This is a genomic window from Saccharopolyspora gregorii (genome assembly GCF_024734405.1).
GTDB classification, from domain to species: Bacteria; Actinomycetota; Actinomycetes; order Mycobacteriales; family Pseudonocardiaceae; genus Saccharopolyspora_C; species Saccharopolyspora_C gregorii.
Genome location: NZ_CP059556.1, coordinates 4,009,605 through 4,236,425 on the forward strand (window position 1 = coordinate 4,009,605; position 226,821 = coordinate 4,236,425).

212 protein-coding genes and 1 riboswitch (2 of these 213 running past the window's edge) are annotated in these 226,821 nt (G+C 72.9%); of the genes, 87 read left to right on the forward strand and 125 right to left on the reverse strand.

The genetic code is table 11. From position 1 onward, the window contains the following. Positions 1-544: the 5' portion of an FxsA family protein gene (locus H1226_RS17295; RefSeq protein WP_258341660.1), read on the reverse strand. Its footprint begins 35 nt before the window's first position; 544 of the gene's 579 nt are visible here — the first part of the coding sequence; its start codon is at positions 542-544; the stop codon falls past the left edge of the window. A gap of 153 nt (positions 545-697) precedes the next feature. Here H1226_RS17295 and H1226_RS17300 point away from each other — a divergent pair, with 153 nt between their 5' ends. Continuing rightward, positions 698-1,786 (forward strand): GDSL-type esterase/lipase family protein, encoded by a 1,089-nt coding sequence (locus H1226_RS17300; RefSeq protein WP_258341661.1) that lies wholly within the window; start codon positions 698-700, stop codon positions 1,784-1,786. 36 nt (positions 1,787-1,822) lie between these two features. On the opposite strand, the gene H1226_RS17305 is transcribed toward H1226_RS17300, so the two are convergent. Continuing rightward, the gene (locus tag H1226_RS17305; RefSeq protein ID WP_258341662.1) at positions 1,823-2,317 is read right to left on the reverse strand and encodes a GtrA family protein; all 495 of its coding nucleotides are present in this window, start codon (positions 2,315-2,317) and stop codon (positions 1,823-1,825) included. 174 nt (positions 2,318-2,491) lie between these two features. Here H1226_RS17305 and H1226_RS17310 point away from each other — a divergent pair, with 174 nt between their 5' ends. Then, positions 2,492-4,777 carry a glycoside hydrolase family 3 C-terminal domain-containing protein gene (locus tag H1226_RS17310; RefSeq protein WP_258341663.1) on the forward strand — a complete coding sequence of 762 codons (2,286 nt, stop codon included), beginning with the start codon at positions 2,492-2,494 and terminating at the stop codon, positions 4,775-4,777. An 88-nt stretch (positions 4,778-4,865) separates the two neighbouring features. Next, entirely contained in the window at positions 4,866-5,072 is a 207-nt protein-coding gene (locus H1226_RS17315; RefSeq protein WP_258341664.1) for a hypothetical protein, read from the forward strand. A gap of 267 nt (positions 5,073-5,339) precedes the next feature. Here the strand turns inward: H1226_RS17315 and H1226_RS17320 are convergent, their stop codons facing one another. The 3 genes from H1226_RS17320 to H1226_RS17330 all read right to left on the reverse strand — a co-directional run bounded on the left by H1226_RS17320 (position 5,340) and on the right by H1226_RS17330 (position 8,885). Then, positions 5,340-6,665: an arsenic transporter gene (locus H1226_RS17320; RefSeq protein WP_258341665.1), complete on the reverse strand. Its 1,326-nt coding sequence runs from the start codon at positions 6,663-6,665 to the stop codon at positions 5,340-5,342. Positions 6,666-6,817: 152 nt separating this feature from the next. Next, complete coding sequence (locus H1226_RS17325) at positions 6,818-7,813, reverse strand: iron-siderophore ABC transporter substrate-binding protein (protein WP_258341666.1); 996 nt, start codon at positions 7,811-7,813, stop codon at positions 6,818-6,820. 76 nt (positions 7,814-7,889) lie between these two features. Next, the gene (locus H1226_RS17330) at positions 7,890-8,885 is read right to left on the reverse strand and encodes a 2-hydroxyacid dehydrogenase (protein WP_258341667.1); all 996 of its coding nucleotides are present in this window, start codon (positions 8,883-8,885) and stop codon (positions 7,890-7,892) included. 226 nt (positions 8,886-9,111) lie between these two features. Between H1226_RS17330 and H1226_RS17335 the strand changes: the two genes are divergently transcribed. Beyond that, positions 9,112-9,588 carry a hotdog fold domain-containing protein gene (locus H1226_RS17335; RefSeq protein WP_258341668.1) on the forward strand — a complete coding sequence of 159 codons (477 nt, stop codon included), beginning with the start codon at positions 9,112-9,114 and terminating at the stop codon, positions 9,586-9,588. A gap of 316 nt (positions 9,589-9,904) precedes the next feature. On the opposite strand, the gene H1226_RS17340 is transcribed toward H1226_RS17335, so the two are convergent. Continuing rightward, positions 9,905-11,182 (reverse strand): MFS transporter, encoded by a 1,278-nt coding sequence (locus H1226_RS17340; protein WP_258341669.1) that lies wholly within the window; start codon positions 11,180-11,182, stop codon positions 9,905-9,907. A 327-nt stretch (positions 11,183-11,509) separates the two neighbouring features. Between H1226_RS17340 and H1226_RS17345 the strand changes: the two genes are divergently transcribed. After that, positions 11,510-12,307 carry a DeoR/GlpR family DNA-binding transcription regulator gene (locus H1226_RS17345; protein WP_224962835.1) on the forward strand — a complete coding sequence of 266 codons (798 nt, stop codon included), beginning with the start codon at positions 11,510-11,512 and terminating at the stop codon, positions 12,305-12,307. 40 nt (positions 12,308-12,347) lie between these two features. Here the strand turns inward: H1226_RS17345 and H1226_RS17350 are convergent, their stop codons facing one another. The 11 genes from H1226_RS17350 to H1226_RS17400 form a co-directional block, all read right to left on the reverse strand. Further along, a complete protein-coding gene (locus H1226_RS17350; protein ID WP_258341670.1) occupies positions 12,348-13,301 on the reverse strand; it encodes a glycoside hydrolase family 18 protein in 954 nt (317 codons plus the stop codon). A gap of 100 nt (positions 13,302-13,401) precedes the next feature. Then, a complete protein-coding gene (locus H1226_RS17355) occupies positions 13,402-14,748 on the reverse strand; it encodes an MFS transporter (protein ID WP_258341671.1) in 1,347 nt (448 codons plus the stop codon). Between the two features lie 50 nt (positions 14,749-14,798). Next, positions 14,799-16,277 (reverse strand): mannitol dehydrogenase family protein, encoded by a 1,479-nt coding sequence (locus tag H1226_RS17360; RefSeq protein ID WP_258341672.1) that lies wholly within the window; start codon positions 16,275-16,277, stop codon positions 14,799-14,801. Between the two features lie 4 nt (positions 16,278-16,281). Further along, complete coding sequence (gene manD / locus H1226_RS17365; protein ID WP_258341673.1) at positions 16,282-17,502, reverse strand: D-mannonate dehydratase ManD; 1,221 nt, start codon at positions 17,500-17,502, stop codon at positions 16,282-16,284. Further along, complete coding sequence (locus H1226_RS17370) at positions 17,499-18,488, reverse strand: LacI family DNA-binding transcriptional regulator (RefSeq protein ID WP_258341674.1); 990 nt, start codon at positions 18,486-18,488, stop codon at positions 17,499-17,501. Before H1226_RS17370 ends, manD begins: the two co-directional genes overlap by 4 nt. A 138-nt stretch (positions 18,489-18,626) precedes the next feature. Then, a complete protein-coding gene (locus H1226_RS17375; RefSeq protein WP_258341675.1) occupies positions 18,627-19,496 on the reverse strand; it encodes an SMP-30/gluconolactonase/LRE family protein in 870 nt (289 codons plus the stop codon). Between the two features lie 166 nt (positions 19,497-19,662). Beyond that, positions 19,663-20,706 carry a zinc-dependent alcohol dehydrogenase gene (locus tag H1226_RS17380; protein ID WP_258341676.1) on the reverse strand — a complete coding sequence of 348 codons (1,044 nt, stop codon included), beginning with the start codon at positions 20,704-20,706 and terminating at the stop codon, positions 19,663-19,665. Beyond that, positions 20,703-21,860: a mandelate racemase/muconate lactonizing enzyme family protein gene (locus H1226_RS17385; protein ID WP_224960673.1), complete on the reverse strand. Its 1,158-nt coding sequence runs from the start codon at positions 21,858-21,860 to the stop codon at positions 20,703-20,705. The genes H1226_RS17380 and H1226_RS17385 overlap by 4 nt, the downstream gene beginning before the upstream one ends. Positions 21,861-21,903: 43 nt before the next feature. After that, positions 21,904-22,203 carry a hypothetical protein gene (locus H1226_RS17390; RefSeq protein WP_258341677.1) on the reverse strand — a complete coding sequence of 100 codons (300 nt, stop codon included), beginning with the start codon at positions 22,201-22,203 and terminating at the stop codon, positions 21,904-21,906. Positions 22,204-22,238: 35 nt separating this feature from the next. Beyond that, entirely contained in the window at positions 22,239-23,897 is a 1,659-nt protein-coding gene (locus tag H1226_RS17395; protein ID WP_224968384.1) for a sodium:solute symporter family protein, read from the reverse strand. Positions 23,898-23,949: 52 nt separating this feature from the next. Next, entirely contained in the window at positions 23,950-24,984 is a 1,035-nt protein-coding gene (locus H1226_RS17400) for a LacI family DNA-binding transcriptional regulator (protein WP_224968386.1), read from the reverse strand. Between the two features lie 228 nt (positions 24,985-25,212). Here H1226_RS17400 and H1226_RS17405 point away from each other — a divergent pair, with 228 nt between their 5' ends. From H1226_RS17405 to H1226_RS17415, 3 genes are read left to right on the forward strand one after another with little or no spacing between them, the layout of a single operon-like run. Then, the gene (locus H1226_RS17405) at positions 25,213-26,529 is read left to right on the forward strand and encodes an aminotransferase class I/II-fold pyridoxal phosphate-dependent enzyme (protein ID WP_258341678.1); all 1,317 of its coding nucleotides are present in this window, start codon (positions 25,213-25,215) and stop codon (positions 26,527-26,529) included. Continuing rightward, positions 26,529-27,728, forward strand: coding sequence for a trans-sulfuration enzyme family protein (locus H1226_RS17410; RefSeq protein ID WP_258341679.1), 1,200 nt, complete (start codon positions 26,529-26,531; stop codon positions 27,726-27,728). The genes H1226_RS17405 and H1226_RS17410 overlap by 1 nt, the downstream gene beginning before the upstream one ends. 16 nt (positions 27,729-27,744) lie before the next feature. Beyond that, entirely contained in the window at positions 27,745-28,626 is an 882-nt protein-coding gene (locus tag H1226_RS17415) for a dihydrodipicolinate synthase family protein (protein ID WP_258341680.1), read from the forward strand. Positions 28,627-28,719: 93 nt separating this feature from the next. Here H1226_RS17415 and H1226_RS17420 read toward each other — a convergent pair whose 3' ends face one another. The 9 genes from H1226_RS17420 to H1226_RS17460 all read right to left on the reverse strand — a co-directional run bounded on the left by H1226_RS17420 (position 28,720) and on the right by H1226_RS17460 (position 33,779). Further along, the gene (locus H1226_RS17420; protein WP_258341681.1) at positions 28,720-29,535 is read right to left on the reverse strand and encodes a tyrosine-type recombinase/integrase; all 816 of its coding nucleotides are present in this window, start codon (positions 29,533-29,535) and stop codon (positions 28,720-28,722) included. Between the two features lie 351 nt (positions 29,536-29,886). Then, positions 29,887-30,069: a hypothetical protein gene (locus H1226_RS17425; RefSeq protein WP_258341682.1), complete on the reverse strand. Its 183-nt coding sequence runs from the start codon at positions 30,067-30,069 to the stop codon at positions 29,887-29,889. 19 nt (positions 30,070-30,088) lie between these two features. Continuing rightward, positions 30,089-30,340 carry a hypothetical protein gene (locus tag H1226_RS17430; RefSeq protein ID WP_258341683.1) on the reverse strand — a complete coding sequence of 84 codons (252 nt, stop codon included), beginning with the start codon at positions 30,338-30,340 and terminating at the stop codon, positions 30,089-30,091. 174 nt (positions 30,341-30,514) lie between these two features. Next, complete coding sequence (locus H1226_RS17435; protein WP_258341684.1) at positions 30,515-30,706, reverse strand: hypothetical protein; 192 nt, start codon at positions 30,704-30,706, stop codon at positions 30,515-30,517. Between the two features lie 468 nt (positions 30,707-31,174). Then, a complete protein-coding gene (locus tag H1226_RS17440) occupies positions 31,175-31,564 on the reverse strand; it encodes a WhiB family transcriptional regulator (protein WP_258341685.1) in 390 nt (129 codons plus the stop codon). Positions 31,565-31,887: 323 nt separating this feature from the next. Further along, positions 31,888-32,352, reverse strand: a complete 465-nt coding sequence (locus H1226_RS17445) for a hypothetical protein (protein WP_258341686.1) — start codon at positions 32,350-32,352, stop codon at positions 31,888-31,890. 420 nt (positions 32,353-32,772) lie between these two features. Further along, complete coding sequence (locus tag H1226_RS17450) at positions 32,773-33,003, reverse strand: hypothetical protein (RefSeq protein ID WP_258341687.1); 231 nt, start codon at positions 33,001-33,003, stop codon at positions 32,773-32,775. Positions 33,004-33,139: 136 nt separating this feature from the next. After that, on the reverse strand, positions 33,140-33,400 hold the full coding sequence (locus H1226_RS17455) for a hypothetical protein (protein WP_258341688.1): 261 nt from the start codon (positions 33,398-33,400) through the stop codon (positions 33,140-33,142). Between the two features lie 241 nt (positions 33,401-33,641). Further along, positions 33,642-33,779, reverse strand: a complete 138-nt coding sequence (locus H1226_RS17460) for a hypothetical protein (RefSeq protein ID WP_258349532.1) — start codon at positions 33,777-33,779, stop codon at positions 33,642-33,644. A gap of 1,134 nt (positions 33,780-34,913) precedes the next feature. Here H1226_RS17460 and H1226_RS17465 point away from each other — a divergent pair. Next, positions 34,914-35,759 carry a helix-turn-helix domain-containing protein gene (locus tag H1226_RS17465; protein WP_258341689.1) on the forward strand — a complete coding sequence of 282 codons (846 nt, stop codon included), beginning with the start codon at positions 34,914-34,916 and terminating at the stop codon, positions 35,757-35,759. Positions 35,760-35,789: 30 nt separating this feature from the next. After that, complete coding sequence (locus H1226_RS17470; RefSeq protein ID WP_309148818.1) at positions 35,790-35,966, forward strand: DUF397 domain-containing protein; 177 nt, start codon at positions 35,790-35,792, stop codon at positions 35,964-35,966. A 201-nt stretch (positions 35,967-36,167) separates the two neighbouring features. Here H1226_RS17470 and H1226_RS17475 read toward each other — a convergent pair whose 3' ends face one another. The 3 genes from H1226_RS17475 to H1226_RS17485 are packed head-to-tail and all read right to left on the reverse strand — an operon-like array spanning position 36,168 to position 38,052. After that, on the reverse strand, positions 36,168-36,572 hold the full coding sequence (locus H1226_RS17475) for an arsenate reductase ArsC (protein WP_258341691.1): 405 nt from the start codon (positions 36,570-36,572) through the stop codon (positions 36,168-36,170). Between the two features lie 17 nt (positions 36,573-36,589). Continuing rightward, positions 36,590-37,687 (reverse strand): ACR3 family arsenite efflux transporter, encoded by a 1,098-nt coding sequence (gene arsB, locus H1226_RS17480; RefSeq protein ID WP_258341692.1) that lies wholly within the window; start codon positions 37,685-37,687, stop codon positions 36,590-36,592. Beyond that, positions 37,684-38,052, reverse strand: coding sequence for an ArsR/SmtB family transcription factor (locus tag H1226_RS17485; protein WP_258341693.1), 369 nt, complete (start codon positions 38,050-38,052; stop codon positions 37,684-37,686). The genes arsB and H1226_RS17485 overlap by 4 nt, the downstream gene beginning before the upstream one ends. Positions 38,053-38,135: 83 nt before the next feature. On the opposite strand from H1226_RS17485, the gene H1226_RS17490 reads away from it, so the two are divergent. Then, positions 38,136-38,573 (forward strand): ArsI/CadI family heavy metal resistance metalloenzyme, encoded by a 438-nt coding sequence (locus H1226_RS17490; RefSeq protein WP_258341694.1) that lies wholly within the window; start codon positions 38,136-38,138, stop codon positions 38,571-38,573. A gap of 1,163 nt (positions 38,574-39,736) precedes the next feature. Here H1226_RS17490 and H1226_RS17495 read toward each other — a convergent pair. From H1226_RS17495 to H1226_RS17505, 3 genes are read right to left on the reverse strand one after another with little or no spacing between them, the layout of a single operon-like run. Further along, positions 39,737-40,618, reverse strand: coding sequence for an ABC transporter permease (locus tag H1226_RS17495; protein WP_258341695.1), 882 nt, complete (start codon positions 40,616-40,618; stop codon positions 39,737-39,739). After that, positions 40,615-41,574 carry an ABC transporter permease gene (locus tag H1226_RS17500; RefSeq protein ID WP_258341696.1) on the reverse strand — a complete coding sequence of 320 codons (960 nt, stop codon included), beginning with the start codon at positions 41,572-41,574 and terminating at the stop codon, positions 40,615-40,617. Before H1226_RS17500 ends, H1226_RS17495 begins: the two co-directional genes overlap by 4 nt. Beyond that, the gene (locus tag H1226_RS17505) at positions 41,571-43,085 is read right to left on the reverse strand and encodes an ABC transporter substrate-binding protein (protein ID WP_309148739.1); all 1,515 of its coding nucleotides are present in this window, start codon (positions 43,083-43,085) and stop codon (positions 41,571-41,573) included. The genes H1226_RS17500 and H1226_RS17505 overlap by 4 nt, the downstream gene beginning before the upstream one ends. Before the next feature lie 103 nt (positions 43,086-43,188). After that, positions 43,189-43,355, reverse strand: a riboswitch (cobalamin riboswitch). A 265-nt stretch (positions 43,356-43,620) separates the two neighbouring features. Between H1226_RS17505 and H1226_RS17510 the strand changes: the two genes are divergently transcribed. Beyond that, positions 43,621-44,355, forward strand: a complete 735-nt coding sequence (locus H1226_RS17510; protein ID WP_258341697.1) for a hypothetical protein — start codon at positions 43,621-43,623, stop codon at positions 44,353-44,355. Between the two features lie 343 nt (positions 44,356-44,698). Beyond that, positions 44,699-45,367, forward strand: a complete 669-nt coding sequence (locus H1226_RS17515) for a hypothetical protein (protein WP_258341698.1) — start codon at positions 44,699-44,701, stop codon at positions 45,365-45,367. 276 nt (positions 45,368-45,643) lie between these two features. On the opposite strand, the gene hrpB is transcribed toward H1226_RS17515, so the two are convergent. Then, positions 45,644-48,073 carry an ATP-dependent helicase HrpB gene (gene hrpB / locus H1226_RS17520; protein ID WP_258341699.1) on the reverse strand — a complete coding sequence of 810 codons (2,430 nt, stop codon included), beginning with the start codon at positions 48,071-48,073 and terminating at the stop codon, positions 45,644-45,646. 168 nt (positions 48,074-48,241) lie between these two features. Here hrpB and H1226_RS17525 point away from each other — a divergent pair, with 168 nt between their 5' ends. Further along, complete coding sequence (locus H1226_RS17525; protein ID WP_258341700.1) at positions 48,242-48,577, forward strand: antibiotic biosynthesis monooxygenase family protein; 336 nt, start codon at positions 48,242-48,244, stop codon at positions 48,575-48,577. A 43-nt stretch (positions 48,578-48,620) separates the two neighbouring features. Here the strand turns inward: H1226_RS17525 and H1226_RS17530 are convergent, their stop codons facing one another. After that, entirely contained in the window at positions 48,621-49,775 is a 1,155-nt protein-coding gene (locus H1226_RS17530) for a hypothetical protein (protein ID WP_258341701.1), read from the reverse strand. Positions 49,776-49,912: 137 nt separating this feature from the next. On the opposite strand from H1226_RS17530, the gene H1226_RS17535 reads away from it, so the two are divergent. The 4 genes from H1226_RS17535 to H1226_RS17550 are packed head-to-tail and all read left to right on the forward strand — an operon-like array spanning position 49,913 to position 51,275. Further along, positions 49,913-50,152, forward strand: coding sequence for a hypothetical protein (locus H1226_RS17535; protein ID WP_258341702.1), 240 nt, complete (start codon positions 49,913-49,915; stop codon positions 50,150-50,152). Then, positions 50,149-50,361, forward strand: a complete 213-nt coding sequence (locus H1226_RS17540; RefSeq protein WP_258341703.1) for a hypothetical protein — start codon at positions 50,149-50,151, stop codon at positions 50,359-50,361. Before H1226_RS17535 ends, H1226_RS17540 begins: the two co-directional genes overlap by 4 nt. Next, positions 50,358-50,522: a hypothetical protein gene (locus H1226_RS17545; RefSeq protein ID WP_258341704.1), complete on the forward strand. Its 165-nt coding sequence runs from the start codon at positions 50,358-50,360 to the stop codon at positions 50,520-50,522. Before H1226_RS17540 ends, H1226_RS17545 begins: the two co-directional genes overlap by 4 nt. 54 nt (positions 50,523-50,576) lie before the next feature. After that, complete coding sequence (locus H1226_RS17550; protein ID WP_258341705.1) at positions 50,577-51,275, forward strand: dienelactone hydrolase family protein; 699 nt, start codon at positions 50,577-50,579, stop codon at positions 51,273-51,275. Positions 51,276-51,327: 52 nt separating this feature from the next. Here the strand turns inward: H1226_RS17550 and H1226_RS17555 are convergent, their stop codons facing one another. The 3 genes from H1226_RS17555 to H1226_RS17565 form a co-directional block, all read right to left on the reverse strand. Then, positions 51,328-51,999: an excalibur calcium-binding domain-containing protein gene (locus H1226_RS17555; RefSeq protein WP_258341706.1), complete on the reverse strand. Its 672-nt coding sequence runs from the start codon at positions 51,997-51,999 to the stop codon at positions 51,328-51,330. A gap of 254 nt (positions 52,000-52,253) precedes the next feature. Next, positions 52,254-53,690: an NADP-dependent phosphogluconate dehydrogenase gene (gene gndA / locus H1226_RS17560; RefSeq protein ID WP_258341707.1), complete on the reverse strand. Its 1,437-nt coding sequence runs from the start codon at positions 53,688-53,690 to the stop codon at positions 52,254-52,256. A gap of 136 nt (positions 53,691-53,826) precedes the next feature. Beyond that, the gene (locus H1226_RS17565; protein WP_258341708.1) at positions 53,827-55,023 is read right to left on the reverse strand and encodes a dipeptidase; all 1,197 of its coding nucleotides are present in this window, start codon (positions 55,021-55,023) and stop codon (positions 53,827-53,829) included. Positions 55,024-55,270: 247 nt separating this feature from the next. Between H1226_RS17565 and H1226_RS17570 the strand changes: the two genes are divergently transcribed. Further along, complete coding sequence (locus H1226_RS17570; protein ID WP_224961724.1) at positions 55,271-55,777, forward strand: mycothiol transferase; 507 nt, start codon at positions 55,271-55,273, stop codon at positions 55,775-55,777. 102 nt (positions 55,778-55,879) lie between these two features. On the opposite strand, the gene H1226_RS17575 is transcribed toward H1226_RS17570, so the two are convergent. The 3 genes from H1226_RS17575 to H1226_RS17585 are packed head-to-tail and all read right to left on the reverse strand — an operon-like array spanning position 55,880 to position 59,600. Continuing rightward, positions 55,880-56,992: an iron-containing alcohol dehydrogenase family protein gene (locus H1226_RS17575; RefSeq protein WP_258341709.1), complete on the reverse strand. Its 1,113-nt coding sequence runs from the start codon at positions 56,990-56,992 to the stop codon at positions 55,880-55,882. Positions 56,993-57,006: 14 nt separating this feature from the next. Then, a complete protein-coding gene (locus H1226_RS17580; protein ID WP_258341710.1) occupies positions 57,007-58,482 on the reverse strand; it encodes an aldehyde dehydrogenase family protein in 1,476 nt (491 codons plus the stop codon). After that, the gene (locus H1226_RS17585) at positions 58,479-59,600 is read right to left on the reverse strand and encodes a mandelate racemase/muconate lactonizing enzyme family protein (RefSeq protein ID WP_258341711.1); all 1,122 of its coding nucleotides are present in this window, start codon (positions 59,598-59,600) and stop codon (positions 58,479-58,481) included. The genes H1226_RS17580 and H1226_RS17585 overlap by 4 nt, the downstream gene beginning before the upstream one ends. 335 nt (positions 59,601-59,935) lie before the next feature. Between H1226_RS17585 and H1226_RS17590 the strand changes: the two genes are divergently transcribed. After that, complete coding sequence (locus H1226_RS17590; protein ID WP_258341712.1) at positions 59,936-60,685, forward strand: IclR family transcriptional regulator; 750 nt, start codon at positions 59,936-59,938, stop codon at positions 60,683-60,685. 49 nt (positions 60,686-60,734) lie between these two features. On the opposite strand, the gene H1226_RS17595 is transcribed toward H1226_RS17590, so the two are convergent. The 4 genes from H1226_RS17595 to H1226_RS17610 form a co-directional block, all read right to left on the reverse strand. Then, positions 60,735-61,988, reverse strand: a complete 1,254-nt coding sequence (locus H1226_RS17595) for a cation:proton antiporter (protein WP_258341713.1) — start codon at positions 61,986-61,988, stop codon at positions 60,735-60,737. A 94-nt stretch (positions 61,989-62,082) separates the two neighbouring features. Further along, entirely contained in the window at positions 62,083-63,465 is a 1,383-nt protein-coding gene (locus tag H1226_RS17600) for a cytochrome P450 (protein ID WP_258341714.1), read from the reverse strand. Continuing rightward, complete coding sequence (locus H1226_RS17605) at positions 63,462-64,541, reverse strand: alpha-hydroxy acid oxidase (protein WP_258341715.1); 1,080 nt, start codon at positions 64,539-64,541, stop codon at positions 63,462-63,464. The genes H1226_RS17600 and H1226_RS17605 overlap by 4 nt, the downstream gene beginning before the upstream one ends. Continuing rightward, positions 64,538-66,115, reverse strand: a complete 1,578-nt coding sequence (locus H1226_RS17610) for an NAD(P)-binding domain-containing protein (protein WP_258341716.1) — start codon at positions 66,113-66,115, stop codon at positions 64,538-64,540. Before H1226_RS17610 ends, H1226_RS17605 begins: the two co-directional genes overlap by 4 nt. 276 nt (positions 66,116-66,391) lie before the next feature. On the opposite strand from H1226_RS17610, the gene H1226_RS17615 reads away from it, so the two are divergent. From H1226_RS17615 to H1226_RS17630, 4 genes are all read left to right on the forward strand, one after another. Further along, on the forward strand, positions 66,392-67,864 hold the full coding sequence (locus tag H1226_RS17615) for a class I adenylate-forming enzyme family protein (RefSeq protein ID WP_258341717.1): 1,473 nt from the start codon (positions 66,392-66,394) through the stop codon (positions 67,862-67,864). 118 nt (positions 67,865-67,982) lie between these two features. After that, entirely contained in the window at positions 67,983-69,131 is a 1,149-nt protein-coding gene (locus H1226_RS17620) for an FAD-dependent oxidoreductase (protein WP_258341718.1), read from the forward strand. Between the two features lie 11 nt (positions 69,132-69,142). Beyond that, a complete protein-coding gene (locus H1226_RS17625) occupies positions 69,143-69,736 on the forward strand; it encodes a TetR/AcrR family transcriptional regulator (RefSeq protein WP_258341719.1) in 594 nt (197 codons plus the stop codon). A 70-nt stretch (positions 69,737-69,806) separates the two neighbouring features. Then, positions 69,807-70,517 carry an alpha/beta fold hydrolase gene (locus H1226_RS17630; protein ID WP_258341720.1) on the forward strand — a complete coding sequence of 237 codons (711 nt, stop codon included), beginning with the start codon at positions 69,807-69,809 and terminating at the stop codon, positions 70,515-70,517. On the opposite strand, the gene H1226_RS17635 is transcribed toward H1226_RS17630, so the two are convergent. Then, on the reverse strand, positions 70,483-71,379 hold the full coding sequence (locus H1226_RS17635) for a helix-turn-helix transcriptional regulator (protein ID WP_258341721.1): 897 nt from the start codon (positions 71,377-71,379) through the stop codon (positions 70,483-70,485). The two genes, H1226_RS17630 and H1226_RS17635, sit on opposite strands and share 35 nt — an antisense overlap. 274 nt (positions 71,380-71,653) lie before the next feature. On the opposite strand from H1226_RS17635, the gene H1226_RS17640 reads away from it, so the two are divergent. Beyond that, entirely contained in the window at positions 71,654-72,457 is an 804-nt protein-coding gene (locus H1226_RS17640) for an NPP1 family protein (RefSeq protein ID WP_224962614.1), read from the forward strand. A 331-nt stretch (positions 72,458-72,788) separates the two neighbouring features. On the opposite strand, the gene aztA is transcribed toward H1226_RS17640, so the two are convergent. Further along, positions 72,789-73,502, reverse strand: a complete 714-nt coding sequence (gene aztA / locus H1226_RS17645) for a zinc ABC transporter ATP-binding protein AztA (RefSeq protein WP_258341722.1) — start codon at positions 73,500-73,502, stop codon at positions 72,789-72,791. Positions 73,503-73,550: 48 nt separating this feature from the next. Between aztA and aztB the strand changes: the two genes are divergently transcribed. The 5 genes from aztB (at position 73,551) to H1226_RS17670 (ending at position 78,133) form a co-directional block, all read left to right on the forward strand. Beyond that, entirely contained in the window at positions 73,551-74,402 is an 852-nt protein-coding gene (gene aztB / locus H1226_RS17650) for a zinc ABC transporter permease AztB (protein ID WP_258341723.1), read from the forward strand. Then, positions 74,399-75,571, forward strand: coding sequence for a hypothetical protein (locus H1226_RS17655; protein WP_258341724.1), 1,173 nt, complete (start codon positions 74,399-74,401; stop codon positions 75,569-75,571). Before aztB ends, H1226_RS17655 begins: the two co-directional genes overlap by 4 nt. After that, positions 75,568-76,479: a zinc ABC transporter substrate-binding protein AztC gene (aztC, locus tag H1226_RS17660; protein ID WP_224962602.1), complete on the forward strand. Its 912-nt coding sequence runs from the start codon at positions 75,568-75,570 to the stop codon at positions 76,477-76,479. Before H1226_RS17655 ends, aztC begins: the two co-directional genes overlap by 4 nt. A 44-nt stretch (positions 76,480-76,523) precedes the next feature. Beyond that, positions 76,524-77,678: a zinc metallochaperone AztD gene (aztD, locus tag H1226_RS17665; protein WP_258341725.1), complete on the forward strand. Its 1,155-nt coding sequence runs from the start codon at positions 76,524-76,526 to the stop codon at positions 77,676-77,678. 158 nt (positions 77,679-77,836) lie between these two features. Next, positions 77,837-78,133 (forward strand): hypothetical protein, encoded by a 297-nt coding sequence (locus tag H1226_RS17670; protein ID WP_224962598.1) that lies wholly within the window; start codon positions 77,837-77,839, stop codon positions 78,131-78,133. Between the two features lie 233 nt (positions 78,134-78,366). Here the strand turns inward: H1226_RS17670 and H1226_RS17675 are convergent, their stop codons facing one another. From H1226_RS17675 to H1226_RS17685, 3 genes are all read right to left on the reverse strand, one after another. Then, positions 78,367-78,795: a hypothetical protein gene (locus tag H1226_RS17675; RefSeq protein WP_258341726.1), complete on the reverse strand. Its 429-nt coding sequence runs from the start codon at positions 78,793-78,795 to the stop codon at positions 78,367-78,369. 446 nt (positions 78,796-79,241) lie between these two features. Further along, a complete protein-coding gene (locus H1226_RS17680; RefSeq protein WP_258341727.1) occupies positions 79,242-79,523 on the reverse strand; it encodes a hypothetical protein in 282 nt (93 codons plus the stop codon). A gap of 58 nt (positions 79,524-79,581) precedes the next feature. Then, positions 79,582-79,989, reverse strand: a complete 408-nt coding sequence (locus tag H1226_RS17685) for a hypothetical protein (RefSeq protein ID WP_258341728.1) — start codon at positions 79,987-79,989, stop codon at positions 79,582-79,584. Between the two features lie 376 nt (positions 79,990-80,365). Between H1226_RS17685 and H1226_RS17690 the strand changes: the two genes are divergently transcribed. Both H1226_RS17690 and H1226_RS17695 read left to right on the forward strand, forming a co-directional pair. Next, positions 80,366-80,653 (forward strand): hypothetical protein, encoded by a 288-nt coding sequence (locus H1226_RS17690; protein ID WP_258341729.1) that lies wholly within the window; start codon positions 80,366-80,368, stop codon positions 80,651-80,653. 168 nt (positions 80,654-80,821) lie between these two features. Then, complete coding sequence (locus H1226_RS17695; protein ID WP_258341730.1) at positions 80,822-81,106, forward strand: hypothetical protein; 285 nt, start codon at positions 80,822-80,824, stop codon at positions 81,104-81,106. 50 nt (positions 81,107-81,156) lie between these two features. Here the strand turns inward: H1226_RS17695 and H1226_RS17700 are convergent, their stop codons facing one another. From H1226_RS17700 to H1226_RS17710, 3 genes are all read right to left on the reverse strand, one after another. Further along, a complete protein-coding gene (locus tag H1226_RS17700) occupies positions 81,157-81,951 on the reverse strand; it encodes a DeoR/GlpR family DNA-binding transcription regulator (protein ID WP_258341731.1) in 795 nt (264 codons plus the stop codon). 133 nt (positions 81,952-82,084) lie between these two features. Then, positions 82,085-83,440: a GntT/GntP/DsdX family permease gene (locus H1226_RS17705; protein WP_225045192.1), complete on the reverse strand. Its 1,356-nt coding sequence runs from the start codon at positions 83,438-83,440 to the stop codon at positions 82,085-82,087. Next, positions 83,437-84,813 (reverse strand): homoserine dehydrogenase, encoded by a 1,377-nt coding sequence (locus H1226_RS17710; RefSeq protein ID WP_258341732.1) that lies wholly within the window; start codon positions 84,811-84,813, stop codon positions 83,437-83,439. The genes H1226_RS17705 and H1226_RS17710 overlap by 4 nt, the downstream gene beginning before the upstream one ends. Positions 84,814-85,059: 246 nt before the next feature. Here H1226_RS17710 and otnK point away from each other — a divergent pair, with 246 nt between their 5' ends. From otnK to H1226_RS17725, 3 genes are all read left to right on the forward strand, one after another. Continuing rightward, a complete protein-coding gene (otnK, locus tag H1226_RS17715) occupies positions 85,060-86,316 on the forward strand; it encodes a 3-oxo-tetronate kinase (RefSeq protein ID WP_258341733.1) in 1,257 nt (418 codons plus the stop codon). After that, on the forward strand, positions 86,313-86,951 hold the full coding sequence (locus H1226_RS17720) for a class II aldolase/adducin family protein (RefSeq protein WP_258341734.1): 639 nt from the start codon (positions 86,313-86,315) through the stop codon (positions 86,949-86,951). The genes otnK and H1226_RS17720 overlap by 4 nt, the downstream gene beginning before the upstream one ends. A gap of 527 nt (positions 86,952-87,478) precedes the next feature. After that, the gene (locus tag H1226_RS17725; RefSeq protein ID WP_258341735.1) at positions 87,479-87,679 is read left to right on the forward strand and encodes a hypothetical protein; all 201 of its coding nucleotides are present in this window, start codon (positions 87,479-87,481) and stop codon (positions 87,677-87,679) included. Between the two features lie 12 nt (positions 87,680-87,691). On the opposite strand, the gene H1226_RS17730 is transcribed toward H1226_RS17725, so the two are convergent. From H1226_RS17730 to H1226_RS17800, 15 genes are all read right to left on the reverse strand, one after another. Then, complete coding sequence (locus tag H1226_RS17730; RefSeq protein WP_258341736.1) at positions 87,692-88,501, reverse strand: TIGR03619 family F420-dependent LLM class oxidoreductase; 810 nt, start codon at positions 88,499-88,501, stop codon at positions 87,692-87,694. A 53-nt stretch (positions 88,502-88,554) separates the two neighbouring features. After that, positions 88,555-89,748: an MFS transporter gene (locus H1226_RS17735; protein WP_224962559.1), complete on the reverse strand. Its 1,194-nt coding sequence runs from the start codon at positions 89,746-89,748 to the stop codon at positions 88,555-88,557. Between the two features lie 30 nt (positions 89,749-89,778). Next, positions 89,779-90,564 carry an alpha/beta fold hydrolase gene (locus tag H1226_RS17740; protein WP_224967961.1) on the reverse strand — a complete coding sequence of 262 codons (786 nt, stop codon included), beginning with the start codon at positions 90,562-90,564 and terminating at the stop codon, positions 89,779-89,781. Between the two features lie 35 nt (positions 90,565-90,599). Continuing rightward, the gene (locus tag H1226_RS17745; RefSeq protein ID WP_309148819.1) at positions 90,600-91,673 is read right to left on the reverse strand and encodes a zinc-dependent alcohol dehydrogenase; all 1,074 of its coding nucleotides are present in this window, start codon (positions 91,671-91,673) and stop codon (positions 90,600-90,602) included. Between the two features lie 7 nt (positions 91,674-91,680). Then, positions 91,681-92,856 carry an acyltransferase family protein gene (locus H1226_RS17750; protein ID WP_224962565.1) on the reverse strand — a complete coding sequence of 392 codons (1,176 nt, stop codon included), beginning with the start codon at positions 92,854-92,856 and terminating at the stop codon, positions 91,681-91,683. After that, positions 92,853-93,527, reverse strand: a complete 675-nt coding sequence (locus tag H1226_RS17755) for an HAD-IA family hydrolase (RefSeq protein ID WP_225045197.1) — start codon at positions 93,525-93,527, stop codon at positions 92,853-92,855. Before H1226_RS17755 ends, H1226_RS17750 begins: the two co-directional genes overlap by 4 nt. Continuing rightward, a complete protein-coding gene (locus H1226_RS17760) occupies positions 93,524-94,300 on the reverse strand; it encodes a sugar phosphate isomerase/epimerase family protein (protein ID WP_258341737.1) in 777 nt (258 codons plus the stop codon). The genes H1226_RS17755 and H1226_RS17760 overlap by 4 nt, the downstream gene beginning before the upstream one ends. Further along, complete coding sequence (locus H1226_RS17765) at positions 94,297-95,046, reverse strand: SDR family NAD(P)-dependent oxidoreductase (protein WP_258341738.1); 750 nt, start codon at positions 95,044-95,046, stop codon at positions 94,297-94,299. Before H1226_RS17765 ends, H1226_RS17760 begins: the two co-directional genes overlap by 4 nt. Then, positions 95,046-96,164 (reverse strand): alcohol dehydrogenase catalytic domain-containing protein, encoded by a 1,119-nt coding sequence (locus H1226_RS17770; protein WP_258341739.1) that lies wholly within the window; start codon positions 96,162-96,164, stop codon positions 95,046-95,048. The genes H1226_RS17765 and H1226_RS17770 overlap by 1 nt, the downstream gene beginning before the upstream one ends. Further along, positions 96,161-97,174: an ROK family protein gene (locus H1226_RS17775; protein ID WP_258341740.1), complete on the reverse strand. Its 1,014-nt coding sequence runs from the start codon at positions 97,172-97,174 to the stop codon at positions 96,161-96,163. The genes H1226_RS17770 and H1226_RS17775 overlap by 4 nt, the downstream gene beginning before the upstream one ends. Next, complete coding sequence (locus tag H1226_RS17780) at positions 97,171-98,364, reverse strand: sedoheptulose 7-phosphate cyclase (protein WP_258341741.1); 1,194 nt, start codon at positions 98,362-98,364, stop codon at positions 97,171-97,173. Before H1226_RS17780 ends, H1226_RS17775 begins: the two co-directional genes overlap by 4 nt. A 322-nt stretch (positions 98,365-98,686) precedes the next feature. After that, on the reverse strand, positions 98,687-99,847 hold the full coding sequence (locus H1226_RS17785; protein ID WP_258341742.1) for an MAB_1171c family putative transporter: 1,161 nt from the start codon (positions 99,845-99,847) through the stop codon (positions 98,687-98,689). Further along, positions 99,829-100,359, reverse strand: coding sequence for an ImmA/IrrE family metallo-endopeptidase (locus tag H1226_RS17790; protein WP_224961038.1), 531 nt, complete (start codon positions 100,357-100,359; stop codon positions 99,829-99,831). The genes H1226_RS17785 and H1226_RS17790 overlap by 19 nt, the downstream gene beginning before the upstream one ends. A 266-nt stretch (positions 100,360-100,625) precedes the next feature. After that, on the reverse strand, positions 100,626-102,938 hold the full coding sequence (locus H1226_RS17795) for a GH92 family glycosyl hydrolase (protein WP_258341743.1): 2,313 nt from the start codon (positions 102,936-102,938) through the stop codon (positions 100,626-100,628). 512 nt (positions 102,939-103,450) lie between these two features. Then, positions 103,451-104,020, reverse strand: coding sequence for a TetR/AcrR family transcriptional regulator (locus tag H1226_RS17800; protein WP_224961036.1), 570 nt, complete (start codon positions 104,018-104,020; stop codon positions 103,451-103,453). A 52-nt stretch (positions 104,021-104,072) separates the two neighbouring features. Here H1226_RS17800 and H1226_RS28355 point away from each other — a divergent pair, with 52 nt between their 5' ends. The 7 genes from H1226_RS28355 (at position 104,073) to H1226_RS17830 (ending at position 110,130) form a co-directional block, all read left to right on the forward strand. Then, a complete protein-coding gene (locus H1226_RS28355) occupies positions 104,073-104,156 on the forward strand; it encodes a putative leader peptide (RefSeq protein WP_373690083.1) in 84 nt (27 codons plus the stop codon). Positions 104,157-104,237: 81 nt separating this feature from the next. Beyond that, positions 104,238-104,771: a DUF4242 domain-containing protein gene (locus tag H1226_RS17805; RefSeq protein ID WP_258341744.1), complete on the forward strand. Its 534-nt coding sequence runs from the start codon at positions 104,238-104,240 to the stop codon at positions 104,769-104,771. Position 104,772: 1 nt separating this feature from the next. Next, complete coding sequence (locus tag H1226_RS17810) at positions 104,773-105,840, forward strand: acyl-CoA dehydrogenase family protein (RefSeq protein ID WP_258341745.1); 1,068 nt, start codon at positions 104,773-104,775, stop codon at positions 105,838-105,840. Then, positions 105,816-106,547, forward strand: a complete 732-nt coding sequence (locus H1226_RS17815; protein ID WP_258341746.1) for an ABC transporter ATP-binding protein — start codon at positions 105,816-105,818, stop codon at positions 106,545-106,547. Before H1226_RS17810 ends, H1226_RS17815 begins: the two co-directional genes overlap by 25 nt. Then, the gene (locus H1226_RS17820) at positions 106,547-107,722 is read left to right on the forward strand and encodes an ABC transporter substrate-binding protein (protein WP_258341747.1); all 1,176 of its coding nucleotides are present in this window, start codon (positions 106,547-106,549) and stop codon (positions 107,720-107,722) included. The genes H1226_RS17815 and H1226_RS17820 overlap by 1 nt, the downstream gene beginning before the upstream one ends. Continuing rightward, positions 107,719-108,519 carry an ABC transporter permease gene (locus tag H1226_RS17825; protein WP_258341748.1) on the forward strand — a complete coding sequence of 267 codons (801 nt, stop codon included), beginning with the start codon at positions 107,719-107,721 and terminating at the stop codon, positions 108,517-108,519. The genes H1226_RS17820 and H1226_RS17825 overlap by 4 nt, the downstream gene beginning before the upstream one ends. Positions 108,520-108,573: 54 nt before the next feature. Then, positions 108,574-110,130, forward strand: a complete 1,557-nt coding sequence (locus H1226_RS17830) for an alpha/beta hydrolase (RefSeq protein ID WP_258341749.1) — start codon at positions 108,574-108,576, stop codon at positions 110,128-110,130. 14 nt (positions 110,131-110,144) lie between these two features. Here H1226_RS17830 and H1226_RS17835 read toward each other — a convergent pair whose 3' ends face one another. The 3 genes from H1226_RS17835 to H1226_RS17845 are packed head-to-tail and all read right to left on the reverse strand — an operon-like array spanning position 110,145 to position 112,770. Then, positions 110,145-110,807 carry a methionine ABC transporter permease gene (locus H1226_RS17835; RefSeq protein WP_258341750.1) on the reverse strand — a complete coding sequence of 221 codons (663 nt, stop codon included), beginning with the start codon at positions 110,805-110,807 and terminating at the stop codon, positions 110,145-110,147. Further along, positions 110,804-111,829, reverse strand: coding sequence for a methionine ABC transporter ATP-binding protein (locus tag H1226_RS17840; protein WP_258341751.1), 1,026 nt, complete (start codon positions 111,827-111,829; stop codon positions 110,804-110,806). The genes H1226_RS17835 and H1226_RS17840 overlap by 4 nt, the downstream gene beginning before the upstream one ends. Next, positions 111,826-112,770, reverse strand: coding sequence for a MetQ/NlpA family ABC transporter substrate-binding protein (locus tag H1226_RS17845; RefSeq protein WP_258341752.1), 945 nt, complete (start codon positions 112,768-112,770; stop codon positions 111,826-111,828). The genes H1226_RS17840 and H1226_RS17845 overlap by 4 nt, the downstream gene beginning before the upstream one ends. Before the next feature lie 327 nt (positions 112,771-113,097). Here H1226_RS17845 and H1226_RS17850 point away from each other — a divergent pair, with 327 nt between their 5' ends. Genes H1226_RS17850 through H1226_RS17860 form a run of 3 tightly spaced genes read left to right on the forward strand, consistent with a single transcriptional unit; the run spans position 113,098 to position 115,791 of the window. Next, positions 113,098-113,961, forward strand: coding sequence for an ABC transporter permease (locus tag H1226_RS17850; RefSeq protein WP_258341753.1), 864 nt, complete (start codon positions 113,098-113,100; stop codon positions 113,959-113,961). A 23-nt stretch (positions 113,962-113,984) separates the two neighbouring features. Further along, complete coding sequence (locus H1226_RS17855) at positions 113,985-115,019, forward strand: taurine ABC transporter substrate-binding protein (RefSeq protein WP_258341754.1); 1,035 nt, start codon at positions 113,985-113,987, stop codon at positions 115,017-115,019. Then, on the forward strand, positions 115,012-115,791 hold the full coding sequence (locus H1226_RS17860; RefSeq protein ID WP_224961023.1) for an ABC transporter ATP-binding protein: 780 nt from the start codon (positions 115,012-115,014) through the stop codon (positions 115,789-115,791). Before H1226_RS17855 ends, H1226_RS17860 begins: the two co-directional genes overlap by 8 nt. A 91-nt stretch (positions 115,792-115,882) precedes the next feature. On the opposite strand, the gene gdhA is transcribed toward H1226_RS17860, so the two are convergent. From gdhA to H1226_RS17880, 4 genes are all read right to left on the reverse strand, one after another. Further along, entirely contained in the window at positions 115,883-117,232 is a 1,350-nt protein-coding gene (gdhA, locus tag H1226_RS17865) for an NADP-specific glutamate dehydrogenase (protein WP_258341755.1), read from the reverse strand. A 424-nt stretch (positions 117,233-117,656) separates the two neighbouring features. Beyond that, positions 117,657-119,078 carry a sodium:solute symporter family protein gene (locus H1226_RS17870; RefSeq protein WP_258341756.1) on the reverse strand — a complete coding sequence of 474 codons (1,422 nt, stop codon included), beginning with the start codon at positions 119,076-119,078 and terminating at the stop codon, positions 117,657-117,659. Further along, positions 119,078-119,389 carry a hypothetical protein gene (locus tag H1226_RS17875; RefSeq protein ID WP_258341757.1) on the reverse strand — a complete coding sequence of 104 codons (312 nt, stop codon included), beginning with the start codon at positions 119,387-119,389 and terminating at the stop codon, positions 119,078-119,080. The genes H1226_RS17870 and H1226_RS17875 overlap by 1 nt, the downstream gene beginning before the upstream one ends. 130 nt (positions 119,390-119,519) lie before the next feature. Next, on the reverse strand, positions 119,520-120,479 hold the full coding sequence (locus H1226_RS17880; RefSeq protein WP_258341758.1) for a 2-hydroxyacid dehydrogenase: 960 nt from the start codon (positions 120,477-120,479) through the stop codon (positions 119,520-119,522). Positions 120,480-120,856: 377 nt separating this feature from the next. Between H1226_RS17880 and H1226_RS17885 the strand changes: the two genes are divergently transcribed. Beyond that, the gene (locus tag H1226_RS17885) at positions 120,857-122,104 is read left to right on the forward strand and encodes a flavin-containing monooxygenase (protein WP_258341759.1); all 1,248 of its coding nucleotides are present in this window, start codon (positions 120,857-120,859) and stop codon (positions 122,102-122,104) included. A 157-nt stretch (positions 122,105-122,261) separates the two neighbouring features. On the opposite strand, the gene H1226_RS17890 is transcribed toward H1226_RS17885, so the two are convergent. The 6 genes from H1226_RS17890 to glyA are packed head-to-tail and all read right to left on the reverse strand — an operon-like array spanning position 122,262 to position 129,613. After that, complete coding sequence (locus H1226_RS17890) at positions 122,262-123,344, reverse strand: S-(hydroxymethyl)mycothiol dehydrogenase (RefSeq protein ID WP_258349441.1); 1,083 nt, start codon at positions 123,342-123,344, stop codon at positions 122,262-122,264. A 47-nt stretch (positions 123,345-123,391) separates the two neighbouring features. Continuing rightward, positions 123,392-123,979 (reverse strand): sarcosine oxidase subunit gamma, encoded by a 588-nt coding sequence (locus tag H1226_RS17895; RefSeq protein ID WP_224963077.1) that lies wholly within the window; start codon positions 123,977-123,979, stop codon positions 123,392-123,394. Continuing rightward, entirely contained in the window at positions 123,972-126,809 is a 2,838-nt protein-coding gene (locus H1226_RS17900) for a 2Fe-2S iron-sulfur cluster-binding protein (protein ID WP_258341760.1), read from the reverse strand. The genes H1226_RS17895 and H1226_RS17900 overlap by 8 nt, the downstream gene beginning before the upstream one ends. Next, complete coding sequence (locus H1226_RS17905) at positions 126,806-127,075, reverse strand: sarcosine oxidase subunit delta (RefSeq protein ID WP_224963073.1); 270 nt, start codon at positions 127,073-127,075, stop codon at positions 126,806-126,808. Before H1226_RS17905 ends, H1226_RS17900 begins: the two co-directional genes overlap by 4 nt. A 13-nt stretch (positions 127,076-127,088) precedes the next feature. After that, positions 127,089-128,321: a sarcosine oxidase subunit beta family protein gene (locus tag H1226_RS17910; RefSeq protein ID WP_224963071.1), complete on the reverse strand. Its 1,233-nt coding sequence runs from the start codon at positions 128,319-128,321 to the stop codon at positions 127,089-127,091. Beyond that, a complete protein-coding gene (gene glyA, locus H1226_RS17915) occupies positions 128,321-129,613 on the reverse strand; it encodes a serine hydroxymethyltransferase (protein ID WP_258341761.1) in 1,293 nt (430 codons plus the stop codon). Before glyA ends, H1226_RS17910 begins: the two co-directional genes overlap by 1 nt. A 556-nt stretch (positions 129,614-130,169) precedes the next feature. Here glyA and H1226_RS17920 point away from each other — a divergent pair. From H1226_RS17920 to H1226_RS17950, 6 genes are all read left to right on the forward strand, one after another. Then, positions 130,170-132,635 carry a GcvT family protein gene (locus H1226_RS17920; protein ID WP_258341762.1) on the forward strand — a complete coding sequence of 822 codons (2,466 nt, stop codon included), beginning with the start codon at positions 130,170-130,172 and terminating at the stop codon, positions 132,633-132,635. Positions 132,636-132,736: 101 nt separating this feature from the next. Next, entirely contained in the window at positions 132,737-133,357 is a 621-nt protein-coding gene (locus H1226_RS17925; protein ID WP_258341763.1) for a cyclodeaminase/cyclohydrolase family protein, read from the forward strand. Positions 133,358-133,491: 134 nt separating this feature from the next. Next, positions 133,492-134,397, forward strand: coding sequence for a bifunctional 5,10-methylenetetrahydrofolate dehydrogenase/5,10-methenyltetrahydrofolate cyclohydrolase (locus H1226_RS17935; protein WP_258341764.1), 906 nt, complete (start codon positions 133,492-133,494; stop codon positions 134,395-134,397). Positions 134,398-134,460: 63 nt separating this feature from the next. Further along, positions 134,461-135,834: an L-serine ammonia-lyase gene (locus tag H1226_RS17940; RefSeq protein ID WP_258341765.1), complete on the forward strand. Its 1,374-nt coding sequence runs from the start codon at positions 134,461-134,463 to the stop codon at positions 135,832-135,834. A gap of 43 nt (positions 135,835-135,877) precedes the next feature. Continuing rightward, positions 135,878-136,726: a formyltetrahydrofolate deformylase gene (gene purU / locus H1226_RS17945; RefSeq protein WP_258341766.1), complete on the forward strand. Its 849-nt coding sequence runs from the start codon at positions 135,878-135,880 to the stop codon at positions 136,724-136,726. A gap of 227 nt (positions 136,727-136,953) precedes the next feature. Then, positions 136,954-138,099 (forward strand): aromatic ring-hydroxylating oxygenase subunit alpha, encoded by a 1,146-nt coding sequence (locus tag H1226_RS17950; RefSeq protein ID WP_258341767.1) that lies wholly within the window; start codon positions 136,954-136,956, stop codon positions 138,097-138,099. Positions 138,100-138,457: 358 nt separating this feature from the next. Here H1226_RS17950 and H1226_RS17955 read toward each other — a convergent pair whose 3' ends face one another. Then, positions 138,458-139,891, reverse strand: a complete 1,434-nt coding sequence (locus H1226_RS17955) for an MFS transporter (protein ID WP_258341768.1) — start codon at positions 139,889-139,891, stop codon at positions 138,458-138,460. 412 nt (positions 139,892-140,303) lie between these two features. On the opposite strand from H1226_RS17955, the gene H1226_RS17960 reads away from it, so the two are divergent. Then, positions 140,304-140,648 (forward strand): bifunctional 3-phenylpropionate/cinnamic acid dioxygenase ferredoxin subunit, encoded by a 345-nt coding sequence (locus H1226_RS17960; RefSeq protein WP_224961255.1) that lies wholly within the window; start codon positions 140,304-140,306, stop codon positions 140,646-140,648. Next, complete coding sequence (locus tag H1226_RS17965; protein WP_258341769.1) at positions 140,649-141,812, forward strand: NAD(P)/FAD-dependent oxidoreductase; 1,164 nt, start codon at positions 140,649-140,651, stop codon at positions 141,810-141,812. A gap of 78 nt (positions 141,813-141,890) precedes the next feature. On the opposite strand, the gene H1226_RS17970 is transcribed toward H1226_RS17965, so the two are convergent. The 3 genes from H1226_RS17970 to H1226_RS17980 form a co-directional block, all read right to left on the reverse strand. Beyond that, complete coding sequence (locus H1226_RS17970; RefSeq protein ID WP_224961251.1) at positions 141,891-142,553, reverse strand: GntR family transcriptional regulator; 663 nt, start codon at positions 142,551-142,553, stop codon at positions 141,891-141,893. 178 nt (positions 142,554-142,731) lie between these two features. Next, on the reverse strand, positions 142,732-142,914 hold the full coding sequence (locus H1226_RS17975) for a hypothetical protein (protein ID WP_258341770.1): 183 nt from the start codon (positions 142,912-142,914) through the stop codon (positions 142,732-142,734). Between the two features lie 287 nt (positions 142,915-143,201). Next, the gene (locus H1226_RS17980; protein WP_258341771.1) at positions 143,202-143,891 is read right to left on the reverse strand and encodes a type 1 glutamine amidotransferase domain-containing protein; all 690 of its coding nucleotides are present in this window, start codon (positions 143,889-143,891) and stop codon (positions 143,202-143,204) included. A 180-nt stretch (positions 143,892-144,071) separates the two neighbouring features. Between H1226_RS17980 and H1226_RS17985 the strand changes: the two genes are divergently transcribed. The 3 genes from H1226_RS17985 to tatA all read left to right on the forward strand — a co-directional run bounded on the left by H1226_RS17985 (position 144,072) and on the right by tatA (position 146,756). After that, positions 144,072-144,923 carry a helix-turn-helix domain-containing protein gene (locus H1226_RS17985; protein WP_258341772.1) on the forward strand — a complete coding sequence of 284 codons (852 nt, stop codon included), beginning with the start codon at positions 144,072-144,074 and terminating at the stop codon, positions 144,921-144,923. 154 nt (positions 144,924-145,077) lie between these two features. Then, positions 145,078-146,235: a glycosyltransferase gene (locus H1226_RS17990; RefSeq protein WP_258341773.1), complete on the forward strand. Its 1,158-nt coding sequence runs from the start codon at positions 145,078-145,080 to the stop codon at positions 146,233-146,235. A gap of 236 nt (positions 146,236-146,471) precedes the next feature. After that, positions 146,472-146,756, forward strand: a complete 285-nt coding sequence (gene tatA / locus H1226_RS28190) for a Sec-independent protein translocase subunit TatA (RefSeq protein ID WP_309148740.1) — start codon at positions 146,472-146,474, stop codon at positions 146,754-146,756. Between the two features lie 34 nt (positions 146,757-146,790). On the opposite strand, the gene H1226_RS18000 is transcribed toward tatA, so the two are convergent. Beyond that, positions 146,791-148,104: a cytochrome P450 gene (locus H1226_RS18000; RefSeq protein WP_258341774.1), complete on the reverse strand. Its 1,314-nt coding sequence runs from the start codon at positions 148,102-148,104 to the stop codon at positions 146,791-146,793. Positions 148,105-148,211: 107 nt separating this feature from the next. Next, the gene (locus H1226_RS18005; RefSeq protein ID WP_258341775.1) at positions 148,212-149,675 is read right to left on the reverse strand and encodes an amidase; all 1,464 of its coding nucleotides are present in this window, start codon (positions 149,673-149,675) and stop codon (positions 148,212-148,214) included. A gap of 185 nt (positions 149,676-149,860) precedes the next feature. On the opposite strand from H1226_RS18005, the gene H1226_RS18010 reads away from it, so the two are divergent. Then, on the forward strand, positions 149,861-150,664 hold the full coding sequence (locus H1226_RS18010; protein ID WP_258341776.1) for a GNAT family N-acetyltransferase: 804 nt from the start codon (positions 149,861-149,863) through the stop codon (positions 150,662-150,664). 257 nt (positions 150,665-150,921) lie between these two features. Here H1226_RS18010 and H1226_RS18015 read toward each other — a convergent pair whose 3' ends face one another. After that, positions 150,922-151,473, reverse strand: a complete 552-nt coding sequence (locus tag H1226_RS18015) for a TetR/AcrR family transcriptional regulator C-terminal domain-containing protein (protein WP_258341777.1) — start codon at positions 151,471-151,473, stop codon at positions 150,922-150,924. Positions 151,474-151,566: 93 nt separating this feature from the next. Between H1226_RS18015 and bioB the strand changes: the two genes are divergently transcribed. Genes bioB through bioD form a run of 4 tightly spaced genes read left to right on the forward strand, consistent with a single transcriptional unit; the run spans position 151,567 to position 155,679 of the window. Beyond that, positions 151,567-152,622 carry a biotin synthase BioB gene (gene bioB / locus H1226_RS18020; protein ID WP_258341778.1) on the forward strand — a complete coding sequence of 352 codons (1,056 nt, stop codon included), beginning with the start codon at positions 151,567-151,569 and terminating at the stop codon, positions 152,620-152,622. After that, positions 152,619-153,878 carry an adenosylmethionine--8-amino-7-oxononanoate transaminase gene (locus H1226_RS18025; protein ID WP_309148741.1) on the forward strand — a complete coding sequence of 420 codons (1,260 nt, stop codon included), beginning with the start codon at positions 152,619-152,621 and terminating at the stop codon, positions 153,876-153,878. Before bioB ends, H1226_RS18025 begins: the two co-directional genes overlap by 4 nt. Then, complete coding sequence (locus tag H1226_RS18030; protein ID WP_258341779.1) at positions 153,875-155,026, forward strand: 8-amino-7-oxononanoate synthase; 1,152 nt, start codon at positions 153,875-153,877, stop codon at positions 155,024-155,026. The genes H1226_RS18025 and H1226_RS18030 overlap by 4 nt, the downstream gene beginning before the upstream one ends. Further along, positions 155,023-155,679 (forward strand): dethiobiotin synthase, encoded by a 657-nt coding sequence (gene bioD / locus H1226_RS18035; protein WP_258341780.1) that lies wholly within the window; start codon positions 155,023-155,025, stop codon positions 155,677-155,679. Before H1226_RS18030 ends, bioD begins: the two co-directional genes overlap by 4 nt. A gap of 30 nt (positions 155,680-155,709) precedes the next feature. On the opposite strand, the gene H1226_RS18040 is transcribed toward bioD, so the two are convergent. The 4 genes from H1226_RS18040 to H1226_RS18055 all read right to left on the reverse strand — a co-directional run bounded on the left by H1226_RS18040 (position 155,710) and on the right by H1226_RS18055 (position 161,885). Next, positions 155,710-156,483, reverse strand: coding sequence for a 3-oxoacyl-ACP reductase (locus H1226_RS18040; protein ID WP_258341781.1), 774 nt, complete (start codon positions 156,481-156,483; stop codon positions 155,710-155,712). Positions 156,484-156,501: 18 nt separating this feature from the next. Beyond that, positions 156,502-158,334 (reverse strand): ABC transporter ATP-binding protein, encoded by a 1,833-nt coding sequence (locus H1226_RS18045; RefSeq protein ID WP_258341782.1) that lies wholly within the window; start codon positions 158,332-158,334, stop codon positions 156,502-156,504. Continuing rightward, a complete protein-coding gene (locus H1226_RS18050; protein WP_258341783.1) occupies positions 158,331-160,064 on the reverse strand; it encodes an ABC transporter ATP-binding protein in 1,734 nt (577 codons plus the stop codon). Before H1226_RS18050 ends, H1226_RS18045 begins: the two co-directional genes overlap by 4 nt. 246 nt (positions 160,065-160,310) lie before the next feature. After that, the gene (locus tag H1226_RS18055; protein ID WP_258341784.1) at positions 160,311-161,885 is read right to left on the reverse strand and encodes a GMC oxidoreductase; all 1,575 of its coding nucleotides are present in this window, start codon (positions 161,883-161,885) and stop codon (positions 160,311-160,313) included. Positions 161,886-162,019: 134 nt separating this feature from the next. Between H1226_RS18055 and H1226_RS18060 the strand changes: the two genes are divergently transcribed. Together H1226_RS18060 and H1226_RS18065 are read left to right on the forward strand one after the other, a co-directional pair. After that, positions 162,020-162,589: a TetR/AcrR family transcriptional regulator gene (locus H1226_RS18060; RefSeq protein ID WP_258341785.1), complete on the forward strand. Its 570-nt coding sequence runs from the start codon at positions 162,020-162,022 to the stop codon at positions 162,587-162,589. Between the two features lie 67 nt (positions 162,590-162,656). After that, the gene (locus H1226_RS18065; RefSeq protein ID WP_258341786.1) at positions 162,657-163,628 is read left to right on the forward strand and encodes a TIGR03557 family F420-dependent LLM class oxidoreductase; all 972 of its coding nucleotides are present in this window, start codon (positions 162,657-162,659) and stop codon (positions 163,626-163,628) included. 20 nt (positions 163,629-163,648) lie between these two features. Here H1226_RS18065 and H1226_RS18070 read toward each other — a convergent pair whose 3' ends face one another. Beyond that, positions 163,649-164,488, reverse strand: coding sequence for a phosphatase PAP2 family protein (locus H1226_RS18070; RefSeq protein WP_258341787.1), 840 nt, complete (start codon positions 164,486-164,488; stop codon positions 163,649-163,651). Positions 164,489-164,841: 353 nt separating this feature from the next. On the opposite strand from H1226_RS18070, the gene H1226_RS18075 reads away from it, so the two are divergent. From H1226_RS18075 to H1226_RS18105, 7 genes are all read left to right on the forward strand, one after another. Then, positions 164,842-166,146, forward strand: a complete 1,305-nt coding sequence (locus H1226_RS18075) for an ATP-binding protein (RefSeq protein WP_258341788.1) — start codon at positions 164,842-164,844, stop codon at positions 166,144-166,146. Next, complete coding sequence (locus H1226_RS18080; protein WP_224961199.1) at positions 166,143-166,568, forward strand: roadblock/LC7 domain-containing protein; 426 nt, start codon at positions 166,143-166,145, stop codon at positions 166,566-166,568. The genes H1226_RS18075 and H1226_RS18080 overlap by 4 nt, the downstream gene beginning before the upstream one ends. Then, entirely contained in the window at positions 166,565-166,933 is a 369-nt protein-coding gene (locus H1226_RS18085; protein ID WP_224961201.1) for a DUF742 domain-containing protein, read from the forward strand. Before H1226_RS18080 ends, H1226_RS18085 begins: the two co-directional genes overlap by 4 nt. Then, a complete protein-coding gene (locus H1226_RS18090; RefSeq protein ID WP_258341789.1) occupies positions 166,902-167,534 on the forward strand; it encodes a GTP-binding protein in 633 nt (210 codons plus the stop codon). The genes H1226_RS18085 and H1226_RS18090 overlap by 32 nt, the downstream gene beginning before the upstream one ends. A 46-nt stretch (positions 167,535-167,580) precedes the next feature. Further along, on the forward strand, positions 167,581-168,831 hold the full coding sequence (locus H1226_RS18095) for a cytochrome P450 (RefSeq protein WP_258341790.1): 1,251 nt from the start codon (positions 167,581-167,583) through the stop codon (positions 168,829-168,831). Further along, positions 168,807-170,030 (forward strand): cytochrome P450 family protein, encoded by a 1,224-nt coding sequence (locus H1226_RS18100; RefSeq protein WP_258341791.1) that lies wholly within the window; start codon positions 168,807-168,809, stop codon positions 170,028-170,030. The genes H1226_RS18095 and H1226_RS18100 overlap by 25 nt, the downstream gene beginning before the upstream one ends. Before the next feature lie 123 nt (positions 170,031-170,153). Next, complete coding sequence (locus H1226_RS18105; protein WP_258341792.1) at positions 170,154-170,630, forward strand: SixA phosphatase family protein; 477 nt, start codon at positions 170,154-170,156, stop codon at positions 170,628-170,630. Between the two features lie 403 nt (positions 170,631-171,033). Here H1226_RS18105 and H1226_RS18110 read toward each other — a convergent pair whose 3' ends face one another. Further along, positions 171,034-172,032 (reverse strand): zinc-dependent alcohol dehydrogenase family protein, encoded by a 999-nt coding sequence (locus H1226_RS18110; protein ID WP_258341793.1) that lies wholly within the window; start codon positions 172,030-172,032, stop codon positions 171,034-171,036. A 57-nt stretch (positions 172,033-172,089) separates the two neighbouring features. On the opposite strand from H1226_RS18110, the gene H1226_RS18115 reads away from it, so the two are divergent. Continuing rightward, entirely contained in the window at positions 172,090-173,004 is a 915-nt protein-coding gene (locus H1226_RS18115; protein ID WP_258341794.1) for an AraC family transcriptional regulator, read from the forward strand. A 104-nt stretch (positions 173,005-173,108) separates the two neighbouring features. On the opposite strand, the gene H1226_RS18120 is transcribed toward H1226_RS18115, so the two are convergent. Then, complete coding sequence (locus H1226_RS18120; protein WP_373689958.1) at positions 173,109-174,473, reverse strand: MFS transporter; 1,365 nt, start codon at positions 174,471-174,473, stop codon at positions 173,109-173,111. A gap of 366 nt (positions 174,474-174,839) precedes the next feature. Between H1226_RS18120 and H1226_RS28360 the strand changes: the two genes are divergently transcribed. Together H1226_RS28360 and H1226_RS18125 are read left to right on the forward strand one after the other, a co-directional pair. Then, positions 174,840-174,917: a putative leader peptide gene (locus H1226_RS28360; protein WP_373690084.1), complete on the forward strand. Its 78-nt coding sequence runs from the start codon at positions 174,840-174,842 to the stop codon at positions 174,915-174,917. Between the two features lie 62 nt (positions 174,918-174,979). Continuing rightward, positions 174,980-176,305 (forward strand): MFS transporter, encoded by a 1,326-nt coding sequence (locus H1226_RS18125; RefSeq protein ID WP_258341795.1) that lies wholly within the window; start codon positions 174,980-174,982, stop codon positions 176,303-176,305. Here H1226_RS18125 and H1226_RS18130 read toward each other — a convergent pair whose 3' ends face one another. The 7 genes from H1226_RS18130 to H1226_RS18160 all read right to left on the reverse strand — a co-directional run bounded on the left by H1226_RS18130 (position 176,306) and on the right by H1226_RS18160 (position 182,890). Next, positions 176,306-176,494: a DUF397 domain-containing protein gene (locus H1226_RS18130; RefSeq protein ID WP_258341796.1), complete on the reverse strand. Its 189-nt coding sequence runs from the start codon at positions 176,492-176,494 to the stop codon at positions 176,306-176,308. It lies immediately after the preceding gene. A gap of 10 nt (positions 176,495-176,504) precedes the next feature. Beyond that, positions 176,505-177,359, reverse strand: coding sequence for a helix-turn-helix domain-containing protein (locus H1226_RS18135; RefSeq protein WP_258341797.1), 855 nt, complete (start codon positions 177,357-177,359; stop codon positions 176,505-176,507). Between the two features lie 729 nt (positions 177,360-178,088). Next, positions 178,089-178,325, reverse strand: a complete 237-nt coding sequence (locus tag H1226_RS18140; RefSeq protein ID WP_258341798.1) for a hypothetical protein — start codon at positions 178,323-178,325, stop codon at positions 178,089-178,091. Between the two features lie 349 nt (positions 178,326-178,674). Further along, positions 178,675-179,817: an LLM class flavin-dependent oxidoreductase gene (locus H1226_RS18145; RefSeq protein ID WP_258341799.1), complete on the reverse strand. Its 1,143-nt coding sequence runs from the start codon at positions 179,815-179,817 to the stop codon at positions 178,675-178,677. A gap of 297 nt (positions 179,818-180,114) precedes the next feature. Further along, positions 180,115-181,020: an SDR family oxidoreductase gene (locus tag H1226_RS18150; protein ID WP_258341800.1), complete on the reverse strand. Its 906-nt coding sequence runs from the start codon at positions 181,018-181,020 to the stop codon at positions 180,115-180,117. 270 nt (positions 181,021-181,290) lie between these two features. Further along, complete coding sequence (locus H1226_RS18155) at positions 181,291-182,280, reverse strand: zinc-binding dehydrogenase (protein WP_258341801.1); 990 nt, start codon at positions 182,278-182,280, stop codon at positions 181,291-181,293. 10 nt (positions 182,281-182,290) lie between these two features. Next, on the reverse strand, positions 182,291-182,890 hold the full coding sequence (locus H1226_RS18160) for an NADPH-dependent F420 reductase (RefSeq protein ID WP_258341802.1): 600 nt from the start codon (positions 182,888-182,890) through the stop codon (positions 182,291-182,293). Between the two features lie 196 nt (positions 182,891-183,086). Here H1226_RS18160 and H1226_RS18165 point away from each other — a divergent pair, with 196 nt between their 5' ends. Beyond that, positions 183,087-183,698 carry a TetR/AcrR family transcriptional regulator gene (locus H1226_RS18165; protein ID WP_258341803.1) on the forward strand — a complete coding sequence of 204 codons (612 nt, stop codon included), beginning with the start codon at positions 183,087-183,089 and terminating at the stop codon, positions 183,696-183,698. 200 nt (positions 183,699-183,898) lie between these two features. Here H1226_RS18165 and H1226_RS18170 read toward each other — a convergent pair whose 3' ends face one another. The 6 genes from H1226_RS18170 to H1226_RS18195 form a co-directional block, all read right to left on the reverse strand. Then, entirely contained in the window at positions 183,899-185,536 is a 1,638-nt protein-coding gene (locus H1226_RS18170; protein WP_258341804.1) for an ABC-F family ATP-binding cassette domain-containing protein, read from the reverse strand. A 76-nt stretch (positions 185,537-185,612) separates the two neighbouring features. Next, positions 185,613-186,173 carry an NADPH-dependent FMN reductase gene (ssuE, locus tag H1226_RS18175; protein ID WP_258341805.1) on the reverse strand — a complete coding sequence of 187 codons (561 nt, stop codon included), beginning with the start codon at positions 186,171-186,173 and terminating at the stop codon, positions 185,613-185,615. Between the two features lie 297 nt (positions 186,174-186,470). Beyond that, positions 186,471-187,415, reverse strand: coding sequence for an acyl-CoA desaturase (locus tag H1226_RS18180; RefSeq protein WP_258341806.1), 945 nt, complete (start codon positions 187,413-187,415; stop codon positions 186,471-186,473). A 136-nt stretch (positions 187,416-187,551) separates the two neighbouring features. Continuing rightward, positions 187,552-188,682 (reverse strand): J domain-containing protein, encoded by a 1,131-nt coding sequence (locus H1226_RS18185; protein WP_258341807.1) that lies wholly within the window; start codon positions 188,680-188,682, stop codon positions 187,552-187,554. A 118-nt stretch (positions 188,683-188,800) separates the two neighbouring features. Then, entirely contained in the window at positions 188,801-189,805 is a 1,005-nt protein-coding gene (locus H1226_RS18190) for a flippase-like domain-containing protein (RefSeq protein ID WP_258341808.1), read from the reverse strand. A 214-nt stretch (positions 189,806-190,019) separates the two neighbouring features. Continuing rightward, on the reverse strand, positions 190,020-191,555 hold the full coding sequence (locus H1226_RS18195; protein ID WP_258341809.1) for a hypothetical protein: 1,536 nt from the start codon (positions 191,553-191,555) through the stop codon (positions 190,020-190,022). A gap of 81 nt (positions 191,556-191,636) precedes the next feature. Between H1226_RS18195 and H1226_RS18200 the strand changes: the two genes are divergently transcribed. The 3 genes from H1226_RS18200 to H1226_RS18210 all read left to right on the forward strand — a co-directional run bounded on the left by H1226_RS18200 (position 191,637) and on the right by H1226_RS18210 (position 195,783). Continuing rightward, entirely contained in the window at positions 191,637-191,819 is a 183-nt protein-coding gene (locus H1226_RS18200) for a PspC domain-containing protein (RefSeq protein WP_258341810.1), read from the forward strand. A gap of 571 nt (positions 191,820-192,390) precedes the next feature. Then, entirely contained in the window at positions 192,391-193,791 is a 1,401-nt protein-coding gene (locus H1226_RS18205) for a sugar porter family MFS transporter (protein ID WP_258341811.1), read from the forward strand. A 147-nt stretch (positions 193,792-193,938) separates the two neighbouring features. Then, positions 193,939-195,783, forward strand: a complete 1,845-nt coding sequence (locus H1226_RS18210; RefSeq protein WP_258341812.1) for an alkaline phosphatase D family protein — start codon at positions 193,939-193,941, stop codon at positions 195,781-195,783. Between the two features lie 190 nt (positions 195,784-195,973). Here the strand turns inward: H1226_RS18210 and H1226_RS18215 are convergent, their stop codons facing one another. The 5 genes from H1226_RS18215 to H1226_RS18235 all read right to left on the reverse strand — a co-directional run bounded on the left by H1226_RS18215 (position 195,974) and on the right by H1226_RS18235 (position 201,874). Beyond that, positions 195,974-196,774, reverse strand: a complete 801-nt coding sequence (locus tag H1226_RS18215) for an SGNH/GDSL hydrolase family protein (protein ID WP_224958223.1) — start codon at positions 196,772-196,774, stop codon at positions 195,974-195,976. A 187-nt stretch (positions 196,775-196,961) separates the two neighbouring features. Further along, a complete protein-coding gene (locus H1226_RS18220) occupies positions 196,962-198,308 on the reverse strand; it encodes an MFS transporter (RefSeq protein WP_258341813.1) in 1,347 nt (448 codons plus the stop codon). 353 nt (positions 198,309-198,661) lie between these two features. Next, complete coding sequence (locus H1226_RS18225; protein WP_258341814.1) at positions 198,662-199,672, reverse strand: LacI family DNA-binding transcriptional regulator; 1,011 nt, start codon at positions 199,670-199,672, stop codon at positions 198,662-198,664. A gap of 151 nt (positions 199,673-199,823) precedes the next feature. Continuing rightward, a complete protein-coding gene (locus H1226_RS18230; protein WP_258341815.1) occupies positions 199,824-200,549 on the reverse strand; it encodes an SDR family oxidoreductase in 726 nt (241 codons plus the stop codon). 98 nt (positions 200,550-200,647) lie between these two features. After that, the gene (locus H1226_RS18235; protein ID WP_224958215.1) at positions 200,648-201,874 is read right to left on the reverse strand and encodes a helix-turn-helix domain-containing protein; all 1,227 of its coding nucleotides are present in this window, start codon (positions 201,872-201,874) and stop codon (positions 200,648-200,650) included. Positions 201,875-202,014: 140 nt separating this feature from the next. Here H1226_RS18235 and H1226_RS18240 point away from each other — a divergent pair, with 140 nt between their 5' ends. Both H1226_RS18240 and H1226_RS18245 read left to right on the forward strand, forming a co-directional pair. Next, positions 202,015-202,332 carry a hypothetical protein gene (locus H1226_RS18240; RefSeq protein ID WP_258341816.1) on the forward strand — a complete coding sequence of 106 codons (318 nt, stop codon included), beginning with the start codon at positions 202,015-202,017 and terminating at the stop codon, positions 202,330-202,332. Between the two features lie 761 nt (positions 202,333-203,093). Then, positions 203,094-204,470: a NupC/NupG family nucleoside CNT transporter gene (locus H1226_RS18245; RefSeq protein WP_258341817.1), complete on the forward strand. Its 1,377-nt coding sequence runs from the start codon at positions 203,094-203,096 to the stop codon at positions 204,468-204,470. Here H1226_RS18245 and H1226_RS18250 read toward each other — a convergent pair. Continuing rightward, positions 204,467-205,948: an FAD-dependent monooxygenase gene (locus H1226_RS18250; protein WP_258341818.1), complete on the reverse strand. Its 1,482-nt coding sequence runs from the start codon at positions 205,946-205,948 to the stop codon at positions 204,467-204,469. The genes H1226_RS18245 and H1226_RS18250 overlap by 4 nt on opposite strands. 77 nt (positions 205,949-206,025) lie before the next feature. Between H1226_RS18250 and H1226_RS18255 the strand changes: the two genes are divergently transcribed. Next, the gene (locus H1226_RS18255) at positions 206,026-206,727 is read left to right on the forward strand and encodes a TetR/AcrR family transcriptional regulator (protein WP_224958206.1); all 702 of its coding nucleotides are present in this window, start codon (positions 206,026-206,028) and stop codon (positions 206,725-206,727) included. Positions 206,728-206,886: 159 nt separating this feature from the next. After that, on the forward strand, positions 206,887-207,993 hold the full coding sequence (locus tag H1226_RS18260) for a polyprenyl synthetase family protein (RefSeq protein ID WP_258341819.1): 1,107 nt from the start codon (positions 206,887-206,889) through the stop codon (positions 207,991-207,993). A gap of 127 nt (positions 207,994-208,120) precedes the next feature. Here H1226_RS18260 and H1226_RS18265 read toward each other — a convergent pair whose 3' ends face one another. Together H1226_RS18265 and H1226_RS18270 are read right to left on the reverse strand one after the other, a co-directional pair. Next, positions 208,121-208,453, reverse strand: a complete 333-nt coding sequence (locus tag H1226_RS18265) for a glyoxalase superfamily protein (protein ID WP_258341820.1) — start codon at positions 208,451-208,453, stop codon at positions 208,121-208,123. A gap of 113 nt (positions 208,454-208,566) precedes the next feature. Then, entirely contained in the window at positions 208,567-209,871 is a 1,305-nt protein-coding gene (locus H1226_RS18270; protein ID WP_258341821.1) for a GNAT family N-acetyltransferase, read from the reverse strand. 106 nt (positions 209,872-209,977) lie between these two features. Between H1226_RS18270 and H1226_RS18275 the strand changes: the two genes are divergently transcribed. Then, entirely contained in the window at positions 209,978-211,051 is a 1,074-nt protein-coding gene (locus tag H1226_RS18275; RefSeq protein WP_258341822.1) for a helix-turn-helix domain-containing protein, read from the forward strand. Here the strand turns inward: H1226_RS18275 and H1226_RS18280 are convergent. Continuing rightward, on the reverse strand, positions 211,011-211,844 hold the full coding sequence (locus tag H1226_RS18280; RefSeq protein ID WP_258341823.1) for an alpha/beta fold hydrolase: 834 nt from the start codon (positions 211,842-211,844) through the stop codon (positions 211,011-211,013). The genes H1226_RS18275 and H1226_RS18280 overlap by 41 nt on opposite strands. A 264-nt stretch (positions 211,845-212,108) precedes the next feature. Beyond that, entirely contained in the window at positions 212,109-212,291 is a 183-nt protein-coding gene (locus H1226_RS18285; RefSeq protein WP_258341824.1) for a hypothetical protein, read from the reverse strand. A 210-nt stretch (positions 212,292-212,501) separates the two neighbouring features. On the opposite strand from H1226_RS18285, the gene H1226_RS18290 reads away from it, so the two are divergent. Next, positions 212,502-213,356, forward strand: a complete 855-nt coding sequence (locus H1226_RS18290) for an NAD(P)-dependent oxidoreductase (RefSeq protein ID WP_258341825.1) — start codon at positions 212,502-212,504, stop codon at positions 213,354-213,356. A gap of 67 nt (positions 213,357-213,423) precedes the next feature. Here the strand turns inward: H1226_RS18290 and H1226_RS18295 are convergent, their stop codons facing one another. Genes H1226_RS18295 through H1226_RS18320 form a run of 6 tightly spaced genes read right to left on the reverse strand, consistent with a single transcriptional unit; the run spans position 213,424 to position 219,539 of the window. Then, positions 213,424-214,065 carry a class II aldolase/adducin family protein gene (locus tag H1226_RS18295; protein WP_373689959.1) on the reverse strand — a complete coding sequence of 214 codons (642 nt, stop codon included), beginning with the start codon at positions 214,063-214,065 and terminating at the stop codon, positions 213,424-213,426. Beyond that, the gene (locus H1226_RS18300) at positions 214,059-214,538 is read right to left on the reverse strand and encodes a ribose-5-phosphate isomerase (RefSeq protein WP_224958192.1); all 480 of its coding nucleotides are present in this window, start codon (positions 214,536-214,538) and stop codon (positions 214,059-214,061) included. The genes H1226_RS18295 and H1226_RS18300 overlap by 7 nt, the downstream gene beginning before the upstream one ends. Before the next feature lie 2 nt (positions 214,539-214,540). Beyond that, complete coding sequence (locus H1226_RS18305; protein ID WP_258341826.1) at positions 214,541-216,295, reverse strand: dihydroxyacetone kinase family protein; 1,755 nt, start codon at positions 216,293-216,295, stop codon at positions 214,541-214,543. After that, the gene (locus tag H1226_RS18310; RefSeq protein WP_258341827.1) at positions 216,292-217,758 is read right to left on the reverse strand and encodes an FGGY-family carbohydrate kinase; all 1,467 of its coding nucleotides are present in this window, start codon (positions 217,756-217,758) and stop codon (positions 216,292-216,294) included. Before H1226_RS18310 ends, H1226_RS18305 begins: the two co-directional genes overlap by 4 nt. Then, positions 217,755-218,813 carry an NAD(P)-dependent oxidoreductase gene (locus tag H1226_RS18315; protein ID WP_258341828.1) on the reverse strand — a complete coding sequence of 353 codons (1,059 nt, stop codon included), beginning with the start codon at positions 218,811-218,813 and terminating at the stop codon, positions 217,755-217,757. The genes H1226_RS18310 and H1226_RS18315 overlap by 4 nt, the downstream gene beginning before the upstream one ends. Before the next feature lie 27 nt (positions 218,814-218,840). After that, positions 218,841-219,539, reverse strand: coding sequence for an HAD family hydrolase (locus tag H1226_RS18320; protein WP_258341829.1), 699 nt, complete (start codon positions 219,537-219,539; stop codon positions 218,841-218,843). A gap of 140 nt (positions 219,540-219,679) precedes the next feature. On the opposite strand from H1226_RS18320, the gene H1226_RS18325 reads away from it, so the two are divergent. Then, positions 219,680-220,468: a DeoR/GlpR family DNA-binding transcription regulator gene (locus H1226_RS18325; protein ID WP_224958185.1), complete on the forward strand. Its 789-nt coding sequence runs from the start codon at positions 219,680-219,682 to the stop codon at positions 220,466-220,468. Positions 220,469-220,543: 75 nt separating this feature from the next. Here the strand turns inward: H1226_RS18325 and H1226_RS18330 are convergent, their stop codons facing one another. After that, on the reverse strand, positions 220,544-222,610 hold the full coding sequence (locus H1226_RS18330) for a glycoside hydrolase family 43 protein (protein ID WP_258341830.1): 2,067 nt from the start codon (positions 222,608-222,610) through the stop codon (positions 220,544-220,546). A gap of 138 nt (positions 222,611-222,748) precedes the next feature. On the opposite strand from H1226_RS18330, the gene H1226_RS18335 reads away from it, so the two are divergent. Then, positions 222,749-224,845, forward strand: coding sequence for a S9 family peptidase (locus tag H1226_RS18335; RefSeq protein ID WP_258341831.1), 2,097 nt, complete (start codon positions 222,749-222,751; stop codon positions 224,843-224,845). Positions 224,846-225,048: 203 nt separating this feature from the next. Next, positions 225,049-225,897, forward strand: a complete 849-nt coding sequence (locus tag H1226_RS18340) for a class I SAM-dependent methyltransferase (RefSeq protein ID WP_258341832.1) — start codon at positions 225,049-225,051, stop codon at positions 225,895-225,897. 163 nt (positions 225,898-226,060) lie between these two features. On the opposite strand, the gene H1226_RS18345 is transcribed toward H1226_RS18340, so the two are convergent. Beyond that, positions 226,061-226,821: the 3' portion of a sensor histidine kinase gene (locus tag H1226_RS18345; protein WP_258341833.1), read on the reverse strand. The gene runs 388 nt beyond the window's last position; the window shows 761 of its 1,149 coding nt (coding positions 389-1,149); its start codon lies off the right edge, out of view; the stop codon is at positions 226,061-226,063.

The following is a 226,821-nucleotide window of genomic DNA, read 5'->3' on the forward strand; positions in this document are numbered from 1 at the left end:
GCGACGACGTTCCCAGCGGCGGGTGCTGGCGGGGGACGTCGTCCTCACTGACCGACACCACTTCACCGTCGATGACGTCCCCGTCAATTCTCCCCGCACCGCGCCCGGCACCGGGGGAACCCGCTTTCGGGAAGCCCGCGGGGAACCCGACGCCACCCGCATGGGCCCAGAACCGCTGCTGCACCTGCTCGGCGTGGCGTTCGGCACGTCGAGCCAGCCAGCGGCGCACCAGCGCCCGCGTCGGCGGCAGCAGCAGCACCAGTCCCACGACGTCGCTGACGAACCCGGGCAGCGCGATCAGCAGGCCGCCCGCCACGACCAGCACCCCGTCCGCGACCTCCCGCTCCGGTGGCTTGCGCTGCATCGCGGCCTCGTTGAACGCCTGGAGGGAGCGGCGCCCTTCCCTGCGCAGCAGCCAGCTGCCGAGGAACGCGCCCCCGAACAGCAGTCCGATCGTGGGCAGCACGCCGATGGCGCTGCCGACCAGCACCAGCACGCTGATCTCCACGACGCCGATGGCCAGGAGCAGCAGGAGAATGGGCAAAACGACCTCCGGGACAAATCCGCCTCACCCCGTCCAACGCACGGGATGCCCGATTTTCTCCCGCGCGCCCGGACCGGTTTCCACGTGGTGTTGCGCTCACCACCGCCCGGTACCGGCCGTGGTCGCGCGCGGGTGCTCATAGACTGATCGGCGATGCGGGCGCACATGTCGAGATTCCTCGCACTGCTGGCGATCTGCGGCGTCCTGGCGCTCGCGGTCCTGGTCAGTGATCAGTACCTGCCGAGCCTGCCGCAGCAGCCCGAACGGCTGCCCGCCGCGGTGGTCACGCTCGGCGACAGCACGCTGTCCGGCGAGGGCGGCGGTCACTACGAGGCGGGCACCAACGGCGAGGGCGGCAACTGGTGCCACCGCTCCCCGGCGGCCCCGGTGCACCAGCTGCGGCTGCCGCCGGACGTGACGCGCATCAACCTGGCGTGCTCCGGCGCGCAGGCCGCGGCCATCGGGGCGGACGGCGACGCCGAGGGTTCCCAGGCCGCGCGGCTGGCCGAGCTGACCCAGCGGTTCCGGATCACCGACGTCGTGGTGCAGGTCGGCGCGAACGACGACCCCGCCTTCACCGACGTGGTGAACCGGTGCGTGGAGGCGTGGGCGACCCGGGTGCCCGGCGGCTGCGCCGAGCAGATGCGGGACCTGTGGCCGCAGCGGGTCGCGGCGATGCGGCCGAAGGTCGCGTCCGCGCTGCGCGAGGTGCGGGCCGCGATGGAGCGCTCCGGGTACACGCCCGCCGCCTACTCGCTGGTGGTGCAGTCCTACGCGTCGCCGGTGGGTCCCGACGTGGACCCGCGGCTGAACAACCTCTCCGGCTGCCCGTTCCAGCCCGGTGACCTGGAATGGATCCGCGACACCGGGGTCCCGCAGCTGTCCGAGGGGCTGCGCGCGGCCGCCGACGAGGTGGGGGCGCGGTTCCTGGACCTGTCCCGCGCCGGGATCGGCCGGGAGGCCTGCACCGCGGACACCGCCGAGGACACCCCGGCCGGGCAGGTGCCCTCGCCGCGGGACGGTGAGCAGGAGTGGTTCACCCGGCTCACCGTGGACTGGGGCAGCCTGCAGGACGACTACCGGGCGCCGCACGCGATGCAGGAGTCGTTCCACGCCAACGCGGCCGGGCACCGGGCCCTCGCCGGCTGCCTGAGCGAGTTCCTGGCGGGCACCGAGGAGCGGGCCGCCTGCGCGGCCGACGAGACGGGCGAACTGCACGCCGTGCCCGCCCCGCAGCCCTGATCCCGGGAACGCGACCGCCCGCGTGCGCCGGACCGCTCAGGCCGCCGCCGGGATCGGGCGTTCCCCGGCCGGCCGGCGCCGGTCGCGGTGGAAGACCCAGAGGCGGAGCGCGGTGAACCGGGTGATGCCGCCCGCGACGCTCATCACCGCCACGGCGACCGCTTCGGCCACGCTGCCCGCATCCGCGTCGACGAGCCGCAGCAGGGCCAGCGCCGCGCTGCTGGAGACGCAGTAGAACAGGAACGTCGCCGCCGTCTGCAGGTGCATCCGCAGCCGCCGCTCCGGCAGCCCGGTGAACACGAACCGCCGGTGCAGCGCGCTGGAGCCGATCGTGGTCACCAGCAGCGCCAGCACGTTCGCGGGCCCGGTGGCGAAGGTGCCGCGCAGCAGCAGGTAGAGCAGCGCGTTCACCGCCGTCGTCGCACCCCCGACCGCGGTGAACAGCACGGCCCGCCCGGTCGTGCCGCCGCGCAGCGCCGCGAGCGCCCGGCTGGTCCGCTCCGCCCACGACGGTCGTCGATCACCGCGCACCGCTCACCTCCGGCTCGGTCGCCCGCATCGATTCGCTGTCGACGCTAGGTGAGCAGTGCGTCCGCCCGCGTTGAGGAACCTGGGAATCAGCTGGGAACCGGCGGACGGGGCGCTCGGACCCGCGCACCCGGTGGGACGATCTCGGCAGTACCGGAACCGTCGAGGGGAGTCGTGATGGCCGCAACACCGGAGACCGGAGTGGGCGGAGCCGGCGACGTCGCGGGGCTGCTGCGCTCGCTGACGCTGGAGCAGAAGGTGGCGCTGCTGGACGGCACCGACTTCTGGCGCACCGAAGCGATCTCCGACGCGGACGTTCCGTCGATCATGCTCACCGACGGCCCGCACGGGCTGCGCAAGCAGCGCACCGGGGGCGATCACCTCGGGTTGGCCGACAGCGTGCCCGCGACCTGCTTCCCCACCGCCGCCGGACTCGCCGCCACCTGGAACGAGGAGCTGCTGCACGAGATCGGGGCGGCGCTGGGCGCCGAGTGCCGCGCGGAGGACGTGGCGGTGCTGCTGGGCCCGGGCGTGAACATGAAGCGCAGCCCGTTGTGCGGCCGGAACTTCGAGTACTTCGCCGAGGACCCGCTGCTGGCCGGGCGGCTGGCGGCGGCGCTGGTGCGGGGCGTGCAGTCCCGCGGGGTGGGCACCTCGGTGAAGCACTTCGCGGTGAACAACCAGGAGACCGACCGGCTCACCGTCTCCGCCGAGGTGGACGAGCGGACCCTGCGCGAGATCTACCTGCCCGCGTTCGAGCACGTGGTGCGGGAGGCGCGGCCGTGGACGGTGATGTGCTCCTACAACCGGATCAACGGGGTGCACGCGGCGGAGAACCGGTGGCTGCTGACCGAGCTGCTGCGCGAGGAGTGGGGCTTCGACGGCCTCGTCGTGTCGGACTGGGGCGCGGTCGGTGATCGGGCCGCGAGCCTGCGCGCCGGGCTCGACCTGGAGATGCCGTCGTCCGGTGGCGCCGGGAGCGCGGTGGTCCTGGCGGCGCTGCGGGCCGGGGAGCTCGACGAGCGGGACGTGGACGCGGCCGCCGAGCGGGTGCTGCGCCTGGTGCGGCGGGCCACCACCGAGCCGCCCGCCGCGGACGGCTTCGACGCGGCCGAGCACCGAGCGCTGGCGGAGCGCGCCGCGGTGGAGAGCGCGGTGCTGCTCAAGAACGAGGACGACGTCCTGCCGCTGGATCCGCCGCGGACCCGGGTGGCGGTGCTGGGCGAGTTCGCCCGCACCCCGCGCTACCAGGGCGCGGGCAGCTCGCAGGTGGTGCCGACGCAGCTGGACGACGCCCTCGGCGCGCTGCGCGCGGCCGGGTTCGCCGCGCTGGAGTTCGCGCCCGGCTACGAGGTGGAAGCCGAGGCCGCGGATCCCGAGCTGATCGCCGAGGCGGTGGAGCGGGCCGCGGTGGCCGAGGTGGCGGTGCTGTTCCTGGGCCTGCCGCCGTCGGCCGAGTCCGAGGGCTACGACCGCGAGCACCTGTCGCTGCCCGAACCGCAGCTGCGGCTGCTGCGGGAGGTGGCGGCGGTGAACGAGCGCGTCGTGGTGGTGCTGGCCGGCGGCTCGGTGGTCACGGTCGCCGAATGGGAGCGGCACGCGCAGGCGGTGCTGCACGGCTGGCTGCCCGGGCAGGCCGGCGGCCGGGCGCTGGCCGCGCTGCTCACCGGGGCCGCGAACCCGTCGGGACGGCTGGCGGAGACGATCCCGGTGCGGCTGGCGCACGGCCCGGCGACCGGCGCCTTCCCCGGCGAGCACGGGTCGGTGCGCTACGGCGAGGGGCTGCTGATCGGCTACCGCTGGTACGACGCGCACGAGCTGCCGGTGAGCCACGAGTTCGGCGCGGGCCTGTCCTACACGACCTTCGAGCAGTCGGACCTGTCGGTCGAGGTGGTCGAGGACGGACCGGACCCGCGGGTGGTGGTCTCGCTCACCGTCACCAACACCGGTGCGCGCGCCGGGCAGGAGGTCGTGCAGCTCTACGTGGCCGACCCGCGCTGCTCGGTGTCCCGGCCGGAGCAGGAGCTCAAGGCGTTCGCCAAGGTCGCGCTGGAACCCGGCGCGGAGACCCGGGTGGTGCTGGAGCTGGACCGCCGCGCGTTCGCCTTCTGGCACACCCCGCTGGGCCGCTGGGTGGTGGAGGGCGGCGAGTTCGAGCTGCGCGCCGCGGCGTCCTCGCGGGACGTCCGGCTGACCTCGACGATCCGGCTGGCCGGGGAGCCGGTGACCGACCCGCTGACGCCGCGGTCCGAGCTGGGCGCCTGGCTGGACCACCCGGTGGCGGGCGAGCTGCTGCGGGAGGCGCTGGCGGCGAGCCCGATGGCGGAGCTGGCCGCGGACCCGCAGCACGCGATGATGCTGCGCCCGTTCCCCGCGGACCGGATCACCCGCTTCCCCGGCGTCCCGCTGACGGTGGAGCAGCTGGAGCGGTGGGCGGAGACCGCGAACACCGCCCAGCGGTAGCCCTGCCACCCGGTGCCCGGCCGGGCCGGGCACCGGGGCGCCGCGCCCCGCATCGAGCCGGTTCCGGGGCGCCCGGCACACTGGGGGTGTGGAGACGGTGAAGAACGCGCGCCCCCGGCTGGAAGCCCCATCGATCGCGGTCTGCGCGCACGTGGGCATCGGGGCGGACGACGCGGTGACGCGGGCGGCCCGCGACCGGTTGGGCAACGCCGTGGCGAACTACCGGCGCCGCTGGACGACCGCGGACGGCGACCGCCCGGTGGAGAACCGACTCCTCCCCGGCGACTCCGCCTGACCTGCCGTCTTACCTCTCGATCTGCATAGCACTGGGGTGGCGGAACCTCAGCGGTCCCCTCGCTGCGGGATCTTTTTCCCGAGTGGCTCCGCCACGAGGGAAAGAGCCGTCCTCGCGAGGGAACCGCTGAGAACCCGCGGGTGGTCGGTCTGCGTGCGTGGTCGTCGGCTCAGCGGCTTCGCCGCTGACAGGACGCGGAGACGACCCGCCGGGCGGGTTCAGGGCAGGCAGTGCGGTTCCGCCACCCGATCCCGAAGCGCCTGAAGTTCACCCGACGATCCGCAGCCACGCCGCCAGCGCCAGCAAGGTGGTCAGCAGCACGGGGATGGTCAGCACGATGCCGGTGCGGAAGTAGCGCCCCCACCCGACGTGCAGCCCCCGGCGGTCGAGCACGTGCAGCCACAGCAGCGTGGCGAGGCTCCCGATCGGCGTGATCTTCGGCCCCAGGTCGGAGCCGATCACGTTGGCGTACACCATGGCCTCGTGCGCGAGCCCGGTCGCACCCGCGCCCGCGATGGCCAGCGCCGCGATGAGCACGGTCGGCAGGTTGTTCATGATCGAGGCGAGCACGGCGACGACGACCCCGGTGCCGACGGCGGCGGTGAGCGCCCCGTGCGCGCCGAACCAGCCGAACAGCGCGGCGAGCTCCCGGGTGAGCCCCTGGTTGCGCAGCCCGTAGACGACCAGGTACATCCCGATGCTGAACAGCACGATCTGCCACGGCGCCTCGCGCACCACCGCGCCGACGGGGATCCGCCGCTCCCCCGCTCCGCGGTAGAGGAGGCCGGGCCACCGCGCCGCGACGGACAGCAGCACCACCGCGCCCGCGCCGATCACCGCGGACAGCGGGATCCCCAGCGGTTCGGCCGTGAAGTAGCCGATCAGCAGCAGCACCAGCACGACCCACCCGGCGCGGAAGGTGAGCCGGTCGCGGATCGCGGTGGCGGGTTCGGCGAGCTCGTCCAGCTCGTACTCGCGCGGGATGTCGCGGCGGAAGTACCACAGCAGCACCGCGAGGCTCGCGGCGACGGACACCAGCCCGACCGGCACCATCACCACCGCGTAGCGGGCGAACCCGATGCCGAAGAAGTCCGCGGACACGATGTTGACGAGGTTCGACACCACCAGCGGCAGGCTGCCGGTGTCGGCGACGAATCCGGTGGCGAGCGCGAACCCGAGGGCGGCGGCCGGGCTGAACCGCAGCGCCAGCACGATCTGCAGCACGATGGGCGTGAGGATGAGCGCGGCGCCGTCGTTGGCGAACACCGCCGAGATCGCCGCGCCGAGCAGCACCACGAGCACGAACAGCCGGCGCCCGCGCCCACCGCCCCAGCGCGCCACGTGCAGCGCGGCCCACTCGAAGAAGCCCGACCCGTCGAGCAGCAGCGAGACGAGCACGATGGCGACGAACGCGAGCGTCGCGTTCCACACCAGCCCGACCACGGTGGGCACGTCGGAGAGCGCGACGACGCCGGTCAGCAGCGCCGCCGCCGCGCCGAGCAGGGCGCTCCACCCGATGCCGAGCCCGCCGGGGCGCCGGACCACCAGCGCCAGGGTGAGCACGAAGATCAGCCCGGCGACCACCGTCATCATCAGTTCGACACTCCCGCGCGGCCGCGCTGCGCGCCGACCCGATCCGTTCCGTTCCGTTCCACCGGGGAGGGCCGTGCGGCCGCCGCCGCACGCCTACCCGCGGCGCCCGGAGCAGTACACCAGCTCGCCCGGGACCACCCGGGACCGGCCGGTCAGCGCTGCATGGCCGCCGCGAACAGCGGCACCACGCGATCGAGGGCGTAGGAGGTGCCGACGACGGTGGCGCTGGCGAAGGACTGCGACACCACCTCGTCGGTGAACACCAGGTCCCGCCCGTCCCGCACCGACGGCACCGACCGGTACAGCGGATCGTCGATGAGGTCCTGCGGGTCGTAGCCGATGGTGGTCATCACGGTCAGGTCCGCGTCGAGCAGGTCCAGCCGCTCGTTCGAGATCGGCACCGAGAACGCGCTGGTCGCCAGTTCCTCCACCCGCGGCGAGTTGCGGAAGCCGAGGGCCCGCATGAAGTCGATCCGGCTGGTGCCCGCCCGGTAGGCGCCGAAGCCGCGGACGGTGCGCGCACCGACGACGTTGGTGGCGTCGGCGAACTCGGGGTGTTCCTGCCTGGCCCGCGCGAACTTCGCGTCCAGGTCGGCGCGCAGCCGCTGCGCCTCCTGCTGCTCGCCGAGCGCAGTGCCGATCAGGTCGAGCTGCTGCTGCCAGGAGGTGGTGTACTGCTCGGCACCTTCGGGGATGCTGACCACGGGCACGCCGAGCCCGGCGAGCTGGTCGTAGCGGTCCCGCGTGCCGCTGGCCCTGGTGTCCAGGATCAGGTCGGGGGCGAGTCCGGCGAGCCGTTCCATGTTCACTTCGAGGGTGCCGAGCATCGGCGGCGGCGCGGGTTCGTAGCGCTGCTGCACCCACTCCCCCAGTCCGTCGCCGCCGACGCCGAGCCAGTCCGCGGTGCCGATGGGCTGCACGCCGAGCGCGAGCGCGACCTCGGCGTCGCCCCAGCCGAGGGTGACGACCCGCTGCGGCCGCTTCGGGATGGTGACCTCGCCGAAGGCGGTGGACACGGTGACCGGGTCCCACCCGTCGTCGCCGTCGGTCCCGCCGGGCGCGGGCGGTGCGGCCGAGCAGCCCGCGACGATCAGGAGCGCGCTGAGCAGGGCGGTGACCAGGGCGGCACCGCGGGGACGGGCAGGCATGAGCAACTCCTCTGGACTTAACTTCGCCTACCCTAACTTCCTGATCAGCACCGCCGTAGATGAAGGCGGTCACACGTCAGGCGGTGGTCACCACGTTGCGCAGCGGTTCCCCGGCGGCCAGCCGCCCGATGTTGGCGACGACGTCCTGCGCACGCCCGGCGAAGGTCTGCCGGGTGAGCCCGGAGGAGTGCGGGGTCATCAGCACGTTGCCGAGTTCGTGGAAGGGCAGCGAGCTCGGGTGCTTCACCTCGCCGGGCGCCGGGTAGTCGTACCAGACGTCGATGGCCGCGCCGCCGATCGCGCCGTCGCGCAGCGCCTCGTACAGCGCCCGCTCCTCGACGACGGGTCCGCGGCCGACGTTGACGAGCACCGCGTGCTCGCGCATCCGGGCGAGTTCGGCGGCGCCGATCAGCCCGGTGGTCTCCGCGGTCAGCGGGACGGAGAGCACCACGACGTCGGCGGCCTCCAGCAGCGCGTCCAGCCGGTCGATGGTGGCGGCCCACTCCAGCCCTTCGGCGGCGGCGTCCACCTCGCCGCGGCGGGTGACGGCGACGCCCGCGGCTTCGAATGCCTGGAACCGCCGCCAGGTGAGCTGTCCGATGTGGCCGAAGCCGACGAAGCCGACGGTGGCGCCGGTGAGCGAGTCGAGCCACGGCGCCCGCTGGTCGTAGACCGGGGTGGCCCAGCGGCCTTCGCGCAGCGCCGCGTCCTGCACGCGCAGTTCGCGGCGGACGACGGTGGTGGCGGCGACGACGTGCTCGGCGATGGACTTCTCGTGGTGGAAGGTGTTCGCGACGACCGTCCCGGCGGGCAGCGCGCCGGTGGCGATGCCGTCGGTGCCCGCGCCCGCGGCGTGCACGAGCTTCAGCCGGGTGCCGTGCGCGGCGAGCTCGGCGGGGAGGTCGCCGGAGACGTAGACGTCGGCGTCGGCCAGCGCGGCGCGCATCGCCGCGTCGTCCTGCCGGTCGGGCCAGTGCGCGGTGGCGCCGGCGGGGAGCCCGGCTTCGATCTCGGCGCGCAGCGGCAACAGGTTCGTGTCGGCGATGACGACGTTCAGGCCGGGGGCGGTCATGCGGTCTCCTCACTGGCACCGCCACCGCGGAGGGGCGGTGCCGCTGATCGGGCGGCGCGGCCCATCTTCGCAGTCCAGCGAGGTCTTCCGGCCGGAACCGGGCGAGGATCACGTGCCGCTCGGCCCCCGGCTGGTCCGCTGTGGACGGTGCACCCGGTTGACCGGAGGACGCACCGGCACATAGGTTACCGGCGAGTAATGCAACGAGCCCCGGAGGAGATCGCCGATGCCCTCGACGCTGGAGCTGTGGCGCAGGCTCTCGCCCCGCCCGCTCGGGACCAGGCTGTTCTCCTGGGGCGTCTGCCTGCGCGCCCCGTACTTCCGCACGGTCCGCCCGCACGTCGTCCGGCTCGAACCGGGCCGGTGCGAGGTGCGGGCGAAGAAGCGCCGCGCGGTGCACAACCACCTCGGCACCTTCCACGCGATCGCCGCGTGCAACGTCGCCGAGATCGCCGCCGGGGTGCTCGCCGAGGCGAGCGTGCCCGCCACGCACCGCTGGATCCCGGTCGGGATGCAGGTGCGCTACGTGGCGAAGGCCGCGACCGACGTGCACGGCATCGCCGAGCTGGACCCGCTGCCGGAGGCCGGCGAGGAACCGGCCGAGTGGGTGGTGCCGGTGCGCATCCTCGACACGGCGGGTACCCCGGTCGTCACCGCGGACATCACCCTGCGGGTCTCCCCGAAGAAGAAGCCCACCCCCTGACCACCCCGCCTCTCGGCCTGCCAGCGGCGAAGCCGATGCGCAGCGACCACCAGAGCGACCGGCACCGCCGCGCGTTCTCAGCGCCCTCCTCGCGAGGACGGCGTTCTCTCCTGCGGCGGAGCCACCGGTGAGAACGATCCCGCAGCGAGGAGGGCGCTGAGTTCCGCCATCCCGTCCCCAAGCAACAGGAGCAAACTCGGCGGCTCCCCGGGCGGGGCTTCGACGATCAGGTGGCGCCCTGATCGGGAAGGGTCCCGCGGCCGGGAAGCCGCCGAGGTCTCCGCCACCGCGTCAGCGGCGGGCGGGCGTGCGGAGGTCAGTGCGCGACGACGGTGTTGTCCTCGGGCAGCGCCGCGGCCTCGCGCTGCGCCTCCTCGTTGGGGGTGCGGATGATCAGGGCGAGCACGCTGCTGGACAGGTGCAGCACGGCGTAGATCCACATGACGCCCTGGATGCCGATGATGCCGATGAACGCGGTGCCGATGGCCGGGCCGACGGCCTGGCTGGCGCCGGCGCCGAGGGTGTAGGTCGACATGACCTGGCCCTTGCGGCCGGGGGCGTGCTGGGTCATCAGCGGGGGCAGCGGCACGTAACCGGCGAGGCCGACGCCGAAGACGGCCACCACGATCGCGACCGGGATGTAGCTGTGCCCGACGGCGTTCGGCACGTAGTACAGGCCGAGGCAGGACACCGCGCCGAGCACACCGCCGAACCAGACGATGGTCTTGTGCCTGCTCCACCGGTCGCCGAGGGCACCGAAGGCGACCACGCCGGCCAGGTTCGAGCCCATCATGATCATGAGCAGCGTGGACCACTCTTCGGAGTTGAACCCGACCTGCTCGATCAGGTACAGCGGGGTGAACACCCACACGCCGAACTGCGAGGTCGTGTTGATCAGCCGGGTGAGGGCGCCGAGGCCGACCTTCGGCCGCTCGAACATGATCGTCACGCAGCCGACCAGGGTCTTGACCATGCTGGAGCCGTCGGCGGCCAGCGGCTCGAACCCGGAGCGCTCCTTGAGCATCGTGAACACGATGAACGAACCGGCGGCGATCAGCGCCAGCGAGACCCACAGGGTCGGGTAGAAGCCGAGCGCCGGCTTGAGCCCGGCGACCAGGGCGGAACCGAGGACCGGGTAGCCCATGGTGAAGGAGAACCAGTACCAGCCGAGCGCCTTGCTGATCTGCTTCTCCGGCGCCCCGACCATGATCCAGACGAGGAAGCCGTAGGCGAACAGCGGGTAACCGAGGCCGCGGACGCCGTAGGTCAGCAGGATCAGCACGTAGTTGCTGGTGGGGATGCCGATGGTGAGCATCAGCACGTGGCAGATCGCCCACAGCGCGGCGCCCACCATCATGACCTTGCGCGGGCCCCACCGGTCGGACAGGCCACCGGCGAGGAAGGCGCCGACGGCCGCGGCGAGGCCGTAGACGGTGAAGACGACACCGACGCTGGACTCGGCGAAGCCCAGGTCGACCTTGAAGTAGGTGGAGAGATAACTGGTCTCCACCCCGTCGCCGATCATGAACAGCAACATGCCGACGTAGCCCCAGAGCAGGACTCGCGGGATGCCGATGCGATCGAAGAACGTCATACCGCCGCCGGACGACGCGGACGCGGGCGGTTCGTGGCCGGTTGATACCACGGTGCTGACCTCCTGGCGGGCTTCGGTGCCCGGGTAGGTGGAGCCGGATCCCCGCGCCTGAGCTCGGCGATCCGAATGTTTTTCCTGGTCACCGCCTCGCGGTGGTGACTGCGGCACGTCCGGCCGGTCGCGGTGGTCGCGGCGGACAGCCGGGTGTGTGAGAACAAGATGCTAGATATCTCAGATCTTTTCAAGATCTTCACGCAAAATATGAGATAACTAGGGGGTCACGGGCCTGGTGGGATGTGGGATAACTAGGAGACCGAGGGGAGAGCGATGTCCATCCGGAAGTCCAAGGCGGAAGTCGAGCAGCGCCGCCAAGCGGTGCTGCGCCACGTCAGCAAGGGCGGGGAGGTGCGCATCGACGACCTCGCGGCCCGGCTCGGCGTCAGCCTGATGACGATGCACCGCGACCTCGACGACCTGCACGAGCGCAAGCTGCTGCACAAGCGGCGCGCGGTCGCCATGGCGCTGTCCACCGTGGACATCGAGAGTTCGCTGCAGTTCCGGGAGAACATGCACCGCGAGGCCAAGACGGCCATCGGCGACGAGCTGCGCAACCACGTCTCCCCCGGCAGCACCGTGCTGCTCGACTGCGGCAGCACGCTGTTCCCGCTCGCCCGGCTGCTCGGCCAGAGCGAGCACAACCACGTGATCACGAACTCGCTGCGGGTCGCGTACCTGCTGGCCGACTCGACCGCGCAGGTCACGCTGCTCGGCGACCGGTTCTACCCGGAGTTCGAGTCGTGCGCGGGCCTGGAGGTGCTGCGCCAGCTCGACCGGTTCCACATCGACGTCGCGTTCCTCACCGCGACCTGCGTGCACGAAGGCAGGCTCTCGCACCCGGTGCGGGAGTACGCCGACAACAAGGCCGCCTTCGTCTCCGCCGCCGACCGGGCCGTGCTGGCCGTGGACAACAGCAAGTTCGGCCGGTCCGCCACCTACGCGTACGGGGACCTCAGCGGCTACGACACGCTGATCACCGACGACGCGGCGCCGCCCGGCGAGACCGCGCTGGCGCAGGCCCTCGGCGTGCAGGTCCACGCCGTCGCCCAGACCTGGGAGGACGGCTGAGCACCGCGGGTGCCCGGCCCGTTCGCCGGGCGCGGTGCGGTCAGGCCCCGGGGGCGAGTTCCGCCAGCCACCGCCAGCGGTCGGTGCCGTCGGCCGGAGCGGCGTTGAAGTACTCCCAGCCGGTGATGCCGCCGAACTCCGGGTACTTCGCGCGCAGCTCCGCGAGCACGTCCCGCAGCGTCGCCGCGTCCACGTAACCGGAACCGCCGTTGCCCCCGTTCGTCAACGCCGTCACCGCGATCCGGTCGGCGGGGATCACCCCGCGCTCGACGATTGCGTCGAAGTCCGATGTGGACGAAGCATCGCCCCAACCGTTGTAGAACTGGGCGTTGAAGAAGGCGATCTCGTCGCCGACGTCCCGGTAGAGCCGGTCGTAGTCGAAGCCGGACAGGTTGCCGCCGCCGGACAGCGCGCTGGCCACCGGCCCCATCGAGATCACGAAATCGGGCCCGAAGTCGGCGCGCAGCGCGGTGATGACCCGCTCGATGCCCGCCAGGGACATCTCCTCCTCGACGTTGAGGTCGATCCCGTCCAGCCGGCGCTCGGCGACCAGGTCCCGCAGCAGCGGGTAGTAGGTGTCGAACTCGGCGTCCAGCCGCTGGAAGCTGCCGTGCCCGGCGCCGCCGACCATGCCGAGCACCCGCACGCCCTCGTCCTGCACCGCCGCCAGGTCCGTCCACATCGGATCGAACTTGGGGTCGTCCGGCGGGTCGTCGTTGAGGTGCACCTCGGTCGGCGAGTTCAGGTGGATCGCCCCGACGATCAGGTCGGTGACGGGCACGTCGTGCTCGATGAGCTCGCGCGGCGAGACGTAGCGGTCGCCGTCGTACTGGGTCTGGTAGTACATCGCGGCGTGCTCGCCGCCGGCGGCGTCGGCCCGCGGCCGCACCTCCACGACGAGCGCGAGCACCACGGCCAGCACGACCGCGGTGGCCGCGACCAGCACCGCGCGCCGGACGCCGACGCGGTGGGGCGCCGGGAACTGGAGACTCATCCGCACATTCCTCGTTTCCCTCGCCCGCGCACCTGGCGGGACCATTCGACCCCGCGCGACCCGGTCGGTCAACGCCACGAACGGAGCAACGCGCTCCCGTTTACCGTTCGCCGGTCGCGTCCCGATCGGTGGTGAGGTCGCGGTCCCGCGTCTCCGGCGCCAGCCAGGTGGCGAACCCGCTGACCAGCGCCGCCACCGACATGTACACCGCCACCGGGATCCAGGAACCGGCGAACGCGGCGACCAGCGCGGTGCACACCAGCGGCGCGATCCCGCCGCCCAGCATCGAGGAGAACTCGCGGCCCAGCGTGACGCCCGCGTACCGGTAGCGGGTGCCGAACAGCTCGGGGAAGTAGCTCATCTGCACCCCGACCAGGCCGTGGCAGGCCAGCACGAAGCCGAGCACGACCACCACCACGACCGCCGCGGTGGAGCCGGTGTTCAGCGCGATGAAGCTCGGCCCGGGCAGCAGCACCAGGGCGGCGAAGATCAGCCCGGACACGGGCCTGCGGCCGAACCGGTCGGACAGGCGGCCGAAGGCGAACGCGGCGACCCCGCCGCACAGGGCGCCGACCAGCAGCACCTTCGGCACCAGGTCCGCGTCCACCCCGACCGAGGACACCAGGTAGGAGGCCATGAACACCTGGTAGGTGTAGGACTGGGTGCTCACGCCGAGGTTCATCAGGAACACCAGCAGCAGCGGGCGCCTGCCGCGCCGGAACACCTCGGCGACGGGGCGGCGCGGTTCGGCCTCCTGCTCGCGCAGCTCCTGGAACACGGGGCTCTCGGCGAGCCTGCGCCGCAGCACCAGGGCGGCGACGGTGACGAACAGGCTGCTGGCGAACACGAGGCGCCAGCCCCAGCTCATCAGCTGGTCCGGCGGCAGCAGCTGCGCCAGCACCCACGCGACCGCGCCGACGGCGGTGCCCAGCGCCGCACCGGTCATCACCAGCGCGGCGAGCCGCCCGCGGCGCCCGGGCGCGGCGGTCTCGGTGAGCAGCGTCGCTCCCCCGGCCTGCTCGGCTCCCGCGCCGAGCCCCTGCAAGCAGCGGCACAGCAGCAGCAGCACCGGCGCGAGTAGCCCCACCTGGTCGAAGGTGGGCAGCAGCCCGATGGCCAGCGTCGACCCGCCCATCAGCAGCAGCGTCGCCACCAGCACCCACTTGCGGCCCAGCCGGTCGCCGAGCCGGGAGAAGATCAGGCCGCCGAGCGGGCGGGCGGCGAACCCGACGGCGTAGGTGCTGAAGCTGGCCAGCAACCCGGCGGCCGGGGAGATCCCGGGGAAGAACAGCTCGCTGAACACCAGCGCGGACGCGGTGCCGTAGATGACGAAGTCGTACTGCTCCAGGGCGGTGCCGATCAGGCCGGCCCAGGCCGCGCGGCGCACCGAGCGCTGGTCGGGTTGCGGCTGCGCGGGAGCGCTCTCGGGTGCTGCGGTGCTGTCCATGCGTCCTCGGATGGATCAGGTCGCGTGCGGTGCGACGGGCGGGTCGGAGTTCAGCCGGCGCAGGCCGCCGCGGCGGCGGCCTTCGGTCCGTGCCGGACGAGGAGGTCGAGCAGTTCGGCGACGCGGGCGGTGAAGTCGGCGTGCCCGGCGAGTTCCGGGCCGAGCAGCCCGCGTCCGAGCACCTCGTCCACAGTGGACTCCGACGACGCGCCGCGCCGCATCGAGTCCACGATGGACTCGCGCGCCGGGTCGGACATCGCCGCCGCGTGCGGACCCGCGTCGGCCCCGCCGCCGAGGCAGCGCAGGTAGGCGGCGACGGTCAACGCCAGCTGCTGCGGCATCCGGCCGGCGCGCAGGTGCGCCAGCGCCGGATCCGGCACCCGCTGGGCGAGCTTGACCGAACCGTCCGAGCCGACCTGGCGGGTGCGGTGGCCCAGCGCCGAGTTCGCCCAGCGCTGGAAGAGGCTCGCGATGTAGTCCTCGGCGTCGACGGCGGCGGGCACCGCCAGCGTCGGCAGGTAGTCCGCGCGCAGCGCCCGGTCGGCGGCCTCGGCGATGAACGGGCGGGCGATCGCCTCCGGGATCGTGTCGCAGCCGTCGAGCGCGCCCAGGTAGGCGATCAGCGAGTGGGTTCCGTTGAGCAGCCGCAACTTCAGCAGCTCGTAGGCCTCGACGTCGTCGGCGAACAGCACGCCGGAACGCTCCCACGCGGGACGGCCAGCGGCGAAGTCGTCCTCCAGCACCCACATGCTGAACGGTTCGGCGGGCACCGGCACCGCGTCGCGCACCCCGAGCAGCTCCCGCACCTCGGCGCGGTGCGCGTCGGTGGTCGCGGGCACGATGCGGTCCACCATGCTGTTCGGGAAGGTCACCGAGGCGTCCGTCCAGCGCTGCAGCTCCTCGCGCTCGGGCGCGGGCAGTTCGGCGGTGAACTCCCGCACCAGCCGCGCGGTCTGCCGCCCGTTGCCGCCGAGGTTGTCGCAGCTGAGCACGGTGATCGGCCCGGACCCGGCGCGCATCCGGCGTTGCAGGCCGCGCACGATCCGGCCGGTGGTGGTCCGCGGCGGCGCATCGCCGCGCAGGTCGGCGCGCACCAGCTCGGAATCCAGGTCCAGCGAGCGGGTGCGCGGGGAGTAGGTGTAGCCGCGCTCGGTGACGGTGATCGTCACGATCCGCGTGTCGGGGGCGGCGATCGCGTCGAGCACCGCCTCCGGCTCGTGCGCGGCGACGAGCGCGCCGGTGTGCACGCCGGGAACGGTGGCGGTGCTGCCCGCGGGCGAGGATTCGAGCACGGCGTAGCGCAGCTCCTGCTCCCGCATCGCGGTGGCCACGGAGGTGGAATTCCCCGCCACGCCGAGGATTCCCCACGGCCCGTCGGTGTGCGCGAGCGCTCGGGCGGTGTGCACGGCCTGGTGCGCGCGGTGGAAGTTGCCCAGTCCCAAGTGGACGATGCCGGTGCGTTCCGGCGGAGCCGGGCGCAGCAGGGCGTGCGCGGGGGCCGTGGCGGCGCCGAGCCGGGGCGTGGTCATCTGCTCACCAATCCGTCATCGAACCGTCGCGGCGGCGCGCGACGGGCAGGTAGGCGGGTTCGTACGGGAACTTCGCGGCGGCGGCCTCGTCGACGGTGACGCCCAGGCCCGGTTCCTCGCCGGGGTGCAGGTGGCCGTCGGCGTAGCTCCAGGCGTGCGGGAACACCTCGTGCACCCGCTCGGCGTAGCCCATGTACTCCTGGATCGCGAAGTTCGGGGTGCTCATCCCGACGTGCAGCGAGGCGGCCAGCGCCACCGGCGACACGTCGGACGGCCCGTGCGGTCCGAGCCGCACCTGCCAGAGCTCGGCGAGCGCCGCGATGCGCCGCAGGTGCGTGATGCCGCCGGCGTGGGTGACGCAGGTGCGCACGAAGTCGATGAGCTGCTCGGTGATCAGCGACTGGCACTCCCAGACGGTGTTGAACACCTCGCCGATCGCCAGCGGCGCCGTGGTGTGCGCGCGGACGCGGCGCAGCACCTCCTGGTTCTCGGCCGGGGTGACGTCCTCCAGCCAGAACAGGTCCACCGGTTCCAGCGCCCGCCCCAGCCGCGCCGCCTCGCCCGGGGTGAGCCGGTGGTGGGCGTCGTGCAGCAGGTGCAGCTCCGGGCCGACGTGCTCGCGCACCGCGGACAGCACCCGCGGGGCGTGCCGCAGGTAGGCGGCGGTGTCCCACACCTCCTCGGCCGGGGCGGCACCGCGACCGGCGGGCTCGTAACCGCTGCCGCCGCGGTGCACCCCGTAGACGGTGTCGAGCCCCGGCACCCCGGACTGCGCCCGCACCGCCAGGAATCCCTCCGCGCGGCGCGCGTCCACCGAGTCCAGCAGTTCCGGCACGTCCCAGCCGGTGGCGTGGGTGTAGGTCAGCACCCGGTCGCGGACGGCGCCGCCCAGCAGCTGGTACACCGGCAGCCCCGCGGTCTTGCCCTTGACGTCCCACAGCGCCAGGTCCACCGCGCCGATCGCGGTCATCGTGACCGGGCCGCGCCGCCAGTACGCGCCGCGGTACAGGTACTGCCAGGTGTCCTCGACGCGCGCCGGGTCCCGGCCGATCAGCAGCGGCGCCACGTGGTCCCGCAGGTAGGCGGCGACGGCCAGCTCGCGGCCGTTGAGCGTGGCGTCGCCCCAGCCGACCACGCCGTCCGCGGTGGTGATCTTGAGGGTGGTGAAGTTGCGGCCCGGGCTGGTGAGCAGCACTTCGGCGGCGACGATGCGGTCCCGGCTCATGCTGTCTCCTCGCGGACGGGACCCGTGGTGCCGCGCACCACGAGCTGGGTGGGCAGGCGCAGGGTGCGCGGCAGGGTCCGCTGCCCGGCGACGGCGCGGCCCAGCAGCTCCAGGCTCACCGCCCCGGCGCGCTCGATCGGGGCGGCGATGCTGGTCAGGGCCGGGTGGGTGATCTCGGCGAGCGGGATGTCGTCGAAGCCGACCACGCTGAGCCCGTCCGGGGCGTGCACGCCCAGCACGCGGGCGCCGGAGACGACGCCGAGCGCCACCAGGTCGTTGTGCGCGATCACCGCGGTCGCCCCCGCCGCGAGCACCCCCGCCGCCGCGGCGGTCCCGCCCGCCACCGTCTCCGCCTGGTGGCCCAGCACGTCCAGCCGCGCGCCCGCCTGCTCGGCGAGCGCGGTGACGATGCCGAGGCGGTGCGCGTTCGACCAGGACCGCGCCGAACCCTGCACGTAGGCGAGGTGGCGGTGGCCCAGCGCGGTCAGGTAGTCCACCGCCTGCCGCAGCCCGTCGGTGGCGTCGGAGAGCACGCAGTCGACCCCGGTCGCCGCCCGGTTCACCAGCACCGCCGGGGTCCGCCCGCACAGCGCCAGCAGTTCCGCCGCGTCCAGCCGCGGCGAGCACACCACGATCCCGTCCGCGCGGCCCCGCAGGTGGGCGAGCACGTCGCGCTCCCGGTCCGGGTCGAACGCGGTGTCGGCGAGCAGCACCGTCTGCGACCGGTGCCATCCCTCGGCCTGGGCGGCCTTCACGAAGGCGCCGAACACCGGGTTCGCGATGTCCGGCACGACGACGGCGACGGTGCCGCCCCGCGGGGGCGCGGGGTGGCGGGTGCGGCCCGGGTCGTAGCCGAGTTCCTGGGCGGCGGCCAGCACCTTGCGCAGGGTGTCCGCGCCGAGCCTGCCGGGTTCGCTGAACGCGCGGGAGGCGGTGGACAGGGCCACCTCCGCGTGCTTCGCGACCTCGGTGAGCGTTGCCGCCACGTCTCCTCCTCGCCGCCGCACGTCGCCGGTGATCGGTGCGGGTGCGAGCCATCGAACGGCATCTTGCGCAAGGTTGTCAACGAGTTGCCGAGAGCTTGCCGGGCGATCCCGGTGACCGGCCGGGCACGCGTTGTAGTCCTATGTGGACACGTACGGCGCCGCCGGGAGGCCGCGTCCCGCGCCGCGGACCACGAACAGCGCCCCCGACTCCGGGTACGCGCGCAGGTCCACCTCCTGCCGGGACGTCGTGATGTACAGGTCCGCGAGGTCCGGGCCGCCGAAGGTGCAGGCGGTGACGCGCGGGACCGGCAGCTCCACCACCGCCAGCAGCGCGCCCTCCGGCGAGTAGCGGTGCACCGCTCCCCCGCCCCACAGCGCCACCCACGGGCAACCCGCCGCGTCCACGGTCAGCCCGTCCGGCGCACCGAACTCCGGGGCGATCCGCACCAGCTCGCGCCGGCGGGTGAGCTCGCCGCCGCGGTAGTCGAAGGCGTCCACCCGCTGCGTCGGGGTGTCCGCGTAGTAGGCGGTCGTGCCGTCCGGGCTCCACGCCAGGCCGTTCGAGATCGTCACCCCGGCCAGCACCACCTCGACGTTCCCGGCGCCGTCCAGCCGGTGCAGCGCGCCCGCGCCCGGCCTCGCGTCGTAGGCCATCGAGCCGCAGTAGAAGCGGCCGTCCGGGTCGCACCCGCCCTCGTTCATCCGCACGCCCGGGTCCGTCCACAGCGGACTCATCGGCCGGACCTCGGTGAGCTCGTCGTCGGCGAACGCGAACCCGCGCTCCACCGCCAGCACCGCGCCACCGCCCGCCTTCGGCCGCAACGCCGCCGCGACCGACCCCACGTGCGAGCGCCGCACCGCACCGCCCGGCAGCAGGGTGAGCACGTCGCCGGCGAGCATGTCCACCCACCGCAGCCCCGGCCAGCCGTCGTGCCACACCGGCCCTTCCCCGTGCTCCGCGCACGCACCGGTCACCTGCTCGGCCCGGAACCGCTCGACCCCGCCCATCGCACCTCCACTCCGAAGCGAACGACCGTTCGCCACCACCGCCGGACAGGCGGCCCGCCCACTTCCACGCCCCGGCGCCGGGTGCACGGCCCGTCCGCCCACGTGGATCGGCCCCGCTCCCCGACCGATCCCACCCACCTCGCGAGTGAACGGACCGTTCGACCAACTAGATCGGACGAACGGTCCGTTCACTCCCCGACCCGGGGGTCAGGAGGATCTTGCCCACCTGTGAGCCGGAGTCGGTGAGCAGATCCAGGGCGGTCGCGGCGTCGGCCAGGTCGAACTCGTGGGTGATGATCCGTCCCGGATCCAGCACCCCGGCGGTGAACAGCCGCACCACGTGCGTCCAGGCCCGCGACGGCGCGCCGAACACGGTGTGCAGGGTGAGCTGCGCGGAGACGAGCCGCGCGGTCACCAGCGAGTCCGATTCCGGTGGCAGCCCGGTGAGCGCGACCCGCCCGCCGCGGCGGGCCAGCCGGGTCGCCAGGTGGGCGGCGCCCGGTGTTCCCGCGGTCTCCAGCACCGCGTCGAACCGCCCGCAGCGACGTACCGCTTCGAGCGGGGTGAGCACCGCGGTGGCCCCGCACGCCTCGGCGAGCTCCTCCCGCCCGGCGCGGGGTTCGACCACGACGAGTTCGGCGGGCCCGGTGGCGCCGAGCAGCTGCGCGCCGAGCAAGCCGAGGCTGCCGCCGCCGACGACGGCGACCCGCTCCCCGGCGACACCGCCGAGCCGCAGGCACGCCTCGCCGACGCAAGCGGCGGGTTCGAGCACGGCCGCGGCCCGCAGGTCGGCTTCGGGTGGCAGCACGTGCAGCAGCCGCGCGGGCAGCAGCAGGTGGTCGCACCAGGCGCCGGGCGAGGTGAACCCGGTTTCGGCGTACCCGGTGCTGCACAGGTTGTTCTCGCCGCGCCGGCACGCGTCGCAGGACTGGCAGCCGCGGAACCCCTCGCCGACGACGTGGTGCCCGAGGTAGTCGGCGGGAACGTCCGGTCCGACGGCGAGCACGGTGCCGGACCACTCGTGCCCGGGCACCACCGGGTAGCGGACGAACCCGTCGGGTCGCCCGCCGGTGAACAGTTCCCGGTCGGAGCCGCAGATGCCGCTCCAGGCGATGCGGACCAGCGCTTCGCCCGGCCCGGGTTCGACGGGATCGGCGGCGGCGACGCGGAGTTCGCCGGGCCGGTCGATGACGACGGCGCGCGCGGTCACCGGCCGCTCCCGGTGCCGCGGAACTGCCAGTCCTGGGCGTAGAGGTCGAAGTGCGCGCTCTCCGGCGGGTGCTCGCGCACGAAGTCCACGTCGAGCTCGACGCCGAGCCCGGGCGCGGTGGGCAGCGCGAAGTACCCGTCCACGACCTCGGGCAGCCCGGGCGCGGCCTGCTGCACGTGCCGGTCGGCGAAGTCGTTGAAGTGCTCCTGGATCTTGAAGTTGGTGGTGGCCGCGGCGAGGTGCAGGTTCGCGGCGGTGAGCACCGGTCCGCCGACGTTGTGCGGGGCCACGAGCACGTAGTGGGTCTCGGCGGTGGCGGCGAGCTTGCGGGTCTCCTGGATGCCGCCGAGGTGCCCGATGTCGGGCTGGATGATGTCCGCGGCGCGCCGCTCGAACAGCTCGCGGTACTCGATGCGGTCGTGCACGCGTTCCCCGGTGGCGACCGGCACGTCGACCTTCTCGGCCACTGTGGACAGTGCGGCGAAGTTCTCCGGTGGCACGGGCTCCTCGATCCAGCTGGGCGAGTACGGCACGAGTTCCCCGGCGATGCGGACGGCTTCGGCGGGGGTGAACCGGCCGTGCATCTCGACGAGCAGTTCCACGTCGGGCCCGACGGCGTCGCGGACGGCTTCGACGAGCGACACCGAGCGGCGGCGTTCGTCGGCCTCCAGCTCCCAGCGGCCGGGACCGAACGGGTCGAACTTGAGCGCGCGGTACCCGCGGTCGACGACTTCCCGCGCCGCGGCGTGGAATTCCTCGGGCGTCCGCTCCACGGTGTACCAGCCGTTGGCGTAGGCCTTGATCCGGTCCCGCACTTTGCCGCCGAGCAGCCGCCACACCGGCTGGCCGAGCGCTTTGCCGATGATGTCCCAGCAGGCCATCTCGACGCAGGCGATGCCGGACATGGCGATCTCGCCCGCCCGCCCGTAGTCGCCGTGCTTCATCCGCCACACCAGCGATTCCAGGTCGAACGGGTCGGTGCCGACGAGGTGGCGCGGTTCGGCTTCGCGCAGGTAGCCGAGCAGCGCCTGGGTGTGCCCGAGCATCCGGGTCTCGCCGACGCCGACGAGCCCGTCGTCGGTGTGCACCCGCACGTAGGTGAGGTCGCGCCACGGGGTGCCGAGCACGAAGGTGTCCAGGTGGCTGATCTTCATCCGTCGTCTTCTCCGATCCGTTCGCGGCCCGGGAGGAACCCGCTCATTCCGCGGGAGGTTCGTGGCGCAACGGGCGGATCCGCTGCCACAGCAGGAAGAACGCCCCGACGAGCAGCATCGACGCCCCGGTCCACAGGTTGATGTTGATGCCCTGCGCCTTGGCGATCGCGGCTTCACCGGCGAACAGCCCGGCCCCGCCGATGAGCAGTCCGTAGAAGACGAACAGCCCGCCGATCACGCTGCGCACGTCGAACAGCCGGGCCGCGGTGCCGGATCCGCGCTCCAGCTCCGCCACGTCGGCGGCGTGCTCGTCGGGCGTGCCGTGCGGTTCCGGTTCGGTCATGGCGGCCTCCTTTCCGTTGCACATCAGGGGAGAACTCAGAACGAGAACGGCAGGTAGCACAGCGCGGCGAGCACGATCGCGCCCCAGCCGAGCAGCGCCGGGCGGCGGTACCAGGCGGAGTCGCCGGGCAGCACCTCACCGGCGTCGGCGGCCGCGGCGCGGGAGTAGACCAGGCCGCGCAGCTCGTGGTCCGGTTTCGGCGCGGTGGCCAGCGCCACCGGCACGCTCACCGCGACGTCCACCGTGAACGCGATCATCGAGGAGATCATGTTGGCGCCCTGGTCGGTGCTGATCGGCACCACCCCGGTCTTGTAGGCGACGTAGAAGCTGATCGGCGCCACCGTTCCCGCCAGCAGCCCCCAGAACCCGGCCTTCGCGGTCATCCGCTTCCAGAACAGCGCCAGGATGAACGTGGCGAACAGCGGCACGTTGAAGAAGCTGAACAGGGTTTGCAGGTAGTTCATGATGTTGCTGAACGAGGCCGCGATGAACGCGGTGCCCATCCCGGCCAGCACCCCGACCGCGGTGATCACCCGGCCCACCCGCAGGTAGTGCTCGTCGGGCATCCCCGGTTTCAGGTAGGGCCGCCAGATGTCGGTGGTGAACACGGTGTTGAAGCTGGAGACGTTCGCGGCCATGCCCGCCATGAACGAGGCCATCAGCCCGGTGACGGCGAGCCCGAGCACCCCGTTCGGCAGCAGATCCCGCATCAGCAGCGGGATCGCGTCGTTGTAGTCGTAGGCGCCCTGCCCGATCTGCGGGTACACCAGCAGCGCGATGATGCCGGGCAGCACCACGATCAGCGGGATGAACATCTTCGGGAACGCCGCGATCAGCGGGGTGCGCCGCGCCGCGGAGAGGTTCCGGGCGGACAGCGAGCGCTGCACCTCCGCGAAGTTCGTCGTCCAGTACCCGAAGGACACCGCGAACCCGAGCCCGAGGGTGATGGTGAGCCAGTTCGCGCCGAGCGGGTTCTCCTGCCCGAAGCCGGTTCCGCCCCACGCGGTGAGGAATTCCGGCCCCGGCCCGGCGAAGACGCGGTCGATGAAGCCGTCGACGCCGCCGACGCGGGCGAGCCCGAGCACGGTCAGCGGCACCAGCGCGGCGACGATCACGAAGAACTGCAGCACTTCGTTGTAGATCGCCGAGGACAGCCCGCCGATGATGATGTAGGCGAGCACGAACACGCCGGCGAGCCCGATGGACAGCGGCAGCGGCCAGCCCAGCAGGGCGCGCAGCACGATGGCCAGCGCGAACAGGTTTACCCCCGCGATCAGCACCGAGGCGATGGCGAACAGCGCGGCGCTGAGCAGGTGCGAGGAGCTGCTGAACCGCAGCAGCAGGAACTCGGGGACGCTGCGCACCTTCGAGTTGTAGTAGAACGGCATCATCACCAGGCCGAGGAACACCATCGCCGGGATCGCGCCGATCAGGTACCAGTGGATGGTGTAGGCGCCGTACTGCGCGCCGTTGGCGGCCATGCCGAGGATCTCGGTGGCACCGAGGTTCGCGGACACGAACGCCAGCCCGGTCACCCAGGCCGGCAGCGATCGGCCGGAGAGGAAGAAGTCCAGGCTGTTGCGGACGCTGCGCCGCGCGGCGAGCGCGATGCCGAGCACCACCGCGAAGTAGACGATCAGGATGAGGTTGTCCATCCAGTTCATGGACAGCCGCAGGCCATCGGCGCTGATCATGGTCCTCGTCCCCTCGTCTTCGTCGTCGAAGTCGATCCGGTGGCCGGGCAGGTCACCGCATGGGGCCGGTGCTCTCGCGCACGACGAGTTCGGCGCGCACGATCGCCCGGTCCGGTACGTCCTCCCCTTCGACGAGCCGCAGCAGCTGGTCGAAGGTCTTGCGCCCCAGCGCGAGGAAGTCCTGGCGCACGGTGGTCAGCGGTGGTGAGTAGTAGGCGGCTTCGGGCACGTCGTCGAAGCCCACCACCCGCACGTCGCCGGGCACCGATCGGCCGCCTTCGGACAGCGCGCGCAGCAGGCCGAGCGCCATCTGGTCGTTGGCGGCGAACACGGCCGAGGCCGTCGGGTGCCGCAGCAGTTCCAGCCCGGCCTCGTAGCCGGAGCGCGGGCTCCAGTCGCCGCGCAGCACCGGTGGCGCGGTGCCGCCGTGCGCGGCGAGCGCGTCCCGCCACGCCTGTTCGCGGGCTTCGGTCTCGAACCAGCCGCAGGGCCCGGAGAGGTGCCAGATCTCGTCGTGGCCGAGGGAGAGCAGGTGTTCGGTGGCGCGGCGGCCGCCGTCGCGCTGGTCCACGGCCACGACCGGCACGGGCGCCTGGTCGGTGTCGGCGACGGCGACGACCGGCACGTCGCCGGGCAGTTCGTCCAGGGAGCGCCCGGTTTCGGCGTGCGGCGCGATGACGACGATCCCGGCGACGCCCTGCCCGCGCAGCGCGTCGACGGCTTCGCCGACGCGGGCGCGGCCCGGCTCGCGGACGCTGGCCACCGACACCGCGAACCCGGCTTCGCGGGCGGCGTTCTCGATGCCGAACAGGGTGCTGGCGGGTCCGTGCAGCACCGAGTCGAGCGCCACCACGCCCAGCACCCGGGACCGCCCGGTGGCCAGTCCCCTGGCGTGCGGGTTGGGCCGGTAGCCGAGGTGTTCCACCGCGTCGAGCACGCGGCGCCGCGTCTCGGCCCGCACCGGACCGGTGCCGTTGACGACGCGGGAGACGGTCATCTGCGAGACCCCGGCGAGCCGGGCCACGTCGCCCAGGGAGGCCCGCTGGCCGGGCGCACCGACCGCCGGACCACCGGTTTCGCCGCTCATCGCCCGCACCCGCTCCTCCGCCAGCCGTGATCGAGCCGCCAGTGTTAGCGCTAACACCGGGGTGGTCAAGGTGCCCGGGGCGGAATTGCTCCGCCCGCCGCGACGACGCTGCGGTGGATGGCCGCCGCGGCAGGTCCGACCGGATCCGCACCGCTCCGATCCCTCCCCCGGAGTGCCGAACACCACCTGACCTTCCATTTTTGTCCTAGGACATTTACGGTCGATGACATGTCGGGAGGACCCGTGCGCGGCACCACCGCCGCCGAGATCGCCGACTCGGTCCGCGGGCTGATCGCCACCGGGGCGCTGGTCGCGGGCAGCGCGCTGCCGCCGATCCGGGAGCTCGCCGCCGAACTGGGCGTCAACCGCAACACCGCGGCGGCGGCCTACGCGCAGCTCGCCGCCGCCGGGATCGTGGAGACCCGGCGGCGCGGCGGCACGGTCGTGCGCGGCCTGCCCGCGGTGGACGGCGAAGGCCGCGGTGCCGCGGGGGAACTGGTGAACCTCGCCGACGGCAACCCGGACCCCACGTTGCTGCCCGACCTGCGCACCGCGTTCGGAGCCGGCCGCCCGCCGGTGCTGTACGGGAGCGCGCCGGTCGACGAATCCCTCGCGGCGTGGGCGGAATCGGAACTCGCCCCGGACGTCGGGGACGTCCCGCACGACCTGGTCCTCGCGCACGGCGCGGTGGACGCGGTGGAACGGTTGCTCGGCGCACACCTCACCCGCGGGGACGCGGTCGCGGTAGAGGACCCGTGCTTCCTGGCCGGCGTCGGCACCATGCGGCTCAACGGGTTCCGCAGCACGCCGGTTCCGGTGGACGCGGACGGCATGACCCCCGACGGGCTGGCCCGCGCGCTGGACGCGGGCGCGCGGGCGGTGGTGTGCACGCCCCGCGCGCACAACCCGACCGGCGCCGCGATCACCGCCGGACGCACCGCGGAACTGCGCGCGCTGCTGTCCCGGCGGCCGGAGGTGCTGGTCGTCGAGGACGACCACTTCTCCGCGATCTCCGCCCGCGCCTACCACCGCATCACGCCGGCGGACGCGCCGCGCTGGGCGCTGGTGCGGTCGGTGTCGAAGTTCCTCGGCCCGGACCTGCGGCTCGCGTTCGTGCTGTGCGACCCGGGCAGCGCCGCGCGGCTGAGCACCCGGTTGAGCTCCTCGGCGGGCTGGGTGAGCCACGTGCTGCAGCACCTGGTGTCGGCGCTGTTGCACGACCCGGGGACCGCGCGGCTGCTGCGCCGCGCCCGCGACCGGTACGCGCAGCGGCTGAGCTCGTTGACCGGTGCGCTCGCCGAGCAGGGCGTGGCGCTGCCCGCCGGGGACGGGCTCAACGCCTGGATCCCGGTGGGGCGGCGGGAAGAACGGCTCGTCCGGGAGCTCGCCGCGCGCGGCTGGGCGGTGCGCGGCGGCTCCGGGTTCGCGGTCACCGGGCGCGGTGCGGGGGCGCTGCGGGTGACCTCCTCGACGATCACCCCGCGGCGGGCGGCGGAGTTCGCCGCCGACCTCGGCGCGCTGCTGCGCACGACGAAGGGAAGCTGATGCCCGACAAGCACGATCCGGCCACCGTCTCCGACGCGACGTGGGCCGTGCACGGCGGCAACGCCACCGACGCCTCGGGGGCGCTGCGCACCCCGCTGGTGCTGGCCAACTCCTACCTGCTGCCGGAGGACCCGTCGCAGCTGTCCTGGTCGGACCCGAACACCCGGATCTACGCCCGCAACGGCAACGTCAACCAGCACGCGCTGGAGGCGAAGCTGGCCGCGATGGACGGCGGCGAGTCGGCGCTGGTGTTCGCCAGCGGGGTCGCCGCGCTGCACGCCGTGTTCTTCACGCACCTGCGCGCGGGCGACCACGTGGTCGTCTCGGCGGTGACCTACGAGGCGGTGTGGCGGTTGTTCGCGGAGCTGCTGCCGAGCCGCTACGGCATCGCGGCCACGTTCGTCGACACCACCGACCTGGACGCGGTGCGCGCGGCGGTGCGCCCCACGACCCGGCTCGTGCACGTGGAGACCATCGCCAACCCGACGACCGCGGTCACCGACATCGCCGCGGTCGCCGAGATCGCGCACGCGGCGGGGGCGCTGCTGAGCGTGGACGGCACGTTCACCCCGCCGCCGCTGTACCGGCCGCTCGCCGACGGGGCGGACCTGGTGGTGCACTCGCTGACGAAGTTCATCAACGGGCACGGCGACGCCATGGGCGGCGCGGTCATCGGTTCCCGCGAACTCGTCGCGCGGATCCGGGCGGACGCGGGTGTCGACGTCGGCGGCGTGCTCGCCCCGTTCAACGCCTGGCTGATCATGCGGGGGTCGGTGACGTTGCCGCTGCGGCTGCGCCAGCACCTGGCGAACGCGCAGCGCATCGCCGAATTCCTGGACGCCGAACCGCGGATCGCGTTCGTCGCCTACCCCGGGCTGCCCGGGCACCCGCAGCACGAACTCGCGGCGCGGCAGTTCGGCGGCCGCGGCTGCGGGGCGGTGCTGGCGTTCGCGCTGGACGGCGATCCGGCGGTGCAGAACCGGTTCACGGCCGCGCTGCGGGTGATCACCTCGGCGGTGTCGCTGGGGCACGACGAGTCGCTGATCGTGCACGTCGCGGCTGGGGCGCGCGGCGGCGACGAGCACTACCCCGAGCAGTTCCAGCGCTACGGCCACCTGCGGCTCGCGGTCGGGCTGGAGGACGCCGACGACCTCATCGCCGATCTGCGCGGCGCGCTCGACGCCGCGCTGCCGGCCTGACCTCCGAGGAGGACGCATGTTCACCGGACTCAGCGCGTTCCCGCTGACTCCCGTCACCGACCGGGGCGTCGACGAGGCCGCGTTCGCGGGGCTCGTGGAACGGCTCGCCACCGCCCCGGTCGATTCGATCACCGCGCTCGGCTCCACCGGCAGCTACCCGTACCTGGACCGGGCGGAGCGCGCCCGGGTCGCGCGGCTCGCCGTGCGGCACGCCGGGGACGTCCCGGTGCTCGTCGGCATCGGCGCGCTGCGCACCCGCGAGGTGCTGGCGCTGGCCGAGGACGCGCAGGAGGCCGGGGCGGCGGGAGTGCTGCTCGCCCCGGTGTCGTACCAGGCGCTAACCGACGAGGAGGTGTTCGGGCTCTACGCGGAGGTCACCGCGGCGCTGTCGGTCCCGCTGGTGGTGTACGACAACCCGGGGACCACGCACGTCACGTTCACCGACGAGCTGCACGCGCGGATCGCGGCCCTGCCCGGCGTCGCCTCCGTCAAGATCCCCGGGGTGCCGGCGCCGGCGGACCGCGTCTCCCGGTTGCGCGGCCTGCTGCCGGAGCCGGTGACGATCGGGGTCGCCGGTGATCCGCTGGCCGCCGCCGGGATCCTCGCCGGGTGCCGGGCCTGGTACTCGGTGCTGGCCGGGACGGTGCCGGAGGCCGCGGCGGCGATCGCGCGCCCCGCGTTCGCCGGGGATGCCGCCGCGGCGACCGCGGAATCGGACCGGTTGGCGCCGCTGTGGGAGCTGTTCGGCCGGTGCGGCAGCCTGCGCGTGGTGTCCGCGATCGCCGAGGAGCTCAGGCTCGTCGCGCACCCGAACCTGCCGCGCCCGGTGCGCGGCCTGCAGCCCGCGGAGCGCGCGGAGGTGGCGCGGCTCGTCACCGAACTCGACCTCCGCCGCTGATCCGGCCCGAGCACGTCGAGTGAACGGACCGCTCTTTCTCCGTTGGGAGCTTCGGGTGCCCTGACCAGCTGATTTGTTGTGTTTGGTGGGCCGTCAGGCCGCGTGTAGGCCGTCGGAGGTGTCGGGGCTGGTGATGGTGTCTCGGAGGTAGCCGGAGATGGCTGCTTGGGCGCGTTGGTGGCTGCTGGGCAGCATGTGGGTGTAGATCTCCAGCGTGAACGACAGTTTCTCGTGTCCGAGGTAGGTCGCCAGTTCCCGGATGCTCACCCCGTTGGCGAGCAGGGTGCTCGCGTAGGTGTGGCGCAGGGCGTGGAGGCCGTCGATCCGGGGCCGCTTGGTGGTCCCGGATTGGCGGAACGCCGGTGCCCACACGTGGTAGTCCCATGCGCTGCTGTGCCAGGCCGTCCCGTTCGGGCGGGTCAGGAACAGGGTGTGCGTGGTGGGTGTCCCGCCCGGAGTGGTCCACGGCAACGTGACCGTGTGGGCGGGGAACTCAGCCAGGTACGCCCGCAGCAGGTGCGCCAGTTCCGGCTCGATCGGCACATCACGCAGTTTGCCCCGCTTGGGCAGGGAGAACACCAGTTGCCCGCGTACCTTGCGGACTTGCCGACGCACATGCACGACCCCGGCCCCATCGTCGATGTCGTCGGGGGAGAGCCCGAAGATCTCCCCGACCCGCAAGCCCAGCCCCGCCCCCAGTGCCACGGCGACACGTTCCCGGGCAGGAACGGCACACCGTAGTGCCGTGACTCGTTCCGGTTCCCAGGCCACGGCCGGGACGGTGGTGTTCTTCGGGCGCCGGATTCCTTTCGCCCGGCACGGGTTGGCGTGAATCCGCTGGTCGGCGATCGCTGCTTCCATCATGCTCGACAGCAGGCGGCAAATCTGTTCCGCGTAGTTCTCCGACACGCCAGGACGCCGATCACGACCAGGCTCGGCACCCCGCCGGTGGACCAGCACCACCACACCCCACCGCACAACCCGAGCACCACCGGGTGCCGCACCAACCACCCACACAGCGCGAGCACCGCCGTCACCAGTGCTTCGCCCATTTCCGCTACCTCAGTAGCGATATCCGCCGGTTCCCGTGAACCCCCGCCATCCCACGGAGCCCGACCACGCCCGTCCTGCACCAACGACCACCCCCGCCGCCAGAAGAGAAGAAGGAGAGGCCCCCCGGCCCGCGCGTCCCGCAACACGCCAACCGGGGGGCCAGCCGCCACCCACCGCCCGCCCACCCGGAGAGCGGTGGGTGGCGGGTTACTCGGACCCGGACCGCCCCGACTCGGCCAGGTCCGAGGCCAACTCGCGCACCGCATCCACCGCCGCCCGCAGCGGCTCAGCCAGCGCGGATTCCGACACGATCACCGGATGCCCCGCCGTCTCCAGATCAGCCGCCGCCGACTCCAACTCATCCGATGCACGCACTGCATCGTCGTTCATTCCTGCACCCCCGATTTCCTCAGCCGCCGAGATACCGCAAACGGACCGCCGAATCCCGCATCGGCGCCTCGGCATCCCGTACCGCGGCCACCGCGACCCGAAACGCATCCTCCAAACCCGGGTATTCGTCACCGAATGCGCGATACGCTCGATCACACGCGGTACGGCATTCCTCGATTTCCGCGACCGTGCGCCACGCCAGCCGCGCTGCCTCCATCATCACCGGCCGATCCGCAATCACACGAAACGCTTCCTCAACCGTCGCCACCATTCACCCCCGATCCTGAATTGATTTGCTTCATCAAATCCCACAACAACGGCCCTTGCGATTCATCGGCGGAAACCACGGCTTTGGCGCACGTCGTGCACACCAGCGACAACACACCGGTGTTGACCTCCCACGCGAGGATCACCCGATGCCGACCCGGCCCGCAGGAACCCGGCTTCATCCGCCCTCGACCGGATCGCCGAGCCGCCCCAGCAGCAGCCGCCGTGCCTCACGCCACCCGGCCCGCGCCGCCAGCTCCACCACCTGCGCCTGACAAAGACCCTGGTCAGACGACGCCGGCGTCTCCCGCAGATGCGCGGCAATCTGATCGGCCAACGCCTCCACCGCCGCCGTATGCGCCCGGCTCACGCAATCCATCCCAGCAGCGACCGTGCCCGCTGCCGACACTGCTCGGCCCGAATTTCCGCGATCTCCGCCGAGCTTCCTCCGCACACCGACGCGGCTTCCCACAAATCTGCCAAGTGAAAAAACAGTTCTCCCCGCACTGCCGTAACCGCCTCGCACGTATGCCCCCTTTCCATCAATTCTGTAATCGCGTCGGAAATGTGTTCTGTCTGCGCCACCATCACCCCGATCAACCCTCATCGATGAACCGTGCACGCGCCCCGAGAAACGATCTATGAAATTCCCGGACGCTCACCTCCCCATCCGGCGAAATGTGATTCTCTTCCGGCTCCCCGCACATCGTGCAATACCCGAGTGGCGTCACCTGTGGAGCAGGAACCAACATTGCATATTCGATTCCTTCGCCCGGAACATCATCCGAACCGGCCACTGACACAACACCCCCTTTTTGTTCTCGGCAGGTGGTGGCGATCAGAAACGATCGGTGCGGCGACGAGGGCGGCGACGTTCGCTGCCAGAGTCCCCGACACTGCCCGGAAACACCCGATACAGCGTTTTCCGTTCCGTCGCCGTCAGCGCACCCCGGGTCCCGACCGGCTCAGCCGCCCGCGTCGCACTCAGGGTTTCCCACCCGATCGCATCCGCCAGGCACTCCCGCCGAACCGGGCACCCACCGCAGAGCCGACGAGCCTGCTCGATCCGCCAATGCCCGCCGTCCATCGGTTCCGGATTACCCGCACACACAGCCCGCTCGTGCCACGTCGGCGGAACACCACCCGAAAACAGCGCACGCGCCAGCACCCGCCACGCCACCTCAACCGGCCACACCGCACGCTCACCCGCACCATCCGGGTCAGCCATCCAGCCCCCGAGCGGTCCGCAGCATCATCCGCAGTTGGCACGTCAGGTCCGACCGCTCCCGCTCCGACAGCTCCACGCCCTCGGTGTGCCCGCCGGTCATCATCGCCAGCACCTCAGCCAGCAGCCACGCATCGGTTCCCCGAGATCCCGATCCCCGCCCACAGCCTGCTCAACCGAGATCATCACGTCCGGATCACCCGCGAGCGGACCACCCAGCAAGAACCAGGCACCATGATCCGACGGCGCTACCGCCCACTGCCGAGGCAACAGCCCCACCATCGACGGCCCCGGCCGCAACGGCGCCACACCACCACGCCGCGCCATCACCGACCACCCGCCGACGACCCCTCGCCCGAACCCGCGGATTTCGCCGGTGTCGACGGTTTCGCCGCCGCACCCGAACCCGACCCGATTTGCGGTGCCCGCACACCCTCCGCCGTGTACGCCCACGTCAAATGCCGGAACTCGCCCTGGCCACCCAAGCGTGGCTGCACCCGCAGCCCCACGAACTCCACCGGCCGCACACCCATCGACGCCAGCTCCGGCACCGGGTCCGGCAACACCGGGCGTTCCTCCGCCAGAATCTCCACCGTCACCGACGCTTCCGCCCGCCGGGCAGGCGCGGGATCACTCACCACCACCCGCCACACCGGCAACAGAGACCCCTCATCCACCCGCTGGCGAGCCTCCCGGCCACGCTGCCGATCCTCCTGCGACTGCCGCTCCGCCGCGATCTCCACCTCACCGACCACTAGAGCCCCGGCCGGAAACACATCCTCATGCGACACCGGAAACCGAAAACCACGCGGTAAAGCCAAAATCCACCCCTCACTAACGCGACTCCCGATACCATCTCCAGAACCAGCCCCCTCGCCGATCCCTTCCGAGATGAGTTCAATGTATCGGGCATATGTGCCGCCACAAGGAGTTCGTTACAAGCACACCCCTGTGCCCTATCTCACCGGAAACATCACTCGGCAACTCCTGAGAACGTCGCCACCTGCGGCGATACACTGCACGATTGGACTGGACCATGATTCGGGCAGAATACTAAACGCTCACTAGAAAATGGCTAATCATCCGCTAAACGTGTCACCCGGAAAGACCAACCAGCCCCTTGACAGGTACACCGTACACAGAAAAGCGCCGGGACCAGCATGCTGGTTCCGGCGCCTTCTTCCCGGGCGGACGTGCCTTGCCGAGGCTGCCTACTCTTCTCGCTCCTCCGACGCGGCCGAGGGCCACAGCCACGCGATCGCTTCCTGAAGATCTTCCGCCAGCTCCGCCGCCGAGTCCTCGGTCAGGGCGCACGGGTTCTCGTGCCCGGTGCTCAGCAGAAGCTCGCACTCGTCCCCGGTGTCACCACGACGCGCGTCCACCAACACCCTGCTGTAGCGCCCGACCTCCACCGACCACAGCCGCAGCGCGCCCGAGCGCATCGCGGCGGCCTCCTCGCCAGTCGGCCGCGCCCAGGTCCACACAGGGCCGCAATTACCGACTCTCCAATCCCCGTCCCCATCTGCACCCGGACCACGAACGCCGGGATCGCTCAGCCGTATCTCTGCCATCCCCGCCTCATCCTTGAGTTTCCCGGATATCATGCATTTCCATCCCTGATTGAATCGCATGCAAAAACGTGATCACCTGCGACAAAGAATCGATCGCATCGGTGACCTTGCCCGTGCACTGATCAGGAATGTATTCACTCACCCCAGCGCACGCCGCCGCATCATCCGATAATTTATTAATTCCGCGCCGGTTCATCAGTAACCGGCCCCGCGCCGTCTGCAATTCGCGCCGCAATGCGATCACACTCGGCAATACCGTTTTCTCCATCGCGCTCCACCGTGGACATCAGATACAGGGAATCCGGCCGGGGCAGCGAGAGGCGCCACCCCGGCCGGACTCAACCCCGACACCGCCAGGCATTACAGGGAGGACTGTTGCCTGGCGTGAAGACCCGGCCAGTCCCCCGCTTGGGAAGAACTTCATCGCGGGGGACCCGGCCGGGCACCAGCCCGCGCCTGGTCGGGGGTGCAGGACAACGGGCCGGACCTAGAAACCCGTGATCAGTCGATCAGTCGTACGGGTTGTGATCCAACGGCCACGGAATCTCGTCCGCCGCCGCCACCGAACCGCCCCCGGCCGCCGCCATCGCCCCCGCCACGAACAACGCCGCCACCAACGCGGCACGACGCGCCATATCCAGAATCAAGATGTGATTCCCTTTCTCCGTGGCCCCTCTCGCAGGAGCCGCTGTGTGGAAACGGGGTCGGCACGCAAGCCCTAGTCCGGTCGCGTGCCGACCCCTCCTCGGGCACCCGCTGTGCCCGAAGCTCTTACGCCGCAACACGATCCACACCCCAACCGCACGGCCGCCGCAACCGATGACGCCCCCCAGCGCCGCGCCACCACCCCGCATCCGACGAACCCGGTGAGCCCGGCCGCTTCCCCACGTCCGGGTCCTCCGTCGGCCACAACACCGGCACCGGCCCTTGCGCCGACTCCGGTTCCGAATCCAACGCCGCCTGCAACAACGCATGCCGCGCCGTCACCAACTCGCCCAACGGCACCACCGAACCCGGCACCACCACACCCGCCCACGCCGCGCACCGCTCACACACATCAGCAGGCACCACTTCCACCGGAACCGACGCCGACCGCCGCACATCCACCGGACCGAACACCCACTCACCACACGCCGACCACAACGCGACACCGCCCGCCCCCGCACCACATGCCAGCGCCGCACCACATGCCCAGCCGAAGCAGCCCACATCAACACCCGCATCACCGACCCCCCCGCCGAAGTACGGCCCCAAGCCAGCAGTACCAAACCCACCACCAGCGCCAGCACCACCACCGCCGTCATCACGCCACCCCCACCGCTCTATCCGCAGCCGGAAGATTCAGCGACGCCCTCGCCACACACGGAACACACGGCGCCCCCACGCCGTCACCTCCACCACTTCGGCCAACAACTCCGCACCACACCGCGCCCGATACACCCCACCGACCAACACCGCCTGATGCACAACACGCCGCGACTCACCCACCACGCCCGGCCCGTACCGAACCGGCAGGGGTGTCTGTCCAGCCGACTCCTGCTCCATTGCCTCTCGCGTGACCTTCACCGAACGCTCCGATCTAGCCGACTGGCTGAAGCACTCGCGCGCTCTCGTTAAGTGCGGCAAGTTTCCGTCACTGTGTGCAACTACCCAGTTGCATGTCAACTTTCCCATCTGAACCCAACTCTGACACTTCATAGACTTAACTTGATAGTGTCAGGCTTTCAAGTACTCCATACGGGTGATCCATCGATGTCACCTGCGATCGTTAGGCTTGATGGATGTCCACTGCACGCCGCAGGCAACTTGGCTCTTGGCTGGTCAAGCTTCGACAGGAGGCTGACCACGATGTTGAAGCAGCAAGCCGCGTCCTGGGATGTTCGGTCTCGAAGATCCGCCACCTGGAAGCTGGGCGATCAAAGGTTAAGAAGACCGAGCTGACCGCACTTCTCGACTTCTACGACGCCCCGGTAGAGGTGCGAGCGCAGCTCGAAGACACCCGCCGCCAGGCTGAACAACGTGGGTGGTGGGAGTCCTACCGGGTTCCCGGCTGGTTCGCACCGTTCGTCGACTTCGAGTCGTTCGCGACCGAGGCCATCAACTTCGAGCTCGATCTCATACCTGGCTTGTTGCAAACAGAGCGGTACGCCTACGAGGTCCACCGGGCGGGGCGGTACACCACCAACCCACAGGACATCGCTCGCCGAGTGAAAGCACGTACTGAACGCCAGAAGCGGCTGACAAGCGCCCTGCCCATACAGCTACGAGCCGTCATCGGCGAGGCTGCCCTGCATCGCGTCGTCGGCGGTCCAGAGATCATGACGGAGCAGCTTCAACATCTCCTAGACCTCTGCGAGCTGCCGAACGTCATCGTCCAAGTACTCCCGTACGAAGCCGGGGCACATGCTTCACCAAGCGGCGCGTTCGTTGTCCTGTCCTTCGAGCACCCCGAGGACGAAGCGATCGGGTTCTTGGATACGCCCCTCGGAGGTCACACTGTCGACCGTCCCGATGACGTCGAGGCGTTGCGCTACGTGTTCGACGAGCTGCGCTCAACTGCACTGTCGGCTCCTGCGACACTAGAACGGGTGGCTACCATCCGGGACGCTCACCAGCTCAAGCAATGAAAGGTGCGGACCGTGGAACCTGTGCACGCGGTGTGGCGTAAGTCGTCACGCTCGAACTCAGGCGGCAACTGCGTTGAGGTTGCCGTCACCCCGTCCACGGTGGGTGTACGCGACACGAAGAACCGTGCAGCCGGACACTTCACGGCCAGTTACGAACAGTGGTCGACATTCGTGGCAGCGATCAAGTCGGGACACTACGACCGCTAACACTCGATGCTCCGAAGGCTCTGGCTTTCGGAGCATCGTTGTATCTAGCCGCAGAACACGATTCGCGCAGTTGTTGCCGGTTTTTTCTCTATCTGTATCAAGGCGCCGCCTGCGGCGGCGCGCGGGCGGAGCTTTTCCGGCGCTTGCGCTCCACCGCTGGCGCGGTGTTCTCGCGCCGCAGCCCCGCCCGCGAGTCGTTGATCAGACGGTGCCCAGTTCGACCAGCAGAGCACATACGCGCTGGTCGATGTCGTCTCGGATCGCGCGGACATCTTCAACCCGCTTACCTGCCGGATCGGTCAAATCCCAGTCGAGGTACCGCTTTCCGGGGAACACGGGGCACGCGTCACCGCAGCCCATCGTGATCACCACGTCAGCCGCACTTACCGCTTCGGTCGTAAGTTTCTTCGGTACCTCCCGTGAAAGGTCGATGCCGAGTTCGAGCATCGTTTCGTACACGGCGGGATTGATGGTCTCGGCTGGGTCCGACCCAGCCGAGCGAACAACTACCTCACCGTGCGCACGGTGTTGCAGCAACGCGGCGGCCATCTGAGAGCGGCCCGCGTTGTGCACGCAGACGAACAGAACCTCGGGCAAGGCGGACATGGTGTCTCCTAGGGAGGTCATCGAGCAGGCTTTCCGCCCGGCGCCGGCTGCGGGCCAGCGAACCAGCGGCGTGCGGCCAGAGACACGTAGACGAGGGCCACTAGCACTGGGACTTCGATGAGGGGCCCCACGACCCCGGCGAGTGCTTGCCCGCTGGTCACGCCGAACGTGGCGATGGCGACCGCGATGGCGAGTTCGAAGTTGTTTCCCGCCGCGGTGAACGACAGCGTGGCCGACCGTTCGTAGCTCAGGCCGATCACCTTCCCCAGCGCGAAGGAACCTGCCCACATCACCGCAAAGTAAGCCAGCAGCGGCAGCGCGATCCGCGCCACGTCCACCGGGTGGGCCGTGATCTGCTCACCTTGCAACGCGAACAGGAGCACGATCGTGAACAGCAACCCGTAGAGGGCCAGAGGGCCAATCCGAGGTAGGAACCGGCTCTCGTACCAGTCGCGCCCCTTAGCGCGTTCACCGAACCTGCGGGTTAGGTACCCAGCCACCAGCGGGATCCCGAGGAAGATCAGCACCGATTTGGCGATCTGCCAGGGTGATGCTTCGAGCCCGACCGTGGGCAGCCCGAGCCATCCCGGAAGCACGCTCAAATAGAACCAGCCCAGCCCTGCGAAGGCCACGACCTGGAAAACCGAGTTCAACGCGACCAGCACGGCAGCCGCTTCCCGATCCCCGCACGCCAGGTCATTCCAGATGATGACCATCGCGATGCAGCGCGCCAACCCCACGATGATCAGCCCGGTGCGGTACTCCGGCAGGTCCGGGAGAAAGATCCACGCCAGCGCGAACATCAGCGCCGGGCCGATCAGCCAGTTCAGCACCAACGACGAGACCATCAGCCGCTTGTCGCCGGTGACTGTCTCCAGCCGGTCGTAGCGGACCTTGGCCAGAACCGGGTACATCATCACCAGCAGGCCCAGCGCGATCGGCAGCGAGATTCCATCGAGCTGCACCGCGTTGAGGACAGGCCCGAGTCCGGGAAACCAGCGTCCGGCCAGGAGGCCCGCCAGCATTGCCGCGCCGATCCACACGGGCAGAAATCGGTCCAGCGTCGAGAGCTTCCCGGCGACGGCCACGCCACCGCGTTCCTGGGTGCTCGTCATGCCGACACCACCACATCCCCGGCTGGCGCCAGCGCCTCCGAGACCAGGTTCAACGTCTCGGGCCGCACTCGGTAGTAGACCCAGGTGCCCCGGCGCTCACCATCGATCACCCCGGCTTCCCGAAGGATCTTCAAGTGGTGCGAAATCGTCGGCCCGGACAGCTCGAATGCACCTGTCAGATCACACACGCACGCTTCACCCCCCTCGTGCGACGCGATCAGCGACAGCAACCGAAGCCGCACCGGCTCGCCGATCGCCTTGAACACGCGCGCGAGCGCCACAGCCTGGGCTTCCCCGAGCGGTTCCCGCAGCACCGGAGAGCAGCACAAGTCCGCATCGTCCGACGGCACTCCTTGTTTCGACATGCTTCTATATTGACACCCATCGAACCAATAGGCAAGCTAGCGTCATCTGGTTGTTTAGATGGTCGTCTAACTAAGGAGAGGTCATGTCACGGATGCAGCTCGCCCTACGAGTCGGCGATCTTGAAGGATCGATCGCGTTCTACTCGAAGTTGCTCGGTAGCGAACCAGCCAAGCTCCGGCCCGGCTACGCGAACTTCGCCATTGCCGAACCGCCGCTGAAGTTGGTCCTGCTGGAAGGCGAACCCGGCCAAGACACCGGCCTTGATCACCTCGGGGTCGAAGTGGACAGCACCGACGAGGTCAACGCCGCCACCGATCGACTCAGCGCACTCGGCTTGTTCACCGACGTCGAAGACGACACCACCTGTTGCTACGCCCGCCAAGACAAGGTCTGGGTGCACGGCCCCGGCCGGGAACCGTGGGAGGTCTACGTCGTCAAGGCCGATTCCGAAACCTTCGGCACCGGCCAACAGCAGCCGGAACCCTGCTGTACCGACGTCAGTGACGCACTGGCTTCCTAATCGATCACTGATTTCTGGGGCGCTTGCAGCCCCCAGACCCCAAGCGGTCTCCGGGATGGGGGATGCCGAATCCTGCCGTCGGTTCGACGCGGTGCGGGTGGGCGGCTCCATCCCGTCGACCGCCACAAGGGCTATCAGGCCGCATCAAGGGCCGTCCGCTCGAACGTGGCGGTAGGCACGTCGGTGCCCCTTGACCCGGCCTGATCGGACTACGCCCGGTCGACGGGATGGAGCCACCAGGCCGCCCCTCATGCAGGGAGAGACCCCACTACCCGCCGGTTCCGGGCGCACGCGCAGGGCGGACCCCACTACCCGCCGGTGCCGGGTGCTAATCGTCTCGCAGCGATCGCAGGCACGGACGGGCGCGTTGCCGAACACGGTGTGTCTCCCCGGAACCGGTCGTGGCGCGCGGCGAACTGACCCGATGGCGACACGAGCCCCGCCCAGCGTCAAGCAGCAGGAAAACTTTTCGGCCGGACCACACTGCATCCCCACATCCTCGGGAAGCGGTCCGGCCGAAAACTTTTCCTAGGCGCTGCTTGACCCTGCACGCGCCTCGTGTGGTCCCGCCATCAGTTCGCCACACCCCACGATCTCCAGGGAGCCACACCGTGCAGTTCCTCATCCACGCCGTCCGTACCTGCGAACGCTGCGAGACCCGGTTTCGTTGCTGGCAACACCTCGCGCAGCTCTGCGACGATTGCCGACCCGCGCCGCGCCCGGTCGGACAGTTGGCCCTGTTCCCACCCCGTCAGGCACGTGGCGAACGCCAGCTCACGCACTGAGCGGGCACGCGGCACGGCCCGCCGCCCGACAGGGTGGCGGGTCACCCCCGCAACCGGGCATCACCCAGGCCGTCCACAGGCCGTGAGACAGTCGGAAACCCCCTGTTCAAGTCAGTACCACTCGTAACCGTTCGCACTGGTCAGAGCACCCGCGCGGACATTGCCACACGTCAGCGAACCCCGGTGATAAGAACGGACCGTTCGTCCGAACTCGTGGGACGGGCGGTCCGTTCACCCCGACCATCCTGAGGTGAACGGACCGTTCGTCCGACCAGATGGGACGAACGATCCGTTCACTCGGCCCCCGCACAGAGACGATCTCGCCCGGTCGCGGGGTGAACGGACCGTCCGTCCAGCTCTAGTGGACGAACGGTCCGTTCACTCCACCCGCACGACCCGGGTGGACGGCTCCTCCGGCCGATGTCGTGGACGAACGGTCCGTTCACCCGGTGCGGGCCGAGTGCCGGGTCCGCCCGTCACCAGGTACCGGTCCACGAGCAGGTTGAGGCCGGTGCACAGGGCCACCAGCAGGCCCGCGGGCACCAGCACGGCGCACGGCTGCAGGAACAGCGCCTCCTGGTTGCGCTCCACCAGCACCGCCCAGTCCGCGGTGGCCGGGTCGATCCCGAGGCCGAGGAAGTTCGCCGAGGCCACCAGGTACAGCACCAGGCTCAGCCGCCCGCCCGCGTCCACCGCGACGGGCCCGAGCACGCCGCGCCCGACGTAGCCGAAGTGCACCCGCCACCACGATTCCCCTTGCAGCGCCATGGCTTCCACCACCCCGCGCCGCCGGGCGCCGAGCGCCGCGCTGCGCACGATCCGCACCACCGCGGGCAGCTGCAGCAGCGCCACGGCGACGACGAGCGCCGCACCGGTCCGGGTTCCGGTCGCGGCCAGCACCATGAGCACCAGCAACCCGGGCAGCGCCAGCACCAGGTCCAGCCCGCGGGTCAGCCACCGGTCGATCCACCGGTGGGGCTGCCCGACGGCGGCCAGCGCCAGCGGCACCCCCACCAAGTAGGTCAGCAGCAGCGCGCCGCCCGCCAGCACCAGCACCGAACCGCCGCCGTGCAGCGCGAGGGCCAGCACGTCCCGCCCGAGCACGTCGGTGCCCAGCGGGTGGTCCGCCCCGGGCGGCAGCAGCGGGACGTTCGCGGCCCGCACCGATCCGCCGCCCGGCAGCAGCCCGGCGAGCACCGGCCCGGCCAGCGCCGCCAGCAGCGGCACCCCGAGCAGCAGCCACCCGGCGGCGCGGCTCACCGCGCACCCGCCCGGAACCGCCGCGCCACCAGGTCGATGACCAGGTTGATGCCGATGGTGATCACCGCGAACAGCAGCGCGTAGCCCTGCACCACCGGCAGGTCGCGGGCCTTGACCGCTTCCACGAATCCGGAGCCGATCCCGCCGAGCGCGAACAGCGCCTCCACCACGACGACGCCGCCGAGCAGCCCGTCCACGGTGCGCGCCAGCTGCTGCAGCACCGGCCCGATGGTGTTCGGCAGCACGTGCCGCAGCACCACGTCGCGCTCGCCGAGACCGGCGCGGCGCACGTGGGTGGCGTACTCGGCGCCGTTCGCGGTGACCACACCGGTGCGGACTTGGCGGGCGAGCGCGCTGAGCTGCTTCGCGGCGAGCACGCCGACGGGCAGCACCAGCACCGCGGGCTCCGTCACCAGCGACCACCCGGACAGCCCGCCCGCGGTGGCCGGCAGCCAGCCGGCCCGCACCGCGAACACGCCGACGAGCAGCAGCGCCAGCGCGAACTCGGGCACCGAGTTCAGCAGCACCACCACCGAGTTCACCGCCCGGTCGAACCGGCTCCCGGCGCGCAGCCCGCTGCGCACGCCGAGCCACCCGGCCAGCGGCAGCACCACCAGCAGCGTCAGCGCGGTGAGCAGCGCGGTGGTGGCGGCGTTGCGGGTGATCTCGTCGAGGACGGGCCTGCCGGTGCGCAGCGAGGTGCCGAGGTCCCCGTGCAGCATCCCGCCGGCCCACTGCGCGAACCGCGTCCCCCACGGCTGGTCGAGCCCGAGCCGCCGCCGCAGCACCTCCAGCTGCCCGGTGTCGGCGTGCTCGCCGAGCACGACCTGCGCCGTGTCGCCGGGCAGCAGCGCGGTCAGCGCGAACACGCCGACGGCGACCGCGGCGATCTGCACCAGCGCCACGCCGAGCCGGGGCAGCACCGCGGCGGACGCCCGCGCGGCGGGCGCGATCAACCCACGCTCACCCGATCGAAGCGGGCCCAGTCCAGCGAGTTCGGCGGCGCGCCCCGCACCCCGGCCACGGAGGTGGCGGTGGCGACGTTCCAGCCGCTGAAGCCCCACACCACGTTGCCGCTGCTCTCCCGGGCGAGCCGCTGCGCGCGCACCAGCAGGTCGGCTCGGCGGGCGTCGTCGGCGGTGGCCAGCGCCCGCCCGTAGAGCTCGTCGAACTCGGCGGAGCGGTACCCGGTGTAGTTGTTGCTCCCCGCGTCCGAGGTCATGCGCTGCCCGAGGAACGTCGGCACCGGCAGCGCCGCGGTCCGGGACAGCGAGGCGACGCCGTGCTCCTTGATGTCGGAGAAGTACGTTTCGGCCGGCCCGATCCGCGGCGACACGCGCATCCCGGCCTCGCCGAGCTGCTGGGCGATGAGGCTGGCGGCGGATTCGAAGTAGGGGTCGACGGAACTGGTCTGCAGTTCCCAGCTCAGCCCGTCGGCCCCGGCTTCGCGCAGCAGCGCCCGGGCGGCGTCGACGTCGCGCGCGGGCGCGGGCAGGTCCGGCGGGTAGTACTTCAGCCCGGCGCCGAACAGGTCGTTGCCGAGCCTGCCCTGCCCGCTGAGCGCGATGTCCAGCAACGCCTGCCGGTCCAGCCCGGCGCGCACCGCCTGCACCAGCCGCGGATCGGAGAACGGCGGCCGGTCCACCTTGAGCAGCAGGGCCTGCATGGTGCCGAACGGCGCCGAGTGCACTCGCGCCCGGCCACCCTGCTCCAGCAGCCGGACCGAGTTGGCGCTCACGTCGTGCGCGTAGTCGACCTGCCCGGACAGCAGCGCGTTAACCCGTGCGCTCTCCTGCTCCATGAGCACGAATTCCAGCTCGGCCGGGGTGGCGGGCCCGGACCAGTGCCGGTCGAAGCGGGCGAACACGGCGGTCCCACCGGGTTCGAAGGAGACGAACCGGAACGGGCCGGAGCCGACGGGGGCGGTGAAGTCGGTGGTGCCCGCGGGCACGATCTCGGTGGCGGGCGCGCCCCACGCCGACGGGAACTCGAAGTTCGGCGCGCCCAGCACGAGTTCCAGTTCGGTCGCCGAGATCGCCCGGCTGGCGCCGAAGTCGACGTCGGCGAAGTGCGAAGCGGACTGGGCCGCGGTGGCGTCGTCGGCGATGCGCCGGTAGGTGAACAGCACGTCCTCGGCGGTCACCGGCCTGCCGTCGTGGAATTCGGCCGGGCGCAACCGGATCCGCCACCGGGTACCGGTCGGGTCGGGCTGCCAGCTCTCGGCGAGCCGCGGCACCACGCTCATGTCGTCGGCGTAGCCGACGAGCGTGTCGAACAGCGCCTTCGCGCGGGCCTGGTCGACGAACAGCGAACCGGTGTGCGGATCGAGCGATTCGGTGGCGCCACCGGCGGGGAACGCCAGCCGCAGCCTGCCCGCGCTCGCCCCGGAACCACCGGCGCAGGACACGAGGGGGACCGCGGCGATCGCTCCGGCCACGCCCGCGAGCAGCCGCCTGCGACCGATCACGCCGCTCACGCGGCGCGGGCCGGTTCGGGAACAGCGGGGAAACCGGGCGTGTGCGGCGAATCCGGGTGCACTGCGTACCTCCTCCGGGGCTCCGCGACCCCGTGCGAATCGGTACGACGGTGCCAGTCTCCTGGCTCGCGGATCGACGTCGCGCCCGGCCTTCCCATCGGCTGCCCGACAGTGGCGCTGGTGGACGCGGCTCCCCGTTCACAGTGGCGGGACCGCACCGGATTCGCACCGGTTTCCTGCACACCGTCGCATTGGAACGACTCGTCAACTTTTCAGCCCGCGTCGTGCCTTGTCAAGGAAGTGTGAACCGCTCGGCATCACGTCACCGCGGGTCGCGGTGCCGTCGCCCACCGCCCGCGCGCGGCGGAGCGCCCGCCCGGCCTCCTCCGGAGAACGGTGCAGCACCCGGCGGGCGAGCGGGCGAGGGGATTCCCGCGTTCGGCAGCGGGGAGCGCGCGGAACCGCGGCGGCCGCCACCGCACCGGGCAGACTCACCGGCACCCGCCGACGACGACGAGGAGCCGCCATGCCCACGCCCGGTTTCCCACCTGGAACCCTGGACGCCACCGGTTATCCGATCTGGCTGTCCGAACTGGACGTGCCGGGCCCGAACCACACCGCGCACCTGGTGCGCGACCTGGAACCGGCGCGGGCGCTGGAGGTGCTCGGCGCGGACCCGGGTTCCGCCGCGGCGTGCACGCTGCCCGAGCAGCGGCCGGACGAGTTCACCTCGCTGCCGCGCGCGGCGCTCGGCGATCCGCAGTGCCTGTCGGTGCTGCTGGCGACCCGCATCGGCGGCTGGACGCTGGTGTTCGACGACGCGGGCACCACCTTCCAGGTCGGCGGCCTGGACACGATGCGCGCACTGCTCGGCGGGATGCGCACCGGGGACTGGTCCGCGCTGCAGGAGCCGGAGGTCCCGCGGCCCGTCCCGGGAGCACCGGCGGAAGCCCTCTCCGCGTCCGGCGGCCCGGCGATGACGTTGCACGCCAACATCAGCGGGTTGCTCAGCCTCGACTACGCGGTGGACGGTTCGCGCGCGTACCGCACGACTTCCGACGACCTCGACCACGAGACCGCCGAACCACCGGCCGAGGTGCGCGCCGCCGCCGCGGCCGCCGGCATCGTGGAGCGCGCCCACCTGGAGCCGGGCGAGACCGACGAGGCCGCGGTGACCCGCATCGGCTGCGCGCTGGCCGGGGTGACGTGGACGATGGACGACCTGCGGGCGGCTCCGCTGGTGGCGGTGGCGCTGACCTGAGCGCCCGCGCCCCGCGTTCCCCTCGCGCGGTTCCGGGGGCGCGTCGGCGGATTCCGCAGCGGGTGGTCGCGCAATGGTGGGAAGCGCAGCGGGTGGAACGGCAGCGGGTGGAAGCGCAGCGGGTGGTGCCACGACCGGGGATTCGGATCCGGGGAGACCTACCACCGACCATTCCGTCCACTGTGGACGCATTTTGCAGTCCGGCTGTTCCGGAGAGCCGGACACGCTCGGAGCCGGAAGTCCGCTCACGCGGGGAAGACCTCCACCCGACCGCGCAGCGGGACGGAATTGTCGGTGCCCTGGGGCAAGGTGCCGAGAAGAACCGAACCGACTGGAGACGACGATGCCCGAACCCGCCTTCCCCGCCGCAGCACTGGATCCCGAGGGCCGCCCCGCGTGGATCACCGAACTCGGCGCGGAGGACCCGCACCAGATCGTGCACCTGGTGCGCGACCTCCAGCCGCGCGAAGCGCTGGAAGCGCTCGGGGCACGGCTCGCGCACGCGCGCCCCTGCACGCTCCCCGAGGAGCGGGCCGACGAGCACTCCTCGCTGCCGCGCACCGCGCTCGGTGAGACCGACTGCGCCTCCGCGCTGCTGGCCGGGCGGATCGGCGGGTGGACCTTCGTGTTCGACGACGCGGGGCACACCGATTCGGTCTCGAACGAGCAGGGCGGGCTCGAATCCGCCGCGCTCGCCCTGTCCCGCACCGGCGGGGCGGCGCTCAGCCTGGCGCACAACTTCGACGGACCGTGCTGCGGCCTCGAATTCGCCGAGGACGGCGCGGAGGTGCTGTGGACGAACTCCGACGACCTCGAAGGCTCGCTCCCCGAGCTGCCGGACCGGATCCGGGAGGCGGTCGCGGCCGCCGGGATCGTCGAGCAGGACCACCTCGACCCGGGTGAACTGGACGAGGAGGCCGTGATCCGCACCGGCTGCGTGCTGGCCGGGATCACCGGGTGGACCTCGGCGGACGTGCGGGCCGCCGAACTGGTGCTCGTCCCCTTCGGCTGACCACCGCGGCGGGGTGAACGGACCGTTCGACCAAATAGATCGGACAGACGGTCCGTTCACTCCACCCCGAAACGCCTGCGCGGTGTGCGCACGAGCGCCGCAGCACCGAGTGAACGGACCCTTCGACCAACTAGACGGGACGAACGGTCCGTTCACTCCCCACCCCCACGGCCCGTTCAGCCGGGCGTGTCGGCGACGAACCGCGCCGCAGCACCGAGTGAACGGACCCTTCGACCAACCAGATGGGACGAACGGTCCGTTCACTCCTCCCACCGGTCAGGTGGGGCGGCGGGTCCGGCGGGTCGGGGTCGCCGTGGTGGGGTCGTCGGGCCAGGAGTGCTTCGGGTAGCGGCCGCGGAGGTCGGCGCGGACCTGCGGGTAGCCGGTCGTCCAGAACGATTCGAGGTCGGCGGTGACGGCGGCGGGTCGCCCGGCGGGCGACAGCAGGTGCAGCAGCAGCGGAACCCGCCCGTCGGCGAGCAGTGGCACCTGGCGCCAGCCGAAGACCTCCTGCACCTTCACCGGCAGCACCGGCCGCTCTCCCGAATAATCGATCTTGATCCGCGATCCGGACGGCACCTCCACGCTCTCCGGCGCGAGTGCGTCGAACCGGGCCGCCCGATCCCACGGGAGCAACCGCCGCAGTCCTCCCCCGGCGGAGATCCGCGCCAGGTCCGCGCGTCCGCGCGCCCGGGACAGCTCCGGTTCCAGCCACGAATCGGCCCGGGACAGCAGGGATTCGTCGTCCACGGCCGGCCACGGTTCGCCGAGCGCCTCGTGCAGGAAGCCGATGCGGTGCCGCAGCCGCGTCGCGTCCTGGCTCCACGCCAGCATGCCGAGCCCGTCCTGGCGCAGCCCGTCGAGCAGCGCGGCCCGCAGCAGTGCCGGGTCGGGTTCGCGCAGCGGCCTGCTGTCCACGGTGATGGCGCCGATGCGTTCGGCGCGCACTGCACGCACGTCCCCGCCGGTCCAGCCCACCTCGTCCCGGGTGCTGTGCAACGCGGCCGCGACCCGCCGGGCGAGCGCTTCGTCGATGGGCGCGGCGAGGCGCACGGTGCCGTGGGCGGCGCCGGGTGCGCGGTCGGCGACGGCGACGGCGAGCCATTCGGCGTGCCGCAGCGGTGATCCGGCGGGCAGTTCGACGGCGGTGCCGGCGGCCATCAGGTAGATCGGCGAGTCGGCGGCGCGGCGGCGCGCGACGCGTTCCGGGTAGGCGAACGCGACGACCTCCGCCGCCGAACCGCCTCGCCCGGTGCCGTGGACGCGCTCGGCGAGCCTGCGGGATTCCCGCCGCCACCGGCCGGATCCGGGCCCGCCGCGGCGCAACCGGGACAGCGCCGAGTCCACATCGGACTGGTCGGTGACGGTGTCGTCGTCGAGCAGCGCCACGACTTCGCTCGCGGTCCGCGCGCCCGCCCGTTCGGCCCCGTCGAGCAGTGCGCGCGCCAACCGCGGGTGCAGGCCGAGCTCGGCGAGCCGCGCTCCCCGGCCGGTGACGGCACCATCGGCGGTGAGCGCGCCGAGGCCGCGCAGCACCTGCTGCCCGGCGGCGAGCGGACCGGCGGGCGGCTCGTCCCACCAGGTGAGCGCGGTTCCGTCGGGGGTACCCCAGCAGGCCAGTTCCAGGGCGAGCCGGGTGAGTTCGGCGGTGCGGATCTCGGGTTCGGCGAACGCGGGCAGCGTGCTGTGCTCGTGCTCGGGCCAGCAGCGGTACGCGAAACCGGGCCCCTGCCGCCCGGCGCGGCCGGCGCGCTGGTCTGCGGCGGCTCGCGACACCCGCACGGTGGCGAGCCCGGCCAGGCCGCGCCGGGTGTCCACCCGGGACACCCGGGACAGGCCGGAGTCGACGACGGCGCGCACGCCCGGCACGGTGAGGCTCGATTCGGCGACGGCGGTGGCGAGCACCACCTTGCGCCGTTTTCCCTGCCGCAGCGCGGAATCCTGCTGAGCGTGCGGCAGCCTTCCGTGCAGCGGGAGGACGTCCACATCGGACAGGTCGGCGAGCGCGGCGGCGGTGCGGCGGATCTCCCCGGCACCGGGCAGGAAGGCGAGCACGTCACCGTCCTGCTCGTCGAGCGCCGTCCGCACCGCACGCGCCACGCACGCTTCGATGCGTTCGCGCCGGTTCGGCGGCAGGTAGCGGTGCTCGACCGGGAAGGTGCGAGCCTCGGCGTGCAGCACCGGCGCGCCGCCGAGGACTTCGGACGCGCGGGTGGCCGCGAGCGTCGCCGAGGTCGCCAGCAGCCGCAGGTTCGGGCGCAGCCCGTCGCGGGCGTCCAGCAGCAGCGCGAGCAGCAGGTCCGCGTCGAGGTGCCGCTCGTGGCACTCGTCCAGCACCACCACGTCCACATCGGACAGTTCGGGGTCGGATTGCAGCCTGCGCACCAGCAGGCCGGAGGTGACGACCTCGACGCGGGTGCGCGCGCCGCGCCTGCGCTCGCCGCGCACCGAGTAGCCGACGGTCCCGCCGACCTCCTCGCCGAGCAGTTCGGCCATCCGGCGGGCGGCGGCGCGGGTGGCGAGCCGTCGCGGTTCGGCCACGACCACGCGCAGCCCGCGTTCGGCGAGCGCCAGCGGCACCAGGGTCGTCTTGCCGGTGCCGGGCGGGGCGACCAGGACGGTGGTGCCGTGCTCGGCGAGCGCGTCGGCGACCTCGCCGAGCACCGGTTTCACCGGCAGGTCGGGGAGGCTGGAGAACTCGGTCATCGCAGCACAGTGTCCCCGCAGCGCATCGGGCCGTGCCGCCGAGGTTCGCCGAGCGGTGCGGCCGGCGGCGCACGGCCGGGCGGCCCGGTCGTGCGCCGGCTTGACTCACGTCAGTTTCCTGACACATACTCATGTCAGAAAGCTGACACCGACGATTGCGAGAACTCCATGCCGAGCACCATCGAGCAGGGCGCGCCGCTGGCCACCCTGATCAACGTCTTCACCGTCCGCCCGGAGCGCCAGCGCGAGCTCGTGGACCTGCTCAACCAGGCGACCGAAGAAGTCATGATCACGCTGCCCGGCTTCGTGTCCGCGAACATCCACGCCAGCACCGACGGCACCAAGGTCGTCAACTACGCGCAGTGGAGCGACGCCGACGCGTTCCGCGCGATGCTCGCGAACCCGGTCGCGCAGCCGCACATGACCGCCGCCGCCGAGGTCGCCGAGTCCTACGAACCGCACCTCTACGAAGTCTCCGCCGTGCACGCCATCGACCAGCTCTGACGCGCCCCGCCCCAGGTGGGTCGGGGCGTGGCGCGGTGGGCGCTCAGCGCTGCGGGAGGCGGTGGCGGAGGTGGTCGAGGACGTCGGCGAGGGTGCTGGGCAGCGGTGCCCGCGAGGTGCGGGAGAGCGCGCGGCGCAGCCGGTTCTCGGTGCGCGCGGAGTTCATCTGGCCGAGCATCGGCGCCACCGCGACCGCGGCCCGCTCCGCTTCGACGACCGTTCCGGCCGCCAGCGCCGAATCGAGCAGGCACGCCCGGTGGATGTAGAGCGCCCACCGCTGGCGTTCCTTCCCCTCCGCACGATCCACCGCGCTGCTCAGCAGCGGCAACGCTTCGGCGTGCCTGCCCAGCGAGGCGTGCAGGCTCCCGGCGTGCCCGTCGAGCTCCCGCTCGTCGAACCACCACGCCCACGCCGGGTCGCGGTCGCTGACACCGTCCTCGAAGGTCGACCGCGCTCGGTCGAACGCGCGCAACGCCCCGGGCCCGTCGCCGAGGTGCCCCAGCGCACGGGCCGCGCGGAGCCGGAACAACGCCCGCACCCGCACCGGGATCCGGGCGTCCTCGCCGAAGCGCTCAGCGATCCGCAGCGCCTCCCGCTGCCGACCGGAGTACGTGCTCCCCAACGCCTGGTTCGACAGGATGAACCACTGCATCGAGGTGTCCCCCGCAATCTGCGCCAACATCAACGCTTCGGCATTGATCGCCCGCGCCTCGGAATGCCGCTGCGCATCGATCAGCATCCACCCCGCGACCTCACCCAACTCCGCCGTCACCACCTCCAGATCCCGCTCCACCCCAAGCCGATACCGACCTGACGCCAACACCCGCTGCGCATCCCGGAACCGCCGCACCACCGCATCCACCACCTCGCCCGAACCGAGCGAGGAATCCATCCGCACGAACTGCCGAACCGCACCCCGCAACGACTCGACGTAGTCCGCGCCCGCCGGTGGGCCGTGCTCCGCCGGGTCGGGCCCGGCCGGGGGCAGCGGTGGTTCCGGAGCGGAGTCGGCGAAACCGAGATCGGCGTCCGAGGCGGCACCCAGCACCGCGCGCAACGCCGCCCGGTACGGCGCCGTCGGACGCCGCACCGCACCCCGCTCCCACTTCGCCAGCAGGTGCGGGTCGAGGTCGTGGCGCTTGCCGGTCTCCCGCCACAACCACGCCGACACCGCGGACGCCAGCTCGGACCTCGACATCGGCTCACCGGGTGCGCGGCTCGACGCCACCCGGAGCCGCGCCGCACGCAGTGCTTCGTTGGGCAGACCCACGGTTACCCATGATGACCACCCCGCTGACCTGACGTCCACGCACCCTCCGTCACGACCCTGTCACCATGAGCGATCAACACGAGTCGAAGTGGGTCGGGAGCCGGTACCGCTCGGTGTCGCACGCGGTACCCGCCGACTGGCGGTGGACGCCGGGATGCGTGACGCGGGCGCTGTGCGGACGCGAGGTCCGCCCGTCCTGGCCCGGGTTCCTGCTGCCCTCCGGGGTGTGCCCGGACTGCCGGGAGCGGGCCGGGCACGTGCCACCGCTCGCCCACCGCCGGCCGGCCCCGCGGGAGCAGCGATGATCTTCTTCGCCCGCTACCGCAGCACCGCGCTCGGCGTGACCGGGCTGATCAGCCACGCGTTCGAGGTCCGGCACCCGGCCGCGCGCGGGCGGGAGCTCACCGCGCGGTGCGGGCGGAGCTTCGCACCCGACGTCCTCGCCGTGCTGCCGGGGTGGACCGGGAGCCGCTGCCCGGCGTGCGCGCTCGACCTGTCCCGGCGGTCCCGGTGAGCGCCGTCGACGGGCGCGGCGGGCTCCCCGCGCCGGACCGCGCGCGGTACGGCACCGGCTGGATCCACCTGCGCAGCGGAGACCTCGCCGAACCGGCGCGGGGGACGCGCCCGGACCTCGCCGTGCTGGCCGCGGTCCTGACCCGGTTGCGGGAACTCTGACGCCACCCACCCCACCCGATGCCGACCGGTGCCCGCAGGTGGTGCAATGCGGGCATGGCTGACAACCCCTTGCAGAACGTGACCTTCCCCAGCAACGGGCACACCGCGCACGGCTACCTCGCCCTGCCGGAATCCGGTAGCGGGCCCGGCGTCGTGGTGATCCAGGAGTGGTGGGGGCTCACCGACCACATCGCCGACGTCACCAACCGGCTCGCCGCCGAAGGGTTCGTCGCGCTCGCCCCCGACCTCTACGGCGGCCGCACCACGCACGACTCCGACGAAGCCGGGCAGCTCATGCAGGAGCTGCCGGTGGAGGGCGCCGCCCGCGACCTCGGCGGGGCCGTGGACCACCTGCTGTCCCTCGACGCCGTCACCAGCGAGAAGATCGGCGCCGTCGGGTTCTGCATGGGCGGCGGGTTCGTGCTGGTGCTCGCCGCGCAGCAGGGCGACAAGATCGGCGCCGCGGTACCGTTCTACGGGGTGCTCGGCGAGGACTACCCCAGCTTCGAGAACCTGACCGCGCCGCTGCTCGGGCACTTCGGCGAGCAGGACGCCATGGCCCCGCCGGACGCCGTCGAAGCGCTCGCCGACCGCATCGAGAACGAATCCGGCACCCGGCCCGACTTCCGGATCTACCCGGCCGGGCACGCGTTCTTCAACGACGAGAACCACATGGGCACCTACGACCCGGTGCAGGGCGCCAAGGCGTGGGGCGCCACGCTCGAATTCCTGCGGGCGAAGCTGGAAGGCTGATCCCGGTGCGCGCGGCCCGTCCACCCCGCGGTGGACGGGCCGCGCCGATGGGTCAGTTCTCGCAGCCGATCCCGTCGCCGTCCCGGTCGAGCTTCGGGCGGTAGCCCGGGTCGCCGCGGTACACGGGTGCCGCGCCGGCCGCGCGGGCCGCGTCGCAGTTCTGGTAGTACACCGACGGTTCCGGGGCGTCGTAGGTCTTCGCGACGTACGGCTCCGGCTCGGGTTCCGGGTCGACGGGGGCCTCGGGGGCGCTGTCCACGGTGCGCGGGAGCCGCGCCGGGCTCGGCGGCGCGGGCGCGACCAGCCGCACCACGACCGGCGCCGACAGCCGCACCGCGGTGCCCGCCGCCGGTTCGATCGCGCTGACCACCCAGGTCTCCGGCACCGGCACCGCCGAGGACGCGTCGTCGGACACCGCGGTCACCGCGGTCAGCCCCAGCGCGCGCAGCTCGTCGAGCACCGCCCGGGCGCCGCGACCCGCGACGACCGGCAGCGCCACCTCGGGTTCCGCGACCTCCGCTTCCGCCGGTTCGACCGGCACCGGGGTGGTCGCCACCGGGGAGACCGGAGCCCGCTCGGCCTGCGGCGGCGAAGCGCACGAGGCCGCCAGACCGACGACGAACAGCAGCAGGAAGACGCCACCGGTGATCCACGGCCACTTGCGCTGGTGCGGCCGCGGCCGGGAGGACGTGTTCGGCAGCTGCGGGAACGTCCGCATACCCATGTCCGTTTTCTCTTTTCCGCCCCGGAGGGCGCATCGGGCCCGATGCCGTTCACCAGGCTCGATGGACATGTCGCCGAACACGGACGGTCGTTACCGAATGCACTCCGTCGGCCTAACGGCACCGGCGGACGAGGGACGGGATCGACCGCGCGCCACCCCGCCGCACCCGACCGGGCGCATCGGCCGCCGAACGGGCCACGAACGCGGCGGGCCCGCGGCACGCCGGAGCGCACCGCGGGCCCTGGTGGCACCGATCAGGCCGATTCCTCGGCCCGGTTCGTGTCCCAGCGGGTGTGGAACGAGCCCTCCACGTCGGTGCGCCGGTAGGTGTGCGCGCCGAAGTAGTCCCGCTGCGCCTGCGTCACCGCGGCAGGCAGCCGCTCCGCCCGCAGCGCGTCGTAGTACGACAGCGCCGCCGAGAAGCCCGGCGTCGGGATGCCCAGCTCGGCGGCCGTGACCACCACGCGGCGCCACGCGTCCTGCGCGGCGGCGAGCTCCCGGGAGAACTCGGCGTCGGCCAGCAGCGTCGGCAGCGCCGGGTCCGCCGCGTAGGCGTTGCGGATCCGGTCCAGGAACGCGGCGCGGATGATGCAGCCACCGCGCCAGATCGTCGCCATCGCGCCCAGGTCGACGTCCCAGCCGTACTCACGGCTGCCCACCGAGATCATGTTCCAGCCCTGCGCGTAGGACACGAACTTCGACGCGTACAGCGCCTGCTCCACGTCCTCGGCGAGCCGCTTCGCGTCCTCGCCGGACAGCGCGGCGGGCTGCGGGCCGGCCAGGCCGCGGGCGGCTTCGCGCAGGTCGCCGTGCCCGGACAGGCTGCGGGCGAACACCGCTTCGGCGATGCCGGAGACGGGGACGCCCAGTTCGAGCGCGGTCTGCACCGTCCAGCGGCCGGTGCCCTTCTGCTCCGCCTGGTCCTGGATGATGTCCACGAACGCGGAGCCGGTGCGGGCGTCGGTGTGGGTGAGCACCTCGGCGGTGATCTCCACCAGGTACGAGGCGAGCCTGCCCTCGTTCCAGCCGCGGAACACGTCGGCGATGGCGGCCGGTTCCAGCCCGCCCGCGTGTCGCAGCAGGTCGTAGGACTCGGCGATGAGCTGCATGTCGGCGTACTCGATGCCGTTGTGAACCATCTTCACGAAGTGCCCGGCGCCGCCGGGGCCGACGTGCGTGCAGCACGGAGTGCCGTCCACGTGGGCGCTGATCTTCTCCAGCATCGGCCCGAGCGACTCGTAGGCCTCCGCGGAACCGCCCGGCATGATCGACGGGCCGTTCAGCGCGCCCTCCTCACCACCGGAGATGCCGGTGCCGACGAAGTGCAGGCCGCGGGCGCGCAACGCCTCGTCGCGGCGGCGGGTGTCCTCGAAGTGCGCGTTGCCGCCGTCGATGATCACGTCGCCCTCGTCGAGCAGCGGGGCCAGCTCGTCGATCACCGCGTCGGTGGGGCCGCCCGCCTTGACCATGATGACGACCCGGCGGGGGCGCTCCAGCGAGGCCACCAGGTCGGCCGCGGACTCGGCGGCGACGAACTCGCCTTCCTCGGCGAAGCGCTCCATGAACTCGTGGGTGCGTCCGACGGAGCGGTTGTGCACGGCCACGGTGTAGCCGTTGCGCGCGAAGTTGCGGGCCAGATTGCGCCCCATGACCGCGAGACCGGTGACGCCTACCTGCGCCAGCTTCGACATGAATACCTCTTTCGCTCCGGATGACTCGTGGGAACAACTCCGCCGCCGCGGCGGGTGTTCCCGGTACGGCGAACATCACCTCGGTGGGTGGTGCCCGCATGGTGCATGCTCCCCCGATTCGGGCGGGGCGGCGGGGTCAGCCGTCCAGGTCCTCGATGGTGGCGACCGACGGGCGCTCGGTGGCGCGCAGCCGGTCCGCGACCCGTTCGGCGTCACCGAGCACGCGGATCGCGTTGCGGTGGGCTAGTTTCGCGAGGTCCTCTTCGGACCAGCCGCGATCGATCAGTTCGGCGAACAGGTTCGGGTACCCCGCCACGTCGGTGAGGTCCTCGGGGGTGCTGACGACGCCGTCGAAGTCGCCGCCGATCCCCAGGTGGTCGATGCCCGCCAGCTCGCGCATGTGGTCGAGGTGGTCGGCGACGGTGGCCGCGGTGGCGCGCGGGCACGGGTGCTCGGCCTCGTGTTCGGCGCGGAACGCGCGCACCCGCTCGCCGTCGTCCGCGTCGATCCCCGCGGCGCCCAGCGCGGCTTCGTAGTCGCGCAGCCAGTCCCGGGTCTCCTGCCGCACGAACGTGGGCACGAACGTCGCCATCGCGACGCCGCCGTTGGCGGGCAGCGCGGCGAGCACGTCGTCGGGGATGTTGCGCGGGTGGTCGCACAGCGCGCGCGACGACGAGTGCGAGAAGATCACCGGGGCGCGGGAGACGCGCATCGCGTGCCGCATCGTGTCGGCGGAGACGTGCGAGAGGTCCACCAGCATCCCGATCCGGTTCATCTCCCGCACCACCTCCTCGCCGAAACGGGTGAGGCCGTGCGCGGCGGGTTCGTCGGTCGCCGAGTCGGCCCACGGCACGTTGTCGTTGTGCGTGAGCGTCAGGTACCGCACGCCGCGCGCGTGGAAGGCGCGCAGCGTGGCCAGCGAGCAGGCGATGCTGTGCCCGCCCTCGGCGCCCATCAGCGAGGCGATGTGACCGTCGGCCATCGCGGCCCGCACCTCCGCTGCGGTGCCCGCCAGGCGCAGCCGGTCGGGGTGCCGCTCGACCAGCCGCAGCACGCAGTCGATCTGCTCCAGGGTGGCGGCGACCGCGCGGTCGCCCTGCAGCTCGGCTTCCACGTAGACCGACCAGAACTGACCGCCGACCCCGCCCGCGCGCAGCCGCGCCAGGTCGGTGTGCAGCGACGCGGACTGGTCCTGGGCGATGTCCAGCCGCTCCAGGTCGTAGGCGCGGTGCTTGCGCAGCGCCCACGGCAGGTCGTTGTGCCCGTCCAGGACCGGGTGCCGCGCCAGCAGGGCCCGCGCTCGTTCCACCGAGGTCGGTTCCGCGTCGCTCATGGCACCTCACGTTCGGTCGCGCGCCCGGTGGGCGCGGGGGACTCGTTCCTCCGAGGTGTCTACCCGCACGGCCACCGTGCTTCAAGGCGATCGCGGGGACTGTTCGGTCACGCGTTTTTCGTCCACTGTGGACTCGACGTGTCGCGGAACCGGACGGATCGGACTCGGCGTCGGGTGCCCGCGCCGGTGCCTGCCCGTACCGTGGGGCCCGGAGCATCCGAACCACCGGGAAGGGACGCTGAGCGACATGACCAGCGCAGACGTGCTCGTCGACGGATACGACCGGATCCAGGGGGCGGTGCACGAGGCGGTCCGCGGACTCGAACCGGAGCAGCTGGAGTTCCGCCTCGACCCGCAGGCCAACACCATCGCCTGGCTCGCCTGGCACCTCACGCGGGTGCAGGACGACCACCTGGCGGGCGCCGCCGGGACCGAGCAGGCGTGGCTGGCCGAGGGCTGGCGGGACCGGTTCGACCTGCCCTTCGACGCGGCGGACATCGGCTACGGGCACAGCTCCGGCCAGGTCGCGCAGGTGCAGGCCTCCGCCGAGCTCCTGCTCGGCTACCAGGACGCGGTGCACGAGCGAACCGTCAGCTACGTCCGCGCGCTCACCGACGCGGACCTGGACGAGGTGATCGACGCGGACTGGAGCCCGCCGGTCACCCGCGGAGTGCGCCTGGTGAGCGTGCTCGCGGACGGGTTGCAGCACGCCGGACAAGCAGCCTTCATCCGCGGCGTACTTGAACGGCGGTGAAGTGGTTCTCCTGTTGCGGAGGGGGCGGGTGGCGGAACCTCAGCGGCTTCGCCGCTGACAGGAAGGACGACGGGGGCTGCTGCTGGGAGGTTCGGCGATAGGTCAGTAGGTGGTCTGGAGGAGGTCGTGTAGTTGGGCTTCCGTTGTGTTCGCCGGGTTGTTGCGGGTGACCGGATCTGCGGTCGCCGCTGCGGCGATCGAGGGCAGCATGTCCCGGTGCACGCCCAGGTCCCGCAGCGGGGCGCGGATCTCCAGCCCGTCGGCGAGGTCGCGAGCGCACCGGATCGCCGCGGCCGCGTCACCGCCGGCCCCCATGGCGCGGGCCGCGTCGGCGTAGGCCTCCCCCGCGGTGTCGGCGTTGAACTCCATGACGGTCTCCAGCACCGCGGCCAGCGCCACGCCGTGCGGCGTCCCGGCATGACCGGTGATCGCGTGCCCGAGGCCGTGCACCAGCCCCAGCCCGGACAGGGTGAGCGCCTGCCCCGCCAGGTGCGCGCCCAGCATCACCCGGGAACGCGCCTCCAGGTCGGTGCCGTCCCGGTGCGCGACGGGCAGCCAGCGGGCGACGAGCGCGACGGCCTGCGCCGCGTAGGCCGCGGAGATCGGGTTCGCGCCACGGGACGACAGCGATTCGATGCCGTGCACCAGCGCGTCCAGCCCGGTGGCGGCGGTGATGCGCGCGGGCAGCCCGGTGGTGAGCTCCGGGTCGAGCACGGCGACGGCGGGCCGCACCGAGGCGTGTCCCAGGTAGACCTTGCGGCGGGTGGCCGGGTCCTCGATGACGCCGAACCCGTTGGTCTCGGCACCGGTCCCGGCGGTGGTGGGGATCGCCAGCAGCGGCAGCCCCGGAAGCCGCGGCTGGGCCCGCAGCGCGATGGCCTTCGCCGCGTCCAGCGGTGATCCGCCGCCGAGCGCGACCACGGCGGCCGAGCCGAACCGCTCCAGCCCCGCCGCACCGGATTCCACAGTGGACAACGTCGGGTTCGCGGCCACGTCGTCGAAGACGGCGTGCTCCAGCCCGGCCTCGGCCAGCACCGCCAGCACCCGGTCCAGGACTCCCGCGGCGCGCACGCCCCGGTCGGTGATCAGGTAGGCCCGGTGGTGGCCGAGCTCGTCGATCAGCCGGGGCAGCGCGGCGATGCGCCCCGGGCCGAACTCGATGCGGCAGGTCGGTTCGATGCTGAGCCCGTCGGCGGGCAGCTCCTGGTCGCGCATGCGGACACCTCCGGTCAGGACAGGTCGATCCAGGTGGTCTTGAGCGCGGTGCACCCGGCCAGCGCGTGCAGGGACTTGTCCCGCCCGGCACCGCTGGCGCCGAACCCGCCGAACGGGGTGATCACGTCGCTCGCGTCGAAGGTGTTGACCCACACGGTGCCCGCGCGCAGCCGCCGCGCCGCCCGGTGCGCGGTCGTCACGTCCCGGGTCCACACCGAGGCGACCAGCCCGTACTCGGTGTCGTTGGCGAGCCGGACGCCCTCGTCCGCGTCGCCGTCGTAGCCGAGCACGGTCAGGACCGGCCCGAAGATCTCCTCCCGCGCCGCGGGCGATTCCGGCGGCACGCCGGCCAGGATCGTCGGCGGGAAGAAGGTGCCGTGCAGCGCTTCGCCGCCGAGCACCGCGGTGGCGCCGTCGGCGAGGCCGCGCGCCACGTACCCGGACACCCGCCGCAGCTGCGCCTCGTCGACCAGCGGGCCGACGACGGTGGCCGGGTCGAGCGGGTCGCCGACGCGGAACGTCTCCCTGGTCAGCCGCACCACCTCGGCCAGCAGCCGGTCCTCGACGTCGCGGTGCACGACCAGCCGCGACCCGGCGTTGCAGGTCTGCCCCGCGTTGTAGAAGATCCCCCACGCGATCGCCGAGGCGGCCGCGGTGAGGTCGGCGTCCGGCAGCACCAGCTGCGGCGACTTGCCGCCCGCCTCGACGGCGACCTGCTTGCCGTTGGACTCGCCCGCGTACACCTGGAAGCGACGGCCGATCTCGGCGGAGCCGGTGAACGCGATCTTGTCCACGTCCGGGTGCCTGCCCAGCGCCTGCCCGGCCTGCTCGCCGCGGCCCGGGACCACGTTGAACACCCCGTCCGGCAGGCCCGCCTCGGCACCGAGGCGGGCGAGCAGCAGCGCGGCCAGCGAGGTCTGCTCGGCCGGTTTCAGCACCACCGAGTTGCCGGTGGCCAGCGCGGGCGCGATCTTCCACGAGGTGATCAGCAGCGCGTAGTTCCACGGCACCACCGCGCCGATCACGCCGAGCGGTTCCCGGGTGACCAGCGCCAGCGCGTCCTGCGGGGCGGGCGCGACCTCGCCGGAGGTCTTGTCGACGGCCTCCGCGTACCAGGTGAGGGTGTGCGCGGCGCCGGCCACGTCGACGCGGCGGGCTTCGGCGAGCGGTTTGCCCATCTCCAGGCTGTCCAGCAGCGCCAGCTCGTCGGCGTGCGCGCGGATCAGCTCGGCCCAGCGCAGCAGGACCTCCTTGCGCCGCCCCGGATCCAGCCCTCGCCAGCGGCCGTCGTCGAACGCGGTGCGGGCGGCGCGCACCGCGCGGTCCACCTCGGTGGCGGTGCAGGCCGCGACCCTGGCGAGCTCGGTGCCGTCGCGGGGGCTGGTGCTGGGGAAGGTCTCGCCGGTGGCGACGAACTCGCCGTCGATGAACGGCCGCGTCTCCGGCGTGCCGATCAGCGCTGAGCTCGGCGCGTCCAGGGCGGGGGTCACGGGATTCCTCCGATCTTGGTGTCGGCGATGACGTCCTCGTCGAGCTCCGCGCCGAGCCCGGGGACCTGCGGCACGGCGACCGCGCCGTCCGCTCGGACCTCGACGGGCCGGGCCAGCGGGAAGTCCCGGCGCTGCGGCGTCCAGCCGGGCGGGTCGTAGGGGAACTCGAAGTGCGGCCCGCCGCCGACCCCCGCGGCCACGTGCAGGTTCGCCAGCAGCCCGATGCCGTTGGTCCAGCTGTGCGGGGTGAAGTGGCGGTGCTTGAGCCGGGCCAGTTCGGCGATGGTGCGGGCCCGGTGCATGCCGACGGCCAGCACCACGTCCATCTGGTAGACGTCGAGGACGTCCTGCTCCAGGTAGCGCAGCAGGTCGGGCACCGAGTGCTGCATCTCCCCCGCCGCGATGCGCACCTCCGGGTACCGGGCGCGCAGGGCGCGGAACCCGGCGATGTCGTGGTACGGCAGCGGTTCCTCGACCCAGCTCACGCCGATCTCGGCGAGCCGCCGGACGGTCCGGGAGGTCGTGGCGAAGTCCACCGCGTCGGCGGTGTCGCCGGCCATCCGCCAGGACTGGTTGAGGTCCACCATGATGTCGAAGTCCGGGCCGAGGGCGTCGCGGACGGCGGCGACGGTCGCGATGCCCTCCTCGACGCCGTCCGGGGCGATGCGGATCTTCATGGCGCGGAACCCGGCCTGCCGCGCGGCCAGCGCCGACTCGACGCGCTCGGCGGGCGGCTTCAGCTCGGCGGTGGAGGCGTAGGCGGGCAGCGCGTCGGCGGCACCGCCGAACAGCACCGACACCGGCACCCCGGTGGCCTTGCCGATGACGTCCCACAGCGCGGCCTCCAGCGGCCAGAACGCACCGCCGTGGAAGTTGGCCGTCTCGATGGCCTTGACGTGCCGGTCGATCCGCAGCGGATCGGTGCCGACGAACAGGTGCCGCACCGCGTCGAACCCGGTCATGGTGTCACCGGAGCCGATGCCGGTGATGCCCTCGTCGGTGCGCACCCGCACCACGGTGGCGTCGAAGTGCTCCCGCGGGCGCGGGTCCCAGGCGGCGTGCAGCGGCGGGTCCAGCGGCAGCCGCAGCCGGTCCACGGAGATGTCGGTGATCTTCATCTGACCTCCCGGAACCGAAGCTAGGAACCCGCCGGCCCGCAGGACAACCCACCGCGCCCGATCGAAACCCGAGTTGCACTGGCGACAACCGAACGACCCCGCCCCGAACCGCGCCCGCTGGTTTCGTCCTGTTTCCTGTCAGCGGCGAAGCCGATGAGCAGCGACCACGCACGCAACCGGACCACCCGCGGGTTCTCAGCGGGTTCCTCGCGAGGACAGCGTTTTCTCATGTGGCGGAGCCACCTGTGAAAACGATCCCGCAGCGAGGAAGCCGCTGAGGTTCCGCCACCCCAGTGCCCTGCAAAAAGAGCCGACGAGGAGGCATCGTTGAAGACATGACAGCTCTGCGGCGTGATTTGGAGTTGCTGGAGGCGCTGGGTTCGGCGGAGGCGCAGCGCGCGGGCGGGCTCGGGGTGTCGCGGCTGGCGGTGCTGACCGGGCGGGACAAGAGCCAGGTGTCGCGGGCGCTCAAGGCGCTCGCCGAGGCCGGGGTGGTGGAGCGGCAACCGGACACCTTGGCCTACCGGCTGGGCTGGCGGTTGTTCTCGCTGGTCGCCCGCACCACCGGGGACCGGCTGGTGCGCGCGGCGGAGCCGGTGATGCGCGCCCTGTCGGCGGAGGTCGAGGAGACCAGCCACCTGTGCGTGCTGCGGGAGCGGGAGGTGCTGACGCTGCTGTCGGTGTCCGGGCACTCGTTCCGCGTGCACGACTGGGAGGGCCGCGGGGTGCCCGCTCCGTGCACCTCGGCGGGCCGGGTGCTGCTGCAGGACGTGACGCCGGACGAGCTGTACGTGCGCTTCGGCACCGAGCTCGGCGCGACGCCGCCCGGGTCGACGGTGCGCACCCTGCCGGAGCTGTGGTCGCGGATCAGGGAGGCGGCGCGGACCGGCTACGCGCAGGTCCGCGAGGAGTTCGAGACCGGCCTGGTGGGCGTGTCCGCGCCGGTCCGGGACTTCCGCGGCCGGGTGGTGGCGGCGCTGAACCTGTCCGCCCCGGCGCAGCGCCTCGCCGACCACCTCGACGCGGCGGGCCGGGCCACCGCCAGGGCGGCCACCCGCATCTCCCACGAGCTGGGCGCCGCCTGAGTCCGCCCCGCCATGCCGATCTCCCGAGTGCTCCGCCACCCGCCACGGATCAGGCGACCGGCTCCGGTTCAGGGTCAGCAGCGGCGCGGCGTTCGCGGCGGTCGATGAGGGTGAGCAGCGGGGTCGCCATGATCGTGGTGACCAGGGCGACGAGCACCAGGACGCTGAACAGCTGCGGCGTGACGATCCCCGCCGCCAGTCCCACGTTGATCGCGATGAGCTGCATCAGCCCGCGCGCGTTCATCAGCGCCCCGACGCGGGTGGCCACCGAGTTCGACTCCCCCGCCAGCCGCGCCGCGGCCCAGCAGGCACCGAGCTTGCCCGCGACCGCGACCAGCACCGCGCCCACCGCGAACAGCAGCACCCCGGAGTCGACCAGCAGCGCCAGGTCGGTGTTCAGCCCGGAGTAGGTGAAGAACAGCGGCAGGAACAGCACGGCGACCGGCTTCATCGTCCGCACCGCCCCGTCCATCGCCGCCGACCGCGGCAGCGCGACGCCGAGGCTGAACGCGCCGAACACGGCGTACAACCCGATCTGGTCGGTGTACCAGGCGGCGAGGAACACGGCGACGACCACCACCATCAGCACCTGCTCGGGGGCGAGCCGCCGCAGCGCGGCGTCGATGCGGCCCCCGGAGCGCACGATCGCGACCAGCGCGAGGACGAACAGCACGCTGCCGCCGGCGGCGACGGCGAACGGCCCGATGCTGGCGGCGGAGATGCTGAGCACCCCGGCGAGCAGGACCCACGCCACCGCGTCGTCGAGCGCCCCGGCGGCCAGCGAGAGCGAACCGAACCGGGTGCCGGACAGGCCGCACTCGGTGATGATCCGCGCCATCATCGGGAACGCGGTGATCGACAGCGCCACGGCCACGAACAGCACCGACACCAGCAGCGGGACGCCCGGCGGGTACATGTCGACGTGCCCGGCGGCCAGCCAGGCCAGCGCGACGCCGAGCAGCATCGGCACGACCACCCCGGCCGCCGAGATCAACGCCGCCGAACCGGCGACCTGCCGGATCTTGTCCACCCGGAACTCGTACCCGGCCTGGAACATGAACACGACGAGCCCGATCTGGCCGACCACGTACAGCACGGGCCGCAGCTCGTCGGGGAAGATCGCCTGCTCCACGCCGGGCGCGAGCAGTCCGAGCACCGAGGGGCCGAGCACGACGCCGGTGACCATCTCGCCGACCACGGGCGGCTGGCCGAAGGCGCGCAGCACCCGCCCGACGAGGCGGCAGGCGAGCAGGATGACGATGGCGGCGAGGAAGAACGCGGGGGCGAGCTCCGTCGGGGTCATGCGGTTCCTCCGGTGGCGGTGGATCGGACGTGGATCCGTTGCGGTGCACGGCGCGAGGTGCCGGGGCCTCCCGGTCGCGGAGGCCCCGGCCCGATCAGCGGTGCGCGGGGCAGCCCGGCGGCGGTTCCTGCTGCCGGAGCCGTTCGAAGTGGCGGCCGGCGAGCCGCTGCCTGCGCGCGTCCAGCACCATCCAGGTGCCCAGCACCAGCTGCCGCACGCTGCGCTCCACGTCCTCCCACCGATCGCGGACCCGCAGGAAGCGCAGCAGCGCCCGGGTGTCCCGCGCGGTGCCGCGGCGCACCAGCACGCACGGCCCTCGGGAGGGCAGCGAACGGGTGTGCCGCACGCTGGATTCGAGCCGGAACCGCGCCAGCACCTCGCGGGTGACCGCGCGCATCGCCAGCGGGGACAGCCGCCACGCGGGGCACGGCCGGTTCGACGCCACCCCGAACGGGATGTGCGCGGCGTCCTTCGCCGAGAGCCGTTCCCAGCGGGACGGGTCGAACGACTCCGGGTCCTGGTGCCCGGTGGCGTGGTAGTCGGGATAGCTGAAGCACAGCACCGATCCGCGCGGCAGCGTGGTGCGCTCGTCGACCCGGATGTCGCCGGTGGTGATGCGGTGCGCGATGCCGAACAGCGGGAACACCCGCATCGTCTCGTCCAGCACGTGCGCGAAGTAGCGCTCGTCGCCGGGCTCGTCGGCGAGGCGCCGCTGCACGTGCGGGTGCTGGGCGAGCACCAGCAGCAGGTGCGCCATGCCCTCGGACAGCTGCACCACGGAGGTGTTGAAGAACGTCCCCTGCAGGTAGTGCACCTGCTCCGAAGTGGACAGCGCGCCGGGCAGCTCGTGCACCACGTCCCCCGCGTCGACCCGCGACCGCAGGTAGCGGGTGAGCCGGGCGCGGCGGCGCGGGTGCCGCAGGTCGGTGCACTTGAGCGCGTTCACCACATCGGCGGCGTTGCCGACGATGAGCTCCCGCGCCCGCCGCGGGCAGGGTTCGCCGAAGACGAGTTCGTAGTTGAACTCCGCCCAGATCGGCATCATCAGGTCCCGCAGGCGCGGAACGCTCAGCTCGCCGGGTACGAGTTCGTCGAGGACCTTCGCCGCGCAGCGCGCCGCGGTGGCGGAGAGCGCGTCGCTGGACCCGGCGAGGAACCGCTGCGTGGTGCGGGCGACGTCGTCGTAGCGCGGCCCGGCCTCCAGGTGCTCCTGGTGCACCTCGGGTCCCGGGGACAGCCAGTACCAGAACAGGTCGGAGAGCCCCGCGCCTTCGCTGCGCCCACCGGCGGCCGGGTGCGAGTAGACCTCGCGGAACCGGTCCGGGCCGAACCGCTCGTTCGGCAGCGTGATCGCGTCGTCCCCGTTGACGAGTTCGAAGACCTTGCCGCGCAGCGCGACGACCCGCTGCGGCAGCCAGCGGGGTGCGGTCAGCGCGGCCGCGACGGCGACCCAGGGCAGCAGCCGCACCGGTTTCACCGAAGACCTCCGAATCCGCGCGGCACCACGAGATCCGCGGTCAGGTCGTCGGGGCCGCGGACCCCGCACAGCGCCATGGCGCGCACCACGTCGGCGCCGATCCGGTCCAGCACCTCGCGGACGCCCTTCTCCCCGTCGGCGGCGAGCCCCCACAGCACGGGACGTCCGATGCCGACGGCTTCGGCACCGAGCGCGAGGGCGGTGACCACGTCGGTGCCGCGGCGTACCCCGCCGTCGAGCAGCAGCGGGAGGGTGCCGCCGATGGCGCGGGTGATGCGCGGCAGCACGTCGATCGGCGCCGGGGCCGCGTCGAGCTGCCTGCCGCCGTGGTTGGACACGATGATCCCGTCCACGCCCTGGGCGACGGCGAGGTGCGCGTCGTCCGGGTGCAGGATCCCCTTCAGCAGCACGGGAAGCGCGGTGGTGGCGCGCAGCACCTCCAGGTGCCGCCAGGAGATCTCCGGGGACATCTCGATGTCGCGGGTGCCGCCGGGCGGGCCGCCGGGCAGGTCGCGCATGTTCGCCGCTTCGTACCCGGGCGGCAGGTCGTGGAAGCCGTTGCGCCGGTCGCGCACGTGGTCGCCGAACACCGGCGAGTCCACGGTGACGACCAGCGCGGTGCAGCCCGCGGACTCGGCGCGCTCCACCAGGCGGGCGGTCACCTCGGGGTCCGGCTGCAGGTACAGCTGGAACCACACCGCGGCGTCGGAGCGCACCTCCCGCGCGGCCGCCACCACCTCGTCGACGGCGGTGGTGGCGGCCATGCTGGAGATCAGCACGGTCCCGGTGGCCGCCGCCGCGCGCGCGGTGGCCAGTTCTCCCTCGGGGTGCGCGAGGCGGTGGAACGCCGTGGGCGCCACCAGGACCGGTGCCGCACCCGGCGCTCCCGGCAGGTCCACCCGCGGCTCCGGTGGCGGGCCGCCGCGCAGCATCCGCGGCAGCAGCGCGAGCCGGGCGAACGAGTTCTCGTTGTCCGCCAACGCGAACTCGTCCGCCGCCCCTCCCGCGTAGTAGTCGTGGATCGCCGGTTCCAGCAGTTCCTTCGCCCGGTCGTGCAAGTCGGCGAAGAGGTTCACCGGGCACCCGCCGGTGCCGCCACCCGCCCCCGCAGGAACTCGCGCAGCGGCGCGCGGTGCACCTGCTCGCTGTCCCACTCGTTCTCCAGGTTCTCGGTGATGTGGTGCTCGGCGAGCAGCTCGCCACCGCGGAAGTGCCGCACCACCGGGTGCAGGTAGCGGCCGTCGAGCCCGCGGGTGTCCTGCTGGGAGGTGCGGCTGTGCTCGACGTCGAACGGGTTGACCCGGTCGTGGTCCGCGCCGTATTCGAGGGTGATGGTCAGGTAGGAGTCGACCTCGCCGAACTCGCCGGTGTGCGCGGTCTCGTGCAGGTGGTCGAGGGGTACCTCTTCGGCGTAGCGCGCGCCGTCCGGGCCGAGCAGCACGGCGTCGGCCAGGAACCCGAACAGCTGCCACAGCGCGGAGCTGCGGTTGACCCGTTCGATGATGGCGTCGGTGACGGCTTCCGGCGTCTCCTGGACCGTCGTCCCGGGCCAGGCCACCTCGTGGTCGCGGCGTTCCAGGATGCGGTGCAGCGCGCGCACCCCGTAGCGGAAGCCGTGGATGAAGCCGCTGGTGGACTTCTTGAAGTCGCGGACCTGCGTGATGGTGCCCGCGAAGTGCAGCCCGGGCACGTTCACCGATTCCCACGCCGCGGTCTGCGCGGGGAACCGGTCGGCGATGGTGAGCTCGGGCCGGCATTCGGGCGCGAACATCGAGGCGTCGAACCGGAACCCGGTGGCCAGCAGCACCCGGTCGTAGCGGATCTCCTTGACGACCTCGTCGACGCGTTCGAAGCCGACCCGCACCAGGTAGGAGTCGCCGTCGGTGCGGATGCCGAGGATCCGCCCGTCCAGCAGCGCGTTCTGCGACTTCAGCTGGTAGGTGTCCAGGAAGTTGTTGTTCACCGCGCGCAGGTGCCCGACGAAGTGGGTCTGCCAGGCGAGCTTGAGCGAGCCGGACCCGGCGACGTGGATGACGGCGGCGTTCTCGATGAGCCCGTCGGCGGTCTCGAACGCGGAGTTGCCGCGGCCGATGATGAGCACCCGCTGCCCGGTGTAGTCCTCGGGGTCGACGGACATCTCGGTGTAGGGCTCGGCGTGCTCGACGCCGTCGATGTCCGGGATGTGCGGCCGGGTGACGCCGGTGGCGACGATGACGCGCCGGGCCCGGTAGGTGTTTCCGTCCTGGTCGCGGGCGACGAACTCGCCGGGCTTGGCGACCTCGACGATGCGAGTGCCGTAGCGGATCCGCAGCCGGTGGGTCTCGGCGTAGTCGGCGAGGTAGCGCAGCAGGTCGTCGGCGGCCGGGAAGTAGCGCGGCGTGTACGAGGTGAGCAGCGGCGCGTTCTCCTCGGACAGCAGCGAGTTCCAGTCGGTGCGCAGGTTCAGTTCCGGATCGTCCCATCCGGTGTGCACCTTGTTGATGGAGATGAGCTTGCGGTGCCGCGGGAACTCGGCGAAGAATGTACCGGGCGACTCTCCCGACTCGACGATGAGATAATTGCGTCCGGCCCGCTCCAAGTAATATCCGGCTTGGAGGCCTGCCGGGCCGGCGCCGATCACGAGATAATCAAGAGAGCGCTCTTCGGACACTGGTTGATTCGCCTCCCACCAGCAAAAACAACGGATTGTTTGAACCTTAAAGCACAACGGGTCGACCCGTACACGTGATGCGGATCACAGCATCGTCCCGTGGTTGGAGATCCACCGGAATGGTAGAGATCCCCATTGTCCGAACCCCAGCGGGAAACTCGTGCTCCGAGCGACCGAATCCATACGACTATTTGACGGAAAGCGGTAAAAATGGGAGAGAGAACAGACTCGGGTGACCATGAACACCGGTCTCGGGCACAACCTTTTCCGCAGTCCGTGATCGACGCGCTCGGCGCCGACCCGCTCACCCCCGCGTTCGAGCACGGCGACCGGATCGTGGTGCGCGGCGAGCTGCTGGAACTCATCGGCCGGTGCACCGCCGGGCTGCGCGCGGCCGGGCTCGGCCCGCGCCACGGCGTCGCCATCGACACCGCCGTCACGCCCGAGGGCTTCGCCGTCCAGATCGCGGCGCACGTCCTCGGCTGCCGCGTCGTCGGCCTGCGCCCCGGCCTCACCGCCGCGCAGCTCGCGCACGTCCTCGGCCAGGACGTGCGCGCCGTCGTCACCGACGACCCGCGTCCGCAGCTGCACGAGGCCGCCGGTGCCGCCCGGGTGCTCGAACTCGGCCCGGAACTGCTGCGCGCGCAGGAGACCCCGGTCGCGCGCGGCGAGCTCGACGACCCCGCGCTCGTCGTGTTCACCAGCGGCAGCACCGGGACGCCCAAGGGCACCGTGTTCGACTACCGCGCCATGACCGGGCACTGGAGCTGGCACGCACCGGCGTGGACCGAGCGCACCGCGGAACTCGCCGCGAAGTACCGGCGGTTCCTGCTGTTCGGCACGCTCAGCAGCGCCGTCGTGCAGGAACACCTGGCGCTGTGCCTGCTCTCCGGCGGCACCGCGGTGATCCCGCGCGAGGTGCCGGAATTCCCGCGGGTGCTGGCGGAACTGCGGATCACCGCCTGCCTGCTCACCGTCGCGCGGCTGCACCAGATCCTCGACGCGCTGGGCGAGCAGGAGCACGACCTGAGCGCCGCCCGGATGCTGCTGGTCGCCGGATCGCCGCTGGCCCCGCACAAGCTCGCCGAAGCGCACGCCCGCATCGGCCCGGCCGTGCACCTGGGCTACGGGCAGACCGAGACCGGCATGCTCAGCCTGCTGTCCGCGGCCGACATCGCCGAGCGGCAGCAAGCCGCGAACTCCGTCGGCCGCCCGTGGGACGGCGTGCGGGTCGAGGTCCGGGACGCCGACGGGCTGCCCCTGCCCGCCGGGACCGACGGCGAGGTGTGGGTGCGCACCGCCCACTCGCTGCGCGGCTACTGGCAGGACCCCGCCGAAACGGCCGAGGTGCTGCGCGACGGCTGGGTGCGCACCCGGGACGTGGGACACCTGGACGAGGCGGGCTTCCTGCACCTGACCGGGCGTGCCCGGGACGTGGTGATCGTGAACGCGATCCTGCACTACGCGGGCCCGATCGAACGGGCGCTCGCCGGACATCCCGCGGTGGACCAGGCGTACGTGGTCGGCGTCCCGGACGAGCGGACCGGGGAGGCGATCCACGCCCACCTCGTGCTCGCCGGGGACGCGGAACCCGACCACGCGGAGCTGCGCGACCTGGTCGCCGCCGAGCTGGGTCCGGCCGCCGCGCCCGCCGTGATCCGGGTGGTGCGGCGGGTGCCGCTGACCGCGGCGGGCAAGCCGGACAAGGCGGCGCTGCGGGCGTTGACCACGATCCCCGAGCCGCGGTGATCCCCTGCGGGGCGTTCGCGGGCCCCGGCCGGAAAAAGTGTAGTGACTACGAGTTTGGAGTCACTTCATGTACCGTTCCGGTCGAGGGACCCGCTCCCGCCCCGCAGGAAGGACCACCATGCCCACTCCCCCGCCCCGGATCGCCGTGATCGGCGGTGGCCCCGCCGGGCTCACCTTCGCCCGCGTGCTGCAACGGCACGGCCTGCCCGTCACCGTCCACGAACGGGACCGCGACCCGGTGGACCGCGCGCAGGGCGGCAGCCTCGACCTGCACCGGGATTCCGGGCAGGTGGCGCTGACCGCGGCCGGGCTGCTCGACGAGTTCTTCGCCGCGTCCCGGCCGGAAGGCCAAGCGCTGCGGCTGCTCGACCGGGCCGGGACCGTGCTGCTCGACGCGCCCGCCGACCCGGACGACCGGTTCAAACCGGAGATCGACCGCGGCGAGCTGCGCGCCCTGCTGCTCGGCTCGCTCGAACCCGGCACCGTCGAGTGGGACCGCCGGTTGCGCGCCGCCGTCCCCCTCGGCGACGGGCGGCACCGCCTCGACTTCACCGACGGGCGCAGCACCACCTGCGACCTGCTCGTCGGCGCCGACGGGGCGCGGTCCGCGGTGCGGCCGCTGCTCTCGGACGCCGAACCCGCGCACTCCGGCGTCGTGTTCGTCGACGTGGTGCTCACCGACGTGGACCGCGCGCACCCGGAGCTCGCCGAGCTCATCGGGCACGGCATGACGTTCGCGCTCGACGAGGGCAAGGGACTGCTGGCGCAGCGCAACAGCGGTGGTGTCATCCGGGTGCACGCCGCGTTCCGCGCCCCGTCCGACTGGGGACGCGATCTGGACCGCGGTGCGCTGCGCGCCGTGCTGCTGGAGATGTTCGCCGACTTCGGGCCGGTGCTGCGGGACGTGCTGCACCGCGGCGAGGGCCCGTTCGATGTGCGCGCGATCACGGCGCTGCCGGTCGGCCACCGCTGGAGGCACCGGCCGGGCGTGACGTTGCTCGGCGACGCCGCGCACCTGATGTCCCCGTTCGCCGGGCAGGGCGCGAACCTGGCGATGCTCGACGCCGCCGAACTCGCCGAGCGCATCGCCGCGGGTGGGCCGCTGGACGAGGCCGTCGCCGCCTACGAGGAGCGGATGTTCCCCCGCTCCGCCGAAGCCGCCGCCAGAGCCGCGACCGGCATCGAGGACTGCATCGGCCCCGGCGGACCGGCGCACGCGTTCGCCCACTTCCAGGCCATGACGGCCGGAAACCCGCAGCGCACCTAGGATTCCGCGACATGCCCACCCCAGAACCCGCCGGCCGCCGGGAGCGCAAGAAGGCCCAGACCCGCGCCCGCATCGCCGAGACCGCGCTGGAGCTGTTCCTCGAACGCGGCTTCGCCGAGGTGACCACCGCCGAAGTGGCCGAGGCCGCCGACGTCTCGGTGACCACGCTGTTCAACCACTTCCCCAGCAAGGAAGCGCTCGTCTTCGACGAGGACGCCGAACGGGAGGCCGCGCTGGTCGCCGCGGTGCGCGACCGCGAACCCGGGACCTCGGTGGTGGACGCGCTGCACCGGTACTTCAGCGGCGTCCGGGAAGCACACCTCGGCGACGACGGCGGGGCGCGGTTCCGCGAATTCCGCCGCATGGTGCGGAGTTCGCCGAGCCTGGGCGAGCACGTGGATCGGATGTGGGCGCGGCACGAGACCTCCCTCGCCGCCGCCATCGCCGAGGACGCGGGCGCACCGGCCGACGATCCGACGGCGCGCGCCTTGGCGCACCTGGTCCTCGCCGCCCGGTCGGTGCCCGGCGATCCCGACGCCGGATTCGACGCCGCGTTCGCACTGCTGCGCGCGGCCTGGCCCCCGGACGACTGGCCCACCGGATGACCGGCCCACCGGCTCCGCCCGACCCGGTGCACGGACCGTTCACCCGCCCCCAGCACGAGAAGAGGACACCATGACCGCTCGAACCACCCTCCACATCGGACCCGACGTCGAGGTGGCCGTCGACGAGGCGGGCGGTTCCGGCCGCCCCGTGCTGGTGCTGCACGGCGGCGGCGGACCGGCCACCGTCGCCCCGATCGTCGAGCACTTCGCGCCCGGCCACCGTGTCCTGGCCCCCGTGCACCCGGGCTGGGAGGGCACCACCCGACCGGACCGGCTCGGCTCGGTCGCCGACCTGGCGCAGGCCTACCTGGGACTGCTCGACGAGCGCGGACTGCGGGACGTGCTGGTGCTGGGCAGCTCCTTCGGCGGCTGGGTGGCCGCCGCGATGGCGGTGCGCGACCGCGGCGGGCTGCTCGGCGACCTGGTGCTGCTGGACGCCATCGGTCCCGAGATCGCCGGCCACGAGATCTTGCTGCCCGCCCCGCCGCCCGGGCGGCCCGGCCCGCCGCCCGCCGCCATCGAGGCGATCCGCGCCTACGGCGGCACCGCGATGGCGGACCCCGCGCTGCTGGGCGACCTCGCGCAGGTGCGGTCCCGCGCGCTGGTGGTGTGGGGCGAGGACGACCAGGTGATCGGCACCGGCTACGGCCGGGAGTACGCGGCCGCCTTCCCGGACGCCCGATTCGCGGTCATCACCGGTGCCGGGCACCTGCCGCAGGTCCAGGCACCGGCCGCGACCTTCGCCGTCATCGACGAGTTCCTGGCCGCGGCTCGGGGCTGACCGCGGGCTCCCGCGCCGGGGCCGGGTCGGCGAGCAGGCCGCGCAGCAGCTCCAACCGCTCCGCGGATCGGCTGCCCGGCTCGGCCGTGTAAGCGATCAGCACCGGCCCCGGCCCGCCCGGCAGCGGGTAGGCGTCCCAGTCGAGGTCGAGCTCACCGACCAGCGGGTGCGCGAAGTGCTTGCGCCCGCGGGTGCGTTCCCGCACGTCGTGGCGCGCCCAGAACCGGCGGAACTCCTCGCTGCGCACGCTGAGCTCGCCGACCAGCTCCTTCGCCCGCGGGTGGTCCGGGTCGGCGGCCACGGAGGCGCGCAGCATCCCGATGTACTCCAACGCGCTCGACGCCCAGTCCGGGCACACCTCGCGGGCGTCCGGGTGGTGGAACAGCGCGCGCAGCACGTTGCGCTCGTGCGGCGGCTGCTGGTCGAGGCCGCCGAACAGCGAACCGGCGAGCGCGTTCCAGGCCAGCACGTCCAGGTGCCTGCCCAGCACCAGCGCGGGACCGCCGATGGTGTGCAGCAGCCGCCGCGTGCTCGCGGGCACCCGCTCCGGGGCGCGCCGGCGCACCGGTTCCGGGCGGCGGGCGGCGCGGGCCAGCGCGTGCAGGTGCCGGGTCTCGTCCTCGTCCAGCTCCAGCGCGCGGGCCAGCGCGTCCAGCACCTCCTCGGAGGGACGCACGTCCCGGCCCTGTTCCATCCGCTGGTAGTAATCGGTGCTGACCCCGGCCAGCAGCGCCAGCTCCTCGCGCCGCAGCCCGGTCACCTTGCGCCGCGGCCCCGGTTCCAGGCCGACGTCCTGCGGGCGCAGCCGGGCGCGCCGGGTGCGCAGGAAGTCGGCCAGCTCGCGGGAGTGGGAACCGTTCATAGCTGCGATTCTGCCCGCTCCGGGGCCGCGCAGGGTGGGTCCGGTGGTCCCAGGGAACGGGCGCCGACCGGTCCCGCCCGGGCTCACCGGAAAAGGAATTCGGCGGATGTTACGGGCCCCGCACCATTCCGGAGAACGGTTGTCGTGTTCTCGCCAACGCCCCGGGTGAACCGGCCGTGAACCTGTTCGAAAGCACCGGATCATCCTCTGGGAATCGTCCACCCGGAGCCTTATGATCATGCCGATCACACGGCGATCGGAAGGTTGTGCTGCGATGGGAACACTGGAGACCGGCAGAAGGCGCGGCACCCGGCGGCTCGGGAAGTCCTCGTTCGCGTTCCGCGCCCTGGTCGGCACCGCGGTGCTGTTCGTGGGCCTGCCACCTGCGGTGGCGCTGGCCGATCCGCCGCAGGCGCTGCCCGGCAGCGCGGCCGAGGCGGACGCGAAGTGGCAGCCCGCTTTCGATTACGACGGTGACGGCTGCTATCCCACTCCGGCCATCGGGCCGGACGGCACCCTCGCTCCCGGATTGGAACCGTCCGGTGCGCTGAACGGAAATTGCCACGACCAGTCGGACTTGGACAACACCAATTCCTACTCGCGCTCGAAGTGCGACGGCGACTGGTGCGCGTACATGTACGACCTCTACTTCGAGAAGGACCAGGCGCTCGGCGGGGTGCACGACGCGTTCGGGCACCGCCACGACATCGAGCACGTGGTGATCTGGGTGAACGACGACCAGGCGAAGTACGTCTCCACCTCCGCGCACGGCGACTTCTCCACCTACCCGGCCGAAGAGGTGGGCTTCGAGGACACCCACGCGAAGATCATCTACCACAAGGACGGGCCGAGCACGCACTGCTTCCGCCTCGCGGGCAAGGACGAGGAGCCGGAGAACCACTACGGCACCTGGCAGTACCCGGACCTGGTGAGCTGGGAGAACTACCCGGAGGGCATCCGCGACGCGCTGACCTCCGCCGACTTCGGCAGCGCCAGCCTCGGCATCAAGGACGACGCCTTCGCGGGCAACCTCGCGAAGGCCAAGCCCGACGACATCCAGTTCGACCCGGAGGCCTGAGCCCCACCGGCCGGGCGCGCGCCGCCCGGCCGGTTCCGGGAGCACCGGCGCTGCACGAGGTGGTGACCTGCGCGCCCCGCGGCCGGTCAGCCGGGGACTTCGAGATCACCGTCGCGCGCGGGCCGGCGGCGCTCGCCGACGCCGACCTGGTGTTCGTGCCCGCCGCCGACTACGCGCTCCCCGACGACGTGCGGGACGCCCTCGGCCGGATCCCGGCGGACCTGCGGGCCGGCCAGGCACCTCTCCCGGCAGCCACCGCGGCACGTTCCAGCCCGGCGGTGCCGACGACGCCGCCTGATCAGTCCTCAGTGGACCGTCGGCGGATTCCGCGTCACACCAGCGAGTTCTCCCACAGCTCACGAAGGGACTCCGGCGCGAGGACCCGGCCGGGCGGGCCCGCGGCGTGCAGGTGCCCGTCGCGGAGCAGCAGCGCGTGGTCGGCGTCCCGCGCCTCGGCGAGGTCGTGGGTCACGTGGACGACGGTGGTGCCGCGGGACTTCTCCTCGTCCAGGACCTCGGTGATCCGCCGCTGCGCGGTGACGTCGAGCCCCGCCGCCGGTTCGTCGAGCAGCAGCAGTTCGGCCTGCTGCGCGAGGCCCTGCGCGACCAGCACCCGCTGCCGCTGACCGCCGGAGAGCGCGCCGAGCGGGCGGTCCGCCAGCTCGGCGACGTCCAGCCGTTCCAGGCAGTCGGCGACGATGCGGCGGTCCTGCCGCGACAACCGCCGCCACGGCCCGGTCCGCGCCCACCGCCCCATCTCCACGGTGGCGCGCACCGTCATCGGCAGCGCGTCCGACACCGCGCTGCGCTGCACCACCAGCGCCACCTCCCCCCGGCGCCGCACCGAACCCGAGGTCACCGGCAGCACGCCGGCGAGCACGCCGAGCAGCGTGGACTTCCCGGAACCGTTGGGGCCGACCACCGCCGTGCGGGCGCCGATGGGGAACGCGGCGGTGACCCGGTGCAGCACCGGGTTCCGGCGGTATCCCGCGGACACCTCGTGCAGCACCGCCGCCCGGTGGTCTTCGTCGGTGATCGCTCTCACGGGAGACAGTCTACAACGACAATCGTTTTCAATATAGGGTGATCCGTCATGGATTGGTTGTTCGTCCCTTTTGAGGTGTCCTTCGTGCAGCGCGCGCTGTGGGCCGGGGTGCTGGTCTCGCTGATCTGCGCACTCGCCGGCACCTGGGTCGTGCTGCGCGGCATGGCCTTCCTGGGGGACGCCATGTCGCACGGGATGCTGCCGGGGGTGGCGCTCGCGGCGCTGCTCGGCGGTGACCTGCTGCTCGGCGCCGCGCTGAGCGCCGGGGCGATGGCCTTCGGCGTGACGGTGCTGGGGCGGTCGCGGCGGCTGTCCGCGGACACCGGGATCGGGCTGCTGTTCGTGGGCATGCTCGCCGCCGGGGTCATCATCGTGTCGCACTCGCAGTCGTTCGCCGTGGACCTCACCGGCTTCCTGTTCGGCGACGTGCTCGCCGTGACCCCGCCCGAACTCGGGCAGCTCGGCATCGCGCTCGCGCTGGCCGCGCTGATCTCGCTGGCCGGGCACCGCGCCTTCGTCGCGCTCGCCTTCGACCCGCGCAAGGCCCGCACCCTCGGCCTGCGCCCCGGCCTCGCGCACGCGCTGCTGCTGGGCCTGGTGACGCTGGCGATCGTCGCCTCCTTCCGCGTCGTCGGCACGCTGCTGGTGTTCGGGCTGCTCATCGCGCCGCCCGCGGCGGCCGTGCTGTGGGCGAAGCGGATCCCGGTGGTGATGGCGGTGGCCGCCGCGCTCGGGATGCTCTCCACCGCGCTCGGGCTGCTGGCGTCCTGGCACTGGGGCACCGCGGCCGGCGCGACCATCGCGGCCACCGCCGTCGCCCTCTTCTTCCTGTCCGCGCTCGGCGCCGAACTGCGCGACCGGGTGCGGGACCGACCGCACCGAACGGAGCCCGCCCTGTGAAACCGACACCGACCGTCCTCGTCGCGGCGCTCGCGCTGGCGACCACCGCTTGCGGGGCACCGGCCGAACCACCACCGCCCGCGCCGCACGGATACGTGGCGGGCGCCGAGGAATCCGCCGAAGCGCAGTCGCGGCTCGTCGTCGCCGACGCCACCACCGGCGGGGTGCGCGTGCTCGACCTGCTCACCGAGGAGGTCGTGGAACTCGCGCCGGTGCCCGGGCTCCGGGCGATCAGCACCGACGGGCGGCACGCCTACCTCAGCGGCGACCGCGGCACGCACGTCGTCGACAGCGGGTCCTGGATGGTCGACCACGGCGACCACGTGCACTACTACCGGGCCGAGATACGCGACGCCGGCGACCTCGCCGGAGCGACCGCCGCGGCGCACGGCGACCCGAAGGTCTCGGTGGTGTCCACCCGGGACGGCGCGGCCGTGCTGCTGGACCGGACGGCGCTCGACGCAGGCACCGCCCGCCCCACCGGCGAGGTCTCCATCGCGCCCGGAACCGCCGCCGTGCCCTACGAAACCCACCTGATCGCCGCCGCCGCCGACGGCACCGTGCGGGTGCTCGACCGGTCCGGGAAGCCGACCGCCACCGTCGAACCGCCCTGCCCCGAACCGGAGGGCACCGCGCTGACCCGGCGCGGCGTCGTGTTCGGCTGCGCCGACGGTGCGCTGCTCGTGGCCGAGGACGACGGCGCCTTCCACGGCGAGAAGATCCCCTACCCGCGCGCGGTCGGCGCCGACGAACGCGCCCGCGACTTCCAGCAGCGCCCCGGCAGCTCCACCCTCGCCGCCCGCGCGGGCGACCGGGGCACCTGGTCGCTCGACGTCGGCGACCGCGCCTGGACCTACGCCGAGACGGGGCCGGCCGTCGCGGTGAACGCCGTCGGCGAGGGCGGCCCGCTGCTGGCGCTCACCGCCGACGGCGTGCTGCACGCCCACGACCCGGAAACCGGGGAGCAGACCGCGGAAACCCGCGTCACCGCGCGGCCGGTGGACCCCGCCGGACCGCTGCCGGTGATCCTGGTGGACACCTCCCGCGCCTACGTCAACGACGTCGCCACCGGCACCGTGCACGAGATCGACTACAACGACTCGCTGCGCCAGGCCCGGCGGTTCGACCTCGGCGGGCAGGCCACGCACGTGGTGGAGACCGGCCGATGAGCGCCCGGCTCACGGCCGCCGTCGCGGTGCTCGCCGCGCTGCTCGGCCTCACCGCCTGCACCGGTTCCGCACAGCGCGCCGAGATCGTGGTGACCACCAACATCCTCGGCGACATCACCCGCAACGTCGTCGGCGACCAGGCCGAGGTGTCGGTGCTGATGCGCCCCGGCGCCGACCCGCACTCGTTCGGGATCTCCGCGCAGCAGGCCGCGGAGGTGGAGCTCGCCGAACTCGTCGTGCACAACGGGCTCGGGCTCGAAGAAGGCGTGCAGCGCACCGTCGACGCCGCCCGCGGCGCCGGGGTCGCCACCCTGCCCGTCGCCGAACGCGTCGACCCGATCGACTACACCGGCGACGAATCCCGAGGCCAGGCGGACCCGCACTTCTGGACCGACCCGAGCCGCGTCGCCGAGGCCGTCGACCTCATCGCGCAGCAGGTCGTCGAGCACGTCGACGGCGTCGACCCGGCGGTGGTGCGGGCCAACGCGGACCGCTACCGGGGCGAGGTCGAGGCGCTCGACGGCGAGACGGCGCGGCGCTTCGCCGAGCTGCCCGCCGAACGACGCAAGCTCGTCACCAACCACCACGTGTTCGGCTACCTCGCGCAGCGCTACGACTTCGAGGTGATCGGCGCGGTCATCCCCAGCGGGACCACGCTGGCCTCCCCCAGCGCCGCCGACCTCGCCGACCTCGCCGGGGCCGTGCGCGCCGCCGGGGTGCGGGCCGTGTTCGCGGACTCCTCGCAGCCCGACCGGCTCGCCCGCGCGCTCGCCGACCAGGCGGGGCTGGACGTGCGGGTGGTGCCGCTGTTCTCCGAATCGCTGAGCCCGCCCGGTGGCGGCGCCGCGACCTACCTGGAGATGGCGCGGGCCAACGCCGACGCCATCGCCACCGGACTCGCCGGATGACCCGGCGCGCGAACCTCCCACCGCACGAGAGAAGAGGACCGATCATGCCTTCCTCCAGCAAGATCGCGAGCATCGCCGCCGCGGCGCTGGTGCTCGGCGCCTGCGCCGCCCCCTCGCCGGAACCCGCGGCGGAACCGCCGTCGGGCCCGCCGGTGCCGGAACCGGTCGTGGCGAGCTACGACGGCGGCATCTGGGTGCTCGACGGCCGCACCCTCCAGGTCGCCGCGGACCTCCCGCTGCCCGGGTTCAACCGGCTCAACCCCGCGGGCGACGACGCGCACGTGGTCGTATCCACCTCCGAGGGCTTCCAGCTGCTCGACGCCGCGCACCCCGAGCTGACCGACGTGAAGTTCCCCGGCGCGAAGCCCGGCCACGTCGTGCGCCACGCCGGCCGCACCGTGCTGTTCAGCGACGGCACCGGGGAGGTCACCTCCTTCGACCCGGCGCAGCTCGGCGACGGGAAACCCGCCACCGAGCACCACACCACCGCCGAACCGCACCACGGCGTCGCCGTCGAGCTGGAGGGCGGCGAACTGCTCACCACCCTCGGCAACGAGGACGAGCGGGTCGGCATCGTCGTGCTCGACGCGGACCGGAAGGAGATCGCCCGCAACGAGGACTGCCCCGGCGTGCACGGCGAGGCGACCGCGCAGGGCGGTGCCGTCGTCGTCGGCTGCGAGGACGGCGCGGTGCTCTACCGGGACGGGAAGATCACGAAGATCCACAGCCCCACCGAGTACGGCCGGATCGGCAACCAGGCCGGTTCCGAGCACTCCCCCGTGGTCCTCGGCGACTACAAGCAGGACGAGGACGCCGAGCTGGAGCGCCCCGAGCAGGTCTCGCTCATCGACACCGCCACCGGCTCGCTGAAGCTGGTCGACCTCGGCACCAGCTACACGTTCCGGTCGCTGGCCCGCGGCCCGCAGGGCGAAGCGCTGGTGCTCGGCACCGACGGCGGCCTCCGCGTCATCGACCCGGCCGCGGGACGCGTCGTGCGGACCATCCCGGTCACCGGATCCTGGCAGGAGCCGCTGGAGTGGCAGCAGCCGCGGCCCGCGCTGTTCGTCCGCGGCGGCACCGCCTACGTCAGCGACCCGGGCGAGAAGGTGATCCACGCGATCGACCTCGCCACCGGGGAGAAGACCGCGACCGGGCAGCTGCCCGCCGCGCCCAACGAGCTCAGCGGCGTGCAGGCCTGACCCCGGATCGATCGAGGACGCGGCCCCGGCGGACCACCCGCCGGGGCCGCGTCGCGTCCGCCGAGTTGCCGACACATGCGCGTCCACTAATGTGACGGGGCCGGAAGGTTGCTCCATCCGGCGGTCGTGTCCGAACGAAACGCAGTTGCGAGGTTTTCATGACCACCGCTCACGCCCAGCACACCGACCACCAGCACGCGCACGGACCGGATTGCGGGCACGTGGCCGTACCGCACGGCGACCACACCGACTACGTGCACGACGGGCACCTGCACCGCGCTCACGACGACCACTACGACGAGTGCGAGCAGACCGAGCACGTTGCGCACGACGGGCACTCGCACGTGCACGGCTCCGGGTGCGGGCACGTCGCCATCCCGCACGGCGACCACACCGACTACCTGCACGACGGGCACCGCCACGCCGCGCACGACGACCACTACGACGAGCACTGACGAACCGCACCACGCCGGCCGGTCGAGACCACTCGACCGGCCGGTTTTCGTTGCCGCAACAGGGGAACCTCACTAGGAAACCGGCCTCGCCGGCATCCCGGAGCATTCGGGCCACGTCGCGGTGAGCGAAACGCACTGGTCCACCTCGACGTGCGGAACCTCTGCCGAATCGGCGAATCCGGCCGCCCGAAGCGCGCCCTGCGGATCCCGGTCAGCCGGGCGCCGGGAGCTCGTCATCCGACCACGACATCGACCCGAGCTGCTCCTGCCGCCAGCAGCAGCCATTCCAGGGACCCGAGCGCGACCGGCTCGTCCGCGGTGGCCACGGCGACCCGCACCGTGCCGGGCGCGACCACGTCGGCGCCCCACCAGTACCAATGCCGCTCCTCCGCGGTGAACCAGTGCAGCCACGCCGACAACGACCACCGGTCAGTACCACCGATCGAGCCCTCCTGCCGGAACCAGTCGGGAATCCGCTCGACTGGCGACCGGCCCGCCTCCAGCGCGCGGAGCACCGCGGACAGCACCTCCCGCGCGCGGGCGAGCACCGGTTCCGCGTCGGCCGGGCAGGCTGCGACCGCGTGCGACAGCACCGCGCCCGCCGGGAATCCCGTCAGCGCCGTCGACTCCTCCACCCGCGCGATCTCGTCCGCTAGAACCACCGAATCTCCCGCTCACCTACCGTTCCACCTCGGCGAACGAACCGGCCGCGCAGCGCAGCACGCCATCGTTCGACCGCGCATCGTCCGCGAGCACGACGTGATCCACGCCGTCGAAGAACGCGGAGTCGCCACCAGGACCTGATCACCGGTGCCCCACCACGTCGTCCGAGTCGGACCGAAGTCAGCAGCCGGAGTGTCTCAGCCGAGCCGATACCGGCACGCACGAGCCCGTCCGCAGGTCTTCGGGCTCCGGACTCCGCCGCACGAGGCGAACCGGGGAGGACGATGGGCCCGACCTCATCGGGCAGGTGGACCGCGCAACACCGAGGTGCCGGGGAATCGAACCAGCATCTTCCCTATGTCCGCGGCGAGGAACTCATGGAGCGTGACGGTCACGTCGGCTGGGGACACGACGTTCACCCGGCTCTTCGGACCTGGTACCGACGTCATCGCGAGCCGTACCGGTACGCGCTCTCGGCGATCTCGTCGACGGAGTCCGCACCCAGCACGTCCTCGAGCGCGTCGCCCAGCGTCGCTCTGAGTTCGGCGAGGCGCCGCAGCACGTTCCGGTCCACCACGTAGTCCACGAGGAGCCGCGGGTCCTCGCCACCCGCTCCGATGCGGGACAGGATGCGGTCCAGCGACACGACGAACTCGTTGGTGTCCCGCAACGCCTCGACCGCCCGGTCACCGGACAACGTCACGCACCACCGGCCGTCCTGATTCACCAGAGCACCTCTTCCAGCCGCGCGTTCCGCACGGTCGCGGCGGCCACGTCCTCCAGGGTCACTCCGGCACCTCCGCCGGTGCGGTGTGCAGTGCGGTGATGATGAGGGTCACCAGGCGCAGCGCGATGTCCCACTCGCCCTGCGCGAGGAAAGGAAACCGGTCCTGGACATCGGCGGGTACGGCGCAGCCCTCCGCCACGTTGAGCAGGTCGGCCAACGGAACGCGGTCGAGCCCCACCGTGATCACCGGCGTGCTGGGGCCGGCGCCCTGCGCGACGTCGCTCACCTGCACCCCGGCGGCGCAGCGCTCGTTGTCCGGCGTCTCGGAACCGAAGGTGAGCAGCGCCGCGCGCAACCGGGCCGTCGCCTCCGAGGTTTCAGCACCACCCGTCGCATCGAGCAGTGCCGCAACGAACTCCGTCCGCGCATTCGCCACGCGCCCCACCCTCTCGCCGTCGATCCACAATGGACCGACTTGTGCCGGTCCCCCGCGCAGCGCCGCCCGCCGGTCGCACGCGGCTCACACCACTTCCCGCGACCATGGGCGCATGATGGCCGATCCGGGGCAGGGATTCATCCGGTTCGGATGAATCGGCCGCAAGTCGTACCGGACGCACCGACCTCGGAGAAGGCGCTCGCGGGCACCTCGCGCGGGCCCGGGCGCCGCCGTTCGGGATCACTCGTACGCCGCAGTCGAGTTGACCGTTTTGCTCCCTTCGGGTGGTTCGAGCGATTTTCCGATATTTCCGGGAAAACCTGGGCAAGATCTGCTGCAGAGCCGAAAACGGCTTCGCGGCGGGGAATCCGCCACTGGGGAAGGAACGATCAGGGGGAAGTAGATCATGAGCAACACCATGCGTCGCGTCGCCGCGGGGCTCGTCACCGCGGTCGCGGCCGGAACGCTGTCGCTGGCGGTCGCCGCACCCGCGCAGGCGGCCACGTCGGACTGCACCACCTATCTGAAGGCCCGCGGGTACCTGGTGGGGCCGAAGGTGCGGTCGGCGTGCAGCATCGGAGCCAAGCGCGGCGTCTTCGGACAGATCACCTGCACCACGGGTCTCATGGCCATCCAGGTAAACACCCCGCACGCGCAGTACGCCTGCAAGCGGGCCGCCGTGATTTGGAGCTGAGCCGCGGTGGAGCCGCAGGACGTCCGGGGACGGCACCATGCCGATCATCGAACCGCTCCGCCCGAGCGGTTGTCCTCCGAAGCTCCCGCCACGGCTGCAAGAACGATCCGTTGCACTTCTCGCAGCGGGAGAATTCCTCACAGCGAGCACATCACCAGGGGGTAGAGCATGAACGGAACGATGCGGCGCGTGGCCGCCGGACTGGTCACCGCGGTCGCGGCGGGGACGCTGTCGATGGCGATGGCGGCTCCCGCGCAGGCGACACCGGCCCAGTGCACCGCCTACCTGCAGGCAAGGGGATACACGGTGGGCCCGAAAGTGCAGGACGCCTGCCGACAAGCAGTGAGCCCCATCGGTGGTGCGCTCGGCCCGATGAGGTGTTCCTGGGCGTTGCGGGCCATCGGGGTCGACAGGCCGGATGCGCAGGCCGCCTGCAAGTTGGCCGCCGCCTAGTCACCACGGCCGTCCCGAGCGCTCGTTCCTGCGCTCGGGACGGTGCACGGCTACTCCGACGCCACCAACCGCAGCTCGGTCCCCGCCGCCCGGATCCCCTCCGCCGCCGCGTCGGCCAGCGCGGCGTCGGTGACGACCTCGTCGAAGGCGGTCAGCGGCGCGACCTTGTAGCGCCCGAACGTCCCGTACTTGGAGGATCCGGCGACCAGCAGGGATTTCGAGGCGGTGGCCATCGCGGCGTGCTTGACCTCCACCTTGCGCTCGGACGGCGTGGTGACGCCGCGCAGCAGGTCCCAGGAGCTCGCGCTGACGAACGCGACGTCCAGCGCGAGCTGCCGCAGCGTGGCGGCGGCGAGCCGTCCGACGGTGGAGCGGTTCGCCGGTTCGACGAGCCCGCCGAGGTGGATCACGTCGAGGTGGGTGGCGGGCAGCAACCGCTCCACGGCGGTGAAGTCGTTGGTGACGACGGTGAGTTCGGCGCGCTCCACCAGCAGCGGGATCATGGTGAGCATCGTGGTGCCCGCATCGAGGTAGACGGTCATGCCGTCGCGGACGTGCCGGGCCGCTTCCCGCGCCATCGCCTGCTTCGCGGGCTGCTCGGTGACGGACTTGTCCTGGTAGGTCGGTTCGGCGTGCAGCTGGCTGGCGATGCGGGCGCCGCCGGGCACGGAGAACACGAGCCCGCGGCGTTCGAGTTCGGCGAGGTCGCGGCGCACCGTCATGTGCGAGATGCCGAACAGCTGGGTGATCTGCTGGACGCTGAGCACGCCTTCGCGCCGCAGGTGCTTGACCAGTTGTTCGCGCCGCTGGTCCGGAATGAGCGGCGGGTTGCCCGACGCGTCCATGCCCTGCTCCCGTCTCGTGCCGCCGGGCTGCTCCGCCCGGCGGCTCCCATTGTCGCGGCCGCCCGCCCGGGGTTCCGCGGAACCCGCTGGAAACCCCGCCCGCCCGGGCGCGACGGGCGGGCGGGGGGCTCGATCAGGTGACCAGCGCGCTCAGCAGCAGGACGCCGCCGAGGCTCAGCACCGACTGCACGGACAGCATCAGCGTCCAGGTCCGGAAGGTCTGGGCGACGCTGAGCTGGAAGTACTCCTTGAACAACCAGAACCCGGAGTCGTTGACGTGCGAGAGCATCACCGCGCCGGACGCGGTGGCGAGCACCAGCAGCTCCGGCGACAGCCCCGGGTAGGCGGCGACCAGCGGCGCGACGATCCCGGTGGCCGCCGCGGTCGCGACGGTCGCGGAGCCGAGGCAGACCCGCAGCAGCGCGGCGGTGAGCCACGCCAGCAGCAGCGGCGGCACCGCCCAGTCGACGGCGTACTGGGTGATCAGCTGGTCGACCTCGGTGGCGGAGAGCATCTCCTTGAGCCCGCCGCCGGCCCCGAGGATGAGGATGATCGCGCCGACCGGCCCGAGCCCCTTGGCCGCCATCTTCTGCAGCTTCGCCAGCCCGAACCCGGATCGCACGCCGAGCGCGAAGAACGCGAACACGACGGCGACGAGCAGCGACAGCACCGGGGTGTCGCAGGCTTCGAACACGACGTGCGCCCAGCCGTCCGGCGCGGCCACGGCCGTGCCGAGGGTGCCGATGAGCATCAGCCCAGCAGGCAGCAGCACGGTGATCAGCGCGAGCACCAGCGACACCGGCCGGCGGAGCTCGTCCTCGGCGGGCCCGGGATCGGGCACCGGGGACTTGTCCAGGTCCGGCGCGGGCCCGAACCAGCGGGACAGCAGCGGGGTGAGCACCGGCCCGCACAGCACCATCACCGGGATCGCGATGAGCAGCCCGTAGAAGATGGTGAGCCCGGTGTTCGCGTCGTAGGCGGCGACCGCCAGCGTCGGCGCCGGGTGCGGGGGCAGCAGCCCGTGCGAGACGTAGAGCCCGGCGGCCATCGGCAGGCCCACGAACAGCAGGTGCGAGCCGGTGCGCTTGGCGACGGCGTACACCAGCGGCACCAGCATCACGAAGCTGACGTCGAACAGGTGCGGCATGCCGATGAGCAGCGCCGCGGTGGCGATGGCGGCGGGAATCCACTTGACGGGCCGGGCGCCGATGAACGCGGTGGCGATGCGGTCGGCGCCGCCGGAGCCGAGCAGGATGCCGCCGAGGATGGTGCCGAGGCCGATGACGGGCCCGGTGTCGCTGAGCGCGTCGCCGAAGCCGGTCTGGAAGTGCTCGGCGGTCTCACCGGGTGCGATCCCGTTCGCGAAGCCGAGGCCGAGCGCGGCGATCATCAGCGCGAGGAACGGGTGCAGCTTCATCTTGGTGATGAGCAGGATCAGCACCACGATCGCGCCCGCCGCGAGCAGCAGCGGGGTCAGTTCGGTGCTCATCTGGTCTCCTCGCCCTGCTGCCAGGCCTCGACGAGGGCGGGGTCCGGGTTCGCCAGGTCGGACAGGGCGATCAGCTCGCCCGCGGCGACGTCGCGGCGCAGCGTCGCATGCGCGGCGAGGTACAGCGGCGCGACGTCGGCGGGGGCCTCGTCGCCGCGCAGCAGCACGGCCTGCACGCCGGTGACGTCGTGGTGGTGCCCGCCCATGTCGAGGACGGTGCCCGCGGCGAGGTCCTGCTTCGCGCGCCCGGCGAGCACGGCGTGCCTGCGGGGTTCGCGGGTGAGCGCGTCGCGACCGCGGGCGACGAGGTCGAGCAGCGTCGCCGGGGTTTCCACGCCCATCAGGTGGAAGGGCAGGTAGAGGACGGCGTAGCGGCCGTCGCGGCTGACGACGTGGCCCTTCTCGGCGAGGATCCGCCAGGTCTCGGCGTCGTTGGTGCGCAGCACGACGAACTCGCCGCCGGCGAAGGAGGCTTCCCCGGGCAGCCGCAGCGCGCTGAACACGTCCACGGCGCCGGGTTCGCGCAGCACCCCGCCGTCCTCGCGCAGCGCGTAGACGTCGGCGAGTTCGGCGATCCGCGCGACCGGGTAGTGCAGCCGTTCCACGTCGGGCCGGAAGCCGGTGCCGTTGGCGACGACCGCCATCTCGCAGTAGTCGGCGGTGGCGCCGGTGGGCAGCGCGGCGACGGCCTCGGCGCGGGCGGCGAGGGTGGCGCGCACGTCGTCGCCGAGGGTGAGCAGCTCGCCGAGCTCGGGCGCGTCGACGGTGCGGTCGAGCTGGGTGACGGTCCCGCGTTCGGGGTCGTGGACGAGGTCGTACTCGGTGGACTTGCCGATGGCGACGACGTCCATGCCGAGCAGCCGCGCCCGGTCCAGCAGCTTGAGCAGGTTGCCGGGCTGGTCGCCCTCGGCGGGCAGGTAGGCGACGTCGTTGGCCGCGGCGATCCGGGCCAGGTGCAGCCCGGCGACGGAGTCGACCTCCTTGCTGACCATGGCGACGTGCCTGCCGAGTTCGAGCGCGGTGCGCGCCATCGCGTAGCCGTGGGCGGGGCTGCCGGTGGCTTCGACGAGCACGTCCCAGGCGCCCGCGCCGATGAGTTCGTGGTCGGCGACGAGCGCGATGTTCCCGTCCGCGGTGGCGGCGGCGGTCTCCGCGGCGTCGGCGCAGGTGCGCAGGCGCGCTTCGGGATACCCGAGTTCGAGGCACAGCGCGCGCAGCCTGGGGACGTCGACGTCGCAGAGCACGGCGGGTTCGAGCGCGGGGATCAGCCTGGTCTGCGCCAGCAGGGTGCGGGCGAAGCCGCCCGCCGCGCCGGAAAGCGCGTACCCGACGGGCCGTTCGCCGGTGCCCGGTGGGCGTGGCTGCTCGTTCATGGGTCTCCTCGTTGAGTCCTCGCGCCGCGATAGCTCGGGGAGCCGCGCGTCGCGACGGCCGATCGGGTGGAACCGGGATCACACTGGTTCACAGAAGATATTCACTGATTCACACCAGAGTCAAGCGTGCTAACATATTTTCACGGCCACGGTGCGGTTCGCCCACGACTCCCGATCCGGGCGATCCCCCGGCCGTCCTCAGACCCCGTCCGCGCGCGCCGTGGACCCGCCCGCCAGGGAGGACGCATGCCGCTGCTCGGCGCGATCGCCGACGACTTCACCGGGGCGACCGACCTCGCGACGATGCTCGTCTCCCGCGGCTTCCGCACCGCCGTGGTGATCGGCACCGCGGCGCCTGCCGAACCGCTCGACGAACTGGACGCGGTGGTGGTGGCGCTGAAGTCCCGCACCGCGCCGGTCGAGGAGGCCGTGCGGGACTCGCTCGCCGCGGTGCGCTCGCTGCGCGCCGCCGGCTGCGAGCGGATCTACCTCAAGTACTGCTCCACGTTCGATTCCACGCCCGAGGGCAACATCGGGCCGGTGGTGGACGCGGTGCTCGACGAGCTCGACGTGCCGGGAGCGGTGGTGGTGCCGTCGTTCCCCGCGACCGGCCGCACCGTGCACCGCGGGCACCTGTTCGTCGGCGACCAGCCGCTGGCGGAGAGCCCGATGCGCGACCACCCGCTGACCCCGATGCGGGACTCGAACCTGCTGCGGCTGCTGGCCCCGCAGACCCGCCGGCCGGTGCGGCTGGTCGGGCACGACGTGGTGCGCGCCGGGGCCGAGTCGGTGCGCGCGAGCCTGGCCGAGCACGGCGACGCGCTGGTGGTGGTCGATGCCGCCGCGGACGAGGACCTCGCGGTGATCGCGGCGGCCACCGCGGACGCGCCGGTGCTCACCGGTGGCGCGGGGCTCGCGCTCGGCCTCACCGGTCCGCACCCGGGACGGGCCCGCGCGGGATCGGCCGGCGCCGGCCCGGCGGTGGTGCTGGCGGGCAGCGCATCGGCCGCGACCCGCTCGCAGGTGACGCACGCGAAAACCCTGCTGCCGCACCGGAAGCTGGACCTCGCCGCGCTGCGCGCGGACTTCGACGGTGCCGTTGCCGAGCTCGTCGAGTTCGTCCGCGCGCGCTGGGCGGCGGACCCGGCGCTGCCGCCGCTGCTCTACGCGGTCGGCGTCGGCGACGAGGTCGAACCGGCGCGGGACGACGACGCCGAGCCCGCCGGGGCGCTGCTGGAGCGGGCGTTGGCGCGCTGCGCCGCCGACCTGGTCGCGCACGGCGCGCGGCGGCTGCTCGTCGCGGGCGGCGAGACCTCCGGCGCGGTGGTCCTCGCGCTCGGCGCCACCACCCTGCACGTCGGCGCGCAGATCGCGCCCGGCGTGCCCTGGTGCCGCACTGAGTCCGATGTGGACGGAGAGTCCAGGCCGGTGGACGTGGCGCTGAAATCGGGGAACTTCGGAGGGGTCGACATCTTCACCACCGCATGGGACGTGCTGTCATGAGCGACGCCCGAGCAGAACTGGCCGCCGCGGGCGCGAAGCTCGCCGCGCTCGGCCTGAGCCCCGGCTCCTCCGGCAACCTCAGCGTCCGCGAGGGCGACCGGATGCTGATCACGCCGACGGGCGCGGACCTCGGCGACCTCGACCCGGCGGCGCTCGCCGAGCTGTCCCTCGACGGCGAGCACCTCGGCGGGCCGCGGCCGTCGAAGGAGTTCCCGCTGCACGGCGCCTTCTACCGCCGCGACCCGGCCACCACCGCGGTGGTGCACTTGCACTCCCGGCACGCTTCCGCGGTGTCCTGCCTGCAGCCGTGGTCCGAGCGCAGCGCGATCCCGCCGCTAACCCCGTACTTCGTGATGCGCGTCGGCCAGGCCCCGCTCGTCCCGTACGCCGCACCGGGCGATCCGGCGCAGGCCGGTGCGCTCGCGGCGCTGGACTTCGAGTTCCGCGCCGCGCTGCTGCAGAACCACGGCCCGATCACCGCGGGCACCTCGCTGGCGGCGGCGGTGGACGCGGCGGTGGAGATCGAGGAGGTCGCAGCCCTGCTGCTCGGCCTCGGCCAGCACCGCCCGCGCCTGCTCGAACCCGCCGAGATCCACGAGCTCACCGCGAAGTACGGCACTCCGTGGGATGCCTGAGCGAGCACGCAACGGCCCCGCGCGATCACGCATCGGAGTCGGCCCGGTGTGCCCGGAACGCCCCGGACCGGATCGCGAAGAGGATCACCGGAGCGAAACCCGGCACGTGGTACTCTTCCGCGCAAGTCGGTCGCACACCGTCGAAAACGGGTGTGCGGACCCCTGGACCCCGCCGGACGCACTCGCGGCGGACCGGAACGCGGGCGAACCGGATCGGACCGGTCGGCCACGACGGAGCGTGACGGTCGGCGGTCCCGCCGTGGAGGTGCGATGAACCCGGAACCCGGCTCGGCGGAGCAGCCGCCGCGGACGCTCGCCGACAAGCTGGTGTACCTGATCGACGTGTACGCCCAGCAGAACGCCGCCCCGGGCAGCAGGCGCAGTGGCCGACCTTCGAACGCCTCGCCGCGGAGATCAGCGCCGGCACCGGGAAATCCATCTCGCACGGCTACCTGCACCAGCTCTGCCGCGGCCAGCGGGACAACCCGACCCTGCACCACCTCCAGGCGCTCGCCGAGTTCTTCCGGGTGCCCGTCGCCTTCTTCACCGACAACGAGGCGACCCGGGAGATCGTGGCGCAGTACGAACTGGTCCTGGCCATGCGCAACAGCCGCATCCGGGAGATCTGCACCTACGCGCCGCTGCTCGACTGGGAAGGGCTGGACGCGGTCACCGCGCTGGTGAAGGATCTGGCGGGCGGGGTGAAGCGGCCGGAGGCCGAGAGCTGATCGCTCCGGCGATCAGCCGGCGGCGGCGATGAACCGCGCCATCCGCTCGCGCACCCCGTCGTCGGATCCCAGCCACACCGCGACCGAATCGGCCCCGGCCGCGGCGTAGGCGTGCACGTCGGCCACGACGGCCGCCAGCTCCGCGCCACCGCCGAGCCACGACGTCCGCACCGAGACCCGGACCGGCCGCACCGCGTTCGCCCGCAACCGATCGACACGCGCGGCGAACGTGGCGGGTTCCGGAGCGATGGGCTGCCACCCGTCGCCCGAGCGGGCCGCGCGGCGCAGCGCCCGCTCCCCCGAACCACCCACCACGATCGGCACCGGGGTGCCGGGCTTCGGTTCGAAGACCCCGGTGTCGTAGTGGAAGTGGGTGCCGTGGAACGGGCCGGAACCGCCGAGCAGGTGCCGGATCAGGTCGATGGCCTCGTCGGCGCGCGCCCCGCGGTCGGCGAAGCCGGCCCCCACCGCGGCGAATTCCGCCCGGTCCCAGCCGATGCCGACGCCGAGGGTGAAGCGGCCGCCGGAGATCCGCTCCAGCGTGGCCGCCTGCTTGGCGACGACGAACGGGCTGCGCATCGGCAGCACCAGCACCGAGGTGCCCAGCCGGATCGTCCGGGTGCGCACCGCGATGGCGGCCAGGGCGACCAGCGGATCGTAGATCCCGCCGTAGCTGCCGGGTGCGTAGCGCGACGGCGGCAGCAGGTGGTCCGGCAACCACACCGCCCCGTATCCGAGCCGCTCAGCCGCCACCGCGAGATCGCCCAGCTCCGTGAACGGCAGCTCCGGCGATTCCGCGGGCAGCACCAGTTGCAGGTCCACCCGTCACCTCCTCCGCTCGGGTGCGGCCGGGGTCCGCCGACCCCGGCCGCCGGTCACACCGCTGATTCCACCGCGACCCGGTCACCGCCGCTCGACCGGTTCCGCCACCAGTGCGAGGCGACGGCCAGCAGCAGCGCGAGCCCGCACACCGCGGCGGAGGTCAGCGGCACCGCCCCGGTCCCCCAGCCGAGGTCGAGCACCTGCCCGCCGAGCCAGGCGCCGAACCCGTTGCCCAGGTTGAACGCGGACACGTTCACCGACAACGCGAGGGTCGGCGCGGCGATCGCGATGCGCTGGATGTGCGCCTGCAGGCTCGGGATGATGGAGAAGCCCGAAGCACCGAACAGGAACAGCGCCGCCACCGCCAGCGCCGGGACCGGACCGCAGAGCCAGAACACCAGGCACACCGCGGTGAGCACGGCCAGCACGGCGAGCACCGCCCGGCCCACGTCCCCGTCGGCGAGCTTGCCACCGGCGAAGTTCCCGACCACCGAGCCGACGCCGAACACCACCAGCAGCACCGAGATCGACGCGGGCGCGAACCCGCTGACCTCCTGCAAGATCGGCACCAGGTAGGTGGAAGTGGTGAACACCGCGCCCTGGGCGAGCACCGTGACCACCACCGCCACCGCCAGCACCGGACTGCGCAGTGCCGCGACCTCCTGGCGCAGCCGTTCGCGCCCGGTGGCCGCCCGCTGCTGCGCGGGCGGCCGCATGAACAGCGCGATCAGCACGATGGTCAGCCCCGCCACCAGCGCGATGGCGACGAAGGTGAACCGCCAGCCGAACCGCTGCCCGACGAACGTGCCCAGCGGGGAGCCGAGCGCGTTCGCCAGGTTGAACCCGAGCGCGATCTTCGCCATCGCCGAACCCTGCTTGTCCGGCGCGGAGATCGCGGCGGCCAGCGAGAACGCGACCGCCACGAAGGTTCCGTGGCTCATCGCGGTGAACACCCGCGCCGCCATCAGCACGCCGTAGTCCGGCGCCACCACCGCGGCGGCGTTGCCCGCGGTGAACACGGCCATCAGCACGAGCACCAGCGCCTTGCGCGGCACCTTCGTGGTCAGCAGCGTGACCGCGGGCCCGATCACCGTCACGCCGAGGGCGTATCCGGTGACCAGCAGACCCGCCGAGGGCACGCTGACCGCCAGGTCCGCCGCCACGTTCGGCAGCAGTCCGGAGATCGCGACTTCGGCGGTGCCGACGCAGAACACGCCGAGCATGAGTGCGAACACGGGAATGGGCATGGGCGAACCTCGCGGAGCGGTGGTCGTCGGTCAGTTCTCGGGGTGCAGGAATCCGCGGACCAGGTCCACCAGCTCGTCCGGCCGTTCCATGACGACCAGGTGCCCGCTGTCGATCTCGGCGTAGGTGCTGCCCTCGATGGACTCGTGCAGTTCCCGGGAGTGCCCGACGGGCACCAGCTGGTCGTGGGTGCAGCCGACGACCAGCGTGGGCGCCTGGATCTTCGGGGTGAGGTCGCTGATGTCGATGCCGAGCCCCAGGTCGATCTGCCGGTTGGTGCCGTCCGAGCACTTGGTGCCCGCCACGAACTCGGCCAGCGCCTCCACGCCCATCCGGCTGACGAAGCCGGGGGTGAACAGCAGCAGCGTGATCAGTCGCGCGTAGGAGGACTCGTCGAGGTCAGCGAGGTCGCGCCACAGCTTGAAGGTGAGCTGGTGGCGCGGATCGGTCGAGTCCTGCCAGCCGGCGATGAGCACCAGCCGGTGCACCAGTTCGGGGTGCTTGGCGGCCACCCCGGCCGCGACGACGGCGCCGAGCGAGAACCCGCCGAGGTCCACCGGCTCGCCACCGTTGTCCCGGATGACGGCGGCGACCTGCTCGATCAGCGCGTCGAGGGTGATCGCACCACCGTCGTCCTCGGTGCCACCGCTGCCCGCGTAGTCCGGGGTGATCACGGTGTGCCGGTCGGTGAACCGGTCCACCAGGTGGCCGAAGTTGGCGACCGAATCGGCTCCGGTCCCGTGCACCAGGACGAGTCCTGGCCCCGCGCCGTGCGTCGTGTAGTGCACCACCGCGCCGGGGATCGAAACTGTGCTCACGATGAGTTCACTTCTCCTTTCTCGTCCGGTCACCGTCAGGACATCCGAATCAGGATCTTCGGACGTCGGCGACCGCTGCTGGCAAGCCGTTGGAAGGCGGCACCGACTTCCGAACGGGAGAAAGCGGAATCTACCAAGGGATCCAGCCGGACCAGACCGCTTTCCACGAACGTGATCAACTCTTCCCAGCACCCGATCCCGGAGAGGACCGCGTGCATCGTGACGTTCTTGATCACCAGGTCGGCGACCGGGAATCCGTCCACCGAATGGTGCGGAGTGCCCAGCTGCGCCATTCGGGCACCCGGTGCGCACAGCACGGGCGCGGACCTGGCCGCGGCCACCGAACCCGATGCCTCGATGACGGCCGAGTAGCGGTCCGCTTCGGCGTTCTCCGGAACCGAGACCGGGAAGCCGAGTTCCGCGGCGAGCTCCCGCGGCTCCGGTTGCGGGTCGAACACATCGACCCGCGCGCCCAGCGCACGGCACAACTGGGCCGCTACGACACCGAGCGTGCCCGCGCCCAGCACCGCCACCCGGTCCGCACCGGTCACCGCCAGCCGCCGCACCGCGTGCAGCGCGGCCGAGGCGGGTTCCAGCAGCGCGGCGACGTCGTCGCCGAGCGAGTCCGGGATCCGGACCAGGGTGTCCGCCGGGGCTTCGAGGTAGTCGGCAGCGGCGCCCTGCGCCTGGCCGAGCACGCCGATCTCGCTGCGGCCCGGGCAGTACCTGAGGTCGCCGCGTCCGCAAGCGGGGCAGTTCCCGCAAGGGCGGAAATTGTGCCCGGAAACGCGCTGCCCGACATCGAACCCGACGACCCCGGAACCGGTTTCGACGATCCGCCCGCACCACTCGTGGCCGAACACGAACGGGAACGACTTCAACCCGTCGTGCAGGTAATTGCTCGATCCGTCGTAGAAACCCAGATCCGTGCCGCACAGGCCGATCCGGCTGATCCGGATCAGGCAGTTCCCGCTGCTCGGCGGGGCCACCGGAATTCGCCGCTCCCGCACCACTCCGGGAGCTTCCAGCACCAGTGCGGACATCGCGGACGACTCGCGCTCGGGCGATTCGGGCGAAACCCGGCCTGTCATGTCGGTGGAACGGGACATGCGCACCTCACTTCGCGGGAACGGGTTCGGCGGGGACGGACTCCACAGGTGCCGCGGGCGGGCGGCGGCGGCCGAAGCGCCGCATGATCGGCCGTTCGACGGCGGTGTACAGCAGCCACGCGCCCAGCACCGAGACGACCAGCTCGGCGAGCACCACACCGCTCGCGGCCCAGAAGCCGAAGTAGGCGTCCGGCCCCAGCAGCTCCCGGGTACCGCTCAGCACCAGCGCGTGCACCATGTAGAACGCGAACGAGATCTCCCCCAGCCACACCGGGAACCGCCCCCGCAGCGGCGAACGGCCGCCGCGGACGTCGGCGCACGCGGCCGCCGGGATCAGCAGCGCCAGCGGGATGATCGTGACCGCGTTCAGGTGGAACACCCACGGCACGAAGGACGCCAGCACGTACCCGCCGGCGGTGAGCAGCGCCGCGGTACCGAACCCGAGCCCGATCCAGCGCCCGCTCAGCACGATCCTGGCCAGCACGATCCCCAGCGCGAAGTCCAGCGCGCGCACCGGCGGCAGGAAGTACACCAGCCAGAACTGCCACACCGAGCCCGGCGAGTTCGCCTCCGGGAGCCCCGGTTCGGTGGGCACCAGGAACTGCGCCACGAACGCCACCGCGAACACCGCCGCGATCAGCCCGATCGCGGTCGCCCACAGCCGAGCCGCGGGAATCCGCTTGATCAGCGGGAACAGCACCGGGAACGCCAGGTAGAACAGCAGCTCGCAGCCCAGCGACCAGCTCGGCACGTTCACGCTGAGGAACGTGTCGTAGTCCGGCACCCACGGGTGCAGCAGGAACAGGTTGGCGAACACCGTCCCGGCAGCCGCGGTGCCGCCGCTGAACAGCACCAGCGCCAGCGCCCAGGTCACCAGGTGGTTCGGGAACACCTTCACCAACCTGCGTCGCCAGAAGTCCAGCACGTCCCCCACGGAGTCGCTCGACCAGGTGAGCACGAATCCGCTGAGGATGAAGAAGAACGCGACGCCGATGCGGCCCGCGTCGGCGGCGACGGTGCTGAACGCGCTCGCCTGCGCCGGGTCGCCGAAGAACGTCCACGGCGGCGTCGTGCAGGAAGCGTGGAACAAGAACACGAGCAGCGCGGAGATGAACCGCATGCTCGTCAAGGACGGCAACCGCGAGGTGCGGTCCCGCTCGGTGATCCCCCAGGTCTGCGTCATGGTCGTGCGGTCCTCATTTCTTCGAGTCGGACCCGCAGGCGTTCGCCGTCGCTGGAGGCGGTGACCGCGTCGAGGTCGGCGACCCGGGGCAGGTCTGCGGCGACCCGCCCGCCGTGGGCGCCGACGACGACCGCCCGCGCCCCGCTGGCCAGTGCCGAGAGCAGGCCTGCCTCGGCGTCCTCGAACACGATCGCCGCTTCCGGTGGCACCCCCAGGTGCCGGGCGGCGAGCGAATACCCCTCCGGATCCGGTTTTCCTTGTCGGACGTCTTCGGCGCTGACGACCACGTCGGGCAGCCGCAGCCCGGCCGCCGCCATGCGCCGCCGCGCCAGTTCGCGGCCTGCGGAGGTGACCACGGCCCAGCGGCTCGCGGGCAGGCTCGCCAGCAGCTCGGCGGCTCCGGGGATCTGCACGATCCCGTCGACGTCGGCCACTTCCTCCGCGACGAGCCGGGCGGTCTCCGCGGCCACGTCACCGCCGGCGGGCAGGTGCCGCGCCACGGTCTCCCCGGTCCTCCTGCCGTGCGCGTCGGCGAGGATCTCGGCGCCGTCGAGCCCGTGGCGGCGGGCGAAGCGGTGCCAGGTCCGTTCGACGACGGTGGTCGAGTCGACCAGCGTGCCGTCCATGTCGAACAGCAGCGCCTCGGCGGTGAGCAGCACTTCTTCGGTCATGGCCGGGCCTCGCTCGGTCGTCGGGTCAGGGTGTCGGCGTGTCCGCGCAGCCGCGCCAGGTCGACGCGCAGCCGTTCCCGGTCGCCGTCGCGGTGGTCGTTCTCCAGCACCAGTGCGCGCACGTGCCCGCCGCGCGCGCGGACCGCGGCGAGGGCGGACTCGGTGTCGCCGCCGTCCTTGACGTGGATCTGGTCGGCGAACCGGTCGCCGAGCGCCGCGACCAGCGCCGCGACGTCCACGCCCGCCTGGTGCGGGTTGGCCGTGTCGAGCAGCAGCCGGAAGGATTCCGCGCCGACCTGGTCGAGCAGCCGCTCGGCCGCGGGAACGTCGAGGACGTTCTCGTTGGCCAGCAGCAGGCCGCGGGCGGCGGCTTCGGCGCTCGCCCAGCGCAGCACCTCGGCGGTCGCCGACAACGATGCGGGGCCGGTGATCGCGCTGCGCCGGAAGCTCGGCACGAACACCAACGGTGCCTCCAGTTCCCGCGCCGCGTCCAAGGCGCGGGTCACGGTGCGGCGCACCACCGCGGGGTCGGCGGAGGTGAGCCCGATGTCGTTCATCAGGTTCACCGCTACCCCGAGCACGCGGACTCCGGTGGCGGCCGAGGTCTCCCGGATCCGCCGGATGCGCCCCGGTTCGTCGAGCGGTGCGCCGCGTCCCGGACCGCCGAGGTCGAGCTGCACCCCGTCCGCGCCGAGCTCCGCGGCGAGGGTGAGCACGTCCGCGCCGTCGGCGTCGACGCGCCAGCCGGTGAGCCCGATCAGCGGCCGGTTCACGAACCCAGCCCGCGGCTCTGCGACTCCGGCGGCTGCTCGCGCACCGAACGCCAGCCGCCGTCGGCGTCGACGACCAGGCTGTCGCCGTGGTGCTCGCCGCCGCGGGTGCGCAGCAGCTCGGTGGCGACCGCGCCGAACCCGGCCGGGCGCATGTAGTCGCTGTAGTCGAAGTCCTCCGGCCGCCGGCGGCGGATGCCCGGGGTGTCGACCATGCCGGCGGGCAGCACCTGCACGATCCGCAGCCGCGCGGCGTCCTCCTCCTGGGCCAGCGAGTGGAGCAGGCCGGTGCCCGCCGCCTTGGTCGCGGCGTAACCGGACCGGCCGGGTCCCGCGTTGTAGACCACTTCGGAGGAGACCCCGAGCAGCAACCCGGGGCCTGCCTCCCGCAGTGCGGGCAGCGTGGCCGCCAGCGTCAGCCACAGGCCGTGCAGGTTCACGTCCACCTGGCGGCGCCACTCCTGCTCGGTGACGTCGCGGAACAGCGCCCGCTTCGTCCCGTAGTGCACCGCGGAGAAGCACACCGCGTGCAGCGGGCCCGCGCCTGCGACCTCGGCGAGGGCCTGCCGGGCCTGGTCGGGTTCGGTGAAGTCCAGCCGCGCCCAGCCCAGCGCGGCGTCATCGGGTTCGCTGCGGCTCGCGACGACGACGTCGGCGCCCGCTTTCGCCCAGGCGTCGGCGATGCCGCGGCCGATGCCCGTGGAACCGCCGACCACGAGCGCGCGGACCGGTCCGGAAACGTCTGCCATCAGTTCTCCTCGTGGTGTCGGGGTTGCGGAGCGGAGATCCGCACGGCGAGCTTCACCAGCCGGCGGCCGTCGATGTCGCGACCGCGGCCGGTCGCGAGCTCGCGCATGATCCGGGCGGCTCCGTCGAGGTCGGTGCCGTGCGTGACCAGGTCGCGGTAGCGCTCCGGGGCGCGCACCAGCTCGTCGGCGGCGATCCGCAAGTGGTCGTTGCCGACCCCGCGGTGCCCGAACAGGTGCACGCGGTCGCCGGTGGTGGTGCTGAGCGCGGCGTGCTCGGGCGGGTCCGGTGTGCCCGCTCGGTTGGCGGCGCGGAGCGCGACGAGGTCGGCACCGGGCAGCATCGGCGTGCCCGCCGCCGGGGGCAGGCCGCCCACCAGGTCCACCGCGAGCTCGTGGCCCGCTGCCGCCGCGATCGCCGCCTCCAGGCAGCCGACGGTCGCGTCCCGCGGGGTGGCGATGAGCGCGGCGACGGGCCCCGGCGTCGTTTCCGCCGTCAGGTCGGCACCGGGTTCCAGCACCGCGTGCACCGGCTCCGGCGGCAGATCGTCGGCGGTGCGCCGCACCAGGACGATCCGCTCGGCCTCGGTCAGCCATCGACGCGCGGCGCGCACCGCGAGCCTGCCGACCGTCCCGGCGCCGAAGACGACGAGGGTGCGCGGGCGGAACCGGCGCAGCGCCGAGAGCGCGTAGCGCACCACCGCGAGCGGTTCCAGCAGCGCCGCCAGGTCGGGCTCCGGCACCGAGGTCAGCGGCAGCACCAGGCCCGCGTCGACGGCCGAGGCCGGTATCCAGGTCCGCTCCTGCAGCAGTCCGCCCACGTTGTGTCCCAGCAGGAACGCGGGGTCGGTGGGGTGCGTCGGGTTCACCACGACCTTCGTGCCTGCGCCGAGCTCCGGTGCGACGCCGGGCCCGGCCGCCACCACGGTCGCGATGCCTTCGTGGCCGATCACCTCGGCCGGGTCGTCCCGCATGCCGCGCAGCATCTGGACGTCGGTGCCGCACAGGCCTGCCACTTCGGGGCCCAGCAGCAGTTCTCCCGGTCCGGGCGGCCGGGTCGGCCGGTGCCGGACCGCGATGCCGGTGCCGTCGCGCACCACGGCTCGGTGCGTCCGGGTCATCTGCCCTCCCGCGCCGCGAGTCCCGCTCCGACGAGCCCGCCGGAGGTGCTCGCGTCGTCGACGACGAGCCGCCGCGCCGCCCAGCCGGGGACGCGATCGCCGGTCAGGTAGGTGCCGGCGCGTTCCAGGTGCGCCAGCACCGCGCCGCGGTAGTGCTCGCCCAGCCCGGTGACGACGCCTCCGGTCAGCACCAGGTGGTCCAGCTCCGGGTCCAGGCACACGGCGGTGCGCAGCAGGTCGGCGACCGGTGCCGTGACAGCGGCCAGCAGCGCGGTGGCGAGCCGGTCGCCGTGGTCCAGCGCGGCGCGGAACGCATCCTCGAACGCGGTGCCGTCCTCGGCGCGCCCCAGCGCCGAGTTCCGCCATCCGGCGGGATCGCGGCGCCGGACCTCCTCCGCGACCCGGCGGATTCCGGGCCCGGAGGCGAACGCCGAGAGGTGGTCGTCGACCCCGCAGTCGCAGGGCAGGTGCAGCGGCTCGCCGCGCCACGACGCGGCGATCGGCAGGTGCCCGATCTCGCCCTGCAGACCGCACTCGTCGACCGGGATCTCGCCGCGGCGGCGGTCCACGGTGCGGCAGGCGATGCCGGTGCTGATCGTCGCGAGCAGCACCTTGCGGTCGTCCGCGTACCTGGGCCCGGTGATGGCGTGCAGCAGTGCGGCGGTGACGTCGTTGACGACGTGCCAGCGCACGTCCGGGCGCGCGGACCGCAGGGCGCCCAGCAGGTCGAACGGCTCCGCGCAGGAACCCCACAGCGGCGCCGAGGCGTGCACGGTGCCGGTCCGGTGGTCCAGCGCGGCGCCGAAGGAGATCCCGGCGACGCGGCCTGCCGGCACCGCGGCGCACAGGTCCCGCACGAGTTCGGCCCGCAGCTGCGCGACGTCGGCGCCGGGACGCCTGCTGATGCTGGGCGAGGTGGTCTCGGTGATCTCGGCCAGCCCGTGCTCCGGCGTCCAGTCGGCGGCCCGCAGCCGGGTGCCGCCGACGTCGATCACGGTGATCGGGTTCATCGCGCCGCACGCACCAGAACGGTGTCCGATCCGGCCCGCTCCCGCACGAACCGGAGCGCTTCGCCGAGCTCCTCGCGGGTGATGTCGTGCACGAAGGTCGCGGAACCGATGCCGTCGGTCAGCGGAATCCGCTGCTCGCCGTCCCGGTGCTTCACCGCGTCGCGCAGCGCTTCGACGAGCAGGTCGGTGGTGAACACCGGGTCGGTCACCGGCAGGCCGGCGGCCCGCAGCAGCCCGATCGCCCGGTCGGCGTCCGCGGTGCCGAGCATCCCCCTGTTGTGCGCGAGCGCCACGCACACCGCCATGTCCACCGCGACGGCTTCGCCGTGCAGCAGCGGCGGGTCGGCCCGCAGTTCCAGCGAGGGGCTGAAGGTGTGGCCGTAGTCGACCGAGCGCTCCAGCACCTCTTCCCACAGGTTCGGTTCCAGCTCGTCGAGCATGCCGCCGATCGCCCGCGACATGATCTCCACCGCGGGGCCGCCCGGCTCGCCGTCGGCGAACGCGGCCGCGTCCAGGTCGTGCACGGCGAGTTCCAGCAGGTCGAACAGCGCCGCGTCCTTGATCAGCGCCATCTTCACGATCTCGGCGAGCCCGTTGGCGATGTGCCGTTTCGGCACCGTGCGCAGGAATTCCGGGTCGATCAGCGCCACTTCGGGCGCGTAGTAGCTGCCGAGCCGGTTCTTGTGCGTGCCGTGGTTGATGCCGGTCTTGACGCCGATCCCGGCGTCGACCTGGCCGATGAGCGTGGTGGGCACGCGGACGTAGGGGACGCCGCGCCGGTACAGCCCGGCGGCCATGCCCGCGACGTCGAGGACGGCGCCGCCACCGACCGCGACGACCTTCTCCGAGCGCCGCAGGATCCCCATCCCGGTCATCGCCTCGGTGATGGCGACGACTTCGTCGAGGTTCTTGGACTGCTCGCCGCCGGGAACGACGTGCCACTTCACGTCGATCGACCACGCCTCGAAGTAGGCGCGGAGCCGGTCGCCGTGGAGGACGTCGACGGAGTCGTCGACGATCAGCAGGCAGCGCGGCGACCTGCCGGGCGCGGTTCCGCACGCGTCGGCGAGCGCCGAGTTCGACGGCGACAGCAGCCCGGTGAGCACGCGGACGTCGTAGCCGACCGGTTGCCGGGCGCGGACCCGCCAGTCGGTGCCGATCTTCGCGGTGCCTCCGGAGTTCGCGGACATCACAGAGTCCTCCCAGTGGTGGTTCCGCCGCCCGGACGCGCGGTCCGGGCGCGCGGAGATGCGCTCCCGAATTCGTAGATGGGTGGATCCGGGCGGGGTCGCGCCCTCGCCGGATCAGGTCGGCTGCGCTGCCGACGATCAGTTCGGTCGACCGAACTCCCCAGTTGCGCGAGCGGAGCTGATACCCCAGATCATCCATATCCGCTTACGTCGCGCAGCCTAATGCTAATCACAGCGGATGAGCGCCGTCAACTGAAATGGATGACAACGGGAGGTGACTTGTTCTCCCTGGTCCAGGGGCGGACCGGCCACGGGACGCCGCTCAGCGGCCCGCGGGCTGCGAACGCTCCGCGCGGCGGAAGTCGAGCGCCGGCCCCGCCCCGTACTCCTCGGCGACCACCAGCAGGAAGCGGATCTCCGACTCCAGATCAGCCCCTCCCGGCAGCGGCACCGCACTCCCGGCCGCCACCGCGCCCCGTGCCCGGACGTCCTCCGCCGCCCGCAGCCAGCAGGCCAGCACCGCCGCCGCCACCCGGTCCGGCGGCACCCCTGCCGACACCACGTGCGCGCGCGCCCGCTCGACCAGTTCGGCCGAGCAGTGCCCGCTCAACAGCAGCACCGCGTCCCGGATCTCGATCACGAGCCGGTAGCACGCCAGCTCCACGGCGGCACGCGACCGGAACACCTCGCGCCCCGCGGCGGCGAGCGGGACGCGCCGGACCTCCGGCACCCCGGCGGTGATCTCCGCCCACAACGGCAGCAGGCGCCGCAGAACCCGGCGCTTGGCCGAGGTCCCGCGCACCTCGGCCCACAGCGGGGCGGACACGCCCACCGCGAAGCACCCGGCCTGCACCCCGCTGACGAGCGGCGCGACCGACAACGGCGACGATTCCCCCGTCCAGGCCGCGAACGCCGCCAGCGGGCAGAGCACGAGAACCGACAGGCAGAACCCGGCCCCGTACGCGAGCAGACCGAACCGCGCCCCGCCCGGCCCCCCGCGCACGCCCGCCCGCACGCACAACCCGCACGCCACCGCGTGCGCGACCACGTGCAGCAGCAGAAAACCCGACCAGTAGCTGTCCAGCACCGCGACCGGCACCGGCGGACCCGCGAAACCGACCGCGGACAGATCGGAGCGGACCAGCAGCGAGACCACCACGGCCCCACCGGCCCACAGCAGCGGCGTCCGGGCGCCGCGCACCCGCAGGAAAGCCGAGAAACCGTGGAGCACCAGGCAGGAACTCGTCACCGCGATCGAATTGCGCAGCACGTGCACCGCCTGCGGGCTCAACGCGGATTCGCGCAACCACGTGCAGGAAGCGTCGGTGTGCAGCGTCATCGTCGTCGCGAGCCCGGCGCCGATGAGCCAGAACGCCCGGGTCCGGCGCTGCCGCAACGCCTGCGGTGCGCGGAGCAGGACCGCGAGCCAGAGCGCCCCGATGCCGGCGAACTCCACCACCGAGCTCACCGCGGCGGCGGCCACGGGGCCACCGCGAACCCGAGCGCCTCCTCGATCCCGCCCACCCGCACCGGAGTCGGCAGGATGCGGCTGCCCAGCAGGACCGCGATGTCCTCGGCCTCCCGCTCGGCCGCGGCACCGTGCCCGCCGTGCGAGCGGGCCAGCAACCGGGACACCGTTCCCGGGTCGAGATCCGGGACCATCCGCCGGAATTGCGCCGCGCGCCGCTCCGAGTGATCGGCGGGTTCCGCTCCACCGTGCGCGAGGATGTGGCCGATCTCGTGCAGAATGATGTGCTTTCGGTGCAGTTCGCTGGTACGCGGTTCGACGAAAACGTAGTCGGTGTCCGCGGCTTCCACCCAGAGCCCGTGCGGACGGGCGGAATTCGCCGCCCCCGGAAAGGGGAGCACGCGCAGCGGACGTTTCCGGCGCGCGGAGATGCACTCGATCAACTCATCCATCGAACAGGCGGCAGGCAGCGCCAATTCCTTGACCAGCCTGCGAAAACGCGCGCGCGAACGCCACCCCTCCAGCACCGGAAGCCCTCCCCGGTCACATGTCCACCCCAGTACGCTGAGCACTCTGTCCGACACTTTCCGCAGCAGTCAATGCATCCTGCGTCACAGCGCACGAAAATCGCACCCCCTTAACAGGAGGTTCACTTTCTCGCGAACGATTTCCAGATAGTGGGCGAAATGGCGTGCACCGCGCGGAAATGGAGCAGGCGGTAGCACCTCCCGGTGGAACGCGCGTCGAGGCCCCCGGCGGCACCGGGGGCCTCGACGCGATCAGGACGAGCGGATCAGCCGAACGACGGCGGCGCGTCCTCGGGCGCGCTGCCCCACCCGGTGTTCGGCTCGGTGCCCAGGGCGTAGTCGAGCGTGCCGCCCTCGGCGACGAACCGCTCGGACAGCCACGGCTTCCCGGTCCGCTCCCCGTTCACCGACAGGTCCTGCACGTACTTCGCCTCCTGCGAAGCGTCGGGGGCGTTGACGGTGATGGTGGTGCCGTTGCCCCGGTCGATGCTGATCGACGGGAACAGCGGGCTGGCCAGCACCAGGTCCGCGCGGCCCGGCGCCTCCGGGTACATGCCCAGCGCCGCCCACACCGACCAGGACGACATCTGGCCGAGGTCGTCGTTGCCGACGAGGCCGTCCGGTTCGGCGCTGAACAGCTCGGTCAGCGAGCGGCGCACCACGTCCTGCGTCTTGTGCGGCTGCCCGGCGTAGGCGTAGGCCCACGGGGTGTTCGCCGACGGTTCGTTGCCGAGGTAGGCGTGCGGTTCGTCCGGTCCGGCGTTGAGCTCGGCGAAGAACTCGTCGAGCCGCGCCCCCGCCTGCTCGTTCCCGCCCATCCGGTCGAACAGCCCCTGGTGGTCGAACGGCACCATCCAGGCGTACTGGGCGGCGTTGCCCTCCACGTAGCCGTCCTGCTGGGCGAGGTCGAACTCCGGCCAGGAGCCGTCGGCCTTGCGCGGCTGGATCCAGCCGCTGTCCGGGTTGACCAGGTTCTGCCAGTTCCGCGCGCGCTGCTGGAACTCGTCGCGCGCGCCGGTGTCGCCGATCCGGTCGGCGAACTGGGAGATGGCGAAGTCGGAGCCGGTGTACTCCAGCGTCGTCGACACCGAGCCCCACGATTCCTCGTCCTCGGCGGGGATGTAGCCGAGCTCGCCGTACTGCTCGTGCACCGGCCGCTCGTCCTCGTTGGTCGCCCCGGCGCGCATCCGCTCCAGCGCCCGGCCGGTGTCGAAGTCGGTGGCGCCGAACGCGTGCGCGCTGGAGATCATGATCGGCAGCGGGTCGCCGGTCATCACGCCGGTGCCGCCGTTGGCGACGGTCCAGCGGTCGAAGTAGCCGCCCTGCGCGGACTGGTTCACCGCGGACTGCGCGATGTCCGAGGCGATGTCGGGCGCGATCAGCGCGACCAGCTGGGTCTGCGAGCGGTACACGTCCCAGCCGGAGTAGTTGGCGTACTGGGCGTGGCCCGGCTCGGCCCGGTGCACCTCGCCGTCGAAGCCGGTGTAGTTCCCGTCGACGTCGCTGAACACGTTGGGGTGCAGCAACGAGTGGTAGAGCCCGGTGTAGAGCCGCCGCCGGTCCTGGTCGCTGCCGCCGCCGACGTCGATCCGCCCGAGCAGCTCGTTCCACGCCGCGCGGGTGCCGTCGCGGACCTGGTCGAAGCCCCGGTCGCCGAGTTCCTCGGCGGCGTTGGCCTTCGCGCCGTCCAGGCTGACGAACGACAGCCCGACGCGGGCGGTCACGGTGCGCTCGGCGCCCGGGTCGAAGGAGACGAAGGCCTGCGCGCCGTCGTCCTGCGCCTGCTGCTCGTTCGCGGCGCCGGTGCCCGAACCGGAGATCTCCTTCGCCGAGGTGTCGACCCGGCCGTCGCGCACGACGCCGCTGCTGGTGAAGTCGTGGTCGAACTCGGCGTGGAAGTAGACGCGGTACTCGTTGGAGCCGCCGCAGAATCCGCCGCCGTCGCTGTAGCCGCTGATGGTGTTGCCGTCGATGGTCAGCGAGCCCTCGGCGTCGTTGAACGCCTTCGCCGCGTCGATCGACAGCGAGGCAGTCTCGCCCTCGGGGTAGGTGAACCGCGCGACGCCGGCCCGCTGGGTCGCGGTCAGCTCGGTGCGCAGCCCGTTGTCGAAGGTGACGTCGTAGGCGCCGGGCGAGGCCGATTCGTTCTCGTGCGAGAACGGGTGGTCCTGCGCCGGGGCGTCGCCGAGCGTCGGCAGGAACGGGATGTTGCCGAAGTCCCCGCACCCGGCGCCGGAGATGTGGGTGAGGCTGAACCCGCGGATCCGGTCGTCCTCGTACTGGTAGCCGCCGTGCTGGTACTCGGCGGTGTCCGGGCTCCACTGCATCATCCCGAACGGCGCGACCGCACCGGGGAAGGTGTTGCCCGCTCCCCCGCCGTGCCCGAAGTCGGGACCACCGGGCTTGGTGCCGGTGAACGGGTTGACGTACTGCGCCGGGTCTTCGACGCCCGGCGCGGCCGGGGCGGCGACGGCCGGTACCGCGGAGCCCGGCAGGGCCAGTGCGGTGACCAGCCCGACGGCGCCGGCCAGCAGCGATCGGCTCCGGCCGGACGTGCGTCTGCGCCTGGAGGTGCGCATCGTGCTCCTCTCCTCGGAGGTGGTGGTGCGGCGTGGTTCGGAAACGAGCGGGAACGTCCGGCACCCAATGTGGACGGGGGATGCGGAAGGGGGACGCGGAATCGGAATTCCGCGCGGGAAGAAGGAGTTCCACGGACTTCTTCCGGCGCGCGAGCGGGAAATCGCGGACCGCATTCCGGCCACGGATTCCCGATGGTCATCGAGGCGGGTTCGGCGGCGAGTGCGGCGGCAGGCGACCCGGCCGCGACGGCGACCCGGCCACCGGGAACGCCATGCGGAATCCGCGTCGGAGACGGGAAGAACGGCCCGGATCGCGCACAGATCCCCCATGACAACGTTGTCCATCGCGGTGAGATCAACCGTACAGACCGGACTCGGCGGCGGCAATCATCCGCGTCCCGCGCGCCGCCCGGAGCAGCGGATTCCGGACGCGTTTCCATCCGTTCAGGGCAATGCGGGCGACCGCGCTCCCGTTTTTCCCAGAATGGAAGGGGATTTCCCGGGAATGGCGGTCAGCCGGGGAGGAGCTCGGCGACGAGCCGCTTGCCCAGTTCGATCGGTTCGGTGCCGCGGCTGAACTTGGAGCCTGCGACCGCGCCGTCGTAGATCAGCCGGATCCGCTCGGCGGTCGCCTCGGGATCGGCGGCCCCGGACCGCCCGGCGAGGTCCACGAGCAGCTCGTGCAGCCAGGCGCGGTGCCGGTCGATGGCGGCGCGCGCCGGGTGCTGCGGATCGGGGAACTCGGTGGCGGCGTTGAGGTAGAGGCAACCGCGGAAGCGGCGGTCCAGCGCGGCGCCGTGCGCGAGGTCGAACAGCGCCAGGACCTTCTCGCGCGGCGAGTCCAGTTCGGCGGCGGCCTTCTCCCACTTGCCCCGGTCGGCCTCGTCCTGGTCGTCGAGGTAGGCGGCGATGAGGCCGTCCTTGGAGCCGTAGGCGTGGTAGAGGCTGGCGCGCGCGACCCCGGCTTCGGCGAGCACCCGGTCGATGCCGACCGCGCGGATGCCCTCCCGCACGAACAGGGTTCCGGCCGCGTCCAGGAGTCGCTGGGCGGGAGCGGCTGCGCCGGATCGCGTGGTGGCCATGGACACAGCCTAACATCGATGGACAGAACGATCGGTCTAGCCCTAGGGTGGCATGCCAGGTTCGGAGCTCGTGCGGCGGTTGCAGGTGGACCTGCTCCGCGTCACCAGCGCGATCTGTCCCGCTCCCCTGGCCTGAACCCCCTCTCGCGACATCGCGCGGACGACCTGAGCCGTCGTCCGCCGCCGCGCATCCCCCTGCCCGCACGGAGGCCCCGCCATGTCCTTGTTCCTGTACGAGATCGTGCCCGCCGACGACGCCCGCCAGCGGACCGAGCAGCTGCTCGCCGCCTTCGACACCGCCGCGCGCGAAGCGGGTGCCGAACTGATCGAATCGCAGGTCACCGGCGCGCGGGACCGGGTGTTCGCCGTGGTGGAGGCCGCGGACGACGCCGACCTCGCCACCCTGCGCGGCGAGCGGCTGCCCGAGGTCGCCGAGCTCGCCGGCCCGCACCTGGTCCGCCTGGTCGGCGCCGACCTCGCCGAGGTCAAGGCCGCCCGCCCCGAAGCCGGCTACCTCGTCGAGTGGGACTTCCCCGCCGACCTGGACATGGACACCTACCTGGCGAACAAGAAGGCCAAGGCGCCCAAGTACGCCGAGGTGCCCGAGGTGACGTTCCTGCGCACCTACGTGCGCGAGGACATGGCCAAGTGCCTGTGCCTCTACGACGCACCCGACGAGGGCGTGGTGCGCAAGGCGCGCGACGCCGTGAGCACGCCCGTCGACCGGTTGCACACCTTGGACCGGGGCTGACATGACGGCCGCGCACACCGACCGGACCGGCGCGCCCGCGGACCACCCGGGCCGCGCCGAGATCGCCGAGCACTTCGCCGACCGCGCGGCGGCGCTCGACCGCGGCGACGCCGACGTGCGGCCCGGCCTGCGGTTCCTCGGGGAACGCGGGCTGCTGGAGCTCGGCGCGCCGGGCTGCGGCGGCGACCTCGCCACGATGCTGCTGCTCGTCGAGGACGTCGCGGCCGGCTGCCTGTCCTCGGCGTTCTCGCTGTGGGCGCAGCGGATGGTCGTCGAGTACGTGGCCCGCGGCCCCGCCGACGCGGCAGCGGCGCGGGAACTGGACGGGCTGCGCACCGGCTCGCGGATCGGCGTCACCGCGATGGCGCCCGCCATGAAGCACGTCGCCGGGATCGAACCGGTGCCGGTGCTGGCCGAGCGGACCGGCACCGGGGTGCGGTTGACCGGGCCGATCCGCTGGGCGTCGAACCTGTTCGACGACGCGCTGGTGGTGGTCCCCGCCCGGTTCGCCGACGGCGGCGGGCTGATCGCGGTGCTGCGCGTCGGCGACCCCGGGGTGACCGTCCACTCGGCACCCGAGCTGCTGGCGCTCGGTGCGACCGGCTCCTCGTCGGTGGCGCTGACCGAAGTGGACGTGCCGGCGGCGGACGTGCTCAGCACGGACCTGACCGGTTTCGTGCGCGCGGTCCGGCCGACCTTCCTGCTGGTGCAGAGCGCGTTCTGCGCCGGGCTCGCGGGCGCGTCCCGGCGGCAGGCGGCGACCGCGCTGGACGGGCTGAACGCCGAGTTCCGCCCGGACTTCGGCGAGCTCGCCGCCGCGCACGACTCGGTGCGGTCCCGGCTGTTCGAGTTCGCCCGCGTCCCGCAGCGGCCCGCGGACCTGCTGCGGCTGCGGCTGGACGCGGCGCGCACGGCCGGTGCGGCGAGCAGGCTGGAAGCGGCGGTGACCGGTGGCCGCGGCTACGCCGCCACCAGCCCGACGAGCCGCAGGCTGCGCGAGGCCGCCTTCCTCCCGATCCAGGCCCCGACGGAAGGACAACTGCGGTGGGAACTGTCACGGTCCGCCTGAGCGGCGCGGAGAAGTCGTACCCGCCGCACCACCGCAAGGTCCTCGACGGACTGGACCTGGTGGTGCGGGACGGGGAGTTCGTGGTGCTGCTGGGCCCCAGCGGCTGCGGCAAGTCCACGCTGCTGCGGATCCTCGCCGGGCTCGAAACCCTCGACGGCGGCGCACTGGAGTGGGCCGGTGGCGCGCGGCCGCCGATCGGCGCCGTGTTCCAGCAGCCGCACCTGATGCCGTGGCTGACCGTGCGGGACAACGTGCTGCTCGGCGGCCGCTACCGGGCCAACCGGGCGCGGTTCTCGCCGGACTGGGCGGCGGGACTGGTCGAGCGGCTGGGGCTCGCCGAGCTCGCCGGCACCTACCCGGACCGGCTCTCCGGCGGGCAGGCGCAGCGGGTCGCGGTCGCGCGGGCGGCGGCGATCGGCCCGGCGCTGCTGCTGCTCGACGAACCGTTCAGCGCGCTGGACCCGGCGGCGCGCGCCGACCTGCAGCGGTGGGTGCGGGCGAGCACCGACGACCTCGGGCTCACCTCGGTGCTGGTCACCCACGACGTGGACGAGGCGTTGCTGGTCGCCGACCGGATCGCGATGCTCGACGGTTCCGGTGCGGTGGCGCGGGAATGGCCGAACTCCCCCGGCACCGCGGACGGCCCGCTGCGGGCGGAACTGCTCGCGCACTACCCGGCGAGCCCCGTCGCGGCCGGAGCGACCTGATGGGCTCGCTGTGGTCGCGCCGGTCGCTGCTGCTGGGCGCCGGAGCGCTGGGCGCAGCCGGGGGCATCGGGGCCGCCACCGACCTCGGGCTCAACGCGGCGCGGCACCGCGACGTCTCCTCCACCGCGCTGCGCATCGGCTACCTGCCGATCACCGACGCGGCACCGCTGCTGCTCGCGCACGGCAGCGGCCTGCTCGACGAGCACGGCACCGGCGCGGCACGGCCGGTGAAGTTCCGCAGCTGGGCGTCGCTGGCCGAAGCGTTCCTCACCCGGCAGGTCGACGTGGTGCACCTGCTGATGCCGTTCGCGGTGCAGCTGCGCTACGCGATGGGCGCGGACTGCCGGGTGCTGGCCTGGAACCACACGAACGGCTCGGCGCTCACCGTGCGCCGCGACGTCGAGCGCGTCGAGCAGCTCGCCGGGCACAAGGTCGCCATCCCGTTCTGGTGGTCCATCCACAACATCGTGCTGCAGCGGATGCTGCGCGCCGCCGGGCTCACCCCGGTGGTGCGGCAGCGGCCCTCCGCCGCGGACGGCACGGTGGAGCTGGTGGTGATGAGCCCCTCCGACATGGTCCCCGCGCTGGACGGCGGCTCCGTCGGCGGCTACATCGTGGCCGACCCGTTCAACGCGATCGCCGAGATCAAGGGCGTGGGGCGCATCCTGCGGTTCGTCGGCGACGTGTGGCGCGACCACGCCTGCTGCGTGGTGCTCGCGCACCAGGACCTGCTGGACACCGCACCGGGCCGGGTGCAGGGGCTGGTGGACGCGCTGGCGATCACCCAGCTCGGCCTCGCCCACGACCGGGCGGGCGGCGCGCGGGCGCTCACCGGCGGGAACTACCTGCCGCAGCCGCTGAAGGCGGTGTCGAAGGCGTTGCAGTATCCGGCGGCCCCCTACCCGCACGCCCTGCACCACCCGGAGTGGTCCGGGCAGCGCATCGGCTTCCAGCCGTTCCCGTTCCCCGGGTTCACCGCGGAACTCGTCGAATCGATGCGCACCACGGTCGTCGACGGCGACACCCGGTTCCTCGACGGCCTCCGCACCGACGAGGTGCACGGACAGCTCGTCGACGACCGGTTCGTGCGCGGCAGCCTGCGCCGCCTCGGCGGACCGGCCGCGTTCGGCCTGCCCGGCTCCCTGACCCGCAGCGAAGAGGTGAACCCCGCATGACCACGCTCTCCCCGCGCGGCGCCGAGGACACGAGCCCCGCCCGGACCGACCGGCCGGGCCTCGCGCACCGGGCCGGGCCGCCGCTGGTGGCGGTGCTGGTGGCCGTCGCGGTGTGGTGGCTGGTGACCGACGTGCTCACCGGCGACCGGCTGCTCACGGCGTTCGCCCCGCAGCACGCGGTTGCCGCGATCGGCGACCTGCTGGCCAGGGGCGTGCTGCTGCCGGACGTGGCGGCCAGCCTGTGGCGGCTGCTGCTGGGCATGCTCATCGCCGCGGTCGTCGGCGTCCCGGTCGGGCTGCTGGTCGGGTCGCTGGACGTGGTGGAGCGGGCGACGCGGCCGGTGTTCCAGTTCCTGCGGATGATCTCGCCGCTGTCCTGGGCGCCGATCGCGGTGGCCGTGTTCGGCATCGGGCACCGGCCGGTGACGTTCCTGGTGGCGGCCGCGGCGGTGTGGCCGATCGTGCTCAACACCGCCGCCGGGGTGCACGCCGTCTCACCCGGTCACGTCCGGGTGGCGCGGTCGCTCGGCGCGACCCGGTTCGAAGTGCTCACCAGCGTGGTGCTGCCGACCGCCCGCACCCACGTGCTGACCGGGTTGCGGCTGGCGCTCGGCATCGCGTGGGTGGTGCTGGTGCCCGCGGAGATGCTCGGCGTGGATTCCGGACTGGGGTACCAGATCCTCAACTCCCGCGACCAGCTCGCCTACGACCAGGTGATGGCGGTGATCCTGGTGATCGGCGTCCTCGGCTACCTCCTCGACGCCCTCGCCCGCACGCTGCTGCGCCCGCGGCGGTGAGCGCGGACCCGCCGCGCGCGTGATCACCGCCGCGCCCCGTGGGACGATCTCGGCGTGGTGAACGTCGCGCGTCCCGCTTCGTCGTGGCTGGTTCCCGCCTTGGTCGTGCTGCTGGCCGCCGGGGCGGGTTTCGGGCTCGCCGGGGTCGATTCCGGTGTGGTGCGCACGAGCACCGTCGTCGACGGCGTGCCGGTCGACCTGGTGCGCCCCGCCGCGTCGGCCGGGTCCGCTCCGGGAGTAGTGGTGGCGCACGGGCACGCCGCGAGCCGCCGCCTGATGGCCGACTGGGGGACGACGCTGGCGCGGTCCGGGTTCGCCGTCGCGCTGCCGGACTTCGCCGGGCACGGGGCCAATCCGGCGCCGCTGCCCGACGGGCCGGAGCGGGAGGTGCGGCTGGCGGCGGACCTCGATGCGGCCGTCGGGCTGCTGCGGCGGACGCCCGGAGTCGATCCGGAGCGGATCGGGCTGGTCGGCCATTCCATGGGGGCCGGTGCGGTGCACCGGTACGCGGCGGAGCATCCCGCGATCGCCGCGACGGTGGCCGTGTCGCTGCCCGGCTCCGATATCCCACCGGACCCGGCGCTGCCCGCGGACCTGCTGCTGCTCACCGGGCAGTTCGAGTTCCCGGTGTTCCACCGCGCGGCCGAGCAGGCCCTGCGCGCCGGGCGCCCCGACGCGGTGTGGGGCGCGCCCGCCGATCCGGCGCGGGAGAACGCCCGGCGGGGCGGCACCGTCGCGGGCGCCGAGCACCTCTCGATCCTCTTCGCGCCGCGGGCCCACGCGGCGGCGGCGCGCTGGCTGCAGGACTCGCTGCAGGTGTCCGCGCCGGTGCGGGTCGCGGCGGGCGAGCGGTTGTGGCCCGCGGTCCTGCTGTGGGCCGCGTTCGCGGTCGGTTTCCTCCCCTTCGCGCGCCGGCTGTTCGGCTCGGCGAGCCCGGAACCGGAACCGGGGTCGGGGTTGGCGCCGTCGGTGCCCGCGGTCGCCGCCGCGGTCGCGGCCGGGCTCGGGCTCGCCGCGGCGGGCTCGGTGCTGGCGCCGGGCGGCTGGTCCCCGCTGGCGGTGGGCGGGGAGATCGGGTTGTTCCTCCTCCTGTTCGGGCTCGGGAGCTGCGCGGTGCTGGGCCGAGGCGCCCGCAGCGCGCACGACGTCCGAGATGCCCGAGGTGTCCGATGTGGACGGTCCGGTTCGGCCTGGCGGCCGGCGGCGGTCATCTGCTGCGCGCTGCTCGCCGTGGCCGCGCCCATCGGGATCGCGCTGGCCGAGCCGGTGCCGCACGGTGCTCGCTGGTGGTGGACCCCGCTGGTCGTCGTCGCCTGCGGAATCGCCTGCGCCGCAGCGGAGTTCGCGGCCAGCGGACGGACCGGCCCGCGGCAGGACGCGGTGCGGGCGGCGGTGCTGGTCGCCGCGCTGCTCGGCGTCGGGGTGTGCGCGGTCGCGGGAGTGCTGCCGAGCTTCGTGCTGCTGATCGCGCCGCTGCTGGGGGCGCTGCTGCTCTGGCACCTCGCGTGGGCGGCGGTGCTCGCCCGGACCGGTGCCGCGTGGTGGCTGCCCGCCGTCGTCGGCGGCGTGCTGCTCGGCTGGCCGCTGGCCGCCGTCAGCCCGCTCGGCTGAGCACCGGACGCGGCTCAGCGCCGCAGCGCCGCGCGGGAGAGCCGGTTGCCGACGAACTGGGCCGCCTGCACCAGCACGATGATGATCAGCACTGCGATGGCGGTGATCGTCCAGTCGAAGCGCTGGTACCCGTAGGTGATCGCGAAGTCGCCGAGCCCGCCACCGCCGACCGCCCCGGCCACCGCCGTCATGTCCACGACCGCGACGAACACGAAGGTGTAGCCGAGGATCAGCGGCGCCAGCGCCTCCGGCACCAGCAGCGTGCCGATGATCCGCAGCGGACTCGCCCCCATCGCCCGCGCCGCCTCGATCACGCCGGGGTCGATGCCGACGAGGTTCTGCTCCACGATGCGGGAGATCCCGAACGTCGCGGCCACGACCAGCGCGAACGTCGCCGCCGGGGTGCCGAGCGTGGTGCCGACGACGGCCAGCGTCACGGGACCGATCGCGGTGATGAAGATGATGAACGGGATCGGCCGGATGATGTTCACCAGCAGGTTCAGCGCGGTGAACACCGCGCGGTTCGCGAGCAGGCCGCCTGCCCTGGTGGTGTGCAGCAGGATTCCCAGCACCAGCCCGAGGAATCCGCCGACGAGCATCGTCACCAGCACCATCCCGATGGTCTGGGCGACGGCGCTCAGCAGCACCGGGCCGATGGTCTCCCAGTCGATGTTCACGCCGCGAGCTCCCCCACGTCGGTGACCGCGCGCAGGGCGGCGATCAGCGCGTCCACGTCCTCGTCCGCGCCGGCGAGCTCCAAGGTGAGCCTGCCGAACGCGTCGCCGCCGAGTTCCTCGACGCCGCCGTGCACGACCTCGAACCGCACCCGGTGCTCGGCGAGGGCCGCCGAGAGCACCGCGCCGACCCGCTGCTCGCCGCCGATCCGGGCGGTGACCAGCCGACCGGGGTTCCTGGCCCGCAGCCGCGCCAGCTCGGCGTCGCTGGGCCGATCGGGCAGGACGGTGCGCACGAACCGCCGCGTGGTCTCCGCCGCCGGGTTCGCGAACACGTCCGCCACCCGGCCCTGCTCGACGAGCCTGCCCGCGTCGAGCACCGCGACCCGGTCGGCGATCCGCCGCATCACGTCCATCTCGTGGGTGATCACCACGATCGTGATGCCCAGCTCGGCGTTGATCCGCCCGAGCAGGTCCAGTACTTCCCCGGTGGTCTCCGGGTCGAGCGCGCTGGTCGCCTCGTCGGCGAGCAGGATCTCCGGGTTCGTCGCCAGGGCGCGGGCGATCCCGATGCGCTGCTGCTGGCCCCCGGACAGCTGGTCCGGGTAGTGCCAGGCCTTGTCCAGCAGGCCGACGAACCGCAGCAGCTCCGCGACCCGCTCCTCGCGCCGGGCCGAATCCCAGCCCGCGACCTTCAACGGGTAGGCCACGTTGCCGAACGCGGTCCGCGAACGCAGCAGGTTGAACTGCTGGAAGACCATGCCGATGCCGCGCCGGACCTGCCGCAGCCGCCGTTCGGGAAGGCCGGTGATGTCGGTGCCGCCGACCAGCACGGTCCCCGAGTCGGCCCGCTCCAGCGCGTTGATCAGCCGCACCAGCGTGCTCTTGCCCGCGCCCGAGTGCCCGATCACCGCGAACACCTCCCCGGGTTCGACGGACAGGTCGATGCCCTCCAGCGCGGTGACCGCCCGGGAGCCCGAGCCGAACGTCTTGCCGACGCCGCGGAACTCGATGAGCGGGTTCACCGGCCACCCGCCGCGCGCACCTCGTCGGTCAGCTCCGCCAGGATCGACCGCAGCTCCGCCGGGGAGCGCCGCACCGGCACCGCGGTGCCGCGGGAATCCGCGGCCACCTGGCCGGCGACCCGTTCGTCCCGGTATAGCTCCACGAGCTTCGCGTACGTCGGGTCGTCGGCGTCCTCGGCGCGGGTGACGAACACGTTGGTGTAAGGCTGCGCGGCGGGCCCGGCCGGGTCGTCGCCGAACAGCGCGCGGGACGGGTCGAGGTCCGCGTCCAGGGCGTAGTTGTTGTTCACGACCGCCGCATCGGCCGACGGCAACGAGGCCACCGTCTGCGCCGTGTCCACCGGCAGCACGCGCACCTTCGATGCGGCCGCGTCGATCTCGGCGACGGTCGACAGCGGGTTTCCCCCGCCCCGCAACGAGATCAGCCCGGCCCGCTGGAGCACCAGCAGCGCCCGCGCCTGGTTCGTCGCGTCGTTCGGGATGGTGACGGTGCCGCCGGCCGGGATGCCGGCGAGGTCGGCGTGCCGCCGGGAGTACAGGCTCAGCGGGACGACGGAGGTGGAGCCGATCGGGGTGAGGGTGTCGCCCGTCGCCGCGTTGTGATCGGCGAGGAACAGCAGGTGCTGGAACAGGTTCACGTCGATCTGGCCCTGCGCGAGCGCCGGGTTCGCCTGGTTGTAGTCGCTGAAGGCGACGGTGCGCAGGTCGATCCCGTGCTCGGCGGCGAGCTGCCGGAACGTCGTCCAGTACTCCTTGCTCGCGTCCGTGGCCCCGATGCGCACCGTGATCCGGCCGTCCGCCCCGTCGGATCCCGCCGTGCCGAACGCGGCGAACACCGCACCGGCGATCAGCACCACGACGAGTGCGAGGCCCGCCACCAGCAACCCCCGGCGACTCCGCCGCGGCTTCTCCGGCAGTTCGTCTGCGGCTCTTGCGGACATGGTGGACCTCCCAGTGGGCGTGCGCGGGCCTCCCGCGGCGAGATGCCGCAACGATGCACCGGAGCCCCGCCTCCGCGGAAACCGTGCCGAGATCTGGAATCACAGGCCGCCCCCTTGCCCGGGCGGCCGCAGGTGTGCTGGGCGCCGTCCGCGGCGCCGGGCCGCCGGGTGCGCGCAGGTGATCTGCGCGGACCGATCGCGCGCCCCCGCCCTCCGGCGATCACCACCGGCCTGACGATCCACTGTGGACGTTTCGGATCGACCTGGTCCGTCCCGGGATTCGGAACGCGTTGCCCGACCCGAGGAGCAGTGCCTACGTTGCACGCCGTGCTGAAGCAGGATGGAAGACCACGGGACACCTCCGGACCGGCCGGGGCCGGCGCCGCGAACCGGGCGCTGAGCGCGGTGCGCCCGTTGAGCGGCCCGCTGCTGGGGCTCGGCGCCGTCGTGGTGCTGGTGCTGGTGTGGCAGCTCGTCGCCGCGCTGCGGATCTGGCCCGAGCAGATCGTGCCCGCGCCCGCCCAGGTGTGGGCGCAGCTGCTGTCCACCAGCGACGCCGGCAACGGCCAGTCCGGTTACGCCGGCTACACGCTGCTGGAACGCCTCGCGGTGAGCCTGCGCAGGCTGGCCTACGGAGTCGGGTACGGCGTCCTGATCGGACTCGCCCTCGGCCTGGTGATGGGTCTGGTCCGGCCGGTGCGGGTGATGCTGGAGCCGCTGGTCACCTTCATCCGCGCGCTGCCGCCGCTGGCCTACCTGAGCCTGCTGGTCATCTGGTTCGGCATCGACGAGGAACCCAAGGTGTACCTGCTGATGGTGGCCTCGTTCCCGCCCGTGGCCGTGGCGACCGCCGCCGCGGTCACCGGGGTCGGCAAGCAGTACGTGGAGGCCGCCGAAGCGCTCGGCGCGAACCGGGCGCAGGTGATCGCCTCGGTGATCCTGCCCGCGTCGGTGCCCGAGATCCTCACCGGCGTCCGGCTGGCCGTCGGCATCGCCTACGGGTCGGTGGTGGCCGCGGAGACCGTGAACGGCGCCGACGGGCTCGGCGGCATGGTGCTCAACGCCCAGCGCTACAACCAGACCGCCGTGGTGATCCTCGGCCTGTTCGTCATCGGCATCACCGGCCTCGTCATCGACCTGCTGATCGTCGCGGTCCGCCAGTCGCTGTCCCCGTGGCGCAGCCGCGTCTGACCACCCCCGTGAGAGGAGAACCCGTGCACCGGTTCAGCAGGCGCGCCGCGCTCGGCCTGTTCGGCGCCGCCGCGGCCGTCCCCGCGCTCAGCGCGTGCGGCGTCGGCGGCGAGTCCGAGGAGGAGAAGGCCCGCAAGGTCCGCATCGCCTACCAGAACTTCGCCGACAGCACCCTGCTCGTCAAGGAGCAGCGCACCCTGGAGCAGCGGTTCCCGGAACACGAGTTCCAGTGGACCGCGTTCGACTCCGGCGCGAGCATCAACACCGCGTTCCTCAGCGGGGCGCTGGACATCGCCGTCATCGGCAGCAGTCCCGCCGCGCAGGCGCTCAGCCCGCCGCTGGCCGTGCCGTACCAGGTGATCCAGCTGCTCAACGTGATCGGCAGCAGCGAGGCGCTGGTGGTGCGCGGCGACCGCGGCATCCGCGCGATCCCGGACCTGACCGGGCGCAAGGTCGCCGCTCCGTTCAGCTCCACCGCGCACTACAGCCTGCTCGCCGCGCTGCGGCAGCACGGCGTCGACCCGGGCGGGGTCGACATCGTCGACCTGGAACCGCAGAACATCCAGGCGGCGTGGGAGCGGGGCGACCTCGACGGCGCCTACCTGTGGACGCCGACGCTCACCGCGTTGCGGCGCAACGGCACGGTGCTGGTGGACAGCGCGCAGCTCGCCGCGGCGGGCGAGCCCACGCTCACCTTCGCCGTCGCCGCACGGGAATTCCTCGACCGCAGCCCCGACGTCGCCCAGGGCTGGCTGGACGCCACCGACGCGGCGATCCGGCAGATCCGCACCGATCCCAGGCCGGTCGCCGAGGCGGTGAGCAGGCAGCTCGGCAGCAGCGTGGACGACGCGCTGGGCCAGCTGCGGCAGAACATCTACCTCGACCTGGAACAACAGCGCGGCCCCGAGTACTTCGGCAGCCCGCAGGCGCCCGGCGAGCTCGCCGCGCGGCTGCGCGCCAACGCCGGATTCCTGCTGGCGCAGCAGAAGATCGACGCCCTGCCCGACCTCGCGACCTTCCAGCGAGCCCTGCGCATCCCGGAGCCCGCTCATGCCTGATGAACCCCTCGTCGAGATCACCGGAGCCACCCGCTCCTACGGGCGCGGCGCGAACGCCGTCACCGCGCTCGGGCCGCTGGACCTGCGCGTCGAACGCGGCGAGTTCGTGGTGATCGTGGGCCCGTCCGGGTCCGGCAAGAGCACGCTGCTGCGGCTGGTCGCCGGTTTCGAACGGCCCAGCACCGGCACCGTCGCCCTCGACGGGCGCGCCCCGGTGCCCGGCCGCGACGTGGGCGTGGTGTTCCAGCAACCCCGGTTGTTCCCGTGGCACTCGGTCGCGGGGAACCTGGACGCGGCGCTGCGCTGGGCGGGGGTGCCGCGCGGGCAGCGGGCGCAGCGGCGCGCGGAGCTGTTGGAACGCGTGGGGCTCGCCGAGATCGGCGGGCGGCGCGTCTGGGAGATCTCCGGCGGCCAGCAGCAGCGGGTCGCCATCGCCCGCGCCCTCGCCGGGCGGCCGGGCCTGCTGCTGCTCGACGAACCGTTCGCGGCGCTCGACGCGCTCACCCGGGAACGCCTGCAGGAGGACCTGCGCTCGCTGACCGACGACGCCGAGCAGGGCGCCGTGTTCGTGACGCACAGCGTCGACGAAGCGGTCTTCCTCGCCAGCAGGGTGATCGTACTGAGCAACCGGCCGGGCCGGGTCGAGCTGGACCTGCCGGTTCCGCTGCCGCGCAGCGGGATTCCCGCCGACGAGCTGCGCGCCTCGGCCGAGTTCGCCCGGCTGCGCGGCGAGGTCTCCACCGCCGTCCGCGCCGCGCTCCAGCCCGCCTGAGCCGCGACCTGCCGCAGCGGAACGGCCCGACCGGACGCGGTGGTCGATCGGGCCGTTCAGCTCGCTGGTCCGCTACGCCGGCGGGTGCGGATCACACGACGCCGAGGGACAGCATCGCGTCCGCGACCTGGGTGAAGCCCGCGATGTTGGCGCCCACGATGTAGTTGCCGGGGGCGTCGTACTCGTCGGCGGTCTGCAGGCAGCGGTCGTGGATGCCGCGCATGATCTCGGCGAGGCGCTGCTCGGTGTGCTCGAACGTCCACGAGTCCCGCGAGGCGTTCTGCTGCATCTCCAGCGCGGAGGTCGCGACGCCGCCCGCGTTCGCCGCCTTGCCGGGCGCGAACTTCACGCCGGCGTCGTTCAGGAACTTGATGGCCTCCGGCGTGGTGGGCATGTTCGCGCCCTCCGCGACGATCTTGCAGCCGTTGCGGACCAGTTCGGCCGCGTGGTCGGCGTCCAGCTCGTTCTGGGTGGCGCAGGGCAGCGCGATGTCGCACGGCACGTCCCAGGCCGCACCACCGGAGATGAAGCGGACGCCGTCGCCGCGGGCGGTGGCGTACTCGTCGATGCGGGCGCGCCGCACCTCCTTGATCTCCTGCAGCAGCGCGACGTCGACGCCCTTCTCGTCCACCACGTACCCGCTGGAGTCCGAACAGGCCACGACGGTGCCGCCGAGCTGGTGCACCTTCTCGATGGCGTACTGCGCGACGTTGCCCGAACCGGACACGACGACCTTCTTGCCGTCGAAGGAATCCCCGGACGTCTTCAGGATCTCGTCCACGAAGAACACCGTGCCGTAGCCGGTGGCCTCCGGACGCACCTGGGAACCGCCCCAGCTGAGGCCCTTGCCGGTGAGCACCCCGGACTCGTAGCGGTTGGTGATCCGCTTGTACTGGCCGAACAGGTAGCCGATCTCCCGGCCGCCGACCCCGGTGTCCCCGGCGGGAACGTCGGTGTACTCGCCGATGTGCCGGTACAGCTCGGTCATGAACGACTGGCAGAACCGCATGACCTCGCCGTCGGAGCGGCCCTTCGGGTCGAAGTCGGAACCGCCCTTGCCGCCGCCGATCGGCATGCCGGTCAGCGAGTTCTTGAAGATCTGCTCGAAACCGAGGAACTTCACGATGCCCAGGTAGACGCTGGGATGAAACCGCAGGCCGCCCTTGTACGGCCCGAGCGCGGAGTTGAACTCGACGCGGAACCCGCGGTTGATCTGCACCGAACCCTTGTCGTCCACCCACGGCACCCGGAAAATGATCTGCCGTTCCGGCTCGCACAGGCGGCGGATGACCTCGGCGTCGGTGTACTCGGGGTGCTTGGCGACGACCGGGCGGAGGCTGTCGAGGACTTCGTGCACCGCCTGGTGGAACTCGTCCTCCCCGGGGTTGCGGTGCAGCACCTCGTCGTAGATGTCCTGAAGCTTCTCGTCGAGATTCGCCACAGCTCGCTCCTCCAACTCGTGATCGCCCGGCGCGCGGGGGTCCGCACCGGTGCGCCACCCGGTGGGCCCGGCCCGCTGCCAGCCTCGGTATCGCGGCGGCCCGACCCGCCGCCGCAGACCTTATCCCGGCCCTCGCGCCGCGAACGGCATCCGGAACCGGCCGCCGAAACCTGCCCGAAACACGCCGGAAACACGATTCCGCGGCGCTCGCACCACCTCGGGCCGGCGAAAAACCGGCGGACACGCGGGTTTCCGGCGGGTTTCGGGCCGGTTGCCCAGCTTCGCACGAGCACGCACGCGTGTCACCGGGCGCGGAGTCGCGAGTCGCGGACCGTTTTCCCGGTGGCATTGCTCACGAGTGGCCCTGCTCACAGTGGAACGGGTCCGCCGGACGTCCCGGCGGACCCGTTCGCGGGCCGGTCGTTCAGCCGATCGGAGCCGGTTCCGGTGGCGCCGGGCAGCGGCGGCGCACCGCGGCGGCCGCCCCCAGCACGAGCAGGTTCACCGCGAGGCCGGTGAGCCCCGAGTTCACGCCGAACGGGTTCACCTGCAGCACCGCGGACACCAGCACCACGCACTCCCCCGCGACGAGACCCGCCAGCACCGCCGAGGACCGCACCGGCACCGGTTCCCGCAGCGCCAGCAGGTTCGCGGGCGCCAGCTGGATCATGCCGCTGTAGGTGAGCAGGTACAGGTTCGCCATCAGGTCCGGGCGGCCCAACGTCAACGCCAGCACCAGCACCGAGACCACGGCCGCGGTGATCCGGCTCGCCCGCAGCCGCGCGCCCTCCGCCATGCCGGACGGCACCAGGTTGCTCGACACCAGCGTCGCCACGCAGATCAGCCCGCCCGCCGCGGGCACCATCGCGCAGGCCGCGCCGCCGATGAGCACTACCGCCAGCAGCGGGGCCGGCAACGTGCGCTGCGCCAGCTCCAGCAGCGCCGCGTTCTCCGCGCCGGCCGGGGTGGTCGCGTCGGCGACCGCGTAGAAGCCGACCAGCACCGGGATCGCCACCGCCACCGTGTACAGCGGCAGGAACACGTGGTTCGACGCCACCGCCTTCGACGAGCGCCCCGACAGCACCGCGGGCCAGCTCGACGGCAGCGTCATCGCCCCGAAACCGGCCGCGCTGACCAGGATGCTCGACACGTACCAGGCGGTGCCGTAGGAACCCGCGGGCTGGATCGTCAGCAGTTCCCGCGCGCCCCGGAACACGGCGGTGAACAGCCCGCCCTCCGGCTGCCGCGCCAGCAGCACGCCGCCGGCGATCACCAGCAGCGCCACCACCATCAGCACGTCCTTCAGGTACGAGGTCGCCGCCACCCCGTGCAACCCGGACCACAGCACGAACAGCAGCACCAGCAGCATCGCCACCACGACGCTCGCCGTGCCGGTCCGCTCGTCACCGGTCATGAACGACACGATCGTGCCCAGCCCCACCAGCTGCACCTGGATGACCGGCATGAAGAACACGATCGCCAGCACCGCCGTCAGCCCGCCCAGCACGGGGCTGCGGAACCGGTGGCGCAGGTAGTCCGAGTTCGTCCGGTACCCGTGGCGCTTGCCCAGCCGCCACACCAGCGGCGCCACCAGGAACATCCCGACGTAGCCGAGCACCAGGTACGAGGGCATGTACATCGCGGCCACGCCACCGCCGAGCACCAGCCCGGAGATGCCGAGGAACGTGAAGGTCGTGAAGATCTCCCCGGCCTGCAGGAAGAACGTGGCCACCGCGCCGAAGCGGCGGCCCCCGACGGTCCAGGCGGCCAGGTCGAAGCCGCCGCCGCGCCTGCCGAGCAGGCCGACGACGGCGATCAGCACCAGGCCGAGCAGCGCGGTCGCCATCACGGGGCGCCCACCTCCCCGGTGCTCTCCGCGACCGGGCCCACCGGGTCGTCGCCGGAGATCAGCCCGGCCCGCTCCTCGCGCCGCAGCACCCACGCCAGCAGCAGGCTGGTCAGCACGCACCAGCCGCACACCCACACCACCACCGACGGCAGCCCGAACCAGGGCGCCGGGGTGTTGACGAAGGGGAAGAAGGGGGTGCCCAGCAGCGCGATCACCGGTAGCACCAGCACCGCGTGGAAGGGCCGCAGCGCTCCCCGCGCGCCGCGTGGACCGGGCCTCGGCGGCCCGCTCCGCTCTCGTCCGCTCATGTCAGCCTCCTGCGCAGGTGGCCGTCTCCGCCCGCGGTCGTCGCGGGTCGAGCAGCGCACCGTGCGCCGGACACGCTAACCGCCCGCCGCCCGCAGCGGTGCGGGTGAGCGCGGGGTCACCCGGGGCGGGTCAGCTCGGCGGCACCGGGGTGACCAGGGTGCCCTCGGCCAGGAAGCGCTCCAGGTTGCGGAAGGTCAGCTCTCCCATCGCCTCGCGGGTTTCGCGCGTGGCGCTGGCGATGTGCGGCAGCAGCACCACGTCGTCCCGGTCCAGCAGCGCGGCGGGCACGTTCGGCTCGTCGGCGAACACGTCCAGCGCGGCGCCCGCGAGCCTGCCCTCGACCAGCGCCGAGACCAGCGCGGGTTCGTCCACGACGCTGCCGCGGGCGATGTTCACCAGGTAGCCGCGCGGTCCGAGCTCGGTCAGCACCTCCGCCGAGACCAGGCCGCTGGTCCCCGCTCCCCCGGCGGTCGCGATCACCAGCACGTCCACCCCGGCGGCCAGCTCCCGCGCCGACCCGGCGTACCGGTAGCCGACGCCGTCGACGGGACGCCGCGAGTGGTAGGAGATCTCGGCGCCGAACCCCTCCAGCCGCCGCGCGATGGCGCGGCCGATGCGGCCGAGCCCGAGGACGCCGACGCGCTTGCCGCTGACCTTGGTGCGCAACCCGAAACCGCCGGGCACCCATTCGCCGCGCCGCACGTAGCGGTCGGCGGCGGACAGCCCGCGCAGCACGTCGATCAGCCCGCCCACCGCGAGGTCCGCGACGCAGTCGGTGAGCACGTCGGGGGTGTTGCTGACGTCGATGCCGCGGGCCCGGGCGCGGGCCACGTCGGTCCGCTCGTAGCCGACTCCGAAGTGGACGATCGCGCCGAGCTTCGGCAGCGCGTCCATCAGCTCGTCGCTCACCCCGTAGCGCGCGCTGGTCACCGCGGCGACCACGTCCGCGCCGCGCTCGGCCAGGCAGGCGGCGGGATCGGGCTGCTCGTGCAGCCGCAGCACGTCGTAGCGCGCGGCCATCTCCTGCTCCAGCGACGGCAGCAGCTCGCAGACCTGGAGGACGGTGCCGGACGGGGCGGACTGGGGCATGCGGGGGTTCCTCCTGCGGCGGGGTGGGGGCTGTTCGCAGCCTAGGCCTGCACCGATGCCGCTTCCAACACCGAGCCGGCATCCGCCGACGCCTTTCCCGACTCGGCCGCGGCGCACCGGCGCACGGCCGTCCGGTGCGGTGCCGGTCGCGCTCGCTGCGCGGCGGAAGCGCCCGCGGCGGTGCGCCGGGCCGGGCGCGAGACGCGCGGCCACCACCCGCTCACCGCCTGACAGCACCCGGTTCGGGAGAACCTGGTCGTGTGGATCTTCCGCGTGCGCGGTGGCACGAGCGGGTGAACCGATCTTCGCGGGCGTCAGAGCAGGCCGCTCCCGGCCGACGTAGGGGGTGATCGTCCCCCACCTCGCAGGAGGTCCGCGTGCACACCGATCCGCTTCGCACGTGCCGGCACCAGGTCCGCGCCCACCACCGGGAGACCCCCGTCGCGATCATCGGCGCCGGGCCCGGTGGGCTCGCCGTCGCGGCCGAGCTGGCCCGCCGCGGCATCGCGGCCACCGTGTTCGAGCGCGGCCCGCAGGTCGGGTCGAGCTGGCGCCACCACTACGACCACCTGCGGCTGCACACCGCGCGCTCGCTGTCCCGGCTGCCGGGGATGCGCATCCCGCGCCGCTTCGGGCGGTGGGTCGCCCGGGCGGACCTGGTGCGCTACCTGGAGGACTACGCCCAGCGGCACGAGCTGGACGTCCGGCCGAACACCACCGTGGAGCGGGTGTGGCCCGCGGAGCGGATCGGCGGGGAGCGCTGCTGGCGGCTGCGGGCCGGTGGCGAGACCACGACGGCGCGGGCGGTGGTCATCGCGACCGGGCTCGCCCACACCCCGCACATCCCGGACTGGCCGGGGCTGGACGGGTTCTCCGGGCTGCTGCTGCACTCCGCGCGCTACCGGAACCCGGACCGGCACCTCGGGCGCGACGTCCTCGTCGTCGGCGGTGGCAACAGCGGCGCCGAGATCGCGACGGCCCTCGCCCAGCACGGCGCCACCCGGGTCTGGTGGTCGGTGCGCACCCCACCGACCATCGTGCCCGCCGCGGCGGACCGGTGGCAGCGGCTGGGGGTGCTGCTCGCGAAGGCGCCGACCTCCGCCGCCGACCTGCTGACCCGGACGTTCACCCGAGCTCAGCTCCCGGACCTGCGCGGGCACGGGCTGCCGCGCCCGCAGGAAGGGCTCTACGCGCGGATCCGGCGGGACGGGAGCAGCCCGGTGCACGACCGCGGCATCGTCGAAGCCGTCCGGAAGGGACGCGTGCAGCCGGTCCCGGCGGTGGCGAGCGTGGACCGCAGCCAGGTGGTGCTCGCCGACGGCAGCCGCATCCGGCCGGACCACGTCATCGCCGCCACCGGCTACCGGACCGGGCTGGCCCGGTTGGTGGGGCCGGACGTGCTGGCGACGCCGCAGGACCTGCCCGTGGCGCCGGAACTCACCGAAGCACCGGACCTGCACTTCCTCGGCTTCACCAACCACCCGGCGGGGCACCTGCACCGGATCGCCACCGAAGCGCGCGCCACCGCCAAGCTCATCGCCCGGCGGCAGCGCCAGGCCGGTGCCCGCACCTCCGGCGAACCGGAATGCGACTGCGCGCAACGGGTTTCCGACCTGGCCGGGTGAGCATGCAGCTCCGCCACCGCCCGCGCCGCGTCCGAGTGCCTGCCAGCAGCGCCGCACCGGACGGTTCGGCGGCCTGCCACCCGCCAGCCCAACAGGGGCGCCGCCACCCGAACGCTGCGCAGCACGAGTCGCTACCCGTCCCGCCGAGCAGAACGAGTCAGAACACCACCACCGAACGGAGAACCTCTCCGTCGTGCATCTTGGTGAAGGCGGACTCGACCTGGTCCAACGAGATCTCCTCGGTCACGAACTTCTCCAACGGCAACCTGCCCTGCAAATACATCTCCACCAGCATGGGGAAATCCCGGCTCGGCAAGCAATCCCCGTACCAGGACGACTTCAACGCACCACCCCGCCCGAACACCTCCAGCAACGGCAACTCCAGCTTCATCTCCGGAGTCGGCACCCCCACCAGCACCACCGTCCCGGCCAGATCCCGCGCGTAGAACGCCTGCTCATACGTCGCGGGCACCCCCACCGCGTCGATCACCAGATCCGCCCCGAACCCATCGGTGAGCTCCCGCACCGCCGCCACCGTGTCCACCTCGGCCGCGTTCACCGTGTGCGTGGCACCGAACTCCTCCGCCCACGCCAACTTCGCCGGATCCTTGTCCACCGCGATGATCCGCCGCGCACCCGCGAAACTCGCCCCCGCGATCGCACCATCACCCACACCGCCGCAGCCGATCACCGCGACCGAATCACCCGGACCCGCACCACCGGTGTTCACCGCCGCACCGATCCCCGCCATCACACCGCACCCCAGCAACCCCGCCACCGCAGGCCGCGCCGCCGGATCCACCTTCGTGCACTGACCCGCATGCACCAACGTCTTCTCCGCGAACGCACCGATCCCCAACGCCGGCGACAACGCAGTCCCATCCAGCAACGTCATCGGCTGCGCCGCGTTGTGCGTGTCGAAGCAGTACTGCGGACGACCCCGCCTACACGCCCGACACACCCCGCACACCGCACGCCAGTTCAACACCACGAAATCACCGGGTTCGAGATCCACCACCCCGGCCCCCACCGACTCCACCACACCGGCCGCCTCGTGCCCCAGCAAGAACGGGAACTCGTCATTGATCCCGCCCTCCCGATAATGCAGATCCGTGTGGCACACCCCGCACGCCTGCACCCGCACCACCGCCTCACCCGGACCGGGATCGGGAACGATGATGGTGGTGACCTCGACCGGCTTGCCCTTGCCGGTCGCCACTACGCCGCGCACTTCGGTCATCCAGAGCTCCAGTTCAGACGTGGGGAAAATCCTGCAGGATTCGGTCGTCACCAGCCGTATTCGCCGGCGGCGTCGATGAGCCAGTCCGCGACGTACCGCGCGAACGACGAACGCACGATCAGCCAGTAGGTGGGCAGCGCCGCGTCCCGGCACACCAGCACGACGGCCGCGCGCGCCAGCAGCGTCTGCGCGCACCGGCCGGTCGCGAAGCCGCGCGGATGCAGGTCCAGCGCGCAGCCCATGTTCAGCAGGTCCCGGGCGTGCGGCCCGGAGACCTCCAGGATGGTGCGGTGCGCGGACACGTCCACCACCGCGCCGTGATCGCCGTCGAGCGCGGTGGTCAACGTGTCCGAAATGGACTCCGCGGCGCCTTCCGGTCCGATCAGCAGCCATTCGTCCGGGCCGAGGCCGAGGACCAGCGCTCCTTCGGCGTGCACCACCTCGCCGGGCTGGTTCGGCAGCATCGCGTGGATCGCGGTGCCGATCCGCTCCGCGCCGGACCCCTTCGGGTCCACCCGCAGCGTGATCTGCGCCTTGAACGGCACCTCGGTGATGTGCACGGCGTCCGGCCCGGACCGCGCGGCGAGCGCCTCCGCCCGGGTCGCCAACGGGGACTCTCCGTAGGGCTCAGCCATCGCGGCGCGCTCCTTCCTTGTCGTAGAAGACGGGTTCGGTGACCGTGAGCGGGACCAGCCGGCCGTCGAGCGGGCTGTAGACGGTGTCGCCGATGCGGTCCCGCCCGCCCTTCACCAGCGCCAGGCTGAACCCGCCGCCGAGCACCGCGCTGCGGTAGCTGGAGGTGACGTGGCCCAGCATCGGCACCGGTGGCGCGGGCAGCACCTCGCTCGCCACCAGCTGCGACCCTTCCGGCAGCACCAGGGATTCGTCCTGCGGTCGCAGGCCGACGAGGTGCTTGCGGTCCGGCCGGGCGTTGTCGGCGCGGGCGAAGGAGCGCATGCCGAGGAAGTCGTCCTTCTTCTTCGACACCGCCCAGCTCATGCCGAGGTCGTGCGGGGTGACGGTGCCGTCGGTGTCCTGCCCGACGATCGGGAAGCCCTTCTCGGCGCGCAGCACGTGCATCGTCTCGGTGCCGTACGGGGTGATGTCGAAGGGGCGTCCGGCTTCGTGCAGTGCCTCCCACACTTCCCGGCCGTACCACCAGGGCACGTTGATCTCGAAGGCCAGCTCGCCGGAGAAGCTGATCCGGCACACCCGCGCCCGCCTGCCCGCGACGACGCCGTCCTGCCAGGACATGAACGGGAACGCGTCGTTGTCCAGCTCCAGCCCGGTGGCCACCCGGGCGAGGACTTCGCGGGACTTCGGCCCGGCGAGCGCGATGGTGGCCCACTGCTCGGTGACCGAGGTCAGGTGCACCCGCAGCTGCGGCCACTCGGTCTGCAGCCACTCCTCCAGCCAGTCCAGCACGCCCGCCGCACCACCGGAGGTGGTGGAGATCAGGTAGCGGTGCTCGCCGGTGCGCATCACGGTGCCGTCGTCGAAGACCATGCCGTCCGCGGTGCACATCAGCCCGTACCGGATGCGGCCGACCTTGAGCGTGCTCATCTTGTTGGTGTAGACGAGGTCGAGGAACGCGGCGGCGTCCGGCCCCTGCACGTCGATCTTGCCGAGGGTGGACACGTCCTGCATGCCGACCCCGGAGCGCACCGCCGCGCACTCGCGCAGCACCGCGGTCTCCATGTCCTCCCCGGGCCGCGGGTAGTACCAGGGCCGCTTCCACTGCCCCACGTTCTCGAACGGCGCCCCGCGCTGCACGTGCCAGTCGTGCATCGCGGTGACCCGCACCGGGTCGTAGAGGTCGCCGCGGTCGCGCCCGGCGAGGGCGGCGAACGCGACCGGCGTGTACGGCGCGCGGAACGTGGTGGTGCGGGACGGTTCCCGCCCGAGCAGCTGCGCGATGATGCCGGAGGTGAGGGTGCCGGAGGTCTTGCCCTGGTCGTGCGCGGTGCCGATGGTGGTGTAGCGCTTGACGTGCTCCACCGAGTCGAGCCCGGCGCCGACGGCCTTGCGGATGTCGGCGACGGTGGCGTCCCGCGCGAGGTCGACGAACTGGTTGGCGCCTTCGGAGTCGGCGGGGCTGGGCAGCAGCCAGGTGGTGCGCCCGGCCAGCACCGGCGGGTTCTTCGCCGCGGGCAGTTCGGGCGCGGTGGCGTCGAATCCGGCGGCCCGCGCGGCGGATTCGCCCGCTTCGGCGCCGGTCCGCAGGCAGTCGCCGGTGCCGAACACGCCGGCGCAGGCACCGGCCGACCGCACGGAGCGCAGGTCCTCCTCGGGCACGTACCCGCCGATCCGCTCCGAGTACCGCACCCCGCCGCGGCCTTGGGCGTGCAGGTGCACCGCCGGGTTCCAGCCGCCGGAGACCAGGAGCAGGTCGCAGCGCACGACTTGGCGGACGGTCACCGGCTGGTGCTCGTCGGAGCGCAGCCCGGCGAGGTGCGCGCTGACGACCCGGTCGACGCCGGAGGTGCCGACGACGGCGGCGTCCGGGCGGATCGTGATGCCGCGCTCCACGCACAGCGAGGCCCAGTAGGTGGGCACCACGTCGCGCACGTCGACGATGGCGGCGATCTCCACCCCGGCGTCGTGCAGGTCGATCGCGGCCGCGTAGGCGCTGTCGTTGGTGGTGAACACGACGGCCCGCGTGCCGGGCAGCACGCCGTAGCGGTGCAGGTAGCTGCGGGCGGACGCGGCGAGCATGGTGCCGGGCCGGTCGTTGCCGGTGAACACCACGGGCCGTTCGTGCGCCCCGGTGGCCAGCACGGTCTCGCGGGCCCGGATGCGCCAGATGCGCTGGCGGCTGGGCGCGTCGTCGCCGCGGTGCTGCACGGCCACGAAGTAGCCGTCCTCGTAGTGCCCGAAGACGGTGGTGCGCGGGAGGGTGCGCACCTCCGGCAGGGATTCGAGTTCGGCGACGGCGCGGCGCACCCAGTCGGTGCCGGGCTTGCGGTCGAGCTCTTCGCCGCTGCCGAGTAGGGTGCCGCCGAACTCGGTGTCGGCGTCGGCGACGATCACCCGCGCCCCGCTGCGGGCCGCGGTCAGCGCGGCGGCCAGCCCGGCCGGTCCGGCGCCGACGACGAGCACGTCGCAGTGCGCGTGCATGGCGTCGTAGCGGGCCGGGTCGGGTTCGTCCGACAGCCGCCCCTGCCCGGGGATCGAGGTCGCTTCCAGGCCGTCGACGAGTTCGACGGTGGTGGCGGTCAGCATCGGTTCCGGGAACGGCTTCTCGATCTGCACCAGGGCGTTCGGGTCTTCCGGCCCGGCGGCCATGATGCCGCGGGGGCGCCCGTACTTGATGCTGGTGGAGATCTGGTGCACGCCGTTGGCCAGCAGCGCGGAGGCGAGGGTGTCGCCTTCGCGGCCTTCGTAGTCCTGGCCGTCGAAGCGGAACCGGACGGGCCGGCGGCGGTCGATGCGTCCCCCGTCGGCGGTCCTGAACTCGTTGCTCACCTGGTCACCGTCCTCGTCGCGCCGTCGGGGTGGATCTCGTTGGTGGTGGTGTCGCGCTGCACGGTGAACCAGCGCCGGCAACCGGCGTGGTGCGACCAGCGCTCGGTGAACACGCCCTTCGGATTGGCGCGGTAGAACAGGAATCGCGCCCAGTCCTCATCGGACACCGACTGCGGGTCGTCCGGATAGCGGACGTCGGCTTGGCCGCCGTAGTGGAATTCGGTCTCGTTCCGCGGCCCGCACCACGGGCAGGGGATCAGCAGCATGTGCGGACTCCGTTCAGTGCGCGACGCCCGCGGCGCCGTGCTCGTCGACGAGGGCTCCGGTGGTGAACCGCTCCAGCCCGAAGGGCGCGTTGAGCGGGTGCGGTTCGTCGTGGGCGATGGTGTGCGCGTAGCACCAGCCGACACCGGGCGTGGCCTTGAACCCGCCGGTGCCCCAGCCGCAGTTGACGTACAGGCCGTCGAACGGGGTGCGCCCCATGATCGCGGAGGCGTCGGGGGTGACGTCCACGATCCCGGCCCAGGTGCGCAGCACGTGCGCCCGCGCGAAGATCGGGAACAGTTCGACGGCCGCGGTGAGTTCGCGTTCGATGGTGTGGAACGCACCGCGCTGCCCGTAGGAGTTGTACGCGTCGATGCCGGCGCCGAGGACCAGTTCTCCCTTGTGCGCCTGGCTGACGTAGACGTGCACCGCGTTCGACATGACCACCGTGGGGTGCACGGGTTCGAGCAGTTCGGACACGAGCGCCTGCAGCGGGTGGCTCTGGATCGGCAGCCGCAGCCCGATGGTGTCGGCGAGCACCGAGGTGCTGCCCGCGGCGGCCAGCGCGACCTTGCCCGCTCGGATGTTCCCGCGGGTGGTCTCGACCCCGACGACCCGATCGCCGACGGTCTCGAATCCGGTGACCTGGCAGTTCTGCACCAGGTCCACGCCCATCCGGTCCAGCGCGCGGGCGAAGCCCCAGGCGACGTGGTCGTGCTTGGCGATGCCCGCGCGCGGCTGCCAGGTGCCGCCGTGCACCGGGTAGCGGAGGTCCTCGGAGGTGTTCAGGATCGGGCAGATCTCCTTGACCTGCGCGGGATCCAGCCATTCGGCGTCGACGCCGTTGAGCTTGTTCGCCTCGACGCGGCGGACGCTGTCGCGGACCTCCTGCAGCGAGTGCGCCAGGTTCAGCACGCCGCGCTGGGAGAACAGCAGCGGGTAGTCCAGCGCTTCTTCGAGCCCTTCCCACAGCTTCAGCGCGTGCTCGTAGAGCCCGGCGCTCTCGTCCCACAGGTAGTTGGAGCGGATGATCGTGGTGTTGCGGGCCATGTTCCCGCCCGCGAGCCAGCCGCTCTCCAACACCGCGACGTTGGTGATGCCGTGGTTGACGGCGAGGTAGTAGGCGGTGGCGAGCCCGTGCCCGCCGCCCCCGACGATCACCACGTCGTAGGAGCGCCTCGGGTCCGGGGAGCTCCAGAGCCGATCCGGGTGCTCGGGCAGGTCTGCACCGGGTGTGCGCGGCGACATCAGAGCCCTCCGTTCAGGTTCGGGTACAGCGGGAACTTGCGGGTGAGCGCCTCGACGCGGTCGCGCAGGGCTTCGGTGTCGGTGGTGGGTTGGAGTGCTGTGGCGATGATGTCGGCGACTTCGGTGAATTCGGTGGTGGTGAAGCCGCGGGTGGCCAGGGCGGGGGTGCCGATGCGCAGGCCGCTGGTGGTCATGGGGGGTCGGGGGTCGTTCGGGACGGCGTTGCGGTTGACGGTGATGCCGATGGTGTGGAGGCGGTCTTCGGCCTGCTTGCCGTCGAGTTCGGAGTGGCGCAGGTCGACCAGCACGAGGTGGACGTCGGTGCCGCCGGAGACCAGCGACACCCCCGCGGCGCGGGCGTCGTCTTGCAGGAGGCGCTCGGCGATGATGCGGGCGCCGTCGAGGGTGCGCTGCTGGCGGTCGGCGAACTCCGGGGTGGCGGCGAGTTTGAACAGCACGGCCTTGCCCGCGATGACGTGTTCCAGCGGGCCGCCCTGCTGGCCGGGGAAGACCGCGGAGTTGAACTTCCTCGCGAACTCCTCACTGGCCGAGAGGATCACCCCGCCCCGGGGCCCGCCGAGGGTCTTGTGGGTGGTCGTGGTGACCACATCGGCATAGGGCAGCGGGCTCGGGTGCAACCCGGCGGCGACCAGACCCGCGAAGTGGGCCATGTCGACCATCAGATAGGCACCGACCTCGTCGGCGATCTCCCGGAACCGCGCGAAGTCCAACTGCCGCGGATACGCCGACCAGCCCGCCACGATCAGCTTCGGCCGGTTCTCCCGAGCCAGGCGGGCCACCTCGTCCATGTCGACCCGGTGATCGTCCTCGCGCACGTGGTACGGGACGACGGTGTAGAGCTTGCCGGAGAAGTTGATGCGCATCCCGTGCGTCAAATGCCCGCCGTGGGCCAGGTCCAAGCCCATGATCGTGTCACCCGGCGACAACAACGCGTGCATCGCCGCGGCGTTGGCCTGCGCCCCCGAATGCGGCTGCACGTTCGCGAACGACGCCCCGAACAACGCCTTCACCCGATCGATCGCCAACTGCTCGACCACGTCCACGTGCTCACAACCACCGTAATACCGGCGGCCCGGGTACCCCTCGGCGTACTTGTTCGTCAACACCGAACCCTGCGCCTGCAACACCGCCTGCGGCGCGAAGTTCTCCGACGCGATCATCTCCAACGTGTTCTGCTGACGACCCAGCTCCGCCCCCACAGCAGCGGCCACCTCCGGATCCACCACCGCAAGCCGGTCGTTGAACGCAGCTGCACTTCCGGACGAGTTCATGGGACTCCTTCGACACCGGGAATCTGCACGGGAGCACTGGGGAGACGGCGGGTGAACGACCGGCCGGACGACTACCATCCAACTGAAATATCAGAAGGCTTCTGAGCGTAAGCAGCGGAATTCTCCGGGTCAAGGGCCCGAAGTCACCGATGCGCGCGCCGCCGCACTCCGCCGCCGCCACCACGGCACGACGCGCCCGGGCGGCGGCGCGCCGGGCCGTTCAGCCGTCCGCGTGCACCGCGGAGAAGAGGGCCGAATCGGCCCTTGACCGCTGCTCCCACCAGTGCTTACTCTGCCGTTCACTTGATATATCAGTCTTGTGCGCAGCTGTTCGGTCGGTCCGGGAACACCTCCGGAATCCGGCGTTCGGCTCGGTCAGGTCACCGCAGGCGGCGGCCCGTTCCGACACGTCCCCCGTGCTCCGCGGAAGTCCGCATCGGACGACCACCGAACCCCACCACTCCCCCTTCTCCAGCCCGAGCTCCTGCCCCGTGGCACCAGTCCGCACCTGCCGTCCTCGCAGCGGTCGCCGCAGGCCGCCCGTTAGGAGACCAGCATGAGCACCCCACGCGTCGTCATCATCGGAGCCGGGATCGTCGGCACCAACCTCGCCGACGAGCTCACCGAACGCGGCTGGGACCGCGTCACCGTCCTCGACCAGGGACCGCTGCCGCTCACCGGCGGTTCCACCTCGCACGCCCCGGGACTCGTCTTCCAGACCACCGGGTCGAAGACGATGACCGAGTTCGCCACCTACACCAGGAACAAGCTCGCCGCGCTGGAGGTCGACGGCGGGTGGTGCTTCAACCAGGTCGGCGGCCTGGAGATCGCCACCACGCCGGAACGGCTCGCCGACCTGCACCGCAAGCAGGGCTGGGCGACCTCCTGGGGTGTGCCCGGCACCGTCCTCGGGCCGGAGGAGTGCGCGAAGCTGCACCCGCTGCTGGACCGGGACCGCGTCCTCGGCGGGTTGCACACCCCCACCGACGGGCTCGCCAAGGCCTCCCGCGCCGTCATCGCCCTCGCCCGCCGCGCCGAAGCCCGCGGCGCCCGCTTCCAGGGCTCCACCCGCGTCCTCGGCATCAGCACCAGCGGCGGCAAGGTCACCGGCGTCGAGACCGACCAGGGCGAGGTGCCCGCCGACCTCGTGGTGTCCTGCGCCGGGTTCTGGGGCCAGGCCATCGGCGACATGGTCGGCATGCGGGTGCCGCTGCTGCCGCTGGCGCACCAGTACGCGCAGACCGACCAGCTGCCCGAACTTGCCGGGCGCAACGACCCGCGGATCGAGGCGCGGCTGCCGATCCTGCGCCACCAGGACCACGACCTGTACTACCGCGAGCACGACGACCGGCTCGGCATCGGCACCTACGCGCACCGCCCCATCCCGGTCGGGCTGCACGAGCTGCCGCAGGACGAGGACGCGCCCAGCGAAGCGGCGATGCCGTCGATGCTGGCGTTCACCGAGGAGGACTTCGCCGCGTCCTGGGAGCACAGCAAGCGGCTGCTGCCCGCGCTGCGCACCGCGAAGGTCGAGACCGGGTTCAACGGCGTCTTCTCCTTCACCCCCGACGGCGGGCCGCTGGTCGGCGAATCCCCGGACGTGGCCGGGTTCTGGATCGCCGAGGCGGTGTGGGTGACGCACTCCTCCGGCGTGGCCCGCGCCGTCGCGCAGCTGCTCGTGGACGGGCGCAGCGAGATCGAGCTGCACGGCTGCGACGTGCACCGCTTCGACGAGATCGAGGTGACCCCGCAGCACGCGGACGAGACCTCGCAGCGCAACTTCGTGGAGATCTACGACGTCAAGCACCCGCTGCAGCCGAAGTTCTCCCCGCGGGACCTGCGGGTCAGCCCGTTCCACGCGCGGCAGCGCGAACTCGGCGCGTTCTTCCTGGAAGCCCACGGCTGGGAACGCCCGCACTGGTACGAGGCGAACGCGCCGCTGGTCAAGGAACTGCCGATGGAGTGGCAGCCGCCGTCGCGGGACGCCTGGTCGGCGATGTACCACTCCCCCGTCGCCGCGGTCGAAGCGTGGAAGACCCGCACCGCCGTCGCCCTCTACGACATGACCCCGCTGAAGCGGCTGGAGGTCTCCGGCCCCGGCTCGCTGGAGTTCCTGGACCGGCTCACCACCGGCAAGATGGACAAGTCCGTCGGCTCGGTCACCTACACGCTGCTGCTGGACCGCGCCGGCGGCGTGCGCAGCGACCTCACCGTCGCGCGGCTCGGCGAACGGCTGTTCCAGGTCGGCGCGAACGGGAACCTGGACCTGGATTACCTGCGGCGGAACCTGCCCGACGATCACAGCGTGCAAGTCCGGGACATCACCGGCGGCACCTGCTGCGTCGGGGTGTGGGGGCCGCTAGCCCGGGACCTGGTGCAACCGCTGAGCCGGGACGACTTCTCCCACGATGGCTTGAAGTTCTTCCGCTGCAAGCGGGCGCACGTCGCGGGCATCCCGGTCACGGCGATGCGGGTGTCCTACGTCGGCGAGCTCGGCTGGGAGATCTACACCAGCGCCGAGTACGGGCAGCGGCTGTGGGACGTGCTGTTCGAGGCCGGCCGCGAGCTCGGCGTGGTTCCCGCGGGGCGCGCCGCGTTCAACAGCCTGCGGCTGGAGAAGGGCTACCGGGCCTGGGGCGCGGACATGACCACCGAGCACGACCCGTTCGAAGCGGGCGTCGGGTTCGCGGTCCGCCGGAACAAGGGCGACTTCGTCGGCAAGGACGCGTTGGAGGGCCGCGACCAGGATTCGGTGTCGCGGCGGCTGTCCTGCCTGACGATCGACGACGGGCGCAGCGTGGTGCTCGGCGCGGAGCCGGTGTTCGTCGACTCGGCGCCCGCCGGGTACGTGACCTCCGCGGCGTTCTCGCACACCCTCGGCTTCCCCATCGCCTACGCGTGGCTGCCCGCGTCGGCGGAGCCCGGGACCTCGGTGGAGATCAAGTACTTCGACCGGATGGTGCGGGCGACCGTCGCCGCCGAACCGCTCGTCGACCCGGAGATGCACCGCATCCGCCGGTGATCCCGGACCTCTCGCGAGGTGAGCGGCCCGCGCGACCGAGCGGATGGGCTGCCGGGCCGTTCACCTGGAACGGGTTTCCCGCACTACGACGAAGGATGCTGATGCGCACGGGTTCGATCGACACCTTCCTGCAGGGCCTCGCCTCCCGCGATCCCGCACCCGGCGGCGGCGCCACCGCCGCGCTGCACGCCGCGCAGGGCGCCGCACTGGTCGCCATGGTGGCGCGGTTCAGCGACGGTGCGAAGTACGCCGAGCACGCGGCGGAGATCGGCGCGGTGCTGGCGGAGGCAGACGAGCTGCGCGGGCTGGCGCTGGACCTGGTGGAGCGGGACGCCACCGCGTTCGGCGCGGTCGGCACCGCCTACGGCCTGCCGAAGGACACCGCGGAGGCGAAGGCCGCCCGGTCCCGGGCGATCGCGGCGGCGCTGGCCGAGGCGAGCCGGGTGCCCGTCCAGGTCATCGCGCTCGCAGGCCGGGTCGTGCGGCTGGCCGAGCGGCTGCGGCCCGTCGGCAACCGCAACGTGATCACCGACATCGCGGCGGCCGCGGACGCGGCGCGCGCGGCGGCCTCCACTTCGCGGGTGAACGCGGAGGTGAACCTGCCCGGCGTCGCCGACCCTGCGACGCGGGACGCGCTCACGGCGGCGATCGCCGAGGCCGCCGACGTCCTCCACCGAGCCGAAGAGACCACCACCGCGGTACGGGAGCAGATCCAGCGATGACCACTTCACCCGCAGTGCCCGACACCGATCCGCCGACGGCCGACGTGCGCGAAGCCGCCGCGTCCGAAACCCCTGGGCCCGCAAAGCCCGCGCCCGCAACCCCTCGGGCCGAAACCGCCCTGTCCGAAACCGCTGTGCCCGCAACCGATCCGACCGGGACCGTCGCGCCCGCCACCGCGACCCCACCGGTGGAGACCGCGGTCCTGGACGGCACCGGCCCGGCCCGCGCCATCCGGGCCGAGGTCGCCGCCGCCGCGGCCGAGCTCGCCGCCGCGGGCGTGCCCGCCCGGCTGGCCGTCGTGGTGGCCACCGACGACGAGTCGAGCGCCTGGTACGTGCGCTCGATCGCGAAGGCGGCCGCGAAGTCCGGGGTGGAGTGCGAGGTCGTGGACCTCGGCGCCGACGCCTCCGCGGAGCGCATCCGCGAGGAGCTCGCGGCGCTGAGCGGCGAACCGGAGGTGCACGGCATCATCCTGCAGACCCCGCTGCCGCCGGGCGCCGACTTCGAGGAACTGGCCTCCTCGATCGCACCGGACAAGGACGTGGACGGGGCGAACCCGCTGTCGGCGGGCTGGCTCGCCGCCGGACTGCCCGCGTTCCCGCCCGCGACGGCCGCCGCGGTGCTCGCGGTGCTGGACCACCACGGCGTGCCGCTCGCGGGCCGCGACTGCGCGGTGGTGGGCCGCTCCACCGTGGTGGGCAAACCGGTGGCGCAGCTGCTGCTGGGGCGGGACGCGACGGTGACGATCTGCCACCGCCACACCGCGGACCTGGCCGCGCGCACCCGGACGGCGGACGTGCTGGTGGTGGCGGTCGGTCGGCCGGGTCTGATCGCGGAGCAGCACGTGCACCGGGGTTCGGTCGTGGTGGACGTGGGCACCAATCCGACGCCGGACGGCGGGTTGGTCGGCGATGTCGACCCGGCGGTGGCCGGCCGGGTCGCGGCGTTGACGCCGGTGCCGGGCGGGGTGGGGCCGGTGACGACGGCGCTGCTGCTGCGGCACACCGTGCGAGCCGCGCTCGCGGAGGCCGGCGGTTAGGCAGCGGTCGGCGGCGCGGTCCGCACCGCGCCGCTCCGGGAAACCTCCAGGTGGGGAGCGCACATGACCCTCTCAGTGTTCGACCTGTTCAAGGTGGGCATCGGGCCGTCGAGTTCGCACACGGTCGGCCCGATGCTGGCCGCGTTCCGGTTCGTGGCGCGGCTGCGCGAGTCCGGGGTGCTGCCCCGGGTGGCGGCGGTGCGCTGCGAGCTGTTCGGTTCGCTGGGCGCGACGGGCCACGGCCACGGCAGCGTCCCGGCGGTGGTGCTGGGTCTGCTCGGCGAGCAGCCGCACCTGGTGGACCCGGTGCGCACCGAACCGGACGTGCGGGCGGTGCGCGAGGAGGGCCGGATCAGCCTCGGCGGCGAGCGCAAGATCGCGTTCTCGGTGGAGCGGGACGTGGTGCTGCACCGGCGGAAGCGGCTGGAGTTCCACACCAACGGGATGCGCTTCGACGCGTTCGACGAGCAGGGGGAACCGCTGCTGCGCCGCGAGTTCTTCTCGGTCGGCGGCGGTTTCGTGCTGGACGAGGACGAGGCGGGCCGGCCGGTGCTGGTGGCGGGCGGCCCGGAGGTGCCCTTCCCGTTCCGCACCGGCGCGGAACTGCTGGCGCGGGCTCGGGAGTCCGGTTCGCGGATCAGCGACGTGATGCTGGCGAACGAGCTGTCCTGGCGGCCCGAGCAGGAGACCCGGGACGGCCTGCTGCACATCTGGTCGGTGATGCGCGAGTGCGTGGACAACGGCGCGCGCACCGGTGGTGTGCTGCCGGGCGGCCTGCGGGTGCGGCGCCGGGCCAAGGAGCTGCGGGAGCGGCTGGAGTCCGGGGTCGACGAGAGCGACGCGCTGCACGCGATGGAGTGGGTGACGCTCTACGCGCTGGCGGTGAACGAGGAGAACGCGGCGGGCGGCCGGGTCGTGACGGCGCCGACGAACGGCGCGGCCGGGATCGTGCCCGCGGTGCTGCACTACGCGCACCGGTTCCTGGCCGGGTTCGACGAGGACGCGGTGGTGCGGTTCCTGCTGACGGCGGGCGCGATCGGCGTGCTGTTCAAGGAGAACGCGTCGATCTCGGGCGCCGAGGTGGGCTGCCAGGGCGAGGTCGGGTCGGCGTGCTCGATGGCGGCGGCCGGTCTCGCGGAAGTGCTGGGCGGCACCCCGGAGCAGGTGGAGAACGCCGCCGAGATCGGCATCGAGCACAACCTGGGCCTCACCTGCGATCCGGTGGGCGGCCTGGTGCAGATCCCGTGCATCGAGCGGAACGCGGTGGCCGCGATCAAGGCGATCACCGCCGCCCGGATGGCGCTGCGCGGCGACGGCGAGCACCACGTCTCCCTGGACAAGGCGATCAAGACGATGCGCGAGACCGGGGCGGACATGAAGGACAAGTACAAGGAGACCGCCCGCGGCGGCCTCGCCCTCAACGTCGTCGAGTGCTGACGACCCCGACAGCGACCAGAGCCGTGCGAGCACAGGAGGAACGATGACCAGGAAGTTCACCCTGACGTTGAGCTGCCCCAACCGCAGCGGCATCGTCCACGCGGTCAGCAGCTACCTGGTGGGCCAGGGCTGCGACATCGCCGAGCACCGCCAGTTCGACGACGGCGTGAAGGGCCGGTTGTTCCTGCGCACCCAGGTGACCGCGGACCGCGAGGTGGACCTGGAGGTGGTGTCGCGGAGCTTCGAACCGGTGGCCGCGGACTTCGAGATGGACTTCTCGTTCGACCCGGACCGCGACGCCCGGGTGCTGGTGATGGTGTCGAAGCTGGGCCACTGCCTGAACGATCTGATCTTCCGCTGGCGCTCGGGCGGGTTGAGCGCGGACATCGTGGCCGTGGTGTCGAACCACGAGACGTTGCGGCCGATGGCGGAGTCGGCGGGCCTGCCGTTCGTCCACGTGCCGGTGACGCCGGAGACGAAGGCCGCGGCGGAAGCCCGGCTGCTGGAACTGGTGGACGAGTACGACGTGGAACTGGTGGTGCTGGCCCGCTACATGCAGGTGCTCTCGGACGAGGCGTGCAAGGCGCTGGAGGGCCGGGCGATCAACATTCACCACTCGTTCCTGCCGGGCTTCAAGGGCGCGAAGCCGTACCACCAGGCGTATTCGCGCGGGGTGAAGCTGGTGGGCGCGACGGCGCACTACGTGACGCCGGACCTGGACGAGGGCCCGATCATCGAGCAGGAGGTGATCCGGATCGATCACACGCACGACCCGGTGGCGCTGCAGGCGGTGGGCCGGGACGCGGAGGCGCTGGCGCTGTCCCGGGCGGTGCGCTGGCACTGCGAGCGGCGGGTGCTGCCGAACGGGCACAGCACCGTGGTGTTCCGGTGATCGGTTCCGGCCGCGGCTCTTGACATCGCGGCCGCGACGCGCTGCCATCTGTAGCGCAATGCGCACCCCGTTGCCGTTCGTGCAACGACTCGACTTCCACTCAGCAGCCACCGCGCGGATCCGCCGCGCGGTGCGTTCCCGACGTTCCGCGGGCGGCCCCTGCGCCCGCCGGTTCCGATGCCGTACCGAGTTGTGTCCCCTTCCCCTCTGCCGCGAGGAGCATTGCCATGACCACCGGTGAGCTGTCCACTCCCGACACCGGCGAAGCGCTGCCCGAGAGCCTGCGCGAGACGCTGGCCGGCTACTACTACACGGACCCGTCGATCTTCCGGACCGAGCAGGAGGCGATCTTCGAAGCGGGGTGGTTCTGCGCGGTGCTGAGCGCGGACCTGGCCCGCCCCGGGCAGTACGAGACGGTGCAGATCGGCCGGGAGAGCGTCGTCGTGACCCGCGGCCGGGACGGCGCGATCAAGGCCTACCTGAACGTGTGCCGGCACCGCGGGGCCCGGCTGTGCACGGAGGAGAAGGGCGAGGTGCGGCGCTCCTTCCAGTGCCCGTACCACGCGTGGACGTACGGCCTGGACGGCAAGCTGGTGGCCGCGCCGAACCTGAACGCGATGCAGGACATCGACCGCGTCGAGTACGGCCTGCACACCGTGCACGTGCGGGAGTGGCTGGGGTACGCGTGGCTGTGCCTGGCCGAGGACCCGCCGTCGTTCGAGGAGACGGTGATCGGGGACGTGACGAACCGCCTGGGATCGCCGGAGGCGATCGTCGGCTACCAGGTGGCGGACCTGAAGCTGGGCAGGCGCATCGAGTACGACGTCCAGGCGAACTGGAAGCAGATCGTCGAGAACTTCATGGAGTGCTACCACTGCGCGACGATCCACCCGGAGCTCACCGAGGTGCTGCCGGAGTTCGCCGACGGCCTCGCCGCGCAGTACTTCGTGGGCCACGGCGCCGAGTTCGGCGAGGAGGTGCAGGGCTTCACGGTGGACGGTTCGGCGGGCCTGGAGCGGATTCCGGGCGTGCAGGAGGACCAGGACCGCCGCTACTACGCGATCACGGTGCGCCCGCAGGTGTTCATCAACCTGGTGCCCGACCACGTGGTGTTCCACCGGATGTTCCCGCTGTCGGCGGAGCGCACCATCGTGCGCTGCGACTGGCTGTACCTGCCGGAGGTGGTGGAGTCGGGGGCGGACCTCGATCGGTCGGTGGAGCTGTTCCACCGGGTGAACCAGCAGGACTTCGACGCGTGCGAGCGCTGCCAGCTGGCGATGGACTCGCGGTCGTACCGCCAGGGCGGGGTGCTGGTGCCGAGCGAGCACCACATCGGCGAGTTCCACGACTGGGTGCGCGAGCGGGTCGGCTGAGCGCCGTTCTCCCGGCCCCGCGCGGCTTCCCGCCGCGCGGGGCCCTCGTGCTGCCCCGGCCCGGGAACGGTCCCGCCCGAGCCGCGGCCGCTTGATTATCCGGGCGCGGCAACGGTTTCCGCCGGTGCGGACGCGTACTGCGCCGGGTGCGGCTGCGGGCGGAACGGGAGCCCGCGGCGCGAAGCCGGACAGGACGCACCAGGGCCGCGCGGACGACGCGACCCCGAAACGGCGCAGCGCAGGGCCGGGCGGCGCAACGCGGGAACCGGGCGGCACTGGACCGGACAGCGCCGGGCCAGGCAGCACGGGACCGGGCAACGCCGCGCCGGGCAGCGCAGCACCGGTCAGCGCGGATCGCCTACTGCCGCGGGCTCTCCAGCGGCACGCCGTCGGCGGACAGCGGCGGCGGCGGGAGCTCGGAGCTGGAGGTCAGCGGTGCCGCCCCGTCCAGCGGCCGACCGGCCTGCTCGCTGAGGAACCGCGTGCTGACGACGCCGACGATCCCGGCCCCGACCAGGAAGTAGCCCGGCCAGTCGAGGTTCCCGGTCGCGGTGGCCAGCGCTTCGATGATCGTCGGCGCGGTGCCGGCGAACAACGACACGGCGAGGTTGAACAGCACCGCCAGGCTGCTGTACCGGATCATGGTGGGGAACAGCGCGGGCAGCGTGGACGGCGAGACCGCCGCGAAGCACACCAGCGCCAGGCCGATGATGAGCAGCCCGGCGACCTGCCCCACCAGCCCTCCGCGCAGCAGCCAGACCGCGGGCAGCCCCAGCAGGACCAGCCCGACGCTCCCGGTCATCAGCACGGGTTTCCGCCCGACGCGATCGCTGAGCCGCCCCACCGAGACGATCACGCACAGCATCAGCACCATGACGACGACCTGGAGCGCGGTGGCGACCTCGGGGCTGGTGCCGCCGAGCCCGTAGCGCGGCAGCGTGCCGGTGAGGTAGGTCGGGACGTAGTTCGTCAGCACGTAGTTCGTGACGTTCCAGGCCACCACGATGCCGACGGCGACGAGCGCGGCCGCCCGGTACCGGGTCACCACGATCTGCAGCGCGCGCCGGGAGGACATCGTGGCCAGCGCGGGTGAGCGTTCCATGAGCTGCCGGAACGCCGGGGTGTCCTCCAGCCGCAGCCGCAGGTAGATACCGGTGATGCCCAGCGGCAGCGCGAGCATGAACGGCACCCGCCAGCCCCAGGAGAGCAGGTCCTGCTCGGGCAGCACGGCGATCACCGTCCAGCACACCCCGGCGCCGAGCGTGTAGCCGGTGAGGGTGCCGAACTCCAGCCAGCTGCCGAAGAAGCCGCGCCTGCGGTCCGGCGAGTACTCGGCGATGAGGGTGAGCGCGCCGGTGTACTCGCCACCGGCGGAGAAGCCCTGCAGCATCCGCACGAACAGCACCAGCAGCGGCGCGGCGACGCCGATCGCCCCGTAGCTCGGGATCAGCCCGAGCAGCACGGTGGACACGGCCATGAGCACGACGGTGGCGGAGAGGACCTTGGTGCGCCCGATCTTGTCGCCGAGCCTGCCGAACACGAATCCGCCGAGCGGGCGCATCAGGAACGCGGCCGCGAACGCGCCGAGGGTGTAGGCGGTGGCCCACTGGCCGCCATCCGGGAAGAACACCCGGCCGAGCACGACGGCCGCGAGGTAGGAGTAGATCCCGAAGTCGTACCACTCCGCGACGTTGCCGATCGCCGCCGCGGCGACGGCGCGCCGGACGGTGCGCTCCTCCTCCACGACCGGCCGGCGGAAGGCCCGCCTGGGCCGCTTCGAGCGGTCGATCATGAGGTCTCCCCCGATGCGCGCTGCCGCGCCGTTCCCGGCCGCCCCGTCCCCTTCGACGCCAGGTCCGTGGTTGATATATCTGTTGCACGATAAGTGGTGGTCAGGACCGGGTCAACACGCCGTTCCGGTGCCCTCGCGGCCCCCTGGAGCCCGCCGAGGAACCCCTCGCGGGCACCGGCCGGCGGGCGCTCTCCGGCGACGGTGCGTCGCGAACTTCCCACGGCAACAAGGGTTTTCGCTACCGGCGGGTTTCCGCGCGTTACACCCGCGGCAACTCTCAGGCCTCCGTGGGCGCCGATTCGCCCGCTCGGCGGGGACGGCGAATTTCATCGTTGACGACCAAGGTGACGAGCCTCATTCTATCGGTTGCGCATTGCAGTACGGGTTCCGCCATCTGCAACAGGAGGCCAGAATGATTCCAGTGGGCGCGCTGTCCGACATCCCTCCCGGCGAGTCGGCCCGGGTGCAGGGCGAGGTGGCGATCGCTGTGTTCAACGTGGACGGCGAGCTGTTCGCCATCGACGACACCTGCACGCACCAGGACGCTTCGCTCTCCGACGGTTGGCTCGAAGGCTGCGCGGTCGAATGTCCGCTGCACGCGGCCTGCTTCGACCTGCGCACCGGCCGCCCCAGCGGCCCACCCGCCAAGAAACCCGTGCGCACCCACCGGGTCACCGTCGACGACGGGATCGTCTACGTGCTCGAGAGCAGCGACGTCGACGCCGTCGCCGGTGCGGTCGTGGAAGAGGTGAGTTGATTGCGCGAGATCACCGTCGTCGGAGCCTCGCTCGCCGGTCTCACCGCGGTCCGCGCGCTGCGCGAGCACGGCTTCGACGGGCGCATCGTCGTCGTCGGCGACGAGGAGCACGCCCCGTACGACCGGCCCCCGCTGTCCAAGGAGTTCCTCGCGGGCACCGCCTCCGAGGACGACATCGCCCTGACCGAACCGGACGACTCCGCGCTGGAAGTGGACTGGCGGCTGGGCCGCGCGGCCACCGGCCTCGACCTCCGGGACCGGGCCGTGCTGCTGGCGGACGGCGAGCGGATCACCTCCGACGCCGTCGTGCTCGCCACCGGTGCCCGCGCCCGCGCGCTACCAGGACAGGTGCCGGAGGGCGTCCGGACGTTGCGCACCCTCGACGACGCCCGCGCGCTGCGGGAGGAACTCGTGCCGGGAGCACGCCTGGTCGTCATCGGCGCCGGCTTCATCGGCGCCGAGATCGCCTCCACCGCGGTCGGGCTCGGCGTCGAAGTGGACGTCGTCGAGGCCGCCGCCGTCCCGCTGCAGCGGGCGCTCGGCCCCGAGATGGGCGAGGTGTGCGGCCGGATGCACGCCCGCAACGGGGTGCGGATCCACGTCGGCACCGGCGTCGCCGAGCTGGTCGGCGAGCCCCGGGTGACCGCCGTCCGGCTCGCCGACGGCCGCGAACTGCCCGCCGACGTGGTCGTGGTCGGCATCGGGGCGCAGCCGAACGTGGAATGGCTGGAAGAGTCCGGGATCCCGCTGCGGGACGGCGTGCGCACCGACGCGGCGGGGCGGACCGAGGTGCCGGAGGTGGTGGCGGTCGGCGACTGCGCCAACGCCCACCGGGACTACACCGCGGAACCGCTGCGGCTGGAGCACTGGACGAACGCCGCGCAGCACCCGGCCGCCGCGGCCGCCGCGCTGCTCGGCGCCGAGCACTCCGCCCCGGCGCACCACGCCGTCCCCTACTTCTGGTCCGACCAGTACGGCAGCAAGATCCAGTTCGCCGGGCACCGCACCCCCGGCTGCACCGTCCGGATCGAGGAGGGCGACGTGAACTCCGGCGAGTTCCTGGCGCTGTACCTGGATTCCGCGGACGAACCGGTCGGGGTGCTCTCGGTAGACCGGGCCAAGTCGTTCGGGCGCTGGCGGCGGCGGCTCGCCGCCAGGTTGTGAACGCGCACCGGGTCCGGCCGCGGCCGTGACCACGTCCCGGAGGGAGCGAGGTGCCCCGCTCCTCGCTCCGCCCGGCGATCACACCACCGCGCGGATGGCCTCCTCGAAACCGAGCACGTGGTCGCAGGCCAGCTGCTCGGCCTCGTCGGCGGACCGCGCGCCGATCGCGCGCAGCAGCCCGGAGTGCTCGCCGACGTGGCTGTCGAAGTGCGACATGCGTTCCAGGAACAGGCAGAAGATGCGAGTGGCGAGGTTGTCGTAGCGCACCAGGGTGTCCTCCAGGTGCGGGTTCCCGGCGGCGCGGTAGATCGCGCGGTGGACGTGCAGGTCCCAGCGCATCAGCTCGTCCCTGGTCAGCGAGCGCACGTCGACCTCGTCGAGCTCGTCGGCCATCTCGACCAGCTCGGCCAGCACGGCGGCGCTCGCGGATTCGGCGGCGCGGCGGGCCGCCAGCGGTTCCAGCTGCACCCGAAGCTCGGAGATGTAGGCGAGGTCGGTGATGTCCACCGCGGTCGCGAAGGTCCCCCGGCGCGGGTAGGACACCACGAGCCGGTCGATCTCCAGCCGCTTCAGCGCTTCGCGGACCGGCGTCCGGCCGACGTCGAGCGATTTCGCCAGCGCCACGTCGTCGATCGCGGTCATCGGCGGGATGTCGAGCATGATGAGCCGGTCGCTGATCTCCGCGTACGCCTTGTCGGCCAACGACGCGTAGACGGGTTCATCGGTGGTCGTCGGGTTCATCGCGGCCTCGGCTCCACCGAGGGGCGGTCGATTCCGCACATCTTGAGCCTTGACATATCAGCACTGTATCTGTTGGAGGTCTGTGCACGAACAGAACCCGGGCCGGTTTCCGCTCGGTGGAACGCGCGCGGCCGCGCCACCGTTCGTGGCGCGGCCGGGGTGTTCCGGGGCTCCGGGTTCAGCGCTTCTTGCCGCTGCGCTTGGCGGCCACGCAGTCCGGGCAGGTCGGCATGCCGCTGAGCATGGTCTCGGCGTAGGTCTTGTCCAGGAACGCCTTGCCGCACAGCGAGGTGGCCAAGCTGTCCCAGGGCGAGACCTTCCCGCAATGCCGGATGCCGTCGTGCACGATGTCGGTTGCCATGAGCCTTGCCTCCAGCTCTAGTGCCCTCTTCCGAATGAACAACTCCCCGATCGGACGTCCACTCCAGCACGTTCGGTAACCAGAAGGCAGCTCATTCCGCCGCTCAACGCCGTGCGGTCACCCCATTGCGGCCAGCGGTAGATCAAGATTCGGCCGAAGTGATGACTTCGTGCATTGTTCAACCTCTCCCTGCTGGGCCGATCGGGTGTGATCATCAGGGCGCTGGTCCGACGGGGCGGCGACCGGCGCGGACGGCGGAACCACCTGCGCCGGTCGCCGGATCCGGTTCACAGCGCGGCGAGCACCTGCTCGGCCATCGGGCCGCTCGACGCCGGGTTCTGACCGGTGAACAGGTTCCCGTCCCGCACGGTGAACGGCTGGTAGGCGGGCCCGCTCTCGTGCACCGCGCCCCGCTCCCGCAACCGGCTCGCCAGCAGCCACGGCGCGCCGTCCGCGGTGCCGAACAGCCGCTCCTCCTCATCGGTGAACGCGGCCATCCGCCGCCGCGCGAACCGCCAACCCCCCGCCTCGTCCACGGCGCTGAGCAGCGCGGCCGGGCCGTGGCAGACCGCGGCGATGGCGACGCCGGCGCGGTCCGCCGCCACGAGCAGCCGGCCGAGGTCGGGGTCCTCGTGCAGGTCGACCACGGGCCCGTGCCCGCCGGGCAGCACGATCGCCGCGTAGTCGTCGAGCACCACCTCCGCCAGCGGCAGCAGCGGACCGAACTCGTCCAGCGCCGTCGCCGCGTGCGCCACGTGGCGGGCGCAGTCCGGCCCGGCGATCTCCGGGTCGGCGCTGTGCCGGTCCAGCGGCTGCCGCACCCCGCCCGGCGAGGCGAAGTCCACCGCGAACCCGGCGGCGGCGAACACCGCGTGCGGCGCGGCGACCTCCTCCGCCCAGTAGCCCGTCGGGTAGGCCGATCCGTCGGTGCGGACCCAGGTGTCGGCGGCGGACATGACGATCAGGACCTTGCGCATCGGGCGCCTCTCTCTTTCGACGGCGGGGGTTCCTCCCCGGTTCGGCCACCAGCCTGGTCGCCGGGGCGCGCCGGAACCGGCGCATCGCGCGCCCTGCCGGTGCGCGGACCCGCGAACCTGGGACTCGGCGGTCCACCCGCACGCCCCCGCGGGCGCCCGGACGGCGGGACAATCGCGGGCATGGCCCAGCACAACCGCGAACTCGCCGACTTCCTGCGCCGCGCCCGCGGGCTCGGTGATCCGGCCCGCGCCGGACTGCCCGCCGACGGGCGGGTGCGGCGCGTCCCCGGGCTGCGGCGCGAAGAGGTCGCGCTGCTCGCCGGGGTGTCCACCGACTACTACGCGCGGCTCGAACAGGGACGGCGGATCGTTCCCTCGCCCGCCGTGGTCGCGGCGATCGGCCGGGCGCTGGACCTGGACGCCGCGGGCCGCGCGCACCTGGCGACCCTCGTCGGCCGGACCGCGAGCCCGCGCCGCAGGCCGAACTCGGTGCAGCGGCTCCGGCCCGGCGTCCACCAGCTGCTCGACTCGCTGGACGGCGAACCGGCGCTGGTGCTCGGCAGGCGCACCGACGTGCTCGCGAGCAACCGGATGGCGCGGGCGCTGTTCACCGACTTCGAGCGGATGCCCGCGGCCCGGCGCAACTACGCGCGCTGGATGTTCCTCGACGACGGCACCCGGGAGCTGTTCGCGGACTGGGAGGTGCACGCGCGGACGACCGTGGAGAGCCTCCGCCTCGACGTCGGCGCGGACCCCGAGGACCGGGCGGCGGTGGCGCTGGTCGCGGAACTGCGCGCGGGCAGCCGGGAGTTCGGCCGGTGGTGGGACGAGCACCGGGTGCACCAGCGCACCCACGGGTCGAAGCGGTTGCGGCACCCGGTGGTCGGCGAGCTCACCGTCGAGTACGAGACCTTCGCGCTGCCCGGCGACCCGGACACCACGCTGTTCGTCTACACCGCCGAACCCGGCTCGTCCTCCCGGGAGGCGCTGGGCCTGCTCGCCAGCTGGGGCGTGCCCGCCCGGCCGCGCTGACCGGCGAGGATTTTCCCCTCGGGAAGGGGAATTCCGGCCCCGCCCGGCGGGGCGAATCCGGCATCATCCCTACCGTGGGAGCCGGTGGCGCCGCGGCGCCGCCGGTCGAGTGCGCGACACCGCGCGCACCCCCCTCAGCTCTTGGAGTCGCCCCGTGCGCGTGCTGTTCTGCGCCGTCCCCGCCTACGGCCACCTCCTGCCGCTCGCCGCGCTGATCGAGGCCGCGCTCGCCGACGGGCACCAGGCGGCGGTGCTCACCAGCGGCGACATGCGGCCCGCGGTCGAGGACGAACTGGCGGCCGGGGTGCGGCTGCTCGCCGCCGGTCCGACGGCGATCGAGTTCACCGCCGAAGCCGCGCGCCGCACCGGGACCGACGTGATGCGCCCGGCGCCGGAGGTCGTCGGGGAGGTCTTCGGCGCCTGCCGCTTGGAGCTCGGCGGTGCCGAGTCCGTCGAGCGCGCGCGGGACTGGGCACCGGACCTGGTGATCGCCGAGTACTACGACACCACCGGCCCGCTCGTCGCAGCCGCGCTCGGAATCCCTTGGCACCAGGCGGGAATCGGCCCGGCGGTCCCGCCGGAGCTCGCCGAGCTGATCGGGACTTCGGCGGCCCGGTACCACCGCGAGGCCGGGATCGTCCCCGAACCGCCCACCACCTACCTGGACCCGTGGCCGGAGGAGTTGCAGGAGCCGGGCTGGTCCAGCCCGGTGCCGCCGCTGCCGGTGCGCGGCCGGGCGCACCGCCGCCCCGAGGGCCGGGAGGCGCCGCAACGCGGGTTCGCGACCGCGGACCGGCTGACCGCGCTGGTCACGCTGGGCACCGTCTTCTCCGACCCGCAGGTGCTGGACGAGTTCGTCGCGGCCGTGTCGAGCAGGCCGCTGAACCTGCGGGTCACGCTGGGCATGGCCCACGGCGCGGGGCCGAACGCGGCGCGCGCCGACGAGGTGCGCGACTCCGGCGCCGAGATCCACTACGTGCCGTTCGCACCGCTGGACGACCTGCTCGACGGGGCGGGCCTGGTGGTGGGCGCCGGTGGTTCCGGCACCGTGCTCGGCGCGCTGAGCCGCGGGATTCCGCTGGTGCTGTGCCCGCAGGGCGCGGACCAGCCGACCAACGCAGCGCGCGCGGCGGCCGCCGGGGTCGCGGTCGTCGTCGACTCCCCCGCCGGGATCGCCGCGGCGATCGAGCGGGTGCTGTCCGATCCGTCGTACGCGGCGCGGGCCGCGGCCGTCGCGGCGGAGCTCAGCACCCGTCCCGCGCCCGCGGACGTGCTGCGCGCCCTCACCGGCTCCCCCGAACCCGTGGCCTGACCGCCCGGACGAACGGCCGTACCGGGCTCGGCCAAGCGGAAGTCCTGGCCGCGCCCGGCTCGTCGCCGGAGCTCGAACCACCGTCGCCGACCACGCGGCCCCCTCGCTCCCCCGTCCGGTGGGGACGGCGCGGACCACCGCATTCCGCCCGAACTCGGTGCACCGGACGGCCCGTCCGGGCCGTGTGCCACCGTGGCACCTGGAATCAGAGGACGCCGAGACGGAGGTTCGAGATCATGACGATGCCGGGTGGATGGCAGCTGGTGCTCGTCCTGGGCGTGCTGGTGCTGCTGTTCGGGTCGAACAAGCTGCCCGAGGTGGCCCGCTCGCTCGGCCGGTCCGCGCGAGTGCTCAAGGCCGAGGCGCGGAGCCTGCGGGAGGACGAGGACGCGGCCGCCCAAGTTCCGGCCGCCCAGCTTCCGGCCGCCCAGGAACCGATCGGGCCGGAACCGGCCCCGCAGCGCTCGGCCACCGCGCCCGCGACGGCCGCCGAACCCGCCCGCGAGACCACCGCGGGCTGACCCGGCACCGCACCGCGGCGGGACCGCCCGCCCGTCAGTCCCAGGCCACCGGCAGCGAGTGCACGCCGTAGATCACCATCTCGGTGCGCAGGCCCACCTCCGCGGGCGGGACCGCCAGCCGCAGCCCGGGCAGCCGCGCCAGCAGTTCCGCCAGCCCGATGCGCAGCTCCACCCGCGCCAGCTGCTGGCCCAGGCACTGGTGCACGCCGTGCCCGAACGCCAAGTGGTGGTTGCGGGTGCGCCGCAGGTCCAGCCGGTCCGGTTCGGGCCAGCGGCCGGGATCCCTGTCCACCTCCGGCAGCGACACCATCACGGTGTCCCCGGCCCGCACGGTGACCCCGCCGAGCTCCACGTCCTGCACCGCGACCCGCACCGGGCCGGTGTGCACCACCGACAGGTAGCGCAGCAGCTCCTCCACCGCGGTGTCGATCAGCTCCGGTTCCGCGCGCAGCGCCGCGAGCTGGTCGGGGTGCTCCAGCAGCGCGAAGGTGCCGAGGGCGAGCATGTTCGCGGTGGTCTCGTGCCCCGCCCCGAGCAGCATCGAGGAGATGTCGACCAGTTCCCGGTCGCTCAGCGCCGGATCCGCGTCGCCGTGCACCAGACCGGAGATCAGGTCGTCGGCGGGGTGCGCCCGCTTGTCGGCGACGAGCCCGCGCATGAACTCGTCCTGCTCGGCGTAGGCCCGCAGCCGGGTCTCCTCGTCCGCGTCCAGGTTCACCAGCACGGCGGTCCGGTCCTGGAAGCCGTCGCGGTCGGCGGGGGCGACGCCGAGCAGTTCGCAGATCACCAGCGACGGCAGCGGCAGCGCGAAGTCGGTCACCAGGTCGGCGGGGGCGCCCGCGGCCCGCATCGCCTCGACGTGCTCGACGGCGATCTCCCGCACCCTGGCCTCCAGCGCGCGCATCCGGCGCACGGTGAACTGGCCGACGAGCAGCCTGCGCAGCCGGGTGTGCTCGGGCGGGTCCATGAAGATGAACCGGCCGCCGGTGGGCGGCACGTCGGTGACCGGGCACCCGCCGGTGCCCGCCGCGACGGCGGCTTGGTGGCGCACCACCTGCTCGGGGTCGAGCTGCATGGCGTTCGGGTGGCGGTGGGTGTCGGCGCTGAACCGCTCGTCGGTGAGCAGCGCCTTGGATTCGGCGAACCCGGTGACCATCCACAGGTGCGCGCCGTTGCGCAGCCGCACGCCCGCCACGGGGCCCTGCGCGCGCAGCGCGTCCAGGCCGGGTGGCGGGGCGAACGGGTCGCTGCCGCGCGCCAGCAGCTCCGGCGGCAGCGGGCGCCGGATCAGCACGTCGGTGGCCGGTACGGGGTCGTGGGTGGAGGTCCGATCGCCGGTGGTGGTCATCGAGGTCCTCTCGTCGCTCGGGACTGCGGCCCGTTCCGGGGCGGACACCGCGACCGCGCCGGTTCCGGTACCACCGACCACGCTACGCGGAAGGCGATCACGAACGGCTAGGCGGAGATCTGCGGCCGCGCTCCGGACCACGGCACGGCCCGCTCCAGCTGGGCGGCGAGCCGGACCAGCACGTCCTCGCGCCCGTAGCCGGCGACCAGCTGCACGCCGATCGGCACCCCGTCGGCGCGGTGCAGCGGCAGCGAGATCGCCGGCTGCCCGGTGAGGTTGAACGGCGCGGTGAACGCGATCCGCGCGGCGGTCTCCGCGAGCAGCACCTCCGGGTCCTGGCTCGGCGCGAGCAGGCCGAGCGGCGGGGGCGGGTCCGGCAGGGTGGGCAGGAGCAGCACGTCGAGCTCGTCCTCCCACAGCGCGGCGAGGCTGCGCGACCAGCGTTGCGCGGTGTCCATCGCACCGAGCCACTGCGCGGCGGTGACCGCGGCGCCCTGCTCGGCGAGCAGCGCGTTCACCGGTTCCAGCTCGGCGGGGTCGATGCGCCTGCCGAGACGCCGCGACCAGCGCTCCAGCTCCCAGGCGGCGGTCGCGCCGAACACGGTCGCCATCGCGGCCATCGGTTCCGCGTCGTCCAGCGCGGCGGCCGCGGTGGGCGCCACGAGGTGGCCGAGCTCGGCGAGCGAGCGGGCCGCCCCGTCCACGGCCGCCGCGCAGTCCGGGTGCACCGGCCCGCCGCCGGGCCGTTCGGTGCGGAAGCCGATGCGCAGCACCCCGGGATCGGCGCCGACCTCGTCCCGGTAGGGCCGGGCGGGCGGCGGCGCGGTGTACGGGTCACCGGGCGCCATCCCGGCGATCGCGTCGAGCACCGCGGCGGTGTCCCGCACCGAGCGGGTGAGCACGTGCTCGTGCGTCACCGGGCCCCAGTGCTCGCCGTGGCCGGGACCGAGGGAGGTGCGGGCCCTGGTCGGCTTCAGCCCGACGAGCCCGCAGCTGCTCGCCGGGATCCGGATGGACCCGGCCATGTCGTTGGCGTGCGCGACGGGCACGAGTCCGGCGGCGACGGCCGCGGCCGATCCACCGCTGGAACCGCCCGGGGAGCGCGCCGGGTCCCAGGGATTGCGGGTCGGTCCGTGCGCGAGCGGTTCGGTGGTGATGCTCATGGCCAACTCGGACACGTTCGCCTTGCCGCAGAACACGAATCCGGCGGCGCGGAACCGGGCCGCCAGGTGCGAATCCGCCTGCTCGACCCAGCCGGCGTCGCGCAGCACCCGCAGCCCGGCGTGCAGCGGGTCGCCCGCGGAGTGGCAGAGGACGTCCTTGAGCAGCATCGGCACCCCGCGGAACGGCCCCGCGGGCAGGGCGGGATCGGCGGCCTGCGCCAGCGCCTTCTCGAACAGCGGGGTGATCACCGAGTTCAGCTCGCCATCGACGCGCTCGATGCGGTCGACGGCGGCTTCGACGAGTTCCAGCGGGGACACCTCGCCGCGGGCGACCAGTTCGGCCTGCGCGGTCGCGTCGAGCCAGGTGAGCTCACCGTCCCGGAGATCTTCCCGCACCGCTTCCGCCATGCCGACACTCCCGCCGCCGTCGAGGGGTTCCCGCCGCCGATCAGCCTGCCACGCCGCCACGACCCGCGGGTCCGCGGCGTCGGACGAACTCGCGATCTCCCGGACGGCCCGTTCGGCACGCCCGCCGGTCGATCACTCGTTGCTACGATGGGATCATCAGGTGTGCACGACGGGGAGGCGCGGACATGACGGCGGTCGAGGCGGCAGCGGTGGAATCCCTGGACCAGCTGACGTGCGGCTGGCGCCCCCTGGTGCTCGACGCCGATCCGGCCGCCGACGTGCGCGACCTGCCCGGCGTGGCGGTGCGCTGGGCCGAGTCGCGGTTCGCGTTCTGGAACTGCGTCACCTTGACCGAGCACGGCCTCGGCGCGGATCGGCTGCCGGAGCGGCTGGAGCGGGCCGCGGAGATCATGCGGGAGAAGCGGCGCACCGGGTTCCTGTGGTTGTTCGAGGACCTGCTCGCTCCGGCGGCCCGCGCCGAGCTGCCCGCGGCCGCCGATCGCGCCGGGCTGGACCTGGCGTTCTCCGGCGCCGGCATGGCGGGCGACCTGCTGCCGATCCCGGACCCCGAGCACCCGCTGCTGGAGTTCGTGCGGGTGCGCACCGAGGAGCAGCTGGTGGCCTACGCCGACCTGAACTCCCGCGCCTACGGCTTCCCACCGGCGGACGGCCGGGACGGGCTGGCCGGTTCCCGGCTGTGGCGCACCGACGTGCACGCCTACCTGGGGTTGCGGGACGGCGTCCCGGTGACGGCGGCCGCGACCGTGCCGTGCGAGGGCCGGTTGTTCGTGGTGCTGGTGGCGACGGATCCGGCGCAGGAGCGGCAGGGCTTCGGCGAGGCCGTGACCCGCAAGGCGCTGCACGAGGGCGCCCGCGCCACCGGCCTCACCCGAGCGACCTTGCACGCCACCGCCGCGGGCGCACCCGTCTACCGGCGCATCGGCCTCACCCCGAACACCCCGATCCACTACTACTCCCTGCGGTCCTGAACCGGATCGCCTGCGACTTCACCGCCGATATTCGAGCCTGCCAGGCGGGTCGTGTCCGTGTCTTGTCAGCGGCGAAGCCGCTGAGCCGCCGACCACGCACGCAGCCGGACCACCGGCGGGTTCTCAGCGGTTTCCTCGCGAGGACAGCGATTTCCCTCGTGGCGGAGCCACTCGGGAAATCGATCCCGCAGCGAGGGAACCGCTGAGGTTCCGCTACCCGAGTGCTCAGCAAACCGAGCACCACCAAGAAACACTGATCAACCGGTGCGGGCGCGGAGGCCGTCGAGGACGAGGTCGAGGCTCTGCTCGAAGTCGGCGTGGCCGCCGGGCTCGCGGTCGATGGCCCCCGCGCTGGCGGCCTGCAGCGCGGTCTGCTCCTCGTTGGTGTGGCCGAAGACGAGGTGCAGGAAGGTGCGGGTCGCGATGTCGACCAGCTCGGCGGGCAGGCCCCCGTCGGCGAGCGCGGTCCGCAACCGGCCCGCCGGTTCGTCCTCGCCGAGGCCGAAGGTGTGCGCGGTGGCGACGACTTCGGCGCCGTCGCGGTAGGCGAGCATCGCGTCGCGCAGTTCGGTGCAGATCTCCACGACCCGGGCGTCCCACCGCCGGGCGCGGTGCGGCCGCCGCCCGCGGCGCACGATCTCGTCGGCGACCGCGGCCAGCAGCGTCTGCTTGTTCGGCACGTGGTGGTAGAGCGCGCTGGGTTGCACGCCGAGTTCGGCGGCCAGCCGCCGCATGGTCAGCGATTCGAGCCCGTACTCGTCGAGGACCGCGAGGGCGCGGTCGATGACGTCGCCGCGGTGGTAGCGCACGCGGTTCCTCCCGTTTGACGGTCCGACCCCTCCAGTCTAACCTGAACGCCGTTCACCTGAACGGCGTTCAGGTCGCCGACCTCTGGAGCAGCGATGACCAGCGACTTCGACCGGCTCGCCGACGCGATCCTCGCGGGCAGCCCGGCCACCCCCGACGACGCGCTCGCGGTGCTGCGCGCCGCCGACGCCGAGCTGCTGCACGTGGTGGCCGCCGCGGGCCGGCTGCGCCGCGCGCACTTCGGCAACACCGTGAAGGTCAACTACCTGGTGAACCTGAAATCGGGGCTGTGCCCGGAGAACTGCAACTACTGCTCGCAGGCGCTCGGTTCCAGCGCGCCCATCCTCAAGTACTCGTGGCTGTCCCAGGACGCCGCGCTCGACCAGGCCGCGGCGGGCCTGCACGGCGGCGCCTGCCGGGTGTGCCTGGTCGCCTCCGGGCGCGGACCGTCCGACCGGGACGTCGACAAGGTCGCCGACCTGGCGGGCGCGCTGAAGCGGCAGCACCCGGACGTGGAGGTCTGCGCCTGCCTCGGGCTGCTCAAGGACGGCCAGGCGCAGCGGCTCAAGGACGCCGGGGTCGACGCCTACAACCACAACATCAACACCGCCGAGAGCCACCACGCCGAGATCGTGCAGACCCACACCTACGCGGACCGGGTGGACACCGTGCAGCGCGCGAAGGACGCCGGGCTCTCCCCCTGCTCCGGGCTGATCGCCGGGCTCGGCGAAACCGACGAGCAGCTGGTCGAAGCGCTGTTCGCGCTGCGCGAGCTGGATTCCGACTCGATCCCGGTGAACTTCCTGATCCCGTTCGACGGCACCCCGTTCCAGCACACCTGGGACCTCACCCCCACCCGCTGCCTGCTGGTGCTGGCGATGGCGCGGTTCGTCTGCCCGGACCGGGAGATCCGCATCGCGGGCGGCCGCGAGCTGCACCTGCGGTCGGTGCAGTCGATCGCGCTGCACCTGGCGAACTCGATCTTCCTCGGCGACTACCTGACCTCCGAGGGGCAGGAGGCGGAACGGGACCTGGAGCTGATCCGCGACGGCGGCTTCGTGGTGCTCGGTTCCGAGCAGGACCTCGCGCAGCGGGCCGAACCCGCGATCCGCCGCCGCGGCGCGGGCACCGACGTGCTGCCGAACGCGTGACCGCGGCCGGCGGCGCGCTGCTCCGGCAGGACCGGGCGCAGCTGTGGCACCCGTACTCCTCGATGACCGATCCGGCGCCGACGCGGCTGGTCACCGGCGCGGCGGGCAGCAGGATCACCCTGGACGGGATCGGGCCGGTGGTGGACGGGATGTCCTCCTGGTGGTCGGCGGTGCACGGCTACCGGCACCCGGTGCTGGACGAGGCGGTGCGCCGCCAGGTCGATCGGATGTCGCACGTCATGTTCGGCGGCCTCACCCACGAACCGGCGGTCGAACTCGCCGGACGGCTCGTGGAGCTCACCGGGCTCGACCACGTCTTCCTCGCCGATTCCGGTTCGGTGGCGGTGGAAGTGGCGATGAAGATGGCGTTGCAGCACCAGCGCGGCAGCGGGCGGCCCGGCCGGAACCGGTTCCTCACCGTCCGCGGCGGCTACCACGGCGACACCTTCGACTGCATGAGCGTGTGCGATCCGGTGGGCGGCATGCACTCGATGTGGTCCGGGCTGCTGCCGCCGCAGGTGTTCGGCGACCGGCCACCGGAGCTCGACGCCGACGTTCCGGCGTGGGCGCAGCGGTTCCGGGCGCTCGCCGCCGAGCACGCCGACCGGCTCACCGGGCTCGTCGTGGAACCGCTGCTGCAGGGCGCGGGCGGGATGCGGCCGTACTCCCCCGCCTGCCTGCGGGTGTTCCGGGAGGTCGCCGACGAGCACGGGCTCGTGCTGATCTTCGACGAGATCGCCACCGGGTTCGGGCGCACCGGGCACTTCTTCGCCGCCGACGCCGCCGGGGTGCGCCCGGACGTGGTGTGCGTCGGCAAGGCGCTTACCGGCGGCTACCTGTCGCTGGCCGCGGCGGTGTGCAGCACCGAGGTGGCGCGGGGTGTCTCCGCGTCCGAGTCGGGCGCGCTCATGCACGGCCCGACGTTCATGGGGAACCCGCTGGCGTGCGCGGTCGCCTGCGCCTCCCTCGACCTGTTGTCCACTTCGGACTGGTCGGCGCAGGTGCGCCGGATCGGCGCGGGATTGCAGGCGCTGCACCGGATTCCGGCCGCCGAGGTGCGGGTGCTGGGCGCGGTCGGGGTCGTGCGGCTGGACCACCAGGTGGACGTGGCGCGGGCGACCGAGGCGGCGCTGGCGCACGGGGTGTGGCTGCGGCCGTTCCGGGACCTGATCTACACCATGCCGCCGTACGTGTGCGACGACGCGGACATCGCGGCCGTGTGCACCGCCATCGCCGCCGCGGCGGAGGCGGGATGAGCGGCTGGGACGGCTGGCTCGCCGCGCAGCGGGCCGAGCGGGAGCGCGCCGGGTTGCGGCGCGAGCTGCGGCCGCGACCGGCCGACGACGAGCGGCTGGACCTCGCGGGCAACGACTACCTGGGCCTGCGCCGCCACCCGGAGGTGCGGCGCGCCGCCGCCGCTGCCAGCTGGGAGTGGGGCGCCGGTTCGGGCGCGTCGCGGCTGGTCACCGGGACGACGACGCTGCACGCCGAGCTGGAGCGGGAGCTCGCCGACTTCACGGGCCGGGAGTCGGCGCTGGTGCTCTCCACCGGCTACCAGGCCAACCTGGCCGCGGTCACCGCCCTGGCCGGGAAGGACGCGCTGGTCGTCTCCGACGCGCACGCGCACGCCTCGCTGATCGACGCCGCGCGGATGTCCCGGGCGGCGATCGAGGTGGTTGCGCACAACGACGTGGCCGCGGTCCGCGCGGCGCTGGCCGCGGCCGGGTCGCGGCGGGCGCTGGTGCTCACCGAATCGATCTTCTCGGTGCTGGGGGACGCGGCGCCGCTGCCGGCACTGGCCGCGGTGTGCGCCGAGCACGACGCGCTGCTCGTCGTCGACGAGGCGCACGGCCTCGGCGTGGTCGGGAGCGGCGGGCGCGGACTGGTGCACGCGCACGGACTGGCCGGGCACCCGCACGTGGTGCTGACCGCGACGCTGTCCAAGTCGTTCGGCGCGATGGGCGGCGCGGTGCTCGGCTCGGCCGCGCTGGTCGACCACCTGGTCAACCGGGCCCGCCCGTTCATCTTCGACACCGCGCTGGCACCGGCGCCGACGGCGGGGGCGCTGGCCGCGCTGCGCGTGCTGCGGCGGGAGCCCGAACTGCCGTCGCTGGTGCACCGGCGGGGCGCGGAACTGGCCGCGCGGCTCGGCGTGCCGCCCTCGGCGGGCGCGGTGCTGTCGGTGCCGATGCCGTCGCCGCGGTGCGCGCTCGCCGCGCAGGCCGCGGTGCTGGCCGCCGGGGTCCGCGTCGGGTGCTTCCGGCCGCCGTCGGTACCGGACGGGGTGTCCCGGCTGCGCGCCACCACCTCCGCCGCGCTCGACGCCGCGGACTGGTCGCGCGCGGTCGACGTGCTCGCCCGGGTCGTCGACGAGCAGCGCGCGGCAGGGCGGCGGACCGCGTGATCACCGTGGTGACCGGAACCGACACCGGGGTCGGCAAGACCGTGACGACCGCGGCGCTCGCCGCCCGCTCCGGGCCGGGGACGCTCGTGGTGAAACCCGCGCAGACCGGGGTCGGCACCGACGAACCGGACGTGGACGTGGTGCGCGCGCTCGCCGGATGCGCGGTCGCCGAGCTGGTGCGGCTGGCCGACCCGCTCGCACCGGACACCGCGGCCCGGTTGCGCGGCGTCGAGATCCCGCCGGTGGCCGCGCACGCCGCCCGCATCCGCGAGCTCGCCCGCGCGCACGACCAGGTGATCGTGGAAGGGGCCGGCGGGGTGCTGGTGCGCCTCGACACCGCGGGCGGCACGGTGCTGGACCTGGCCGCCGAGCTCGCCCGGGACCACCCGGTGCGGGTGGTGCTGGTGACCCGGCTGGGCCTGGGCACGCTCAACCACACCGAACTCGCGGTCGGCGCGCTGCGCTCCCGCGGCCTGGACCCCGTCCTGGTGCTCGGTTCGGTGCCCGCCGAGCTCGGCCAGGCCGAGCGGTGCAACCTCGCCGAACTCCCCCGCGTCACCGGAGCCCCCGTCGTCGGCGCACTCCCCGCGAGCGCCGGGAACCTCCCGCCGGGCCGCTTCCGCCACCTCGTCCCCACCTGGTTCACCGGGTGACGGGCTCTCGCGGCGGAAGCCGGTGCGACGTCAGCCGTTGACGAGACCGCCGTCGACGACGAGGTTCTGCCCGGTGACCGCGCGGGACCACGGGGAAGCGAAGAACAGCACCGCGTCGGCGAACTCCGCCGGGGTGACGACCCGCCGCAGCGGGGTGCTCGCGGCGATCCCGTCGAAGACCGCGGCGGGCGTGGCGGCGCTGGCGTCGGTGGTGCGCAGCAGCCCGCCGGAGACCATGTTCACCAGGATCCCGTCCGGGCCGAGGTCGGCGGCGAGGGTGCGGGTCAGCGACAGCAGCGCGGCCTTGCCCGCCGTGTAGTCGTGGTAGGGCACCACGGGGTGCTGGAACAGGTTGGTGCCGATGTTGACGATCCGGCCGCCGCCGCGTTCCCGCATCCCCGGCAGCGCGGCCTGCGCGACGTGCAGCGCGCCCCGGACCGTGCCGTCGAACTGCGCGGCGAACTCGTCCCAGCGGATCCGGTCCGCCGGGGAGCGCTGGTCGCCGTTGAAGGAGAAGTCGGCGAGCGCGTTGTTCACCACGGTCCCCACCGGCGCGCCGAAGTGCTCCCGGCCGGCGGCGAACAGGTCGGCGACCTGCCGCTCGTCGGTGACGTCGGCCCGCACGGCCAGCGCCCGGTCCGCGCCGATGCTCGCGGCGAGCTCCTCCGCCGCGTCCCGGCTGCGCCGGTAGTCGATCAGGACGCGGGCGCCCTGCTCGGCGAACGCCCGCACCAGGGCGGCCCCGAGCCCGCGTCCGCCACCGGTGATGAGCACCGGCTCGTCGACGATCCCCGCACTGCTCATGGTCCTCCCGTCGGTGCGTCAGTCCACTTCGGCCGGACCGGTGAACTGGGCCCGGTGCAGCCGCGCGTAGGCGCCGCCCTTCGCGACCAGTTCGTCGTGGGTGCCCTGCTCGACGATGGCGCCGCGCTCCATCACCAGGATCACATCGGCGTCGCGGATGGTCGACAGCCGGTGCGCGATGACGAACGCGGTGCGGCCGGTGCGCAGCGTGGCCATGGCGCGCTGGATCAGGGCCTCGGTGCGGGTGTCCACCGAGCTGGTCGCCTCGTCGAGGATGAGGATCGCCGGGTCCGCGAGGAACGCGCGGGCGATGGTGATCAGCTGCTTCTCCCCCGCGCTGACCCCGGTGCCCTCGTCGTCGATGACGGTGTCGTAGCCGTCCGGGAGGCTGCGGGCGAAGTGGTCGACGTGCGCGGCCTTCGCGGCGGCCACGACCTCCTCGCGGGTGGCGTTCTGCTTGCCGTAGGCGATGTTCTCCGCGATGGTGCCGCCGAACAGCCAGGTGTCCTGCAGCACCATGCCGGTGGCGGCGCGCAGCCGTTCCCGGGACATGGCGCTGGTGTCCTCGCCGTCGAGGGTGATCCGGCCACCGGTGATCTCGTAGAACCGCATCAGCAGGTTGACCAGCGTGGACTTGCCCGCGCCGGTGGGACCGACGATGGCGACGGTGGCACCGGGTTCGGCGACCAGCGAGAGGTCCTCGATCAGCGGCTCGTCCGGGTCGTAGCGGAACGCGACGTGCTCGAACTCGACGCGGCCGCGGGGCCGTCCGGTCTTCGGCGCCAGGTCCGGGGACGGGTCCTGCTCGGGGGCGTCGAGCAGCGCGAAGACCCGCTCGGCGGAGGCCAGGCCGGACTGCACCAGGTTCGCCATGCTCGCGACCTGGGTGAGCGGCTGGCTGAACTGCCGCGAGTACTGCACGAACGCCTGCACGTCACCGATGGTCAGCGCCCCGGCCGACACCCGCAGCGCGCCGACGACGGCGACGAGCAGGTAGTTCAGGTTGCTCAGGAACATCATGCTCGGCTGGATCACGCCGGACAGGAACTGCGCGCGGAACGAGGCCTTGGTCAGCGCCTCGTTGCGCTGCCGGAAGATCTCGGCGGCTTCGCGGCCGCGGCCGAACGCCTTGATGGTGGCGTGCCCGGTGTACATCTCCTCGACGTGCCCGTTGAGCTCGCCGGTGCTCTTCCACTGCGCGGCGAACTGCGGCTGCGCGCGCTTGCCGATCAGGATGGTGACCAGCGCCGAGATCGGGATGCTGACCAGCGCGAACACCGCCAGCAGCGGGGAGATGAAGAACATCACGGCCAGCACGCCGAGGATGGTCAGCACCGAGGTGATCACCTGCGAGAACGTCTGCTGCAGCGACTGCCCGACGTTGTCGATGTCGTTGGTGACCCGGCTGAGCACCTCGCCGCGGGACTGGCGGTCGAAGTGGCTCACCGGCAGCTTCGCCAGCTTCTCCTCCGCGTCGCGGCGCAACCGGCTGGCGGTGCGCTGCACGGCGCCGTTGATCAGCCGGGCTTGGGCGACGCCGAACAGCCAGGAGCCGAGGTACACCCCCAGCGCCACCAGCAGCACGGTGCCGACGGCGCCGAAGTCGACGCCGCCGCCACCGACCCCGCCCGCGACGACGAGGTCGGTCGCCTTCCCGAGGTAGCGGGGTCCGAGGACGCTGAGCAGCACGCTCACCACGGCCAGCACCAGCACCGCGACCAGCAGCGGGCGTTCGGGCCGCAGCAGCCCGAGCAGGCGGCGGCCCGCGGTGGCGAACCCCTCCGGCCGATTGGCGCCCGGTGATCCGGCGGGGGCGGCGGGCCGCCCGGGGGCGCGGGTGGGGGCGCTCATGCCGCTTCCTGTTCGGTGAGCTGGGACAGGACGATCTCCCGGTAGGTCTCGTTGTCGCGCATCAGTTCCCGGTGGGTGCCGACGCCGACGAGTTCGCCCGCGTCGAGCACGAGGATGCGGTCGGCGTCGCGGATGGTGCTGACCCGCTGGGCGACGATGACGACGGTCGCGTCGGCGGTGTCGCGGCGCAGCGCGGCGCGGACTTCGGCGTCGGTGGCGTAGTCGAGCGCGGAGAACGAGTCGTCGAACAGGTAGATCTCGGGGCGCCGCACCAGGGCCCGGGCGATCGCGAGCCGCTGCCGCTGGCCGCCGGAGACGTTGCCGCCGCCCTGGGACAGCTCGGCGTCGAGGCCGCCGGGCAGCTCGCGCACGAAGTCGGCGGCCGCGGCGACCTCCAGCGCGTGCCACAGCTCCTCGTCGGTGGCGTCCGGGTCGCCGTGGCGCAGGTTGCTCGCGATGGTGCCGGAGAACAGGTAGGGCCGTTGCGGCACGTAGGACACGGTGCGGGTCAGCAGGTCCGGGTCGATCTCCCGCACGTCCACCCCGTCGATGCGGATGGCGCCGCCGGTGGCGTCGGACAACCGCGGGATCAGGTTGATCAGCGTGCTCTTGCCGCTGCCGGTGCTGCCGATGATCGCGGTGGTCTCGCCCGGCCCTGCTTCGAAGGTGATGCCCTGCAGCACCGGCCGTTCCGCGCCCGGGTAGCGGAATCCGACGTCGCGCAGCTCCAGCTCGCCGTGCCCGGTGAGCTCGCGGACGGGCCGCTCCGGCAGGCGCACGGTGGTCTCGGTGCCGAGGACTTCCTGGATGCGTTCGGCGCACACCTCGGCGCGCGGGATCATCATGAACATGAACGTCGCCATCATCACCGACATGAGGATCTGCATCAGGTAGGCCAGGAACGCCACCAGCGCCCCGACCTGCATGCTGCCATCGTCGATGCGGCCGGCGCCGAACCAGGTGACCGCGACGCTGGAGACGTTCACCACGACCAGCACGGTCGGGAACATCAGCGCCATCAGGTTCCCGACGCGCAGGGCGCTGGCGGTGAGCTCGGCGTTCGCGGCGCCGAAGCGGCGCTGCTCGTGCACGTCCTTGCCGAACGCGCGGATCACCTGCAGGCCGTTGATCTGCTCGCGCAGCACGCGGTTGACGGTGTCGATGCGCTGCTGCATCTCGCGGAACACCGGGCGCAGCCGGGACACCAGCACGCCGATGAACGCGCCGAGCACCGGCACGATCACCAGCAGCAGCCCGGACAGCGCCACGTCCTGATTGAGCGCCAGCAGGATCCCGCCCACGCACATGATCGGCGCGGTGATCATCATCGCGCAGGTCATCAGCACCAGCATCTGGATCTGCTGCACGTCGTTGGTGGTGCGGGTGATCAGCGACGGGGCGCCGAACCGGCCCACCTCGCGACCGGAGAAGGACTGCACGCGGTCGAACACGGAGGCCCGCAGGTCCCCGCCCAGCGACATCGCGATGCGCGCGGCGAACCCGACCGCGGCGATCGAGCAGACCAGTTGCAGCAGCGACACCGCGAGCATCACGGCGCCCACGCGGAGGATGTAGCCCTCGTCGCCGGTGAGCACCCCGCGGTCGATGATGTCGGCGTTCAGCGTCGGCAGGTAGAGGGTGGCGACCGTCTGGACCAGCTGGAGCAGCACCAGCAGGACGATCGACGACCGGTAGGGCCTCAGGTGGGCCCGCAGCAATCGGAGCAGCACGCGATCTCTCAACGGTTCGGGGAGGTCGCCGCGATCGGCGGCGGACCACCGACCAGCTTAAACCGCGACCACGACGGGACCGGGCACGCGGGCGGCCCTGATCGCTCCCGGTGGCGCTCGCACCACGCGCCGTACCGGTCGGCGCCGGATTCGCCCGCTCGGTGCGGAAATCGCGGCTTCCGCCGCCGCGCCGGACCCCGCCGCGGCGGCCGGGTCCGGCTCGTCCGGTGCCGCGGGCGGACCGCCTCAGATCACCGTGCCGACGTCGTGGGCGACGAGTTCGTCGGTGGCGCGTTCGGCGACAGCGGCGATGGTCATGGACGGGTTGCAGGCCGCGCTGGTGCCGGGCAGCAGCGCGCCGTCGAGCACGTACAGCCCGCGCTTGCCGAGCACCCGCCCGGCCAGGTCGCAGACCGAGCCCATCGACGCGCCGCCCAGCGGGTGCCAGGTGTTCGGCACCAGCGAGGTGGTGTCCAGCCGCACCGCGCCGTCCCCGGCGATGCGGGCGACCCGCTCGTCGACGTGCCGGGCCAGCTCGGCGTCGCCGTCGTGCGGCCAGTGCAGCACCGCGTCGTCGGCGTGCGCGTCGTAGACGAACTCGCCGCGGCCCTCGCTGACCCCGTAGCCGACGAGCATCGTGGTGCGCAAGTCCGCGATCGGCGGGATCGACGCCTGGATGACCGTGTTGGCCCGCGCCGGGTCGTCCCACTCCAGGCTGCCGTAGACGACGGGACCGCCCTGGGGCGAGCCGAAGTCCTCGGCGAAGCTGGTCCAGGTGTAGATGCGGTCCCCGTTGGAGCCCCAGCCGGAGCCGAGACCGTCGGGCAGGTCGCGGATCCGCTCCTTGGCGGCGGCCCGCATCAGCAGCTTGGTGGTGTTCGCGGTGCCCGCCGCCATCACCAGCGCCCCGGCCGTGATGACCTTCTGCTCCAGCACGGTGCCGTCGGTGGCGATGCGGTCCACGTGCACCTGCCAGCGCCCGTCGGGGGCCTGCGCCACGTCGGTGACGTGGTGCTGGGGTGCGACGGTGACCCGTCCGGTGGCTTCGGCGGCGGCGAGGTAGGTGACGTCGACGGAGTGCTTGCCGCCGTTGTTCACGCCGAACGCGCAGTCCCCGTTGGTGTAGGACGGCTTGAGCTCGCCGGTCAGCTCGCGCAGCGCGTAGTCCCAGTCGATCGGCATCGGGATCTTCGACAGCGGGTACCCGGCGCGCTCGACGCCGCGGGCGAACGCGCGGGACGGCTCGTAGGTCGCGCTGGCGATCAGCTCGTCCGGTGCGGTCGCCAGGCGCAGCATCGACGCCACCCGCGGGTAGTGCTCCCGCGCCATCCGCCGGTAGTCGAGCTGCTCGGGCAGCGTCGCGTTGAACACGTCCTCGTCCGGTTGCAGCGTCATGCCCTGGTAGACCAGCGAGCCGCCACCGACCCCCGCGGCGCACATGATGTCCATGCCGCGGCCGGGGACCTGCTCGATCAGCCCGGTGAAGCGGTCGAACGGGGCGAGCTCCAGGCCGAACAGCGACGGCGTGGACCCCAGCCAGGAGATGCGCGAATCCGGCCGCGTGATGCTCGGGAAGGTGTCCGCGTTCGGCCCGGTGGGCCACCGGACGCCGCGTTCCAGCACCAGCACCGGCACCCCGGCCTGGGCGAGGCGCAGCGCGGTGACCCCGCCGCCGAACCCGGATCCGATGACGACGACCCGGTGTTCCTCGCGGGTCAGCCGCACCCGGTTCGACGCGGCGGCGCTCGGCGCGCCGAGCGCGGTGAGGCCGGTGGCGACGGCGGCGCCTTTGAGGACGGAACGTCGGCTCAGTTCGGGCATGCGGGCTCCTGTGCGGTGTGGGACTCGGCGCGTCATCGCTGATCACGGGCGCGGGTGGCTCGGAAGCGTAGGGAACCGAACCGAGAGCGGAAACCGGTCGACGTTCTCACTACGCACGGGTAGCATCACGCGTCGTGCGCGAACGGCGAGCGTTGCTGACCCCGCAGCGCACCGACGCCCGCCGCAACCGCGAGATCATCCTGCGGGCGGCGGACGAGGCGTTCGCCGAAGGCTCCGAACCGGTGCAGATCGAGGAGATCGCGCGCCGCGCCGGGCTCGGCCGCGCTACCGTCTACCGCCACTTCTCCGACCGGCACGCGCTGGCCACCACCGTCGCGGCGCACCGCATCGACGCCCTCGCGCGCCTCGTCGACGGCGCCGAACGCGAGCACCGGCCGTTCCGCGAGCTGCTGCACGTCGTGCTGTCCGACCTGGTGGTGCGGCGGCCGCTGGTCAACCTCATCCGGCAGCTGCCCGAGCAGGAGCAGCAGCGCTTCGCCGACGCCCTGGTCACCGTGCTCACCCCCGCCTTCCACCGCGCGCAGGCCGCGGCCGAAGTGCGCACCGACCTCGACCCGGCCGACCTCGTGCTCGTGCTGGAGATGGTCGAAGGGGCGCTCGCCTCGAAGCTGCCGCGCGCCGACGACGCGGTGCGCAAGCTGATCGCCGTCACCCTCGACGGGCTCTGCCCGCGCCCCGGCTGAGCCGCGTCCTCGCACCGCACGGGCCGCCGGGACGCGTTCAAGCGCGGCTGCTGCCAGCCTGGGCGGCATGGTTCGGATCGGATACACGTTGATGACCGAGCAGTCCGGCCCGCGCGCGCTGGTGCGCCACGCCCCGCTCGCCGAGGACGCCGGCTTCGACTTCGCGGTGATGAGCGACCACTACTCGCCCTGGCTGGACGCCCAAGCGCACTCGCCGTACGCGTGGAGCGTGCTCGGCGCGGTCACCCAGGTGACCGAGCGGCTGGAGCTGATGACCTACGTGACCGCGCCGATCCTGCGCTACCACCCGGCGATCGTGGCGCAGAAGGCCGCGACGATCGGGTTGCTCTCGCAGGACCGGTTCACGCTCGGGCTCGGCGCCGGGGAGAACCTCAACGAGCACGTCGTGGGCCGCGGCTGGCCGTCGGTCGGCGTCCGGCACGAGATGCTCGTCGAGGCCGTCGAGATCATCCGCGCGCTCTCCGGCGGTGACCGGGTCGACTACGCGGGCGAGCACTTCCGCGTCGACGCCGGGAAGTTGTGGGACGTGCCTGCGCGGCCGGTGCCGATCGGCATCGCCGTGTCCGGCCCGGGATCCACCTCCCGGTTCGCGCCGCTGGCCGAGACGATGATCGCGACCGATCCCAGCGAGGCGCTGTGCCGCGGCTGGGACTCCGCAGGTGGCGGCGACCGGAAGGTCGGCCAGCTGCCGGTGTCCTGGGGCACCGACCGGGACGCGGCGATCGAGCGGGCGCACGAGCAGTTCCGGTGGTTCGCCGGCGGCTGGCGGGTCAACGCGGACCTGCCCGGACCGGCCGGGTTCGCCGCGGCGACCCGGTTCGTGCGGCCCGAGGACGTGGCCGAGAACATCCCGTGCGGCCCGGACGCCGAGCCGATCGTGGACGCGGTCTCGTCGTTCCGGGACGCCGGGTTCACCGACGTCGCCCTCGTGCAGGTCGGCGGGGACGAGCACCAGGACGGGTTCTTCGAGTTCTCCCGGCGCGAACTGCTGCCCCGGCTCCGCAGCCTCGTGGGCTGACCGGCGCCCGCCGGGGCCGGTCAGCGGCGGACGGTGGGGAGCTGGACGGTGGCGTCGTCGACGGCGGGGAGCTGGACGGTGCGGTCGTCGTCCGCGACGGGCGCGGGACGTCCGGCGCGCGCCCGGTCCTCGCCGCGGACGCCGTCGAAGTCGTCGAACTCGTCGAAGTGCTCGTGCTCGTCCCGGTCGTCGTAGTCCGCGAAGTCGTCCCAGCCGTCGTCCCCGGCACCGAGCACCAGTTCACCCGCGGACGTCTCGCGGAGCCGGCCCACCAGCGGGGTGATCCGCTCGGCCAGCAACGGCAGCAGCGCCGCGACGGCCCCGCCCAGCAGCAGGCCCACCAGCACGTCGTGCGGGTAGTGCACGCCGACGAACACCCGGGACAGCCCGGTCAGCAGCCCGACGACGACCGCCGCCCAGCCCCAGCTGCGGCGCGCGCAGAACAGGCCGATCGCGGCGGCCGCGGCGATCGTGGAGTGGTTGCTGGGGAACGACCAGTCGCCCAGCTCCGGGCAGGCCGCGATGGACTGCGCGTGCGCGACCGCGCGGCACGGCCGGTCCTCCTGGACGAAGGACTTGACGACCTCGCTGACCAGGTAGGCGAGCGCGGTGCCCAGCGGCGGCAGCACGGCGCGGGCCATCACGTGGTCCTCGTCGTTGCGCGCCTGGACGAACAGCACGGCGAAGGCCGCGAGGAAGCCGATGATCGCGGCCTCGGTGAAGAACTCGGCGAACGCCTGCAGCCACTCGGGGCTCGCCGCGCCCGCGCCCGCGATGCCCCGGTACAGGTCGGAGCTCAGGCCGGGCACGTACGGGTTCGGCTCGGCGGCCAACGACGGCTGAACGGCAGGTGTCGACATTCCCAACATCATATGAAGATCCGCCGTGGGCCCGGTACCGGCTCCGGTGGAACCCGGACACCTGCACCGATGCCCCGAACGGCCCCGCGGGCGCTCGTTCGGCGGCGCACGACGGCGAAATCCGGCGCGCGAGAGCAGGCGGGCGCACTCCGCGCAAGACCTCGGCCACCCGCCCGGAGCAGTGTTCGATCACATTTCCGAAGTTGATCATGGCCGAACCGGCCAACTGTACTCAATGTGATCAACATTCGCTACGGTGGCCCGCGTGCGCCGTGGTGCTGCCGCACGCAGCACCACGAGCCGGCTGGCAAGGCCGAGGTACCCGCGGTGGCGCGGGATGGGTGAGGACGGCGATGCAACAAACGACAGGGTGGATACTCGGCGGCCTGGTGGTCCTGGTGGTGCTGCTGGGAGCCGCGGTGGCGTTGTTGAGCGCTCGGTTGCGCCAACAGCACAAGGAGATCGAGCAGCTCTCGGCGCTCGAACCGCTCCCGGCACCGGAACCCGCGCAGGCCCCGCCTGCCGCGGCCGTGGAACCGCCCACCGCCCCCGCACTGGAACCGCTGCCCGTCCAACCGGACGAGCAGTTCCGCCGCGAGGTCGTGCAGGGCGCCCAGGAAGCGCTCGGCGGCACGATGCGGCGCATCCTCGCGCTGACCAACAACGCGGCCGGGCGGCTGCACGACATGCAGCGCACGCACGGCTCGGACGTGCTGGAGGACCTGCTGCCGATCGACCACCTGCTGGCGCAGGCGCAGCGGCGCGCCCAGCTGGTGACCGTGCTGTGCGGATCCCCGCCCGGCCAGCAGCGCAGCCCGCAGCTGATGTCCCGGCTCGTCGGCGCCGCCCAGTCCCGCATCCACGACTACGAGCGGGTCCGGCTGTCCACCCGGGACACCACCACCGCGGTGCTGGGGCGCGTGGTGGAACCGCTGAGCGCCGCGCTGGCCGAACTGCTGGACAACGCGACCCGCTCCTCCCCGCCGACCGCGCCGGTGGACGTGCTGATCACCGCCGAGTACCACGGCGTCTCGCTGGAGATCCACGACGGCGGGGTCGGCATGCCGCCGGACTCGCTGAACCAGGCCAACGCGCTGCTGTCCCGCGGCGACTCGGAGATCGAGCTGACCGAGCTGGGCAACCCACCGCGCACCGGGCTCGCCGGGTGCAGCGTGCTGGCCGCGAACTACGGGTTCACGGTGCGCCTCGACGCCGCCTCCAGCCGCGGCGGGCTGCGCGCGGTGCTGCTGGTGCCGCACCACCTGCTGACCACGCTGGAGCAGCAGCCGGTGCTCTCCGCCGGGCAGGACGAACCCGGGATCGGGCCGAGCGCCCCGGAACCGGCGGCGGTACCGGTCGCCGCCGAACCGGACGCTCCGCGGCACCGCCAGGCCGAACCGGCCACGACCACCGCCGCCGGACTGCCCAAGCGCCCCCGCCGCACCATGACCCGCTCCGGCGACCTGTCCGCGCCGGAGGGCGCCTCGGTGCAGCCCATCGCCGACGGGGCGCAGCGGCGCACCACCGACGCGGCCCAGGGCCTGCGCGGGCTCCAGCGCGCCACCCGCACCACCGACGACGACGCGGAGACCGCGCCCGACCACGACGGGGACGACCCGTTGGACACGTCCACTTCCAGAAGGGATGCACGAGCATGACCGAGACGGCCCCGACGGCGCCGAAACCCGACCGGAGCTGGGTGCTCGACGACCTCGTCGAGCACTCCGGCATCCGGGCGGCCATCGCGGTGTCCGGCGACGGGATGCTCCTGGTCAAGAACACCGGCCTCGACCAGGCCGACGCCGAGCGCTGGGCGGCGGTCAGCTCGCCGCTGCAAGCCTGCGCCCGGCACGGGATGGAACCGCTGGGCTACCCCACCGGCGGTTTCGAGCAAGTGCTGGTGCAGCACGCGCAGGGCTACCAGCTGCTGCAACCGTTCGGCGAGGAGTCCTACCTCGTGCTGGTGACCGACGCCGACACCGACCTCGGCGTGGTGTCGACCGAGATGCAGATGACCGCCAAGCGGCTCGGGCAGGAGATGGGCACGGCTGCGCGCACCGCCGCCAGGCGGAGTTCGTGACCCCCGGACCGCACCGCCGGGAATCGGAGCTGGTGCGCTCCTACGTGCTCACCCGGGGCCGGGCCCGGGCGGAGCAACCGGTGGAACCGGCCGCCCTGGTGCGGGCGGCCGCCACCGGCGGGGTGCCCGAGCTCGATCCGGACCGCCGCCGGATCGTGCAGGTCGCCCAGGGCGGTGCGCTCGCGGTCGCCGAGATCGCCGCGCACACCGAGCTGCCGCTGACGGTGGCGCTGGTGGTGGTGTCCGACCTGATCGACGAGGGCTACCTGACGCCCGCCTCGGCGAACCGCCCGGCGTCGGTGCCCAGCACGGATCTGCTGCAGGAGGTGCTCGATGGACTCCGCCGCCTGGACACCTCCGCCTGAGTCGGCCTACGTCGCGGAGACGGTGCGGCGGTCGGCCAAGATCCTCGTGGTCGGCCCGGCCGGGGTCGGCAAGACCACGTTCGTCGACACCATGTCGGAGATCGTGCCGCTGCACACCGAGGAATCGCTGACCTCGGCCAGCGAGGCGGTCGACGACCTGCACCTCACCCCGGCGAAGACGACGACCACCGTGGCGCTGGACTTCGGCCGCCGCACCCTCAACGACCAGCTGGTGCTGTACCTGTTCGGCACGCCGGGCCAGCAGCGGTTCACCTACCTCTGGCGGACGCTGGCGAACGGCGCGCTGGGCGCGCTGGTGCTGGCGGACACCCGGCGGCTGGCGGACTCGTTCGACGTGATGGACCAGGTGGAGGAGCTCGGCGTGCCCTACGCGATCGCGGTGAACGCCTTCGACTCGGCACCGCTGCACTCGGTGGCGGACCTGCGCGAAGCGCTCGACCCGCAGCCGGACACGCCGGTCGCGGTGTGCGACGCGCGGGACGTCGGCTCCTGCACCCGGGTGCTGATCGACCTGGTCGAGCACGTGCTGCTGGCCTCGACCTCCGGCAGGCACGCCGCCGACCCGACGGTGCGCTCGTGACCGCACTCCCCCAGCCCCCGACGACCTCCCCGACGACGGAGCGACCATGACGGCCCTGCCCGGCCCCGACCTGCAAGACCGCATCCCGCTGCACGGCGACGAGTTCACCGCGCACCCGGACCAGGTGTACGCGCGGCTGCGCTCCCGCGGCCCGATCGTGCCGGTGACGCTGGCCCCGGACGTGCCCGCGATGCTGGTGGTGGACTACGAGACGGCGCTGCAGGTGCTGCGCAGCCCGCACGTGTTCGTCAAGGACTCCCGCCGCTGGCAGGACACCGCTCCGCCGGACACCCCGGTGCTGCCGATGATGTCGTGGCGGCCGAACACGCTGTTCGCCGACGGGGAGCGGCACGCGCGGCTGCGCCCGCCGGTGGAGAACAGCCTCACCGCGGTGAAACCGGCCCAGCTGCGGCGCTTCGTGCAGTCCAGCGCGATCCGGCTGATCGGCGGGTTCACCGGCCGCGGCCACGCCGACCTGCTCGGCGAGTACGCGGCGCAGCTGCCGATGCTGGTGCTGCAGCAGATGTTCGGCTGCCCCGCCGAGATCGCGCAGGCCATGGTCGCCGCGATCGCCGCGCTCTGGGACGGCACCGACCCGCAGCTGGCGAACCGGTACCTGGAGGAGAGCGTCAACGACCTCGTCCGGTACAAGCGCGCGAACCCCGGCGACGACGTGACGACCCGGATGATCGAGCACCCGCACGGCCTCGACGACGACGAGCTGCAGCACCAGCTGATCATCACGATGGGCGCGGGCGCCGAACCGCTGGGCAACTGGATCGCGAACGCGCTGTACCTGCTGCTGACCGAACACCGGGTGGCCGACGCGGTGGCCACCGGCAGCGTCGCGCTGGACGAAGCGCTCGACGACGTGCTGTGGCGGTTCACCCCGCTGGCGAACTACGCGATCACCTACCCGCGGCACCCGGTGTACCTGGGGCGCGTGCTGCTGCCCGCCGACGAGCCGGTGGTGATCTCGATGGCCGCGATCAACACCGACCCGGCGCTGCACCCATCGGGGCAGATCCCGGCGGGCAACCGGGCGCACCTCGCGTTCAGCGCGGGCGCGCACACCTGCCCCGCGAGCAGGCCCGCGCGCTTGATCGCGACCGTGGCGCTGGAGACCCTTTTGGACTACGTTCCCGAAGTCGAGCTGGATGATCAGCAACCGCTGCGGTGGCGCCCCGGCCCCTTCCACCGGGCGCTGACGGCCCTGCCGGTGCGCTTCCCAGCCGTGTCCTCGCTCGCCGACCCCACCACAGGAGGATCAGGATGTCCGCATCGCAGTGCCCGGTAGCCGCTCTCGACCCGGCCGGTGCCGACGTGCACGGGGAAGCCGACCGGCTGCGCGCGCACGGCTCGGCCGCGCTGGTGACGCTGCCCGGGGACGTCCCGGCGTGGGTGATCACCGACCACGGCGAGCTGCGCGGGCTGCTGTCCGATCCGCGGGTGTCGAAGGACCCGCGGCAGCACTGGCCCGCGTGGATCCGCGGCGAGATCCCGGCGGACTGGCCGCTGATCTCCTGGGTCGGCGTGGACAACATGTTCACCGCGTTCGGCTCGGAGCACACCCGGCTGCGCGGCCTCGTGTCGAAGGCGTTCACGCCGCGCCGGGTGCAGGCGCTGCGTCCCCGCATCGAGCAGATCACCGCCGAGCTGCTGGACGGCCTGGCCGCGGAGACCGGCGAGGTGGACCTGCGCACCGGCTTCACCTACCCGCTGCCGATCGCGGTCATCACCGACCTGTTCGGAGTGCCCGCCGAGATGCGCGGGACGCTGCGCCACATCGTCGACGAGGTGTTCCGCACCTCCGCCACCCCGGAGGAGACGGCGGCGACGGCGCAGGAGATGGGCCGCTTCCTCACCGACCTCATCGAATCGAAGCGGCAGCACCCCGGCGACGACCTCACCAGCGGACTGCTCGCGGCCCGCGACGAGGAGCAGAACCGGCTCAGCGAACGGGAACTCGCCGACACCCTGATCCTCATGATCGGCGCCGGGCACGAGACCACGGTGAACCTGCTCGGCCAGGCCGTGGTCGCGCTGACCACGCACCCCGCGCAGCGCGCCGCGCTGCGCGCGGGCGACATCGGCTGGGACGACGTGATCGAGGAGACGCTGCGCTGGCAGCCGGCGCTGGCGAACGTGCCGCTGCGGTTCGCCACCACCGATATCAAGCTCGCCGACGGCACCGTCATCGCCGAGGGCGACGCGATCCTCGCGTCCTACGCGGCGGCGAACCGGGACCCCGGCCACTACGACGCCCCGGAGGTGTTCGACGCCCGCCGCGGCGCGCGGGACCACCTGGCGTTCGGCTTCGGCCCGCACTTCTGCCTCGGCGCGGCGCTGGCGAGGCTGGAGGCGCAGATCGCGCTGCCCGCGCTGTTCGACCGGTTCCCGGACCTCGCCCTCGCGGTGGACTCCGACGCGCTGGAACCGTCCGAGTCGTTCATCTCCAACGGCCCGAAGGCGCTGCCGGTGCGGCTCGCGGGCTGAGCCCGGCCTGCGCGGTTCGTCCGCTTCCGACGGGAAATGCGGCTCCGGGCACCGGTTTCGGCGGACGCCTCGGCAGCGCCCGTCCTACTACCCTGGACGCCACGACGATGAGGAACGGTGGCGATGACACGCACTCTGGTGGTGTGCAGGCACGCGAAGTCGGCGTGGCCGGACGACGTCGAGGACTTCGAACGCCCGCTCACGGAACGTGGCGAACGGGACGCGCCGGAGGCGGGGAGGTGGCTGGCCGAGCGGGTGCCCGACATCGGCTTCGCGCTCTGCTCCCCCGCCAAGCGGGCTCGGCGCACCTGGCAGCTGATCTCGGGCGTGACCGGCAAGGTCGAGACCCGGCACGACAAGCGCCTCTACGGCGCCACGGCCGGTGAGCTGATCGCGGTGCTCAACGACGTGCCCGACGAGGCCGCGACCGCGGTGCTGGTCGGCCACAACCCCGGGCTGGAGGACCTGGTCGCGGTGCTGACCGGCGTGCCGCACCAGCTGGCCACGACGGAGCTGGCGGTGCTCACCGGCACCGGTTCCTGGTCCCAGGTCGAACCGGGCTGGGCCACCCTGCAGGACTCGGCGAAGCCTCGGGGATGACCACGGGTCGTTTTTCTTTCGGGGTGGGGTGGCGGAACCTCAGCGTCCTCCTCGCTGCGGGATCTTTTTCACCGGTGGCTCCGCCACAGGAGAAAAAGCTGTCCTCGCGAGGAGGACGCTGAGAACCCGCGGGTGGTCCTTTTGCGTGCTGGGTCTCCGCTCAGCGGCTTCGCCGCTGACAGGAAGGCGAAGCCGGCGGTTTTGTCCGTTTCTTGTCAGCGGCGAAGCCGCTGAGCTGACGACCACGCACGCAGACCGACCACCAGCGGGTTCTCAGCGGTTCCCTCGCGAGGACAGCTTTTTCCCTCGTGGCGGAGCCACTTGGGAAAAAGATCCGCAGCGAGGGAACCGCTGAGGTTCCGCCACCTCGGTGCTCCGCAAACCGAGTTCGGATACAGGCAGTTCAGTCCCCGATGATGATCTTGCCGATGGTGTCCTTGGTGGCGAAGTGGGTGAACGCTTCGGGGGCTTCGTCGAAGGGGAAGGCCCGGTCGATGAGCGGGTGCAGCCGGTGCTGCTCGAGGACGCGGATCATCCGTTCGAAGTCGCTGCGGCTGCCGACCGCGATGGCCCGCAGCGTCGCGCCGCGGCCCAGGAACGCCCCGAGGTCCAGGCCCGCCCCGTCGGCGAGGTTCCCGACCAGCGAGATCAGCCCGCCGTGGGCGAGGGCGCGCAGCGACTGCCCGATGGTCCCGGCGCCGCCGATCTCCACCACCCGGTCCACGCCGCGTCCGCCGGTGCGCGCTCGCACCTCGTCGCCCCACTCGGGGACCGCGGTGCGGTCGATGACGTCGGGGGCGCCGAGCTCGCGCAGCCACCGCGCCTTCACCGGGCCGGACGTGGTGATCAGCACCCGCGCCCCGGCCAGGCGGGCGAACTGCAGCGCGAACATGGAGACGCCGCCGCAGCCCTGCAGCAGCACCGAGTCACCGGCGCCGATGCCGTCGAGCGCGGAGAACGCGGTGAGCGCGGCGCAGGGCAGCGTCGCGGCTTCCTCGAACGACAGGTGTTCCGGCACCGGTAGCACGGAGTGCTCGGCGACGGCGACGTGCTCGGCGAGCCATCCGTCGCGCTGCACCCCGTACAGCTCGCCCCAGCCGTCGAGCGTCCCGTGCAGCCACTCCGGGTGGAAGGTGCTCATCACCCGGTCGCCGACCTGGAAGCCGCGCACGCCCGCACCGACCGCGTCGACGGTGCCCGCGGCGTCGGACAGCGGGATCCGCCCGGGCGGCACCGGCATCGAGTAGCGCCCTTCCACGATCGGCAGGTCGCGGGCGTTGATCGAGCGGGCTCGGACCCGCACCAGCACCTCCCCGGCGGCCGGGGTCGGCACCGGGCGTTCCCGCGGCCGCAGCGGTCCGCCGTCCCCGGGCACCTCGAACGTGCGCATCAGTCGTCCCATGCCCTCGACCGTAGACCGGGACCGCTAGACGGCACGTACCCTTCCGTCCATGATTCGGTGCAGTTCGTCCAGGGGCGGCGCGTGGACCCGGTAGACGACCTCCTCGCCACCATGCGGATCGAGGAGTCCCGGTACGTGCGGATGGCGGCGCGCGCGCCGTGGGGCATCGCGTTCCGCTCCCGGCAGGTGGCGCGGCTGGTGCTGATCACCACCGGATCGTGCTGGCTGACCGGGGCGGCGCTGCGGGAACCCCTGCGGCTGACCGCGGACGACTGCGTGCTGGTGCGGGCGGGCACCGGGTTCGCGCTGCAGGACGAGCCGGGCCGCCCGCTGGCGGACTGCGAGGGCGACGTCCGGTTCGGCGGGGACGGGGAACTGACCGAGCTGGTGTCCGCCCGGTTCAGCTTCGACGCGGTCGCCGCGGACGCGCTGTTCGGGCTGCTGCCGCCGCTGTTCCGGCTGCGCCTGGACACGGTGGCCGGCGAGCTGCTGCGCGGCACGTTCGACCTGATCGCGCGGGAGTCCGCGGCGGCGGGGCTCGGCTCCGGGTTCGTCACGAGCCGCCTGTCCGACGTGCTGTTCGTGCAGGCGGTGCGCGCCTGCTGCGCGGACGTCGGCGGCGGCACCGTCGGCTGGGTCGCGGCGCTGCGGGATCCGCGGCTGGCCGGTGCGGTGCGGGCGCTGCACGCGGACCTGGCGCACCCGTGGACGGTGCGGTCGCTGGCGCAGGTGGCCGGGATGTCGCGGTCGGCGTTCGCGGCGCTGTTCAAGGAGCGGACCGGCGACACGCCGCTGAGCTACCTGGCGGCGTGGCGGACGTACCGCGCGAAGGCGCTGCTGCGGGAGACCTCGCTGAGCGTGCAGGAGATCGCGGTGCGCGTCGGCCACCCCACCGGCACCGCGCTGAGCCGCGCGTTCCTGCGCCGCGAAGGCGTCTCCCCCACCACGTGGCGCGCGACCCGCACGCGGTGAACGGCCCGCCTCCCCGCGGAACGGACCGCTCGCCGGAGGCGGTCCCCGCTCGGGCCGATCACCTGCGGCGGTCAGCAGGCCGAACGGCCGGTCGGGCGGGCCGTTCAGCCGGGGTGATCAGCGCGTCGCGACCACCGGCGCCGGGTCGTCCTGGAGGTCCAGCGGCGGCGGCGCAGCACCACCGGCACCTGGTCCCCGCGGTCCTGCGCGGTGAGCACGGCCGCGCGCACCCGGCGCCACCACACCGCGGTGCGGAACGCGCTCAGCAGCAGCACCGCGACGAGCGCGAGCAGCGCCACCCGGTACCCGCCGCCCGCCAGCTGCAGCACCAGGCCGACGGCGAGCACGCTGAGCGCGGTGGCGCTGTGCCCGCCGACGTTGGCGATGCCGGTGGCGGTGCCGACCTGGCTGATCGGGTTGTAGTCGCGGACCAGCGCGAACGCGACGCTGGAGACGGGCCCGCCCATCGCGAACACCAGGAACGCCCCGCACACCACGGCCAGCGGCGGCTGCGCGAAGCTCAGCAGCACCAGCCAGGTCAGCCCGTTGGCCACGAGGTAGCCGAGCACGAGCGGCATCCGGCAGGCGGGGAACCGCCCGATGATCGCGCCGACGAGCGGCCCGCCCGCGACCTGCCCGATGATCAGCAGGCTGAGCACGACGCTCGCGGTCGCGGGCGGCACGCCGACGCCTTCGACCAGGTACGGGTAGCCCCACAGCAGGCTCAGCGCGTTGGGCACGAACATGGTGCCGAAGTGCGCCCAGAACGCGAGCCTGGTGCCCGGGATCGCCCACGCCGAGCGCACCTTCCGCAGGATGGCGCCGGCGTCCTCGGCGCCGGAGGTGGTGCCGGGCACGTCGCGCACCACCCCGGTCGTCACGCCCGCGTAGGCGGCGGTGATCGCGCCGACGAGCAGGAACGTCCACGTCCAGCCGAGGGCCCCGAGCAGCGCGGTCAGCGGGAAGGTGGCGGCGACGCCGCCGAGCGCGCCCGCCGCGGCGGACAGGGTGGCGACCAGCGCGTACTGGCGGGCGGAGAACCGGGTGGCCACGAGCCGCAGGATGCTCACCCAGGTCAGCGCGTCACCGACGCCGAGCACGCCGCGCGCCAGCAGCCCCATCGGGTAGGAGGTGGCGAGGGCGAACAGCAGCTGCCCGCAGCCGAGCAGCAGCACCGCGGCGGTGAGCACGCGACGGGACCCGAACCGGTCCACCAGGAGCCCGGTGGGGATCTGCATGGCGGCGTAGATCCCGACCTGCAGCACGGTGAACGCGCTCAGCGCGGCGGGCCCGACCTCGAACCGGTCGATGGCGAGCGGGCCGGCGACGCCGAGCGTTCCGCGGTGGAACACGGCCGCGAGGTAGGTGAGGACGGCGGCGCCCCAGATCAGCCACGCCTGCCGCGCCCCGGTTCCCGCTGATCGGGACGGCGGTGGGGCGCTGCCCGGGTTCGCCGAGGTGGCGGCCACTCGGGTGATCGGTGGCGGTGCCCCGCCGCTGCGATCACGGTCGTCCGATTGCCGACTCTCCGGTCGGTCGCCTGCCACGTCGTGCCCCTTCCGCGAATTTTCGGTTCCGCACTCATCGTCGTCGGCCGAGCGCGAGAGGTTAGCGCCCGAAAGCGTGGAATCCGCCACAGCAACCATCCACAGTGGACACAACGTGGTCCGATCCGTCCAGGAGCGCACCGCATCCGCCCGAACCCGCTGGCCCGCGGGGACTTCCGCCCCGTCCCGGCGGCGAGCCGGGACGCGACCACGTCCCAGCATCCGGGACGAGGTGGGCATCGACACCGGTTCGTTGACAGCGGTGGCGGCCGTTCCTAGCGTCGTCGCGTGCGACCGGCCCTGCTCACCTCGCGCCACCACGTGGATCTGCTGCGGGTGGCGTCCGCGGCCTGTCCGGACTCCTGACCGCCCCCCGCACCGGCCGCGCCCGCGCGCCGCACCCCGCCGCAGCCAGGAGTCCGCCGAGCATGACCACCGCCCTGACCGAGCCGGCCGAGCACGGCTCGTCGGCGAAGAACGTCCGCACCGTCATCACGTCGAGCCTCATCGGCACGACCGTCGAGTGGTACGACTTCTTCCTGTACAGCACCGCCGCCAGCCTGGTGTTCGACAAGCTGTTCTTCCCGACCGCCGATCCGGCCGTCGGCACGATGCTGGCGTTCACCACCTTCTTCGTCGGGTTCGTGGCCCGGCCGCTGGGCGGCATCCTGTTCGGCCACATCGGCGACCGCATCGGCCGCAAGCGCACCCTCGTCACCACGATGGTCGTGATGGGGCTGGCCACGGCGGCGATGGGCGCGCTGCCGACCTACGAGCAGGCGGGCATGTGGGCGCCGCTGCTGCTGGTGCTGCTGCGGCTGTTCCAGGGCTTGGCGATCGGTGGCGAGTGGGCCGGGGCGGTGCTGATGGCCGTCGAGTACGCGCCACCCGGCAAGCGCTCGTCCTACGGTTCCTGGCCGCAGGTGGGCCTCGCGCTCGGCCTCGGCCTGGGCACCGGGTTGTTCGCGCTGCTGGGCAACGTGCTCGACGACGAGCAGTTCCTCGGCTACGGCTGGCGGATCGCGTTCGGGCTGAGCCTGGTGCTGGTGCTGGTCGGCCTGGTGATCCGGCTGCGGGTGGCGGAGACGCCCGCGTTCCAGCAGATGCGGGAGTTGCAGGGCACCGCGCGGGTGCCGTTCCTGGAGCTGTTCCGGGACCGGGCGACCCGCCGCAACACGGTGCTGGGCCTGCTGTCGCGGTACTCGGAGGGCGCGGCGTTCAACACCTGGGCGGTGTTCTTCCTGACCTATGCGACCGGCACGCTCGGCCTGCCGCGCAACGACGTGCTCATCGGCGTGATGGCGGCGGCGCTGGTGCTGGCCGTGCTGATCCCCGTGGTGGGGCGGATCGGCGACCGGCGTTCCCCGCGGCTGCTGTACGCGCTCGGCTCGGCGCTGTTCGCGCTGTCGGTGTACCCGGCGTTCCTGGCGTTCCAGCTGCGCAGCCCGCTGCTGACCGGCGTGGTGATCGTGCTGGTGCTGGGCGTGGTGCACTCGGTGATCTACGCGCCGCAGGGCACGTTCTACGCCCAGCTGTCGCCGGTGCGGTTGCGCTACACCGGCATGTCGTTCATCTACCAGTTCTCCGGGATCTACGCCTCGGGCCTCACGCCGCTGATCGTCACTGCGCTGCTCGCGGCAGGTGGCGGCACCCCGTGGCTGGCGTGCGGCTACCTGGTCGCGACGGGCGCGATCGGAGCGACGGCGACCCTGCTGCTCCGCCGCGAAGACCTCCACTTCACCGCGGGACGATGATCAGCGGCGGAAGCCGTCCTGCTTCACGCGGTGAATGAAACGGCCGAACACCGCGTCGGACAAGCGAAGCTGCGCTCCCGCCGGATCCTTGGAATCGCGGATCGCCGGGAACCCACCTCGCCGAGCGGTCTCGACGCAGTTGCTGCCCTGAGCGCTCCGCGACGACTTCTTCCACCCCGTGTCGGACACGCCCTGCTCCTCACTGACGACGCCGGAACTCGTCGGCCAGTTTACGCACCAACGCCACCGATTGATCAACATCCAGAGCAGCGTGGTGCAATTCGCCGAACAACCTGGACAGCTCTGAAGTATCCCTCGAACTGTCCACGATCCGGCCGCTCAGCGGTGTGTCGACGAATGCGATGTCGCCCGTGTTCGCGGGGAATCGCAAGACGGCGAAAGACCCCTGCGGACTGATGTGCGCACCGGCGTCGAACGCCAGCACTTGAAGGACGACGTTGTCCTTCGCCGCGTGCTCCAGCAGGGCATCCAGCTGGGCGCTCATCGTGGCTCCATCTCCGACGACCCGGTGCAGCGCTTCTTCGGCGATCACCGCTCGCACGATCAGCGGCTCGGTGCCGGACAGCCGCTCCTGCCGCTTGACCCGGGCTTCCACCCAGTCTTCGACCTGCTGGTCTCCGAGCGCGATGCGTCCCGCACGGTGAACCGCCCGGGCGTAGTCCCGCGTTTGCAGCAGCCCCGGGATGATGCCGAGCTCGAACGTGAAGAACTCGATCGCCTCCTGTTCGAGACCGATGAACGGCGAGAACCACTTGGGAAGGTCGTACGGGTCCCACCATTCAGCCCCCTTCTGGACCCGCGCGGCCTCGCGTCGCAGCCTTTCGACGCGCTCGCGGGTTTCGGCGTCGACCTCGTACAGGTCGAGCAGATCGGCCAGCTCGCTGCGATTGGTCCGGTAGAGGCCGCGTTCCCAATGGCCGATCTTGGCCGTCGAGCAGTCCAGGTGGGTGGCCGCCTGCTGGATGGTCACCTTGGCCGACTTCCGCAGGTCGCGGATCAGCTTGCCCAAGGTGATCTGCCGTGCGTTCGACATGCGCGACTCCACTTTCGCCCGATCAGGGAACTATCGAACCTAGCTACTAGCCGCTAGCTTCATAGCTAGCAAGATGACAGTGAGTGTACGAGCCGCTACCAAGAGTGCGAGGAGGTGGGCATGGGTGAGCTGGTACTCATCCACCACGCCCGACGGCGTGGTCCACGAGGCCGAAGCGGGCACGACGCGGCGGACGCGGTGCGGCCTGCCGATCAGCGGGCGTGCGATCCGCGGTGCGGCGTCCTGCCTGGACTGTGCGCGGGAGTCGAAGTCCCGCCGCGCGGCCTCCCGCTCCGGATCGTCCGCGAGACCGGCGCCCGCTGGGCGTGCGGGCCGTCCGACGGACGATGGCATCGTCCCCGCCGGGCTCCTGGACGACCGCTGCGCTGCCTCTGCGGACACCGCGTCGAAGGTCCGGCGCACCTGCGCCGCGCGCGGCCGAACCCGGGCCACCTGGGGCGGGCGCTCTGCGCCTCCGCGGTAGGGACGCTGCCGATGCTCATCGCCTGACGCACTTCCCGGCTCGCGGCACTCCCCCGCCTCCCCCGAGCGAGCCGGGACTCCGCCCGGCCCACCTTCCCCGACGGGGCCGGGCGGGCGGACCCGTCGCCGCTGCGCCGCACCGCCCCGAGCGGCCGCGGCGGCGGGCTCCCGCCACTCCGGGTCGACGGCCCGCTCTCCCGGTCGGGCTGGGCAGGCCTGCACCTGATGGGCGTGCTGAGGTCGGGGCTAGCTCTGGACGAAGGAGAGCTGGACGGAGGCGAAGAACTGCTCGACGTCGGCCAGCTGCCAGCCGATCGGTTTGAGCGCCTTCTCGATCCGCTCGATCTCGCGTCGCACCTGCCGCATCGACGTCCGCCGGAGGTTCACGTCGAAACCGGCGACGTACACCGGCTCCCCCGCCTCGTACTCCCGCCTCGCTTCCGACACGAGCTTCGACATGTAGTAGGCGTGCAGCAAACCCATGGCGTCCTCCCCAGAACGAGCGGGCGAGTCCGCGGGGAACACCTCCGCGCGCCCGATGTTGGAACCGTACGGGGGAACGTCCGGCACCAATCCGCATCAGCGCCGGATCTGCCGTGCAGGTCCGGATCGACCGGCGAAATCGGCCCATCCGGCGTATCGGATCACCTGGCGACATCGGCCCACCCGGTGGAATCGGCCCACCCGGCGTACCGAGTCGCTCGGCGAACCAGGTCACCCGACGAACCGGATCACCTGACGAAGGGGATCGCTCGGCGAACCGAGTCACCCATCGAACCGAATCACCCGACGAACCAGATCACCCGGCGGATCGAGCCACCCGGCGAAGGGGTCACTCCGCGAACGGGATCGCCTGCGCCGCAACGGGTTCCGGAGCGCCCGGGTGCCGCCACAGGCCCTTGCGCTCCAGGATCGGCAGCACGCCTTCGCCGAACCAGTACGCCTCCTCCAGGTGCGGGTGCCCGGAGAGCACGAACTCGTCCAGACCCAGCGCCGCGTACTCCTCGATGCGGGCCGCGACCTCCTCGTGGCTGCCGACGAGCGCGGTGCCCGCGCCGCCGCGCACCAGGCCCACCCCGGCCCACAGGTTCGGGTAGATCTCCAGGTCGTCGGACTTGCCGCCGTGCAGCTCCAGCATCCGCCGCTGGCCTTCCGACTCGCTGCGGGACAGGCCCCGCTGCACCTGCTCGATCGTCGCCGGGTCCAGCGCGTCCAGCAGCCGCCGCGCCTCCGCCCACGCCTGCTCCGAGGTGTCCCGGCTGATCACGTGCAGCCGGATGCCGAAGCGCGGCGTGCGGCCCTGCTCGGCGGCGAGCGACTTGATCCAGGCGATCTTCTCGGCGACCTTCGCGGGCGGCTCGCCCCACGTCAGGTACACGTCGGAGTGCTTCGCGGCGACCGCACCCGCCGCGGGCGAGGAACCGCCGAAGTAGACCTCCGGCACCGGGTCCGGCGTGCGGGTCAGCTCCGCGCCCTCCACCCGCACGTGCTCGCCGCTGAAGTCCACCCGCTCGCCGCGCCACAACGAGCGCACCACGTGCAGGAACTCGTCGGCGCGCGCGTAGCGGCCCTCCTTGTCCAGGAAGTCGCCGTAGGCGCGTTGCTCGTGGCTCTCCCCGCCGGTGACGACGTTCAGCAGCAACCGGCCGCCGGAGTGCCGCTGGTAGGTCGCCGCCATCTGCGCGCCCAGGGTCGGCGACAGCAGGCCGGGGCGGAACGCCACCAGGAACTTCAGCCGCTCGGTGACCTCGGTGAGCATCGCCGTGGACAGCCACGCGTCCTCGCACCACGCGCCCGTCGGCGTCAGCGCGCCCTCGAAGCCCAGCTGCTCGGCGCTGCGCGCGATCTGCCCCAAGTAGGCCAGCGTCGCCGGGCGAGCCCCGCCCGCCGTGGAGGTCTTCACCCCGTGACCGCCGCCGACGAGGTAGCGGCTGTCGCCGTAGGTGGGCAGGAACCAGTGGAACGTGAGCGGCATCGGGCTTCTCCGGAACGGGTGCGAAGGAGGACGTCAGGGCGCGCTGCGGCGGGAACCGCCCGCGACGGGACGGAAACCCGGCGGCGGAACCCCGCGCGCGAGGCAGTGGCGTCAGCCGCGACAGCGCTGCGCCGCGACGCGCACGAAGTCCACGTGGCGGCGTCGGGTCAGCAGCGGCAGGATCACTTTTCCATCCGAGCAAAGGCCCTGTGCGCTGTCAATGAGTCCTTCTTCATGCCACCGGCCGGGAGCGGGAGCCGCCGCCGTGCTCGACGGCTCCCGCTCCCGGCGCGGCCGCTAGTCCGCGACCGCCTGCTCGGCGTCCGGGACGACCAGCGGGTAGTGCCGCGCGAAGAACTCGCGGTAACCGGTCGGCCGGTAGCCGATGAGGCGCTCCAGATCACCGGTGCTCGCCCCGAACTCACCGCGGTTGATCGCCGCGGTCCACTCCGCCATGAACTCGGCGAGGGAGCGGGGCACGCCCAGCTCGGCGATCAAGCCGTCGACGTAGTCCTCCGGTGCGACGGGCACGTGCGGCACGGGCGCGCCGTGGACCTCGCTCAGCGCGGCGGCGATCTCGCGGAACGACCCGGATTCGCTGCCGCTGAGCGTGTAGGTCGTGTTCTCGTGGCCGTCCTCGGTGAGCACCGCCGCGCTCGCCGCCGCCAGGTCGCGCCGCAGGGCCGGCGCCACCGCGCCCGCGCCGTCGGGCACCCGCACCCCGTTCCGGTAGGGGTCGGCGCCCAGGCTCGTGCCCAGCACGTCGAGGAAGATCGGCTGCCGCAGGACCGTCCAGGTCAACCCCGAGGCCTGCAACGCCTGTTCGGCGAAGACGTCCGAGTCCGTGACACCGGGCTGCCGGACGTCCGAGCCTTCATCGCGCTGGACGGCCGTGAAGACCACGTGCTCGACCCCGGCCTGCTTCGCCGCGGCGATCGCGTTGAAGTGCTGCGCGTTCCGGTCGCTGAGCGCGACGGCCGAGACCAGCAGCAGCCGCTCCACCCCGGCGAAGGCCCGGACGAGCGACCCGTGGTCGAAGTAGTCGCCGCGGCGCACCTCGACGCCCCGCTCGGCCAGGTCCGCGGCGCGGGACGGGTCGCGGGCGAGCCCGACCAGCCGTTCCGCGGGCTGGCTGCGCAGCAGCTGGTGCAGGGCGGCCCGACCGAGATGGCCGGTCGCGCCGGTCACCATCAACTTTCCCATCGTTCTCGTCTCCTGATCAGTGATGATCTTTCAGTAGGACTGGGCGCTCATCGGACCGGCCCGACAGGTTCTGTCCTTTTCTCGTCAGCGGCGAAGCCGCTGAGCAGCGACCACGCACGCAGCCGGACACCCGCGGGTTCTCAGCGGGATTCTCGCGAGGACAGCGTTTTCTCCTGTGGCGGAGCCACCTGCGAAAACGATCCCGCAGCGAGAATCCCGCTGAGGTTCCGCCACCCGAGCACTTCGCAAAGCGACCCGAGGAGCAGTCGGTCAAAACCTGATCACGGTCTTGCCGACCGTCCGCGCGCTCTCGACCAGTTCGTGGGCCCGCCGCATCGCCGCCGCGGTGCGGCCGTCCAGCACCGTCGTGGCGATGGGGCGCAACCGGCCCGCGACGACGTCCTGCACCAGCGCGGCGAGGATCCGGCCCTGCCCGTCGAGTCCGGCCGTGATCCGGCTGAACACCATCTCGGTGTGCAGCGACAGGGACTTGGCCGCGAGCGGCATCGGGTCGAGCGGACCGGCCAGGTCGACGGCGGAGAGGTGGCCGAACGGCCGCAGCACCTCCGCGATCCAGCCGAGGTTGTCCGCGGTGCCCGCGGTGGACAGCACCAGGTCGACGTGGTCGATCCCGGCGGCGCGGAGCTGGGCGGGCACGTCCCCGGTGTGATCGACGACCACGTCCGCGCCCATCGCCGTGCACCACTCGCGCGATTCCGGGCGCGAGGCCGTGGCCACGACCAGCGCGGACGTCCTGCTCTTCAGCAGCCGTGTCGCCAGCGTGCCCACCCCGCCGGCACCGCCGACGACCAGCACGCGGTCGATTCCCGCGGCCAAGTCGTCGTGCTCGCGGAACAGCGCCTCCCACGCCGTGAGGCCGGCGATGGGCAGCGACGCGGCGTCGGCGAAGGGCAATTCGTCCGGGAGCAGCGCCACCACCCGGTGGTCCACCGCGACCCGTTCCGCCCAGGCGCCGTCGCGCGCCATGTCCCCGGTGCCCAGGACGCGGTCGCCGACCGCGAAGCCCGCGGCGGCCGGTCCCACGGCGCGCACCACCCCGGCGAATTCCCAGCCCAGGACGAGCCGGCCACCGGTTTCGGCGCTGCGGGTCCGCCGGACGGCCGCCTCACCCGGGTTGATCCCGACGGCGTGGACCTCCACGAGCAGGTCCGCGTCCCGCAGCCGCGGTTCGGCGACCTCGACCGGCTCGATCGCGAACGCGTCCAGCGGATGGGCCTGCCGGTAGGCGAGTGCCTGCATCAGCTCCCCCTCAACCCTGCTTGAGCGCGTGCAGCGCGGACAGCGGACCGCCGACCTGCATCAGCCGGCCGCCGTCGCGCAGCGCCCCGACGTCCACCGGCGCGAACCCGATCTCGTCCGCGACCGCGTGGAAATCGGCCTTCGCGGCCGCGTCGTCCCCGGCGTAGAAGAGCAGCCGACGGCCTTCCGGGTGCCGGGGGTCGGGAGCGATGTGCTCGACGAACAGCGTGTTGAACGCCTTGACCACCCGCGCGCCCGGCGCGTGCCGGGCGACGAACTCGCTTCCCGTGTCCGCACCGAGGTCGACGAGGTCAGCGGGCGTCACGCCGGTCATCTGGTTGGTCGTGTCGACCAGGATCCGGCCGTTCCACGCGGGCAGGTCCGCCAGCGCGGCGGGGATGTCCGACCACCGCACGGCGAGGAACACCACGTCCGCGGCGGCGGCCTCCGCGACGGTGCCCGCGGTGGCCGACGGGCCCAGCCGGGCCACGACACCGCTCAGCGAGGCCGGACCGCGGCTGTTGCTGAGGACGACGCGGTGGCCTGCCGCGACGAGGTGACCGGCGATGGCCTGCCCGATGGCGCCGGCCCCGATGGTTCCGAAGTGCACGAGTCCTCCCGGAGCGCGTGGAGCCCACGGCCCCACCAGTTTTTGATGACGACCGCCATCGAAAATTAATGATGACGACCCACCTCAATACTTGTCAAGGCGCGGCCCGCTCGTTTTGATGACGGGTATCATCGAGCAGTCGACACACCGACCGGGCCGCGTGACTCCGGCCCCGCGCGCCGAGGAGGTCCCCCAGGTGCCACGCATCACGCAGGAGCAGAAGAAGCTCAACCGCGAACGGATCGTCGGCGCGGCGGGCGAAGGTTTCCGGCTGCGCGGCATCGACGGGATCGGGATCGACGAGCTGATGAAGGCCGCCGGGATGACGCACGGGGCGTTCTACAACCACTTCTCCTCGAAGGAGGACCTCGCGCTGGAGGTCTTCGCCCGCGGCTTCACCGACTCGCTGGCCGCGCTCGACACTATCCGCGAGTCCCATCCCGGTGCCGCCCGCGCCGCCCTGGACGCCGTGGTCGAGCAGTACCTGACCGCCGAGCACCGCGACCACCCGGAAACGGGCTGCGCCTCGGCCGCGCTGGCCGCCGACGCCGGACGCCACGGCGCCGCGGCCCAAGCCCAGTACCAGCGAGGACTCGCGGGCTACTTCGACACCATCACCGAACTGGTCCGCGAATCCGCGCACGAGGCCGGCACCGAACCGGACCCGGCGGAATCCCGCGAGCAGGCGGTCGCCCTGTTCTGCCAGCTCGTCGGCGCCCTGGTCGTCTCCCGCGCCGTCGCCGCGGCCGACCCCGAACTCTCCGAAGAAGTCCTCGCCGCCAACCGATCCCAGCTCACCGCGAACTGAGCGACGACGGCTTAGATCTCGATACGCGGGTCTTGCCGGTTTTCCTGTCAGCGGCGAAGCCGATGAGCCGCCGACCACCTGATCAGCCAGCCCACCCGCGGGTTCTCAGCGGGTTCCTCGCGAGGACAGCGTTTTCTCATGTGGCGGAGCCACCTGCGAAAACGATCCCGCAGCGAGGAAGCAGCCGAGGTTCCGCCACCTCAGAGCTCCACGACGCGCCCGTCGATCACCCGCAACCGCCGCGTCACGTGCACCGCGTCGAGCATCCGGCGGTCGTGCGTGACCAGCAGCAGGGTGCCGGTGTACGACGCCAGCGCCGACTCCAGCTGCTCGATCGCGGGCAGGTCCAGGTGGTTCGTCGGCTCGTCCAGCACCAGCAGGTTCACCCCGCGCGCCTGCAGCAGCGCCAGCGCCGCCCGCGTCCGCTCTCCCGGCGAGAGGGTGTCCGCCGGACGCAGCACGTGCGCGGCGACCAGCCCGAACTTCGCCAGCAGCGTGCGCACCTCGGCCGTCGGCCAGTCCGGCACCTGCGCGGCGAACGCGTCCAGCAGCGCCTCGCCGCCGAAGAACAGCCCGCGCGCCTGGTCCACCTCGCCGACCACCACGCCGGAGCCCAGCGCGGCACGGCCCTCGTCCGGCGCCACCCGGCCCAGCAGCGCGGCCAGCAACGTGGACTTCCCGGCGCCGTTCGCGCCGGTGATCGCCACCCGGTCCGCCCAGTCGACCTGCAGGTCCACCGGCCCCAGCGACCACGGGCCGCGGCGCAGCACCGCGCCGTGCAGGGTCGCCACCACCGAGCCGGAGCGGGGCGCGGCGGCGATGCTCATCCGCAGCTCCCACTCCTTGCGGGGTTCCTCCACCACGTCGAGGCGTTCGATCAGGCGCTCGGTCTGCCGCGCTTTCGCCGCCTGCTTCTCGGTGGCCTCGCTGCGGAACTTGCGGCCCACCTTGTCGTTGTCGGAGGCCTTGCGGCGGGCGTTCTTCACGCCCTTCTCCATCCACGAGCGCTGCGAGCGGGCCCGGGCTTCCAGCGAGGCTCGGGTGTCGGCGTACTCGTCGTACTGCTCGCGGGCGTGCCTGCGCGCGACCTCGCGCTCCTCCAGGTAGGCCGCGTAACCGCCGCCGAACGAGCGCACCTGCTGCTGCGCCAGGTCCAGCTCCACGACCCGGGTGACGGTGCGCGCCAGGAACTCGCGGTCGTGGCTGACCAGCACCGTTCCCGCGCGCAGCTCGGCGACGAAGCGCTCCAGCCGCTCCAGGCCACCCAGGTCCAGGTCGTTCGTCGGCTCGTCGAGCAGGAACACGTCGTAGCGGCTCAGCAGCAGCGACGCCATGCCCGCGCGGGCCGCCTGGCCGCCGGACAGGCTCGTCATCGGCTGCTCCAGCGCCGCGTCCAGGCCGATCTCGGTGACCACGTCCTCGGCGCGCTCGGCGAGGTCGGCGCCGCCCAGCGCCAGCCAGCGGTCCAGCGCGGTGCTGTAGGCGTCGTCCGAACCCGCGGCGCCCTCGGTGAGCGCCTCCGTCGCCGCGTCCAGCTCGCGCTGCGCGGCCGCCACCCCGGTGCGCCGCGCCAGGAACGCCTGCACCGACTCGCCGGGGATCCGGTCCGGTTCCTGCGGCAGGTAGCCGATCGTCGCCGTCGGCGGGCTCAGCCGCACCGTGCCGTCCGTCGCGGGCACCTGGCCGGCCAGCATCCGCAGCAGCGTCGACTTGCCCGCGCCGTTCACCCCGACCAGGCCCACCACGTCGCCGGGGGCGACGACCAGATCGAGACCGGAGAACAGGACGCGCTCGCCATGACCGGCGGCGAGCCCCTTCGCGACGAGTGTGGCGCTCATAAGGACTACGATCCTAATCCCCGCTCATCGGGGGTCCGCGCCCTCGCCCCGCGCAGGGCCCCACCGCCGGGCGGGACTACGCGGTCCCGCCGAGGACGGTGCCGTGGGGGACGCCGTCGAGCGCCTTCTCGAACTGCTCCAGGACGTCGGCCAGCGGGCCGGAGCTGTCCTCGTGGATCGCCAGGTCGTCGCCGGTGACGGTCAGGTGCTTGTCGATGAGGAAGAAGCTCTGCACCACGTGCCGCGCGCCCAGCGAGCTCACCACCGGGCGCAGCCCGTAGTCCAGCGCCAGCACGTGCGCCAGGCTGCCGCCGGTGGCCAGCGGCAGCACCGCCTTGCCGGTGAACCCGAACTGCGGCAGCAGGTCCAGGAACACCTTGAGCAGCCCGGAGTAGGCGGCCTTGTACGTCGGCGTCGCGAGCACGATGCCGTCGACGCGGCCGACCTTCGCCACCGCTTCCGCGATCTCCGGGTGGGCGGTGTCCGCGCTCAGCAGCGCCTCGGCGGGCAGGGTGCGCAGCCGCAGGTGCTCGGCGCGGCGTCCCGACGCGGTGAGCCTGCGGGCCAGGTGCTCGGCGACGCGTTCGGTCTTGGAGGTCTTCGAGGGGCTGCCGGAAATGACCAGGACGGTGGACACGCGCGTTCTCCTCACGGAAGTGACCGGTGATTCGAGGTGGGAATCGAGCCGGGGCAAGTCCACAGTGGAGTGATCAGTCATCCGCGGTGGGGCGCCACGACCGGCTCAGCTGCGGGAACGACACCCCTGCGCCGCGACACGCAGCAGATCCACGTGGCGTCGCTTGGTGAACAGGGCCGGGAGCACGGAACCATCGCAACACCGGCTCGAACGGGGTGTCAACCAGCCGGGACGGGAATCCCAACTCGCGGAACCGGGAATGCCGCCGCCCGGCACGCCCTCCGGCCGGGCAGTCGATCAGTCCGCCGCGCCCCGGCTCAGCCGGGCCAGCCGCCGCGGCGTCGGCCACTTCACGTGCGACGCCCAGCCGAACCGCTCGAAGAGCCAGATCACCCGCGCCGAGACGTCGATCTGCCCGCGCCGCACCCCGTGCCGCGCGCACGTCGGATCCGCGTGGTGCAGGTTGTGCCACGACTCACCCATGCTCAGCAGCGCCAGCGGCCAGAAGTTCGCCGCCTTGTCCCGGCTCTTGAACGGTCGCTCCCCGATCAGGTGGCAGATCGAGTTCACCGACCACGTCACGTGGTGCAGGAACGCCACCCGCACCAGCCCAGCCCAGAAGAACGCCGTCCACGCCCCCCACCAGGTACCCGTCACCGCGCCGCCCAGCACCGCGGGCAGCAGCAACGTCAGCAGCGTCAGCGGCCCGAACAACCGGTGCACCAGCACGATGTCCCGGTCGGCCATCAAGTCCGGCGCGAACCGCTCCCGGTTCGTCAGGTCCCGCTCGAAGAGCCACCCCATGTGCGCGTGCCAGAACCCGCGCGCCAACGCCCACGGCGACGTGCCGAACGCCCACGGCGAATGCGGATCGCCCTCCCGGTCCGAGAACGCGTGGTGCCTGCGGTGGTCCGCCACCCAGTGCATCACCGGGCCCTGCACCGACATGCTGCCCGCCACCGCCAGCGCGACCCGCAGCCAGCGCTTCGCCCGGAACGCGCCGTGCGTGAAGTACCGGTGGAAGCCCACCGTCACCCCGAGGATCGTGAACACGTAGAAGCCGGCCGCCAACCCCACGTCCCACCAGCTCAGCCCCCACCCCCACGCCAGCGGCACCGCGGCCAGCAGCGCCAGGAACGGCAGCAGGATGAACACGTACACCGACAGCTGCGGCGCCCAACCCCGGCGCCCGGCCAGCAGCGGAGCCCGTTCCTGGTGGGCGGTGGATTCGGTGGTGACCATCGCGCGAGAACCTCGAATCTGGCGGGAGCTGGGACCGTGCGCTCCACGTTCCAGGTACCCGCGCCGCCCGGCAACGAACCGCACCCCACGCCGCGATGAACTTCGCCTGATCAGGGCGAATCCGGTGCGGTGGGGTTCAGCGCGTCACCACCTGGGCGAGGACCATCGCGAACGCGTCCCGGTCCACCGCGGCCGGTTCCGCCGCGAGCCACTCCCCGATCTCGCGGACGAAGCCCTCCGGGGTCAGCGGCTCCACCGGCGCCTCCGCGTCCGACTCGCCGACGCTCACCTCGCCGGCCCGGTTCGGGTACAGCAGCAGCACGCCGCGCACCTCGACCTCCGGCAGCAGCGCCTCGAACGCCGCGACGCCCTCGCCGAGCCGGGTGGTGCCGCCGCGGAACACGTGGCCGTTGCGCCACACCTCGCCGTCCTCGTCCACCTCGTAGTGGCCGGGCAGCCACCGCTTCGACTCGACCAGCACTAGCCGCCTGCCGCAGAGCACCGCGTGGTCGACGTCCGCGAACACCGAACCCGGCCAGGCCACGCCGTGGAAGATCCGCGCCCCCGGCAGCCGCGTGAGGTGGTCGGCCAGCAACTCCGCGGACCGCTGCTTGACCACCGCGTCCGCGGCGACCTCCTCCTCGGCGGTGCCGCCGAACACCCGGCCCCGGTTCTCCGCCTCGAACAACCGGTCCGTGCGGTGCGCCTCCAGCAGGCGGCGCAGCAGCACCAGCACCACCACCCCGGCCGAGACCAGCAGCGCCAGCCACACGCCCAGCAGCACCCCGCTCAACCCCACCAGCAGGCCGGCCGCCGCCAGCAGCACCCAGCCGCCCGCCATCGCCAGCGCCGCCGTCCGGTCCGGCGCGGTGACCGGCAGGTACACCACCCGCTCCGCCGGGTCCACCTCGTCCCACCACGGGATGTCCGCGGCACTGAGGTCCGGGGCGGCCGGGGCGAAGTCCGGGTCGTCGCCGAAGTCGCGGCGCTGCCCCGGCCGGTACACCCAGCGCCGGGACGGCGTGCGCTTGGGTCCCGGCCGCGGCTCCGGCTGCTCCTCCTCGCCGTCACCACCGGCGTCGTAGTCGGCGCGGCGCACCGGGTCGTTGAGCGTCTCGTACGCCTGCTGCAACAACCGGAAGGTGCCCGCGGTGCCGCCGACGTCCGGGTGCATGGTCCGCGCCAACGTCCGGTACGCGGATTTGATCTCGGCGCTGGACGCCGAGCGCTCCACGCCCAGCAGCTCGTAGTAGTCGACCCCGCGCACGAAACTCCGTCCACCGTAAGCGATCGGCCGGCCACGACCGCGCGGACATGATAAGTGCACGGGCCCGTTCAAGATCAGCCAGTCGGCCCCTCCGGGCCGCGTTGCGCGACCGGTTCGGCTAACCGGGTGACGACCGCAGCCGCCACGCCAGCACCCCGCCCAGCGCCAGCGGCAGCCAGAACACGAACACCCGGAACACCAGCACCGCCGCCGCCGACACGCCCACCGGGATCCCGTACGACGCCAGCGCCGCGGCCGCGCCGACCTCCACGAACCCCACCCCGCCCGGCAGCACCCCGACGATCCCGAACAGCGTCGACACCGCGTACGCGACCAGCGCCACCAGCGGCCGGTCCCCGGCGCCCACCGCCACCATCGACGCCCACAGCACCGCCGCGCCCAGCACGTCGATCAGCACCGCGAAGCACACCGCGGGCAGCGCCGTCCACGGCCGGGCGCGGATCGCCGCCACCGCGTCGTAGAACTCGTCCGCGGCCTCCGTGTCCCGCTCCCTCGGCTCGCGGCGCAGCACCCGGTCCAGCAACCGCCCCGGCCACGCCCACACCCGGCGCAGCACCTCCCGGCTGCGCACCGCCGCCACCAGCGCCACCACCCTGGCCAGCAGCCCGATGGAGAACAGCACGGTGGCGACGACCTCCGCGCGCTCCAGCCTGCCGTCCCAGCACACCACCGCCAGGCCCGCCGCCAGCGTCACCACGAAACCCACCTCGGCGGTCTGCGCGGCCGCCAAGTACGCGCCGGTGATCCGACCCTGATCGCGCGTCCCCCGACCGCGCGCGTGCAGCGAGAACGCCGCCAAGCCCGCCAGGTTCCCCGACTTCACCGCCAAATTCAGCGCGATCGACGCCACCGTCACCGGCAGCAGCGCCGCGAACTCGTGGTAGCCGCCCGCCCCCGTGACGCGCCGCGCCGCGACGTGCAGCAGGACCCAGTTCGCGATCCACACCAGCAGCACCCCCGCGCCCACCGCCAGCCAGCGCGGGTCCGCGTCCCGCAGCGCCCGGCCGGCCGCGGGCAGCTCGTGGCGGTTCGCCCACACCAGCGCGGCGACCGCCGCCACCACCAGCAGCGCCGCCGCGACCCGGAGCCGACGGGAGAGCACCGGGTCAGGGTGTCAGCGGGGCCGGTCGGGTGCCGAACGACCGGAACGTGCGCGGCGTCCACCTGGACCCGGCACCGAGGTGCCCGCGACGCGATGGGCGCGGAGCTCCGGACGAGGGGCGTCGCGATGCCCGGGCGAGGCGCCCGGAACGATCACGAAACGTGTCGGGCAGCGCGCGGTTTCCCCACCGTCCCGGTGAAACCACTGCCCCTGTTCAGCGATCTCGGTGCGCGGCGCCGCGTCGGCGTGTCGCGGCCTGCTTCCGCCGAGCGCGGGTCACCCGCCGCTTGGTGTCGCGCAGGCGGTCCGTCAGCTCCTCCAGCTCGGCGCGGAGCTCGTCCCGTCGGCGTTCCAGCCGGTCCCGGTCCTGCTCGGCCCGGCGGAGGTCGTCCTCGGCCCAGCGCTGCTCGTCCCCGGACCGGCGCTGCTCGTCCTCGGACCGGCGCTGCTCCTCCCCGGACCGGCGCTGCTCCTCCCCGGACCGGCGCTGCTCCTCCCCGGACCGGCGCTGCTCCTCCCCGGACCGGCGCTGGTCCTGCCCGGCCTGCCGCGTCGGGTCGGCCGGGGCCGCCGTGCTCCGCGCCGAAGTCGCCCGGTCGGATGCCCGCCGCTGCGGGCGCGAGGCACGTTCCGAACCGGTACCACCGGCTTCCTCCCGATCCGCCGTGGTGCCGGTGTCCGCGCCGGAGGCCGGCCGGTTCGCGGAGCCGCCCCGGGCGCGGTGCTCGACCCGCGGAGTCCGGCTCGGTCCCGTACGGCGTCCGCGGTGGCGTGGCCCGGCGCGTTCCTCGGGGGCCGCGTCGACGTCGTCGCGGCCGGCCTCCGCCGCGGACTCCGCGGGGACGGCCTCGGCCGATCCGCCCCGCGATGGTGCGCGCTTCGAGGCCGGCCGCTTCGCGCCGCCCTCCGCCGCGCCGCGCTCCGGGGTGGTCTCCTCCGCCGGAACGCCCTTCGCCCGGCGCCCCGTCCGGCCGCCGCGCTTCGGCGCGGGTTCCTCCGCCGGGCGGTCCTGCGCCGCGCCGGCACGCCTCTTCCCGGTGCCCGTCGTCCGGTCCTGATCACCGGCCGCGCGGTCCGCGGTGCGGGCGTCCGGCCGATCCGCCGCCACGTCCCGCGCTCCTCCCGGACCGGACCGCCCCTCGGTCCGGCGCGGGGCACCCGCGGTCCCCTGGCGGTCGGCGGCGCGCTGCGCACCGCCGCGTCGCGGACCGGTGCCGCCTCGGTGCCGTGCCGTGGTGCTGCGCATCGCCGCCACGGACAGCTCGTCCAAGCCGAACCCGCTGTGCTCCAGTGCGCCGCTGAGCGTGCCCGCCCGGACCCGGCGCGCCGACTCCGGTTCGGCGACGGCCGCCGCGAACGTGCTCTCCACCTGCCTGCGGGCCTGTTCCGCCAGCTGCTTGCCGCCGCGCTCCACCACCTGCGCCGAGCGCGCCGTCAGGTCCGCGACGAGGTCCGCGCGCCGCCGGCCCAGGCGCCGGATCTCCTCCCCGCGCAGTTCGCGTTGCGCCGCGCGCAACTCGTCGCCCAGCTCGACCAGTTCCGCGACGCGACGCGGGTGCTCGGCGGCCACCCGGTTCACCGCCCACGCCGCGGTCGTCGGCTTGCGCAACCCACCGATCGACCGGGCGAGCCCCTCGTCACCGGCCTCCCGGGCGGCCCGCGCCCGCTCGTTGCGAACAGCCACGAACTCCGCCGGATCCCCCTGGTAGAGCTCCTGCAGCAGCTCCTCGGACACCTGCTCACCGGCCATCAGCCCAGCCCAGCACGCGTCCCGCCGACGCGCACCCGAACCCGAGGCGTGGTGCCGGGCCCGACGGGGAACCCCACCGGTATGACGACCGCTCTGCAACGTCCCCGGAACGGGGCTCTCATCGCCGGGGTGTGCGCGGGGATCGCGCAGCGCTTCGGCTGGAACGTCGGTCTGGTCCGGCTGCTGTTCGTGGTCTCCTGCATCCTGCCCGGGCCGCAGTTCTTGATCTACGTGGCGCTGTGGATCGTGATGCCCAAGCAATGAGCACCCGCGGTCCGGGCACCACCGGTGACCTGGCCCGGAACGCGAAAAACCCGCTGACTCTGGAGTCAGCGGGCCTTTCCACGCGGATGGCCGAGGCGGCGAACCGCCCCTCCCTTGTGGCCATCCGGAACAGCCGTGCTCGGCCTAGGTGGCGCCCTGGGACCGGCACGGCCAGCTCATCGCCGGCGCACCGTGCTGCCGTCCACGGTAACCGCTACGGGTGACGAAAGCCCAGGACTCGCGGCACTTCACCGCACCGGAACCGGACGTTCCGCGGAAATCGGGTGCTCCGCGGGGTCCTCCCGGGCCGCTCCGGCCGTCGCTCGCACCGGGTCGGCGGGGCGGTGCCGACCTCGCCGCGCGTGCGGGAGCCCGCACCGTGCCGGGCCGACGGCCCGGGCCGCCGGCACCGGGACGTCGGCAGCACGATCGGCGGGCGGCGCTCCGCGACCAAGGCCTCGACGGCACCATGACCGTGTACGCGAGGGCGAGCACGAGAGCCCGCGGATCCCCGGTGTCCGTGGGGAGGAAGGCCGCCGAGCACTCGGCCCGACGGTGAGGACGGAGAGCGATGGTTCCGGACGACGAGCAGGCGGACCTCGCCGGCGCGCGCAGGGCGAAGCGGTTCGTCCTGCTGGTGGCGGCCGTCTCGGCGCTCGGCGGCGCGCTGTTCGGCTACGACACCGGGGTGATCTCCGGGGCGCTGCTGTTCATGACCCCGCACTTCGGGCTGACGCCGTTCCTGGAAGGCCTGGTGACGAGCGCGCTGCTGCTCGGTGCCGCCGCGGGCGCGCTGGCCGGCGGCCGGGTCGCGGACCGGGCCGGTCGGCGGCCGATGCTGATCGGGTCGGCCGTGGTGTTCGTGGTGGGCACGCTCGGTTCGGCGCTGACCCCGGACGTGCCGGTGCTGGTGCTCTCCCGCGTGGTGCTGGGGCTGGCGGTCGGTGCGGCCTCGGTGGTGGTACCGCTGTACATCTCGGAGATGGCTCCGGCGCGCGTGCGGGGCAGGCTGGTCACGTTCAACGGCCTGATGATCGTGACCGGGCAGCTGCTGGCGTACGTGGTGAACGCGCTGCTGGCCGAAGCCGGGGCGTGGCGCTGGATGCTCGGGCTCGCGACCATCCCCGCGGTGCTGCTGGGCGTGGGCATGCTGTTCCTGCCGGACAGCCCGCGGTGGTACGCGGGCCAGCAGCGGCTGGAGCAGGCCCGCGCCGTGCTGCACCGCGGCCGGTCGCCCGAGGAGGCCGAGCGGGAGCTCGCGCAGATCACCGCCGCCCACGAGCAGCGGGCGACCGGCCGGGGCTGGCGCGAGCTGCGCTCGAAGTGGCTGCGCCGGGTGTTCTTCATCGGCATCGGGCTGGCGGTGCTGCAGCAGATCACCGGCGTCAACACGATCGTCTACTTCGCACCGATGCTGCTGACGCAGACCGGGCTGGGCGAGGTCGCCTCCATCGCGGCGACGATCTCGATCGGCGTGATCTCGGTGCTGGCGGCGGTGGTCGGGCTGCTGCTGATGGACCGGGTCGGTCGGCGACCGCTGCTGATCACCGGGCAGGCCGGGGTGACGAGCTGCCTGGTGCTGCTGGGCCTGGCGTTCCTGCTCCAGAGCGGCGGGAACCGCGCGGGCTACGCGATCTTGGCGATCATGGTGGTGTACATGGCCTTCCAGCAGAGCAGCGTGAGCACGGTGACCTGGCTGATGATCACCGAGCTGTTCCCGCTGCGGATCCGCGGCTTCGCGATGGGCGTGGCGGTCCTGGTGCTGTGGCTGACGAACTTCGCGGTGGCGCTGGTGTTCCCGCCGATGGTGGCGGCGCTCGGGGGCAGCGCCACGTTCTGGGTGTTCGCCGCGCTCAACGTCGGCGCGCTGGTGTTCAGCGTGCGGCTGGTCCCGGAGACCAGGGGGCGCAGCCTGGAGGAGCTCGAAACGGACCTGCGGCGCCCGGCGACCGCGGCGGGGGCCCGCGGCTGATCGGGCGGTGCCGGCGCACCGCCGCGAGCCCGGCCGGACGGCCCGGTGGGGCGGTTCGCGGCCGCGGGCACGTCGTTCGGCGATCAGCGCGGAACTCCCGGCGCACGACCGCTTTCACCGGGCCGCCCCGTGCGGTATGCAGGGCGCGTGACGAATGTGGTGCTGGGGCCGATCCTCCGCTACACCGATGACACCTCGGCGACGGTGTGGCTGGAACTGGACGAGGCCTGCACGGTCGAGGTGCTCGGCACCACGGCCGCGACGTTCCAGGTCGGCGGGCACCACTACGCGCTGGTCGCGGTGCGCGGGCTGCGGCCGGGCACCTCGACCCCCTACGACGTGCGGGTGGGCGGTGCCGTGCTGTGGCCAGCCGCGGGCGACACCCATCCGCCGAGCAGGATCCGCACGGTGCCGCCCGCCGCCAAGGCGCGGCTGCTGTTCGGCTCCTGCCGGTTCGGCCCGACCGAGGACGCGGGCCGCCGCCGAGCGCTGGGTCCGGACGCGCTGGAGTCCTGCGCCCGCAGGCTGATGGACACCCCGGAGCGGGACTGGCCGCACGCGATGCTGTTCCTCGGCGACCAGGTGTACGCCGACCAGACCGCACCGCAGGCGCAGCGGGAGATCGCGGCGCACCGCGACCTCACCGAGCCGCCCGGCGAGGAGATCGCCGACTTCCAGGAGTACGCGGTCCTGTACCGGCACGCCTGGGGTGATCCGCTGGTGCGCTGGCTGCTGTCCACCGTGCCCAGCATGATGATCTTCGACGATCACGACGTCCGGGACGACTGGAACACCTCGCTGGAGTGGCGCACCGCGATGGCCGCGCAGCCCTGGTGGCGGGAACGCCTGCTCGGCGCCCTCGTCGGCTACTGGGTGTACCAGCACATCGGCAACCTCTCCCCGGACGACCTGGACGCGGACCCCACCTACCGGGCGGTGCTCGCCGCGGGTCGCGCCGGGGACGCGCTACCGGTGCTGCGCGAGTTCGCCGCGGCCGCCGACACCGAGCTGCGCACCCCGGGCACCGCGGACGAGGTCGGCGGTCCGCGCGGCCGGTACAAGGACGTGCGGTGGAGCTACCGGCGAGATCTGGGCGCGCTGCGGCTGATCGTGCTGGACACCCGGGCGGGCCGGATCCTGGAGGGCGGCAGCCGGGCGATGCTCTCGGACGTCGACTTCGACTGGCTGCGCACCCAGTTGCGGCTCGACCCGGCGCACGGCTCGCGACCGGAGCACGCCCGCGCCACCGGGAGCGGCGGCTCGGCGGCGATCGGGGGCGGTGCCGGAACGGCGAGCGGTGCGGGATCGGCGCACAGCCTCGACACCCGGCGGGACGGCCGACCCGGCCCGGCCGACGAGTCCCCGCACGGCGGCGGGGCGAACGCCTCCGGGCGGGCCGCGGAGCCATCGGAACACGTCGTGATCGCCTCCTCGCTGCCGTGGCTGCTCCCGCACGCGGTGCACCACCTGCAGGCGTGGAACGAGGCCGCGTGCACCGATCGCGGCCGGTGGCCGAAGCTCGCCGAACGGGCGCGGCAGGCGGGCGACCTGGAGCACTGGGCCGCGTTCGGCGAGTCCTTCGACCGGCTCGCCGAGCTGCTGCGGGCCGCCGCGGACCGGCCCGGCTCCGCCTCGGTGTCCGTGCTGTCCGGGGACGTGCACCACAGCTACGTCGCCGAAGCGGCGTACGCCCCGGCGACCCGGTCCCGGGTCGTGCAGGTGACGTGCTCCCCGCTGCACAACGCCGCTCCCCCGCACCTGGTGGCACCGCTGCGGATGGCGTGGGCGCGGCCGTTGGCCGCGCTGTTCCGCGCGTTGGGCAAGCGGCTCGGAGTGCCGCCGCTGCCGCTGACCTGGCGGAAGACGGCGGGACCGTACTTCGGCAACGCGGTCGGCGTGCTCGACGCCGACGGCGAGCACGCGGTGGTGGCGTTGCAGCGCGCCGACGAGGACGGCGGCCTCACCACGATCCACCGCTCCCGCCTGTCCTGACCGCACCCCGGATCCGCTCCGGGTGGGCGGGCCCGCCGGGAACCGGCGAGCGGCGGCCCACCCGGGCAGCGGACCGCCGCGGGTCCTCCGCGGTCTCCTCGCGGGGGGGAAGCGCTCTCCCCCGCGGCGGAGCCGACGGAGAGGTCCCGCGGCGGAGCCGAGGTTCCGCGCTAGACCGCCGGGTCGGAACTCAGCCGATCGCGGATTCGACGACCGGCAGGTAGCCCTCGGCGTGCCCGGTCACGTTGGGGTGGAAGGATTCCTGCAACGGCGTGCTCGGCCCGTTGATCCATTCCGGGTCACCGCAGACGCCGTGGCCGTCGAAGGCGCTGCGCGGGTCGGCGTAGGTGAACCCGGCGGCTTCGGCCCGTTCGGAGATGACTTCGGCGAGCACGTCGGCGCCCTTGTTGATGCGCTCGCGCTTGGTCTCGGTGAACCCGGGGATGCCGCAGTCGCCGGTCGAGTTGATGCGCGGGTAGCCGACGACCACGATCTCGGCGTTGGGCGCGGCGGCGCGGATGCCCTCGTAGGTGGCGTCGAGCTTGGCGGGCAGTTCGTCACGGGTGGCGGCCTCCCCGTCGCCGACGGCGGAGTCGCAGTTCTCGTCGGTGCCGAGCAGGCAACCTTGGATCACGTCGGCGAACCCGATGTCGTTGCCGCCGATCTGCACCGTGACCAGCGTGGTGTCGGCGCTCAGCGAGCCGAGCTGGTCGGCGTTGAGGTCGTCGGTGGTCGCTCCGGAGCAGGCGTCGAAGCTGAAGGTGGCCGCGCCGTGCGCGTCGGCCCACAGCTGCGGGTAGGCCTTGGGGCTGCGCAGGCAGTCCCCGCTGTCCTCGAAGTAGTCCCTGGTCCCGGTGCCGGAGGCGAACGAGTCGCCGAGCGCCGCGTAGTTCTCGTCCGCTTGCGCGGCGTGCGCCGTCCCGGCGGTGAGAGACGTTCCGATGACGACGGTCGCTGCGACGGCACGCGCGACTCCCCGAATGTGACGCATGGATCCTCCGAACGAAGTCCTCGACCCCAGAACGCGAATGTCCCGGCCGAGATCGATTGAACGTCCCGAATGGACCACATGCGCCGCGTTGGCGAATTGACGCCACGCGAATTCCGGCCGAATCATTCGGATCTCACCCGATATTGGCGAACGCTTCCCCGATCAGGAGCAATCACCGGAATTTCGACTACTCAGCGCCGCCGAAACCCGGATCGCGATCGACTCTTCCGGCGGTGCCCGAATCAGGCGGAACCTGCTCCAGCGAATCGAGCGATCTGCCCGCGGAATCCGGCATGCCGACCATCCCGATGACGCCGAACAGCACCAGCAGGACCATCATGATCACGGCCATTCCCGGCACCCCGAAATCGGATTCGATCATGGCGGGGACCACGAAGCTCCAGACCCCGAGGACGATGCGGGCGAACGCGAACGTGACGCCCTGCGCGGTGGCGCGCAGCATCGTCGGGAACATCTCCTGCGACCAGAGCTTGTAGAACGATTCCCCGGCGAGCACGGCGCCGACGCCGAACAGCGCCACGTTCGCGACCGCCACCCCGACTCCGATCGGCAGCACCGCGAAGCAGCCGAACGCGGCGATCTGCAGCACGGCGCCGATCGCGAACAGCGGTCTTCGCCGGGCGCCGTCGGCCAGCGGCATGAACACCAGCACCACGGCGAGCAGCGTCACCAGCGAGTTGAACGCCTGGACGGCCACGCTGGTCGCCCGGTCCACACCACCGGCGTGGACCAGCAGGTACGGCAGGAACGCGCCGTTGGTCCCCGCGACGGTGTTCCACAGCGCGTAGAGCCCGCCGGTGAACAGCAGCGCCCGCAGGTTCCGCCCGGTGACCAGGTCCCGCAGCCGTCCGGCGGCGAGCGGGTTCCCGCTGTCGCGGGCCGCGCGCCGGGCCCGCGTCCAGCGCGCCGATTCGACCATGCCGCGGCGCAGGTACCAGGTGATGAGGGCGACGACGGCCAGGTGCGCGAACACGATCCGCACGCCCAGCACCCCGAGCGGGGCGAGCGCGAACGCCAGCAGCAGCGTGATCAGCGGTCCGAGGCACCACGCCACCTGGGTCAGCCCGATCAGCCTGCCGCGGGACCGGCCGGGGGCGAATTCGGCGACCAGGGCCAGCGAGGTCGGCAGGTCGGCGCCGACGGCGAGCCCGACGAGGACGTAGCCGAGGAACAGCATCGGCAGGTTGACGGCGCACACGATCCACAGCACGCCGAAGGCGAACACGAGCAGGTCCCACGCGTAGATCCGCTTGCGGCCGAACCGGTCGCCGAGCCTGCCGCCGATGAGCGCGCCGACGGCCGCGGAGATCGCGTTGGAGCTGAACGCGGTGAGCAGTCCGACGGTGGTGGAGTCGAGCCCGAGGAACGCTTCCCACAGCGGAAGCCCGGCCGCGGCGGCCACGATGGACCCAGCGTCGATGTAGGACGCCATGGACGCGAGCACCGCCCACTTCCACTGCCTGCGAGTCGGTTCCGCCGCGTCCGGATCGAGTTCCGCCCCGGTGCTGTCCATGGCACTCCCCGTCCGCCGCCGGTGCCCGCGCCCCGCCGGGCGAGCACCGGTGCCGCACGGTCTACCGAACCGGCCGGGCGGCGGGGAACCTCCGTCCGTGCGGTTCCACGCACCCGCGACGTCCGATCCGGACGAATCACCCGCCCGGCCCGTCCAGGAACCCGCCCGGCCGGTCGTGCCGGTTCCTCGTCGGCGGCGCAGCCGCTGAGCCGGGGCGACCGGACCACCCGCGGGTGCTCAGCGGTTCCCCGCGAGATCCGCCGTGCACGGACCGGTACATCGGCGATCGCGGCCGCCCCGGGAAACCCGGCAGCACCGCTGAGGTCGCGCCACCCCGACAGGAGCAGGGCGGCTCAGCGGGCTTCGGGGAGGCTGGACCTGCGCACCACGAGTTCGGGTTCGTAGATCACCTGCTGGTGGGTGTGCTCGGCGCCCGGGTCGGATTCGGCGAGCACCAGTTCGGCCGCCTTGCGCCCGATGCGGAACGCGGGCTGGCGCACCGAGGTCAGCGGTACGGCGGCCGCGGCGGCGAACTCGATGTCGTCGTAGCCGACCAGCGCGATGTCCTCCGGCACCCGCACCCCGGCGGCGAACAGGGCTTGCAGCAGGCCGAGGGCGAGCAGGTCGTTGGCGCAGAACACCGCGCTCGGCCGGGTCGGCAGGCCGAGCAGCCGGGCGCCCGCGTCCCGGCCGGAGGCCACGTCCAGCGCGGGCACCTCCAGCACGCCGAGCGCGTCGTCGTCGAGCCCGTGCTCGTGCAGCGCGGTGCGCGCGCCGGTGCGCCGGTCGAGGCACTGGGTCAGCGAACCGGGCCCGGTGACGAAGCCGATGCTGCGGTGCCCGCGCTCCAGCAGGTGGCGCACGGCGAGCGCTCCGCCCGCCACGTCGTCCACCGCGACCGAGCACGCCTGCCCGCTGTCGACCTTGCGGTCCACCAGCACCGACGGAATCCCCTGCCGCCGCAGCGAATCGAGGTTGGCGCCGCTGACGTCGGACGGGGTGACGAGCACGCCGCGGACCCGCTGCTCGGCGAACAGCGACAGGTACAGCGCTTCGGCTTCCGGGTCCTGCCCGGAGTTGCACAGCATCACGCCGAGCCCCTCGTCGCGGGCGGCGGCCTCCACGCCGCGCGCCACGTCGACGAAGAACGGGTTCCCCATGTCCAGCACCAGCAGCGCGAGGATGCGGCTGTGCCCGGCGCGGAGCTGCCGGGCGGATTCGCTGCGGACGTAGCCGAGTTCGTCGATCACCGACAGCACCCGGGCCCTGGTGGTGACCGAGACCCGGTCCGGCCGGTTGAGCGAGTTGGACACGGTGGCCACCGAGACTCCGGCGCGTTCGGCAACGTCCTTGATGCTGACCATGCCTCCAGGGTGCCCGGTGCGGCCGCCGCGCACCGAAGTGGCCTCACCGCCAGCGGTCCCGGCGGCCGCCGCGCGCGGGCGGTGCGATCGCGGCGACCGGCGGCCGCACCGGGGCGGGGGTCACCCGCTCCCGGCGGGGACGGCCGTGCGGTCAGAGCGCCCCGGCCGCGGGACGCACCACGATCTCGCTGACGTCGACCTCCGCCGGTTGCTCGACGGCGAACGCGATGGAGTCGGCGACCGCGGACGCCGGGATGCTGATGGACCGATAGTCGCGCATCGCCTCCCGCGCGGATTCGTCGGTAATGGTCCCGGCGAGCTCGGATTCGACGACGCCGGGCGAGACGACGCTGACCCGGATGCCGCCGTCGGACTCCTGGCGCAGCCCTTCGGAGATCGCGCGCACGGCGAACTTGGTGGCGCAGTACACGGCGGCGGTGGGGCTGACCACGAAGCCGCCGACGGAGGCCACGTTCACGAACTGCCCGCCGCCCTGCTCGCGCATGATGGGCAGCGCGGCGGCGATGCCGTGCAGCACGCCGCGCACGTTCACGTCGAGCATGCGGTTCCACTCGTCCACCTTGAGTGCCGCCATCGGGGACAGCGGCATCACACCGGCGTTGTTGACGACGACGTCGACCCGGCCGAACTCGGCGCGGGCGGCGGCGGTGAAGGCGTGCACGTCGGCGGCGTCGGTGACGTCGAGCCTGCGGTGCGCGGCGGTGCCACCGGCGGCGGTGATCTCGGCGGTGAGCGCTTCGAGCCGTTCGGTGCGGCGGGCCCCGAGGAACACCCGGTGTCCGCGCTGCGCGAGCACACGGGCGCTGGCCTCGCCGATGCCGCTGCTCGCGCCGGTGATCAAGATGGTCTTCGCCACTGGTCCTCCCCTGTCCGGCCCCCTGCGGGCCGTCGAGGACGACTCTGCGCGGTGCGGCCCCACCGGCCCAGGCCGTGGCACACCTAGGAATCGCGCGGTCAGACCTTGAGTCCGAGCCAGTTGGTGAAGTGGGCGATGCTGTCGGACTTGCGGCGTTCGGCCATCGCGATGGCGCGCGCGGTCTCCCGCACCTGCGGGTGGTAGCGGGTCTGCTGCGGGGCGACGCGGCGCGCGTTGTTCAGGGCGCGCAGCGCGTTGGCGTGGTCGCCGGCGAGCACCCAGGCGCGGGCGACGTCCTGCCAGTGGTGGCCGACGCGGTTGGCCCGCATGTCGTCGGGCAGCCGCAGTTCGGAACCGTCCCGGGCGGCGCGGCCGGGGTCACCGCCTTCGAGGGAGACGGCGACGTCGTGGATCTCGACGTTGCCGGGTCCGAAGTTCGTGTCGTAGGCGGCGGAGGAGCGGCCGAGCCGGGCGCCGATCGCCCTGGCTTCGGCGATGTGCTCGCGAGCCCGGTCCAGTTCGCACGCGCGCGCGTCGATCATCGCGCCGCGCAGGTGCGCCGAACCGCGCAGCGCCAGCACCTCTTCGCTGTCCGGTCTGGACTCCAGCAGGTCCAGCGAGTGCTGCACCAGCCGGGTGCCGGTGTCGTAGGACGCGCAGGACATCAGGATGAGCGCGCGGTGCTGCACGGCGTGCGCGGCGAGCAGCGGGTCGTCGCTGCGCTCGGCGGCCATCTCCATCCGGTCGACGGCCTGGGTGGCGAGCGGTATCCAGCCGAAGCGGTAGACCAGTTGCGCGGTGTTGCCGTAGGCCTGGGCGAGGTAGCGGTACCCCCGTTCGCGCGCGGAGTCGGTGCTCGCCTGGCGGATCGCGCCCGCCATCCGGCGGAGCAGCACCGGCGTCAGTTCGATGGCTTGCCGGGCGCGGTCGGAGTGCCGGAGGTCGCGCACCTTGGCGAGGTCGGCCTCGATCTCCTCGGTGGCACCGGGTTCGAGCGCGGCGGCGTAGCGGCCCTCGGCGAACAGGGTGCGGAGTTCGGTGAGGCCGGGCGGGATTCCGCCGTCGTCGTCGAGGGTTTCGCGGTACGGCTGCCCGTAGAGCTCTTCGGCTTCGATGCCGAGCGCGCGGGCGACGGCCGCGACGAACGCGGGCGAGCCGGGTTCCCGTCCCTGTTCGACCGCTCGGAGCATGCTGATGCTGTAATTGGCGCGCTGCGCCAGGGCCTGTTGGTTGAGTCCCGCGACTTTTCGAGCCATCGCGACGCGTTCGCCGAGGGCCGATCCCTGTTCAGGCCGTGGCACGGGGCTCCTTCCACGTAGGGCCATGGAACCACCAGACTAGGTGACACACGTTGGTGCGAGCAGCTTGTTGTCGCACTGTCACATGGCTGTCACTCCGCCACCCGGTGCGGTCGTAACTTGACAGGACAAGCGCTCACCCACCGCTAGCTAGTCAGGTGAGAACCATGCCTGCTTTCCACGACTGCCACTCCGAGCCCGGCACGGCGCCGCTGCCCGAGGTGATCGATGCCGTCCCCGTCCCGCCACCGCCCGAGGAGCCCGCGGTGCTCAACGTCCGCTACCGCGCGGGAATCGTCGGCGAACGGGCCCGCGTCGTGCACGCCGCGACCTGGACCCCGCGCGATGTGCTGATCACGTTGTGCGGCATGCCGCTCGACCCGTCGCTCGTCGAAGAATCCACCGGGATGCCGTGCATGCGCTGCATCCGCATCGCCGCCCGCCGCGCCCGCGAAGACGACGAACAGCGCGGCCTCGAAGGCTGATCCACCACCAGGGTTCGACATCTCGTCCTCCTCGGTCGAAGGTGTTCCCGTTGCAGCGGAAGCGATCGATGACGAGCAGGCCGGGGCCGTCGTCCGGATCGCCCGCTCCGCGGCCGAACGACGTCACCACCAGCGCCCCGCCCTGCGGATCGGCGGAGTCGACGTCCAGCTCGCGTTCGCCGGTCCCGTCCCGCGCGCCGAGCGGAATCCCCAGCGACCGCGGGGAGTTCGCCGTTCCCGTTCCGATGTGGACGGGGATCTCCTCCGGGGTCCCGGTTCCGGACAGCGCACCGACCCCACCGCGTCGTCCCTCCCGCACTTCCCCGCACCGCTGCGGGCGACCGGGTCCGGCTTCCAGCGGTCCCCCACCGGCGGACCGCCGCGTAGTGGCCGCCGAGACCGCTGAGCCGCAACTGGCCGTCGGTGCGCTGCGCGGTCCGCGCCTCCGCCCTCCCGTCGACGACCAGATCGACGTCCGGCGCCCCCGCGCTCAGGCCACCTCGCGCGGGGCGCCGAAGCAGGTCCGGCTGCTCCGCGTGCCCGTGCGACCCCCGCGCGTGACCTCGGAGCACCCAGGCCGGCGAGGCGCGCTCACGCCGATGCCGCGTTTCGGCGGAATCCGGCCCGCCTTTCGGCCGAAGCCCGCCGCGAGCCGGTCGCGGAGTCCCGTTTCACCACCTTTCCCGTGGTGAGGCCGAGCGCACGGCCGGGCCGCGGGGATGCGAGCATTCCGCGAGTCGCATCGAGGGAAGGTGGATCACGTGCAGGTGCTCTGGGGCGCGGCGGGGATGGTCGTGCTGCTGCTGATCGCGTTCGCGTTGTCCACCGACCGCCGGGCGATCCGGCCGCGCACCGTGCTGGGCGCGCTGGCGCTGCAGCTGGTGTTCGCCTTCGTGGTGCTGCGCTGGGACGCGGGCAAGGCCGCGCTGAGCGCCGTCTCCGCCGGGGTGCAGCGGGTGATCGACTCCTCGAAGGAGGGCATCGACTTCCTGCTCGGCCCGGTGATGCCGACGAACGGGGCGACGGTCGTCGCCTTCCAGGTGCTGCCGATCATCGTGTTCGTGGCGTCGCTGACCGCGGTGCTCTACCACTGGAACGTGTTGCAGTGGGTGGTGCGGATCGTCGGCGGCGGGCTGCGCAAGGTGCTGGGGACCACGCGCGCGGAGTCGCTGAACGCCACGGCCAACATCTTCCTCGGGCAGACCGAGGCGCCGCTGGTGGTGCGGCCGTACCTGGCGGGCATGACCCGCTCGGAGTTCTTCGCCGTCATGGTCGGCGGTCTGTCCACCGTGGCCGGTTCGGTGATGGTGGGGTACGCGATGCTGGGCGCGAGCCTCGACCACCTCATCGCGGCGAGCTTCATGGCCGCGCCCGCCGGCCTGATGATGGCGAAGATCATCGTGCCGGAGACCGAGGCGGTCACCGGCGACGCCGAGCACGCCGCGAAGTCCGCCGAATCCGAGGGCGGGCGGCGCGGCGTGCTCGCGTGGTTCGCGAAGAAGCCCGCGGCCACGACGACCCCGGAACCGGCGGCCGCCGCGGACGAGGGCGGGACCGACACCGCCGAACCGGAGAAGGCGGGCACCACCACCGCGGTGGACGACGACGAGGCGCTGGAGACCAAGCCGCGCAACGTGATCGACGCGGCCGCGACCGGTGCCTCGGACGGGCTGAAGCTGGCGCTCAACGTCGGCGCCATGCTGTTCGCGTTCGTCTCGCTGATCGCGCTGCTGAACCTGGTCCTCGGGGCCGTCGGCGGCCTGGTCGGCCTCGACGGCATCACCTTCGAGCAGATCATCGGCTACGTCTTCGCACCGGTGATGTGGGTGATCGGCGTGCCGTGGGAGGACGCGGTGACCGCGGGCGGTTTCGTCGGCCAGAAGCTGGTGCTCAACGAGTTCGTCGCGTTCACCGACTTCGGCCCGCAGGCGGCGTCGTTCTCGCCGCACACCGCCATCATCATCACCTTCGCGCTGACCGGGTTCGCGAACTTCTCCTCGCTGGCGATCCTGCTCGGCGGGCTCGGCGGGCTGGTGCCGTCGCGGCGGTCGCTGATCGCCGAGCTCGGGATGCGGGCGATCGCGGGCGGCACGCTGGCGAACCTGATGAGCGCCGCCATCGCCGGGATGCTCGTCTAGCTCCCCAGCTTCGGCAGCAGGTAGGCCCGGAGGTCCGCGAGATCTCCGGGCGCACCCGCCCAGCCGAGGTAGCCGTCCGGCCGGACCAGCAGCAGCGCGGGCCGGTCGACGCCGTAACCGTCGTGCGCGTGGCCGTGCACGTCGTGCACCGCGCCGGGACGCGGTTCCCGGAGCACGGCGTGCGCGTCGAGCCCGGGCAGGGCGAGGCCGGCGCTCGTGCCGCCGAAGTCCAGCAGCGTCCAGTGCGGCCCGGCGAACAGCTCGAACAACCGCACCTCCGCCCCGTCGAGCAGGACCGGGGCGTCCGGGGCCCGGTCACCGGCGAGCACCGCCGCGGGTTCGGCGCGGCGCTCTTCGGCCAGCGGCCCGCCGCGGTAGTGCAGTCCGAGCTGGTTGAGCTCCGGTCCGCGCACGTGCGCCTCGGGATCGTCCTCGCGCAGCAGGTCCAGCAGCCGTCCGCTGAGCCGCAGCACCCCTTCCGCCACCGGGTACCGCTCGGCCTCGTAGCTGTCGAGCAGCGCCTCGTCCGCACCGCGCAGCACGGCGGCGAGCTTCCAGCCGAGGTTGTGCGCGTCCTGCACCCCGGTGTTCATGCCCTGGCCGCCGGTGGGCGGGCAGACGTGCGCCGCGTCGCCCGCGAGCAGCACCCGGCCGTCGCGGTAGCGCTCGGCGAGGCGCGCGTTGGCCCGCCACACCGAGTTCCAGTGCACCTCGTGCACCCGCAGGTCGAGCCCGCTCATCCGGTTCAGCCATTCCCGCAGCCCGTCCGGGGTGGGCTCCACGTCGTCGCGGGACGCGGTGACGGTGAACAGGTCGGTTCCTGCCAGCGGCTGCACCGAGGCGAGCTCGCCGTCGCGGGACCAGGCCAGCGCCCGGTCCCGGCCGAGGCCGCTGAGCCGGACGTCGGCGATGAGTGCCTTGGTCGTCTCGTCGGTCTCGCCGCGGAACTCGATGCCGAGCGCGCGGCGCACGGTGCTGCGTCCGCCGTCGGCGCCGACGAGGTACCGGGCGCGGATCTCGGTGTCGTCGGCGAGCCGCGCGGTGACCTGCCGGTCGTCCTGGCGCAGCGCGCGGAGCTCGACGCCGAGCTCGACCTGGCCGCCGTACCCGGCGAGCGCTTTGCGCAGGACCTCCTCGGTGCGGAACTGCGGGACGAACCAGGCGTTCGGGTGCGGGACCCCGGGTGTGGCGGGCACCGGTTCGCCGGGGTGGCCCTCCCAGACGAGCCGTCCGGCTTCGTACTTGCGCATCGGGATGCCGCCGGCGCCCGCGGCGTGCAGGTCGTCGAGCACGCCGAGGTCGGCGAAGACCTCCTGGGTGCGCGGGTGGATGCCGTCGCCGCGGGAGCCGCCGAAGTGCTCGGTGGCCTTGTCGACGAGCCGGAACGCGATGCCGCGCCGGGCGAGTTCGCAGGCCAGGACCAGTCCGGTCGGTCCGGCTCCGGCGATGAGGACGTCGGTGTCGTGCTGGGCGCTCATGCCCACCTCCCTCTGTCGGTACGTCGTACCCCATGTTCGTACGCCGCACGAACAACGTTAGCGGTACGGTGTACCACATGGCAACCGAGCCGATCTGGGCCGCGCCCGCCCCCGGAACCCGCAAACCGCGCTTCACCCGCGAGCAGATCGCCGCGGCCGCGCTCGCCCTCGCCGACGCCGAGGGGTTCGACGCCGTCTCCATGCGCCGGGTCGCCGCCGAGCTCGGCGCCGGGACGATGACCCTCTACCACTACGTGCGCACCAAGGACGACCTCGTCGCGCTCATGGACGACGCCGTCATGGCCGAAGGGCTGCTGCCCGCCGACGAGCTGCCCACCGAGTGGCGGGCCGCGCTCACCGCCATCGCGCACCGCACCCGCGACGTGCTGCTGCGCCACCCGTGGTCGATGCAGGCGCTGCGCGGCGCGCGGCTCGGCCCCAACGCGCTGCGGCACGCCGACCAGTCCTTCGCCGCCCTCGCGCACACCCCGCTCGACGTCGAAGCGAAGATCGCCCTGCTCGGTGCGGTCGACGACTACGTGCAGGGCAACGTGCTGCGCACCGACGACCCGCAGCACGGCGGGCTCAGCGCCGACACCGCCCGGTTCGTCCGCGAGCAGCTCGAAGGCGGCGACCTGCCGCAGCTGCGCGCCCTCGTCGGCGACGGCGACCCGAGCACCGCCTGGGCCCGGCTCACCGGCACGACCAGCGCGCGGCAGCGCTTCGCCGACGGCCTCGCCGCGCTGCTCGACGGCGCCGCCGCCCGCCACGGGATCTGACCCCTCGGCCGAACGGTCGGGAAAACCCGGGCGACCCCGGCCGTTCGGCGGAGATGATCTCGGGCACAACGGCCGATGCCCGCACGCGGCGCGGCCCCTAGCGTGGGAACCAGTCCAGCACCGGGAACCGCGCGCGGTTCCCCGCCCCAGGGAGCCCAGATGACCACCACGTTCCCCGTTCCGAGCCACCCCGTGGACGTCGACGGGGTCCGCGAGCGGGTCGACGCGGCCCTGTCCCGGTTCCTCGACGTGCAGGAGGACCGGTACCGGGGGATGACCGCCGACGAAGCGGGACGCGCCCAGTGGGCGGCGGCGATCGACACGCTGCGCACGTTCCTCGCCGGCGGCAAGCGGCTGCGGCCCGCGTTCTGCTTCTGGGGCTGGCGCGGCGCGGGCGGCGACCCGGACGACGAGGGCATCATCGCCGCGGCCGCCGCGCTGGAACTGCTGCACGCGTTCGCGCTGATCCACGACGACATCATCGACGGCAGCGACACCCGCCGCGGCGCGCCGTCGCTGCACCGCCAGCACACCGACCTGCACCAGCACCAGCGGATGCGGGGATCCTCCGAGCTGTTCGGGACCTCGGTGGCGCTGCTGCTCGGGGACCTGTGCCTGGCGTGGTTCCACGAGCTGCTCGGCGCCAGCGGACTTCCCCCGCAGCGGCTCGCCGCCGTGCAGCCGCTGGTGGCGCAGTCGTTCGCCGAACTGGTGCTCGGCCAGTACCTCGACGTCACCGAGCAGGCCCTCGCCACGCACTCGGTGGAGCGGGCCTGCACGATCATCCACTACAAGACCGCGAAGTACACCGTCGAACGGCCGCTGCACCTGGGCGGGCTGCTCGCCGGGGCCGACTCGGACCTGCTCGACTCCTACACGGCCTACGCGCTGCCGCTGGGCGAGGCGTACCAGCTGCGCGACGACGTGCTCGGTGCGTTCGGCGATCCCGCGGTCACCGGCAAACCCGTCGGGGACGACCTGCGCACCCGGAAGCCGACCGTGCTGCTGGCCGCCGCCCGGCGCCGCGCCGGGACCGCCGAGCTCGCCGAGCTCGACCGGGCCTTCGCCGCCGGGGACCTCGACGACCAGCGGGTGCGGCGGGTGCAGTCGATCATCGTGGAGTGCGGGGCGCTGGCCGAGGTCGAGCGGCTCATCGGCACCCGCGCGGCATCCGCGCGCCGGGCGCTGGCGGGGATGCGGGTGCCGGAGCACGTCCGGGGGACGCTCACCGAACTGCTCACCGCCGCCACCGACCGGAACCGGTGAACCCGGGCGGCACCGGAGCACTGCGCCGGTCCCGAGTCCCGCACCGGTGCTGAATCCCGCACCGGTCCCGAGGAGCGCTGACGCCGGTCCCGAGCACTGCGGCGGCCGCGAGACCGGCCGCTGAGCGCTACGCCAGCGGAGTCCCGATGCGCAGCCGGTTGCCGTCCGGGTCGCGCAGTTCGACCTCCCGCGCCCACGGCGTCGTCTCCGGCCGCATGCCGAACTCGGCGGCGATCGCGTCCACGTCCTCCATCCGCAGGTAGATGAGCGAGCCGGGGCGGACGTCGGCCTCGTGCTCGGACAAGAACAGGCGCACCTGCCCGCGCACCACCTCCACGAACGCGGGCAGGTGCGGCTCGAACCGGTGCTCCCACTGCGGGGTGAAACCCAGCAGGCGGTACCACTTCACGGCCACGTCGGCGGCCTCCACGCGCAGCACCGGGATGACGTCCTCGTCCATCGCCCCAGCATCGCACCGCTCCGGCCGGGCCGCGGTGGTCGCGGACGGCGGCGGACCGGCGGACGCGGGAGGCCGGTGGCCGCGGGGCGGGCGGAGCGGTTCCGCCCCGGCCACTACGCGGCGGCGGTCCGGCCGGCGGCAGGCCGGATGGTGCGGGACCAGCTCCACTCCCCCGGTTCGGGGACGCCCACCAGCTTGAGGCCCGCCGCGCGCAGGGTGCGGGCGATCGCGGTGTCGTCCACGCGGGTGTGCGCCCACACCGCGGTCGTCCCGTCGGCCTCGGCCTGCGCGACGAGTTCCGCGGCGAGCCGGGTGCCGATGCCGCCGCGCTGCCGGTCGTCGCGCACCAGCAGCGCGAGCTCCGCGGTCGTGCCGTCGCGCATCAGGTTCCCCATCGCCACGACCTGCCCGTCGGCGTCCAGCACCAGCAGCGAGCGGCCCAGCGCCGGGGTCAGCAACCGCAGCAGGCCGCGTTCCCCACCGGCCGGGCCGGGGCTGGAGTAGCGGCGGTAGCGGGTGGCCGCCGAGCAGCGGGCGTGGAACTCGGCGACGAGCTCCAGGTCGGCGCGGTCGGCGGCGCGCAGGGTCAGCGCCTCCCCTCCGGTGGTGACGAGCTCCCGCACGTCGGGGCGCAGCCGCTCCCGGCAGGTCGCAGCCAGGTCCGCCATCGCCCGCGCCCGCGCGAACTCGGCCGGGGTGAACGCCGCGCCCGCCCGTTCCAGCACCAGCGCGCCACCACCGGGGGCGGTCAGCCGCAGCCACCGGCCGTCGGCGCCATCGGGTCCGGTCGCGTCCTCCTGCCAGCGCACCTCGACCGGGCCGAGGGTGCCGCGCAGGGCCCGCACCAGGTCGCCGCGCCCGCGCACCAGGTCGGCGGCGAGGTGCAGCGTCCGGGTCGGCACGTCGTCGAGCTCCCGCACGTCCGCGGGGCGGGCGGTGACCTCGCGCCCGCCCGCGTCGACCACGGCCCGCACCAGGTCCGCTTCCCCCGCGGAGGTGGGGACGTGCACCAGCACCTCGTCCACCGCGCCGCCGGCGACCGGGTGCACGTGCACGGTGCGGATGTCGCCGCCGAGACCGGCGAGCCCGGCGGCGATCCCGGCGAGGCGGCCCGGGTCGTCGGTCACCGAGGCACGCAGCCGCCACAGCGCGCGGGGTTCGGCGAACTCACCGAGGTCCGGTTCCGCCACGACCTCCGCGGCGGGGGCCGGGCGCCGCACCCGGGCGCACCGCACCGCGGCGCCCGCCGCGAGCAGCGCGCCGAACGCGAGGAGCAGCACCGACGCCGTGGTCGGCGCCCCGGTGGCGAGCAGGTGGGCGGTGCCCGCCGCCGCGCACAGCAGGGCGAGCTCGACGACGTCGCGCGTCCAGCCGCCCCGGGTCGGGGCCGCTGCCGGAGTTCCGCGGTGCTGGGTCATGCCCCGACCCTGCCCGCGGGATGTTTCCCCCGGCCCGCGGCGGCGTGACGACACCGTTAACCCGAACAGCCCTGGCGGGAACCCGTTACGCCGATAAGATCACGCCATGACCACTGCGAGCGCGTCCGCGCACCGGGTGGCCGTGCTGCCGACCACCGGCACCGCGCCCTTCGAGCTGGGTGTGATCTCGGCGGTGTTCGGGCACTACCTGCCGGACCTGATCCCCCGCCACTACGACCTCGCGGTGTGCGCGGAGGGGTCCGCCGCCGTGCCGCTCGCGGGCGGGGCGGTGATGAGCACCCCGCACGGGCTCACCGAGCTCGCCACCGCGGACACGGTGATCGTCACCAGCCGGGCCGACCCGCACGAGCCGCCGTCCGCGGAGCTCGTCGCGGCGCTGCGCGAAGCCGGGGCGCGCGGCGCGCGGCTGGTGTCCACCTGCACCGGCGCGTTCGCCCTCGCCGCCGCCGGGGTGCTCGACGAGCGCCGGGCCACCACGCACTGGCGCCACGCCGACCTGCTGCGCACCCGGTACCCGCGGGTCGAGGTCGACCCGGCGCCGCTGTACGTCGACGAAGGCGACGTGCTGACCGGCGCGGGCAGCGCGGCGAGCCTGGACCTGTGCCTGCACCTGGTGCGCAAGGACCTCGGCCCGGCGCTGGCGAACACGGTGGCGCGCCGGCTGGTGATCCCGCCGCACCGCGAAGGCGGGCAGGCCCAGTACGTGGAGACGCCGGTCGCCGGATCGTCCGCGGACGACGGGGTGGCGCGCAGCATGGAGTGGGCGCTGGCGCACCTCGCCGAACCGCTGACCGTCGAGGTGCTGGCCGGTGCCGCGCACATGTCCGAGCGCAGCTACCTGCGCCACTTCGCCCGCGCGACGGGAAGTTCGCCGATGCGCTGGCTGGCGGCGCAGCGGATCGGGGCGAGCCTGGCGCTGCTGGAGAAGACGAAGGACCCGGTGGACGAGGTCGCCGAGGCGGTCGGGTTCGAGTCGGTCGTGACCTACCGGTACCACTTCAGCCGCATCATGCGGACCTCGCCGACGGCCTACCGCAGGTTGTTCCACCGCGCGCCCGCCGCGGCTCCGGCCAGCGCGCTCGCGCCCCGGACCGGATGGGCCCGGGACGCGCCCGCGATCAGTCCGCCTGCTGCAGGAAGGCGAACAGCGCCGCGGTGAGTTCCGCTGGGGCGTCCTCCTGCACGAGGTGGCCGGCGCCGGGGATCAGCCGCAGCTCCGAGCCGGGGATCAGGCCGGCGAGCTCGTGCGCCTTGCCCACCGGGATCCAGGTGTCCTCGGTGCCCCAGCACACCAGCGTCGGCATCCGCAGCCGGTCGTAGGAACCCTGCACCTCGTCGGTGAAGCGCTGGTCGGCCTGCGCGATCTGCCGGTAGAACGCGGGCTGCCCGTGCTCGCCGAGCCACGGTTCGGCGAGCGCGTCCACCAGCGGGTCGTCCAGCCCGCGGTGGCCGGCGGAGCGGATGTACTCGCGCACCAGTGCCCGGTGCATCGCGGGCGGCAGCTGCTCGAAGACCGGGACGTTCTCCCCGACCAGCCGGAAGAACGGCGACCCCCACGGGGCCAGCGCGACCGGGTCGACGACGGCGAGCCGCTCGTACTCGGCGCCGTGCAGCAGGTGCGCGCGCAGCGCGACGGCGCCGCCGAAGTCGTGCGCGACGACCGCGGGCCGCTCCAGCCCCCAGTGCTCCAGCAGTTCCGCGAAGACCCGGCCCTGCGCGGCGAGCGACACGTCCTGCCCGTCGCACTTCTCCGACGTCCCGTACCCCGGCATGTCCCAGACGTGCACCCGGTAGTGCGGGGCGAGCGCTCTGGCGACGCCCCGCCAGACGAAGGAGGAGAAGGGCGTGCCGTGCAGCAGCACGACCGGTTCCGCCCCCTCCTCGCCCAGCACGTCCCAGCGGACGTCACCGGCGCTGCTGCGGTGGACTCGACCGAGTTCCCACTCCTGCACGGAGCATCCCCCTCGATTCGTCTTGATCGACTCGGCTTCGATCGGAGGGCCGCGCGCGAGCGGGAACCCCGGATCACGGCAGCGCCATCGCCGCGGTGCGCGTCGCCCCGTCGCCGGGGTCGATCAGCAGCAGCGACCCGGTCGCCCGCGAAGCCGCGTTGGCCGTCGACGGGCACGGGTTCCGCGGTGCGCAGCACGATCCCGCCGATGTCGTTCCTCTCCACGCGGACCATTCCGCGAGCCGTCCGGATCAGCGGGCCGTGCTCAGCCCGCCACCGGCCGGGCGGCGCACCCGGGGCGGACGACGAGGCGCGGACGGCGGTCGCGCACCACCAGCGGCGCGGGCTGCGGCACCGAGGTCGCGCCGTGCTCGATGGCGTGCGCGGCGTCGACACCGCAGGCGACGTCGCGGGCGATGTTCCAGCAGGCGAGGAGGAAAGCGCGCATGACGGGCTCCTTGTCGAGTCCTGATCGGTGGGTTGCCACCAGCATGCTGCGCGGCACCCGCCGGTTCGAGTGGCGGTAGCGCCACATCTCGACAAGATTCCGCCACGGGCCGTGCCGCCCGCGCGGACGGCGGCGGCACCGGCGGGCAGAATCGGCGCCGGGCGGGCTCGACCGCCCCTCCGACGATCCGCGACATGTTGGGATGCAGCGATGACGACCGTGGCCTTCCTCGGAACCGGCACGATGGGCGCGCCGATGGCGCGCAACCTGCTCGCGCACGGCTTCGCGGTGCGCGCGTGGAACCGCACCCGCGCCCGCGCGGACGAGCTCGCCGCCGACGGCGCCACCGTCACCGACACCCCCGCCGAAGCGGCCGACGGCGCGGACCTGCTGGTGACGATGCTGCTGGACGCGGACGCCACCGTGGCGGCGGGCGGTGCCGCCGCGGCCGCCCTGCCCGCCGGGACGCCCTGGGTGCAGATGGCCACGATCGGCCTGGAGGGGCTGGCGAAGGTCGCCGCCGTCGCGGGCGGCACGACGCTCGTGGACGCGCCGGTGCTCGGCACCCGCGCCCCCGCCGAGCAGGGCACGCTGACCGTGCTGGCCGCGGCCCCCGAAGAGGTGCGGGACCGGGTGCGGCCGGTGTTCGACGCGGTCGGCGGGCGCACCCTGTGGCTGGGCACCGACGCGGCGCGCGGCGACGGGACGCGGGTGAAGCTCGCGGCCAACAACTGGGTGCTGTCGCTGACGAACGCGGTCGGCGAGTCGATCGCGCTCGCCGAGGCGCTGGGCGTGGACCCGCACCTGTTCCTGGAGGCCATCGAGGGCGGCGCGGTCGATTCGCCCTACGCGCACCTGAAGGGTTCCGCCATCCTCGACGGCGATTTCACCCCGGCGTTCACAGTGGACGGTGCCCGCAAGGACGCCGGGCTGATCGCCGAAGCCGCGGGCGAACTCCGCCTGGACGTCGCCGAAGCGGTCCGCGCCCGCTTCACCCGCGCCGCCGCGGCCGGGCACGGTTCGCAGGACATGGCCGCCGCCTACTACGCGTCCTTCCGCGGCTGACGGCCGAACGGCCCGCTCGCCCGGGAACCGGGTCGAACGGGCCGTTCGTCGTGCGGGAGAACGGGTTTCAGCGCCTCGCGACGTGCCCGAACTGCGCCGCGCAGCGGTCCAGCTCCTCGTCGTCCAGCAAGCGCGGCCGCCCGGCCTGCTGCGCGGTGAGCCACAACCGGCACAGCCACTCCAGCTGCCGGGCCCGGTTGTAGGCAGCAGCCGGCGTCGAGCCGATCGCGACCGTCCCGTGGTTGCGCAGCACGCACGCCCCGCGCCCTGCCAGCGCGGCCGACATGTTCGCGGCCAGCCGGTCGGTGCCGAACGTCGCGTACTCGGCGACGCGCACCACCCCGCCCATCTCGGCGAGCTGGTAGTGCACCGCGGGCACGTCGTCGCGCAGCAGCGACAACGCGGTGGCGTGCAACGAGTGCGTGTGCACCACCGCGTCGGCGCCGTGATCGGCGTAGGCGGTCAGGTGCATGGGCAGCTCGGAGCTCGGCGCCCGTTCGCCGTCCACGACCGCACCGTCCAGCCGCACCACCGGGACGTCGGCGACGGTCAGCACGTCGTAGTCCACTCCGGACGGTGTCACCGCGACCAGCTCACCGCTGCGCAGCGACACGTTGCCCGAGGTGCCCACGACCAGACCGTCGTCGACCATCTTCCGCGCGATGCGGATGACCTCCGCGCGCTCCGCTTCGAGGACAGGGCTCAACACGCCGTCCCGGACTCGTACTCCCCGATGGCGGCGACCTTCTTCGCCGACGCCGAGGTCTCGTCGAAGCGCAGGTCGAGCCACTGCCCGGCCAGCAGCCGCGCCAGCTCCAGCCCGACGACGCGCTGCCCGAAGCACAGCACCTGCGCGTCGTTGCTCAGCACCGACCGCTGCACCGAGTAGCTGTCGTGCGCGGTCACCGCCCGCACGCCCGGCACCTTGTTCGCGCTGATCGCCACGCCGAGCCCGGTGCCGCACACCAGCAGCGCCCGGTCCGCCTCGCCCGCGGCGACCTTGCGGGCCGCGTTCACCGCCACGTGCGGGTAGTCGGTGTGCTCGTCGGACCCGACCCCGACGTCGACCACGGAGGCGACCCGCGGGTCCTGCTCCAGGTCGGCCTTGAGCACGTCCTTGTAGTCCAGCCCTGCGTCGTCGGAACCGACGACGATGCGCCAGCCGGTCGCGTTCTCGGTCATCGTCACTTCACCTCTGTCGCGTCGAGTTCCACTTCACGTCCACTGAGGACTTCCAGCGCCCGGTTCAGCGCCATCGCCAGCGAGGTCGCCCCCGGGTCGGGGGTGCCGACGCTGCGCTCGGCCAGCGGGCGCGCCCGCCCGGTGCGCGGGGTCAGTTCGGCGGTGCGCGCGGCGGCGGCCGTGGCCTCCCGGGCCGCGCGGCCCACCGCGTCGGCGGGGCCGGCACCGTCGCCGACCGCCGCCGCGAATTCGTCGACGAACGGGATCAGCGCGTCCACCAGCGTCTTGTCGCCCGCTTCGGCGCGGCCCAAGCGCTGCACCGATTCGAGCGCGGCGCGGGCGCCCGCCAGCAGGTCCTCGGCGGTGGGCTCCCGGTCGTCGGGCAGCAGGTCGCCGAAGGAGCGCAGTCCCGCGCCCCACAGCGCACCGGAGGTGCCCCCGGCCTTCGCCGCCCACTCGTCCCCGGCGGCGACCAGCACCGCGGCCGGTCCGGCGCCGTCGGCGGCGACCCGTTCCGCCGCCTCGATCGCGGCCCCGCTGCCCCGGGACATGCCGCGGCCGTGGTCGCCGTCGCCGGCCACCGCGTCGAGCCTGCCCAGCTCGTCCTCGTGCTCGTGCAGCAGGTCGCTGATCGCGCGCAGCCCCCGCACCACGAGCGCCGCGGTGTCCTGCCCGGCCTGCGGGGCGACCGCGGTCGCCGCTTCGACGACCTCGGTCGCCTCGGCCACGACGTCGTCGTCCACATCGGACTCGACGATGCTTCCCTTGCGGTAGGCGGGGGAATCGGCCGGGGCGTGCCAGAGCCGCTCCAGCTCCGGGTCCAGCCAGGTCAGGGTGAGCGAGCACCCGGCCATGTCGAGGCTGGTGACCAGTTCACCGACCTCCGGCTCCACGACCTCCACGCCGGCCTCGGCCAGCAGCCGGGACGCGGTCTTCCACACCACGAACAGCTCTTCGTACTTGGTGGCGCCGAGCCCGTTGAGGATCGCCGCGACCCGCGGCTTCTCCCCGGCCGACTCGGGAGCTTCGGCGAGCACGCCCTCGACGAGCTCGCGCGCCAGCTCCGACGCCGAGGGCATGTCCACTTCGGACACACCCGGTTCGCCGTGGATGCCCAGCCCCAGGCCCATCCGGCCCGCGGGCACCTCGAACAGCGGCTGCCCGCTGCCCGGCAGGGTGCAGCCCGCGAAGGCCACCCCGAGGCTGCGGGTGCGGGCGTTGGCGTGCTCGGCGACCCGCACCACCTCGTCGAACGAGTAGCCCTCCTCCGCGGCGGCCGAGGCGACCTTGAACACCACGAAGTCGCCCACCACCCCGCGCCGCTTGCCCGCCTCGTCGGCCGGGGCGCTGGCCACGTCATCGGTGACCACCACGTTGTGCGCCGAGATCCCCTCCCGCCGCAGCCGCTCCACGGCCAGGCCGAAGTTCATGTTGTCCCCGGCGTAGTTGCCGAACGAGAACACCACACCGGCACCGGTGTCGGCGGCCTTCGCCACCGAGTAGGCGTCCTCCGCGGACGGCGAGGTGAAGATGTTGCCCACCACCGCGCCGTCGGCGAAACCCGGTCCCACCACGCCGCAGAACGCCGGGTAGTGCCCGGATCCGCCACCGGTGACCACCGCGACCTTGCCGCGGCGGGCCCGGCGCGCCCGCACCACCCCGCCGCGCACCTCGCGCACGTACCCGGGGTTCGCGGCGACGAACCCCGCCACCGCGTCCTCGGTGAACGTCGCCGGATCGTCGTACAGACGAGTCATCGGGTCACTCCTCCCCCCGACCGCCACACCGGCCGGGCCCGCTCTATCGATTCCAGGTATGCGCGATATCCGCGCTCGTAGAACTCCGCCACCGCCGGATCCGGCTCGACCACGTGCCGGGCGGTGGCCCACTCCTCGCGATCCACCGGTTCGCCCAGCGAATCCCACGCCGTCATCGCCGCGCCCCGCGCGCCGACGCCCTCCTCCTTCGGGACGTGCAGCGGCCTGCCGAGCACGCTCGCGAAGATCCGGCTCCAAGACGCCGACCGCGCCCCGCCGCCGCAGGCCGCGACCTCACCGGTCAGCCCGGCCGCCTCCAGGTTGTGCCGCGCCGCGTAGGCCACCGCCTCGCACAGCGCCCGCACCAGGTCCGCGGGCGAGGTGTCCAGCGACAGCCCGGTGAACTGGCCGCTGGCCCGCGGCTCCACGAACGGGGCCCGCTCGCCGGAGGACGACAGGAAGGACAGCGCGGCGACCCCACCGGCACCCGGCGGGCTCGCCGCCAGCAGGTCCTCCAGGTCGGCGACGCTCGCCCCGACCATCCGCAGCCCCCAGTCCAGGTTCGCGGTGCCCACCATCGCCGGCATCACCCGCAGCACCCGGTCCGGGCTGGGCGTGGCGAGCCACATGCCCGCGGCGTCCCCGGCCGGGTCGATCGTGACCTGGTCGCCCAGCACCTGGCAGCCCAGCGTCGTGCCGATCACCAGCGCCCCGTCGCCCAGGTCGCGCGTGCCGGACCCGAAGGCGCAGGCGGGCAGGTCGAACGGGCCCGCCGACACCGGCAGGCCCGCGGGCAGGCCGAGCTGCGCGGCGCTGCGCGCGTCCAGCGCGAACAGCTCACCCGGCGGCGCCGGTTCGGCCAGCAGCCCGCGGAACTCCGCGAGGCCGCACGCCCGCAGCGCCGCCGTGCTGTAGGTGCGGGTCGGCACGTCCAGGAACGGTTGCGAAGCGTCCGAGGCGTCCACCGTGATCCGCCCGGTGAGCCGTTGCACTATCGCGTCCACGCAGTAGCCGGCGACCTCCGCGCGGGCCAGCCGCTCCGGCTCGTGCTCGGCCACGTGCGCCAGCAGCGGCGCCGCCGAACCCGGGAACATGCCCGAACCGGTCAGGGCGTGCACCTCGCGCAGCACGCCCCGCGCTTCCCAGCGGTCCAGCACCGGCGCCGCCCGCGCGTCCAACCAGGACAGTCCCGGCCCGACCTGCCGCCCGGCCGCGTCGCGCAGCCACAACCCGTCGCCCTGCCCGGTGATCGCCAGCGCTTGCACCGGGACGTCCGCCTCGGCGGCGACCGAGCGCACCACGCTGATCACCGAATCCACGACCTCGTCGAGGTCCTGCTCCACCCGCCCGCCGGGCGAGCGGTGCAGGGTGCTGCGCGTGCTGCGGGTGACTCGCGCGGAGCCGTCCCGGCCCAGCAGCGACGCCTTCGTCACCGAGGTGCCGACATCGACTCCGACGATCATGGTCGCAGGTCCTCCAGCCGCCCCAGCACCTCCGGGTTCGCCACGTGCCGCGGCCACCTGCCCGCGAGATAGCGCGCCGCGTCGGCGGCCACGATCGCCGCCGCGCGGTCCGCGGTCTGCCGGGTCGCCCCGGCCAGGTGCGGCGTGGTGATCACGTTGGGGGCGTCGAACAGCGGCCAGTCGCGCGGCGGCGGCTCCACGTCGTAGACGTCCAGCGCCAGCCCGCCCAGGTGCCCCGAGCGCAGCATCTCCGGCAGCGGCGCGTAGTCCAGCAGCCCGCCGCGCGCCGAGTTCACCAGCACCGCGCCCTTCGGCAGCAGCGCCAGGTTCTCCGCGTTGAGCAGGTGCTCGGTCTCCGGGGTGAGCCGGGCGTGCAGGCTCACCACCGAGCTGGCGCGCAGCAGCTCGTCGAGCTCGACGAGCCGCACGCCGTCCGCGGCCACCTGCTCCGGGTCCGCGAACGGATCGGCGACCAGCACCTCCGCGCCGAACGCGGACAGCACCCGCGCCACCCTGCGCCCGATCGCGCCGTAGCCGACCAGGCCCGCGGTCGCCCCCTCCAGTTCGAGCCCCGCGTTCTCGTGGGCGTAGTAGTCGCCGCGCCAGTGGCCGCCCTTCAGCTCGGCGTCCGAGTCGACGATGCGGCGCAGCGAAGCCAGGACCAGCCCGACGGCGAACTCGGCGGCGGCGGCCGCGTTGCGGGCCGGGGTGAAGCCGACGACCACCCCGGCCTCGGTGGCGGCGGCCAGGTCGACGTTCACCGGGCCGCCGCGGGCGACGCCGACGAACCGCAGGCCGGGGCTCTTCGCCAGCACGCCGGCCGTCACCGGCGCCATCTGGGTCAGCAGGACCTCGGCGCCGCCGAGGGCATCGAGCAGCTGCTGCTCGGTCCCGCTGGCCTCCCGCACCCCGCCGACCGGGCCGAACGGTTCCACCGGCCAGCCGGTGGCCAGGGTCCGGAAGCTCAACTCGTGCCCGGGCGCCTGCTCGGTCAGCGCGTCGACGAACAGCTGCGGGCCGACGAAGCGGTCCCCCGCGGCCAGGACCTCGGTCATTGCTGCAGACTCCTTTGTCCGATGCGATCAGCCCGCTACGGGCGTCGTCAACGATTCGAGCAGCCGGACCCGCACCTCGTCGAGGTCCGATGCCACGAAGGACGCGGCGGCCAGCGCGTCCGCGGCCGGCGGGTAGTCGGGGCTGGGGATGGCCAGCACGGTCATCCCGGCGGCCGCCGCGGCGCGCAGGCCGTTGCTGGAGTCCTCCACCGCCAGGCAGGCCACCGGGTCGACCGCCAGCCCGCGCGCTGCCGCCAGGTACACGTCCGGGCCGGGCTTGCCGCGCGGCACCTCGGCGCTGGAGACGGTGGCGGAGAAGTGCTCGACGAGCGCGTGCCGGTCGAGCACGGCGTCGATGACCCGGCGCGGCGCGGAGGAGGCCAGCGCGATGGGGGCGCGGGCCGAGACCTCCAGCACCATCCGCTCGGCGCCGGGCAGCATCGCGACCTCGCCCGCGTCGAGGGCGGCGATCATGTCGTCGACGACCATCCGCTCGACCTCGGCGACCGGTTCCGGGCCGCCGGTGTGCGCGGCGAGGAACGCGGCCCACTCGGGGGCGCTCATGCCCTGCACCTGGGCGGTCTCCGCCGCGGTCCAGCCGCAGCCGCGGGCGGCCGCGAACCGCGCCCACATCCGCTCCCACAGGTGTTCGCTCTCGACCAGGACCCCGTCCATGTCGAACACGACGGCGCGGTGCACCCCCGGCGAACCGTCGGGCTGCGTCATCGGCCTACCTCCCACCCGCTCAACGTTGACGTTCAAATTAACAGTGAGATAGTTAAATGTCACCAGCGCGGTGATATGAAGTGCTCCGTTCCGGCCCCGCCGCGCTCGGGCGCGCACCTCCAGGAGGCAAGATGTCGGCCATGGCGTCCGCACCGAAGAAGCAGTCCCCCCGGCTCCTGCGCCAGCAGCGGATCATCGACCACGTCGTGCAGGGCGGCTTCGCCAGCGCAGCGGAACTCGCCACGCTCACCGGCGTCAGCCTCATGACGGTGCACCGCGACATCGACGACCTCGCCGGGCGCGGACTGCTGCGCAAGTTCCACGGCGGCGTCTCCGCGCAACCGTCCACGGTGTTCGAGAGCAGCTCCGACTTCCGGCTGCACACCCACACCCGGGAGAAGGAGGCGCTGGCCGCCGCCGCGCTGCCGCTGATCAGCCCCGGCATGTCGGTGCTGCTCGACGACTCGACCACCGCGCTCGCCCTCGCCCGGCTGCTGCCCGACGTCGGACCGCTGACCGTGGTCAGCAACTACCGGCAGGTGCACGAGGTGCTGCGCGAGGCGCCGGACGTGCGGCTGATCAGCATCGGCGGCGAGTACTCCCGCACCCACGACTCCTACATCGGCCTGCCCTGCCAGGAGATGATCAGCGGGCTGTCGGTGGACCTGATGTTCCTGTCCACCTCCGCGATGAACGCGCAGATGACCTTCCACCAGGAGCAGGAGATCGTGCTGGTGAAGCGCGCGATGATCCGCTGCGCGACGACCCGGGTGCTCATGATGGACGCCAGCAAGGTCGGGCGTGCCGCGCTGCACCGGCTGGCCCCGGTCGCCGACTTCGACCACGCGCTGCTGGCCGGAGAGCTCGACGCCGCGCTCGTCGACTCCATGCGGGAGCACTCCGAGGTGCGGCTGGTCCCGGTCGGCTGACGACCCCGGCGGGCATCACACGCTCCCTGGTCGGTTTAACACCCGAGCTGATAACACCTGTGCTGCCGGCCTGGGCTACACCGCGCCGCACTCCCCCGCCCGCGACCCGGCGACCGAGTTCGGCCGCCCCTCGTCCACCGGCGCCGACGCGTTCCCCCGGCACCGCACCCCGCCACCGATCGACGTCCCCGCCACCACCGGCGCCGCGCCGTCGAGCAGCACCACCGACGCGCCCACCTCGGTCCCGTCCAGCCGCACCGGACCGGTCGCGCCGCGCACCCGCACCGAACCGCCGATCCGGCCGCCGGACACCCACACCGAACCCGGCGAGTCCGCCAGCACCGACCCCCCGACGGTCGAATCCAGCACCAGCAGCGAGGCCCCGGGCTCGACCCGCACCGAGCCGCGCACCTCCGCGCCCCGCAGGCAGGTCACGCCCTCCGGCACCACCAGCTCGTCGTGCCGCCCCGTCACCGCGGAACCGCACGCCGCCACCGGCAGCACCACCTCCACCGGAGCACCGCCCTGGTGCACGTCCACCTGGCCACCGCCGGAACGCGCCCGCTGGTAGGTCAGCCGCAGCGCCTCCACCCCGCGCGGCGTCCCGCGCAGCACCGCGCCGTCGGCGGCGGCCACCACCTCCAGCGCGCTGCCCGGATCCAGCCGCGGCAGCACCCGGTTCAGCGGATTCCCCAACGGCATCGGCGAACCCGACGCGGTGCCGACCCGCCAGCCGACCTCCCCCTCGCCGTCGCGCACCTCCACCAGCGGCCGGTCCGCGCGCACCGCGTACGGCGCCACCCCGGACGGCACCGGCCGGTCCTCGGTGGTCCCGTCGATGCGCAGATCGTCCCGGTCCGGGTCGATGCGCAGCCGCGAGGTGTAGAGCCTGCGGTCGACCTCCGCCGACGGCCGCCCGTGGTGCACGTAGTACAGCTCGGTCGAATCCGGCGACGCGATCACGCTGCCGTGCCCGGTCGAGTACAACCCCTGCCCCGCGTCCTGCGCGAGCACCGGGTTCGCCGGGCTCTTGCGCCACGGCCCCAGCGGATCGTCCGCCACCGCGTAACCGACCCCGTAGAACGAGTTCGCGAAGTTGTTCGCCGAGTACGTCAGGAAGTACCGCGCCCGACCGTCCCGGGCCGTCGCACGCACCACCGTCGACCCCTCCGACCACCGCCGGTCCTTCTCCGCGCCACCGGTCTCCGCGTAGTCGTCGACGTGCGCGTTCTCCCACTCCTGCGGGTCGGAGGCGTAATCGATGATCGGGACGTAGCCGTCCTTGCGCACCCCCGGCGGATCGGCCGGATCCCGGTTGGCGTCGACGTGCTCCGGCGCGATCCGCGGCATCGTGGCTCCCGCCGGGTCGTCCCACCACTCCGAGGTCAGCTCCACCGCGAGGACGTTCGACTCCTCCACGTACTTGCCGAGGCCGTGGTCCCACACCCAGTTCCGGTAGGCGTTGCGGGAGAAGTACAGGACGATCCGCCCGTCGTCGAAGAACACGTTCGGATCGATGAACGGGATGTAGGTGCCCAGCGGCGCCGTCATCCCCTCCTCCAACGTCTCCGGCGGCTTCTTCTGCTCGGCGTCCATCAGCAGGTTCACGTCGTGGTAGTCCGGGTCGTACGGGTGGTAGTCGATCGGACCCGGTTCGATGTTGCGGAACGGCCCGGCGGGCGAATCCGACACCGCCACCCCGACCTTGCTCGGTTCCTCGAAGTCCGCGTACCCGAACTGCTCGGCGATCCCGTCCCGCAACCGCGCCGAGTAGAACAGGAAGTACCGGCCCGTCGCCGGGTTGTGGTAGACCTCCGGCGCCCAGAACCAGTCCCGGCCCCACTGCGTCCCGTCGCCCATGTCCAGCGCCCCGCCCGGAATCCGCTGCCACGTCACGAGATCCGGCGAGCGGTAGATCGCGAACGCGTACCCCGGGTCGGCGCCGTCGGTGGAGTAGGCGAAGTAGTCGCCGCTGCCCGGATCGCGCAGCACGAACGGATCGGCCGCAGGCAACGCCGCATCGTTGAAGTAGGTCGCGTCGCTCACCGGGCGCGGCTGGGCGACCGCGCCGTGCGCCGCCGACGCCAGCAGGATCGGCAACGCGAACAGGACCCCGCGCACTCGCGACCACCTGACCGACATTCGGTCCTCCTCGTCACGCACCGAACCCAGCCGGGCACCAGCGGTGACACTTCCCCTGATCAACACGAGTTGTCAAGGGCCGACACGCCCGCACCACCTGGCTGCCGAGCACGCCCCGAAAGCTGGCAAAGTGCAGGTATGCCCACCGTTCCCTCGTTCCCCCGTCACAGCGCGCGCACCCAGGGCTTCACCCTCGGCGTGCCGCGCACGTTCACCATCACCCCCGATGGCCGGACCGTGCTGTTCCTGCGTTCCGCCAGCGGAACCGACCGCAGCAACGCCCTGTGGCGCTGGGACGTCACGACCGGCGCCGAGGCCCAGGTCGCCGACCCGGGCGCGCTGCTGGTCGACGACGAGGTCTCCGACGAGGAGCAGGCCCGGCGGGAGCGGTCCCGGGAACGCGCCACCGGCATCACCGGCTACGCCACCGACGCCACCGGCACCCACGTCGCGTTCACCCTCTCCGGCAAGCTCTTCCACGCCGACCTCGGCACCGGCGCCGTCCAGCAGCTGCCCGCGCGCGAACCCGTCGCCGACCCGCGACCCGACCCGCACGGGCGCTGGATCGCCTACCTCTCCGGCGGCGCGCTGCGGCTGATCGGCACCGACGGCAGCGGGGACCGGGCGCTCGCCGAACCCGGCAACGCCACCACCACCTGGGGCGCCGCCGAATTCATCGCCGCCGAGGAGATGGCCCGCTACCGCGGCTACTGGTGGTCGCCCGAAGGCACCGCCGTGCTCGCCGCCCACGTCGACGAAGAACCCGTGCAGCACTGGTACCTCGCCGACCCCGCCGACCCGGCGAGACCACCGCGCGAACTGCGCTACCCCGCCGCGGGCACCGCGAACGCCGAGGTCGGGCTCGCCGTGCTCGGCGTCGACACCGCACCCGTCGAAGTCCGGTGGGACCGCGGCAGCCACCCCTACCTGGTCACCGCGCACTGGACGCACCACGGTCCGCCGCTGATCGCGGTGCAGAGCCGGGACCAGCGCGAACAGCTGGTGCTCGCCGTCGACCCCGCCACCGGCGGCACCCGCGAAGTGCACCGCGACACCGACGAGCACTGGATCGAGATCAAGCCCGGCTGGCCCGCCTGGCACCCCGGCGGCGACCTGGTGCGCATCGGCGTCGACGGCGACAGCTACCGGCTGTTCGTCGGCGACGCCCCGTGGACCCCCGAGGGCCTGCAGGTGCGCTCCATCGTCGACATCGGCGAGGACGTGCTCATCACCGCCTCCGCCGACGACCCCGCCGAGATCCACCTCTACCGGTGCGGCGCCGACGGCGCCGAACGCCTCAGCACCGAACCCGGCGTGCACGGCGCCACCCGCGCCGGCGGCACCCTGCTGCACGCGCACTCCGGACTCGACTCCCAGCACACCCGGTTCCAGGTCACCGACGGCCACCGCGCCCTCGGCGAGATCTCCTCCCACCCGGAGGACCCGTCGATCGTGCCGAACGTGCGGCTGCTGCGGCTCGGCGAACGCCGGTTGCGCACCGCGCTGCTGCTCCCCCGCGACCACACCCCCGACGACGGCCCGCTACCGGTGCTGCTCGACCCCTACGGCGGCCCGCAGGCGCAGCGCGTCCTCGCCCGGCGCCAGGGCTTCCTCACCTCGCAGTGGTTCGCCGACCAGGGGTACGCGGTGGTCGTCGTCGACGGCCGCGGCATGACCGGCCGCGGCCCGTCCTGGGATCGCGCGATCAGCGGCGACCTCGCCGAGCCACCGCTGCAGGACCAGGTGGACGCGCTGCACGCGCTCGCCGAGCAGCACCCCGAGATCGACCTGGGCCGCGTCGCGATCCGCGGCTGGTCCTTCGGCGGCTACCTCGCCGCGCTCGCGGTGCTCCGCCGCCCCGACGTGTTCCACGCCGCCATCGCCGGCGCACCCGTCACGGACTGGCGGTTGTACGACACCCACTACACCGAGCGGTACCTCGGCGACCCGGCGCGCAACCCGGAGGCCTACGCGGCGAGCTCGCTCGCCGACGACGCCGCCGGCCTGCGCAGGCCCCTGCTGCTGCTGCACGGCACCGTCGACGACAACGTGTTCCCCGCGCACTCGCTGCGGCTGTCCGCGGCGCTGCAGGCAGCGGCCCGGCCGCACACCATGCTGTCGCTGCCCGGAGTCAGCCACATGCCGACCGACGAGACCACCTCGGAGAACCTGCTGCTCATCCAGGTCGAATTCCTCCGCGCCGCCCTCGGCGGAGAGCGCCGCGGCCAACCCTGACCCCGAACCGGTCGTCCGGAAAGGGCCTTCGCGGGCTGTCCCGCGAAGGCCCTTTTTGCGAACTCAACAAATCTTTCCGAGTTGCCGCTTCCGGCTGCCGGCGAATTGGTTTCCGCCGCGGATCCGATTCTCGACCACCGCCGACGAACGGCACCATTCCGCACTTCATCATAATGAGTGAACATGATCCTCCCCGATTATCGATGACTTCCGCTCCCGTTCCCTCCCCGGTTAGAGTCCCGGCCACGAATCGGGTCGCACTCCATCGCGACCACCGGCACCGCACTCCACCATTCGGCACCGCACGCCCGCCGGTCGTGCGCCGGGCCGAAGCGGAATCCGCGGCGAACTCCGACCCCGAGGGGGATCCTCCCGTGCAGAACAACACGCACCTCGCTTCCACCGACGAAGTGACGGAGGAGTGGCGGCAGCGGGCCCGCCGGGACGGGCTGGCCCGCGTCATGCGCGCCTCCCAGCCCGCCGAGCACAACGCGGACACGACGGAACGGACCCGGAAAGCGGTGGCGGAGGGCCTGCGGACCGCGGCCCGAGAGCTGAGCCGCCCGCTCGCCACCGCATTGGAGGTCGGCTGCGGCATCGGCCGCCTGACCCCGACGGTGGCCGCGCACGCGGACCACGTCACCGCGCTCGACATGACCCCCGGAATGCTGGAGGCGGCACGCGAATCGTGCGCCGATCTGACCAACGTGGATTTCGAGCTGGCCCGGGCCGAGAACCTCCCGTGGAACGGCCGGAAGTTCGACGTCGCCGTTTCCGTGTGGGTTCTCATGCACGTGCTCGACGAAGAGGCGCTGACCCGGATCTGCCGATCGATCTCGCGATCCTGCCACTACTTCGTGCTCGTGGAATACGCGGAGGCGGCGATCCCGGTCAGCGAATGGTCCCGACTGCGTTCCGCCGACGACTACCTCGCACTGATGCCGGGCGCACAGCTCGTCGAAACCAAGGAACTGGATCACGGGGGCGACCGTTCCACCGCGGCGCTGATCCGGTTCCCCAGCGCGATCGAATCGCGAGCGCGCAAGAATTGAACGATCCCGGCACGACCGACCGGAACGCGACGAGCCGGGCCCGCCCGGGCACGTGATCACCGGCGCGTCCGCAGCACTCCTCCCACGACGACCGCCCGCCGGCGGCCCCGCAACCGGCGGAACGACGCGGCACCACGAACTCCGGACGTCGAACCGGAGCAGCTCACGCCGCCGGAGAGAGCGGAATCTCCGCCCGCAGTTCGAACCCCTCGTCCGAAGGCACCGCGTCCAGCGTGCCGCCCAGCATCCGCACCCGCTCCGACAACCCGGCCAGCCCCGAACCACCGCACCCCACGTCCGGCGCGTCCCCCACCGCCCCCGCGTGAGCGCCCAGCACCCCCGCGTGAGCGCCCAGCACCGGAGCACCGTTGCGCACCACGACCCGCAGCAGCTCGTCGTCCCCGGTCAGCTCCACCACGACCGCCGCGCCCGGCGCGTGCTTCGAGACGTTCGTCAGCGCCTCCTGCACCACCCGGTACACGGCCCGGCTCACCCCGGGCGACAACTGCACCGCCTGCGAGCACTCATCGCTGAGCGTCACCCGGATCCCCGACCGCCGGGCCCGCGCCACCAGCTCCGGAATGGCCCGCGCACTCGTCGAGTCCCGCTGATCGGCCGCCAGGCCCAGCGTCGAACGCATCTCGCCCAACGCCTCCTTCGCCAGCTCCCGCACCCGGGTCGCCGAGGCGCGCACCTCGGCCTGCTCGCTGCTCGCGTGCAACGCCGCCGCCTCCACCGCGATCAACGTGACGTGGTGCCCGACCGCATCGTGGATCTCGCGGGCGATCCGGGACCGCTCCTCCGCGCGCGCCGCGCCCTCCTTCGCGAGCAGCTCCGACTCGGTCGCCGCCCGCAACCGGTCCAGGCTCGCCGTCAGCTGCGCCCGCGTCGCCAGCAGCGTGCCCATCACCGTCGGCACCCCCG

Excerpts from the sequence above, each read along its gene's own strand:
- H1226_RS17710 (WP_258341732.1), bottom strand. The coding sequence starts at position 84,813 with ATGAACGAGCAGCCACGCCCACCGGGCACCGGCGAACGGCCCGTCGGG.
- H1226_RS17630 (WP_258341720.1), top strand. The coding sequence starts at position 69,807 with ATGACCGCTCGAACCACCCTCCACATCGGACCCGACGTCGAGGTGGCC.
- H1226_RS18110 (WP_258341793.1), bottom strand. The coding sequence starts at position 172,032 with ATGGGACGACTGATGCGCACGTTCGAGGTGCCCGGGGACGGCGGACCG.
- H1226_RS18250 (WP_258341818.1), bottom strand. The coding sequence starts at position 205,948 with ATGAGCGCCCAGCACGACACCGACGTCCTCATCGCCGGAGCCGGACCG.
- H1226_RS18305 (WP_258341826.1), bottom strand. The coding sequence starts at position 216,295 with ATGACTCGTCTGTACGACGATCCGGCGACGTTCACCGAGGACGCGGTG.
- H1226_RS18065 (WP_258341786.1), top strand. The coding sequence starts at position 162,657 with ATGGTTCGGATCGGATACACGTTGATGACCGAGCAGTCCGGCCCGCGC.
- H1226_RS17800 (WP_224961036.1), bottom strand. The coding sequence starts at position 104,020 with ATGGCCACCACGCGATCCGGCGCAGCCGCTCCCGCCCAGCGACTCCTG.
- H1226_RS17405 (WP_258341678.1), top strand. The coding sequence starts at position 25,213 with ATGTCGGGAGGACCCGTGCGCGGCACCACCGCCGCCGAGATCGCCGAC.
- H1226_RS17905 (WP_224963073.1), bottom strand. The coding sequence starts at position 127,075 with ATGCTGCTGATCCCCTGCCCGTGGTGCGGGCCGCGGAACGAGACCGAA.
- H1226_RS17805 (WP_258341744.1), top strand. The coding sequence starts at position 104,238 with ATGTCCTTGTTCCTGTACGAGATCGTGCCCGCCGACGACGCCCGCCAG.
- bioB (WP_258341778.1), top strand. The coding sequence starts at position 151,567 with ATGACCAGCGACTTCGACCGGCTCGCCGACGCGATCCTCGCGGGCAGC.
- H1226_RS18270 (WP_258341821.1), bottom strand. The coding sequence starts at position 209,871 with ATGACCCAGCACCGCGGAACTCCGGCAGCGGCCCCGACCCGGGGCGGC.
- H1226_RS18260 (WP_258341819.1), top strand. The coding sequence starts at position 206,887 with ATGACCACCACGTTCCCCGTTCCGAGCCACCCCGTGGACGTCGACGGG.
- H1226_RS18205 (WP_258341811.1), top strand. The coding sequence starts at position 192,391 with ATGGTTCCGGACGACGAGCAGGCGGACCTCGCCGGCGCGCGCAGGGCG.
- otnK (WP_258341733.1), top strand. The coding sequence starts at position 85,060 with ATGCCGCTGCTCGGCGCGATCGCCGACGACTTCACCGGGGCGACCGAC.
- H1226_RS17825 (WP_258341748.1), top strand. The coding sequence starts at position 107,719 with ATGACCACGCTCTCCCCGCGCGGCGCCGAGGACACGAGCCCCGCCCGG.
- H1226_RS17975 (WP_258341770.1), bottom strand. The coding sequence starts at position 142,914 with ATGGCAACCGACATCGTGCACGACGGCATCCGGCATTGCGGGAAGGTC.
- H1226_RS17565 (WP_258341708.1), bottom strand. The coding sequence starts at position 55,023 with ATGAGCGACGCGGAACCGACCTCGGTGGAACGAGCGCGGGCCCTGCTG.
- H1226_RS17345 (WP_224962835.1), top strand. The coding sequence starts at position 11,510 with ATGTCCATCCGGAAGTCCAAGGCGGAAGTCGAGCAGCGCCGCCAAGCG.
- H1226_RS17960 (WP_224961255.1), top strand. The coding sequence starts at position 140,304 with ATGATTCCAGTGGGCGCGCTGTCCGACATCCCTCCCGGCGAGTCGGCC.
- H1226_RS17375 (WP_258341675.1), bottom strand. The coding sequence starts at position 19,496 with ATGGGCGGGGTCGAGCGGTTCCGGGCCGAGCAGGTGACCGGTGCGTGC.
- H1226_RS17625 (WP_258341719.1), top strand. The coding sequence starts at position 69,143 with ATGCCCACCCCAGAACCCGCCGGCCGCCGGGAGCGCAAGAAGGCCCAG.
- H1226_RS17385 (WP_224960673.1), bottom strand. The coding sequence starts at position 21,860 with ATGAAGATCAGCCACCTGGACACCTTCGTGCTCGGCACCCCGTGGCGC.
- H1226_RS17880 (WP_258341758.1), bottom strand. The coding sequence starts at position 120,479 with ATGCCCCAGTCCGCCCCGTCCGGCACCGTCCTCCAGGTCTGCGAGCTG.
- H1226_RS17895 (WP_224963077.1), bottom strand. The coding sequence starts at position 123,979 with ATGGCTGAGCCCTACGGAGAGTCCCCGTTGGCGACCCGGGCGGAGGCG.
- H1226_RS17970 (WP_224961251.1), bottom strand. The coding sequence starts at position 142,553 with ATGAACCCGACGACCACCGATGAACCCGTCTACGCGTCGTTGGCCGAC.
- H1226_RS17540 (WP_258341703.1), top strand. The coding sequence starts at position 50,149 with ATGATCTTCTTCGCCCGCTACCGCAGCACCGCGCTCGGCGTGACCGGG.
- H1226_RS17950 (WP_258341767.1), top strand. The coding sequence starts at position 136,954 with ATGACCACCGGTGAGCTGTCCACTCCCGACACCGGCGAAGCGCTGCCC.
- H1226_RS18275 (WP_258341822.1), top strand. The coding sequence starts at position 209,978 with ATGACCACTGCGAGCGCGTCCGCGCACCGGGTGGCCGTGCTGCCGACC.
- H1226_RS18335 (WP_258341831.1), top strand. The coding sequence starts at position 222,749 with ATGCCCACCGTTCCCTCGTTCCCCCGTCACAGCGCGCGCACCCAGGGC.
- H1226_RS17570 (WP_224961724.1), top strand. The coding sequence starts at position 55,271 with ATGACCAGCGCAGACGTGCTCGTCGACGGATACGACCGGATCCAGGGG.
- H1226_RS17525 (WP_258341700.1), top strand. The coding sequence starts at position 48,242 with ATGCCGAGCACCATCGAGCAGGGCGCGCCGCTGGCCACCCTGATCAAC.
- H1226_RS18225 (WP_258341814.1), bottom strand. The coding sequence starts at position 199,672 with ATGGTCAGCATCAAGGACGTTGCCGAACGCGCCGGAGTCTCGGTGGCC.
- H1226_RS17980 (WP_258341771.1), bottom strand. The coding sequence starts at position 143,891 with ATGCGCAAGGTCCTGATCGTCATGTCCGCCGCCGACACCTGGGTCCGC.
- H1226_RS17410 (WP_258341679.1), top strand. The coding sequence starts at position 26,529 with ATGCCCGACAAGCACGATCCGGCCACCGTCTCCGACGCGACGTGGGCC.
- H1226_RS28355 (WP_373690083.1), top strand. The coding sequence starts at position 104,073 with ATGCCAGGTTCGGAGCTCGTGCGGCGGTTGCAGGTGGACCTGCTCCGC.
- H1226_RS17910 (WP_224963071.1), bottom strand. The coding sequence starts at position 128,321 with ATGTCGCCGCGCACACCCGGTGCAGACCTGCCCGAGCACCCGGATCGG.
- H1226_RS17440 (WP_258341685.1), bottom strand. The coding sequence starts at position 31,564 with ATGGCTGACCCGGATGGTGCGGGTGAGCGTGCGGTGTGGCCGGTTGAG.
- H1226_RS17870 (WP_258341756.1), bottom strand. The coding sequence starts at position 119,078 with ATGGCGACCGCGCTGCTCGGCCTGGTGCTGATCGCCGTCGTCGGCCTG.
- H1226_RS18140 (WP_258341798.1), bottom strand. The coding sequence starts at position 178,325 with ATGGGTTTGCTGCACGCCTACTACATGTCGAAGCTCGTGTCGGAAGCG.
- H1226_RS17775 (WP_258341740.1), bottom strand. The coding sequence starts at position 97,174 with ATGAACCCGATCACCGTGATCGACGTCGGCGGCACCCGGCTGCGGGCC.
- H1226_RS17415 (WP_258341680.1), top strand. The coding sequence starts at position 27,745 with ATGTTCACCGGACTCAGCGCGTTCCCGCTGACTCCCGTCACCGACCGG.
- H1226_RS17820 (WP_258341747.1), top strand. The coding sequence starts at position 106,547 with ATGGGCTCGCTGTGGTCGCGCCGGTCGCTGCTGCTGGGCGCCGGAGCG.
- H1226_RS17720 (WP_258341734.1), top strand. The coding sequence starts at position 86,313 with ATGAGCGACGCCCGAGCAGAACTGGCCGCCGCGGGCGCGAAGCTCGCC.
- H1226_RS17695 (WP_258341730.1), top strand. The coding sequence starts at position 80,822 with ATGAACGGAACGATGCGGCGCGTGGCCGCCGGACTGGTCACCGCGGTC.
- H1226_RS18255 (WP_224958206.1), top strand. The coding sequence starts at position 206,026 with ATGGCAACCGAGCCGATCTGGGCCGCGCCCGCCCCCGGAACCCGCAAA.
- H1226_RS18080 (WP_224961199.1), top strand. The coding sequence starts at position 166,143 with ATGACCGAGACGGCCCCGACGGCGCCGAAACCCGACCGGAGCTGGGTG.
- H1226_RS17620 (WP_258341718.1), top strand. The coding sequence starts at position 67,983 with ATGCCCACTCCCCCGCCCCGGATCGCCGTGATCGGCGGTGGCCCCGCC.
- H1226_RS17700 (WP_258341731.1), bottom strand. The coding sequence starts at position 81,951 with ATGGACGCGTCGGGCAACCCGCCGCTCATTCCGGACCAGCGGCGCGAA.
- H1226_RS17335 (WP_258341668.1), top strand. The coding sequence starts at position 9,112 with ATGCCCTCGACGCTGGAGCTGTGGCGCAGGCTCTCGCCCCGCCCGCTC.
- H1226_RS18045 (WP_258341782.1), bottom strand. The coding sequence starts at position 158,334 with ATGAGCGCCCCCACCCGCGCCCCCGGGCGGCCCGCCGCCCCCGCCGGA.
- H1226_RS18300 (WP_224958192.1), bottom strand. The coding sequence starts at position 214,538 with ATGACCGAGAACGCGACCGGCTGGCGCATCGTCGTCGGTTCCGACGAC.
- H1226_RS18030 (WP_258341779.1), top strand. The coding sequence starts at position 153,875 with ATGAGCGGCTGGGACGGCTGGCTCGCCGCGCAGCGGGCCGAGCGGGAG.
- H1226_RS17325 (WP_258341666.1), bottom strand. The coding sequence starts at position 7,813 with ATGCCTGCCCGTCCCCGCGGTGCCGCCCTGGTCACCGCCCTGCTCAGC.
- gndA (WP_258341707.1), bottom strand. The coding sequence starts at position 53,690 with ATGTCGAAGCTGGCGCAGGTAGGCGTCACCGGTCTCGCGGTCATGGGG.
- H1226_RS18005 (WP_258341775.1), bottom strand. The coding sequence starts at position 149,675 with ATGGCGGAAGCGGTGCGGGAAGATCTCCGGGACGGTGAGCTCACCTGG.
- H1226_RS18195 (WP_258341809.1), bottom strand. The coding sequence starts at position 191,555 with ATGGCCGGTGAGCAGGTGTCCGAGGAGCTGCTGCAGGAGCTCTACCAG.
- H1226_RS17360 (WP_258341672.1), bottom strand. The coding sequence starts at position 16,277 with ATGACCACGCCCCGGCTCGGCGCCGCCACGGCCCCCGCGCACGCCCTG.
- H1226_RS17490 (WP_258341694.1), top strand. The coding sequence starts at position 38,136 with ATGTCACGGATGCAGCTCGCCCTACGAGTCGGCGATCTTGAAGGATCG.
- H1226_RS18095 (WP_258341790.1), top strand. The coding sequence starts at position 167,581 with ATGACGGCCCTGCCCGGCCCCGACCTGCAAGACCGCATCCCGCTGCAC.
- H1226_RS18315 (WP_258341828.1), bottom strand. The coding sequence starts at position 218,813 with ATGACCGAGGTCCTGGCCGCGGGGGACCGCTTCGTCGGCCCGCAGCTG.
- H1226_RS17890 (WP_258349441.1), bottom strand. The coding sequence starts at position 123,344 with ATGACCGAAGTGCGCGGCGTAGTGGCGACCGGCAAGGGCAAGCCGGTC.
- H1226_RS18040 (WP_258341781.1), bottom strand. The coding sequence starts at position 156,483 with ATGAGCAGTGCGGGGATCGTCGACGAGCCGGTGCTCATCACCGGTGGC.
- H1226_RS17810 (WP_258341745.1), top strand. The coding sequence starts at position 104,773 with ATGACGGCCGCGCACACCGACCGGACCGGCGCGCCCGCGGACCACCCG.
- H1226_RS18150 (WP_258341800.1), bottom strand. The coding sequence starts at position 181,020 with ATGGGAAAGTTGATGGTGACCGGCGCGACCGGCCATCTCGGTCGGGCC.
- H1226_RS18330 (WP_258341830.1), bottom strand. The coding sequence starts at position 222,610 with ATGTCGGTCAGGTGGTCGCGAGTGCGCGGGGTCCTGTTCGCGTTGCCG.
- H1226_RS17465 (WP_258341689.1), top strand. The coding sequence starts at position 34,914 with ATGTCCACTGCACGCCGCAGGCAACTTGGCTCTTGGCTGGTCAAGCTT.
- H1226_RS18320 (WP_258341829.1), bottom strand. The coding sequence starts at position 219,539 with ATGACGCAGCCCGACGGTTCGCCGGGGGTGCACCGCGCCGTCGTGTTC.
- H1226_RS17845 (WP_258341752.1), bottom strand. The coding sequence starts at position 112,770 with ATGTCCGCAAGAGCCGCAGACGAACTGCCGGAGAAGCCGCGGCGGAGT.
- H1226_RS17860 (WP_224961023.1), top strand. The coding sequence starts at position 115,012 with ATGCCTGATGAACCCCTCGTCGAGATCACCGGAGCCACCCGCTCCTAC.
- H1226_RS17330 (WP_258341667.1), bottom strand. The coding sequence starts at position 8,885 with ATGACCGCCCCCGGCCTGAACGTCGTCATCGCCGACACGAACCTGTTG.
- H1226_RS17300 (WP_258341661.1), top strand. The coding sequence starts at position 698 with ATGCGGGCGCACATGTCGAGATTCCTCGCACTGCTGGCGATCTGCGGC.
- H1226_RS17770 (WP_258341739.1), bottom strand. The coding sequence starts at position 96,164 with ATGACCCGGACGCACCGAGCCGTGGTGCGCGACGGCACCGGCATCGCG.
- aztC (WP_224962602.1), top strand. The coding sequence starts at position 75,568 with ATGAGCGCCCGGCTCACGGCCGCCGTCGCGGTGCTCGCCGCGCTGCTC.
- H1226_RS17575 (WP_258341709.1), bottom strand. The coding sequence starts at position 56,992 with ATGCGCGACCAGGAGCTGCCCGCCGACGGGCTCAGCATCGAACCGACC.
- H1226_RS17450 (WP_258341687.1), bottom strand. The coding sequence starts at position 33,003 with ATGCGCTCGGGCGCGCTGCGGCTGTGGTCGGTGGAGGTCGGGCGCTAC.
- H1226_RS17765 (WP_258341738.1), bottom strand. The coding sequence starts at position 95,046 with ATGGCAGACGTTTCCGGACCGGTCCGCGCGCTCGTGGTCGGCGGTTCC.
- purU (WP_258341766.1), top strand. The coding sequence starts at position 135,878 with ATGACCAGGAAGTTCACCCTGACGTTGAGCTGCCCCAACCGCAGCGGC.
- H1226_RS17640 (WP_224962614.1), top strand. The coding sequence starts at position 71,654 with ATGGGAACACTGGAGACCGGCAGAAGGCGCGGCACCCGGCGGCTCGGG.
- H1226_RS17455 (WP_258341688.1), bottom strand. The coding sequence starts at position 33,400 with ATGGAGAAAACGGTATTGCCGAGTGTGATCGCATTGCGGCGCGAATTG.
- H1226_RS17350 (WP_258341670.1), bottom strand. The coding sequence starts at position 13,301 with ATGAGTCTCCAGTTCCCGGCGCCCCACCGCGTCGGCGTCCGGCGCGCG.
- H1226_RS17920 (WP_258341762.1), top strand. The coding sequence starts at position 130,170 with ATGAGCACCCCACGCGTCGTCATCATCGGAGCCGGGATCGTCGGCACC.
- H1226_RS17340 (WP_258341669.1), bottom strand. The coding sequence starts at position 11,182 with ATGACGTTCTTCGATCGCATCGGCATCCCGCGAGTCCTGCTCTGGGGC.
- H1226_RS17425 (WP_258341682.1), bottom strand. The coding sequence starts at position 30,069 with ATGAACGACGATGCAGTGCGTGCATCGGATGAGTTGGAGTCGGCGGCG.
- H1226_RS17535 (WP_258341702.1), top strand. The coding sequence starts at position 49,913 with ATGAGCGATCAACACGAGTCGAAGTGGGTCGGGAGCCGGTACCGCTCG.
- H1226_RS17690 (WP_258341729.1), top strand. The coding sequence starts at position 80,366 with ATGAGCAACACCATGCGTCGCGTCGCCGCGGGGCTCGTCACCGCGGTC.
- H1226_RS18155 (WP_258341801.1), bottom strand. The coding sequence starts at position 182,280 with ATGCAGGCACTCGCCTACCGGCAGGCCCATCCGCTGGACGCGTTCGCG.
- H1226_RS18105 (WP_258341792.1), top strand. The coding sequence starts at position 170,154 with ATGACACGCACTCTGGTGGTGTGCAGGCACGCGAAGTCGGCGTGGCCG.
- H1226_RS17400 (WP_224968386.1), bottom strand. The coding sequence starts at position 24,984 with ATGAGCGGCGAAACCGGTGGTCCGGCGGTCGGTGCGCCCGGCCAGCGG.
- H1226_RS18125 (WP_258341795.1), top strand. The coding sequence starts at position 174,980 with ATGACCACCGCCCTGACCGAGCCGGCCGAGCACGGCTCGTCGGCGAAG.
- H1226_RS18340 (WP_258341832.1), top strand. The coding sequence starts at position 225,049 with ATGACTTCCGCTCCCGTTCCCTCCCCGGTTAGAGTCCCGGCCACGAAT.
- H1226_RS17940 (WP_258341765.1), top strand. The coding sequence starts at position 134,461 with ATGACCCTCTCAGTGTTCGACCTGTTCAAGGTGGGCATCGGGCCGTCG.
- H1226_RS18325 (WP_224958185.1), top strand. The coding sequence starts at position 219,680 with ATGGCGTCCGCACCGAAGAAGCAGTCCCCCCGGCTCCTGCGCCAGCAG.
- H1226_RS18000 (WP_258341774.1), bottom strand. The coding sequence starts at position 148,104 with ATGACCACCACCGGCGATCGGACCTCCACCCACGACCCCGTACCGGCC.
- aztD (WP_258341725.1), top strand. The coding sequence starts at position 76,524 with ATGCCTTCCTCCAGCAAGATCGCGAGCATCGCCGCCGCGGCGCTGGTG.
- H1226_RS17745 (WP_309148819.1), bottom strand. The coding sequence starts at position 91,673 with ATGTCCCGTTCCACCGACATGACAGGCCGGGTTTCGCCCGAATCGCCC.
- H1226_RS17595 (WP_258341713.1), bottom strand. The coding sequence starts at position 61,988 with ATGACCCCGACGGAGCTCGCCCCCGCGTTCTTCCTCGCCGCCATCGTC.
- H1226_RS17780 (WP_258341741.1), bottom strand. The coding sequence starts at position 98,364 with ATGTCCGCGAACTCCGGAGGCACCGCGAAGATCGGCACCGACTGGCGG.
- H1226_RS17510 (WP_258341697.1), top strand. The coding sequence starts at position 43,621 with ATGCCCACGCCCGGTTTCCCACCTGGAACCCTGGACGCCACCGGTTAT.
- H1226_RS17320 (WP_258341665.1), bottom strand. The coding sequence starts at position 6,665 with ATGATGACGGTGGTCGCCGGGCTGATCTTCGTGCTCACCCTGGCGCTG.
- tatA (WP_309148740.1), top strand. The coding sequence starts at position 146,472 with ATGACGATGCCGGGTGGATGGCAGCTGGTGCTCGTCCTGGGCGTGCTG.
- H1226_RS18055 (WP_258341784.1), bottom strand. The coding sequence starts at position 161,885 with ATGCCCGAACTGAGCCGACGTTCCGTCCTCAAAGGCGCCGCCGTCGCC.
- H1226_RS18135 (WP_258341797.1), bottom strand. The coding sequence starts at position 177,359 with ATGTCGAACGCACGGCAGATCACCTTGGGCAAGCTGATCCGCGACCTG.
- H1226_RS17585 (WP_258341711.1), bottom strand. The coding sequence starts at position 59,600 with ATGAAGATCACCGACATCTCCGTGGACCGGCTGCGGCTGCCGCTGGAC.
- H1226_RS18100 (WP_258341791.1), top strand. The coding sequence starts at position 168,807 with ATGTCCGCATCGCAGTGCCCGGTAGCCGCTCTCGACCCGGCCGGTGCC.
- H1226_RS17475 (WP_258341691.1), bottom strand. The coding sequence starts at position 36,572 with ATGTCCGCCTTGCCCGAGGTTCTGTTCGTCTGCGTGCACAACGCGGGC.
- H1226_RS17390 (WP_258341677.1), bottom strand. The coding sequence starts at position 22,203 with ATGACCGAACCGGAACCGCACGGCACGCCCGACGAGCACGCCGCCGAC.
- H1226_RS18215 (WP_224958223.1), bottom strand. The coding sequence starts at position 196,774 with ATGCGTCACATTCGGGGAGTCGCGCGTGCCGTCGCAGCGACCGTCGTC.
- H1226_RS18090 (WP_258341789.1), top strand. The coding sequence starts at position 166,902 with ATGGACTCCGCCGCCTGGACACCTCCGCCTGAGTCGGCCTACGTCGCG.
- H1226_RS18220 (WP_258341813.1), bottom strand. The coding sequence starts at position 198,308 with ATGGACAGCACCGGGGCGGAACTCGATCCGGACGCGGCGGAACCGACT.
- H1226_RS17670 (WP_224962598.1), top strand. The coding sequence starts at position 77,837 with ATGACCACCGCTCACGCCCAGCACACCGACCACCAGCACGCGCACGGA.
- H1226_RS17795 (WP_258341743.1), bottom strand. The coding sequence starts at position 102,938 with ATGCGCACCTCCAGGCGCAGACGCACGTCCGGCCGGAGCCGATCGCTG.
- H1226_RS18070 (WP_258341787.1), bottom strand. The coding sequence starts at position 164,488 with ATGTCGACACCTGCCGTTCAGCCGTCGTTGGCCGCCGAGCCGAACCCG.
- manD (WP_258341673.1), bottom strand. The coding sequence starts at position 17,502 with ATGAGCCGGGACCGCATCGTCGCCGCCGAAGTGCTGCTCACCAGCCCG.
- H1226_RS17875 (WP_258341757.1), bottom strand. The coding sequence starts at position 119,389 with ATGAGCGGACGAGAGCGGAGCGGGCCGCCGAGGCCCGGTCCACGCGGC.
- hrpB (WP_258341699.1), bottom strand. The coding sequence starts at position 48,073 with ATGACCGAGTTCTCCAGCCTCCCCGACCTGCCGGTGAAACCGGTGCTC.
- H1226_RS17955 (WP_258341768.1), bottom strand. The coding sequence starts at position 139,891 with ATGATCGACCGCTCGAAGCGGCCCAGGCGGGCCTTCCGCCGGCCGGTC.
- H1226_RS17590 (WP_258341712.1), top strand. The coding sequence starts at position 59,936 with ATGACAGCTCTGCGGCGTGATTTGGAGTTGCTGGAGGCGCTGGGTTCG.
- H1226_RS17755 (WP_225045197.1), bottom strand. The coding sequence starts at position 93,527 with ATGACCGAAGAAGTGCTGCTCACCGCCGAGGCGCTGCTGTTCGACATG.
- H1226_RS17530 (WP_258341701.1), bottom strand. The coding sequence starts at position 49,775 with ATGTCGAGGTCCGAGCTGGCGTCCGCGGTGTCGGCGTGGTTGTGGCGG.
- H1226_RS17395 (WP_224968384.1), bottom strand. The coding sequence starts at position 23,897 with ATGATCAGCGCCGATGGCCTGCGGCTGTCCATGAACTGGATGGACAAC.
- H1226_RS18170 (WP_258341804.1), bottom strand. The coding sequence starts at position 185,536 with ATGAGCGCCACACTCGTCGCGAAGGGGCTCGCCGCCGGTCATGGCGAG.
- H1226_RS17705 (WP_225045192.1), bottom strand. The coding sequence starts at position 83,440 with ATGAGCACCGAACTGACCCCGCTGCTGCTCGCGGCGGGCGCGATCGTG.
- H1226_RS17485 (WP_258341693.1), bottom strand. The coding sequence starts at position 38,052 with ATGTCGAAACAAGGAGTGCCGTCGGACGATGCGGACTTGTGCTGCTCT.
- H1226_RS17750 (WP_224962565.1), bottom strand. The coding sequence starts at position 92,856 with ATGACGCAGACCTGGGGGATCACCGAGCGGGACCGCACCTCGCGGTTG.
- H1226_RS18235 (WP_224958215.1), bottom strand. The coding sequence starts at position 201,874 with ATGGCCCTACGTGGAAGGAGCCCCGTGCCACGGCCTGAACAGGGATCG.
- glyA (WP_258341761.1), bottom strand. The coding sequence starts at position 129,613 with ATGAACTCGTCCGGAAGTGCAGCTGCGTTCAACGACCGGCTTGCGGTG.
- H1226_RS18010 (WP_258341776.1), top strand. The coding sequence starts at position 149,861 with ATGACGGCGGTCGAGGCGGCAGCGGTGGAATCCCTGGACCAGCTGACG.
- H1226_RS18075 (WP_258341788.1), top strand. The coding sequence starts at position 164,842 with ATGCAACAAACGACAGGGTGGATACTCGGCGGCCTGGTGGTCCTGGTG.
- H1226_RS17925 (WP_258341763.1), top strand. The coding sequence starts at position 132,737 with ATGCGCACGGGTTCGATCGACACCTTCCTGCAGGGCCTCGCCTCCCGC.
- H1226_RS17515 (WP_258341698.1), top strand. The coding sequence starts at position 44,699 with ATGCCCGAACCCGCCTTCCCCGCCGCAGCACTGGATCCCGAGGGCCGC.
- H1226_RS17635 (WP_258341721.1), bottom strand. The coding sequence starts at position 71,379 with ATGAACGGTTCCCACTCCCGCGAGCTGGCCGACTTCCTGCGCACCCGG.
- H1226_RS17555 (WP_258341706.1), bottom strand. The coding sequence starts at position 51,999 with ATGGGTATGCGGACGTTCCCGCAGCTGCCGAACACGTCCTCCCGGCCG.
- H1226_RS18180 (WP_258341806.1), bottom strand. The coding sequence starts at position 187,415 with ATGGTCACCACCGAATCCACCGCCCACCAGGAACGGGCTCCGCTGCTG.
- H1226_RS18285 (WP_258341824.1), bottom strand. The coding sequence starts at position 212,291 with ATGCGCGCTTTCCTCCTCGCCTGCTGGAACATCGCCCGCGACGTCGCC.
- H1226_RS17550 (WP_258341705.1), top strand. The coding sequence starts at position 50,577 with ATGGCTGACAACCCCTTGCAGAACGTGACCTTCCCCAGCAACGGGCAC.
- H1226_RS18265 (WP_258341820.1), bottom strand. The coding sequence starts at position 208,453 with ATGGACGAGGACGTCATCCCGGTGCTGCGCGTGGAGGCCGCCGACGTG.
- arsB (WP_258341692.1), bottom strand. The coding sequence starts at position 37,687 with ATGACGAGCACCCAGGAACGCGGTGGCGTGGCCGTCGCCGGGAAGCTC.
- aztB (WP_258341723.1), top strand. The coding sequence starts at position 73,551 with ATGGATTGGTTGTTCGTCCCTTTTGAGGTGTCCTTCGTGCAGCGCGCG.
- H1226_RS18290 (WP_258341825.1), top strand. The coding sequence starts at position 212,502 with ATGACGACCGTGGCCTTCCTCGGAACCGGCACGATGGGCGCGCCGATG.
- H1226_RS17355 (WP_258341671.1), bottom strand. The coding sequence starts at position 14,748 with ATGGACAGCACCGCAGCACCCGAGAGCGCTCCCGCGCAGCCGCAACCC.
- H1226_RS18200 (WP_258341810.1), top strand. The coding sequence starts at position 191,637 with ATGACGACCGCTCTGCAACGTCCCCGGAACGGGGCTCTCATCGCCGGG.
- H1226_RS18240 (WP_258341816.1), top strand. The coding sequence starts at position 202,015 with ATGCCTGCTTTCCACGACTGCCACTCCGAGCCCGGCACGGCGCCGCTG.
- H1226_RS17985 (WP_258341772.1), top strand. The coding sequence starts at position 144,072 with ATGGCCCAGCACAACCGCGAACTCGCCGACTTCCTGCGCCGCGCCCGC.
- H1226_RS18310 (WP_258341827.1), bottom strand. The coding sequence starts at position 217,758 with ATGATCGTCGGAGTCGATGTCGGCACCTCGGTGACGAAGGCGTCGCTG.
- H1226_RS17735 (WP_224962559.1), bottom strand. The coding sequence starts at position 89,748 with ATGCCCATTCCCGTGTTCGCACTCATGCTCGGCGTGTTCTGCGTCGGC.
- H1226_RS17310 (WP_258341663.1), top strand. The coding sequence starts at position 2,492 with ATGGCCGCAACACCGGAGACCGGAGTGGGCGGAGCCGGCGACGTCGCG.
- H1226_RS17430 (WP_258341683.1), bottom strand. The coding sequence starts at position 30,340 with ATGGTGGCGACGGTTGAGGAAGCGTTTCGTGTGATTGCGGATCGGCCG.
- H1226_RS18145 (WP_258341799.1), bottom strand. The coding sequence starts at position 179,817 with ATGCCGCTCACGTTCCACTGGTTCCTGCCCACCTACGGCGACAGCCGC.